Annotated in this window: 207 protein-coding genes, 6 tRNA genes, 3 rRNA genes, 1 other RNA gene and 1 other annotated feature (1 of these 218 only partly in view); of the genes, 121 read left to right on the forward strand and 96 right to left on the reverse strand. The window is 54.1% G+C overall.

What is annotated here, in order from left to right; translation table 11 throughout:
- The 3 genes in view from rimM to rplS are tightly spaced (at most 43 nt apart) and all read left to right on the forward strand, a layout consistent with a single transcriptional unit that may run on beyond the window.
- Window positions 1–395: the 3' portion of a ribosome maturation factor RimM gene (gene rimM, locus LK04_RS03655; RefSeq protein ID WP_039330810.1), read on the forward strand. The gene continues 154 nt to the left of window position 1, outside the view; the window shows 395 of its 549 coding nt (coding positions 155–549); the start codon falls outside the window, past its left edge; its stop codon occupies window positions 393–395.
- Window positions 396–430: 35 nt separating this feature from the next.
- Complete coding sequence (trmD, locus tag LK04_RS03660; RefSeq protein ID WP_052206034.1) at window positions 431–1,195, forward strand: tRNA (guanosine(37)-N1)-methyltransferase TrmD; 765 nt, start codon at window positions 431–433, stop codon at window positions 1,193–1,195.
- Between the two features lie 43 nt (window positions 1,196–1,238).
- Complete coding sequence (gene rplS / locus LK04_RS03665; protein WP_034822234.1) at window positions 1,239–1,589, forward strand: 50S ribosomal protein L19; 351 nt, start codon at window positions 1,239–1,241, stop codon at window positions 1,587–1,589.
- A gap of 58 nt (window positions 1,590–1,647) precedes the next feature.
- Here the strand turns inward: rplS and LK04_RS03670 are convergent, their stop codons facing one another.
- Window positions 1,648–2,169: a GNAT family N-acetyltransferase gene (locus tag LK04_RS03670; protein WP_039330812.1), complete on the reverse strand. Its 522-nt coding sequence runs from the start codon at window positions 2,167–2,169 to the stop codon at window positions 1,648–1,650.
- A gap of 301 nt (window positions 2,170–2,470) precedes the next feature.
- Between LK04_RS03670 and LK04_RS03675 the strand changes: the two genes are divergently transcribed.
- Together LK04_RS03675 and tyrA are read left to right on the forward strand one after the other, a co-directional pair.
- Window positions 2,471–3,550: a 3-deoxy-7-phosphoheptulonate synthase gene (locus tag LK04_RS03675; protein ID WP_039330814.1), complete on the forward strand. Its 1,080-nt coding sequence runs from the start codon at window positions 2,471–2,473 to the stop codon at window positions 3,548–3,550.
- 6 nt (window positions 3,551–3,556) lie between these two features.
- The gene (tyrA, locus tag LK04_RS03680) at window positions 3,557–4,678 is read left to right on the forward strand and encodes a bifunctional chorismate mutase/prephenate dehydrogenase (RefSeq protein ID WP_039330816.1); all 1,122 of its coding nucleotides are present in this window, start codon (window positions 3,557–3,559) and stop codon (window positions 4,676–4,678) included.
- Window positions 4,679–4,712: 34 nt separating this feature from the next.
- Here tyrA and pheA read toward each other — a convergent pair whose 3' ends face one another.
- The 4 genes from pheA to bamD all read right to left on the reverse strand — a co-directional run bounded on the left by pheA (window position 4,713) and on the right by bamD (window position 7,454).
- On the reverse strand, window positions 4,713–5,876 hold the full coding sequence (gene pheA, locus LK04_RS03685) for a bifunctional chorismate mutase/prephenate dehydratase (protein ID WP_039330818.1): 1,164 nt from the start codon (window positions 5,874–5,876) through the stop codon (window positions 4,713–4,715).
- A 22-nt stretch (window positions 5,877–5,898) separates the two neighbouring features.
- Window positions 5,899–6,023, reverse strand: a sequence feature (Phe leader region).
- Window positions 5,975–6,022: a pheA operon leader peptide PheL gene (gene pheL / locus LK04_RS20465; protein WP_100703679.1), complete on the reverse strand. Its 48-nt coding sequence runs from the start codon at window positions 6,020–6,022 to the stop codon at window positions 5,975–5,977. It overlaps the preceding feature by 48 nt.
- Before the next feature lie 96 nt (window positions 6,024–6,119).
- Complete coding sequence (gene raiA, locus LK04_RS03690) at window positions 6,120–6,446, reverse strand: ribosome-associated translation inhibitor RaiA (RefSeq protein WP_039330820.1); 327 nt, start codon at window positions 6,444–6,446, stop codon at window positions 6,120–6,122.
- A 267-nt stretch (window positions 6,447–6,713) separates the two neighbouring features.
- Entirely contained in the window at window positions 6,714–7,454 is a 741-nt protein-coding gene (gene bamD / locus LK04_RS03695) for an outer membrane protein assembly factor BamD (RefSeq protein WP_039330822.1), read from the reverse strand.
- Between the two features lie 130 nt (window positions 7,455–7,584).
- Here bamD and rluD point away from each other — a divergent pair, with 130 nt between their 5' ends.
- The 9 genes from rluD (at window position 7,585) to LK04_RS03740 (ending at window position 19,411) form a co-directional block, all read left to right on the forward strand.
- Window positions 7,585–8,565 carry a 23S rRNA pseudouridine(1911/1915/1917) synthase RluD gene (rluD, locus tag LK04_RS03700; RefSeq protein ID WP_039330824.1) on the forward strand — a complete coding sequence of 327 codons (981 nt, stop codon included), beginning with the start codon at window positions 7,585–7,587 and terminating at the stop codon, window positions 8,563–8,565.
- Window positions 8,562–9,287: a purine nucleoside phosphorylase YfiH gene (yfiH, locus tag LK04_RS03705; protein ID WP_039330826.1), complete on the forward strand. Its 726-nt coding sequence runs from the start codon at window positions 8,562–8,564 to the stop codon at window positions 9,285–9,287. The genes rluD and yfiH overlap by 4 nt, the downstream gene beginning before the upstream one ends.
- Window positions 9,288–9,410: 123 nt before the next feature.
- Entirely contained in the window at window positions 9,411–11,984 is a 2,574-nt protein-coding gene (clpB, locus tag LK04_RS03710; protein ID WP_039330828.1) for an ATP-dependent chaperone ClpB, read from the forward strand.
- A gap of 474 nt (window positions 11,985–12,458) precedes the next feature.
- A 16S ribosomal RNA gene (locus tag LK04_RS03715) occupies window positions 12,459–13,998 on the forward strand.
- Between the two features lie 74 nt (window positions 13,999–14,072).
- A tRNA-Ile gene (locus LK04_RS03720) sits at window positions 14,073–14,149 on the forward strand.
- A 149-nt stretch (window positions 14,150–14,298) separates the two neighbouring features.
- Window positions 14,299–14,374: transfer RNA gene (locus tag LK04_RS03725), tRNA-Ala, on the forward strand.
- 202 nt (window positions 14,375–14,576) lie between these two features.
- A 23S ribosomal RNA gene (locus LK04_RS03730) occupies window positions 14,577–17,482 on the forward strand.
- Window positions 17,483–17,711: 229 nt separating this feature from the next.
- Window positions 17,712–17,827, forward strand: a 5S ribosomal RNA gene (rrf, locus tag LK04_RS03735).
- Together the 16S, 23S and 5S rRNA genes with 2 tRNA genes alongside form the textbook arrangement of a ribosomal RNA operon.
- 279 nt (window positions 17,828–18,106) lie before the next feature.
- A complete protein-coding gene (locus LK04_RS03740) occupies window positions 18,107–19,411 on the forward strand; it encodes an MFS family transporter (protein ID WP_039333573.1) in 1,305 nt (434 codons plus the stop codon).
- Between the two features lie 3 nt (window positions 19,412–19,414).
- Here LK04_RS03740 and LK04_RS03745 read toward each other — a convergent pair whose 3' ends face one another.
- From LK04_RS03745 to trxC, 5 genes are all read right to left on the reverse strand, one after another.
- On the reverse strand, window positions 19,415–19,735 hold the full coding sequence (locus LK04_RS03745; RefSeq protein ID WP_039333571.1) for a YfiM family lipoprotein: 321 nt from the start codon (window positions 19,733–19,735) through the stop codon (window positions 19,415–19,417).
- A 3-nt stretch (window positions 19,736–19,738) separates the two neighbouring features.
- Window positions 19,739–21,094 (reverse strand): CDP-diacylglycerol--serine O-phosphatidyltransferase, encoded by a 1,356-nt coding sequence (gene pssA, locus LK04_RS03750; RefSeq protein WP_039333569.1) that lies wholly within the window; start codon window positions 21,092–21,094, stop codon window positions 19,739–19,741.
- A gap of 116 nt (window positions 21,095–21,210) precedes the next feature.
- A complete protein-coding gene (locus tag LK04_RS03755) occupies window positions 21,211–23,868 on the reverse strand; it encodes a bifunctional acetate--CoA ligase family protein/GNAT family N-acetyltransferase (protein WP_039333567.1) in 2,658 nt (885 codons plus the stop codon).
- A 76-nt stretch (window positions 23,869–23,944) separates the two neighbouring features.
- Window positions 23,945–24,649, reverse strand: a complete 705-nt coding sequence (locus LK04_RS03760; protein ID WP_039333565.1) for a tRNA-uridine aminocarboxypropyltransferase — start codon at window positions 24,647–24,649, stop codon at window positions 23,945–23,947.
- 76 nt (window positions 24,650–24,725) lie between these two features.
- Complete coding sequence (gene trxC / locus LK04_RS03765) at window positions 24,726–25,145, reverse strand: thioredoxin TrxC (RefSeq protein ID WP_039333564.1); 420 nt, start codon at window positions 25,143–25,145, stop codon at window positions 24,726–24,728.
- A gap of 156 nt (window positions 25,146–25,301) precedes the next feature.
- Between trxC and LK04_RS03770 the strand changes: the two genes are divergently transcribed.
- Window positions 25,302–26,420, forward strand: coding sequence for a tRNA/rRNA methyltransferase (locus LK04_RS03770; RefSeq protein WP_039333562.1), 1,119 nt, complete (start codon window positions 25,302–25,304; stop codon window positions 26,418–26,420).
- A gap of 39 nt (window positions 26,421–26,459) precedes the next feature.
- Here LK04_RS03770 and emrB read toward each other — a convergent pair whose 3' ends face one another.
- The 11 genes from emrB to LK04_RS03830 form a co-directional block, all read right to left on the reverse strand.
- Complete coding sequence (gene emrB / locus LK04_RS03775; RefSeq protein WP_102136000.1) at window positions 26,460–27,998, reverse strand: multidrug efflux MFS transporter permease subunit EmrB; 1,539 nt, start codon at window positions 27,996–27,998, stop codon at window positions 26,460–26,462.
- Between the two features lie 14 nt (window positions 27,999–28,012).
- Entirely contained in the window at window positions 28,013–29,185 is a 1,173-nt protein-coding gene (gene emrA / locus LK04_RS03780) for a multidrug efflux MFS transporter periplasmic adaptor subunit EmrA (protein WP_039333579.1), read from the reverse strand.
- A gap of 149 nt (window positions 29,186–29,334) precedes the next feature.
- A complete protein-coding gene (gene mprA, locus LK04_RS03785; RefSeq protein ID WP_039333557.1) occupies window positions 29,335–29,865 on the reverse strand; it encodes a transcriptional repressor MprA in 531 nt (176 codons plus the stop codon).
- A 737-nt stretch (window positions 29,866–30,602) separates the two neighbouring features.
- Window positions 30,603–31,598, reverse strand: coding sequence for a glycine betaine/L-proline ABC transporter substrate-binding protein ProX (proX, locus tag LK04_RS03795; RefSeq protein WP_039333554.1), 996 nt, complete (start codon window positions 31,596–31,598; stop codon window positions 30,603–30,605).
- A 63-nt stretch (window positions 31,599–31,661) separates the two neighbouring features.
- Window positions 31,662–32,864, reverse strand: coding sequence for a glycine betaine/L-proline ABC transporter permease ProW (proW, locus tag LK04_RS03800; RefSeq protein WP_039333552.1), 1,203 nt, complete (start codon window positions 32,862–32,864; stop codon window positions 31,662–31,664).
- A complete protein-coding gene (gene proV / locus LK04_RS03805) occupies window positions 32,861–34,057 on the reverse strand; it encodes a glycine betaine/L-proline ABC transporter ATP-binding protein ProV (RefSeq protein WP_039333550.1) in 1,197 nt (398 codons plus the stop codon). Before proV ends, proW begins: the two co-directional genes overlap by 4 nt.
- Before the next feature lie 446 nt (window positions 34,058–34,503).
- The gene (gene nrdF, locus LK04_RS03810) at window positions 34,504–35,463 is read right to left on the reverse strand and encodes a class 1b ribonucleoside-diphosphate reductase subunit beta (RefSeq protein ID WP_039333577.1); all 960 of its coding nucleotides are present in this window, start codon (window positions 35,461–35,463) and stop codon (window positions 34,504–34,506) included.
- An 8-nt stretch (window positions 35,464–35,471) separates the two neighbouring features.
- The gene (gene nrdE, locus LK04_RS03815; protein WP_039333546.1) at window positions 35,472–37,553 is read right to left on the reverse strand and encodes a class 1b ribonucleoside-diphosphate reductase subunit alpha; all 2,082 of its coding nucleotides are present in this window, start codon (window positions 37,551–37,553) and stop codon (window positions 35,472–35,474) included.
- 35 nt (window positions 37,554–37,588) lie between these two features.
- On the reverse strand, window positions 37,589–37,993 hold the full coding sequence (gene nrdI, locus LK04_RS03820; RefSeq protein WP_039333544.1) for a class Ib ribonucleoside-diphosphate reductase assembly flavoprotein NrdI: 405 nt from the start codon (window positions 37,991–37,993) through the stop codon (window positions 37,589–37,591).
- A 4-nt stretch (window positions 37,994–37,997) separates the two neighbouring features.
- Complete coding sequence (locus tag LK04_RS03825) at window positions 37,998–38,240, reverse strand: redoxin NrdH (protein ID WP_038645282.1); 243 nt, start codon at window positions 38,238–38,240, stop codon at window positions 37,998–38,000.
- 334 nt (window positions 38,241–38,574) lie between these two features.
- Window positions 38,575–38,892 (reverse strand): DUF883 family protein, encoded by a 318-nt coding sequence (locus LK04_RS03830; RefSeq protein WP_039333539.1) that lies wholly within the window; start codon window positions 38,890–38,892, stop codon window positions 38,575–38,577.
- Window positions 38,893–39,043: 151 nt separating this feature from the next.
- On the opposite strand from LK04_RS03830, the gene LK04_RS03835 reads away from it, so the two are divergent.
- The 7 genes from LK04_RS03835 (at window position 39,044) to LK04_RS03865 (ending at window position 45,282) form a co-directional block, all read left to right on the forward strand.
- Window positions 39,044–39,382 (forward strand): DUF2002 family protein, encoded by a 339-nt coding sequence (locus tag LK04_RS03835; RefSeq protein ID WP_034825485.1) that lies wholly within the window; start codon window positions 39,044–39,046, stop codon window positions 39,380–39,382.
- A gap of 135 nt (window positions 39,383–39,517) precedes the next feature.
- Entirely contained in the window at window positions 39,518–40,927 is a 1,410-nt protein-coding gene (gene mmuP, locus LK04_RS03840) for an S-methylmethionine permease (RefSeq protein WP_039333536.1), read from the forward strand.
- Window positions 40,917–41,852 (forward strand): homocysteine S-methyltransferase, encoded by a 936-nt coding sequence (mmuM, locus tag LK04_RS03845; protein ID WP_039333535.1) that lies wholly within the window; start codon window positions 40,917–40,919, stop codon window positions 41,850–41,852. Before mmuP ends, mmuM begins: the two co-directional genes overlap by 11 nt.
- Before the next feature lie 96 nt (window positions 41,853–41,948).
- Complete coding sequence (locus tag LK04_RS03850; RefSeq protein WP_038645291.1) at window positions 41,949–42,371, forward strand: hypothetical protein; 423 nt, start codon at window positions 41,949–41,951, stop codon at window positions 42,369–42,371.
- Window positions 42,372–42,671: 300 nt separating this feature from the next.
- Window positions 42,672–43,631 carry an ABC transporter substrate-binding protein gene (locus tag LK04_RS03855; protein WP_052206118.1) on the forward strand — a complete coding sequence of 320 codons (960 nt, stop codon included), beginning with the start codon at window positions 42,672–42,674 and terminating at the stop codon, window positions 43,629–43,631.
- A 20-nt stretch (window positions 43,632–43,651) separates the two neighbouring features.
- Window positions 43,652–44,497, forward strand: coding sequence for an ABC transporter permease (locus LK04_RS03860; protein ID WP_052206120.1), 846 nt, complete (start codon window positions 43,652–43,654; stop codon window positions 44,495–44,497).
- Window positions 44,497–45,282, forward strand: a complete 786-nt coding sequence (locus tag LK04_RS03865) for an ABC transporter ATP-binding protein (RefSeq protein ID WP_039333530.1) — start codon at window positions 44,497–44,499, stop codon at window positions 45,280–45,282. The genes LK04_RS03860 and LK04_RS03865 overlap by 1 nt, the downstream gene beginning before the upstream one ends.
- 95 nt (window positions 45,283–45,377) lie before the next feature.
- On the opposite strand, the gene LK04_RS03870 is transcribed toward LK04_RS03865, so the two are convergent.
- Genes LK04_RS03870 through LK04_RS03890 form a run of 5 tightly spaced genes read right to left on the reverse strand, consistent with a single transcriptional unit; the run spans window position 45,378 to window position 50,333 of the window.
- Window positions 45,378–46,043 (reverse strand): ABC transporter ATP-binding protein, encoded by a 666-nt coding sequence (locus tag LK04_RS03870; protein WP_039333525.1) that lies wholly within the window; start codon window positions 46,041–46,043, stop codon window positions 45,378–45,380.
- A complete protein-coding gene (locus LK04_RS03875; protein ID WP_039333523.1) occupies window positions 46,036–46,869 on the reverse strand; it encodes an ABC transporter ATP-binding protein in 834 nt (277 codons plus the stop codon). Before LK04_RS03875 ends, LK04_RS03870 begins: the two co-directional genes overlap by 8 nt.
- Complete coding sequence (locus LK04_RS03880) at window positions 46,859–47,716, reverse strand: ABC transporter permease (RefSeq protein ID WP_039333521.1); 858 nt, start codon at window positions 47,714–47,716, stop codon at window positions 46,859–46,861. Before LK04_RS03880 ends, LK04_RS03875 begins: the two co-directional genes overlap by 11 nt.
- Window positions 47,713–48,765, reverse strand: a complete 1,053-nt coding sequence (locus tag LK04_RS03885) for an ABC transporter permease (RefSeq protein WP_039333518.1) — start codon at window positions 48,763–48,765, stop codon at window positions 47,713–47,715. Before LK04_RS03885 ends, LK04_RS03880 begins: the two co-directional genes overlap by 4 nt.
- Window positions 48,765–50,333, reverse strand: a complete 1,569-nt coding sequence (locus tag LK04_RS03890; RefSeq protein ID WP_039333516.1) for an ABC transporter substrate-binding protein — start codon at window positions 50,331–50,333, stop codon at window positions 48,765–48,767. Before LK04_RS03890 ends, LK04_RS03885 begins: the two co-directional genes overlap by 1 nt.
- A gap of 1,087 nt (window positions 50,334–51,420) precedes the next feature.
- Here LK04_RS03890 and mgtA point away from each other — a divergent pair.
- Together mgtA and LK04_RS03900 are read left to right on the forward strand one after the other, a co-directional pair.
- Window positions 51,421–54,147 carry a magnesium-translocating P-type ATPase gene (mgtA, locus tag LK04_RS03895; protein WP_039329958.1) on the forward strand — a complete coding sequence of 909 codons (2,727 nt, stop codon included), beginning with the start codon at window positions 51,421–51,423 and terminating at the stop codon, window positions 54,145–54,147.
- A gap of 159 nt (window positions 54,148–54,306) precedes the next feature.
- Window positions 54,307–54,984, forward strand: coding sequence for an SDR family oxidoreductase (locus LK04_RS03900; RefSeq protein WP_039329954.1), 678 nt, complete (start codon window positions 54,307–54,309; stop codon window positions 54,982–54,984).
- Between the two features lie 35 nt (window positions 54,985–55,019).
- On the opposite strand, the gene LK04_RS03905 is transcribed toward LK04_RS03900, so the two are convergent.
- From LK04_RS03905 to smpB, 8 genes are all read right to left on the reverse strand, one after another.
- Window positions 55,020–55,679, reverse strand: a complete 660-nt coding sequence (locus LK04_RS03905; protein ID WP_039329953.1) for an epoxyqueuosine reductase QueH — start codon at window positions 55,677–55,679, stop codon at window positions 55,020–55,022.
- A gap of 67 nt (window positions 55,680–55,746) precedes the next feature.
- Entirely contained in the window at window positions 55,747–56,196 is a 450-nt protein-coding gene (locus tag LK04_RS03910) for a hypothetical protein (RefSeq protein ID WP_039329951.1), read from the reverse strand.
- A gap of 85 nt (window positions 56,197–56,281) precedes the next feature.
- Window positions 56,282–56,638 carry a hypothetical protein gene (locus tag LK04_RS03915; RefSeq protein ID WP_039329947.1) on the reverse strand — a complete coding sequence of 119 codons (357 nt, stop codon included), beginning with the start codon at window positions 56,636–56,638 and terminating at the stop codon, window positions 56,282–56,284.
- A 194-nt stretch (window positions 56,639–56,832) separates the two neighbouring features.
- Complete coding sequence (locus LK04_RS03920) at window positions 56,833–57,687, reverse strand: PA4780 family RIO1-like protein kinase (protein ID WP_039329945.1); 855 nt, start codon at window positions 57,685–57,687, stop codon at window positions 56,833–56,835.
- A gap of 403 nt (window positions 57,688–58,090) precedes the next feature.
- Complete coding sequence (locus LK04_RS03925) at window positions 58,091–58,366, reverse strand: hypothetical protein (protein WP_039329943.1); 276 nt, start codon at window positions 58,364–58,366, stop codon at window positions 58,091–58,093.
- Window positions 58,367–58,477: 111 nt separating this feature from the next.
- Window positions 58,478–58,774: a contact-dependent growth inhibition system immunity protein gene (locus LK04_RS03930; protein WP_039329941.1), complete on the reverse strand. Its 297-nt coding sequence runs from the start codon at window positions 58,772–58,774 to the stop codon at window positions 58,478–58,480.
- Window positions 58,775–58,916: 142 nt separating this feature from the next.
- Window positions 58,917–59,279, reverse strand: a transfer-messenger RNA (tmRNA) gene (gene ssrA, locus LK04_RS03935).
- A 43-nt stretch (window positions 59,280–59,322) separates the two neighbouring features.
- Window positions 59,323–59,805: an SsrA-binding protein SmpB gene (gene smpB / locus LK04_RS03940; RefSeq protein WP_039329939.1), complete on the reverse strand. Its 483-nt coding sequence runs from the start codon at window positions 59,803–59,805 to the stop codon at window positions 59,323–59,325.
- 158 nt (window positions 59,806–59,963) lie between these two features.
- On the opposite strand from smpB, the gene LK04_RS03945 reads away from it, so the two are divergent.
- Both LK04_RS03945 and LK04_RS03950 read left to right on the forward strand, forming a co-directional pair.
- Window positions 59,964–60,398 carry a type II toxin-antitoxin system RatA family toxin gene (locus LK04_RS03945; protein ID WP_039329937.1) on the forward strand — a complete coding sequence of 145 codons (435 nt, stop codon included), beginning with the start codon at window positions 59,964–59,966 and terminating at the stop codon, window positions 60,396–60,398.
- Window positions 60,391–60,681, forward strand: coding sequence for an RnfH family protein (locus LK04_RS03950; protein ID WP_039329935.1), 291 nt, complete (start codon window positions 60,391–60,393; stop codon window positions 60,679–60,681). Before LK04_RS03945 ends, LK04_RS03950 begins: the two co-directional genes overlap by 8 nt.
- A gap of 55 nt (window positions 60,682–60,736) precedes the next feature.
- Here LK04_RS03950 and bamE read toward each other — a convergent pair whose 3' ends face one another.
- The 3 genes from bamE to nadK form a co-directional block, all read right to left on the reverse strand.
- Window positions 60,737–61,084 (reverse strand): outer membrane protein assembly factor BamE, encoded by a 348-nt coding sequence (gene bamE, locus LK04_RS03955; RefSeq protein WP_038645338.1) that lies wholly within the window; start codon window positions 61,082–61,084, stop codon window positions 60,737–60,739.
- A gap of 309 nt (window positions 61,085–61,393) precedes the next feature.
- Complete coding sequence (gene recN / locus LK04_RS03960; RefSeq protein ID WP_039329932.1) at window positions 61,394–63,055, reverse strand: DNA repair protein RecN; 1,662 nt, start codon at window positions 63,053–63,055, stop codon at window positions 61,394–61,396.
- Between the two features lie 85 nt (window positions 63,056–63,140).
- Window positions 63,141–64,019 carry an NAD(+) kinase gene (gene nadK, locus LK04_RS03965; RefSeq protein WP_039329930.1) on the reverse strand — a complete coding sequence of 293 codons (879 nt, stop codon included), beginning with the start codon at window positions 64,017–64,019 and terminating at the stop codon, window positions 63,141–63,143.
- 122 nt (window positions 64,020–64,141) lie between these two features.
- On the opposite strand from nadK, the gene grpE reads away from it, so the two are divergent.
- Window positions 64,142–64,720, forward strand: a complete 579-nt coding sequence (gene grpE / locus LK04_RS03970; protein WP_039329975.1) for a nucleotide exchange factor GrpE — start codon at window positions 64,142–64,144, stop codon at window positions 64,718–64,720.
- A 50-nt stretch (window positions 64,721–64,770) separates the two neighbouring features.
- Here grpE and ung read toward each other — a convergent pair whose 3' ends face one another.
- Window positions 64,771–65,448 carry a uracil-DNA glycosylase gene (gene ung / locus LK04_RS03975; protein WP_039329929.1) on the reverse strand — a complete coding sequence of 226 codons (678 nt, stop codon included), beginning with the start codon at window positions 65,446–65,448 and terminating at the stop codon, window positions 64,771–64,773.
- A gap of 265 nt (window positions 65,449–65,713) precedes the next feature.
- On the opposite strand from ung, the gene grcA reads away from it, so the two are divergent.
- Complete coding sequence (grcA, locus tag LK04_RS03980; protein ID WP_039329927.1) at window positions 65,714–66,097, forward strand: autonomous glycyl radical cofactor GrcA; 384 nt, start codon at window positions 65,714–65,716, stop codon at window positions 66,095–66,097.
- 197 nt (window positions 66,098–66,294) lie between these two features.
- Here the strand turns inward: grcA and srmB are convergent, their stop codons facing one another.
- A complete protein-coding gene (gene srmB, locus LK04_RS03985) occupies window positions 66,295–67,623 on the reverse strand; it encodes an ATP-dependent RNA helicase SrmB (RefSeq protein WP_039329925.1) in 1,329 nt (442 codons plus the stop codon).
- Between the two features lie 137 nt (window positions 67,624–67,760).
- Here srmB and trmN point away from each other — a divergent pair, with 137 nt between their 5' ends.
- Window positions 67,761–68,510, forward strand: coding sequence for a tRNA(1)(Val) (adenine(37)-N(6))-methyltransferase TrmN (trmN, locus tag LK04_RS03990; protein ID WP_039329923.1), 750 nt, complete (start codon window positions 67,761–67,763; stop codon window positions 68,508–68,510).
- Here the strand turns inward: trmN and nadB are convergent.
- A complete protein-coding gene (gene nadB / locus LK04_RS03995) occupies window positions 68,495–70,114 on the reverse strand; it encodes an L-aspartate oxidase (protein WP_039329974.1) in 1,620 nt (539 codons plus the stop codon). The two genes, trmN and nadB, sit on opposite strands and share 16 nt — an antisense overlap.
- 442 nt (window positions 70,115–70,556) lie before the next feature.
- Here nadB and rpoE point away from each other — a divergent pair, with 442 nt between their 5' ends.
- The 11 genes from rpoE (at window position 70,557) to acpS (ending at window position 79,906) form a co-directional block, all read left to right on the forward strand.
- Window positions 70,557–71,135, forward strand: a complete 579-nt coding sequence (gene rpoE, locus LK04_RS04000; RefSeq protein WP_039329921.1) for an RNA polymerase sigma factor RpoE — start codon at window positions 70,557–70,559, stop codon at window positions 71,133–71,135.
- Between the two features lie 27 nt (window positions 71,136–71,162).
- Window positions 71,163–71,822, forward strand: coding sequence for an anti-sigma-E factor RseA (rseA, locus tag LK04_RS04005; protein WP_039329919.1), 660 nt, complete (start codon window positions 71,163–71,165; stop codon window positions 71,820–71,822).
- Complete coding sequence (gene rseB / locus LK04_RS04010; protein WP_039329917.1) at window positions 71,822–72,778, forward strand: sigma-E factor regulatory protein RseB; 957 nt, start codon at window positions 71,822–71,824, stop codon at window positions 72,776–72,778. Before rseA ends, rseB begins: the two co-directional genes overlap by 1 nt.
- Window positions 72,775–73,239, forward strand: a complete 465-nt coding sequence (gene rseC, locus LK04_RS04015; RefSeq protein WP_039329915.1) for a SoxR-reducing system protein RseC — start codon at window positions 72,775–72,777, stop codon at window positions 73,237–73,239. The genes rseB and rseC overlap by 4 nt, the downstream gene beginning before the upstream one ends.
- 217 nt (window positions 73,240–73,456) lie before the next feature.
- On the forward strand, window positions 73,457–75,256 hold the full coding sequence (lepA, locus tag LK04_RS04020) for a translation elongation factor 4 (RefSeq protein WP_039329914.1): 1,800 nt from the start codon (window positions 73,457–73,459) through the stop codon (window positions 75,254–75,256).
- A 9-nt stretch (window positions 75,257–75,265) separates the two neighbouring features.
- The gene (gene lepB, locus LK04_RS04025; RefSeq protein WP_039329913.1) at window positions 75,266–76,237 is read left to right on the forward strand and encodes a signal peptidase I; all 972 of its coding nucleotides are present in this window, start codon (window positions 75,266–75,268) and stop codon (window positions 76,235–76,237) included.
- Between the two features lie 114 nt (window positions 76,238–76,351).
- On the forward strand, window positions 76,352–77,032 hold the full coding sequence (gene rnc, locus LK04_RS04030; RefSeq protein WP_039329911.1) for a ribonuclease III: 681 nt from the start codon (window positions 76,352–76,354) through the stop codon (window positions 77,030–77,032).
- Window positions 77,033–77,085: 53 nt separating this feature from the next.
- A complete protein-coding gene (gene era, locus LK04_RS04035) occupies window positions 77,086–77,991 on the forward strand; it encodes a GTPase Era (protein WP_039329909.1) in 906 nt (301 codons plus the stop codon).
- A 3-nt stretch (window positions 77,992–77,994) separates the two neighbouring features.
- On the forward strand, window positions 77,995–78,723 hold the full coding sequence (gene recO / locus LK04_RS04040; RefSeq protein WP_039329908.1) for a DNA repair protein RecO: 729 nt from the start codon (window positions 77,995–77,997) through the stop codon (window positions 78,721–78,723).
- A gap of 71 nt (window positions 78,724–78,794) precedes the next feature.
- Entirely contained in the window at window positions 78,795–79,526 is a 732-nt protein-coding gene (pdxJ, locus tag LK04_RS04045) for a pyridoxine 5'-phosphate synthase (protein ID WP_039329907.1), read from the forward strand.
- Window positions 79,526–79,906: a holo-ACP synthase gene (acpS, locus tag LK04_RS04050; RefSeq protein WP_034825626.1), complete on the forward strand. Its 381-nt coding sequence runs from the start codon at window positions 79,526–79,528 to the stop codon at window positions 79,904–79,906. The genes pdxJ and acpS overlap by 1 nt, the downstream gene beginning before the upstream one ends.
- On the opposite strand, the gene LK04_RS04055 is transcribed toward acpS, so the two are convergent.
- A complete protein-coding gene (locus LK04_RS04055; RefSeq protein ID WP_039329905.1) occupies window positions 79,903–80,151 on the reverse strand; it encodes a YfhL family 4Fe-4S dicluster ferredoxin in 249 nt (82 codons plus the stop codon). The genes acpS and LK04_RS04055 overlap by 4 nt on opposite strands.
- Window positions 80,152–80,693: 542 nt before the next feature.
- Window positions 80,694–81,533 (reverse strand): MurR/RpiR family transcriptional regulator, encoded by an 840-nt coding sequence (locus tag LK04_RS04060; RefSeq protein WP_039329903.1) that lies wholly within the window; start codon window positions 81,531–81,533, stop codon window positions 80,694–80,696.
- Window positions 81,534–81,740: 207 nt separating this feature from the next.
- Here LK04_RS04060 and yfhb point away from each other — a divergent pair, with 207 nt between their 5' ends.
- Window positions 81,741–82,379 (forward strand): phosphatidylglycerophosphatase C, encoded by a 639-nt coding sequence (gene yfhb, locus LK04_RS04065; RefSeq protein WP_039329901.1) that lies wholly within the window; start codon window positions 81,741–81,743, stop codon window positions 82,377–82,379.
- Window positions 82,380–82,402: 23 nt separating this feature from the next.
- Window positions 82,403–82,930 (forward strand): tRNA adenosine(34) deaminase TadA, encoded by a 528-nt coding sequence (gene tadA, locus LK04_RS04070; protein WP_052205998.1) that lies wholly within the window; start codon window positions 82,403–82,405, stop codon window positions 82,928–82,930.
- Here tadA and mltF read toward each other — a convergent pair.
- Window positions 82,927–84,384, reverse strand: a complete 1,458-nt coding sequence (gene mltF, locus LK04_RS04075) for a membrane-bound lytic murein transglycosylase MltF (RefSeq protein ID WP_039329899.1) — start codon at window positions 84,382–84,384, stop codon at window positions 82,927–82,929. The two genes, tadA and mltF, sit on opposite strands and share 4 nt — an antisense overlap.
- 270 nt (window positions 84,385–84,654) lie before the next feature.
- Here mltF and purL point away from each other — a divergent pair, with 270 nt between their 5' ends.
- The 5 genes from purL to glnB all read left to right on the forward strand — a co-directional run bounded on the left by purL (window position 84,655) and on the right by glnB (window position 92,990).
- On the forward strand, window positions 84,655–88,545 hold the full coding sequence (purL, locus tag LK04_RS04080) for a phosphoribosylformylglycinamidine synthase (protein WP_039329897.1): 3,891 nt from the start codon (window positions 84,655–84,657) through the stop codon (window positions 88,543–88,545).
- 593 nt (window positions 88,546–89,138) lie between these two features.
- Window positions 89,139–90,566, forward strand: coding sequence for a sensor histidine kinase (locus tag LK04_RS04085; RefSeq protein WP_039329895.1), 1,428 nt, complete (start codon window positions 89,139–89,141; stop codon window positions 90,564–90,566).
- 3 nt (window positions 90,567–90,569) lie between these two features.
- Window positions 90,570–91,241, forward strand: coding sequence for a two-component system QseEF-associated lipoprotein QseG (qseG, locus tag LK04_RS04090; protein ID WP_039329893.1), 672 nt, complete (start codon window positions 90,570–90,572; stop codon window positions 91,239–91,241).
- A 2-nt stretch (window positions 91,242–91,243) separates the two neighbouring features.
- Window positions 91,244–92,575: a two-component system response regulator GlrR gene (glrR, locus tag LK04_RS04095; RefSeq protein ID WP_039329892.1), complete on the forward strand. Its 1,332-nt coding sequence runs from the start codon at window positions 91,244–91,246 to the stop codon at window positions 92,573–92,575.
- A gap of 76 nt (window positions 92,576–92,651) precedes the next feature.
- Window positions 92,652–92,990, forward strand: coding sequence for a nitrogen regulatory protein P-II (gene glnB / locus LK04_RS04100; RefSeq protein WP_039329891.1), 339 nt, complete (start codon window positions 92,652–92,654; stop codon window positions 92,988–92,990).
- A gap of 48 nt (window positions 92,991–93,038) precedes the next feature.
- Here glnB and hmpA read toward each other — a convergent pair whose 3' ends face one another.
- Entirely contained in the window at window positions 93,039–94,223 is a 1,185-nt protein-coding gene (gene hmpA, locus LK04_RS04105; RefSeq protein ID WP_039329890.1) for an NO-inducible flavohemoprotein, read from the reverse strand.
- A gap of 337 nt (window positions 94,224–94,560) precedes the next feature.
- Here hmpA and glyA point away from each other — a divergent pair, with 337 nt between their 5' ends.
- Both glyA and LK04_RS04115 read left to right on the forward strand, forming a co-directional pair.
- Window positions 94,561–95,814, forward strand: a complete 1,254-nt coding sequence (gene glyA, locus LK04_RS04110; RefSeq protein WP_039329889.1) for a serine hydroxymethyltransferase — start codon at window positions 94,561–94,563, stop codon at window positions 95,812–95,814.
- A gap of 186 nt (window positions 95,815–96,000) precedes the next feature.
- Window positions 96,001–97,137 carry a 3-phenylpropionate MFS transporter gene (locus LK04_RS04115; protein WP_039329887.1) on the forward strand — a complete coding sequence of 379 codons (1,137 nt, stop codon included), beginning with the start codon at window positions 96,001–96,003 and terminating at the stop codon, window positions 97,135–97,137.
- Here the strand turns inward: LK04_RS04115 and csiE are convergent.
- The gene (gene csiE / locus LK04_RS04120) at window positions 97,134–98,402 is read right to left on the reverse strand and encodes a stationary phase inducible protein CsiE (RefSeq protein WP_039329885.1); all 1,269 of its coding nucleotides are present in this window, start codon (window positions 98,400–98,402) and stop codon (window positions 97,134–97,136) included. The two genes, LK04_RS04115 and csiE, sit on opposite strands and share 4 nt — an antisense overlap.
- A gap of 157 nt (window positions 98,403–98,559) precedes the next feature.
- On the opposite strand from csiE, the gene LK04_RS04125 reads away from it, so the two are divergent.
- Window positions 98,560–99,186, forward strand: a complete 627-nt coding sequence (locus tag LK04_RS04125; protein ID WP_039329883.1) for a DUF1007 family protein — start codon at window positions 98,560–98,562, stop codon at window positions 99,184–99,186.
- On the forward strand, window positions 99,177–100,160 hold the full coding sequence (locus LK04_RS04130) for a nickel/cobalt transporter (RefSeq protein WP_039329881.1): 984 nt from the start codon (window positions 99,177–99,179) through the stop codon (window positions 100,158–100,160). Before LK04_RS04125 ends, LK04_RS04130 begins: the two co-directional genes overlap by 10 nt.
- Before the next feature lie 42 nt (window positions 100,161–100,202).
- Here the strand turns inward: LK04_RS04130 and suhB are convergent, their stop codons facing one another.
- Complete coding sequence (suhB, locus tag LK04_RS04135) at window positions 100,203–101,006, reverse strand: inositol-1-monophosphatase (protein WP_039329879.1); 804 nt, start codon at window positions 101,004–101,006, stop codon at window positions 100,203–100,205.
- Window positions 101,007–101,127: 121 nt separating this feature from the next.
- Between suhB and trmJ the strand changes: the two genes are divergently transcribed.
- The 5 genes from trmJ to sseB all read left to right on the forward strand — a co-directional run bounded on the left by trmJ (window position 101,128) and on the right by sseB (window position 106,379).
- Complete coding sequence (trmJ, locus tag LK04_RS04140; RefSeq protein ID WP_039329970.1) at window positions 101,128–101,871, forward strand: tRNA (cytosine(32)/uridine(32)-2'-O)-methyltransferase TrmJ; 744 nt, start codon at window positions 101,128–101,130, stop codon at window positions 101,869–101,871.
- A gap of 135 nt (window positions 101,872–102,006) precedes the next feature.
- On the forward strand, window positions 102,007–102,504 hold the full coding sequence (gene iscR / locus LK04_RS04145; protein WP_038645393.1) for a Fe-S cluster assembly transcriptional regulator IscR: 498 nt from the start codon (window positions 102,007–102,009) through the stop codon (window positions 102,502–102,504).
- Between the two features lie 483 nt (window positions 102,505–102,987).
- Window positions 102,988–104,157, forward strand: a complete 1,170-nt coding sequence (locus tag LK04_RS04150) for an IscS subfamily cysteine desulfurase (RefSeq protein ID WP_039329865.1) — start codon at window positions 102,988–102,990, stop codon at window positions 104,155–104,157.
- Window positions 104,158–104,218: 61 nt separating this feature from the next.
- Window positions 104,219–105,505, forward strand: a complete 1,287-nt coding sequence (gene pepB, locus LK04_RS04155; RefSeq protein WP_039329862.1) for an aminopeptidase PepB — start codon at window positions 104,219–104,221, stop codon at window positions 105,503–105,505.
- 106 nt (window positions 105,506–105,611) lie between these two features.
- Window positions 105,612–106,379, forward strand: a complete 768-nt coding sequence (gene sseB / locus LK04_RS04160; RefSeq protein ID WP_039329860.1) for an enhanced serine sensitivity protein SseB — start codon at window positions 105,612–105,614, stop codon at window positions 106,377–106,379.
- A gap of 100 nt (window positions 106,380–106,479) precedes the next feature.
- Here the strand turns inward: sseB and sseA are convergent, their stop codons facing one another.
- Window positions 106,480–107,322: a 3-mercaptopyruvate sulfurtransferase gene (gene sseA, locus LK04_RS04165; protein WP_039329859.1), complete on the reverse strand. Its 843-nt coding sequence runs from the start codon at window positions 107,320–107,322 to the stop codon at window positions 106,480–106,482.
- 155 nt (window positions 107,323–107,477) lie between these two features.
- Between sseA and LK04_RS04170 the strand changes: the two genes are divergently transcribed.
- The 13 genes from LK04_RS04170 to LK04_RS04225 all read left to right on the forward strand — a co-directional run bounded on the left by LK04_RS04170 (window position 107,478) and on the right by LK04_RS04225 (window position 127,629).
- Complete coding sequence (locus LK04_RS04170) at window positions 107,478–112,364, forward strand: alpha-2-macroglobulin family protein (RefSeq protein WP_039329857.1); 4,887 nt, start codon at window positions 107,478–107,480, stop codon at window positions 112,362–112,364.
- A 6-nt stretch (window positions 112,365–112,370) separates the two neighbouring features.
- Window positions 112,371–114,689 (forward strand): peptidoglycan glycosyltransferase PbpC, encoded by a 2,319-nt coding sequence (gene pbpC, locus LK04_RS04175; protein ID WP_039329855.1) that lies wholly within the window; start codon window positions 112,371–112,373, stop codon window positions 114,687–114,689.
- A gap of 168 nt (window positions 114,690–114,857) precedes the next feature.
- The gene (ndk, locus tag LK04_RS04180) at window positions 114,858–115,289 is read left to right on the forward strand and encodes a nucleoside-diphosphate kinase (protein WP_007884899.1); all 432 of its coding nucleotides are present in this window, start codon (window positions 114,858–114,860) and stop codon (window positions 115,287–115,289) included.
- Between the two features lie 187 nt (window positions 115,290–115,476).
- Entirely contained in the window at window positions 115,477–116,646 is a 1,170-nt protein-coding gene (locus LK04_RS04185; protein ID WP_039329851.1) for a bifunctional tRNA (adenosine(37)-C2)-methyltransferase TrmG/ribosomal RNA large subunit methyltransferase RlmN, read from the forward strand.
- A 77-nt stretch (window positions 116,647–116,723) separates the two neighbouring features.
- Complete coding sequence (gene pilW, locus LK04_RS04190) at window positions 116,724–117,458, forward strand: type IV pilus biogenesis/stability protein PilW (RefSeq protein WP_039329849.1); 735 nt, start codon at window positions 116,724–116,726, stop codon at window positions 117,456–117,458.
- Window positions 117,448–118,461 (forward strand): cytoskeleton protein RodZ, encoded by a 1,014-nt coding sequence (gene rodZ / locus LK04_RS04195; protein WP_039329847.1) that lies wholly within the window; start codon window positions 117,448–117,450, stop codon window positions 118,459–118,461. The genes pilW and rodZ overlap by 11 nt, the downstream gene beginning before the upstream one ends.
- A 38-nt stretch (window positions 118,462–118,499) precedes the next feature.
- Window positions 118,500–119,621, forward strand: coding sequence for a flavodoxin-dependent (E)-4-hydroxy-3-methylbut-2-enyl-diphosphate synthase (gene ispG / locus LK04_RS04200; RefSeq protein WP_039329846.1), 1,122 nt, complete (start codon window positions 118,500–118,502; stop codon window positions 119,619–119,621).
- A gap of 106 nt (window positions 119,622–119,727) precedes the next feature.
- Window positions 119,728–121,008, forward strand: coding sequence for a histidine--tRNA ligase (gene hisS, locus LK04_RS04205; protein WP_039329844.1), 1,281 nt, complete (start codon window positions 119,728–119,730; stop codon window positions 121,006–121,008).
- A 33-nt stretch (window positions 121,009–121,041) separates the two neighbouring features.
- On the forward strand, window positions 121,042–121,659 hold the full coding sequence (locus tag LK04_RS04210) for a YfgM family protein (protein WP_039329843.1): 618 nt from the start codon (window positions 121,042–121,044) through the stop codon (window positions 121,657–121,659).
- 19 nt (window positions 121,660–121,678) lie between these two features.
- Window positions 121,679–122,860, forward strand: coding sequence for an outer membrane protein assembly factor BamB (bamB, locus tag LK04_RS04215; protein WP_039329841.1), 1,182 nt, complete (start codon window positions 121,679–121,681; stop codon window positions 122,858–122,860).
- A 177-nt stretch (window positions 122,861–123,037) separates the two neighbouring features.
- Window positions 123,038–124,531 (forward strand): ribosome biogenesis GTPase Der, encoded by a 1,494-nt coding sequence (gene der / locus LK04_RS04220; RefSeq protein ID WP_039329839.1) that lies wholly within the window; start codon window positions 123,038–123,040, stop codon window positions 124,529–124,531.
- A gap of 103 nt (window positions 124,532–124,634) precedes the next feature.
- Window positions 124,635–124,862: a zinc ribbon domain-containing protein gene (locus LK04_RS19995; protein ID WP_071885728.1), complete on the forward strand. Its 228-nt coding sequence runs from the start codon at window positions 124,635–124,637 to the stop codon at window positions 124,860–124,862.
- A 328-nt stretch (window positions 124,863–125,190) separates the two neighbouring features.
- Window positions 125,191–127,629, forward strand: coding sequence for a glucose/quinate/shikimate family membrane-bound PQQ-dependent dehydrogenase (locus LK04_RS04225; protein ID WP_039329837.1), 2,439 nt, complete (start codon window positions 125,191–125,193; stop codon window positions 127,627–127,629).
- Between the two features lie 90 nt (window positions 127,630–127,719).
- Here LK04_RS04225 and LK04_RS04230 read toward each other — a convergent pair whose 3' ends face one another.
- The 4 genes from LK04_RS04230 to xseA all read right to left on the reverse strand — a co-directional run bounded on the left by LK04_RS04230 (window position 127,720) and on the right by xseA (window position 130,761).
- Window positions 127,720–127,902, reverse strand: coding sequence for a general stress protein (locus LK04_RS04230; protein ID WP_045814915.1), 183 nt, complete (start codon window positions 127,900–127,902; stop codon window positions 127,720–127,722).
- Window positions 127,903–128,003: 101 nt separating this feature from the next.
- Complete coding sequence (locus tag LK04_RS04235) at window positions 128,004–128,351, reverse strand: protealysin inhibitor emfourin (RefSeq protein ID WP_197063314.1); 348 nt, start codon at window positions 128,349–128,351, stop codon at window positions 128,004–128,006.
- Window positions 128,327–129,340: a M4 family metallopeptidase gene (locus LK04_RS04240; protein ID WP_039329834.1), complete on the reverse strand. Its 1,014-nt coding sequence runs from the start codon at window positions 129,338–129,340 to the stop codon at window positions 128,327–128,329. The genes LK04_RS04235 and LK04_RS04240 overlap by 25 nt, the downstream gene beginning before the upstream one ends.
- 47 nt (window positions 129,341–129,387) lie before the next feature.
- On the reverse strand, window positions 129,388–130,761 hold the full coding sequence (gene xseA, locus LK04_RS04245; RefSeq protein ID WP_039329832.1) for an exodeoxyribonuclease VII large subunit: 1,374 nt from the start codon (window positions 130,759–130,761) through the stop codon (window positions 129,388–129,390).
- 169 nt (window positions 130,762–130,930) lie between these two features.
- Here xseA and guaB point away from each other — a divergent pair, with 169 nt between their 5' ends.
- Complete coding sequence (gene guaB, locus LK04_RS04250) at window positions 130,931–132,397, forward strand: IMP dehydrogenase (protein WP_039329830.1); 1,467 nt, start codon at window positions 130,931–130,933, stop codon at window positions 132,395–132,397.
- Between the two features lie 72 nt (window positions 132,398–132,469).
- Window positions 132,470–134,050, forward strand: coding sequence for a glutamine-hydrolyzing GMP synthase (gene guaA / locus LK04_RS04255; protein WP_039329828.1), 1,581 nt, complete (start codon window positions 132,470–132,472; stop codon window positions 134,048–134,050).
- Window positions 134,051–134,101: 51 nt separating this feature from the next.
- On the opposite strand, the gene LK04_RS04260 is transcribed toward guaA, so the two are convergent.
- Together LK04_RS04260 and LK04_RS04265 are read right to left on the reverse strand one after the other, a co-directional pair.
- The gene (locus tag LK04_RS04260) at window positions 134,102–134,431 is read right to left on the reverse strand and encodes an addiction module antidote protein (protein WP_039329825.1); all 330 of its coding nucleotides are present in this window, start codon (window positions 134,429–134,431) and stop codon (window positions 134,102–134,104) included.
- Between the two features lie 4 nt (window positions 134,432–134,435).
- On the reverse strand, window positions 134,436–134,762 hold the full coding sequence (locus tag LK04_RS04265) for a type II toxin-antitoxin system RelE/ParE family toxin (protein WP_039329823.1): 327 nt from the start codon (window positions 134,760–134,762) through the stop codon (window positions 134,436–134,438).
- Between the two features lie 227 nt (window positions 134,763–134,989).
- On the opposite strand from LK04_RS04265, the gene LK04_RS04270 reads away from it, so the two are divergent.
- Window positions 134,990–135,766: a DUF3750 domain-containing protein gene (locus LK04_RS04270; protein WP_039329821.1), complete on the forward strand. Its 777-nt coding sequence runs from the start codon at window positions 134,990–134,992 to the stop codon at window positions 135,764–135,766.
- Between the two features lie 171 nt (window positions 135,767–135,937).
- Here the strand turns inward: LK04_RS04270 and LK04_RS04275 are convergent, their stop codons facing one another.
- Window positions 135,938–136,117, reverse strand: a complete 180-nt coding sequence (locus LK04_RS04275) for a DUF2158 domain-containing protein (protein WP_039329820.1) — start codon at window positions 136,115–136,117, stop codon at window positions 135,938–135,940.
- 221 nt (window positions 136,118–136,338) lie between these two features.
- Here LK04_RS04275 and LK04_RS04280 point away from each other — a divergent pair, with 221 nt between their 5' ends.
- A complete protein-coding gene (locus LK04_RS04280) occupies window positions 136,339–136,833 on the forward strand; it encodes a hypothetical protein (protein ID WP_039329818.1) in 495 nt (164 codons plus the stop codon).
- A 1-nt stretch (window position 136,834) separates the two neighbouring features.
- Here the strand turns inward: LK04_RS04280 and mgtE are convergent, their stop codons facing one another.
- From mgtE to ppk1, 5 genes are all read right to left on the reverse strand, one after another.
- Window positions 136,835–138,268 carry a magnesium transporter gene (gene mgtE, locus LK04_RS04285; RefSeq protein ID WP_039329816.1) on the reverse strand — a complete coding sequence of 478 codons (1,434 nt, stop codon included), beginning with the start codon at window positions 138,266–138,268 and terminating at the stop codon, window positions 136,835–136,837.
- Between the two features lie 122 nt (window positions 138,269–138,390).
- On the reverse strand, window positions 138,391–138,579 hold the full coding sequence (locus tag LK04_RS04290; RefSeq protein ID WP_039329814.1) for a YfgG family protein: 189 nt from the start codon (window positions 138,577–138,579) through the stop codon (window positions 138,391–138,393).
- A 150-nt stretch (window positions 138,580–138,729) separates the two neighbouring features.
- Window positions 138,730–139,329 (reverse strand): tellurite resistance methyltransferase TehB, encoded by a 600-nt coding sequence (gene tehB / locus LK04_RS04295; RefSeq protein ID WP_039329812.1) that lies wholly within the window; start codon window positions 139,327–139,329, stop codon window positions 138,730–138,732.
- Between the two features lie 27 nt (window positions 139,330–139,356).
- Entirely contained in the window at window positions 139,357–140,880 is a 1,524-nt protein-coding gene (gene ppx / locus LK04_RS04300; protein WP_039329811.1) for an exopolyphosphatase, read from the reverse strand.
- A gap of 5 nt (window positions 140,881–140,885) precedes the next feature.
- The gene (gene ppk1, locus LK04_RS04305) at window positions 140,886–142,946 is read right to left on the reverse strand and encodes a polyphosphate kinase 1 (RefSeq protein ID WP_039329808.1); all 2,061 of its coding nucleotides are present in this window, start codon (window positions 142,944–142,946) and stop codon (window positions 140,886–140,888) included.
- 182 nt (window positions 142,947–143,128) lie between these two features.
- Here ppk1 and LK04_RS04310 point away from each other — a divergent pair, with 182 nt between their 5' ends.
- The 3 genes from LK04_RS04310 to pstB are packed head-to-tail and all read left to right on the forward strand — an operon-like array spanning window position 143,129 to window position 147,597.
- Window positions 143,129–145,222 (forward strand): ABC transporter permease subunit, encoded by a 2,094-nt coding sequence (locus LK04_RS04310; protein ID WP_039329806.1) that lies wholly within the window; start codon window positions 143,129–143,131, stop codon window positions 145,220–145,222.
- Entirely contained in the window at window positions 145,219–146,817 is a 1,599-nt protein-coding gene (pstA, locus tag LK04_RS04315; RefSeq protein ID WP_039329804.1) for a phosphate ABC transporter permease PstA, read from the forward strand. Before LK04_RS04310 ends, pstA begins: the two co-directional genes overlap by 4 nt.
- 12 nt (window positions 146,818–146,829) lie before the next feature.
- The gene (gene pstB / locus LK04_RS04320) at window positions 146,830–147,597 is read left to right on the forward strand and encodes a phosphate ABC transporter ATP-binding protein PstB (RefSeq protein ID WP_039329802.1); all 768 of its coding nucleotides are present in this window, start codon (window positions 146,830–146,832) and stop codon (window positions 147,595–147,597) included.
- A 131-nt stretch (window positions 147,598–147,728) separates the two neighbouring features.
- Here the strand turns inward: pstB and purN are convergent, their stop codons facing one another.
- Complete coding sequence (gene purN / locus LK04_RS04325) at window positions 147,729–148,367, reverse strand: phosphoribosylglycinamide formyltransferase (protein WP_039329800.1); 639 nt, start codon at window positions 148,365–148,367, stop codon at window positions 147,729–147,731.
- Window positions 148,364–149,404: a phosphoribosylformylglycinamidine cyclo-ligase gene (purM, locus tag LK04_RS04330; RefSeq protein WP_039329968.1), complete on the reverse strand. Its 1,041-nt coding sequence runs from the start codon at window positions 149,402–149,404 to the stop codon at window positions 148,364–148,366. The genes purN and purM overlap by 4 nt, the downstream gene beginning before the upstream one ends.
- Before the next feature lie 240 nt (window positions 149,405–149,644).
- Between purM and upp the strand changes: the two genes are divergently transcribed.
- The 3 genes from upp to hda all read left to right on the forward strand — a co-directional run bounded on the left by upp (window position 149,645) and on the right by hda (window position 152,713).
- The gene (gene upp, locus LK04_RS04335; protein ID WP_034825735.1) at window positions 149,645–150,271 is read left to right on the forward strand and encodes a uracil phosphoribosyltransferase; all 627 of its coding nucleotides are present in this window, start codon (window positions 149,645–149,647) and stop codon (window positions 150,269–150,271) included.
- 363 nt (window positions 150,272–150,634) lie between these two features.
- Entirely contained in the window at window positions 150,635–151,918 is a 1,284-nt protein-coding gene (uraA, locus tag LK04_RS04340) for a uracil permease (protein WP_039329798.1), read from the forward strand.
- Between the two features lie 93 nt (window positions 151,919–152,011).
- Complete coding sequence (gene hda / locus LK04_RS04345) at window positions 152,012–152,713, forward strand: DnaA inactivator Hda (protein ID WP_039329796.1); 702 nt, start codon at window positions 152,012–152,014, stop codon at window positions 152,711–152,713.
- Here the strand turns inward: hda and arsC are convergent.
- Together arsC and LK04_RS04355 are read right to left on the reverse strand one after the other, a co-directional pair.
- The gene (gene arsC, locus LK04_RS04350) at window positions 152,710–153,057 is read right to left on the reverse strand and encodes an arsenate reductase (glutaredoxin) (RefSeq protein ID WP_039329794.1); all 348 of its coding nucleotides are present in this window, start codon (window positions 153,055–153,057) and stop codon (window positions 152,710–152,712) included. The two genes, hda and arsC, sit on opposite strands and share 4 nt — an antisense overlap.
- A 91-nt stretch (window positions 153,058–153,148) precedes the next feature.
- Window positions 153,149–154,612: a tetratricopeptide repeat protein gene (locus LK04_RS04355; RefSeq protein WP_039329792.1), complete on the reverse strand. Its 1,464-nt coding sequence runs from the start codon at window positions 154,610–154,612 to the stop codon at window positions 153,149–153,151.
- Between the two features lie 617 nt (window positions 154,613–155,229).
- On the opposite strand from LK04_RS04355, the gene LK04_RS04360 reads away from it, so the two are divergent.
- The 10 genes from LK04_RS04360 (at window position 155,230) to LK04_RS04405 (ending at window position 165,168) form a co-directional block, all read left to right on the forward strand.
- Window positions 155,230–155,835 carry a DsrE family protein gene (locus LK04_RS04360; RefSeq protein ID WP_039329789.1) on the forward strand — a complete coding sequence of 202 codons (606 nt, stop codon included), beginning with the start codon at window positions 155,230–155,232 and terminating at the stop codon, window positions 155,833–155,835.
- Between the two features lie 34 nt (window positions 155,836–155,869).
- Complete coding sequence (locus LK04_RS04365) at window positions 155,870–156,478, forward strand: DsrE family protein (protein ID WP_039329787.1); 609 nt, start codon at window positions 155,870–155,872, stop codon at window positions 156,476–156,478.
- Between the two features lie 126 nt (window positions 156,479–156,604).
- Window positions 156,605–157,627 carry a substrate-binding domain-containing protein gene (locus LK04_RS04370; RefSeq protein WP_039329785.1) on the forward strand — a complete coding sequence of 341 codons (1,023 nt, stop codon included), beginning with the start codon at window positions 156,605–156,607 and terminating at the stop codon, window positions 157,625–157,627.
- Window positions 157,617–158,639 (forward strand): ABC transporter substrate-binding protein, encoded by a 1,023-nt coding sequence (locus LK04_RS04375; RefSeq protein WP_039329783.1) that lies wholly within the window; start codon window positions 157,617–157,619, stop codon window positions 158,637–158,639. Before LK04_RS04370 ends, LK04_RS04375 begins: the two co-directional genes overlap by 11 nt.
- A 2-nt stretch (window positions 158,640–158,641) precedes the next feature.
- Window positions 158,642–159,499: an ABC transporter permease gene (locus LK04_RS04380; protein ID WP_039329780.1), complete on the forward strand. Its 858-nt coding sequence runs from the start codon at window positions 158,642–158,644 to the stop codon at window positions 159,497–159,499.
- Window positions 159,496–160,308: an ABC transporter permease gene (locus LK04_RS04385; protein WP_039329778.1), complete on the forward strand. Its 813-nt coding sequence runs from the start codon at window positions 159,496–159,498 to the stop codon at window positions 160,306–160,308. Before LK04_RS04380 ends, LK04_RS04385 begins: the two co-directional genes overlap by 4 nt.
- Window positions 160,305–161,294: an ABC transporter ATP-binding protein gene (locus LK04_RS04390; protein WP_039329776.1), complete on the forward strand. Its 990-nt coding sequence runs from the start codon at window positions 160,305–160,307 to the stop codon at window positions 161,292–161,294. Before LK04_RS04385 ends, LK04_RS04390 begins: the two co-directional genes overlap by 4 nt.
- A gap of 11 nt (window positions 161,295–161,305) precedes the next feature.
- Window positions 161,306–162,136: a phosphodiesterase gene (locus LK04_RS04395; protein WP_039329775.1), complete on the forward strand. Its 831-nt coding sequence runs from the start codon at window positions 161,306–161,308 to the stop codon at window positions 162,134–162,136.
- 165 nt (window positions 162,137–162,301) lie between these two features.
- On the forward strand, window positions 162,302–163,894 hold the full coding sequence (locus tag LK04_RS04400) for a sensor domain-containing diguanylate cyclase (protein ID WP_039329773.1): 1,593 nt from the start codon (window positions 162,302–162,304) through the stop codon (window positions 163,892–163,894).
- A 206-nt stretch (window positions 163,895–164,100) separates the two neighbouring features.
- Window positions 164,101–165,168 carry an AI-2E family transporter gene (locus LK04_RS04405; protein WP_039329771.1) on the forward strand — a complete coding sequence of 356 codons (1,068 nt, stop codon included), beginning with the start codon at window positions 164,101–164,103 and terminating at the stop codon, window positions 165,166–165,168.
- Window positions 165,169–165,202: 34 nt separating this feature from the next.
- On the opposite strand, the gene bcp is transcribed toward LK04_RS04405, so the two are convergent.
- Both bcp and LK04_RS04415 read right to left on the reverse strand, forming a co-directional pair.
- Window positions 165,203–165,670 (reverse strand): thioredoxin-dependent thiol peroxidase, encoded by a 468-nt coding sequence (bcp, locus tag LK04_RS04410; RefSeq protein ID WP_039329769.1) that lies wholly within the window; start codon window positions 165,668–165,670, stop codon window positions 165,203–165,205.
- A 107-nt stretch (window positions 165,671–165,777) separates the two neighbouring features.
- Entirely contained in the window at window positions 165,778–166,377 is a 600-nt protein-coding gene (locus tag LK04_RS04415) for a glycine cleavage system transcriptional repressor (RefSeq protein ID WP_418903642.1), read from the reverse strand.
- A gap of 110 nt (window positions 166,378–166,487) precedes the next feature.
- Between LK04_RS04415 and dapA the strand changes: the two genes are divergently transcribed.
- From dapA to ypfH, 6 genes are all read left to right on the forward strand, one after another.
- Window positions 166,488–167,366 (forward strand): 4-hydroxy-tetrahydrodipicolinate synthase, encoded by an 879-nt coding sequence (gene dapA / locus LK04_RS04420; RefSeq protein WP_039329765.1) that lies wholly within the window; start codon window positions 166,488–166,490, stop codon window positions 167,364–167,366.
- A gap of 14 nt (window positions 167,367–167,380) precedes the next feature.
- Window positions 167,381–168,412 carry an outer membrane protein assembly factor BamC gene (bamC, locus tag LK04_RS04425; RefSeq protein WP_039329763.1) on the forward strand — a complete coding sequence of 344 codons (1,032 nt, stop codon included), beginning with the start codon at window positions 167,381–167,383 and terminating at the stop codon, window positions 168,410–168,412.
- 265 nt (window positions 168,413–168,677) lie between these two features.
- Entirely contained in the window at window positions 168,678–169,391 is a 714-nt protein-coding gene (purC, locus tag LK04_RS04430) for a phosphoribosylaminoimidazolesuccinocarboxamide synthase (protein WP_034825771.1), read from the forward strand.
- 189 nt (window positions 169,392–169,580) lie between these two features.
- Window positions 169,581–170,450: a neutral zinc metallopeptidase gene (locus tag LK04_RS04435; RefSeq protein ID WP_039329762.1), complete on the forward strand. Its 870-nt coding sequence runs from the start codon at window positions 169,581–169,583 to the stop codon at window positions 170,448–170,450.
- Window positions 170,450–172,417 carry a tRNA(Met) cytidine acetyltransferase TmcA gene (locus LK04_RS04440; RefSeq protein WP_039329760.1) on the forward strand — a complete coding sequence of 656 codons (1,968 nt, stop codon included), beginning with the start codon at window positions 170,450–170,452 and terminating at the stop codon, window positions 172,415–172,417. The genes LK04_RS04435 and LK04_RS04440 overlap by 1 nt, the downstream gene beginning before the upstream one ends.
- Window positions 172,418–172,490: 73 nt before the next feature.
- Window positions 172,491–173,186: an esterase gene (gene ypfH, locus LK04_RS04445; protein WP_039329758.1), complete on the forward strand. Its 696-nt coding sequence runs from the start codon at window positions 172,491–172,493 to the stop codon at window positions 173,184–173,186.
- A 67-nt stretch (window positions 173,187–173,253) separates the two neighbouring features.
- Here the strand turns inward: ypfH and LK04_RS04450 are convergent, their stop codons facing one another.
- The 3 genes from LK04_RS04450 to LK04_RS04460 are packed head-to-tail and all read right to left on the reverse strand — an operon-like array spanning window position 173,254 to window position 174,955.
- Window positions 173,254–173,442 (reverse strand): YpfN family protein, encoded by a 189-nt coding sequence (locus LK04_RS04450; protein ID WP_039329756.1) that lies wholly within the window; start codon window positions 173,440–173,442, stop codon window positions 173,254–173,256.
- A 21-nt stretch (window positions 173,443–173,463) separates the two neighbouring features.
- Window positions 173,464–174,591 carry a succinyl-diaminopimelate desuccinylase gene (gene dapE, locus LK04_RS04455; protein ID WP_039329754.1) on the reverse strand — a complete coding sequence of 376 codons (1,128 nt, stop codon included), beginning with the start codon at window positions 174,589–174,591 and terminating at the stop codon, window positions 173,464–173,466.
- 1 nt (window position 174,592) lies between these two features.
- Complete coding sequence (locus tag LK04_RS04460; RefSeq protein ID WP_039329752.1) at window positions 174,593–174,955, reverse strand: ArsC family reductase; 363 nt, start codon at window positions 174,953–174,955, stop codon at window positions 174,593–174,595.
- 627 nt (window positions 174,956–175,582) lie between these two features.
- Here LK04_RS04460 and LK04_RS20935 point away from each other — a divergent pair.
- The gene (locus tag LK04_RS20935; RefSeq protein WP_227008733.1) at window positions 175,583–175,630 is read left to right on the forward strand and encodes a hypothetical protein; all 48 of its coding nucleotides are present in this window, start codon (window positions 175,583–175,585) and stop codon (window positions 175,628–175,630) included.
- A gap of 96 nt (window positions 175,631–175,726) precedes the next feature.
- On the opposite strand, the gene acrD is transcribed toward LK04_RS20935, so the two are convergent.
- The 3 genes from acrD to narQ form a co-directional block, all read right to left on the reverse strand.
- Entirely contained in the window at window positions 175,727–178,843 is a 3,117-nt protein-coding gene (gene acrD, locus LK04_RS04470; RefSeq protein ID WP_039329747.1) for a multidrug efflux RND transporter permease AcrD, read from the reverse strand.
- Between the two features lie 195 nt (window positions 178,844–179,038).
- Window positions 179,039–179,671 (reverse strand): response regulator, encoded by a 633-nt coding sequence (locus LK04_RS04475; RefSeq protein WP_039329746.1) that lies wholly within the window; start codon window positions 179,669–179,671, stop codon window positions 179,039–179,041.
- A 42-nt stretch (window positions 179,672–179,713) separates the two neighbouring features.
- Window positions 179,714–181,402: a nitrate/nitrite two-component system sensor histidine kinase NarQ gene (gene narQ, locus LK04_RS04480; protein ID WP_039329744.1), complete on the reverse strand. Its 1,689-nt coding sequence runs from the start codon at window positions 181,400–181,402 to the stop codon at window positions 179,714–179,716.
- Window positions 181,403–181,645: 243 nt separating this feature from the next.
- On the opposite strand from narQ, the gene LK04_RS04485 reads away from it, so the two are divergent.
- From LK04_RS04485 to nudK, 7 genes are all read left to right on the forward strand, one after another.
- On the forward strand, window positions 181,646–181,918 hold the full coding sequence (locus tag LK04_RS04485) for a YdgH/BhsA/McbA-like domain containing protein (RefSeq protein WP_039329741.1): 273 nt from the start codon (window positions 181,646–181,648) through the stop codon (window positions 181,916–181,918).
- Between the two features lie 278 nt (window positions 181,919–182,196).
- Window positions 182,197–183,699 carry an L-asparagine permease gene (ansP, locus tag LK04_RS04490; RefSeq protein WP_039329739.1) on the forward strand — a complete coding sequence of 501 codons (1,503 nt, stop codon included), beginning with the start codon at window positions 182,197–182,199 and terminating at the stop codon, window positions 183,697–183,699.
- Between the two features lie 162 nt (window positions 183,700–183,861).
- Window positions 183,862–184,167 carry a chaperone NapD gene (locus LK04_RS04495; RefSeq protein WP_197063312.1) on the forward strand — a complete coding sequence of 102 codons (306 nt, stop codon included), beginning with the start codon at window positions 183,862–183,864 and terminating at the stop codon, window positions 184,165–184,167.
- Window positions 184,164–186,650: a nitrate reductase catalytic subunit NapA gene (gene napA, locus LK04_RS04500; protein ID WP_039329738.1), complete on the forward strand. Its 2,487-nt coding sequence runs from the start codon at window positions 184,164–184,166 to the stop codon at window positions 186,648–186,650. The genes LK04_RS04495 and napA overlap by 4 nt, the downstream gene beginning before the upstream one ends.
- A gap of 11 nt (window positions 186,651–186,661) precedes the next feature.
- On the forward strand, window positions 186,662–187,093 hold the full coding sequence (gene napB, locus LK04_RS04505) for a nitrate reductase cytochrome c-type subunit (RefSeq protein WP_039329736.1): 432 nt from the start codon (window positions 186,662–186,664) through the stop codon (window positions 187,091–187,093).
- An 8-nt stretch (window positions 187,094–187,101) separates the two neighbouring features.
- Window positions 187,102–187,686 carry a cytochrome c-type protein NapC gene (napC, locus tag LK04_RS04510; RefSeq protein WP_039329734.1) on the forward strand — a complete coding sequence of 195 codons (585 nt, stop codon included), beginning with the start codon at window positions 187,102–187,104 and terminating at the stop codon, window positions 187,684–187,686.
- Between the two features lie 154 nt (window positions 187,687–187,840).
- Complete coding sequence (gene nudK / locus LK04_RS04515) at window positions 187,841–188,419, forward strand: GDP-mannose pyrophosphatase NudK (protein ID WP_039329732.1); 579 nt, start codon at window positions 187,841–187,843, stop codon at window positions 188,417–188,419.
- Between the two features lie 119 nt (window positions 188,420–188,538).
- On the opposite strand, the gene LK04_RS04520 is transcribed toward nudK, so the two are convergent.
- Genes LK04_RS04520 through LK04_RS04555 form a run of 8 tightly spaced genes read right to left on the reverse strand, consistent with a single transcriptional unit; the run spans window position 188,539 to window position 196,465 of the window.
- Window positions 188,539–189,501 (reverse strand): ribokinase, encoded by a 963-nt coding sequence (locus LK04_RS04520; RefSeq protein ID WP_039329729.1) that lies wholly within the window; start codon window positions 189,499–189,501, stop codon window positions 188,539–188,541.
- A complete protein-coding gene (gene alsK / locus LK04_RS04525) occupies window positions 189,501–190,394 on the reverse strand; it encodes an allose kinase (protein ID WP_039329727.1) in 894 nt (297 codons plus the stop codon). The genes LK04_RS04520 and alsK overlap by 1 nt, the downstream gene beginning before the upstream one ends.
- Window positions 190,391–191,083 (reverse strand): D-allulose 6-phosphate 3-epimerase, encoded by a 693-nt coding sequence (gene alsE / locus LK04_RS04530; protein ID WP_039329725.1) that lies wholly within the window; start codon window positions 191,081–191,083, stop codon window positions 190,391–190,393. Before alsE ends, alsK begins: the two co-directional genes overlap by 4 nt.
- Window positions 191,083–192,132, reverse strand: coding sequence for an ABC transporter permease (locus LK04_RS04535; protein ID WP_039329723.1), 1,050 nt, complete (start codon window positions 192,130–192,132; stop codon window positions 191,083–191,085). The genes alsE and LK04_RS04535 overlap by 1 nt, the downstream gene beginning before the upstream one ends.
- A 16-nt stretch (window positions 192,133–192,148) precedes the next feature.
- On the reverse strand, window positions 192,149–193,138 hold the full coding sequence (locus tag LK04_RS04540) for an ABC transporter permease (protein WP_039329721.1): 990 nt from the start codon (window positions 193,136–193,138) through the stop codon (window positions 192,149–192,151).
- A complete protein-coding gene (locus LK04_RS04545) occupies window positions 193,131–194,636 on the reverse strand; it encodes a sugar ABC transporter ATP-binding protein (RefSeq protein WP_039329964.1) in 1,506 nt (501 codons plus the stop codon). The genes LK04_RS04540 and LK04_RS04545 overlap by 8 nt, the downstream gene beginning before the upstream one ends.
- Window positions 194,637–194,638: 2 nt before the next feature.
- Window positions 194,639–195,622 (reverse strand): substrate-binding domain-containing protein, encoded by a 984-nt coding sequence (locus LK04_RS04550; protein WP_039329719.1) that lies wholly within the window; start codon window positions 195,620–195,622, stop codon window positions 194,639–194,641.
- Window positions 195,623–195,634: 12 nt separating this feature from the next.
- A complete protein-coding gene (locus LK04_RS04555; protein ID WP_039329717.1) occupies window positions 195,635–196,465 on the reverse strand; it encodes a DeoR/GlpR family DNA-binding transcription regulator in 831 nt (276 codons plus the stop codon).
- 624 nt (window positions 196,466–197,089) lie between these two features.
- Here LK04_RS04555 and LK04_RS04560 point away from each other — a divergent pair.
- The gene (locus tag LK04_RS04560) at window positions 197,090–198,163 is read left to right on the forward strand and encodes a DUF1176 domain-containing protein (protein ID WP_039329715.1); all 1,074 of its coding nucleotides are present in this window, start codon (window positions 197,090–197,092) and stop codon (window positions 198,161–198,163) included.
- Window positions 198,164–198,291: 128 nt separating this feature from the next.
- Here the strand turns inward: LK04_RS04560 and ampH are convergent, their stop codons facing one another.
- From ampH to tal, 3 genes are all read right to left on the reverse strand, one after another.
- On the reverse strand, window positions 198,292–199,461 hold the full coding sequence (gene ampH / locus LK04_RS04565) for a D-alanyl-D-alanine-carboxypeptidase/endopeptidase AmpH (RefSeq protein ID WP_039329713.1): 1,170 nt from the start codon (window positions 199,459–199,461) through the stop codon (window positions 198,292–198,294).
- A gap of 145 nt (window positions 199,462–199,606) precedes the next feature.
- Window positions 199,607–201,616, reverse strand: a complete 2,010-nt coding sequence (gene tkt / locus LK04_RS04570; RefSeq protein WP_039329711.1) for a transketolase — start codon at window positions 201,614–201,616, stop codon at window positions 199,607–199,609.
- Window positions 201,617–201,685: 69 nt separating this feature from the next.
- A complete protein-coding gene (gene tal / locus LK04_RS04575) occupies window positions 201,686–202,636 on the reverse strand; it encodes a transaldolase (protein ID WP_039329710.1) in 951 nt (316 codons plus the stop codon).
- A gap of 329 nt (window positions 202,637–202,965) precedes the next feature.
- Between tal and maeB the strand changes: the two genes are divergently transcribed.
- Window positions 202,966–205,245 (forward strand): NADP-dependent oxaloacetate-decarboxylating malate dehydrogenase, encoded by a 2,280-nt coding sequence (maeB, locus tag LK04_RS04580; RefSeq protein WP_039329708.1) that lies wholly within the window; start codon window positions 202,966–202,968, stop codon window positions 205,243–205,245.
- Window positions 205,246–205,392: 147 nt separating this feature from the next.
- Here the strand turns inward: maeB and hemF are convergent, their stop codons facing one another.
- Window positions 205,393–206,313 carry an oxygen-dependent coproporphyrinogen oxidase gene (hemF, locus tag LK04_RS04585; protein ID WP_039329706.1) on the reverse strand — a complete coding sequence of 307 codons (921 nt, stop codon included), beginning with the start codon at window positions 206,311–206,313 and terminating at the stop codon, window positions 205,393–205,395.
- A 47-nt stretch (window positions 206,314–206,360) separates the two neighbouring features.
- The gene (amiA, locus tag LK04_RS04590) at window positions 206,361–207,218 is read right to left on the reverse strand and encodes an N-acetylmuramoyl-L-alanine amidase AmiA (protein ID WP_039329704.1); all 858 of its coding nucleotides are present in this window, start codon (window positions 207,216–207,218) and stop codon (window positions 206,361–206,363) included.
- A gap of 210 nt (window positions 207,219–207,428) precedes the next feature.
- Between amiA and LK04_RS04595 the strand changes: the two genes are divergently transcribed.
- The 11 genes from LK04_RS04595 (at window position 207,429) to LK04_RS04645 (ending at window position 217,287) form a co-directional block, all read left to right on the forward strand.
- Window positions 207,429–207,854 carry a GNAT family acetyltransferase gene (locus tag LK04_RS04595; protein ID WP_034825851.1) on the forward strand — a complete coding sequence of 142 codons (426 nt, stop codon included), beginning with the start codon at window positions 207,429–207,431 and terminating at the stop codon, window positions 207,852–207,854.
- A 7-nt stretch (window positions 207,855–207,861) separates the two neighbouring features.
- Window positions 207,862–208,323, forward strand: a complete 462-nt coding sequence (locus tag LK04_RS04600) for a DUF2919 domain-containing protein (protein ID WP_102136002.1) — start codon at window positions 207,862–207,864, stop codon at window positions 208,321–208,323.
- Window positions 208,324–208,386: 63 nt separating this feature from the next.
- A complete protein-coding gene (locus LK04_RS04605; protein WP_039329701.1) occupies window positions 208,387–209,007 on the forward strand; it encodes an RpoE-regulated lipoprotein in 621 nt (206 codons plus the stop codon).
- A gap of 97 nt (window positions 209,008–209,104) precedes the next feature.
- On the forward strand, window positions 209,105–210,001 hold the full coding sequence (locus tag LK04_RS04610) for a Dyp-type peroxidase (RefSeq protein ID WP_039329699.1): 897 nt from the start codon (window positions 209,105–209,107) through the stop codon (window positions 209,999–210,001).
- 315 nt (window positions 210,002–210,316) lie between these two features.
- A complete protein-coding gene (locus LK04_RS04615; protein WP_039329697.1) occupies window positions 210,317–211,333 on the forward strand; it encodes a sulfate ABC transporter substrate-binding protein in 1,017 nt (338 codons plus the stop codon).
- Complete coding sequence (gene cysT / locus LK04_RS04620; RefSeq protein WP_039329695.1) at window positions 211,333–212,166, forward strand: sulfate/thiosulfate ABC transporter permease CysT; 834 nt, start codon at window positions 211,333–211,335, stop codon at window positions 212,164–212,166. Before LK04_RS04615 ends, cysT begins: the two co-directional genes overlap by 1 nt.
- A complete protein-coding gene (gene cysW / locus LK04_RS04625; protein ID WP_039329693.1) occupies window positions 212,166–213,038 on the forward strand; it encodes a sulfate/thiosulfate ABC transporter permease CysW in 873 nt (290 codons plus the stop codon). Before cysT ends, cysW begins: the two co-directional genes overlap by 1 nt.
- Window positions 213,028–214,116, forward strand: a complete 1,089-nt coding sequence (cysA, locus tag LK04_RS04630) for a sulfate/thiosulfate ABC transporter ATP-binding protein CysA (RefSeq protein WP_039329691.1) — start codon at window positions 213,028–213,030, stop codon at window positions 214,114–214,116. The genes cysW and cysA overlap by 11 nt, the downstream gene beginning before the upstream one ends.
- Before the next feature lie 72 nt (window positions 214,117–214,188).
- Window positions 214,189–215,070, forward strand: coding sequence for a cysteine synthase CysM (cysM, locus tag LK04_RS04635; protein WP_039329689.1), 882 nt, complete (start codon window positions 214,189–214,191; stop codon window positions 215,068–215,070).
- 178 nt (window positions 215,071–215,248) lie between these two features.
- Entirely contained in the window at window positions 215,249–215,929 is a 681-nt protein-coding gene (locus LK04_RS04640) for a response regulator transcription factor (RefSeq protein ID WP_039329688.1), read from the forward strand.
- A complete protein-coding gene (locus LK04_RS04645; RefSeq protein WP_039329686.1) occupies window positions 215,926–217,287 on the forward strand; it encodes an ATP-binding protein in 1,362 nt (453 codons plus the stop codon). Before LK04_RS04640 ends, LK04_RS04645 begins: the two co-directional genes overlap by 4 nt.
- Window positions 217,288–217,546: 259 nt before the next feature.
- Here the strand turns inward: LK04_RS04645 and crr are convergent, their stop codons facing one another.
- The 6 genes from crr to cysZ all read right to left on the reverse strand — a co-directional run bounded on the left by crr (window position 217,547) and on the right by cysZ (window position 222,494).
- Window positions 217,547–218,050 (reverse strand): PTS glucose transporter subunit IIA, encoded by a 504-nt coding sequence (gene crr, locus LK04_RS04650; protein ID WP_034825872.1) that lies wholly within the window; start codon window positions 218,048–218,050, stop codon window positions 217,547–217,549.
- Window positions 218,051–218,092: 42 nt separating this feature from the next.
- Window positions 218,093–219,820 (reverse strand): phosphoenolpyruvate-protein phosphotransferase PtsI, encoded by a 1,728-nt coding sequence (ptsI, locus tag LK04_RS04655; RefSeq protein ID WP_039329683.1) that lies wholly within the window; start codon window positions 219,818–219,820, stop codon window positions 218,093–218,095.
- A gap of 159 nt (window positions 219,821–219,979) precedes the next feature.
- Complete coding sequence (gene ptsH / locus LK04_RS04660) at window positions 219,980–220,237, reverse strand: phosphocarrier protein Hpr (RefSeq protein ID WP_007889063.1); 258 nt, start codon at window positions 220,235–220,237, stop codon at window positions 219,980–219,982.
- A gap of 64 nt (window positions 220,238–220,301) precedes the next feature.
- Complete coding sequence (locus LK04_RS20850) at window positions 220,302–220,604, reverse strand: hypothetical protein (protein WP_231568844.1); 303 nt, start codon at window positions 220,602–220,604, stop codon at window positions 220,302–220,304.
- A gap of 19 nt (window positions 220,605–220,623) precedes the next feature.
- Window positions 220,624–221,595: a cysteine synthase A gene (gene cysK, locus LK04_RS04670; protein ID WP_039329675.1), complete on the reverse strand. Its 972-nt coding sequence runs from the start codon at window positions 221,593–221,595 to the stop codon at window positions 220,624–220,626.
- A gap of 140 nt (window positions 221,596–221,735) precedes the next feature.
- On the reverse strand, window positions 221,736–222,494 hold the full coding sequence (gene cysZ / locus LK04_RS04675) for a sulfate transporter CysZ (protein WP_039329673.1): 759 nt from the start codon (window positions 222,492–222,494) through the stop codon (window positions 221,736–221,738).
- Window positions 222,495–222,712: 218 nt separating this feature from the next.
- On the opposite strand from cysZ, the gene zipA reads away from it, so the two are divergent.
- The 3 genes from zipA (at window position 222,713) to LK04_RS04690 (ending at window position 226,004) form a co-directional block, all read left to right on the forward strand.
- A complete protein-coding gene (gene zipA / locus LK04_RS04680) occupies window positions 222,713–223,699 on the forward strand; it encodes a cell division protein ZipA (protein WP_039329671.1) in 987 nt (328 codons plus the stop codon).
- 69 nt (window positions 223,700–223,768) lie between these two features.
- Window positions 223,769–225,784 (forward strand): NAD-dependent DNA ligase LigA, encoded by a 2,016-nt coding sequence (ligA, locus tag LK04_RS04685; protein ID WP_039329669.1) that lies wholly within the window; start codon window positions 223,769–223,771, stop codon window positions 225,782–225,784.
- A gap of 1 nt (window position 225,785) precedes the next feature.
- Window positions 225,786–226,004, forward strand: coding sequence for a DUF3820 family protein (locus tag LK04_RS04690; RefSeq protein WP_039329667.1), 219 nt, complete (start codon window positions 225,786–225,788; stop codon window positions 226,002–226,004).
- Window positions 226,005–226,034: 30 nt separating this feature from the next.
- On the opposite strand, the gene LK04_RS04695 is transcribed toward LK04_RS04690, so the two are convergent.
- Window positions 226,035–227,036, reverse strand: coding sequence for a bile acid:sodium symporter family protein (locus LK04_RS04695; protein WP_039329665.1), 1,002 nt, complete (start codon window positions 227,034–227,036; stop codon window positions 226,035–226,037).
- Window positions 227,037–227,136: 100 nt separating this feature from the next.
- On the opposite strand from LK04_RS04695, the gene LK04_RS04700 reads away from it, so the two are divergent.
- Window positions 227,137–228,057, forward strand: coding sequence for a LysR family transcriptional regulator (locus LK04_RS04700; protein ID WP_039329663.1), 921 nt, complete (start codon window positions 227,137–227,139; stop codon window positions 228,055–228,057).
- On the opposite strand, the gene LK04_RS04705 is transcribed toward LK04_RS04700, so the two are convergent.
- From LK04_RS04705 to LK04_RS04725, 5 genes are all read right to left on the reverse strand, one after another.
- Window positions 228,054–228,404 carry a FlxA-like family protein gene (locus LK04_RS04705; protein WP_039329661.1) on the reverse strand — a complete coding sequence of 117 codons (351 nt, stop codon included), beginning with the start codon at window positions 228,402–228,404 and terminating at the stop codon, window positions 228,054–228,056. The two genes, LK04_RS04700 and LK04_RS04705, sit on opposite strands and share 4 nt — an antisense overlap.
- A gap of 148 nt (window positions 228,405–228,552) precedes the next feature.
- Window positions 228,553–228,628: transfer RNA gene (locus LK04_RS04710), tRNA-Lys, on the reverse strand.
- 4 nt (window positions 228,629–228,632) lie between these two features.
- A tRNA-Val gene (locus tag LK04_RS04715) sits at window positions 228,633–228,708 on the reverse strand.
- A gap of 41 nt (window positions 228,709–228,749) precedes the next feature.
- Window positions 228,750–228,825, reverse strand: a tRNA-Val gene (locus LK04_RS04720).
- A 48-nt stretch (window positions 228,826–228,873) separates the two neighbouring features.
- Window positions 228,874–228,949, reverse strand: a tRNA-Val gene (locus LK04_RS04725).
- Window positions 228,950–229,222: 273 nt separating this feature from the next.
- On the opposite strand from LK04_RS04725, the gene gltX reads away from it, so the two are divergent.
- On the forward strand, window positions 229,223–230,644 hold the full coding sequence (gene gltX, locus LK04_RS04730; RefSeq protein WP_039329659.1) for a glutamate--tRNA ligase: 1,422 nt from the start codon (window positions 229,223–229,225) through the stop codon (window positions 230,642–230,644).
- The last annotated feature ends 42 nt before the right edge of the window (window positions 230,645–230,686 follow it).

Consider the following 230,686-nt stretch of genomic DNA (forward strand, 5'->3'; position numbering starts at 1 on the left):
CCGGTAAATGGCAGCATGTTGAACTGGAAGGTTGGAAGCACCACAATCAGGACCTGATCATCAAAGTCAAAGGCATTGACGATCGGGACGCTGCGGCCCAGTTAACCAATTGCGAAATTCAGGTTGACTCCACGCAGCTGCCAGCGCTGGAAGCAGGTGATTACTACTGGAAAGACCTTATGGGTTGCAAAGTAGTGAACCTCGACGGCTACGAGATGGGAAAAGTCATTGATATGATGGAAACCGGCTCGAACGACGTGCTCGTCGTTAAGGCAAACCTGAAAGATGCATTCGGTGCACAAGAGCGGTTAATTCCGTTTCTTGATGAACAGGTTATCAAGAAAGTCGATCTCTCTACTGGCACTATTGAAGTAGATTGGGATCCTGGTTTTTGATCTCCGGACAATCCGGTAACGTAACGGCGAACGCGATGTGGATTGGTGTTATTAGCCTGTTTCCAGAGATGTTTCGCGCTATTACCGAGTACGGGGTAACTGGCCGGGCAGTAAAAAATGGCCTGCTCAACATTGAAAGCTGGAGTCCTCGTGACTTCACGCATGACCGGCACCGTACCGTGGACGATCGTCCTTACGGCGGCGGACCGGGGATGTTGATGATGGTGCAACCCTTACGGGATGCTATCCACGCAGCGAAAGCAGCGGCGGGAGATGGCGCTAAGGTGATTTATCTTTCACCTCAGGGTCGCAAACTTGACCAACAAGGCGTTTGCGAACTGGCGACCAATCAGAAGTTGATTCTGGTATGCGGTCGTTATGAAGGGATTGATGAGCGCGTGATTCACACTGAGATTGATGAAGAATGGTCAATCGGTGATTACGTTCTCAGCGGTGGTGAGCTACCCGCAATGACATTGATTGACTCAGTTGCCCGGTTTATACCCGGCGTATTGGGGAAACAAGCGTCAGCCGATGAGGATTCGTTCTCGGATGGTTTGCTGGATTGCCCACACTATACCCGACCTGAAGTGTTAGAAGGCATGGAGGTTCCGTCAGTTTTACTGTCGGGCAATCACGCTGATATTCGCCGTTGGCGCCTGAAACAGTCGCTAGGCCGTACCTGGCTAAGAAGACCTGAACTTCTGGAAAACCTGGCTCTGACTGAAGAGCAAGCACGGTTGCTAAATGAGTTCCAACGGGAACATCAGCAGCAACAAAACGATCAGGTGGAAGAGTAATCTTCCCTGACTATCAGTTTACCCAGGATATAGAGATTTAATTATGAGCAACATTATCAAGCAACTTGAACAAGAGCAGATGAAGCAGGACGTACCTTCATTCCGTCCGGGTGATTCCGTGGAAGTGAAAGTATGGGTCGTTGAAGGTTCCAAGAAGCGTCTGCAGGCATTCGAGGGCGTGGTTATCGCTATTCGTAACCGCGGTCTGCATTCTGCATTCACTGTTCGTAAGATTTCAAACGGCGAAGGCGTTGAGCGTGTCTTCCAGACTCACTCTCCGGTAATTGACAGCATCTCTGTCAAACGTCGTGGTGCTGTGCGTAAAGCCAAACTGTACTACCTGCGTGAGCGCACCGGTAAGTCAGCTCGTATCAAAGAGCGTCTTGGCGCGTAAGCGACATCTCAAAGTTAATAGCAAACAAGGGGTTGGCCTACGGGTCAGCCCCTTTTTTTTATGGGCGTTTCAGGTGATAAATCGCCGAGTTCACCGGCCCACTGTCGAGCACGATTAAACCATAGCGGTAATCGATAAACTCGAATCCACTGCGCAAGGCAACCGCTCGGCTGGCGTGGTTCTCTTCTGCTGCGACAATTTCCAGCAACGGAATATCCAGATGCTGGAAGCCAAAGTTGACTAACAGTGCAACTGCTCGCGTCGCGACACCTAGCCGTTGTGCATCACTCCGCACCCAATAGCCAATGGCGTTGAAATCCCCGGGTTGCTGTGCGAAACGAATACCCGCACCGCCAAGCAGACGGCCCTCCCCATCAACGATGGCAAACTCCTCCGCTTCGCCTTTATCACGCTGCATGTGGGTGAAATTGATCCAACTTGTGGCTTCTTCTGCACGATAATCTTCATGTGCCCACGCCATCCACGGCTTCAGGCTGTTCAGCGATTGATTAACGGCCTCGGTAAAGGCTGCGGCATCCTGCAAGACAAAGGGGCGTAACGCAACGTTGGAAGTGGCCACTGAATGATCCCTAAAAAGTTAACCAAATACAGAATGTTAGTGGATCTGTCCGCATAAGGCATTTCTTTTCAAATTACCAAGTGTAAACAAATTGGTACGTTTAAGTAGTCATGCTCTTTTGGTGATTTATATTTAAATTATTGTTTTATAGAGTTTTTGTTTTTAAATTTCGCATGTCGTAATTTGCATGGTAATAAAACTGTACACTCGTGGATTGCAACCTATACATTTTGTGGTAAAGTAAGCGCCATCCTCAGTGAGGATCCAAAAACCGCATAAACGAGTAAAAAGGATCGCTATCATGCAGAAAGACGCGCTGAACAATGTGCATATCGCCGACGAACAAATTTTAATTACCCCGCAAGAGCTGAAAGCGAAGTTCCCGCTCACTGCGGCGCAGGAAGCGCAAATTGCCGCTTCTCGCCAGACCATTGCCGATATTATTGCCGGGCGCGATCCGCGCTTGCTGGTGGTCTGTGGCCCTTGTTCGATTCACGATACCGAAGCAGCGCTCGAGTATGCTCGTCAGTTACAAACTCTTTCTGCACAGTTGAAGGATCAGCTGTACATCGTTATGCGTGTTTATTTTGAAAAACCTCGTACCACCGTCGGCTGGAAAGGGTTAATCAACGATCCTTACATGAACAACTCGTTTGATATGGAAGCCGGGCTACACATTGCGCGTCAGCTGCTGGTCAACCTGGTGGAAATGGGCTTGCCGCTGGCAACGGAAGCGCTGGATCCTAACAGCCCACAATATCTCGGCGATCTATTCAGCTGGTCTGCTATTGGTGCGCGTACCACTGAATCTCAGACACACCGTGAAATGGCTTCTGGTCTGTCAATGCCTGTTGGTTTCAAAAACGGCACAGATGGCAGCTTGGGTACTGCGATTAATGCGATGCGAGCTGCTGCGATGCCACACCGCTTCGTGGGCATCAACCAGGCGGGTCAGGTTTGCCTGCTGCAAACCCAGGGTAACCCGGATGGTCACGTGATTCTGCGCGGTGGTAAAGCGCCAAACTACGGCCCAGAAGATGTTGCGCAGTGTGAAAAAGAGATGCTGAAAGCGGGACTGCGCCCAGCCTTAATGATAGATTGCAGCCATGGTAATTCTAACAAAGACTATCGTCGTCAGCCTGGCGTAGCCGAATCGGCTATCGCGCAGATTAAAGATGGAAACCGCTCCATCATTGGCCTGATGCTGGAAAGCAACATTCATGAAGGCAACCAGTCTTCTGAACAGCCGCGTAGCGAAATGAAATACGGTGTTTCTGTCACTGATGCCTGCATCAACTGGGAAACCACGGAAACCTTGCTGCGTGAAATCCATCAGGATCTGCAGGGAGTGCTGTCGGCGCGTCTGTCACACGAGGTGTAATGAGTCATGGTGGCTGAACTGACCGCGCTACGCGATCAAATTGATGAAGTAGATAAAGCTTTGCTGGGGCTCTTAGCTAAACGCCTTGAGCTGGTAGCCGAGGTGGGGGAAGTCAAAAGCCGTTACGGCTTGCCGATTTACGTGCCAGAACGTGAAGCCAGCATGTTGGCTTCACGCCGACAGGAAGCGGAAGCGTTGGGCGTGTCTCCCGATCTAATCGAAGATGTCTTGCGTCGTTTGATGCGTGAATCCTACGCGCACGAAAACGATAAAGGCTTTAAAACGCTGTGCCCGACGTTGCGTCCAGTGGTTATTGTGGGTGGCCGTGGTCAGATGGGGCGTCTGTTTGAAAAGATGCTCACGCTGTCTGGCTATCAAGTGCGCATCCTCGATAAAGGTGACTGGGATCGTTCCGAGGAGTTGCTCAAAGATGCGGGTATGGTGATGATCAGTGTGCCGATCCACCTGACTGAACAGATTATCTCTGAGCTACCAAAGTTACCGGAAGACTGCATTTTGGTCGATCTGGCATCGGTGAAGAACCGTCCGCTACAAGCGATGCTGGCTGCACATGCTGGGCCTGTACTGGGTCTGCACCCGATGTTTGGGCCAGATAGCGGCAGCCTCGCGAAGCAGGTAGTGGTCTGGTGTGATGGTCGTCAGCCGGAAGCTTACCAATGGTTCCTTGAGCAGATTCAGGTGTGGGGCGCGCGTTTGCATCGTATCAGTGCGGTTGAACACGATCAGAATATGGCCTTTATTCAGGCATTGCGCCACTTTGCCACTTTCGCCTATGGCCTGCATCTGGCGGAAGAGAATGTGAATCTGGATCAGCTATTGGCATTGTCGTCGCCTATCTATCGTCTTGAACTGGCGATGGTGGGGCGTCTGTTTGCGCAGGATCCACAGTTGTACGCAGACATTATTATGTCATCGGAGAGCAATCTGGCGTTGATTAAGCGCTACTACCAACGCTTTGGTGATGCGATTACCTTGCTGGAGCAGGGCGACAAGCAGGCATTTATCCAAAGCTTTGAGCGAGTTGCGCATTGGTTTGGTGATTACGCCCAACGTTTCCTGGTCGAGAGCCGCAGTATGCTGCGCTCGGCAAATGACAGCCGGCAATAAAAGAAAAGGCATCCGCAAGGATGCCTTTTTACTTTTACAGGCGTGGTTCCACAGGCACAACATTTTCACCTGGATAGCATCCCAACACTTTCAGTGAAAGGGTCATTTCACGCAATTCCTTCAGGGCGAGCTGCATACTTTCTGATTGCAGATTGCCCTGCACATCAATGTAAAACATCTCTTCCCACGGATTGCCGTTAATCGGACGGTTCTCCAGCTTACTCATGATCAGATTATGGTTCCGCAGTACCAGCAACGCGTCGACCAACGCACCGGCTTGCTGGCCCGTTGCCATGATCAATGTGGTTTTGGCTGGTACCTGGCTGGAGACTTCAACTGGCTTACGAGCCAGAACGATAAAGCGCGTGTGATTTTGCTGTTGATTTGCCAAATCACGTTCCAGCACCTGCAAGCCATACAATTCCCCGCCCGCTTCACTCCCCAACGCTGCAACTTTCGGTGAGTTCATGGCTGCCACTTTTTCCATGGCGGCAGCGGTGCTTTCGGTGTACTCAATTTTCCACTGCGGGAAGCGATTAATGAACTGGCTGCACTGCTGGAAAGGTTGTGGATGGCTATAAACCGTCTCAATTTGCTGCAGATCGGTATTACCGTTGATTAACACACAGTGTTCGATGGGGATGGTCAGTTCACCCACGATGGAGAGTGAGGTTTGTTGCAGCAGGTCATAAACATCATTGATTGAACCTGAGCTGGTGTTCTCAATCGGCATCACTGCGTAATCGGCCTGGCCAATCTCCACCTGATGAATGATGTCATGGAATTTCAGACAACCGATTTCAACCATTGAATCAAAATGGCGCGCCGAGTACTTACGTGCAGCAAGGTGAGAGTAAGAACCTTTCGGGCCGAGGAAGGCGATACGTGGTGCGTGTGCATGTGGATGATTGAGATTCTTTTGCAGTAGCGCTTGTTGGGTGAGAACCGAATCTTCAATGACGAGTTGGAACAAACGTGTAATGTAGTGTGCATCCAGCTGATGTTTCTTGCCCAATGTAATCAGCGTTTCCAGCAGTGCGCGCTCGCGTTCAACGTCACGAATGGGGCGATGTGTGGCCAGTTTGGCTTGGGCCACTTCAACCGCCAGCGAACGACGTTCAGCCAACAGCGTTAACAGCTTTTCATCAACGGCGCTGATTTTATCGCGTAATGCCAGCAGCGGATTTTCGGGGTTCATAGGGCTCACCTGTAAAATGTCCAATAAAAAAGCCTCCCGGTTGGGAGGCTTTGTTGTTCGTCTTCGCATTCATTTTCACATGACGAATCGCCTCCCAATCAGGGGAAGGTAAAAAAGAATGCGAAGAAGAACGGTAAATGTTTCATGTGTGTTTCCTGTAAGAAGTGAAGTGAGATTAACCGCAGTGCTCAAAAGCTGTCAATAAAAAACGCGCCCGTAGGCGCGTTGCTGGAAAATGGGGGGTTATCCTGCAGGGGTGAAATCTTTCATACTGCTGGTAGCACGACGTGCTTCGGGTTTGTGTTGCGCTTTATTGAGTTGTCGTTCCAGCTTGGCAATCAGGTCATTGATGGCCGTATACATGTCTTCGTGTTTCGCGCTGGCGACCAGCGTGCCGTTTGGCGTATTGATTGTGGCATCAGCCACAAATTCTTTTGGCTCTTTCGATAACACGATATGCGGGTTAATCAGGTCAGTTTGCCATTTTTCCAGCTTGGCGAGACGGTCTTCGACATGGTTGCGGATTGCCGCAGTGATATCCATTTGTTTGCTGGTAATGTTCAGAATCATAGTTAAACCTCTCTGTCATTTCCGTCTGGGTAGGTCCAGCATACCGCGGATATTAAGAAAATATGTGATCTAGATCACATTAGGATGTCACTTTTTGTCAAGGCCAGTGAATTGTGAGAAAGGCTGAGAAAGTCACGGAAAATGCTTGAAGCACAAAGGTGAACGGGGCAAGATTGATGAGTTAACCGCAGCGGAAAATCAGTAAGTTGGCTGATTTTTCAGCAAAAAAAAGCAGCCATTACGGCTGCTTTTTTTATGGGCAGTAAATCAAAACTGGCTATTCGCCGCGATGATTTTTGCCACCTTATCGGCTTCTGCTGTCAACTGCAGCTGGCGATAGGCATTTTCCATCAATGGCAGTGCTTTATGTGTGGCTTCGGTGTCCGGGAAATCTTTCATCATCCCTTCAACGCGGTTAACAACGGCGACATAGGCACCACGCTTGGTATAGAATTGCGCCACCGAGAGTTCATACTTCGCCAGACGCTCTTTCAGGTAGGCTAAACGTTTCTGCGCATCATCAGCATATTGGCTGTTAGGATAACTGCGCAGTAACTGAGAGAAGTCACGGAAAGCATCACGAGCGTGCGTCGGATCACGATCAGAACGATCGATACCGAAGAAGCCCTGCAGTGCAGAATCATCCAACGCCATATCCGTCAGACCTTTCATATAGATGACGTAGTCGATGTTTGGATGAGTCGGATTGAGACGCATAAAGCGTGCGATAGCGGCTTGCGCCAGTGGCAGATCGGCATTTTTGTAATACGCGTAGATCAAATCCAGCTGTACTTGCTGCGAATAAGGACCAAATGGATAGCGGTTATCCAGTGCTTCCAGTTGCTTAATCGCCGCTTTAAAGTTACCGTCCTGCAGCTTTTGCTGGGCTGTGGCGTAAATTTCAGATGGCGGGCTGTCCGGGACCGGATCCGATGAGCCGGAACAACCCACCAGAGCCAGGCTCAGGCTCAATGTGGCAGCAGCCACCAGATGTTTCATACGCGTCATGACGAAATGATTATCCTCAAAGTGTTGTAGCGGAAGCTGTCCGTTAAGCTCCCGGTTATGGCCTGGTACGATAGCACATTATATTAAACGGCATCGCCGTGAAAACCCAACGTTAACGAAGAAGCTGTATATGGCACAACAAGTTCAACTCACCGCAACGGTGTCCGAAGCACAGCTTGGACAACGCTTAGATCAGACTTTGGCGGAATTGTTCCCTGATTATTCACGTTCTCGCATAAAAGAGTGGATCCTCGAGCGTCGCGTCAGCGTCAACGGCACCATCATCGACAAACCGAAAGAGAAAGTTTTCGGCGGTGAGCTGGTGTCAATCGATGCTGAAATCGAAGAAGCACAACGCTGGGAAGCGCAAGATATTCCCTTGAACATCGTCTACGAAGATGACGATATCCTGGTCATCAACAAGCCGCGTGGCCTGGTGGTGCATCCGGGGGCCGGTAACCCAGATGGTACCGTGCTGAATGCGCTGCTTTATCATTACCCGCCCATCGCCGACGTTCCGCGTGCAGGCATTGTGCACCGTCTCGATAAAGACACCACGGGATTGATGGTGGTGGCGAAGACAGTTCCGGCACAAACACACTTAGTGGAAACACTGCAACTGCGTGAAATCACCCGTGAGTATGAAGCGGTGGCGATTGGCACCATGACGGCAGGTGGCACAGTCAACGAGCCGATGGCACGTCACTCGACTAAGCGCACTCATATGGCTGTTCATCCAATGGGGAAACCCGCTACGACGCACTACCGCATCATGGAACATTTCCGTGCGCACACGCGTTTGCGTCTGCGTCTGGAAACCGGGCGTACCCACCAGATTCGTGTGCATATGGCGCATATCAACCATCCTCTGGTTGGTGATCCGCTGTACGGCGGTCGTCCGCGTCCACCGAAAGGGGCATCGGATGAATTCATCGCCGCACTGCGCGGATTCGATCGTCAGGCTCTGCATGCCACGATGCTGCGTCTCTATCATCCCATCACTGGGATTGAAATGGAGTGGCATGCGCCATTACCGCAGGACATGGTCGATCTGATCGACGCACTTAAAGCGGATACTCACGAGTTCCGCGATCAGATGGACTGGCTGTGAGTGAGTGGATCATCCCGGACTGGCCTGCTCCGCAGCGTGTCCAGGCATGTTCTACCACGCGCCACGGCGGAGTCAGCGTGGCACCCTGGGATTCTTTGAATCTTGGGGTACACGTTGGCGATAATGAAATGCATGTGCTGCAAAATCGCCAACGCTTAACCGAGGGTGTGTTGCCTTCCATGCCGCAGTGGCTTAACCAGGTTCACGGACACGCGGTGGCTCGCCTACCTGCAGATGAAGCGTTGCCGAATGCTGATGCCGCCATTACGCGGGAATCGGGCGTCGTCTGTGCGGTGATGACGGCAGATTGCCTGCCTGTACTGTTTTGTAGCCATGATGGCAGTGAAGTAGCGGCCGCGCATGCGGGCTGGCGTGGGCTGTGTAATGGTGTGCTTGAGCAGACTCTGGCGCAATTTCATTGTCCCGCCAGCGCGATTCACGCCTGGCTTGGTCCGGCAATCGGGCCTGATGCGTTTGAAGTGGGTCCAGAGGTCCGCACCGCTTTTATGGCTCATAATGCGCAAGCCGATGCGGCTTTTCGTCCGGTGGGTGATAAATATTTTGCTGATATTTGGCAATTGGCTCGCCAGCGCTTACAGGCCGCAGGCGTGCGTTCTGTCAGTGGTTCGCAGCGTTGCACGTTCACTGAGTCTGCTGATTTTTTCTCCTTCCGACGCAACGGAATCACCGGGCGTATGGCAACTTTGATTTGGCTGAGATAACCTTACGCCGCAAGACGATCCAGTAGCGTATTTTTTACTCACAATGCAGGTCATTAACCTTGAAAATTTGAGGGATGACCTCATTTAATCTCCAGTAGCATTTTGACCTGTATTGGAGGAATCATGCGTCTGGATCGTCTTACTAACAAATTCCAGTTGGCCCTTGCCGATGCTCAGTCCCTTGCTCTGGGACACGACAATCAATTTATTGAACCCCTTCATTTGATGAGCGCTTTGCTCAATCAGGAAGGTGGATCGGTGCGTCCATTGCTCAGTGCAGCAGGGACCGACGTCGCTGGACTTCGCTCCAGCATCGAACAAGCCATTAACCGTCTGCCTCAGGTAGAAGGCACCGATGGCGACGTGCAACCATCAGCCGATTTAATTCGCGTGCTGAACTTGTGCGACAAGCTGGCGCAAAAGCGCGGCGACAACTTTATATCATCTGAATTATTTGTTCTGGCGGCCCTCGACTCTCGCGGTTCGCTGGCGGACATCCTTAAGTCTGCTGGCGCAACCTCTGAAAAACTCGCTAAGGCCATCGAGCAATTGCGGGGAGGAGAGAACGTGAACGATCAAGGAGCTGAAGATCAGCGCCAGGCTTTGAAAAAATACACCATTGATTTAACCGAGCGCGCCGAACTCGGCAAGTTAGATCCGGTTATTGGTCGTGATGAAGAGATTCGTCGCACCATTCAGGTGTTGCAACGTCGTACCAAGAATAACCCAGTATTAATTGGTGAACCGGGTGTAGGTAAAACCGCCATTGCCGAAGGTTTAGCACAACGCATTATCAATGGTGAAGTGCCGGAAGGGCTGAAAGGCCGTCGGGTGCTGGCACTGGATATGGGCGCGCTGGTGGCGGGTGCAAAATATCGCGGCGAATTTGAAGAGCGTCTGAAAGGTGTGCTGAGCGATTTAGCGAAACAGGAAGGTAACGTCATTCTGTTTATCGACGAATTGCATACCATGGTCGGCGACGGTAAGGCGGATGGTGCCATGGATGCCGGTAATATGCTGAAACCCGCTCTGGCTCGCGGTGAGTTGCATTGCGTGGGTGCCACGACGTTAAACGAATATCGTCAGTTCATCGAAAAAGATGCTGCGCTGGAACGTCGCTTCCAGAAAGTTTTTGTGGCAGAGCCGAGTGTGGAAGACACCATCGCTATTCTGCGTGGTTTGAAAGAGCGCTATGAGCTTCACCACCATGTGCAGATCACCGATCCAGCGATTGTGGCAGCGGCAACCCTGTCGCATCGTTATATCGCTGATCGTCAGTTGCCGGATAAGGCCATTGATCTAATTGATGAGGCTGCATCCAGCATTCGTCTGCAGATGGATTCCAAGCCCGAGTCGCTTGACCGTCTCGATCGTCGCATCATCCAGTTAAAGCTCGAACAGCAGGCGCTGAAGAAAGAGTCGGATGATGCCAGCATCAAGCGTCTGGAGATGCTGGAAACCGAACTCGATCAGAAAGAGCGTGAATACGCCGAGCTGGAAGAAGAGTGGAAAGCAGAAAAAGCCTCTTTAACCGGCACGCAAAACATTAAGGCGGAGTTGGAGCAAGCACGTTTGTCGCTTGAGCAAGCGCGACGTGTGGGCGACCTTGGCCAAATGTCGGAACTGCAATACGGCAAAATTCCTGAACTGGAAAAACAGCTAGCCGCTGCGACCCAGTCAGAAGGCAAAACCATGAAGCTGTTACGCAACCGCGTGACGGATGTGGAGATTGCCGATGTGCTGGCGCGTTGGACGGGTATTCCAGTGGCGCGCATGATGGAAGGTGAGCGTGAAAAATTACTGCGTATGGAGCAGGAACTTCATGCCCGTGTGATTGGGCAAAATGAGGCGGTGGAAGCCGTATCCAATGCTATTCGCCGTAGCCGTGCAGGTTTATCCGATCCTAATCGTCCGATTGGTTCGTTCCTGTTCCTGGGGCCAACCGGTGTCGGTAAAACCGAACTGTGTAAAGCATTGGCCAATTTCCTGTTCGACAGCGACGACGCCATGGTGCGTATTGATATGTCGGAGTTCATGGAGAAACACTCTGTCTCACGTTTAGTGGGGGCACCTCCGGGCTATGTGGGTTATGAAGAGGGGGGATATCTGACGGAAGCGGTACGTCGTCGCCCTTATTCCGTCATTTTACTGGACGAAGTTGAGAAAGCGCACCCTGACGTGTTCAACATTTTGTTGCAGGTATTGGATGATGGACGCTTAACCGATGGTCAAGGCCGGACTGTTGATTTCCGTAATACGGTGGTAATCATGACATCTAACCTTGGATCGGACTTGATTCAGGAGCGCTTCGGGTCACTGGATTATCCTGAAATGAAAGATATGGTGATGTCTGTGGTTGGGGCGCATTTCCGTCCAGAGTTCATTAACCGTATTGATGAGGTGGTGGTGTTCCATCCACTGGGAGAAAAACACATTGCCTCAATCGCGCAGATTCAGCTCCAGCGTTTGTATAAACGTCTGGAAGAACGTGGCTACCAGTTACATATCACCGATGCCGCGCTGAAGCTGCTGGGCGAGAATGGTTACGATCCAGTGTACGGTGCGCGTCCATTGAAACGTGCGATTCAACAGCAAATTGAAAACCCGTTGGCGCAGAAGATTCTTTCTGGTGCTTTCGTTCCGGGCAAAACCATTGAAATGGATGTTAAAGACGATGCCATCGTCGCACATCAGTAATTTGAACTGACCAAAACGGGCCTTCGGGCCCGTTTTTTTATGGCGCATCACAAGAAACAGGTCGGTTTTACATCGTTTGGGTTAAAAGTTGAGCTGTCGTGCAAAAACTTTAAATTAGCGCTTGTCAGCCCAAAAGAAATCCCTATACTGCGCCACCACTGAGACGGCAAAGCGGCAACGCAGACGGCTCAGCAGGGAGTGAAGTGATTCACCCCGCCAGAGAAAAGCGCTGAAAAAAGTGTTTGACTCTGAAGGAGGAAGGCGTAATATACGCCACCTCGCAACAGCAGCTTAAGGCGCTGATTGCACCGCTCTTTAACAATTTATCAGACAATCTGTGTGGGCACTCGCAGGATTGATATCAACGTCTCCGGACGTAAAAAATATCAAGTCTCACGAGTGAACACATAATGAAATTCATTATGACGTTTTACAGATGAGCATCGCTGCACTGGTTGCAGCAAATCAAACTTTAAATTGAAGAGTTTGATCATGGCTCAGATTGAACGCTGGCGGCAGGCCTAACACATGCAAGTCGAACGGTAGCACAGAGAGCTTGCTCTCGGGTGACGAGTGGCGGACGGGTGAGTAATGCCTGGGAAACTGCCTGATGGAGGGGGATAACTACTGGAAACGGTAGCTAATACCGCATAACGTCTTCGGACCAAAGTGGGGGACCTTCGGGCCTCACACCATCGGATGTGCCCAGGTGGGATTAGCTAGTAGGTGGGGTAATGGCTCACCTAGGCGACGATCCCTAGCTGGTCTGAGAGGATGACCAGCCACACTGGAACTGAGACACGGTCCAGACTCCTACGGGAGGCAGCAGTGGGGAATATTGCACAATGGGCGCAAGCCTGATGCAGCCATGCCGCGTGTATGAAGAAGGCCTTCGGGTTGTAAAGTACTTTCAGCGGGGAGGAAGGCGGTGGAGTTAATAGCTTCATCGATTGACGTTACCCGCAGAAGAAGCACCGGCTAACTCCGTGCCAGCAGCCGCGGTAATACGGAGGGTGCAAGCGTTAATCGGAATTACTGGGCGTAAAGCGCACGCAGGCGGTCTGTCAAGTCGGATGTGAAATCCCCGGGCTTAACCTGGGAACTGCATTCGAAACTGGCAGGCTAGAGTCTTGTAGAGGGGGGTAGAATTCCAGGTGTAGCGGTGAAATGCGTAGAGATCTGGAGGAATACCGGTGGCGAAGGCGGCCCCCTGGACAAAGACTGACGCTCAGGTGCGAAAGCGTGGGGAGCAAACAGGATTAGATACCCTGGTAGTCCACGCCGTAAACGATGTCGACTTGGAGGTTGTTCCCTTGAGGAGTGGCTTCCGGAGCTAACGCGTTAAGTCGACCGCCTGGGGAGTACGGCCGCAAGGTTAAAACTCAAATGAATTGACGGGGGCCCGCACAAGCGGTGGAGCATGTGGTTTAATTCGATGCAACGCGAAGAACCTTACCTACTCTTGACATCCAGAGAACTTAGCAGAGATGCTTTGGTGCCTTCGGGAACTCTGAGACAGGTGCTGCATGGCTGTCGTCAGCTCGTGTTGTGAAATGTTGGGTTAAGTCCCGCAACGAGCGCAACCCTTATCCTTTGTTGCCAGCGGTTCGGCCGGGAACTCAAAGGAGACTGCCAGTGATAAACTGGAGGAAGGTGGGGATGACGTCAAGTCATCATGGCCCTTACGAGTAGGGCTACACACGTGCTACAATGGCGCATACAAAGAGAAGCGACCTCGCGAGAGCAAGCGGACCTCATAAAGTGCGTCGTAGTCCGGATTGGAGTCTGCAACTCGACTCCATGAAGTCGGAATCGCTAGTAATCGTAGATCAGAATGCTACGGTGAATACGTTCCCGGGCCTTGTACACACCGCCCGTCACACCATGGGAGTGGGTTGCAAAAGAAGTAGGTAGCTTAACCTTCGGGAGGGCGCTTACCACTTTGTGATTCATGACTGGGGTGAAGTCGTAACAAGGTAACCGTAGGGGAACCTGCGGTTGGATCACCTCCTTACCTGAAGATACCTTCCCGCGCAGTGCTCACACAGATTGTCTGATAGAAAAGTAACGAGCAGAAAAAACCTCTACAGGCTTGTAGCTCAGGTGGTTAGAGCGCACCCCTGATAAGGGTGAGGTCGGTGGTTCAAGTCCACTCAGGCCTACCAAATTTCTCCTCATGCTGCGTTAAAGCGCCGCTCGTATAGTGAACTATACGTCGCGACCCTTTGCCTTGCCTGAGAAGAAATTAGCATTCTTCGTGAGAAGGATGTGACTCCTGGTGAGTGGTAGTAGATGGTCTCTGCAGTAACTGTATGGGGCTATAGCTCAGCTGGGAGAGCGCCTGCCTTGCACGCAGGAGGTCAGCGGTTCGATCCCGCTTAGCTCCACCATTACAGTGACTCAAACCAATACTTCAGAGTGTACCGGCAACGGTGTGCTGCGAAGTATTATGCTCTTTAACAATCCGGAACAAGCTGAAAATTGAAACGACGTGTCGGTTCATTTCTCCGTAATAAGAAATGAATGATGACATGTTCGAGTCTCTCAAATGCTTGCAGCTTGCATGCGTTGTAAAACGCCTGTGGGTTGTGAGGTTAAGCGACTAAGCGTACACGGTGGATGCCCTGGCAGTCAGAGGCGATGAAGGACGTGCTAATCTGCGTAAAGCGTCGGTAAGGTGATATGAACCGCTACAGCCGACGATGTCCGAATGGGGAAACCCGGTGCACTCTGTGCATCATCGTAACATGAATACATAGTGTTACGAGGCGAACCTGGGGAACTGAAACATCTAAGTACCCAGAGGAAAAGAAATCAACCGAGATTCCCCCAGTAGCGGCGAGCGAACGGGGAGCAGCCCAGAACCTGAATCAGCTGGTGTGTTAGTGGAAGCGTCTGGAAAGTCGCAGGGTACAGGGTGATACTCCCGTACACAAAAGCACACCTTCTGTGAGTTCGAAGAGTAGGGCGGGACACGTGGTATCCTGTCTGAATATGGGGGGACCATCCTCCAAGGCTAAATACTCCTGACTGACCGATAGTGAACCAGTACCGTGAGGGAAAGGCGAAAAGAACCCCGGCGAGGGGAGTGAAACAGAACCTGAAACCGTGTACGTACAAGCAGTGGGAGCCTACTTGTTAGGTGACTGCGTACCTTTTGTATAATGGGTCAGCGACTTATATTCTGTAGCAAGGTTAACCGTATAGGGGAGCCGCAGGGAAACCGAGTCTTAACTGGGCGTTAAGTTGCAGGGTATAGACCCGAAACCCGGTGATCTAGCCATGGGCAGGTTGAAGGTTGGGTAACACTAACTGGAGGACCGAACCGACTAATGTTGAAAAATTAGCGGATGACTTGTGGCTGGGGGTGAAAGGCCAATCAAACCGGGAGATAGCTGGTTCTCCCCGAAAGCTATTTAGGTAGCGCCTCGTGAACTCATCTTCGGGGGTAGAGCACTGTTTCGGCTAGGGGGCCATCCCGGCTTACCAACCCGATGCAAACTGCGAATACCGAAGAATGTTATCACGGGAGACACACGGCGGGTGCTAACGTCCGTCGTGAAGAGGGAAACAACCCAGACCGCCAGCTAAGGTCCCAAAGTCATGGTTAAGTGGGAAACGATGTGGGAAGGCACAGACAGCCAGGATGTTGGCTTAGAAGCAGCCATCATTTAAAGAAAGCGTAATAGCTCACTGGTCGAGTCGGCCTGCGCGGAAGATGTAACGGGGCTAAACCATGCACCGAAGCTGCGGCAGCGACGCTTAGGCGTTGTTGGGTAGGGGAGCGTTCTGTAAGCCGTTGAAGGTGGCCTGTGAGGGCTGCTGGAGGTATCAGAAGTGCGAATGCTGACATAAGTAACGATAAAGCGGGTGAAAAGCCCGCTCGCCGGAAGACCAAGGGTTCCTGTTCAACGTTAATCGGAGCAGGGTGAGTCGACCCCTAAGGCGAGGCTGAAAAGCGTAGTCGATGGGAAGCTGGTTAATATTCCAGCACTTGGTGTTACTGCGAAGGGGGGACGGAGAAGGCTAGGTTATCCGGGCGACGGTTGTCCCGGTTTAAGCATGTAGGCGGGAGTTTTAGGTAAATCCGGAACTCTTTTAACGCTGAGGTGTGATGACGAGCCACTACGGTGGTGAAGTAACTGATGCCCTGCTTCCAGGAAAAGCCTCTAAGCTCCAGGTAACACGAAATCGTACCCCAAACCGACACAGGTGGTCAGGTAGAGAATACCAAGGCGCTTGAGAGAACTCGGGTGAAGGAACTAGGCAAAATGGTGCCGTAACTTCGGGAGAAGGCACGCTGTCGGTAGGTGAAGTCCCTCGCGGACGGAGCTGAAGGCAGTCGAAGATACCAGCTGGCTGCAACTGTTTATTAAAAACACAGCACTGTGCAAACACGAAAGTGGACGTATACGGTGTGACGCCTGCCCGGTGCCGGAAGGTTAATTGATGGGGTTATCCGCAAGGAGAAGCTCTTGATCGAAGCCCCGGTAAACGGCGGCCGTAACTATAACGGTCCTAAGGTAGCGAAATTCCTTGTCGGGTAAGTTCCGACCTGCACGAATGGCGTAATGATGGCCAGGCTGTCTCCACCCGAGACTCAGTGAAATTGAAATCGCTGTGAAGATGCAGTGTACCCGCGGCAAGACGGAAAGACCCCGTGAACCTTTACTATAGCTTGACACTGAACATTGAGCCTTGATGTGTAGGATAGGTGGGAGGCTTTGAAGCGTGGACGCCAGTCTGCGTGGAGCCATCCTTGAAATACCACCCTTTAATGTTTGATGTTCTAACGTAGACCCGTAATCCGGGTTGCGGACAGTGTCTGGTGGGTAGTTTGACTGGGGCGGTCTCCTCCCAAAGAGTAACGGAGGAGCACGAAGGTTGGCTAATCCTGGTCGGACATCAGGAGGTTAGTGCAATGGCATAAGCCAGCTTGACTGCGAGAGTGACGGCTCGAGCAGGTGCGAAAGCAGGTCATAGTGATCCGGTGGTTCTGAATGGAAGGGCCATCGCTCAACGGATAAAAGGTACTCCGGGGATAACAGGCTGATACCGCCCAAGAGTTCATATCGACGGCGGTGTTTGGCACCTCGATGTCGGCTCATCACATCCTGGGGCTGAAGTAGGTCCCAAGGGTACGGCTGTTCGCCGTTTAAAGTGGTACGCGAGCTGGGTTTAGAACGTCGTGAGACAGTTCGGTCCCTATCTGCCGTGGGCGCTGGAGAATTGAGGGGGGTTGCTCCTAGTACGAGAGGACCGGAGTGAACGCACCACTGGTGTTCGGGTTGTCATGCCAATGGCATTGCCCGGTAGCTAAGTGCGGAAAAGATAAGTGCTGAAAGCATCTAAGCACGAAACTTGCCCCAAGATGAGTTCTCCCTGAGCACTTGATGCTCCTGAAGGGACGTTGAAGACGACGACGTTGATAGGCCGGATGTGTAAGTGCAGCGATGCATTGAGCTAACCGGTACTAATGACCCGTGAGGCTTAACCTTACAACGCCAGAGGCGTTTTTGAGAAGACGCAAAAGTAGATTTTCAGCTTAGTTCACCGGATTTTAGATTTAGTTTTGTTCTGCGGACATGAGTCCGAAGGATTTTGCGCTGAGGCAAGGCGCCGACCGAGACGGAACGAAGGAGCATACACAAGTATGTGACTGAGTAACGCGAGAGAAGGCAACGCCGCATCAGCACAAAAGACACAGGACAGAACACAAAGAATTTGCCTGGCGGCTGTAGCGCGGTGGTCCCACCTGACCCCATGCCGAACTCAGAAGTGAAACGCCGTAGCGCCGATGGTAGTGTGGGGTCTCCCCATGCGAGAGTAGGGAACTGCCAGGCATCAAACAAGTGAAGAAGCCCTGAACGAAAGTTCAGGGCTTTTTTACGTCTGCAGATCACTGAATTTACGTCTGTAGAACACTGAATTTGCGTCTTTAGATCACTGAATGTATGTCTGCAGGACAATGAATTTGCATGAAAATCAGTGAAAAACTCACCCTAAAACCCCTTTCAGCATCACAATTTGTCACATCCACCCCGCTATATTTCCCGAAACCGACTCACAAATGCTTTAATCAATCCTTTGGCATTAATTTATCGCAAGGAAAGAGGTAAGACATGACTGACTCACTACAACAAAAAATGGCGCCGACAGCATCGGTGGTAAGTAACAAACAACGCATCTGGGCGATTGTTGGCGCATCTTCAGGCAACCTGGTCGAATGGTTCGACTTCTACGTTTACTCATTTTTTTCTCTCTATTTTGCTCATGTATTTTTTCCAACAGGCGACACCACCACGCAATTACTGCAAACAGCCGGCGTATTTGCTGCGGGTTTCTTGATGCGCCCGATTGGTGGCTGGCTATTTGGTTACATTGCAGACCGACATGGGCGTAAAAACTCCATGTTGATCTCCGTCTGCATGATGTGTCTGGGATCGTTAGTCATCGCCTGTCTACCGGGCTATGGTGAAATTGGTGTGGCGGCACCGGTGATCTTATTGCTGGCGCGTATGTTTCAAGGGTTATCGGTGGGAGGCGAGTACGGCACCAGCGCTACCTACATGAGTGAAGTGGCGCTGGAAGGCCGTAAAGGCTTTTACGCATCCTTTCAATACGTCACGCTGATTGGTGGCCAACTGTTGGCAGTACTGACTGTCGTGGTTCTACAGCAGATATTGAGTGATGAAGAGCTACGCAGCTGGGGTTGGCGCATTCCGTTCTTCCTCGGGGCGGTATTGGCTGTTGTCGCGCTCTGGTTGCGTCGCTCACTGAATGAAACTTCCGAGAAGAAAAACCGCGAACACCGTGATGCGGGTAGTATCTTTGGCCTGCTGCGCAACCACTCTCGTGCCTTCCTGATGGTGCTCGGGTTTACTGCCGGAGGTTCGCTCAGCTTCTATACCTTCACCACTTACATGCAAAAGTATCTCGTTAATACCGCAGGTATGGATGCCCGTAGTGCGAGTGGACTGATGACAGGCGCGTTATTGGTCTTCATGTTGATTCAGCCGATCGTGGGCGCGCTTTCTGACAAGATTGGTCGTCGATCTTCAATGATGATCTTTGGCGCGGGTGCAGCAATTTGTACTGTCCCGATCCTGATGATGCTGCAGAATGTTCAAAGCAGTTTCGCCGCGTTTGCATTAATCATGCTGGCGCTGATCATCACCAGCTTTTACACCGCCATCAGCGGTATCCTTAAAGCGGAAATGTTCCCACCAGAAGTCCGTGCGCTCGGTGTGGGTCTGTCTTATGCAGTGGCGAATGCGATCTTTGGTGGCTCGGCAGAATACGTGGCGTTACTGCTAAAGAAAGAGGGAATTGAAACCAGCTTCTTCTGGTATGTCTCGGCGATGGGCGCGTTGGCGTTTCTGGTTTCGCTTATGCTGCATCGTAAAGGCAAGGGCATTTCGCTGTGATGATTACTGGCTCAGATTCCACAGTGCAATGCCTGTCGCTGCACCTGCCACATCATAGCTGAGATCCTTCCAACTCCAGCCGCTCCCTGCTGAGCGGCTGTCATACCACTCTTTTCCCACACCAAAACTGAGTGAGAACAGAAAGCCAAACCGCAGATTCTGTCCCCGTCCTTGATGCTGATGTTGGGAAATTTCGCTCCCCGCAGCGGCCAAAGCAGCAGAAGAGAAGAAGTGCTCCGCTTTATCTCTGCCAGTCCAGTTATCCTGCGCCACATGCGCACATCCACTACAGCTTAAAACCACGCAGAGGATGAGCGCACGCATCGGTTACAACAAGCGGCTGATTAAGCGGTCAATACGGATACGGCGCAAACGGCGTATCAGCTTGCGGACTTTCGCAGGGTAATCAGAAATGCTCTCCAGCTCGCGGAAATGCTTAACCACGCTGGTGTGCTGACGAATCAGTGCCAGCTCTTTCTCGCGTTGCTCAGCCAACTCATTTTTGGGATCGTGAATCAGCACCGCGTTTTCCAAATCCAGTCGCCATGCGCGAGGATTGAGGTTATTGCCGGTGATCATCATCCACTCATCATCGACCCAGATCCCCTTGAGGTGATAGCTGTTCTCGCCATCTTTCCACAAGCGCACCGTAAGCTGCCCGTTATTCACATAATACTGCAAGCGGCTCAGGAAACGTCGCAGGTTGATCTCATACAAATAGGGCAGGGCGCCGATGATTTTAAACGGCTGCTCAGGTGGGATGTAAAAGTCATTGGCGGTTTTATCACCGATGATGATCTCAACTTCTTTACCCTGACGCAGTAAATGGATCAGGTTACGCACCAGAATGGCTGGCAGGTTGAAGTAGGGAGTACAGAGCGTCAGTTTACGTTCTGCGCAGGGCATCAGGTGGAAGATGGTTTTGTTGAGTAAGCTGCGTTTACCCAACCCAACCAATGGTGTAACAGCCAATGACTCGTTATCGGCATCCCCGGCAAACTGATAGTTAAAACTGCGCAGATCCTGACGGAACTGACGGGTTTCATTTTTGATTTCAGGGCTAGATGGGCGTTCAGTTTGATCGAGGCGGTTAACCGCATCAGACTGCTTAAGATTCTCGCAAATCCAGGCGTAAAGCGTATCGGCCAGCTTTGGATTGCGGATCAGCTGGTAGCGGTCATAGCGATATCGATCATGTTGATGCAGATAAACATCATTGAGACTGGCACCGCTATACAGCAGCGTATCATCAATGATAAAGCCTTTCAGATGCAGTACGCCGAGTGCCTCGCGGGTATTCACCGGGATGCCATACACCGGAATCGCGATATCTGGATGTTGGGCGGCCATTTCGCAATACCAGTCGGCATTCGTCAGCCCACGCGCGGCACCAATTCGGCCTCGCTGCGCACGATGCCAGTCCACCAGAATGCTGATGTCCAGCTCTGGGCGTGCCTGGCGCGCAGCGTAAAGCGCCTGCATCACCCCCCGACCACCGTCATCGTTTTCCAGATACAGTGCAGTAATGCAAATGCGCTTCTCTGCCGTGGCAATTTTCGTCAGCAGGGTCTCACGGAACTCGGCAGGCGAGTAAAGCGTGGTTATATCTGACACGGATTGTGACAGTTTAGGCAGCTGTGCGAGGTGTTGTTGGTGTTTATTACGTTTGAATTTAGACAACATCACAGTGCACTTCTTCTCTGTTCATTGCATGGCCTTTTGCCATCAAATCATGATCCTAACGTTAAATAATAACATCAACCGGCATGATAAGGAGGATTTTTACCTTTCTGTACAGGTCAGCCCTGGGATTCGCCGAGCGGCAAATTCAGACTGACGATCCCATCATCCAATTGAATATTCACACGAAAATTGAGTTTTCGTGCCAGCGTAATCATGCCGGTGTTGTGTGGCATGGTGATACCGTTCAATTGTTGCAGGCCATGATCGCGCGTGTAGCGGATCATCTTTTCCAGCAAACGTCTGCCCATCCCGAGCCCCTTCAGGTCGGAACGCACCAATACAGAGAACTCGGCATCAATGTTATCGGCATCAGAGATGGCACGCGTCACCCCAATAATCTCTTCACTGCCGTTATGTTGCCGTACGGCAACAATCGCCATTTCACGGTCGTAATCGATCTGCGTCATATTCGCGAGGTCTTCATGGGTGAACTCGTTGATCTCACTGAAATAACGATAATAGAGGTCCTCCTTGGTCACCTGGGCGATAAAGGCGCGCAGCTGCGGCTCATCTTCTGGCAGAATCGGCCGGAACAGACAGTGCTGGCCATCTTTCAGTTCGACCTGCTCCTCGAGATGATGCGGATAAGGGCGGATAGCCAGTCTGGTCTCGTTATCGCCGTTAAAGGGGGCTAACTGGAGAGTGACATCAAGTAATGTGAACTCATCGGCGGAAGCGAGCAGAGGATGGATATCCAGCCGCTGGATTTCCGGGCAATCCACCACCAGGTTGGAAACCTGAACCAGCAACTGACTCAAACCGGCGATATCCAGTGGGCGCAACGCGCTGCGGCTGCGCACTTTGCCACTTTTCATCGCCTGAATCACCAGATAACGCGCCAGCGTCATGTTCAGTGGCGGCAGGGCAACGGCAGCCTGCTTATCTGGCTGCCACTCCACACCACCTTCACCCAGCATAATAATGGGGCCAAACAGCGGATCCTGTTCCACCACCACGCGAAGTTCCTGCGCGCCCGCGCGGTTCGCCATACTCTGCACCAGCAGCCCATCAATGCGTGCATGGGGATGGGTATGACGCACACGATCAAAAATGGCCTCTGCCGCCTGTTCGACTTCAGCCGTACTTCGCAGATACAGCATGACCCCCTGAACGTCGGATTTATGCGGGATATCGGGTGAGCGCAGTTTAAGCGCCACCGGATAGCCAATCTGGTCGGCGATGCTGGCGGCTTCCTGGCTATCGCTCGCAATCCACGTTGGCAGCGTCGACAAACCGTAGGCTTGCAGCACGGGCTGGACTTCGTGGGTATCCAGTGTGGTGATTCCGTGGTCCAGCGCTTGTTGAATCAGCTGATGCGCCTGTGCGCTGTTTTGCGTCAAGCCGACAGGTAAAGCCGGGGTTTCGCGCAGCTGTTTCTGGTTACGTCGATACTCAACCTGATGCATAAACGCAGTAACCGTGCCTTCAGGCGTACGCCAGGTTGGAATGCCTGCTTCAGTAAAGGCACGACGAGCCGCCTGAGATGAATATTCGCCGCACCAGTTGGTGAGAAGCGTCACCTGCTTACCACGGGGATGTTTCGCCACCGCGGCAATAATCTGATTGGCCGTTTCACTCGACGGGGAGACGGCGCTCGGGGCATGAATAATCATCAGTGCATCCAGTTCGTGGCTATCCAGCAGTTGCTCGATGCAGGCGACATAGCGTGCCGGTGTGGCATCGTCCTTCAAATCCAGCGGATTGCCCCGTCCAACCCCTTCCGGCAGTAATCCCGCGAGCCCCTGCAAAGTGTCTTCGCTTAGCGTGGCCAGCTTGCCATTACGCGCATACAGCTCATCCAGTGCCAGTGCTGCAGGCGCTGCGCCATTACTGACGATCATCAAACGGTCGCCCTTCAGCGGGCGCATATGGCTGAGCGATTCCACCGCTGTAAACAGTTCATGCGTATCCTGCACCCGCAGCAGACCTGCACGCTGAATCGCTGCATCCCAGGCGGCATCCAGTCCGCTGCGCGTACCGATCATGGCCTGCGCCTGATGGCTGCGTCCGCTTTTAATCACCAAAATCGGTTTATTACGCGATGCGCTACGTGATGCTGAAACAAAGCGGCGGGCATCGCTGAGATGTTCGAGATAAAGCAAAATGGCGCTGGTTTTGCCATCACGCGCGAGGAAGTCCAGCAGGTCATCCACGTCGATATCCAGACTGTCGCCCAAGGCGATGAACCAGGAAAAGCCCAGATTACGCTGTTGCGCCCAGTCAAGAATGGTGTTGGAGACCGCCGCCGACTGGGAGATAAACGCAATACGCCCTTTAGCGATGGGTACGGGAGAAAAGCTGGCGTTCAGTCCCTGCCATGGTGCCAGTAATCCCAGGCTATTGGGGCCGAGCAGTCGGATTTGCCACTGACTGGCGCAGGCTTTTAATTCTTCTAGCTGGTTGGCAGGAGCGGAGAGAATGATGCAGGCCTTGCAGCCTTTTTCACCCAGTTGCTGCAGTAGCTCGAGATTTCGTTTGGCATGGGTACAGATGATGGCGAGGTCGGGCGCAAACGGCAGACTGGCAATATCCGGCCAGGCCAGTACGCCGCTGACTGCTTTGTACTTCGGTGTTACCGGCAGCACTGGGCCGCTAAAACCACCCGCCAGCAGGTTACGCATCATAAAGTAGCCGGCGCGTCCCGGTTGTACCGACGCGCCAATCACCGCAATGGATTTAGGTCGTAACAGTGCTTCCAGACCACGTTGGCTCATCATCCGCTCCTGACATCAAGACTGGCATGATTGTAAACGCTTTTTAGTCTACTTGCCGACTCGCGGATCGCAGGCTTTAGATTTCGCTATTCAATAGTGATTGCTGATAGTGCACAGGATGGTGCGGTTTACCCGCCAGATACGCATGGCGGAAATGCTCGAAATGTTGTTGTAGCGCTTGTGCAGCCTGAATATCCCCAGCCTGTTCCAGCAGTGCGGCAGCCACTTCAGCGGTGCAGTGCTGCCCTTCGCCGTGGGCTTCACGCAGTGTATAGCGTGAGGGAGTGGAGACATTCAAGGACATCACCGGAAAGGCATCCAGCCACGGGCTTTTGCGGAACATCTTGCGCGCTTCGGTCCAGGTACCATCCAGCATAATAAAGAGCGGCGGCTTGCCCGTGAGCGGTGGCGTGGTGAGCACTTCACGACCGGCATCGGCATAAGAGCCTGGAAACACCACCAACGGTTGATAATCGGTGGTTTTCATCAACGCCAGCAGGGCTTCATCTGGCTCAGTGCGTGACCAACCGAATGCCAGCGTATCAGGCAACACATCGGCAATCAGACGCCCTGTATTACTCGGCTTCATCGGTTCGGTGTCGAACATCACCAGACAAAAACGACTGCGCGCTTGCTGCGGCTGCAGCGTGGCACACAGGCAGTTTTTTTTCGGTAAAAGACAGCGCTGGCAGCGCAATACGCGGTTGCCTCGGGCAAGAAAGGGGCGTGTAGCACGCGCTAAACGTTGCGCACGTAAGCGCAGGACGGCATTTTCAGACATAGGATCGCAGGCAGGAAAAACGACAGTGTAATGGATGCCACAAAGCAAGACCAGCACAGGGCTGGTCTCAAAAGGGTTACAGTGACTCGTCGAGCCACTCGTTGAACGGCGCTTTAGGCATGGCACCGTTCAGCATGTCGACCATTTCGCCATTTTTAAACAACATGATGGTAGGAATGCTGCGAATACGGAAACGCGCACTGAGAGTGGGTTCAGCCTCGGTGTTCACCTTCACAAAACGTACTTTGCCCCGACGCTCGTCGGCGACATCTTTAAACACCGGTGCGAAGTTGACGCACGGGCCGCACCAGGGCGCCCAGAAGTCGATGACCACCGGCAGGTCGTCCTGCAAATATTTATCCAGCGTGGCGGCGGTGGCATTCGCGACTTCACCATTAAACAATTGCTCACCGCAGCGACCACATTTCGCGCCATCGGTAATACGCTCCTCGGGAACGCGATTCGTTGCCTGACAGGAGGCACATACAGTATTCATCGTCACCTCTAACCGGACCTGTAAATATCATGATTGTCGGACATTATGAAAAGGTTGAGTGCTATGCTCAATCTGGATTGCCCAATAGGTTCAATAGTTGATAGCTAAGCACCGACACATCAGGTAATCTTCGCGCTCTCAATGCTGGAGGAACAGATGAACGACGAATTTAAAGGCAAAAGCGGCAAGGTAAAAGTGATGTATGTACGTGATGAGGATGCAGGGCAAAAGCCCAATCCCCGTACCGGCAAAGGCGGCCGTCCTGCTGCGCGCCAGGAAGATAATCGTCGTTCTGGCCCTCGCAGCGCACGTAATAATGAAGAGGGTGGCCGTAGCGGCGCGCCAGCGGGGCGTGGTTCCGCTCAGCGTGATGCGCGCAACAGCGAACGTGGCCGCAGCTTCGGTCGCCGCGACGATCGTGATGACAACCGCAGCTTCGGTGATTCGCCGTGGCGCACCGTTTCACGCCCGCCAGTGGCCGATGACAGCCAGATTGATGACGCGGCAAGCAACAAGCCAGTGATTGATCCCGAGCAGATCCGCCGTCAACGTCAGGAAGAGACGCGCGTATATGGTGAGAATGCTTGTCAGGCGCTGTTTGCCAGCCGTCCGGAAAGCATTGTGCGTGCCTGGTTTATCCAGAGCGTGACGCCACGTTTCCGTGAAACCCTGCGTTGGTTAGCGGCCAACCGTAAAGCTTACCATGTGGTGGATGATGCCGAGCTGACCAAGGCATCAGGCACTGAACACCACGGTGGCGTGTGCTTCATTATTAAGAAGCGCATGGGCATGGAAGTCTCCGAGTGGCTGAAAAAGGCCGATACCAAAGATTGCGTGCTGGCGTTGGAAGATGTCAGCAACCCGCACAACCTGGGCGGCATCATGCGTAGCTGCGCCCACTTCGGTGTTAAAGGTTTGCTGGTGAACGATGCCTCTCTGTTGGAATCGGGCGCGGCAGTCCGCACCGCAGAAGGGGGTGCTGAGCATGTTCAGGCGATCAGTGGTGAAAGTTTTGCCAGTGGCCTCGAAGCCTTCCGTAAAGCCGGTTACACCATCGTCACTACTTCCAGCCATGAAGGCACGCCACTGGCGAAAGCTGAGCTGCCAGCGAAGATGGTTCTGGTATTAGGTCAGGAGCGTGAGGGGCTGTCCGACAGCGCCTTCCAGCAGGGCGATATCAGCCTGTCGATTGGTGGTACAGGCAACGTTGAAAGCCTCAACGTATCGGTCGCAACCGGTATTCTGCTTGCCGAGTGGTGGCGTCAGAACGCATAAAAGAAAACGGGCCGCTCAGGCCCGTTTTTATTTGCAAACTTAGTGAGCGCCACCGCCGCCACCGCCTGCACCGAATGGCGGACGCGCAAACCATACCAGCACCAGCAAGATCAAAAACACCCCTGCCGAAGCCCAGAAGATCTCATTCGCTGAGATAATCAGACCCTGATTGGTAATTTGCTGCGCGATATAGGCTGAAGCCTGCTGCTGCGTCATGCCGATACTTTGCAGTTGGTCATACATCTGCTGCGAATTCGGGTTGAACGGATTCACCGATTCCGACAAATAGCTGTGGTGCATCGATTCACGGTCAGTCCACATGGTGGTGGTGATCGAGGTCCCGATAGAACCGGCCAGCGTACGCACAAAGTTCGACAAGCTTGATGCCGCCGCCATGCGCTCTGGCGGCAATCCCGACAGCGTAATGGTGGTCAATGGCATAAAGAAGCAGGCCACGGCAAAGCCCTGAATAAACTGCGGCCACGCCGACGCTCCAAAATCCATCCCCGGCTCAAAAGTGTAAGCGCGCCAGTAGAAACAGACGGCGTACATGATAAAGCTGAAGGTCACCAAACGCCGCATATCCAGCTTGTGGGCGAAACGGCCGATAATCGGCGACAGGATCACCGGGATAATACCGACCGGAGCCGATGCCAAACCTGCCCAGGTGGCAGTGTAGCCGTATACCTCCTGCAACAGCTGCGGCAGAAGCACTATCGAGCCGAAGTAGAGCATATAAGCCAGACTGATCGACAAACACCCAATGGTAAAGTTGCGCTTTTTAAACAGCGACAAATCAACTATTGGATGGTCATCGGTAAGCTCCCACACCAGCAGTACTAACAGCGCCACCACGGCGACCACCGCCAAAACAATAATCTCTGTCGAGCTAAACCAATCCAGTTCTTTACCGCGGTCCAGCATCACCTGCAGTGAGCCAATCCCCACCACCAGCAGCACCAGACCGACCATATCGATTGGGCGAATTTCCGTCTTAGTTTCACGGCCGCGCAGGGTTTGCAGTGTCAGTAACACCACCACCACACCAATCGGCACGTTGATAAAGAAGATCCAGCCCCAGTGGTAGTTATCACTGATCCAGCCGCCCAGAATCGGACCGCAGATCGGTGCCACGATCACCGTCATCGCCCACAACGAAAGCGCCACACTGCGCTTCGCGGGGGGATAGTTATTCAGCAGCAAACTTTGCGACAGTGGAATCAACGGACCGGCCACCACACCCTGAATGACGCGGAAGAAGATCAGCATCTCCAGGCTCTCTGACATGCCGCACGCCCACGATGCCAGCACAAACAGAATGGTTGACCAGGTAAACAGCTTTACCTCACCGATACGTTTGGCTAACCAACCGGTGATGGGTATCGAGATGGCGTTTGCCACCCCGAATGAGGTAATCACCCACGTGCCTTGCGAGTTCGAGGCACCGAGGTTACCGGCGATCGTTGGGATCGCCACGTTAGCGATGGTGGAGTCCAGCACCTGCATGAACGTTGCCAGTGATAAGGCAATGGTCATCAGGACCAGCGGTGCTCCCTCAAGCGGTTTTTGTGCCATCACAGCCTCCCGCAAAATTAGTCAGCGTTGGCACGAACGATGTCAGTAATCAGCTGATTAACTGGCGCAAGATCGATTGCCAGTGCATTACTTTCATAAGCGGCTTGCGAACGCACGCTGCTGGCTAATGTGGCACCGTCTTTATTCTGGGTATCCACTTTCACCAGGGTAGAGAGGCCAATACGCAGCGGATGCTCGGCCACTTGCTGTGGGTCCAGCTCAATACGCACCGGCAAGCGCTGAACCACTTTGATCCAGTTACCCGTGGCGTTCTGTGCGGGCAGCAGTGAGAAGGCGCTACCGGTACCCATATCCAGACCCACGACTTTACCGTGATACTCCACATCATCGCCGTAGATATCGCTGACCACCGTAGCCGGTTGGCCAATACGCACACCAGACAGTTGCGTTTCTTTGAAGTTGGCATCAATCCACAAATTGGTGGCAGGCACCACCGCCAGCAGAGGCGTGCTGGTGGAGATCTGAGAACCTACCTGTACGCTACGACGTGAAATGAAGCCATCAATCGGGCTGCGAATGTCGGTACGTTGTAGCGCCAGCCAGGTATCACGCAGCTCGGCCGCGGCTTGCTTCACCGCCGGCTGGTTAGCCAAATCGGTATTCAGGATCATCGCCTGGTTCGCATTGTATTGCTGAACGGCGACATCCAGTTGCGCTTTTGCGGTCGCAACGGCATCACGTGCGTGTTGCAACTCTTCCCGGCCAATCAGATTCGAGGCACCCAGCGGTATGCGGCGTTGCAGGTCGGCTTCAGCCTGATCCAACGCCGTTTGCTGCAGTTTAATGGTGGCCTGATACTGCTTACCATTAATCATCAACTGATGAGTCTGACGTACACTGGTGGCCAGCGCGGTCTGCGCTTTTTCAAAAGCTTGTTCCGCATCGGTTTTATCCAGCGAGACCAGCACATCGCCTTTTTTCACGCGATCGGTGTTATCAAACCAGACTTTATTCACGCTACCGGAAACCTGTGCCATCACCTGCACCTGGTTTCCCGCAACGTAGGCATCATCGGTTTCCTGGAAATGGCGCAACACCAGATACCAGTAAGCCAGATACGCCAAGCCAATCAGTACAAACACGATAGCCAGCAGGATCAGCACACCTTTGCGCTTCTTCTTTTTATTCGCTGGCTGTTGCGGGCTTTGAGCTTCCGCTGTCGCACTCATGTTGTTCTCCACGTTTTCCATTTGGTCGGGATGTGTCGATCCATCAACACGGATCTCCGAGTCGAAAAAGCCAGCGTTTTAGACGCTGGCCGGATAAAAGGGGATTAAAATAGCGATTTCGGAAGGTGATTGTGTCGCACTTCTTGCTATTAGCGCGACAGGGAAGCGATAACCTGATCTTCGTCCATCTTATCAAGGCGGTTAAGCAGCTTACGCGTAATCGACTCCAGCTGATCCTGCTCAGAGGTAGAGAGCGAGGACCACAGATACTGCAAACTTTGATGCTGTGGCGGCAGCAGCTGACGTAAGAAATCATTACCTTTCTCGGTCAGATGTAAATGCAGGCAGCGGCGGTCATTTTCACTCTCACGACGCTCAATCCAGCCACGCTTTTCCAGCTCATCGGCAATGCGGGTGGCATTGGTACGTGAAGAACCCAGCGCGGAGCTCAGTTCTGACGGCTGAATGCTCTGATTTTCCTGCGCATCCAGGGTGATCAGCGCCATGAATAAGGTCTCGTTAATTCCCTGCGCCTTCAACATCTTGTTGCGGTTATCCAACAGTTTGCCCTGCATATGCATGCACAGGCGAGTCAGGATGATTTCCTGCAACGGAAAATCTTTATGGCGGTTAGCACGGATGTTTAGCATCTGTTCAATGGGGGAAAACGAACTTTCCATTTTAAAAAAAACCTCTTAGTTGCAACTGGTATAGTAAGGATGGTGACAGATTAAGCGTAGTCATATTTTCCGCCAGTGATTGTTCGCACGATCACATTGTCAACATCTGGCGTCCAGGTCATTCCGTAACCCTGGGCACTTCGCCCCGACAACTCGCCACTTTGCATGGTCACATTGTCATCAATTCGCCTCGCGAAACCTTTTTATGAATAAATAATTTCGCGAGAAAAAATAACTGTGGTGAATAACTGTGCTGCTAACCATAACAAACTCAATCATCAATGAATAGTATCACTCACTATTTTGGACGCGTCTTTACGCTTTCTAAACACTTTTATGAAAAATGTTATGATTATAAATCAAATGGTTAATATGTGATTGCTTGACGTCCGGCCCGAAAAAATGGTGCCAGTGAAAATGACGATTTTTGTGAGTGATCTGACGTAATTTCACCATGCGAGGAGGTTGCACAGTGTTACCGATGAGACCGGCAAGAGGGTTAGCAAGCAGAAAAGCGCGAACAGCAGACATCAATGCAGCTAACGCGTGATGGCGTTGCAGTTTGTCGGCGTTCATTGCGGCAGAAAGGTGTCAATAATCATATATGGGTAATAGTAACCCAAAAAATTATTACAATGGTGTGTTAATTAACAGGACGTACCAGTGCGCTATAGCGCACATCTGGCTGGGGCAAGGCGGTTAAAGCTTCAGGGGCGGCCTTCAGGCCGCCCACGGCATTACTTCGCAGCAGCCTGCGCGTCTTGAATCCACTTATCAAACTGGGCCTGATGGCCTTTGATCCAACCATCAACATGGCTGTTGATATCGGCTTCAGAAGCATGACCTGCATGCATCGCGGCATTCTCGGCATTGATATCAGCCAGTGGCAGCTTCATCTCAGCAAACAACTTGGCAGCAGCCGGATTCTTCTCCGCCCAGGCCTTGTTCGCCACGATATGCATGGTGTTCACCGGGAAACCATAGTTCATGCCGTTAGGCAATTTGGTATCCACTTTGCTCTGCGCGCCTGGCATTGAGGAGAACGGCACCTGCAGCCATACCACATCTTTGCCCGGTTTCAGCACGTCGCTCACCCAGTACGGGGTCCAGGTGTAATACAGAATCGGTTTACCCTGTTTGAAGCGCGTGATGGTGTCGGCGATCATCGCCGAGTAGTTACCCTGATTGTGCTCAACGGTGTTACTCAGCTTATAGGCATCAATCTGGTGGTTAATGACCGCCTCGCAGCCCCAGCCCGGCGTACAGCCGGTGAGATCGGCTTTACCGTCACCGTTGGTATCAAACAGCTTGGCGATTTTAGGATCTTTCAGCTGTTCGATGTTGGTGATGTGATATTGGTCAGCCGTTTTTTTATCGATCAGATAGCCTTGGGCCGCACCGGTAACATAGGTGCCCTCGCGGTAAAACTTCTGATCGCCACCCGCTGCGGCGTACATATCATCGTGCAGCGGTTTCCAGTTAGTCGCCATAAAAGTGGCATCACCCGCGGCGATGGTGGTGTACGCCACGTTGTAATCCACTTCACTCGGCTTATCGACGGTATAACCCAGTTTTTCCAGGGCGCGGCTCACCAGCAGCGTCTGGAAGGTCTCTTCGGAAATGGTGCTCTGGGCGGGTTTAACGGTAATGCCTTTACCCGGAAGGTCGGCGGCGGACACGTGCGTCGCGGCAAACGTCGTCAGGACGGCGGCGAATAGAGCTGTCTTGCGCATAGTCATTCCTTATTTTACGTGTGGCGTCGGAGACGGACGGCCTCAACGGGCCGTCCAAAAAAATCAGGCTTTTTTACTGAAGGGGCGCAGCAGCAAGCCAATCGGGCCAGTGTTGTACCAGTGACGGCTGCCACGGCTGCGGCTGTCTTGACCGACCGACTGCGTCAGGCGGTCGAGTATGATGGCGAGGATCACGATACCCACACCGCCCACGCTGGCGAGGCCCATGTCGAGGCGGCCAATGCCGCGCAGTACCATCTGACCAAGACCGCCCACCGCGATCATTGAGGCAATTACCACCATCGACAGCGCCAGCATCAGCGTCTGGTTTACACCGGCCATGATGGTCGGCATCGCCAGCGGCAACTGCACTTTGAACAGCATCTGACGTGGGCTGGCACCAAAGGATTCACTCGCCTCAATCAGATCGGCAGGGACCTGCTTAATGCCCAGAATGGTCAGGCGCACAATGGGCGGCAGGGCAAAGATAATGGTCACCACCACACCCGGCACGTTACCGATACCGAACAGCATCACAATCGGTACCAGATAAACGAAGGCTGGCGTAGTCTGCATGGCATCCAGCAACGGGCGCACAATACGCGCGGCGCGCTCACTGCGTGCCAGCCAAATCCCCAGCGGCAGCCCGATGATGATGCAGAACAGCAGGGCGGTGAGGACCAATGCCAGCGTGACCATCGCCTGCGACCAGGCACCAATCATGCCGATCAGCACCAGTGAAATCAGCGTAGCTATACCCATTGCTGGCGTAGCGATTTGCCAGGCGATCAGGGCAAACAGCACAATGGCAACCGGTGCGGGCAGACCCATCAATAAGTTCTGGAATGCGCTGAGGATGTAATCCACCGGCACACGAATGCCCTGGAATACCGGGCGGAAATGGTTTACCACCCAATCGATGCCTTCCGTCACCCAACGGTCCAGCGGAATCATGGTGTTATGGAAGGGATCCATAATATTGAAATGCTCTGGTTTTGGCGCAGGTGCACTGCTGAGCCAGTCACTGTTACCAGCAGCAGAGGTGGCAGCGTCGTGACCGCCACTGCTGGCTGCATCTGAGCCGGTACTGGAGGCATTGCCCCAGGCGTCAGCGGAACCTGCGCTTGAACCGGAGTCTGCTGGAGCGGCACTGCCGCTGCTCGACCAGGGATCGCTGCTGCTGGCGGCTGCGCTGGAATCTGTTGTGGTGGCTTGCGGTGTGGTCTGGCTGGCGCTATCCCACGGATTGGCTGTTTGTTCACTCATGACTGGGCTCCTTCACGATCTAAAGCGCGCAATAGCATGCTTTTGGAAATGATACCGACATACTGATTGTCTTCACCGACCACGGGTACGGCGCAGGGCGCTTGTGCCACATGGGACAGCAGATCGTTCAGTGAGGTATCCGCAGGAACCGCTAACGGTGTTTCGAGTAACGCATTATCCAGACCTTCGCCCGCTGCCAGTGCCGCTTTCAACGAATCAGTGGACACCACGCCAACAAATTTCTGTTTTTCCAGCACATAGCCAAATTCACGATCTTCATCCTGCAGCAGTTTGATCGCCGAACGAGGGCCAAAACCGGCAGCTTTACGGATTAGCGCGCCAGCACTGCGGCGAGCAATATCTTTGGCGCTAAACACGTGGCTGATATCCACACCACGGAAGAAGGTACGCACGTAATCGTTAGCAGGATTATTGAGGATTTCATCGGGTGTGCCGACCTGCACCACTTCACCGCCTTGCATAATGGCAATACGGTCGCCAATACGCATGGCTTCATCGAGGTCATGGGAAATAAAGACGATGGTACGTTGGTGTTTCGCCTGTAATTTTACCAACTCATCCTGCATTTCAGTACGAATGAGTGGATCGAGTGCTGAGAAGGCTTCATCCATCAATAAAATATCCGGATTAATGGCCAGCGCGCGGGCTAATCCAACACGCTGACGCATACCACCGGAGAGTTCATCGGGATAGGAGTGCGCATAATTTTCTAATCCTACCTGACGCAAGGCTTCCAGCGCTTTTTCCTGACGTTCCTGTACCGGCACGCCCGCTAATTCCATGCCGAAGGCTGCATTATTCAGTACCGTCATATGCGGCATTAATGCGAAGGACTGGAATACCATGCTGATCTTATTTCTGCGTACTTCACGCAGTTCAGCGTCCGATATTTTGGCAATATCGACACCGTCAATGATAACCTGGCCACGAGTTGGCTCTATCAGACGATTGAGAAGGCGAACCATGGTGGATTTCCCCGAGCCGGAGAGCCCCATGATGACGAAGATCTCGCCTTCTTCAATGGCCAGACTGGCATTTTTGACGCCGAGTGAAAGACCGGTTTTTGCCAGAATAGTCTCTTTGCTTTCACCTTTATCAATCAGCTTAAATGCCTTTTCGGGGTTATCCCCAAATACCTTATATAAATTCTTTACTTCAAGTTTAATTGCCATGCCGTCATTAATTTCCCGGTTAAATGTTTCACTATTTCTTGTTGTGGTCTCGATTAAATTTAAGCGCCCTATAACCTAGCATAGTGAGAATATCTGACAACCCTAAATGGGAATATTGACGCGTTGAGAGCATCGTGAAGTGGCGATAATTCCAGTGCTCACAAGGGATGAGCGTGAATCAAATTTTTCTGAATTTTTTGTGAAGTTTACCCGGTTTGATGTCAATTGCTGGCTGAAATGCGAATAAATTGGGGTTAAGTGGGCGATATAATGGACAAATAGATGGCGCTAAAGTGACAAAATAATGAAGGCAAAAAAAAGGAAATAGCGTGCGAATATTGGATTTTTTTGGCGGATATATCGTGGGCTCTGTGGAGGGGCGGCCTGAAGGCCGCCCCTGAGTTAAATAACGCGACGGGAAAAGCGCCCGAAAGCAGAAATGTGACTTAAAAATTCCAGTCCTCATCTTCGGTTTCGACCGCTTTCCCCATCACATAGGAAGAGCCTGACCCGGAGAAGAAATCGTGGTTCTCATCAGCATTCGGTGACAAGGCTGAGAGAATGGCCGGATTTACCGTGGTGAGTTCCGCCGGGAACAGCGCCTCATAACCCAAATTCATCAATGCCTTGTTGGCATTGTAGTGCAGGAAGGTTTTCACCTCCTCCGTCCAGCCGACATCATCGTACAGCGCTTCGGTATACACCACTTCGTTCTCATACAGCGCCAGCAGCAAATCGATGGCGAACTGCTGTAACTCTTCACGGCGCGCATCATCCACTTTTTCCAGCGCTTTCTGATACTTGTAGCCAATGTAGTAACCGTGTACCGCTTCGTCACGGATGATCAGGCGAATCAGGTCTGCGGTGTTGGTTAATTTACCGCGGCTCGACCAGTACATCGGCAGCCAGAAACCCGAGTAAAACAGGAAGGATTCCAGAAATACGCTGGCGATTTTCTTCTTCAGCGGATCTTCGGCGCGATAGTGCTCCAGCACAATCTTTGCCTTGTTCTGTAACGCTTCGTTCTCTTCACTCCAGCGATAGGCGGCATCGACATCAGCCGTATTACACAGCGTAGAGAAAATCGAACTATACGAACGCGCATGTACCGCTTCCATAAAGCTGATATTCGACAGCACCGCCTCTTCATGAGGCGTGATGGCGTCTTCCATCAGACCCGGCGCACCGATCACGTTCTGGATGGTGTCGAGCAGCGTCAAACCGGTAAACACGCGGATGGTGAGCTGCTGCTGCTGCGCATCCAGTGACTGCCACGCGGGCAGATCGTTGGAGAGCGGCACTTTTTCCGGCAGCCAGAAGTTGCTGGTCAATCGGTTCCATACTTCGAGATCTTTATCGTCCTGGATACGGTTCCAGTTAATTGCTTGAATTTGTTTAAGTTGCATAGTTTTCATCACAGTGAGCAGGAGACGCAGCCTTGAACTTCAGTCCCCTGCAGCGCCATTTGACGCAGACGAATGTAATAGAGGGTTTTGATGCCTTTTTTCCACGCATAAATCTGCGCTTTGTTGATATCACGCGTGGTGACGTCATCGCGGAAGAACAGCGTCAGCGACAAGCCTTGATCGACGTGCTGCGTGGCTTCGGCGTAGGTATCAATAATCGCTTCTGGGCCAATCTGGTAAGCATCCTGATACAGCTCCAGATTGTCGTTAGTCATAAACGGCGCCGGATAGTAAACGCGACCGGTTTTGCCCTCTTTACGGATCTCAATACGCGACACAATCGGGTGAATGCTGGATGTCGCATGGTTGATGTAGGAGATCGAACCGGTCGGCGGGATCGCCTGCAGGTTTTGGTTATACAGACCATGCTGCATCACCGACTCACGCAGCGCCTGCCAGTCCGCCTGAGTGGGTAACGCAATCCCGGCATCAGCAAAGATTTTGGCTACGCGCGCGGTGCGCGGCTGCCATACACGTTCAACGTACTTATCAAAGTAGTGGCCATTGGCATACTGCGACTGGGCAAAGCCGTCAAAGCTCTGTTTACGTTCCTGCGCCAGCAGATTAGAGGTCCGCACAGCGTGATAGGTCACGCAATAGAAGTAGAGGTTGGTAAAGTCCAGCGCCTCTTCACCGCCATACGCCATGCCTTCACGTGCCAGATAGCCGTGCAGGTTCATCTGACCCAAGCCCACCGCGTGTGAACGGCGGTTGCCCTCTGCGACCGATGGCACCGAGTTGATTTCACTCATCTCCGATACCGCCGTCAGTGCGCGTACCGCGGTTTCCACCGTTTGTGCCAGATTGCGTGAGTCCATCGCGTGGGCAATGTTCAGCGAGCCGAGATTGCAGGAGATATCCTTGCCGATGCGGCGATAGCTGAGATCGTCATGGAACTCGCTGGCGCTGTTGACCTGCAAAATCTCCGAGCACAGGTTGCTCATGTTGATGCGACCGGCAATCGGGTTGCTGCGGTTCACGCTATCTTCATACATGATGTACGGATAGCCAGACTCAAACTGAATCTCTGCCAGTGTCTGGAAGAAGTCGCGCGGCTTGATAAAGGTCTTGGTGATGCGATCGTCCGCCAGCATTTCGTCATAAAGCTCGCTGATGCTGATGTCGCCGAATGCTTTACCGTAGATGCGTTCAACATCGTACGGAGAGAACAGCGCCATATCGCGGTTCTCTTTCGCCAGTTGGAAGGTGATATCCGGGATCACCACGCCGAGCGACAGCGTTTTAATACGGATCTTCTCGTCGGCGTTTTCACGTTTGGTATCGAGGAAGCGCAGAATATCGGGATGATGCGCATTCAACCACACGGCCCCCGCACCCTGACGGGCACCGAGCTGGTTGGCATAAGAGAAGGCATCTTCCAGCATCTTCATCACCGGGATCACGCCGGAAGATTGGTTCTCAATACGCTTAATCGGTGCACCGGATTCACGCAGGTTAGACAGCAGGAACGCTACGCCACCGCCGCGTTTAGACAGCTGTAGCGCCGAGTTCACCGCGCGACCGATCGACTCCATGTTGTCTTCAATACGCAGCAGGAAGCACGAGACTAACTCGCCACGCTGCTGTTTGCCGCAGTTGAGGAAGGTTGGGGTGGCTGGCTGGAAGCGGCCGCTCAGCATTTCTGCCAACAATTCACGCGCCAGGCTCTCATTGCCTCGCGCCAGCGTCAGCGCCACCATGCAGGCGCGCTGCTCGAAGGTTTCCAGATAGCGTTTGCCGTCGAAGGTTTTCAGTGTGTAACTGGTGTAAAACTTCCAGGCACCGAGGAAGGTGTGAAAGTTAAAACCCCAGGCATCGGCTTCATCATGTAGTTGGCACAGAAAGGAAAATTCGTACTGATTCAGCACCTCGGCTTCGTAGTAGCCTTCGGCGACCAGATAGCGCAGACGCTCGCCCGCAGAAGCGAAGGAGACGGTATTCGGCTCGACGTGCTGTAAAAAGAACTGACGCGTGGCCTCGTGATCTTTCTCGAACTGAATGCGGCCATCGGCGTCATACAGGTTCAGCATGGCGTTGAGCGCATGGTAGTCCAACTGCGTGCTGTTTAGGGTGTCTGTCGTTGCCAAAATTGGGTTACTCCCGCTTTTACATTAGCGATATCGTCGGGGGTTCCCATCAGCTCAAAGCGGTAGAGATAAGGAACCTGACATTTCTGCGCAATGATGTCGCCCGCCAGGCAGTAGCCTTCACCGAAATTGCGGTTTCCGGCAGCGATCACCCCGCGGATACCGCGTCGGTTAGCGTCATCATTAAGGAATTGGATCACTTGTCTGGGCACCGCCCCCCGCGCACTGCCGCCGCCGTAGCTCGGCACCACTAAGATATAGGGTTGGTCGATATGCAGGCGCTGCTTGCCATCAATCGGAATGCGGCAAGCAGGAAAGCCCAGACGAGTGATGAATCGGTGCGTGTTTTCCGACTGGCTAGAGAAGTAGACCAGTGGGAACATCGCTTTATCCCCCGACAGCAGCGAGCTGGCGCAGGCTGGCGATTTTGTCAGGGCGGAAGCCGCTCCAGTGGTCGTCGTGTGTCATCACCACTGGCACCTGGCGGTAGCCAAGGGATTTGAGGTTGTCGATGGCTTCCGGTTGGGTATCGAGGTTGATCAGTTGATAGTCGATACCTTTACGGTCCATGGCATTTTTTGTCGCGTTGCACTGGACACAGTTGTTCTTAGTGTAAATAATAATGCGCATGATTCGTATTTCCCTTTGATTGCGGTCAGTTTGCGAGATACGAAGCAAAATCCTGTTTGCTGCGAACTTCGTCCTTGACGACATCTGGTTGCGAGTTGATGGGTTGAATACTAGATGTAGTGTTCGTGGCGGTCAAGCCCACCAGATATAGGGATTTTGTATTTTAATCTTCAGATAATCGCTAACGTCAGAGATCATGCGCCTTCCAGGCCCGAAAATTTTTTTGTAAAGGCGAAGAGGGGACGTTTTAGGTCAAATTTTATGCGGTTAAAGTGCCGTGCGGGCACAAAAAAGCCCCGCATCTGCGAGGCTCTCTTTAAACACTAAGCCGTATTTAGCGACGTGACATCAGCAGCGCACCGAGCACCAAACCAACCGCTGCACCGACGCCCACGCCATGCCATGGTTTATCATGCACATAGGCATCAACCTGATAGCTGGCGTCTTTCGCTGCTTGCGTCACACGCCCCTGGCTACCGTTGAGTTTTGCGCGGGTCTGTTTCAGCAGCGACTGTGCCTTACTGCGCGCACTGTCCACTTCATCTTTGGCTTCGCTGCCGTAAGATTTAAGTAATGCCTCGAGCGAATCGGCCAGCTCGTTTACATCCTGATTGATATCAATGTCATCGTTTTTGCTTACGCGATTGAACATTTTTTTCGCTCCCTTTGATTTAACAAGTAATACTCAGTGTAGACGAAACGTGATTAAACGCAGGCGTTTGCCAGGCTTTAGGGAAATTCCGAATGTCCTGAGTGGTCGCGCTGTTGTAAGGTTGCGGGGCTGTGAGAAGAGAGGAGCAAGCATGTATTTACGTCCGGATGAGGTAGCGCGCGTACTGGAAAAAGCAGGGTTCGAAATGGATACCCTGACGCCAAAGATCTACGGTTATCGTCGTGGTGAAAATTATGTCTACGTCAATCGCGAAGCGCGCATGGGACGAACGGCACTGATCATTCACCCCACGCTGAAAGAAAAAAGTCAGCACTTCGCTGAGCCCGCCTCAGAAATGAAGACCTGCGATCACTACACGCAGTTTCCGCTGTATCTGATGGGTGAATCGCAAGAGCATTACGGTATCCCACACGGTTTTAGCTCGCGCATTGCGCTTGAGCGCTATCTGCAAGGCGTATTTGGCGCCTGATACTGCGCCCCGCTCGCACGGGGCCGCACCGCTATTTTGATAAATCCCCACCTTTTGCCACGTTGCAAATTGCCACGCTGGCGCGTATAACCCTGTGTCCATATAGATGTTCAGACGTCCATACGGATAAAAATAATGCAAACGCAGGAAACGCCTTCACAGGACAACTTCAAGCGCACCATGAAAGTGCGGCATCTGGTGATGCTGTCGCTGGGCGGTGTCATCGGTACCGGACTGTTCTTCAACACCGGCTATATCATTTCGACCACCGGGGCGGCCGGTACGCTGTTGGCCTACCTGATTGGTGCGCTGGTGGTGTGGTTGGTGATGGTGTGCCTTGGAGAACTGGCGGTGGCGATGCCGGAAACCGGTGCTTTCCACGTCTATGCGGCACGCTATCTCAGCCCGGCGACCGGTTACACGGTGGCGTGGCTCTACTGGCTGACGTGGACCGTGGCGCTCGGTTCCAGCCTGACAGCGGCGGGATTCTGTATGCAGTACTGGTTCCCGACCACGCCTGTATGGCTGTGGTGTCTGGTGTTTTGTATTGCCATCTATCTGCTCAATATCGTCTCGACACGCTTCTTTGCGGAAGGGGAGTTCTGGTTCTCGATCATTAAAGTGATCACCATCATCGCCTTTATCATTCTCGGCGCGGGTGCCATGTTCGGCTTTATTCCGATGAAGGATGGCAGCGCGGCACCGGGTCTGCATAACCTGACGGCATCCGGTTGGCTGCCGCACGGCACCTTGCCGATTCTGATGACCATGGTGGCAGTGAACTTCGCTTTTTCTGGCACCGAGTTGATTGGCATCGCCGCCGGAGAGACGGAACAGCCGCAGAAAGCGTTGCCGCTGGCGATTCGCACCACGGTCGCTCGTCTCATCATTTTCTTCATTGGTACGGTATTCGTGCTTGCGGCACTGATTCCGATGGATCAGGCCGGCATCGTCAAAAGCCCGTTTGTGCTGGTGTTTGAAAAAATCGGTATTCCCTATGCAGCGGATATCTTCAACTTCGTGATCCTCACCGCTATCCTCTCAGCGGCGAACTCCGGCCTTTACGCCTCGGGCCGCATGCTATGGTCACTGGCGAATGAGAACACGCTGCCGCGCTGTTTTGCGCAGGTTAATCGTCGCGGTATTCCGGTGCTGGCGATCACCGTCAGTATGATTGGTGGCTTGCTGGCGCTGTTCTCCAGCGTGATCGCCCCCGATACCGTGTTCGTGGCACTCTCTGCGATCTCCGGCTTTGCCGTGGTGGCGGTGTGGCTCAGCATCTGTGCCTCGCATTATGTATTCCGCCGTCGCCATCTGGCCGAAGGCGGTTCACTGCAGCAACTGGCCTATCGCGCGCCGTTGTATCCGCTGACACCGATTCTCGGCTTCCTGCTTTGTCTGCTGGCATGTGTAGGGTTGGCCTTCGATCCGTCACAGCGAATTGCGCTGTGGTGCGGCATTCCGTTTGTACTGTTCTGTTATGCCGCATACCATGTGACGCATCGACGTAACCTGAAGGCCGAGGGGGCCAATAATGTCGCGTAATCCTGTGGCAGAAGCGTTAACTCAACATGACACGCTGATTTTAGACGGCGCACTGGCAACCGAACTGGAAGCGCGTGGCTGCAATCTGGCTGATGCGTTATGGTCTGCCAAAGTGCTGGTGGAAAACCCTGAGCTGATTTATCAGGTGCATCATGACTACTTTGCTGCAGGTGCCAACGTGGCGATCACTGCCAGCTATCAGGCCACCCCGCAAGGATTTGCGGCGCGTGGCCTGGATGAAGCCCAGTCTCTGGATCTCATTACTCAAAGCGTCAAGCTGGCACAGCGTGCGCGTGATGATTACCGGGCTACATCAGGCAGTGAAGCCGCGTTGCTGGTGGCCGGTTCGGTAGGACCTTACGGTGCCTACCTCGCAAATGGTGCCGAGTACCGTGGCGATTACGCGCTGCCAGAAGCGGAGATGAAAGCCTTCCACCGTCCACGGGTCAAAGCCTTACTGGATGCGGGTGTGGATCTGCTGGCCTGTGAAACCTTACCGTCGTTTGCAGAAGCGCAAGCGCTGGTGAGTTTGCTGGCAGAGTTCCCCGACAGCAGCGCCTGGTTCTCGTTTACGCTGCGCGATGCGCAACATATCAGTGATGGCACGCCGCTGAGCCAGGTGGCCGAGCTGGTCAATGCTGCGCCACAAGTGGTGGCGATTGGCATCAACTGCGTGGCACTGGAGAGCGTGACGCCGGCACTGCAAACTTTGCAGGCGCTGTGTGGCAAGCCGTTGCTGGTCTATCCCAACTCTGGCGAGCAGTACGATGCCAGCAGCAAAACCTGGCATTCGGCACCGTCGGGTTGCACGCTAGAGGATAAATTCCCCGAGTGGCAACAGGCGGGCGCACGCTTGATTGGCGGCTGCTGCCGTACCACACCGCAGGATATCGCGGCGATTGCCGCCTGTTGTCAACCGCAATAAAGACCAGAAAAGCAGCATTGATAGCGCGATTGAGGCGAGTGAAAAGCGGAATAGGGCAGTTTAGACTGTCCTATCTGATGCTAAAGCGGACCTGCTATGAACCTGCGACACCTTCTTCCTGCCACTGCGCTGCTGCTGAGCGGCTGTGCCACTATTGTGGGCACGGAAACGCAGCCGGTAAAAATTGACTCTGTGCCGCAGGGCGCGCGCTTCACCGTGCAGGATGAGACGGGACGCGCCGTGGCACAGGGCTATACGCCACAAACCGTCGAGCTGGCAAAATCCACCGGCAACTACTTCGGTAAGAAACACTATCAGGTGATGCTGGAGAGCCCAGGCTATGTGCCGGTGACGCTGCCGATCGAGGCCAGTGCCAACCTGTGGTATCTGCTGGGTAATATTCCTCTGCTGGGCTTCCCCGGCTGGTTGCTGGTCGATCCGTTCTATGGCGGCATGTACGACCTGAAACCTGAACATCCGCAGCCACGTTTGAACGTGGTGGGTGCGCGCGGCGGTTAAATCCTCATCGGACCGTAGCGGCGTGATTTATCACGCTTGTTTGGGCTTCATACATTGCTGACCGATGCGCAATAAATTGCGCCGCAACGATGAAACGCTGACCGGTGCGCGCCGCTATGACTAAACGGTGGCGCACCAGCATGACCAAACTTCCCGCTATTGATGCACCGCTCCGGTGCATCAACCCACGACACCACCGCACCACCTCTGGCTTTACTGTTCTGGCACAGGCATTGCTTGGCTTGTATAGATAAGACTATACAACCGTTGTTTTTCATCACCTTTTATCAGGAGTGGAAGATGGGCAAGCCAGTGCAACATGTTGTTCGTGTGTTAACCGCAGCGGTACTTTGCGCCAGTGCTTTGGGTGCGCAAGCCGCTGACACCAAAATCGCTATCGGTATCTCCGGCTGGACCGGTTTTGCCCCGCTAACGCTGGCGGATAAGGCCGGGATCTTCAAAAAGCATGGTCTTGATGTCGATGTGAAAATGATCCCGCAAAGCAGCCGACATCTGGCAGTGGCCTCCGGCACCATCCAGTGTGCTGCAACCACTGTGGAAACTTACATCTCCTGGAACGCGGCAGGCGTGCCGATCAAGCAGATCGTCCAGCTGGACAAATCCTACGGCGCGGATGGCCTCGCCACGCGCAGTGACATCACCAGCATCAAAGATCTGAAAGGCAAAACCATCGCGGTGGATGCACCGGGTACCTCGCCTTACTTCTTGCTGGCGTGGATGCTGGATAAAAACGGCATGACGATGAAAGACGTGCGTCTGGCCACCATGGCGCCACAGGCGGCTGCGCAATCCTTCGCGGCGGGTCAGAACGACGCGGCGGTCACCTATGAACCCTATTTATCGGTGATCCGCAATCAACCCAAGGCGGGGAAAATCCTCGCCACCACGCTGGATTATCCGATGGTGATGGACACGCTGGGTTGTACGCCGACCTTCCTGAAAGCGCACCCGGACGCCGCCAAAGCGCTGGTGGCCAGCTATTTCGATGCGCTGGAAATGATCAAACAGCAGCCTGACAAGTCCAACGAAATCATGGGGGCTGCGGTGAAATCCACCGGCAAAGAGTTTGCCGAATCAGCCAGTTTCTTGCGCTGGCAGGGGCCAGAGGAGAACAAAAAGTTCTTTAACGGTGAGATTGAAACCTTTAGCGATGAAGCGGGCAAACTGCTGCTGCGCGCGGGTGTGATCAAGAAAATGCCAGACGTGAAAAGCTTGTACGACGCCAGCTTCGTGCAGTAAGCAGGAGAAAGGAGATGGAGATGAGCAAAAGCCAACCGGTAAGCCCGCCTGCGTCACTGCCCGATGCGCCCACGCGCTGGCATAACCCGTTAATGGTGCCGCTGAAAGCCATTTCGCTGCGCTTGCGTATCGCGCTCGGCGTGGCGTTCTTTGTGCTGTTCATCGCGGTGTGGACGCTGGTGACGCTGGGCGGCATGGTATCGCCCACGTTTCTGGCGGATCCACTTACCATGCTGCAGCAGGGCGTGGTGCTGTTCACCGAGTACAACTTCTCGTTGGATATCGGCATGACGGTGATGCGCGTGCTGGCCGGCTTCTTACTGGCCGCGATAATTGGTGTGCCGCTGGGCATCATGATGGGTGCCTATAAAACCTGGGAAGCGTTTCTCGAACCCTTCGTCTCCTTTTGCCGTTACTTACCGGCTTCGGCATTTGTGCCGTTGCTGATCTTGTGGGCCGGTATTGGTGAAACGCAGAAGATTTTGGTGATCTTTATCGGCTCATTCTTCCAGATCGTTTTAATGGTAGCGGTGACCGTCAGCGGTGCGCGGCGCGATCTGGTTGAAGCCGCCTACACGCTGGGATGCAGCAACCGTTCGATCGTGCGCCGCGTGCTGATACCGGGCGCGGCACCGGGCATTGCCGAACTGCTGCGCTTAGTGCTGGGTTGGGCGTGGACCTATGTGATCGTCGCTGAGTTGATCGGATCGGAGAGTGGTATTGGCCATATGATCGTCGATAGCCAGGCGCTGCTTAACACCGGGCAGATCATTTTCGGCATCATTGTGATTGGCTGCATTGGCCTGATCTCCGACTATCTGTTCAAAGTGCTCAACCGGCGCTTATTTGCATGGAGTACCTTGTGATGAAGCACAGCAAACTTAACGTTCGCGGTGTCGAACGCATTTTTACCGGGCCGAAAGGTGAGCAAACGCAGGCGCTGCAACCGATCCACTATCAGGTGGAGGAGAATGATTTCATCACCATTCTCGGGCCATCGGGCTGCGGCAAATCTACGCTGCTACGCATCATCGCTGGTTTGGATACGCCAACGCGCGGGGAAATCTGGCTGGACGGCAAGAGCGTGGAGGGGCCGGGGGCCGATCGCGGCATGGTGTTCCAGAGCTACACCTTGTTCCCGTGGCTGACGGTGGAAGAGAACATCCGCTTTGGTTTGCAGGAGCGCGGTCTCAGTGCGGCACAGCAGAAAGAGCGCAGCGATTATTACATCCAGCAAGTGGGATTACGTGGTTTTGCCCAGCACTATCCGCGTCAGCTCTCTGGCGGGATGCAACAACGTACCGCGATAGCCCGTGCGCTGGCCAACGATCCCAAAGTGCTGTTGATGGATGAACCCTTTGGCGCGCTGGATAACCAAACGCGCGTGATGATGCAGGAACTGTTGCTGTCCGTGTGGGAGCAGTCGCGCAAAACCGTATTGTTTGTGACGCATGACATTGATGAAGCGATTTTCATGGCGAACAAAGTGGCGATATTCAGCGCGCGCCCTGGCCGCATCAAACAGGAAGTGGCGGTGAATTTTAACGCGCAGCGGGATTACACCATTAAAACGTCACCAGAATTTATGACGCTCAAAGCCGAAGTCACCGAATCGATTCGCAGCGAAACGCTGCAGGCGATGGCGCATTAAACGGGGATAAAATGTGTAGCGGCGCAATGTATTGCGCATTGGTAAGCCATGTCGACATGCGCGATAAATCGCGCCGCTACGATTGGAGGATGGGGTTAAGCCACTATTCGGCCCTGCGCCATATGCGCCGCACGGTCGCACATATGATCGATCACATCGGGATCGTGGCTCACCAGCACCATGGTCAATCCATCATTCTGCTTCAGATCGTTCAACAGGTTGAGGATCTCCGCCTGCACCGACATATCCAGCGCTGAGGTTGGCTCATCGAGCAGTAGGATCTTCGGCTCCAGCAGCAGCGCGCGTACTATCGCCACACGTTGCCGCTGTCCACCAGAGAGCTGATGCGGATAGCGATCCGCCAACGCCGGATCCAAACCCACATGGCGGAAGCCGTCATTAATGCGATCGTCGATATTGTCGCGCTTCAGCATTTTCAGCGGTTCTGCCAGGGTACGGCGCAGGCGATGACGCGGATGCAGCGAGGCATAAGGGTCCTGAAACACCATCTGCACATCACGGCGCAGTGGACCGGTAAAGGCTTTACCCGGTTGCACTGCGGTGCCTGCCAGCTGCATCGTGCCGCTCCAGAAGGGATTCAACCCGGCCATCACCCACAGCAGCGATGACTTGCCACAACCCGAAGGCCCAACCAGACCAAAACATTCACCCGGCGCAACCTGCAGCGAAACATCATGCACCACGGTACGCAGCTCGTAGCCCTGTTTGTGGGACACGCTGAGGTGGCTTAACTCAATCATCACTCTTCTCCAGCGATGCACGATCCAACACCGGCAGACGTTCGCCGTGTGTCGCTTTGCTGGGACGACACGCCCACAGTGTGCGGGTGTAGGGATGGGTGGCATGAGCAAGCTGCGCTGCAGGCAAGGTATCCAGCAGGCGGCCCTTATACATCACCATCACCCGATCGCAGTGTTCGGAAACCTGCTGCAGATCGTGGCTGATCAGCAGCAACCCCATATTGCGCTGCTCGACCAACCGACGGATCAGCGCCAGCACCTGATCGCGCATCGCGTGATCGAGCGCTGAAGTCGGTTCATCGGCAATCAGCAGATCGGGATCGGTGATCAGCGCAATCGCCAGCATCACGCGTTGCCCCATACCGCCAGAGAGTTGATGAGGATAGCGTTTCATCAACTGGCGCGGCTCGGGAAGACCGACCGCCTCCAGCATCTCGCACACTTTGGCTTTGCGTTCGGCTCGGCTCATTTTGCGGTGCAGCACCAGCGGCTCTTCCACCTGCCAGCCGATGGTGCGCGTCGGATTCAGCGCGTATTTCGGGTCCTGCATCACCATCGCCACTTTGCCACCGCGCAGGGTGATCCAGTCACGTTCACTCAGTGACAGCGCATCAGCTCCCGCCACCTGCAAACAATCGGCTTGCAGATGCAGAGCGGGTGACAGCAAACCCATCAGTGAGCGGGCGGTGAGTGATTTGCCGGAACCGGATTCACCGACCAGCGCCACGCGCTCACGGCCAATCTGGAAAGCGATATTATCCACCAGCAGTGCATCCTTGCTGCGGATGGTCAGCCCTTGGACATCAATTAACAGATCATTTGGCATGACGAGTATCCAGTCGGTCGCGCAGGCCATCGCCTGTCAGGTTAAACGCCAGGCTGGCAAACAGAATCGCACCGCCAGGTGCGGCGGCTACCCACCACTGATCGAAAATCACTTTACTGCCTTCCGCGACCATTGAACCCCATTCGGCCGTCGGCGGTTGCACGCCCATGCCGAGGAAGCCCAGACCGGCTGCGGAAAGAATGATGCCACCCAGACTCAGTGCGGCGCGCACCACGGCTGTCGGTAAACACAGCGGTAAAATGTGGCCGAACATCAGGCGCAGACCGGTAATGCCCTGCATGCGTGCGGCAGCCAGATAATCACTGCGGCGTAACGCCAGGGTTTCAGCACGTGCCTGGCGGGCAAATGGCGGCCAGCTGGTTAGCGCCAGCGCCAGCGCGCCGTTCATCAATCCCGGACCGAGCATGGCAACCAGCGCCAGGGCGATAACCAGATTCGGCAGTGACAGGAAGATATCGGTGATGCGCATCAGCACGCGCTCGGTCCAGCCGCCGACATAGCCCGCCGTGATGCCAACCAGCAGGCCAACCGGAATGGTCAGCAGCAGAATCAGCGACACCAGCAGCAGCGTCGGCCGCGCGCCGTAGATCACGCGGGACAATAAATCACGGCCAAAGCCATCGGTACCGAACCAGTGCACGGCAGAAGGGGACTGCAAGCGCTGGGCAATCACCTGCGCGTTAGGATCGAACGGGGCCAGCAGCGGGGCAAACAGCGCCATCGCCACCACAATCAACACCAGCGTCAAGCCAATGGTAAGTGAGGTGACGCGTGCGCGGCGGCGGGGTGGCCGCACGGTTTCCAGTTCAGAGAGTTGTTGAGTCATCGGGTTCTCGGATCGGTTAACCAGGTTAAGGCATCGGCCACGGCGTTAAGCAGAATAAAGCAGCTGCCAATCAGCAGGGTCGAGCCGAGAATCGCGGGTGTATCCGAGGAAAACAGCGCGTTCGTCATGTAGCGTCCAACACCTGGCCAGGCAAATACCGTTTCGGTTAACACTGAGCCTTCCAGCAGTGTGGCGTACGAGAGGGCGATGACGGTGATCAGCGTGCCAAGGACGTTGGGAAAGATATGGCGTAACAGGATGCGAGTGCGGCCTGCGCCTTTTGCGCGCGCCAGAATCACATACTCCTTGCTGCTCTCTTCCAGCAGCGCCGCGCGCAGTAGGCGCGTAATGCCGGCCATCGCCAGCAGACCGAGGATCACCACCGGCAGCCACAGGTGCGCAATCGCATTGCGGAACATTTCAGGATCGCCAGACAGCCAGCTATCGATCAGCACAAAGCCGGTTTTCGGCTCCAGCGTGTAGATCCAGATATCATCCAGCTGTCCCGGTCCAGCAGACCAGTGCAGCACCGCGTAAAACAGCAGCAGACCGAGCAGGCCCAACCAGAACACCGGTACTGAATAGCCGAGCAGTGAAATAAAACGCGCCACGTTATCAATGACGCTACCCGGCTTCCACGCCGCCAGCAGCGCCAGCGTAATGCCAAACACGGCGGCAAAGATCATCGCGCAAGTGGCCAGTTCGATAGTGGCTGGAAAGGTGCGCATCAAATCCGCGCTCACCGGCTGATTGGTGAGATGCGAAAGCCCTAAGTTGCCCTGGGCCAGATGGCTGATATAGCGCCAGAACTGTACCAGTACCGGCTGATCGAGACCGAGATCGTGACGCACCTGCGCATAAGTTGCTTCGCTGGCGTGATCGCCCGCGATTTGCTGTACCGGATCGACCGGCGACAGGTGCGACAACATGAAAGTGAACGCTAACAAACCTACCAGCGTCACCAGCAGTGATAACACACTGGTGAGCAGGCGGCTAAAGCGTTGCCAGAGCGGCCGGGCGAACCCGGCCTGTGAAGCAGACACTGCCATTACTTAGAAACCTGTGAGTAGTACACCATGTCTGGGTTAATCCCCTGCACATAGCCTTTCAGGTTATCGCGCAGTGCAATCAGGTTACGTGCCTGCAAACCGATCACATACGGTGAGTTTTTCAGCACTTCACGCTGCATTGCCTGGTACATTTCCACACGCTTGTTGCTGTCGGCTTCGGCGGTGGCCGCCAGCGTCTGCTTGCTCAATTCTGGAATATGCCAGTCAGAGCGGTAGGCAATGGTTTTACTGCCATCTTCTGGGTTGTAAGCGAAGGAGGCGGCATTGGTGTTCGGATCGAAATAGTCCGCACCCCAGGCATTCAGCGTGGCTTCATACTGGTGCGCTTTCACGCGGGTTGACACTTCAGAACTCAGACCCGGCTGCACTTCCACCTTCACGCCACCTTTGGCAAAGCTGCCCTGCAACGCCTGAGCGATATCCAGGTACGGCGGTTGGTTGCTGGTGGAGAGCTTAAAGCTGACGTTGGTCAGGCCCGCTTTCTTCAGAATGGCTTTGGCTTTTTCCGGATCGTAGCTGTACGGCGTGTCATTCAGCGCGCCGAGGAAACCTTTAGGCAAGAAAGTCTGATGGACTTCGAACTGGCCTTTCAGCAGATCGTTGGCGATGCCTTTATAGTCGAACAGGTAACGGGCCGCTTCCCACAGCGCAGGATTCTTCAGCACCGGGTTCTCACCGACGTTGAACTGGATGTAATAGAGCGATGCCATCGGAATCGCTTCGGTCTTCACACCCGCTTTGTCTTTCAGCGCGGCGATTTGGTCAGCGCCGAGGTTACGTGCGATATCCACATCGCCCTGCTCCAGTAGCAAGCGACGCGCAGCGGGCTCAGGCACGTTCTTGATTAAGATGTTTTTCAGCTTCGGTGCACCAGCCGGTGAAGTCGGGTTGGCGGTGAGCAGTACCACTTCATGCAGCACCACTTTACGGATCTGATACGGGCCGCTGCCAGCAGAATTGGTGCCCAGCCACGCGTGGCCGAAGTCGCCGTTTTTCGCGTTGGCTTGTGCGGTTTTCTCATCAACAATCGATGAAACCGGGGCAGACAGCAGGCTCAGCACATAGGCCGGGCTGACGTTGGCGCTCCAGCTGATCTGCACATGGTTGTCATCGACCTTCTTCAGGAAGGTATCGACATTGTCTTTATTCCAGCCCAGCTGAGTCAGGATAAAGGAAGGGTCGAGGTTCAGTTTCACCACACGGCCCAGCGAGAAGATGACATCTTCCGGACGCAGCGGATTACCGCTGGCGAATTGCGCGCCTTTGCGCAGTTCAAAAGTCAGGCTGCGATTATCACTGCCTGAGGTCCATGAAGTGGCCAACGTGGGTTTCAAATCAGTAGGATTGGTCGGGTCAGACTGGACCAATCGTTGATAGATGTTAGTGAACGCTTGCACTGTGGTCAGTTCAAAGCCCTGTGCGGGGTCGAAGCTATCAGCATCATCAGTCGACTGCGCAATCACCAGCGTATCCTTCGGTGTTGCGGCCTGAGCAGAGAAGGCGGCTACCAGCGATAACGCCAGCAGTGAGGGAATAATTTTTTTCATGTTGTTTCCTTGCCTTAAAAAAGTAACGCGAGTTTACGAGAGCGGCGTAATGAAGAATAGTCAATTTATGGCTATGCATATGCTTTAAGGTTCTAAGTGCGATAGTTCAGTTATATACCCTTCATACTTCAAGTTTCAGGAGCGTTGGCTACGTGCATTCACCTCAGTCACTTACTTCAGTAAGCTCCCGAGGATTCATGCACTTGCCGCCTTCCAGAACCAAGAGTAGGCCCCATGAGGGGACTCGAATTATTTTGGGTATACCCTTCATACATACTTCAAGCTGCAGGAGCGTTGGCTACGTGCATTCACCACAGTCACTTACTTCAGTAAGCTCTCGAGGATTCATGCACTTGCCGCCTTCCTGCACCAAGAGTAGGCCCCATGAGGGGACTCGAATTATTTTGGGTACAAGCTTGTTAAACAGGGGGGGATTGATGCCGCAGGATGAGGTAGGCGCGCGCGTGTTTTTCCCGCTTCTATCAACCAAATCGCAACGAAAATTAAATGAATAACGCAACGGGAATAATTAACTTTACTTCGCTTCCTTCGGGAATATAATAGCGCCAACTTCAAACAGGAGAATTCAGTTGGACAGTCACCCTTTAAGATGGCAATACAAGGCAAGCTGACGCGCGAATTCTTTTGTCGCTGCTTGCCAACACGGCGGGCAGCAATCCTCACCTCTCTCTGATGATTGTTCCCTTTAAAACTGGTTGTAACGGGCTGAAACCCGTGGGGATTTCATCATGCACATGATTTTAAACGCACTTTTCCCTCCGCCTCGATGCGCGCGCTGATCTTCAGCGTGCAGATTTAGCCGTTACTGGCGCATGCCCTGTTACGTCCATAGAAAATTTTGGGCGGTCTGAGGGCTGCATTCAGTAGCGGAATCGACATCGTAATATTCATTTCTCGTTTATTTAAACGAGCGATTTTCTTCGCCCTTATTTCCGGGAGGTAATATGGAAATTCCCGACAGGTTATTTTTAATCATCTAACGCTAAGCCGTTAATTTAATTTATCCCACATTATGCGCTCAACGCGCAGGGACTTTTATTGCCGTAAAAAAAAGAGGAATGTCATTATGACTGACATGAAACTCAACCAGGACAAAAAAACCTGGAACAACAGCGTGCGCCAGCCACGCCAAAAAACACCGCGCTATCTGATTGAAGACGAAGCGGGTTTCACCGCTGATGAAACACTGGTGCGCCTGCGTAGTGATGCATTGGGGTTGAGTGAACGTGAAGCCGAAGCGCGTCTGGAAGTCTACGGCCGTAATCAGGTGGAACATGATAAAGCGCCACCGGCGCTGATTCAGCTGTTTCAGGCGTTTAACAACCCATTTATCTACGTATTAATGGCGCTGGCCGCAGTCAGCTTTTTCACCGATTACTGGATGCCGATGCGCAAAGGCGAGGAGACCGATCTGACCGGTGTCATCATCATTGTGACGATGGTAACGCTCAGCGGTTTGCTGCGCTTCTGGCAAGAATTCCGTACTAACAAAGCCGCACAGGCGTTGAAATCCATGGTGCGCACCACTGCCACCGTGCTGCGCCGTGAATCCGCGCAGCATCCGCCGGTCAAACAGGAAGTGGATATCGCCACGCTGGTGCCGGGTGACATTATCTATCTCTCTGCGGGCGATCTGGTGCCTGCTGATGTTCGTCTGCTGGATTCGCGTGACCTGTTTATCAGCCAGGCGATTTTGACCGGTGAATCCCTGCCGGTTGAGAAATATGACGTCACTGGTCATGTCACCAGCAAAGGAGCCGGGGCGAGTGAGCAGGGCGCTTCACTGCTGGAGCTGGGCAGCGTCTGTCTGATGGGCACCAATGTCTCCAGCGGCAGTGCCAAAGCAGTGGTGGTGGCTACCGGTAGCGAAACTTACTTTGGCAGCCTGGCGAAATCAATCGTCGGTAACCGCACGCAAACGGCATTTGATCGTGGGGTCAATAGCGTGAGCTGGCTGCTGATCCGCTTCATGCTGGTGATGGTGCCGGTGGTGCTGCTGATTAACGGTTTAACCAAAGGCGACTGGCTGGATGCGTCGCTGTTTGCTCTGGCCGTTGCGGTTGGCCTGACACCGGAAATGCTGCCGATGATCGTCAGCTCCAACCTGGCCAAGGGCGCGATCGCTATGTCACGCCGTAAAGTGATTGTGAAACGGCTGAACGCGATTCAAAACCTCGGGGCGATGGACATCCTGTGTACCGATAAAACCGGGACGCTGACGCAGGACAACATCATCCTTGAACATCATCTGGATTGCGCTGGAGTGGAAAACTCCCGCGTGCTGATGCTGAGCTGGCTCAATAGCCACTATCAGAGCGGCACGCCAAACCTGATGGATCGCGCCATTCTGCGTTATGGCAAAGATCGTATCAGTGCCGATATGGGTGACTATTACGCCAAAGTGGATGAGCTGCCGTTTGATTTTGTGCGTCGTCGCGTTTCAGTGGTGGTGCGCGATCGTCGCCTCAACCAACAGATGCTGATTTGCAAAGGTGCAGTGGAAGAGATGCTGAGCATCGCCACCGCCGAGCGTGAAGGGAAGCTGGTGCAGCCGCTCGACGAAAAACGTCGTGCAGAGCTGCTGGCGTTGGCACATCAATACAACGAACAGGGCTTCCGCGTATTGCTGGTCGCCAGCCGTGTGTTGGAGGAGTCAGGCTTGCAGCAGGCGCTGAACGTGGCGGATGAGCAAGGGTTAACCGTGGAAGGGCTGCTGACCTTCCTCGATCCACCGAAAGAGAGCGCCGCCAAAGCGATTACCGCACTGCGCGAAAACGGCGTCAGCGTCAAAGTGTTGACCGGCGATAATCCGGTGGTCACCGCGCGCATCTGCCAGCAGGTGGGGATAGATATCGGAGATATCGTCACTGGCGACCAGATTGCCATGATGAGCGATGAGCAGCTGGCTAACGCCGCCGCGCAGAGTGCAGTGTTTGCCAAACTGACACCGTTGCAGAAATCACGCATTTTACGCGCGCTGCAACAACAAGGGCATACCGTTGGCTTCCTCGGCGACGGCATTAATGATGCACCCGCGCTGCGTGATGCCGATGTGGGCATTTCAGTCGACAGCGCCGCAGACATCGCCAAAGAATCTTCTGACATCATCCTGTTGGAAAAGGATCTGATGGTGCTGGAAGAGGGGGTGATGAAAGGACGCGAGACCTTCGGCAATATCATCAAATATTTGAACATGACCGCCAGCTCTAACTTCGGCAACGTGTTCTCCGTGCTGGTGGCGAGCGCCTTTATTCCGTTCCTGCCGATGCTGGCGATTCATCTGTTGATCCAGAACCTGATGTACGATCTGTCTCAGCTGGCATTGCCTTGGGACAAAATGGATCGCGAGTTCCTGCGCAAACCGCGTAAATGGGACGCGCGTAATATCAAACGCTTTATGCTGTGGATTGGGCCAACATCGTCAATCTTTGATATCACCACTTTTGCCGTAATGTGGTACGTGTTTGCCGCTAACACACCTGAAATGCAGTCTCTGTTCCAGTCAGGTTGGTTTGTGGAAGGGTTGCTGTCACAGACGCTGGTGGTGCATATGCTGCGCACGCAGAAAATACCGTTCATTCAGAGCCGGGCTGCATTGCCGGTGCTGCTCGCCACCGCGTGCGTGATGATTGCCGGTATTCTGCTGCCATTCTCTCCGCTGGGCAGCATGGTGGGACTGGTGCCGCTGCCATGGTCATATTTCCCATGGCTGGTGGCGACATTACTCGGTTACTGCGTAGTCGCACAGGGTATGAAAACGCTGTACATCAAACGCTTCGGCCAGTGGTTCTAAACCCATGGAGGCACTATGCGGAAACGGAATCTCGATAAGGTGGTGTGCCACCTGCTGATAATGATGGTGGTGATCATTGTGCTAACGTTGGTGTTACGTTAGTGAAACCAAGGGCAGGTTATCCTGCCCTTTTTGCCTTTTAACTGCGGGAAGGGAAAAATGAGCCAAGCAAAACGCGCGTTGATTATTGGTGCTTCAAAGGGGATTGGGTTGGCGGTGGTACAACAACTGCTCGCCGATGGCTGGGAGGTAACCGCCACTTATCGCAGCACCGCCGTGTCTTATCAGCATGAGAAGCTACGCTGGATGCCACTGGATATCACCATCGCCACTCAGCGTGAGCACTTACTTCAGCAACTTAAAGGCCAGCACTTTGATCGTGCTCTGATCAATGCTGGCATTCTCGGTCCGGACTCGATGGAGCTGATCGCCACCAGTGATGACGAGTTAATGCAGCTGTTTATGACCAACTCGGTGGCCCCCATCCGCATGGCTGAAGGTCTGTTGCCACTACTGCAGGAAAAGCAGGGCGTGCTCGGCATCACCACATCACGCCTCGGTAGCCTGACCGAAAATCCCGAGGCGCTTCGCCCTTATTACTCGGCCAGTAAGGTTGCGCTCAACATGCTGAGCCGCGCCTTGGTTCAGCAGATGGCCTCGCGTGGCACCACCTTGCTGTCACTGCATCCGGGCTGGGTGAAAACCGATATGGGTGGCGACGATGCGGATATCACCGCCGTTGAAAGTGCGAAGGGGTTAGTGGCACAGATGGATGGTTTTGCCGGGCAGGGCGGACATCACTATGTCGATTACAGCGGCAGAGTATTGGCCTGGTGATAATGACGGCCTGCTGGTGGTTGCCAGCAGGTTATTTACTCTTCGTCTGGCGAGTAATATTGCACGCCAATTTCAATGCGCTCTCGACCGCTGGCCACGCGATGACGGTTGCTGTCGCGCAGTGAATAGATGCAGCCGCAATACTCCTGCTGATAGAAACGCTCGCGCTTGCTGATCTCGATCATGCGCGAGGATCCACCGCCTTTACGCCAGTTAAATTCCCAATACAGCATATCGGGATAGTGCGCGGCTGCACGGACGCCGCAGTCATTGATCTGCTTCATATCCTTCCAGCGTGAAATGCCCAGCGAACTGGTGATCACTGGAAAGCCATTTTCATGCGCGTACAGTGCGGTTCGTTCAAAACGCATATCAAAACACATGGTGCAACGCACACCGCGCTCCGGCTCCCATTCCATACCACGTGCACGTTCAAACCAGTTGTCTTTATCGTAATCGGCATCAACGAAAGGCACGCCAAACTGCTCAGCAAAGCGGATATTCTCCTCTTTACGCAGCTCGTACTCTTTCAATGGGTGAATGTTTGGGTTGTAGAAGAAGATGGTGTAATCGATACCGGAAGCCAGCATCGCTTCCATCACTTCCCCCGAGCAAGGCGCGCAGCAGGAGTGCAACAGCACTTTGTTGTGACCGTTGGGTAAGGGCAGGGGCTGGCGTTTGAAGGTGTCAGACATAAGAGAATCTGGTTAATGGAGTGTTGGGCTGAGTGTAAAGCCATTTAAACATAGACGCAAAAACCGCTCAGTCTTCGTGTTTTAAGATTACCCATTTTTTGAAACCGAATTGACGTTGTACACCTGCGGGGTCGCCGATGAAGGGCAGCGTGACTTGTGCTGCATCTCTGACTTGCAACGACCAGAGCTTCTCATCCATGAAGTGGAATCGAATGTGGTCATCACACAGGGACAAGTTACTGAACTGTCCAGAATGGTAGGCCAATTCAATGTGGATCACTTCCAATACACCCAGCTCAAGCTGACATAGCACAATGGTGAGCGATTCTTCGAACAGAATGCCATCGGTGATGAACAGCAGGTAACGCTCAGCACTGATCTCAACGGCCGCTTCCAGTATCGATCCTGGCACGATGATACCGGTGTGGCGGTTGTCCAACAGGACTTCAGACTGTGCTTGCGCCGTTTGTGTAGAGAGTTGCTGTTCAATGAGTGTAAGCGTGTGACACTGCTTCATAGGCGGTTCTTGTCATGAGTAGTTTGCGTTTTGCAAAAACAAAAAAGGCCGCAATCGCGGCCTTTCGCTATTCAGTCAGAAGAAATTACTCGGTCACTTTCTTCTTCAAATCGCTGGCACCTTCTTTGGTAGCATTCCAGCCTTTGGTTGCACCTTCTTTGGTCGCATCAACGCCTTTCTCGGTGCCTTCTTTGGTTTTGTTCCAACCTTTTTGAGCGCCTTCGCTGATTTTGCTGGTGGTGCTGTTGCTCTTACCTTCAGCAGCATGCTGCGCTTTCAGCTTCTGCTCTTCGCCTTGATGCTGCGCTTTGTGCAGTTTTTCTTTGGCGGTGTTTGCGCCCGCTTGTGCGTTCGCTACGGTTTCGTCAGTGGCATGTGTAGTCGCGGCAAAAGCCGAAGAAGCCAGCAGCAGGGCCGATACAGCAATAATTGTCTTTTTCATGAATATTCCCTCATCAATCGCTCTGTGAGTTATGAGCGTAGCTAACAATGGCACGCTCAGCCAGAATTGGCTCCAGGAATAACCTTAATTGAATCATTAGGTTTGGATGGTGCGAAAAATGTGCAGTGGCAGCAAGCCGATTGCAGATTCATCAAAGGGTAGTGTTGAGCGCGATGTGAGTTATGCAGTCATCATTACTCTTCATCACGCTCTTTAGCCGCACGCTGGCGCTCATAATACTCATCTTCAGCAGATATGATTTCGTCCAGCAGAGAATCCATATCCACATCGTGAACCTCTTCCACAAAGCGCCCGGTTAATGGCGTTTCTGGCGTTAACTTTCCGTCTTCATATAACTGCCAGATTTCCTTAGCAAAACGCGTTGCCAGGATTTGTGGGGCAAACTGGCCGTAATAGGCGGTGATGTTATTGACATCGCGCGCGAACATCGATTCAGCGTGGTTATTCGCCGCTGCATCCACCGCTTGCGGCAGGTCAATGATCACCGGACCTTGAGCATCCTGCAGTACATTAAATTCCGACAGATCGCCATGCACGATCCCGGCACATAACATGCGCACGATATTGCGAATCATGGTGTCAAAGTCAGCCAGCGCTTCCTGTTCCGACAGCATGATATCGCTCAGACGAGGCGCAACGGCACCATCCGCATCGGTAACCAGTTCCATCAACAACACGCCGTCCAGACACATATAAGGCTCTGGCACGCGCACGCCGGCTTTAGCGAGGCGAAACAGTGCATCCACCTCAGCAGTATGCCAGACGTCCTCTTGCTGCTTGCGTCCAAATTTGGAGCCTTTCTGCATAGCACGGGCGCTACGGGAGTTGCGCACTTTACGCCCTTCCTGATATTGCACGGCTTGCTTGAAGCTACGTTGTGAGGCCTCTTTGTACACTTTGGCACACTGAACTTTGTCACCGCACAGCACGGTGTAAACGTCAGCTTCTTTGCCGCTTTTCAGCCGCTGAAGCACGTTATCAATCAGGCCATCATCGACCAGAGGTTGGATTCGGTTTGGAATTTTCATGCGGCTTTATACCTTATTTAAGAGGCTTTCCGCATCAAGAACATGGTGAGTTGCATGGAAAAACCTAACGAGCATCGATAGTTGTAGATGCTTGTAACATCATCCCACAAAACCATTGGCACAAAAAAGCCCGTGGGGCTTTCAACTTAAGTGCTTATAGGACTTTATTGGATGATTCTGGAGTTAAGATGGAGCCTTAAAGGCTTGCACAACATGGTCTGTGCGGGCTTTGCTGTGACTGCCTTGTCCCATTGAGAGTGAATAGATTTCACATCTCACGGCACCCCGTTTTTGACTCACAGTTTAAGGACCCAAAGTTTCAAGATTTGGAACAGGATAAAAGCCATCCTCCAAAAAAACTTCAGAAGAAGTCATGTTAAAGGAGAATGATGGGGTAGATATTTTATTTTTTATTGATTAGTTGAAATTCATTTCTTCTATTTCCTGTGGCAATACAGCTGCCATCGGTCATTCTGATATAGTAATAAACTGGATTTGGGAAGTGATCTAACATCCAAGGAAGCTCGTCGTTATATTTTATATCTGAGGTGGAAATGATCCAGACAGGCTCTCCATGCAAAACGGTTTCCTCTGCTTCATGATAATTCTCATCCCAGGCATTTTCGCTTTTAACAGCATATTCTTTCGCTATCTGTAATGCCTTTTCTTTAGAGATCATCGTTGTACTCCGTACCACGCTCTGTACATTATTTGTTTAATGCAGTTTTCTTCCGTGTGTCTATCGTGTACCTATTATTTTTTCTCATTAGGAAATGTACTCCTGAAAGCGTCACTTCTGTGAGCAAATCTGACGTACAGTCATCAGGAATTCATGAACAGTGGTTTCCCATAGTTCAGGCGCAAAATCAAACTCGTATCGTTTCTTGAACTCTTCCTCTACACCATCAGCATAGGTGGAGATGAAATCATCAACTTCTTCAACCAGATCTTTCAGCATCCAATCTGGCGCTGATTTTTTGAATATTTGAACGGTCCCTTCGATTGTGTCTTCTCCATCATTGATGATGTCGGCGTCCTGGTTGAAATAACCGAAAATCAGTTGGTCTAGAAAGTGGAAGTTTTGCATTTGTACCTTAAGCCTGCCAAATCTCATTAGATTCGAGCTTAGCATCCCGGAAGATTACAGGCACAAAAAAGCCCGCAGGGCTTTCACCGTGCGGGCTCTTAGGACTTCATCGGATGACTCTGGTGTCACCGATGGAGAATTTTGGTGGAGCTGGCGGGAGTTGAACCCGCGTCCGAAATTACTACACCGTCGGCACTACATGCTTAGTCAATCTTTACATTCGCCGGCCAGCTGCGGACAGACACGCCACTGACAAACTAGCCTGATTAGATTTAATGCTTCAACCCCAGGCAGGGCATCCACACGATCTCTTTTGGGTTTGACCTCTCTTGATCCCCGTCTTAAGAGCGGAAGCTAGGGAGAGAGGGCTTCAAAGCAGGGTATTAAGCTGCTAAAGCGTAGTTTTCGTCGTTTGCGACTATTTTTTTGCGGCTTTTTACGAGGCAAACCGCCCCTCGGCATGCTCCTAAGGCTTCACAATCCCGTCGAGTCCAGAATCAGCCCCAGAACTTCTCATACTACAGAAAGATGACGTCTGAATCCAGTGCTTAACGCTTTGAATTCTTCATAATACGTGCTTTATCCATCTTCCATTCACGTTCTTTCACGTCGTCACGCTTGTCGTGTTCTTTCTTACCGCGTGCCACACCAATTTTCAGTTTGGCCCAGGCGTTTTTCCAGTACATCGACAACGCAACCACGGTAAAACCTTCGCGATTCACTCGGCCATAGAGCGAGTCTAGTTCGCGCTGTTTTAACAGCAGTTTACGGTTACGGGTCGGGTCGCACACCACGTGTGTGGAGGCTACGGCCAGCGGTTGGAAAGTGGAACCAAACAGATAGGCTTCGCCATCGCGCAGCAAAATATAGCTGTCGCTGATGTTGGCTTTACCGGCGCGGAGTGATTTGACTTCCCATCCTTGCAACGACAGACCTGCTTCGAACTCTTCTTCAATGAAGTATTCGTGGCGAGCGCGTTTGTTGAGGGCAATAGTGGCTGAACCGGGTTTGTGAGCTTTTTTCTTTGTCATAGTGCGGCGTAGTCTACATCACTCAGTCTGTGGGCGCATCCCCCTGTCCTGGGGGCGGTAAAAAACAGTTCATTTTAGCACAGCTAGCAAACCCGTGAATTTTGTTTGGTAACCGAAAATGGTATTATTCAACGGTTTTGTGATGAACAGGAACCATTATGGCCCAGATTAGCCGTTCGGCGTTGGTCCCCTATAGCGCTGAGCAGATGTACCGTCTTGTTAATGACGTGGATGCTTATCCCGAATTTCTGCCAGGCTGCACGGGTAGCCGAGTGTTAGATAACAGCGGAAATCAGATGACGGCGGCGGTGGATGTCTCGAAAGCAGGCATCAGTAAAACCTTTACCACGCGCAATACATTGATCAGTAATCAAAGCATTTTGATGCAACTGGTTGACGGTCCTTTTCGTAAGCTGACCGGTGGATGGCACTTCACCTCTTTAGGTGATGATGCCTGTAAAGTCGAGTTAAGCCTCGATTTCGAATTCACCAACATGCTGGTAGAAATGGCGTTTGGTCGCATCTTTAAAGAGTTGGCCAACAGTATGGTGCAGGCGTTCTCACAGCGCGCCAAAGAGGTTTACCGTGGCTGATATCAGCGTTGAAGTGGTGTATGCGCTGCCCGAAAAGCAGTACTCGCGCACTGTCACGCTCGATGAAGGCGCGACGGTAGAGCAGGCGATTAAAGCATCGGGACTCTTAACGCTGCGCAAAGACATTGACCTGAAAAGTAACAAAGTCGGCATCTTCAGCCGCCCGGTCAAATTGGGTGATGCCGTTCAGGATGGCGATCGTGTAGAGATTTATCGCCCGCTGATTGCCGATCCGAAAGAGATGCGCCGTCAACGCGCGGAACGTTCAGCTACCAATAAGTAACCCAATCTCAGACACAAAAAAAGGCGCTCAGGCGCCTTTTTTTGTTGTCATTCACTTAGCCTTCCGACCCAGTGAGCTTCGGTTTGTTGTCGATATTGGTCAACGTACCGTTGCTGTCGAAGGTCAGCGTCAGCGTTTGCTGTTTTACACCTTCATGACCTGGTTCCTGGCGGAACACGTAATACCAAACGTTGCTGCCAAACGGGTCGTGCATCATCGGCGTGCCGAGCGTGTAGGCAACCTGTTGCTGCGTCATGCCGGTGTGAATCTTCGACACATCGTTGGCGACCAGGTAGTTACCTTGGTTGATGTCCGGGCGATACACTACGCGCTCAAGGGTGGAACATCCGGCGGTCATCATCAACATTACCACTGCCGCGGCAGTCAGCGTTTTACAGCGCATCTATACATTCCTTTTCTGGGGCCAAACGCCTTTCATCAGGCAGTTTTGTTGCCATCGAAATCTGAACTCTGCATACGGCAGGCTTTATTATGGCGATATATACCCTTCATACTTCAAGTTGCAGGTGCGTTGACTAAGTGCATTCACCTCAGTCACTTACTTCAGTAAGCTCCTGAGGATTCTTGCACTTGTCGCCTTCCTGAAACTCGAATTATTTTGTGTATTACTGCCGATGATAATAAACCTTTGTCCTATTGGAAACCTCTACAGAGCAAGCATATGACCATTGGGCCAGAAAAAAGTGCGGTATCAGGCTGCTAAAAGTTCTTTGGCGTTGGCCAGGGTGTTACGCGTGACTTCGCTGCCGCCCAGCAAACGTGCCAGTTCTTGCAGGCGAGCACGTTTATCCAGCGGCTGCATATGGGTTTCTGTCATGGCGCCATCCGTCTCTTTACTGACGAAGAAGTGTTGATGTCCGCAACCGGCTACCTGTGGCAAGTGGGTGACGCACATCACCTGGGTTGACTCACCTAACTGACGCAACATTTGTCCCACCACCGCAGCCGTTGGTCCACTGATACCGACATCGACTTCATCAAAGATCATCGCCGGGGTTTCCATTTTCTGCGCGGTGATCACCTGTATCGCCAAGGCGATACGTGACAGTTCACCGCCGGATGCCACTTTGCCCAGTGGTTGCAGCGGCTGGCCAGGGTTGGTGGTCACGCGGAATTCAATACGGGTTGCGCCGTCCGCCGTCAGTTGATCGGCATTGAATTCCAGCTCAATGGCAAACTGACCGTGCGGCATGGAGAGGGTGCGCATGCTTTGGGTGATCAGTTGGCTCAACTCCTGTGCTGATTGTTCACGCAGCTGATGCAGTTTTTCAGCACAGGCCAGTGCCGCCTGATGGTGGGCAACGACTTCAGTTTGCAACGTTTCCTGATCGCTCTCTTGCTGCGACAGCTGTTCGGCTTCATCCAACAACTGCTGATACAGCACCGGCAAGGTTTCCGGGGAAACGTGATGCTTACGGGACAAGGCGATCTGGCGTGACAAGCGCTGCTCCAGCTCATGCAAGCGGTTAGGATCGAGATCCAGTCGCTCGCAGTAATGGCGCAATTCATCGCTGGCTTCACTCAACTGAATCGCGGCTTCTTCCAGCAGATTGAACACGCCACTCACTTTGTCATCCAGCGTCACTAATTCACCCAGCATATTACGGGCGCTATACAACAAACTTTGCAGGTTCGTATCGTCACTGTCGGCAAGAATCTGCAGGGCCTGTTGGCTGGTTGAGAGCAGTTGGCCGCTATTAGCCAGGCGCTTGTACTCTTCATCGATCTGTTCAAACTCACCAGGCTGCGGGGCAAATTCATTGAGTTCTTTTAGCTGATATTGCAGCAGTTCACGACGCGCCTCACGCTCTTGCGAGAGTTGCTGATGCTGCGCCAGCGCGCGGCAGCTTTGATGCCAGCGCTGGTAGTGCTGGCGCATGTCGGTGAGCAGGCCATCATGGGCTGCATAGGCGTCCAGCAGGTGTTTTTGGTGATCGGATTTAAGCAGGAGCTGATGCGCATGCTGACCGTGAATCTGGATTAGCAGTTGGCCCAGTTCGCGTAGCTGTGAGAGCGGTACGGAAGTGCCGTTGATAAAGCCACGGGAACGGCCATCGGCGCTGATCACGCGGCGCAACAGGCACTCGTTGCCTTCATCAAGTTGATTCTCGATCAACCAGCGCTGGGCTGACGGCGATGCTTTCAGTTGGAAGCGCGCACAGATATCTGCTCGACTGGCACCCTGACGCACCATATCTGCTTCAGAACGGCCGCCCAGGCACAGGCCCAACGCATCAATTGCGATGGATTTACCTGCGCCGGTTTCCCCTGTGATTGCTGTCATACCACGATGAAAGTCAATCTCCAGTTCACGAACGATAGCAAAGTTACTGATGGTCAGTTGTGCCAGCATAGAATCACCTGTATGTAAAAACAGATATGGTTTTTCATACAGTATAAACTGGTTTTTTATACAGTAAAGTAGCTGGCGGTGATTTTCAGAACAATTTTTTAGACCAGCCTAATTTTGAGCTTAAGGTATTAAAATAATTGTAATTTTTTGGATGGATAAGATTGAGGTGATGAGCGCTGCGACGGATCAACACATCCTCTCCTTCCTGAATTGGCAGCGCGATTTGGCTGTCGCAACTGATCTCCAGGTCGCTTCGCAGTGAGGAAAAACGCAGGCGAATGGTGCTGCTGCTGTTAATCACCAACGGGCGAGCGGAAAGCGTGTGTGGGAACATCGGCACCAGCGCAATCGCATCCAGTGACGGCGTCAGGATCGGGCCGCCAGCGGAAAGCGAGTAGGCGGTTGAGCCCGTCGGTGTGGAAATAATCAATCCATCGGAGCGCTGTGAAAACGCAAAGACTTCATCGATATAGACCTCGAATTCAATCATATGCGCCACTTTGCCCGGATGCAGCACCACTTCGTTGATAGCGCTGCCAATACGCGGTGAGCAGTCTTGCTTACACACTTGTGCTTCCAGCAGGAAACGGCTCTCCACGAAGTATTCGCCCTGCAGCACATCATCTAACTGTTGCTGAGCGTTGTCGGGGTCGAGATCGGTGAGAAAACCGAGATTGCCGCGGTTAATCCCAATCACTTTAATGTCATAACGTGCCAGCACGCGCGCGGCACCCAGCATGTTGCCGTCACCCCCGACCACGACCGCTAAATCGGCGCGTTGACCGATATCCGCCAGGCTGCCGGTTTCCACATCTTTCAAATTCAATTCGCGGGCAATCTGCTGCTCGACGATCACCTCATAGCCTTTTGCTGTCAGCCAGCGCCAGAGCATTTCATGGGTGGTTAACGCAGTGGGATGACGCGGATGACCCACAATCCCAATGCAGTTAAAGTGTTTGTTCATTTAGCAGGTGTTCCTCATAAGCCAAAACGGCCAGGCAATGTGATGGGTTCACTTGAAACCGTCAAACTGATCCCCATAATAAGCCAACCAGCGAGATGAATGTGCAAAACGCGGAGAAATTCATGAGTAGTAAAGAACAGAATACCCCTAACGAGCAAGTCTCAGACGAAATTCAACAGGATCAACAGCACGTGGACGCAGAGACGGCAACTGAGGTGGATCCGCGTGATGAGCGTATTGCGCAACTGGAAGCTGAATTAGCCCAGTCGCAGACCGGCGTGCGCGATGCGCAGCTGCGTGCTCAGGCGGAGATTGAAAATATCCGTCGCCGTGCCGAAATGGACGTGGAAAAGGCGCACAAGTTTGCGCTGGAAAAATTTGCCAATGAGCTGCTGCCGGTGATCGATAGCCTGGAGCGCGCGTTGGAAGTGACCGACAAAGAGAACACCGAGCTTGCCTCTATGATTGAAGGCATCGAGCTGACGCTGAAATCCCTGCTGGGTGCCGTACGTAAGTACGGTGTGGAAGTGGTCGGTGAAACCAATGTGCCATTCAACCCAGACGTGCATCAGGCGATGTCGATGATTGAATCTGAAGATATGGCGCCTAATCACGTGCTGATGGTGATGCAGCGTGGTTATACCCTCAATGGTCGCCTGCTGCGCCCGGCGATGGTGGCCGTGACCAAAGCAAAAGGTTAATTAGCCCGCTTTAAAGATCAACGGCCGCTGAATGCGGCCGTTTTTATTTGTCAGGGTAATACCGGCATCCAGTCGATAGGTGTTTGCCCAGACTGGCGCAGCAGCGCATTGGCCTGCGAGAAGTGCTGGCTGCCGAAAAATCCACGGTGGGCCGAGAGCGGTGAAGGGTGGGGCGCTTTCAAAACGTGATGGCGCTGAGTATCAATGATGCTGCCTTTCTTCTGCGCATGTGAACCCCACAGCAAGAAAATCACCCCTTCACGATGTTGATTAATGGCGCTGATCACGTTGTCGGTAAAGGTTTCCCAACCGAAACGCGCATGGGAATGCGCCTTGCTGGCTTCGACGGTGAGCACGGTGTTTAACAGCATCACGCCTTGTGTGGCCCAGCTTTCCAGAAAGCCATGCTTTGGGCGGATAAAACCGGGAATATCCTTCTCAAGCTCTTTGTACATATTCAATAGAGAAGGCGGGATGTTCACGCCCGGTAATACCGAGAAGGCCAAACCGTGGGCCTGATTGGGACCGTGATAGGGATCCTGGCCCAGAATCACCACTTTGATGTCACCCAACTCCGTCAAACGGAAGGCATTGAACACATCTTTCTGCGGCGGATAAACGGTGATACCGGCTGCGCGCTCATTCGCCACGGCTTTTAACGTGTCGATAAAGTAAGGTTTCTCTTTCTCTTCAGCCAGCACGCTGTGCCAGGTTAGCTTTTCAGCCATTTTCAACTCCCTGCAAAATTTTGCACCTAGCTTAACGTGTCGTAAGCGGTAGCAGAAGGGTAAAAATAATTTGAGAAAACGCAAAAAAAGTTATTGCGCATAATGGTTATAAATCAATTTGTTAGTTTTTTCGCTGACATTCGGGCTGGGCATAATTGATGCAGGTCAAAACGGCCTGTTTAGCGGGATGATATACCAGAGCATCTAATCACATGATGAACCGCGCTGTGCCTGTCAGCAGCGCATCAAAGCCCTGGAGGTCACTATGATTACTGGTATTCAAATTACTCAGGCCAACAACCCAAAACTTCTGAACTCATTCTGGTTGCTGGATGACGAGAAAGCCGAAGCGCGTTGCCTGTGTGCTAAAGGCGATTTCACTGAAGATCAGGTCGTTGCGATCAGCGATTTGGGCGAGATTGCTTACCGTGAGATCCCACTGGAGCAGAAGCCAGAAGTGCGTATTGAAGGGGGCCAGCATCTGAATGTGAATGTGCTGCGCCGTGAAACGCTTGAAGACGCCGTCAAGCACCCGGAGAAATATCCGCAGCTGACCATTCGTGTTTCAGGTTATGCAGTGCGCTTTAATGCGCTGACGCCGGAACAGCAGCGCGATGTGATTACCCGTACTTTCACTGAAAGTCTGTAATTGATCGGCTGACCAAAAGTCACACAATCATTCAGGCCGTGCCGATGTCAGTCGGTGCGGCCTTTTTGCATTTAATGATGTGCGCCAAGAGTGTCAGAAAGGTCATTGAGATGAAAAGCGTAGCGTGAAGGCTATTTCTTATCTTCAGACATAAAAAAACGCCTCAAAAGAGGCGCTTTAATTGTGCGAGTGCTGTTTTATTCCGCACTGCTCTCTGGCGTGCTGCTGCCGCTTGGCTTGCGGCGCTTCCCGACATTTTTAGTGTCGCGATGACGCTGTTTAACACGCGGTTTTTCCGCTTCTTTCTCTTTTTGTTCTTTTCGCTTCGCCAGCACCTTTTTCGACGGTTTACCCGTGACTTTGGCACTTGGTGCGCGTGATTCTGGGCGCAACTCTTCAATCACGCGAGCCTTAACGGGCTCATTGATATAACGCGTGATTTTGCCCAGCAGCAGATGGTCATGCGCTTCAACCAGCGAAATCGCCGTGCCTTTACGGCCAGCGCGTGCGGTGCGGCCAATGCGGTGCAGATAGACATCAGCGGTGCGCGGCAGGTCAAAGTTAATCACATGCGTCACATCATCAATGTCGATACCGCGCGCGGCAACGTCAGTGGCAATCATCACGTTTACGCGATTTTCATTGATGCGCTTGATCGCTTCGTTGCGGTTGACCTGCACCATCTCACCTTCCAGATAACTGGTGCGGATGCCGGCTTCGTGCAACCAGGTCACCACCTCATGCAGACGCTCACGCTTGCGTACAAAGACGATCACGCGCTTGGCTTCTGGCATTTTCAGCAGATGGATCAGCAACTTGGTTTTGTGCTCAAGATTGTCGGCGCGGTAATACCATTGCTGAATCTTTTTACGTTCGCTTTTGCTCGGATCGGCTTCAATCGACACCGGATCATTCAGCAGACGCTCGGCGAAATCTTTGATGTTGTCGCCTTCCAGCGTGGCAGAGAACAGCAACGTCTGCTTACGCCAGCGCGTTTCGGCCGCGATGGTTTCGATATCTTGCGCGAAGCCCATGTCGAGCATGCGATCGGCTTCGTCGAGAATCAGGGTTTCAACGGCACGGCAATCAAAGTTCTCTTCTTTGATGTACTGCAGCAAACGGCCGGTGGTGGCCACCACGATGTCCTGGTTTTCACTGAACACTTCTGCGTGGTTCATGTACGCCACGCCGCCGGTAATGGTGGCGATATCAAGATGGGTGTGTTTTGCCAGCTCACGTGCCTGGTCAGCCACTTGCATCGCCAGTTCACGGGTAGGCGTAACAATCAGGATACGCGGTGGGCCCGATTTTTTACGTGGGAAATCGAGCAGGTGCTGTAATGCAGGCAGCAGAAAGGCTGCCGTTTTCCCCGTCCCGGTTGGAGCCGAACCCAGAACGTCACGGCCTTCCAGCGCGGCAGGAATGGTCTCAGCCTGAATAACAGTGGGGCGCGTGTAGCCTTTTTCCTGCAAAGCTTGCAGCAGGCTTTCGTCAAGTTCGAGTTCGGAGAATGTGGTTACGGTCATGGTCTACCTCAGTTTGGGGCGCTGATTATAGACAGATCAAACATAATCTTCATCTGTTTGTGCATTTCAGGTGCAGGTGAATTCCCCGCGTGACCACGTTACACTCCCCGCAGTAAACAATTCAATGGTAGTGAAGAATGTCTCAGGACCAGCCGCAGACGCGGGCGATGTTAAGAAAAGATGGTTTCACCTTTAAGCAATTTTTCGTGGCACATGACCGCTGTGCGATGAAAGTCGGTACGGATGGCGTGTTACTTGGCGCCTGGGCTCCCGTGGCGGGGACGCGTCGCATCCTCGATATTGGCTGTGGCAGCGGGTTGATTGCCTTGATGCTGGCACAGCGTACCCCCGATCAGGTCACCCTTGATGCGGTTGAGCTGGAGGAGAGTGCCGCAAGTCAGGCTCACGAGAATGTGCAGGCTTCACCCTGGGCCGATCGTATCACCATCCATCATCAGGATATTGTGAGCTGGAGTGAGCAAAGCGAGAAACGCTACTCTCTGATTGTCAGTAACCCTCCGTTTTTTGCACCGGGCAGCACCACCGGCAGTGTCGAGCGGGATAACGCGCGCAGCACCGCCACGCTCGACCATCCCACGTTGTTACGCTGCGCCGCACAATTAATAGAAGAAGAGGGGATTTTTTGTGTGGTGCTGCCTGAAGAGGCGGGAGAACAGCTGATTTCCCTCGCACTGGCAGAAGGCTGGCATCTGCGTTACCGCTATGATGTCGCGGCTTATGCCCAACGCCCACCAAATCGTCTGGTATTGGGCTTTTCCCCGACCGCGGGCGAAACGTTGCTGGAACGTCTCGCCATTCGCGATGAAGATAAGAGTTATTCGGCTGACTGGCTCAGCCTGGTTTCTGATTTTTATCTGTTCAGATAATTATCTGGCTGGAGTTGCGTGGGTAGGGCTTCAGAAAGCTGATCGAGATAGTCTGGCGTGTAATGCAGACCTCGGCTCTCTTTGCGCTGCAGCGCACAGCGCACCATCAACTCCGCCACCTGAACTAAATTGCGCAGTTCCAACAGATTGTTAGAGAGACGGAAGTGCGCATAGTATTCATCAATTTCCTGCTGTAACAACGTAATGCGACGCAGGGCGCGCTCCAGTCTTTTGGTGGTACGCACAATGCCCATGTAGTCCCACATAAACAGGCGTAGCTCATGCCAGTTATGCTGAATCACCACGCGCTCGTCGGCGTCATCCACGCGGCTTTCATCCCATGCGGGTAACTGCTCAACAGCGGTAACCGCTGGCAGGCGACGAATCATATCTTCCGCCGCCGACCAGCCATAAACCAGACACTCCAGCAGTGAGTTGGATGCCATGCGATTGGCGCCATGCAGTCCGGTATAGCTCACTTCTCCGATGGCATACAGCCCATCAACGTCGGTACGGCCGTGCTGATCCACCATCACGCCACCGCAGGTGTAATGTGCAGCGGGGACGATCGGAATGGGCTCTTTAGTGAGATCCAAACCGAAGGTCAGCAATTTTTCATAGATCATCGGGAAGTGGGCGCGCACAAAACTTTCCGGCTGATGGCTGATATCGAGATACATGCAATCCACGCCCAGGCGCTTCATTTCGTGATCGATGGCGCGCGCCACGATATCGCGCGGTGCTAACTCAGCACGCTCATCAAAGTCAGGCATAAAGCGCGAACCGTCCGGACGCAGTAGCCACGCACCTTCACCGCGCAGGGCTTCGGTCAGCAAAAAGTTCTGCGCCTGAGGGTGGAATAAACAGGTAGGATGGAACTGGTTGAACTCCAGATTGGCCACGCGACAGCCCGCACGCCACGCCATGGCAATACCATCACCGGAGGCGACATCCGGGTTAGTGGTGTATTGATACACTTTTGCCGCGCCGCCAGTCGCCAGCACTACGGCTCGTGCACGGCAGGTTTCAACCTGTTCGCGATTGCGATTCCAGAACCATGCCCCCACCACTCGACGTTTGCCCGGCAGTCCGACTTTATCTGAAAGAATTAAATCCACTGCGTTGGTACGTTCAATGATGCGTATATTGGGATGGCTTAACGCCTGGCTGACCAGTGTCGTTTCCACTGCGCGACCTGTGGCATCGGCACTGTGCAGAATACGGCGATGGCTGTGGCCGCCTTCACGCGTCAGATGATAACGCGCCTCACCGTCGGGTTGCGGCTCCATATCGAACGCCACGCCATTATCAATTAACCACTGCACGCAATGGCGCGCGTTGCTGGCGATAAAGCTGACGGTTTCACGGTCGCATAACCCGGCGCCAGCGATCAGAGTATCTTCAACGTGGGATTCAATGCTGTCGGTTTCATCAAACACCGCCGCGATCCCGCCCTGTGCATACAGTGTTGAGCCTTCGTTAACCTGCGCTTTGCTCAGCACGGTTACCTGGTAATAGGGGGCAAGACGCAGCGCCAGCGACAAACCGGCGGCACCGCTGCCCACAATCAACACATCACATTGGTAATCAGGTATCGAAGTCATGGTGTTTAATTTACTAAACAAAAGGTGACCCGAGCATATGCCTGGATGGCGGTCGTGTGAAGTATTTTGAACAAATTACGCGGAAAAAATCTTCAGGCAGTGGAGATAACAACGCGATTTCAGTGAGTTATGTCTTAAAATGAGCACCTCGTGTTTTTTATATCAAACACTATGAAAATTCAGGTAATAAAGATGAAAATTAGGGCGTCATAGGGTACTCTGCCAGCGATTATCGGTGCCGCAAAAGACACCACCAGCGTAGTCAGTCGCTACACTGAAAGACAATCAACAACAAATGATGTCGTGGTTCCGATACGGAAATTATCTGGTCGTAGTGAACTTCAGGCCAACATATGACTCAAAGCGCATGCTTGCTCAGAACAATGAGATGTGCTGGCAGTTCACTTACGAATAAAAAAGATTTGGGGAGACATTACCTCGGATGAGCGAGCAGTTAACGGATCAGGTTCTCGTTGAGCGGGTTCAGAAGGGAGATCAAAAGTCATTTAACATACTGGTTATTCGATACCAGCATAAAGTGGCGAGCCTGGTTTCACGCTATGTTCCTTCAGGCGATGTGCCTGATGTGGTTCAGGAATCCTTTATCAAAGCGTATCGCGCACTGGAATCATTCCGTGGCGATAGCGCCTTTTATACATGGCTGTACCGCATCGCGGTGAATACCGCAAAAAATTACCTGGTGGCTCAGGGGCGTCGTCCACCCTCTAGTGATGTGGATGCGATTGATGCAGAAAATTTCGAAAGTGCGGGTGCACTAAAAGAAATTTCGAACCCTGAGAACTTAATGTTGTCAGAGGAACTGAAACAAATTGTTTTTCGGACCATTGAGGCGCTTCCCGAAGATCTGCGTATGGCCATTACCCTGCGGGAATTGGATGGCTTAAGTTACGAAGAGATTGCCGCCATCATGGATTGCCCGGTTGGTACCGTACGTTCGCGTATCTTCCGCGCCCGAGAGGCCATTGATAATAAAGTTCAACCGCTTATCCAACGTCAGTGATAACGGCTACTGGAAGGGTACCAAAGCATGCAGAAAGAAAAACTTTCCGCTTTAATGGATGGTGAAACTTTAGATAACGAGCTGTTGGCGTCGTTATCGAAGGATGCAGATCTTCAAAAAAGTTGGGAGAGCTACCATCTAATCCGCGACACCATGCGAGGTGACGTTGGTGAAGTGCTGCATTTTGATATCTCCGCACGTGTTGCAGCGGCCATTGCTCTTGAACCAGCGCGCAAAGTCACTACGCTGATTCCTGAAGCGCAGCCGGAGCCTTCACGCTGGGAGAAAATGCCATTCTGGCGTCGTGGCGGCACCTGGACTGCGCAACTGGCGCAAATCGGTGTGGCTGCCTGTGTGTCGCTGGCGGTGATTGTGGGTGTTCAACATTACAACAATCAACCTGGCAGTGGCGCGACAGAAGCATCTGATTCCCCTGCATTCAATACGCTGCCTATGATGGGTAAAGCTTCACCTGTCAGCCTCGGCGTGCCGTCTGATGCGTTTGACACCAACAGCTCTAACCAGCAGGTGCAAGAACAGCGTCGTCGTGTGAATGCAATGCTGCAGGATTACGAATTGCAACGCCGTCTGCATGCCGATCAGGTTCAGTTTGATGAGAAGAACGATCCGCAGCAGGCCCAGGCTAACGTTCCCGGAAATCAGTCGTTAGGAACTCAACAGCAGTAATGAAGCAGCTTTGGTGTGCCGTTAGCCTGCTGGCAGGCAGCCTGCTTTGGTCATCCACCGCCCCGGCGCAGACCTCTGCGTCCGGGGCGTTGTTACATCAAATGGAGCAGGCAAGTCAGAACCTCAACTACGAATTTGCCTACATCAATGTCTCGCGTCTTGGCATTGAGTCTCTGCGTTATCGTCACGCGGTTATCGACAATCGTATCTTTGCCCAACTGTTGCAGATGGATGGACCACGCCGTGAAGTGATTCAACGGGGTAATGACATCAGCTATTTCGAGCCAGGGCTTGATCCCTTCTCGTTGCCGGGTAACCACATCATCGATGCGCTGCCTGCGTTGATGTTTGCGGATTTCTCGCGTTTAGGTGAAGCCTACGATTTCATTCCGGTAGGGCGTTCACGCATGGCTGACCAGATGTGTGAAGTGGTGCGCATCGTGTCGCGTGATGGCACCCGTTACAGCTATGTGGTGTGGTTGGATGTGGACACCAAATTGCCATTGCGTATCGATCTCCTCGATCGTGATGGTGAAACGCTGGAGCAGTTCCGCGTGATCAGTTTTGCTGTCGATGAAGGCGTGCGAAACCTGATGCAAGGGCTGGAAAAAGCCAATCTGCCACCTACCTTGTCATTACCGGCGGGCGATAAAGTCCAACTCAGCTGGCAGCCAGGTTGGCTTCCGGCAGGGATGACGCTGATTTCGCAAAGCCGCCGCGATATGCCGGCCATGAACAAAACGGTCGAATCTCGTCTGTACAGCGATGGCCTGTTTAGCTTCGCCATCAATATTACCCCTGCCGATAAAAGCAGTGTGCCGCAGTCATTGCGCACTGGGCGTCGTACGGTGCAGACAGAAGTGCGCGATAATCGTGAAATCACGGTGGTGGGTGAGTTACCCCCTGCCACGGCTAAACGTATTGCGGACAGCATAGATTCAGGTGCACAAAAATGATGAGAGAATGGGCCACAGTGGTGGCGTGGGAGAAGGGCGTTGCCACGCTGCATTCGGAAGCTAAAACCTCCTGTAACAGCTGCTCGGCCCGTAAAGGCTGTGGCAGCCACGCGCTTAACCAACTGGGGCCGAAAAATGCCCATGTGATGACCATTGCCAGCCCAGAGCCTTTACAGCCGGGCCAGCGCATTGAGCTGGGCATCCGTGAAAGCAGCTTGTTGGGATCGGCGTTGTTGGTTTACATGACGCCACTGTTTGGCCTGTTTCTGGTTGCAGGCATCTTCCAGATGCTGTTCCACAGCGATTTAGCCGCAGCATGCGGTGCGCTTTTAGGCGGCATTGGCGGTTTTATTGTTGCGAAAGGTGTTTCCAGTCTGTTTGGCGATCGCGAAGCCTTCCAACCGGTGATTCTGAGCGTGGCGTTACCGCCTGATGCCTTACGCGTGGAAAACGAAGTTTGATCCCCGTCTGGGCCGCATCTGTGCGGCCTTTTCGTTTTGGCTTAACCGCTGAAATCTGTTGCGATTCCCCGCAGTTCCATTCTTTAACGCGCGGCATTAACAGTGTAATATGCGTCGTCATTAATGAGGCTGACAGGGTTCCGGGTGAAGCTCACTTTCCTGAATGTGTCTGTGCTCAAGTTTTCCACTGATTTTTTACGTGAAGATATTCATATAAATGAAGCACATACGAAATTTCTCTATCATCGCTCACATTGACCACGGCAAATCAACGCTGTCAGACCGTTTGATTCAAATTTGTGGTGGCCTTAGCGATCGTGAGATGGCAGCGCAAGTTCTGGACTCCATGGATCTGGAGCGCGAGCGCGGCATCACCATCAAAGCGCAGAGCGTGACGCTCGATTACAAAGCGTTGAACGGTGAAACTTACCAGCTCAATTTTATCGATACTCCCGGTCACGTTGACTTCTCTTACGAAGTTTCCCGCTCTCTGGCGGCGTGTGAAGGGGCATTGCTGGTGGTCGATGCAGGCCAGGGCGTTGAAGCACAGACGCTGGCAAACTGCTACACCGCAATGGAAATGGATCTGGAAGTGGTACCGGTTCTGAACAAAATCGACTTGCCTGCAGCCGATCCAGAGCGCGTGGCGGAAGAGATTGAAGACATCGTGGGTATTGATGCTGCTGATGCGGTGCGCTGCTCAGCGAAAACCGGCGTGGGTGTGCCTGATGTGCTTGAGCGTCTGGTGCGTGATATTCCACCACCGGAAGGCGACCCTGAAGGGCCACTGCAGGCGCTGATCATCGACTCATGGTTTGATAACTACCTGGGCGTAGTGTCCTTGATTCGTATCAAGAACGGTACATTGCGCAAAGGCGACAAAGTGAAAGTGATGAGTACTGGACAGACGTATAACGCTGACCGTCTCGGTATTTTCACGCCTAAGCAGGTTGACCGTAACGAACTGAACTGCGGCGAAGTAGGCTGGTTAGTGTGCGCGATTAAAGACATCCTCGGCGCGCCAGTCGGCGATACGCTGACGCTGCAGCGCAATCCTGCGGACAAAGTGTTGCCGGGCTTCAAAAAGGTGAAACCACAGGTTTACGCCGGTCTGTTCCCGATCAGCTCTGATGACTATGAAGCGTTCCGCGATGCACTGGGCAAACTGAGCCTGAACGATGCTTCCCTGTTCTATGAGCCAGAAAGCTCGACAGCATTGGGCTTTGGTTTCCGCATTGGCTTCCTGGGTCTGCTGCACATGGAGATCATTCAGGAGCGTCTGGAGCGTGAATACGATCTCGACCTGATCACCACGGCACCAACAGTAGTATACGAAGTGGAAACCACCGATGGTCAGGTGATCTACGTCGACAGCCCTTCCAAGTTGCCGCCGCTGAATAACATCGCTGAACTGCGTGAACCGATCGCGGAGTGCCACATGTTGCTGCCACAGGAGTTCCTCGGCAACGTTATCACCCTGTGTATCGAAAAACGTGGCGTTCAGACCAACATGGTTTACCACGGTAAACAAGTTGCGCTGACTTATGAAATTCCAATGGCGGAAGTGGTGCTCGACTTCTTCGACCGTCTGAAATCGACGTCTCGCGGCTATGCATCGCTTGACTACAACTTTAAACGTTTCCAAGCCTCTGACATGGTGCGTGTCGACGTGATGATTAACTCAGAACGTGTTGATGCGCTGGCGCTGATTACCCACCGTGATAACTCACAGTATCGTGGCCGCGACCTTGTGGAAAAGATGAAAGATCTGATCCCGCGTCAGCAGTTCGATATTGCGATTCAGGCGGCCATCGGCAACCACATTATCGCTCGCTCAACGGTCAAACAGCTGCGTAAAAACGTCCTGGCAAAATGCTATGGCGGTGACGTTAGCCGTAAGAAGAAACTGTTGCAGAAGCAGAAAGACGGTAAGAAGCGAATGAAGCAGGTCGGCAACGTTGAGCTGCCGCAGGAAGCATTCCTTGCCATTCTGCATGTCGGTAAAGACAGCAAATAAGGAATTTTAATGGCTAACATGTTTGCCCTGGTCCTGGTGATCGCCACACTGATAACTGGCGTTATCTGGTGTATCGATCGCTTTAAATGGGCACCCGCGCGTCGTGCTAAGCAGGCTGCTGCACAAGCGCAGGCTGGTAATACTTTAGACAGTAAAACGCTGGCCAAAGTTGCTGCACAGCCGGGCTGGGTCGAAACCACGGCATCGGTGTTCCCGGTGCTGGCGGTGGTGCTGATCGTTCGCTCGTTCATTTTTGAGCCGTTCCAGATCCCGTCTGGTTCAATGATGCCCACGCTGCTGATTGGCGACTTTATCCTGGTGGAGAAGTTTGCTTACGGTATCAAAGATCCGATTACGCAAACCACGCTGATCCCAACGGGTCATCCGCAGCGCGGTGATGTGGCGGTATTTAAATACCCGAAAGATCCCAGCGTGGATTACATCAAGCGTGTGATTGGTTTGCCGGGCGATAAAGTGGTGTTTGATCCTTACAGTAAAACGCTGACTATCAATCCAGGCTGTGGCACAGGCAAGTGTGAAACCGCACTGCCCGTGACCTACACCAATGTTGAACCGAGCGCCTTCATTCAGACCTTTAGTGGTTTTGATGGCAATGAAACCGGTAATGGTTTCTTCCAGGCGCCACAAGGCGAAACCATGAAAGGCGGTTTGCGCCTGGGGACACGCAAAGAGACATTGGGCACCGTCACGCACGATATCCTGTTAGTCAACGAAGCGCAGAGCCAGGCAAGCATGTATTATCAGCAGCCGGGCCAGCCGCAATCGACGTGGATCGTGCCGGAAGGGCAATACTTCATGATGGGCGATAACCGCGATAACAGCGCCGACAGCCGCTACTGGGGCTTTGTGCCTGAGAAGAACCTGGTCGGTAAAGCGGTGGCGATCTGGATGAGCTTTGATAAACAAGAAGGACAGTGGCCAACGGGCGTGCGCTTAAGTCGCATTGGCGGAATCCACTGATATTAAAAACGGTTGGCCTCTCTCGGGGGGCCACTGCACACCAAACAGAACGTGTTGGAACCTCAGCCCTGTTTCGTATGCAGAGTTACAGACGCACAGAATAACTGGAATCGCATGAACCCCATCCTTATTAACAAGCTGCAGCGCAAACTGGGCTACACTTTTACTCATCCGGAACTACTGCAGCAAGCGCTGACTCACCGTAGTGCCAGCAGTAAACATAATGAACGTCTTGAGTTTCTTGGCGATTCCATTCTCAGCTATGTGATCGCCAATGCGCTGTATCACCGCTTCCCGCGCGTTGACGAAGGCGATATGAGCCGCATGCGCGCCACGCTGGTGCGCGGCAATACGCTGGCAGAAATGGCGCGTGAATTTGAGCTGGGAGAATGCTTACGTCTGGGACCGGGCGAACTGAAGAGCGGCGGTTTCCGTCGTGAATCCATTCTTGCCGATACGGTGGAAGCGCTGATTGGCGGGATCTTCCTCGACAGCAATATCCAGACCGTCGAGAAGCTGATTCTCGACTGGTATCAAAATCGCCTTGATCAAATCAGCCCAGGCGATAAGCAAAAAGATCCAAAAACGCGTTTGCAGGAGTATCTGCAAGGGCGCCATCTGCCACTGCCATCCTATTTGGTAGTGCAGGTGCGTGGCGAAGCCCACGATCAGGAATTCACCATTCACTGTCAGGTGAGTGGCATGGCAGAACCGGTGGTGGGCGTAGGGTCCAGCCGCCGTAAAGCAGAGCAGGCTGCCGCCGAACAGGCGTTGATTAAGCTTGGTCTCGAATAAATAAATAGTCATATCGCAGCGTCAACAGTGGCGCTGCCCAAGTCAGGACTCGAATGAGCGAACTCGAAACATATAGCGGCTTTGTCGCGATTGTAGGCCGACCTAACGTCGGTAAATCCACTTTGCTGAACCAGTTGCTGGGGCAGAAAGTGTCGATTACGTCACGCAAGCCGCAAACCACGCGTCACCGCATCATGGGGATTCACACCGAAGGCGCTTATCAGGCGATTTACGTGGATACCCCAGGGCTGCACATGGAAGAAAAGCGGGCGATTAACCGTCTGATGAACCGTGCTGCCAGTAGTTCGATTGGTGATGTGGAGCTGGTGATTTTCGTCGTTGAAGGCACGCGCTGGACGCCAGACGATGAGATGGTGCTCAACAAGCTGCGCGACGGCAAAGTGCCCGTAGTGTTAGCCATCAATAAGGTCGATAACATTCAGGATAAAAGTATTCTGCTGCCGCATTTGCAGTTCCTCAGCCAGCAGATGAACTTCCTTGAAATCGTACCGATCTCGGCGGAAAGCGGGAAAAACGTTGATGCCATTGCCGCAATCGCGCGCAAATGCTTGCCAAAATCTGAGCATCACTTCCCAGAAGATTACGTCACCGACCGCTCTCAGCGCTTTATGGCCTCTGAGATCATCCGTGAAAAACTGATGCGCTTCCTGGGGGCTGAACTGCCTTATTCCGTCACCGTGGAGATCGAGCAGTTTGTCTCAAATGATCGCGGCGGCTACGACATCAATGGCCTGATCCTCGTTGAGCGTGAAGGGCAGAAGAAGATGGTGATCGGCAACAAAGGTGCCAAGATCAAAACCATCGGCATTGAAGCGCGTAAAGACATGGAAGAGATGTTTGAAGCGAAAGTGCATCTTGAATTGTGGGTCAAAGTGAAATCGGGCTGGGCAGACGACGAACGTGCGCTGCGCAGCTTGGGTTACTCCGACGAAGGTTAATTGATGGAAGGCTGGCAACGCGCCTTTGTGCTGCATAGTCGCCCTTACAGCGAAACCAGCCTACTCCTCGATCTGTTCAGCGAAAGCGAAGGGCGCGTTCGCGTCCTGGCCAAAGGCGCCCGCTCGCGCCGCTCTCAACTCAAAGGTGCTTTACAGCCTTTCACACCGTTGCTGGTGCGTTGGGGCGGTCGTGGTGAAGTGAAAACACTGCGCAGCGCCGAAGCGGTATCGCTGGCATTACCGCTCAGTGGCATCACACTCTACTGCGGACTGTACGTCAATGAACTGCTGTCCCGCGTGCTTGAGCAAGAAATTCCCTTCTCCGATCTCTTCTTCGATTACCTCAATTGCATCCAGATGCTGGCAGTTGGCAATGGCACGCCGGAACCTGCGCTGCGTCGCTTTGAGCTGGCGCTGCTGGGTCACCTGGGTTATGGCGTCGATTTCTTGCATTGCGCGGGCAGTGGCGAAGAGATCGATGACGGCATGACGTACAGCTACCGGGAAGAGAAAGGATTTATTGCCAGTCTGGTGGTGAATCAGCGCAGTTTTACCGGCCGCCAGCTGCGCGCCTTGTGGGAACGTGATTTCCCCGATGCCGACAGCCTGCGTGCGGCAAAACGCTTTACGCGAATGGCGTTGAAGCCCTACCTCGGCGGTAAACCCCTGAAGAGCCAGGAACTGTTTCGTCAGTTTGTCCCAAAAAAGAAACCCGATGTGTCAAACGACTAGCGCTGGTCGTACCGCTTGATATTCTTAAGCCCGGTAAACTGCAAACACACTGAACACATTTAAGGATTGTCATGGCTGAGTTGCTGTTAGGGGTCAACATTGACCATATCGCCACCGTACGTAACGCACGTGGCACGAATTATCCCGATCCCGTTCAAGCGGCGTTTGTTTCAGAGCAAGCGGGTGCAGATGGCATTACTGTTCACCTGCGCGAAGATCGTCGCCATATTACCGATCGTGATGTGCGGATCCTGCGTGACACCATCCAGACACGCATGAATCTGGAGATGGCGGTCACCGATGAGATGATCGATATCGCCTGTGAGATCAAACCGCATTTCGTCTGCCTGGTGCCTGAAAAGCGTCAGGAAGTGACCACGGAAGGCGGTCTGGATGTGGCGGGCCAGCAGGACAAAATCAACGCTGCGGTGCGCTTGTTAAGCGAGGCAGGCATTCTGGTCTCTCTGTTTATCGATGCCGATCACCGTCAAATAGAGGCGGCAGTGGCCAGCGGTGCGCCTTATATCGAAATTCATACTGGCGCTTATGCGGAAGCCCCGGAAGGCTTGGAGCGTGATGCTGAGTTGTCGCGCATTCGTAAAGCCGCGACCTTTGCCGCCAGTTTAGGTCTGAAGGTCAATGCCGGTCATGGCCTGACGTATCACAACGTGCAACCTATCGCGGAATTGCCAGAAATGCATGAGCTGAATATTGGTCACGCGATTATTGGTCGCGCACTGTTTAGCGGACTGGCTGATGCAGTAGCTGAAATGAAACAGCTGATGCGGGAAGCGCGTCGCTAATGGCGATCCTCGGGCTTGGCAGTGACATTGTCGAAATCGAACGTATTGCAGGTGTGATTGAACGATCCGGCGATCGTCTGGCGCGTCGCGTACTGAGTGAAGCCGAGTGGCAGCAATATCAAGCGCACCAGCAGCCCGTTCGCTTCTTGGCAAAACGTTTTGCCGTCAAGGAAGCGGCAGCCAAAGCGTTCGGCACCGGCATCCGAGGAGGATTGGCGTTTAATCAGTTCGAAGTCTACAACGATGCCTTGGGCAAACCGGGTTTACGTTTCTTCGAGCAGGCGAAAGTGATTGCCAGCCAACTCGGTGTGAAACACGTGCATGTCACGTTAGCCGATGAACGTCATTATGCCTGCGCCACGGTGATCATCGAAGATTAGACATTTAAGACCACAAATTTCTCCCACAGCGCCTCGCGACTTTCAGGGTGCTGTGGGTCCGAAATGATGGTGTTATCAATCGGGCAGACGCTTTGGCAGGTCGGCACATCATAATGGCCCACGCATTCTGTGCAGCGGTCGACATCAATCTCATAGATCGCCTCCCCTAAGCTGATCGCCTGGTTTGGGCATTCAGGTTCGCACATATCACAGTTGATGCATTTCGTGGTGATCAATAACGCCATGGTGTCTGTCAGTGTGTTTAGCAGGCGCGCACCTTAGCATAAATCACCTCAATTGACCCGACAGGGTATTGGCCTGCATCAAACAATCTGCGAATAAAACTCACTGTAGAACTATTCATCAATTATTGATGACGGGTTGCTAGTGAGTGGGAATAATCCGAGTTATCATTTCGTGCGATAATGACCGGCACAATTGCTTGTCATACAGGCATGAAAAATAACGAAGTGAAAAATATTCTGATTAAACAACACTGTTTGTGCTGCGGTCGACCCATTGGGTTCTGGGCGCGACTCATCTCTGCTGAGCAGTCGCTGTGCGATGAATGCTTACACCATCTGCAACGTGATAGTCGCGAAGCCTGTCGTCAGGCGGAAAGGGAGAGTGTTAAAAAGGCCGACTAATGGTCTATTCAGCTCACTAAACTAAACATTAAATCTTGATGCCAGTGCGCATTAATGTGCACCCTACGAAAATCGTGCTCGATCGTCGCAGGGTTGCCATGTATGGCGAGCAAAAAGCGCTTAAGTGACCAGCATCTGATTCAAACCAGCTTCTTCACCAACTCTTCACTGTGGCGAATATGGCTCGACGCGCGTTCTGGGTCGTTCTGAACCAGCGCCATAAACAGCAGGTCGGTCAACGCCAACTGTGCGCTGGTTGAAGAGATGGCCGCACTGCGTGTGCTCTGCTCTTCAGCCACGGTGTAGAGGCAGACAGACGCACACTGCTGCAATGAGTTAGGGGTGAAGCCGGTAAACGCCAGCACATCTACACCCAACTGCGCGGCTTCCTGCGCGGCAAGATTGATTTCCCGACGTTCACCGGTGTAGGAGATCGTCAGCAAGACATCGCCCGGAGCCATCGCCTGCACGCTCGCCAGTAAAGCATGCATATCCTGCTCGGCCACCGCGTTGATGCCAATCTTCATTAGCTTCCACGAGAAATCTTTCGCCACCAGCCCCGATGCGCCAATCCCGACCAACAAAATGCGGTTGGCGTTTTTCAGCAGTTGCAGCGTCTGTAACAGCTTCTCTTCGCTGTTGATATCCAGCGTGGCGCGGATTGCGGAGATCTTTTCTGTCAGCAACTTCTCACCCACTACTTTGAGCGGGTCATCGCTGAGGATATGGTTATGAACCGTAATGGCGTCACGATCGGCCAGCGATTCACTCAGCGCCAGCTTTAACGCCGGAAAACCTTTGTAGCCCAGTTTCTGGGCGAATTTCACCACGCTAGACTGGCTGACACCCGATTCCTCAGCCAGTTTTTGCGAACTCAGATGCCGTGCCCGATCCGGCTGCGACAGCAAAAAATCCGCCAGCCGACGCTCATTCAGCGCCAGTCGAGGGTAAAGCTGGCGAATTCGCAGCAATGAACTCATGTTCGATCCTTAATCCAACTATTCCCGATTGAGCGTAGTCTCTTTTCGCGCCGTCACTGTTTAATGACAGCGCACCGCTACAAAGAATAAACTATTCAGCTGGCATTGTAGTCATTGGAATTAAAAATGACTGTTTTCGCCCCCGAGAATGAAGCTGGCTACACTGTAGGGCAAGCCGTAGAGTTAAAAAGCGATAAGGAGTGAAGTTTGACTAAGGGTACGCAACGCCGAGTGGTATTTTTCGATCTGGATGGCACGCTGCACCAGCAGGACATGTTTGGCACCTTTATGCGCTATCTGTTGCGTCGTCAGCCGCTCAATTTGTTGCTGGTGGTGCCGCTGCTGCCGGTGATTGGCTTAGGCATGCTGATTAAAGGCCGGGCTGCGCGTTGGCCGATGAGCTTACTACTTTGGGCGATTACCTTTGGTCACAACGAACAGCGGCTACGTCAGCGTGAGGCGGAGTTCGCTGCCTGGTTCCGTCAACGTGTTACCGCATTTCCGGTGGTGCAGCAGCGACTCACCGACTATCTCAGCAGTGATGATGCCGACGTGTGGCTGATAACCGGTTCTCCGCAATCGCTGGTTGAGCAAGTTTATTTCGATTCGGCGTTCCTGCCACGTGTACAACTGATCGCCAGCCAGATGCAGCCAGGGCTGGGTGGGCGCGTGCTGGCGATGCGCTGCCTGGGTCATGAGAAGGTGGCACAGCTCGAAGAGAAGATTGGTACGCCATTACAGCTTTACAGCGGCTACAGTGACAGCAAGCAGGACAACCCGCTGTTATTCTTTTGCCAGCATCGCTGGCGCGTCACGCCGCGCGGTGAGCTGCAACAGCTGGAGTGAATCACGCGGCGATTCCGTCTATAATGCGCCGCCTTTTCTATCCGCAGGAGTTGCCGGTGAGCCCACAAACTGATGAATACTGGATGCGTCATGCGCTTGAACTGGCGCGGCGTGCGTGGGAGCAGGGCGAAGTGCCCGTGGGCGCGGTGTTAGTCCAGGGCGATAAAGTGATCGGCGAAGGCTGGAACCGCCCGATTGGTCAGTGCGACCCCACCGCCCATGCCGAAATCATGGCGCTGCGTCAGGGCGGGAAAATCCTCGAAAATTACCGTCTACTCGACACCACCTTATATGTCACGCTGGAACCCTGTGTGATGTGTGCGGGCGCGATGGTGCACAGCCGCATCACGCGGCTGGTGTATGGTGCGAAAGATGAAAAGACCGGTGCGGCAGGTTCACTGCTTGACGTGATTGGTCATCCGGGTATGAATCACCAGATTCAAATCGATTGCGGTGTATTAGCAGAAGAGTGTGCCGGGATGCTGAGTGACTTCTTCCGCATGCGCCGGGAACAAAAGAAAGCGCTGCGTCAGGCGCAGCGCGAAGGTTAATTCATCGCAATCTTGGGTTCGACCGCCGGATAGCCGGCACCCAGTTCGGCTTCCAGTGCAGACTGCTGCGCTAACCGCTTATCCTGCTCTTGCAGGTAACCCACCAGACTGATCTGATACTTACGGATATTCTCGACGTAATTATAGGCTTCATGGCCACGCGCGTAGCCATAGGTGGTCTGCGCGTAGTAACGCTTCTGGCTGAGCATCGGCAGACGTAATTTCACATCGGCCCAGCTGTCGGGGTTACCGCCCTGTTTCGCCGTCAGCTTACGCACATCCAACATATGCGCATACCCCATGTTGTAAGCCGCCAGTGCAAACCAGATACGCTCGTCATCAGGAATGGTGTCGGGCACTTTTTCCATCATGCGTTGCAGGTATTCACTGCCACCGCGGATGCTCTGCTCAGGGTCGAGGCGGTCATTCACATTCAGGCTGTCTGCCGTGTTACGCGTCAGCATCATCATGCCGCGCACCCCGGTGGGGGAGGTGGCCTGAGGATTCCAGTGCGACTCTTGATAGGAGATGGCCGCCAGCAGACGCCAGTCCATGCTCGCCGCATACTTTTCAAACAGCGGCTTGATATCCGGCAGCGTGCTATCAATGGCGCGCAGGAAGGTACGCGTATCAACATAATCGAAGGTACCAACGTGACCGAGATATTTCTCTTCCAGCCGCGCCATGGTGCCTTCTTCACCCATCTGGCTGTAGAAGTCGAGCATCGCGGCATTCAGACTGTCGTCATCGTTACGCGGTAAATACCACGTCACCGGCTCTTCATCGGTCACGTCAAACGCCACGGCCAGCTGTGGATGGATACGCTGTAACAGGCCGATGGTCACGGAGTCGCCCACGGTGTAGTCAAGTTTGCCATCTGCCACCGCTTCCAGCAGGGCCTTTTGTCCCTGATCGGTGGATATCGCCCAATCGAGATCGGGATAGCTGTCAGCTTTAGCGGAACGTAAAGTTGACAGATATGCCGAACCGGACTGCACAATCAGGCGGCCTTTCAGATCGCCAAGGTTCTTCGGCCGTGGCTTATCAATGCGGTACACCAACTGCTGAGAAACGGAGTAGTAGCTGGGGCCACTTTGATAGTGGGCCAGGCGTTCACCGTTATAAATCAGCCCGGCTGCCAGCAAATCCGCTTTACCATCATCGAGATCGTCAAACAGATCGCCGAGGTTCGGACGCACCGTCACCTCAAGTTTGACGCCTAAATAATCGGCGAAGCGTTTCGCCAGCTCGTAATCCATACCGGCTGGTGCATTGTTGATGGTGTAGTAAGTCAGCGGGGAGTTCACAGTACTGATGCGCAGTACTCCCCGTGATTTAATCTGCGATAGCGCGTCTTTTCCACCGCCGTACCACGGGATGGAGGGCCACAGTGCCAGCGCAAGCAGCACGGTGATCAGACCGATAAACAGATAGTTTATTTTCAGGCGTTTCAAATAGTTGTCTCTTAATGGCTCACAGGCCTCTGTCTTTTAAAGGCAGTATTTATGTTGTTTTCACTCCCAGAGCGAGGGGCATTTTGCGCAACAAAGCGCAACAGGGCAACTTATATAGCAAGAATTGCGCAAAATTCAGCCAAATGCTGAGTGCCAGATTTTATGCGCAAACGGTTTCGTAACCCGCGAGGTTTCTCTATAATACCGCCCGTTTTCCCCTGTTGCGCCCAATGAAGCGTCGCCCGGCGCTTCAAAGACGAGAGATCTTTGATGATGGAAATTCTGCGTGGTTCGCCCGCTCTGTCGGCATTTCGTGTAAACAAACTGCTGACCCGCTTTCAGGACGCTCACCTGCCAGTGAGTGATATTTACGCCGAGTACGTCCATTTTGCCGATGTCAGCGCACCACTCAGTGCGGATGAACACGCCCGCCTGCAACGTTTGCTGAAATACGGTCCTTCTCTCGCCGAACACGCGCCACAAGGGCGTCTGTTGCTGGTGACCCCGCGCCCTGGCACGATCTCCCCGTGGTCCTCAAAAGCCACCGACATCGCGCACAACTGCGACTTGCCACAGGTTATTCGCCTGGAACGCGGTATGGCGTTTTATGTGCAGGCACCGCAACTGACCGAAGCACAATGGCAGCAGCTGGCTAGCCTGCTGCATGACCGCATGATGGAAACCGTGTTTGGTGACCTTAATGATGCGCAGCAACTGTTTGCACATCATGAGCCGCAGCCGCTGAAAAGCGTGGACGTGCTGGGCGCAGGCCGAGTTGCTCTGGAGCAAACCAACACCACGCTGGGTCTGGCGCTGGCCGATGACGAAATCGACTACCTGCTGGATGCCTTTACCAAGCTGGGTCGCAATCCTAACGACATCGAGCTCTACATGTTTGCCCAGGCAAACTCTGAGCACTGCCGTCACAAAATCTTCAACGCCGATTGGATCATCGACGGTGAAAAACAGCCGAAATCGCTGTTTAAAATGATCAAAAACACCTTTGAACATAATCCAGAGCACGTGCTGTCTGCTTATAAAGACAACGCTGCGGTGATGGAAGGTTCACAGGTTGGCCGCTTCTACGCCGATGCGCAGAAGGGCGAATACAACTTCCATCAGGAAGATGCCCATATCCTGATGAAGGTGGAAACCCACAACCACCCAACGGCGATTTCACCGTGGCCAGGTGCGGCAACCGGTTCAGGCGGTGAAATCCGTGATGAAGGCGCAACCGGACGTGGCGCGAAGCCAAAAGCAGGTCTGGTCGGCTTCTCGGTTTCCAACCTGCGTATTCCGGGCTTTGAACAGCCATGGGAAGAAGATTTCGGTAAGCCAGATCGCATCGTCACTGCGCTGGACATCATGACCGAAGGCCCGTTGGGCGGCGCGGCGTTCAACAACGAATTTGGTCGTCCGGCCTTGAATGGTTACTTCCGTACCTACGAAGAGCGCGTCAACAGCCATAATGGCTCAGAACTGCGTGGATACCATAAGCCAATCATGCTGGCGGGCGGAATTGGTAACATTCGTGCCGACCATGTGCAAAAAGGCGAAATCGTTGTCGGCGCGAAACTGATCGTGCTTGGCGGCCCGGCAATGAACATCGGTTTAGGCGGCGGCGCGGCCTCTTCCATGGCATCTGGTCAATCTGATGCTGACCTGGATTTCGCTTCTGTACAGCGTGATAACCCAGAAATGGAACGTCGTTGCCAGGAAGTGATCGACCGCTGCTGGCAACTGGGCGAAGCCAACCCGATTCTGTTCATCCACGATGTGGGTGCAGGCGGCCTGTCCAACGCAATGCCTGAACTGGTCAGCGATGGCGGCCGTGGCGGTAACTTCAACCTGCGCGATATCCTCAACGATGAGCCAGGCATGAGCCCGCTGGAAGTGTGGTGTAACGAATCGCAGGAGCGTTATGTGCTGGCCGTTGCGCCTGCGCAGTTAGCGCTGTTCGATGAGCTGTGTCAGCGTGAGCGCGCGCCGTATGCGGTGATTGGTGAAGCGACGGAAGAGCTGCATCTGAACCTCGGCGACAGCCACTTCGACAACAAACCTATCGATATGCCACTGGACGTGCTGCTGGGCAAAACGCCGAAGATGACGCGTGATGTTGCCAGCCAGCAAGCCAAAGGCGATGCGCTGGTACGAGACAACATTACCGTGGCCGATGCAGTTAACCGCGTATTGCATCTGCCAACCGTGGCAGAGAAAACCTTCCTGATCACCATCGGTGACCGCAGTGTAACCGGTATGGTGGCACGCGATCAGATGGTGGGACCATGGCAGATTCCGGTAGCAAACTGTGCCGTCACCACCGCTAGCCTCGACAGCTATCACGGTGAAGCCTTCTCACTGGGCGAGCGTGCACCGGTCGCCTTGCTGGACTTCGCCGCATCAGGCCGTCTGGCCGTGGGTGAAGCGCTGACTAACCTGGCCGCCACCTCGATTGGTTCCCTGCAGCGGGTGAAACTCTCGGCAAACTGGATGGCCGCAGCCGGTCACCCAGGTGAAGATGCCGGTCTGTATGCGGCAGTGAAAGCGGTTGGCGAAGAGTTGTGTCCAGCCCTGGGTATCACTATCCCGGTGGGCAAAGACTCCATGTCGATGAAGACCCGCTGGCAGCAGGGCACCGAGCAGCGTGAGATGACCTCACCGCTGTCACTGGTGATCACCGCATTTGCGCGTGTAGAAGATGTGCGCCGTACGGTCACGCCACAGCTGCAAGCGGATAAAGATAACCTGCTGTTGCTGGTTGATCTGGGTAACGGTGCCAACACCTTAGGTGCCACCGCGCTGTCTCAGGTTTACCGTCAGCTGGGCGATAAACCTGCTGATGTGCGCGATGCGTCTCAGCTGGCAGGCTTCTTTAACGCCATTCAGGCGCTGGTGGCCGAGCAGAAATTGCTGGCTTATCACGACCGTTCAGATGGCGGCTTGCTGGTCACACTGGCCGAAATGGCCTTCACCGGTCACTGCGGTATTGAAGCGGATATCGCCGCACTGGGCAGCGATGCGTTGGCGGCACTGTTCACCGAAGAGTTGGGTGCAGTAATCCAGATTAACGCCGCAGATCGTGCAGCCGTTGAGAAAGTGTTTGCCGACCATGGTCTGAGCAGCAACGTGCATGTGATTGGCCAGGCATTACCGGGTGATCGCTTTGTCATTCGTTCTGGCGAAAGCGCCGTGTACAGCGAAAGCCGTACCACATTGCGTACCTGGTGGGCAGAAACCACCTGGCAGATGCAGCGTCTGCGTGATAACCCAGCCTGTGCGGATCAGGAACATGAAGCGAAGAAGGACGACAACGACCCTGGCTTAAACGTGCATCTGACCTTCAAGCCAGAAGAAGATGTGGCTGCACCGATGATCGCCACTGGCGCGCGTCCACGTGTTGCCGTGCTGCGTGAGCAGGGTGTGAACTCCCACGTTGAAATGGCGGCTGCCTTCCATCGTGCCGGCTTCACCGCCGTTGACGTCCACATGAGCGATCTGCTGGCGGGACGTCGTGGTCTGGAAGAGTTCCAGGCGCTGGTAGCCTGCGGTGGTTTCTCTTACGGTGACGTGCTGGGTGCCGGTGAGGGTTGGGCGAAGTCGATTCTGTTCAACGGCCGTGTGCGTGACGAGTTTGAAAACTTCTTCCACCGTCCACAGACCCTGGCGCTGGGCGTGTGCAACGGTTGCCAGATGATGTCAAACCTGCGTGAGCTGATTCCGGGTAGTGAGCTGTGGCCACGCTTCGTACGTAACCAGTCCGAGCGTTTTGAAGCGCGTTTCAGCCTGGTTGAAGTCGCGGCAAGTCCATCACTGCTGCTGGACGGCATGGCCGGTTCTCACATGCCTATCGCGGTTTCTCACGGGGAAGGCTTTGTGGAAGTGCGTGATGCTAACCATCTGGCGCAATTGGAAAGCAAAGGCCTGGTGGCACTGCGCTTCGTTGATAACTTCGGTAAAGTGACCGAGAGTTACCCAGCAAACCCGAACGGTTCGCCGAACGGTATCACTGCGGTAACCAACGAAAGCGGACGTGTGACCATCATGATGCCACACCCGGAGCGCGTGTTCCGTACCGTGAGCAACTCCTGGCATCCGGCAGAGTGGGGCGAAGACAGCCCATGGATGCGTATTTTCCGCAATGCGCGTAAACAGCTGGGATAAGTCTTCCCATTCGCTTAAGAAGTCGCCTTCGGGCGACTTTTTTTTGCGCCCGGTAAAGCGGTTTTTGCCGGATTTTAGCGAGTGTCTAAAATCGGCGACAACTCTTGCTTATCACTGTCTCTAAATGGTGACATTTAACTCATTGATTTTAAATGCCTCGATTTAACGATCTTTATAATGTTGCCGATTAGCGACACTTTTACCGGACCAGCCGGTCCGCTTTGAGCATCAAAATGTGATTAACCCCCGCATAACTCTGATAATACTGGTTATTTCATTTTTGGCACGATAGTTGCTATACTTACAACGTTGCTCATTCTCCTGTCTATGAATGCCCCGCATTGCGGTTGAGCTCATAAAAACTGAATGACGCACCAAACGGAGCCTGCCGTCCACCCCACCGATAATCGTTTGCTTTGCAACGTTATCAAGCATCGGACGTAACGTTGAGTAAGGCTCCACCTATTTTGCAAGCGATGCTGCGGCGTCGCTCTCACGGCAGGCCAAAAGGCCTGCCGTTTTCATATCTCCACTTTCTAACCTTCTGATACTTCGCTAGCATGCCTGCAGTTCACCTTTAAGGAAGCGCGGTTGTGAATAAATGGCGTCTGTTTCCCCGTTCTCTCAGGCAATTAGTGTTGCTGGCTTTCCTGCTGGTGCTGCTGCCGCTGTTAGTGCTGGCGTGGCAAGCGTGGGAAAGCCTCTCAGCGTTGAGCGATCAGGCGGCTGATACCAACCGCAATACCTTCACCGATGTCCGCCGAAGCGAAGCAATGGCGCGCACGGCACTGGAGTTGGAACGCAGCTACCGACAGTATTGCGTGCTGGGTGATGCCACGCTGCAAAAGCTGTATCAGACACAATGGACCCGTTACGGTCAGATGCTGGCAAGCCATGCCGCCAGCCTGCCGGATCTTCCCCCCTTTAAAGTGCTGCAGACGGCCTTACCGCAATTAGCCAACGTGCAATGTGACAATGGCAATCCACAGGCCGTTGCCGCAACGGCACTGGAACGTTTTTCAGACGCGAATGCGCAAATGGTGCAGGCAACGCGCGAAGTGGTGTTCTCTCGTGGGTTACAACTGCAACGTGAAATTGCCGATCGCGGCCAGTTCTTTGGCTGGCAAGCGCTGATACTCTTTCTTATCAGCCTGGCGCTTGTGCTGTTGTTTACCGGTATGATCATCGGTCCGGTCAAACGCGTCGAACGCATGATTAATCGTCTGGGGCAGGGCAAAGCACTGGGTGACAGCGTGAGTTTTCGAGGCCCAAGGGAGATCCGTTCACTCGGGCAACGTATTGTCTGGCTCAGCGAACGTCTGAGCTGGCTGGAAGCACAGCGACATGAGTTTCTGCGTCATCTTTCACATGAACTGAAAACACCGCTGGCCAGCCTGCGCGAAGGCACAGAGCTGTTGGCCGATCAGGTCGCTGGGCCACTAAATGCGGAGCAGCAGGAAGTGGTGGCGATTCTGGATACCAGCAGCCGTCATTTACAGCGTCTTATTGAACAGCTGCTGGATTACAATCGTAAGCTGGCGGATGGCCCTCTGGCGCTGGAGCCGGTGGCGATTAATGACATCGTTGATGCGGTGGTAAAAGTTCATTCACTGCCTGCCAGCGCGCGGCAGTTGACCACGCATGTTGATTTACAGGTCACGCATTGTCTGGCCGAGGCCACGTTGTTGCAACGCGTCATCGATAACCTCTATTCGAACGCCGTGAACTACGGCAGCGAATCCGGTAATATCTGGCTGCAGAGCCAGCAGAAAGGCAACCAGGTATGGATTGAGGTGGCGAATACCGGCACACCGATTCCCGCAGAAGAACAGGCTATGATCTTTGAGCCCTTTTATCAGGGCAGCCAGCAGCGCAAAGGGCCGGTTAAAGGCAGCGGGCTGGGCTTAAGCATCGCCAAAGATTGCTTGCGCAGGATGCAAGGCGATTTGCAATTGGTGACGCGCAAGGATGCAGATGTATGTTTTCGAATTATTTTGACTACCAGCGCCGGGAATGCCTGATTAATGAAACTCTCCCTGATGAAACTTTTCAGCTGCGCGTTAATGGCGTTTGGCCTGAGTGCCTGCCAGACGCCGCCAACGGGCAGCACCTTGCATGATAGTGCCAGTCTGGCTGAACCAGACCTGCGGCTGCCCGATTATTTGGCCACCGATTGCCAAAATGTCTGGAAGATTGAAACTCCTGCGGCGATGAGCAATCCCCTTTACTGGCAGCGCGCCATCGACTGTGCTGAAAGGTTATCTCCTGCTGAAGCACGCGCTGAGGCGCGTCGTTGGCCGGTACAGGGCTGGGCGAGAGCCTATAAACAAAGCATCCTTCTGGCCAATGGCAATGTGACGCCAATCGAGCGCCGCCAGTATTTGGACACATTAGATGGCTACAGCGCGGCTTATCCCACGGCGGTTCGTCCACTGTTACAACTGTGGCGCAGTAATCAGGCGGCACAGTTAGCGCTCAGTGGTGAGCGTAGCCGCTATGCTGCGTTGCAGCAGAGCAATGACGCCGAACTCGATAGCCTGCGCCAGCAGCAGACTAAACTGCGTCAGTCGCTGGAAGAGACCCAGCGCAAGCTTGAGCGCTTAACGGACATTGAACGCCAGCTGTCATCACGTAAAGCACCTGACAGTAGCGATACGTCGCACGGTGCCAGTGATGCGCAAAGTGAGGATCAGTAACCATGAAACAGTCCGCACGTTTACTGCTGGTGGATGACGACCCTGGTTTGCTCAAGCTGCTGGGGATGCGGCTCAGCAGTGAAGGTTTTCAGGTATCGACAGCCGAAAGTGGCCCGGAAGCGCTGCGTCATCTGCAAAAAGAGAAAGCAGATTTAGTGATTAGCGATCTGCGTATGGATGAGATGGACGGATTGGCGTTGTTTGGCGAAATCCAAAAACGCCACGCCGGTTTACCGGTGATCATCCTTACCGCGCATGGCTCTATTCCTGAAGCCGTATCGGCGACGCAGCAGGGCGTATTCAGTTTCCTGACCAAACCCGTGGATCGCGATGCGCTGTACAAAGCCATTGATGAAGCACTGGCACAGCGAGCACCCGCCAGTGATGATGCCTGGCGTGAAGCGGTTGTGACGCGCAACCCTTTAATGCTGCGTTTGCTGGAACAGGCGCATATGGTGGCGCAATCCGACGTCAGCGTATTGATCAACGGCCAAAGCGGCACCGGTAAAGAGGTGCTGGCGCAGGCGATTCATGCCGCCAGTCCGCGCGCCAAGAAAGCGTTTATCGCCATCAACTGCGGTGCATTACCGGAACAGTTGTTGGAATCTGAACTCTTTGGTCATGCGAAGGGTGCCTTTACGGGGGCGGTTAGTGCGCGTGAAGGGTTGTTCCAGGCCGCAGAGGGCGGCACGCTGTTTCTGGATGAAATCGGGGATATGCCACAAGCGCTGCAGGTGAAACTGCTACGTGTGTTGCAGGAGCGCAAAGTGCGGCCGCTGGGCAGTAACCGCGATGTCGATATCAACGTGCGCATTATCTCTGCTACCCATCGCGATCTCCCTAAAGCTATGGAGAAGAAGAGCTTCCGTGAGGATCTCTACTATCGGCTCAATGTGGTAAATCTGAAGATCCCCGCGCTGCATGAGCGCGCTGAGGATATTCCGCTGCTGGCCAACCATCTGTTACGCCAGTCAGCTGAGCGGCATAAACCTTTTGTCCGCAGTTTTTCCGTGGATGCGATGAAACGGCTGGTGGGTGCCAGTTGGCCTGGCAACGTCCGCCAGCTGGTGAACGTGATTGAGCAGTGCGTTGCACTCAGCACCTCGCCGGTGATCAGCGATGCGCTGGTGGAGCAAGCGCTGGCAGGAGAAAATACGGCGCTGCCCACCTTTGTCGAAGCGCGAAATCAGTTCGAGCTGAACTATCTGCGTAAATTGCTGCAAATGACCAAAGGAAATGTCACCAATGCCGCGCGACTGGCTGGACGTAACCGTACTGAATTCTATAAGCTGCTGTCACGCCATGAGCTGGACGCCAGTGAATTTAAAGAGTAGCTTGCTGCGGCAGCGTCAGGAACACATATACTAAGGTTATCCGTCCATCATGGAGGGAGTGAAAAAAGGATCTGTCATGAAAAAGATCGATGCAATTATTAAACCATTCAAACTCGATGATGTGCGCGAAGCGTTAGCAGAAGTGGGCATCACCGGGATGACGGTCAGTGAAGTGAAGGGCTTTGGACGTCAAAAAGGCCATACTGAGCTGTATCGTGGTGCGGAGTACATGGTCGATTTTCTACCAAAAGTGAAAATCGAGATGGTGGTGGGTGATGACATCGTCGACACCTGTGTAGAAGCCATTATGAAAACCGCGCAAACCGGTAAAATCGGCGACGGTAAGATCTTCGTCTTCGACGTGGCGCGCGTTGTGCGTATCCGTACCGGTGAAGAGGACGAAGAGGCAATCTAAACCTCTCCGTTACCCGCTAAAAAGCCTGCATTGAGCAGGCTTTTTTGTTTACAGCACTTTATGTGGACCGAAGACTTCATAGTGGATGCGATCGGCACTGACTCCGGCATCAACCAGCTGGCGGGCGACAAACTGCATAAACGGCAGCGGGCCACACAGCCAGTATTGGCGATCTTGCTGATTTAATTCGCCTGAGACGCTGGCGAGATCCATCAATCCCTGCGCATCATAACTTCCCGCATCCTGGCTTTCAGGCTGTCGATACCAGATATGGCTGCTGAATGTTGCCAGGCGTGCGCCTGTGGCTTTAACTTCATCAGCAAACGCATGCTGTGATTTGCATTCGGCGGCATGCAGCCAGTTGACGGCACCTGCATGCTGTTGGTCGGCAAGGCTGGCCAGCATCGCCAGCATCGGGGTCTGTCCGACACCGGCTGAGATTAGCGTGACAGGGGACGAGGATGCGGTTTGCAGGAAGAAATCACCGGCGGGCGCCGCACACTGCACAATGTCGCCGACTTTGGCGTTGGCATGAAGCCAGCCTGAAACGCTGCCGTGTTCTTCGCGCTTAACGGCAATGCGATAGGCTTTTCCGTTAGGCAGATGCGTCAGTGAATACTGGCGATGCTGAATATTGTCGCTGCCAGCGGGGCGCAGACTCACCGCCAGATACTGTCCGGGTAAGAAATCAGCCACTGGCTGCCCATCATTAGGCACCAGCTCAAAGCTTTTGATGACCGAACTTTCCTGATTGATGGCGCGGATACGGAAGTCTCGCGCACCACGCCAGCCACCGGCTTTCTCTTCGGATGTACGATAAATCTCTTCTTCACGCTGAATAAACACATTAGCCAGCACGCCGTAAGCTTTACCCCAGGCTTCCAGCACCTCATCGCCCGGATTGAGCAGCTCTTCAATGGTTGCCAGCAAGGTTTCACCCACCACGGCGTACTGCGCAGGCTGAATGTTCAGGCTGGTATGTTTCTGTGCGATCTTCTCCACCGCGGGCAATAACACCGCCAGATTTTCCAGATTGCTACCGTACGCCACAATCGCATTGAACAACGCTTCACGCTGGTTGCCGCTGCGCTGATTATTCATGTTGAACACGTCTTTTAACTCTGGGTGTTGTGTTAACAAACGCTGATAGAAGTGGCCGGTGAGTTGAGGGCCAACCTGGGCGATGGCGGGTAAAGAAGATTTAACGGTAGCGATAGTCTGCGCATCTAGCATGGTGAATACCTCAGGGTAAATTTAAACATGTATTTTAAATGCATCTTATGATCGTTCATCTTGCCTGTAAATCCCCCGCTTTGATTACGGGTTATGCGGTAAAGCTGGAAGCTGGCACACAAACCTGAAAAATATTCCCGTGCAATGTGAAGGAATATCGTGATTTTCAGGCGTAAAAAAATGCGTAAAAATCCCGTTCCAGCGCCATGCCAATCGTTTGCGTAAAAAGAGCGGGTTGCGGCTACCTTCACCTGACAAAACCGTTTACACTATTGGCCTTCGCCCCCTTGCCGGGGCCTAAACTGCCGTTAAAAGTTAGCTAGTCAGGAGATGCCGGATGTTAAAGCGTGATATGAACATTGCCGATTATGATGCCGAGTTGTGGCAGGCTATGGAGCAAGAGAAGGTGCGTCAGGAAGAGCACATTGAACTGATTGCTTCTGAAAACTACACCAGCCCACGCGTTATGCAGGCGCAAGGTTCACAGCTCACCAACAAATACGCGGAAGGGTATCCGGGCAAGCGTTACTACGGCGGATGCGAATACGTTGATATCGTTGAACAGCTGGCGATTGATCGCGCAAAAGAACTGTTCGGCGCAGACTTTGCCAACGTACAGCCTCACTCAGGTTCTCAGGCGAACTTCGCGGTGTACACTGCGCTGCTGCAGCCGGGCGATACCATCCTGGGGATGAACCTGGCGCACGGTGGTCACCTGACTCACGGTTCTCCGGTTAACCTGTCGGGCAAACTGTATAACGTTATCCCTTACGGCATCGACGAAACCGGTAAAATCAATTACGACGAACTGGCTGAGCTGGCTAAAACCCACAAGCCTAAAATGATCGTCGGCGGTTTCTCTGCTTATTCTGGTGTTTGTGACTGGGCTAAAATGCGTGAAATCGCGGATAGCGTGGGTGCTTACCTGTTCGTTGACATGGCGCATGTTGCCGGTCTGATCGCAGCGGATGTGTATCCGAACCCGGTTCCACATGCGCACATCGTCACTTCAACCACACACAAAACCCTGGCGGGTCCACGTGGCGGTCTGATTCTGGCGAAAAACGGCGACGAAGATCTGTATAAAAAACTGAACTCCGCAGTGTTCCCGGGTGGTCAGGGCGGTCCATTGATGCACGTCATCGCCGGTAAAGCGGTCGCGTTCAAAGAAGCCATGGAGCCAGAGTTCAAGTCTTACCAGCAGCAAGTCGCGAAAAACGCGAAAGCAATGGTAGAAGTGCTGCTGGAGCGTGGCTACAACATCGTTTCAGGTGGGACTTATAACCACCTGTTCCTGATCGATCTGGTAAGCAAAAACCTGACCGGTAAAGAAGCCGATGCCGCGCTGGGCCGTGCAAACATCACTGTGAACAAAAACAGTGTACCAAACGATCCGAAGAGCCCATTCGTGACCTCAGGTGTGCGTATTGGTACCCCAGCGGTGACCCGTCGTGGCTTCAAAGAAGCAGAAGTTCGCGAACTGGCTGGCTGGATTGCGGATGTGCTGGACAACATCAACGACGAAGCGACCATTGAGCGCACTAAGCAGAAAGTTCTCGACATCTGTGCACGTCTGCCAGTTTATGCCTGATTTGGCATAACGTTGAAGTGATAAAAAGGATGGCGAAAGTCATCCTTTTTTTATTGTGCAACAAAAGCTTATCCAGCTGCATACCTTCACATTCCTCCTGTCTCACTATTTCCTTTTGAGTTCTGCTCTGACAAAGTAGCCGCCAAATTGGCTGCGGGCGCAGCCGACATGCCTGCGGGAGGCAAAATGACCATCGGATCGGCCAGATGGCTGGGACTCAGCTACTTCACTTATTTCTTTTGTTACGGCATCTATCTCCCTTTCTGGAGCGTTTGGCTAAAAGGCATCGGCTTAGATGCTGAGAAAATCGGCCTGCTGCTGGGATGCGGCATGGTGGCGCGATTCGTTGGCAGTTTGTTTATTGCCTCACAGGTGAAAAATCCCTCCCAACTTATTCTGGCGCTGCGGCTGCTGGCGTTAATGACCTGCTTATTCGCTTTGGGATTTTGGTTAGGCGGTCAGTGGCTCTGGCTGCTGCTGGTGATGGTGGGCTTTAATCTGTTCTTCTCACCCCTGGTGCCATTAAGCGACGCGCTGGCCGCGACCTGGACGCAGCAAATCGGTCTGGCCTATGGTCCGGTGCGCTTATGGGGATCGCTGGCGTTTGTGATCAGTTCCGCGCTCACCGGGATGATGGTCAATGCCTGGTCATCGCAGGCGATTCTGGTTTTACTGAGTTTGGGCGTACTGGTGATGTTATCCGGCATGATGCTGGTTCCGAAAACACGACCACAAGGGGATGTGCGGCAGGGAGCCAGCGGTGGATGGTCGGCGTGGCGCGACCTGCTGCGTGAAAATGCGGTTTGGCGCTTTATGCTGTGTGTGACATTAATGCAGGGCGCTCACGCGGCGTATTACAGCTTCAGTGCCATTTGGTGGCAGGACGCGGGCTACTCGACCTCGGTGATTGGCTATTTGTGGTCATTGGGCGTGGTGGCGGAAATTGTGATATTTGCCCTCAGTAATCGGCTGTTCCGCCGCTGGAGTGCACGTGACTTGCTACTGCTCTCCTGCGTTTGTGCACTGGTACGTTGGGTGATGCTCGGTTCAAGCACGGCGCTGCCGTTGCTGATTGTGGCGCAAATTCTGCATTGCGGCAGTTTTACCGTGTGCCATCTGGCGGCGATGCGTTTTATTGCCTCACGCAAGGGGGCAGAGGTGATCCGTTTGCAGTCGCTATACTCGGCGTTAGCGATGGGGGGCGGTATTGCTGTGATGACGATGATTTCTGGCGTACTGTTCACCCACTTGCAGGGGCATCTGTTCTGGGTGATGGCGCTGGTCGCGCTTCCTGCACTCTTCCTGCGACCGCGCGCCGCTTAAGCCTCCAGTAATTGCCGGATACGCTGCTGCTGATGATAACTCAGCGGCAGCTCGGCATGGATCAGTGGCGGGGAAAATAGCGGTAAAGAGGTGGCATAGGGGGTGATCACCAGCGCAACGTCACGCGGGGCGCCTTCACGTTGAAAATGCAGCATATCCTGATAGGTGATGTTGATGGGCAGCAGTGTCATTTCGCGGATCTGCTGCTCCAGTAATTGCTCCAGCGCAGCATCTGCGCCCGTTAACAGCAGTACCTGCTTTTCCTGCAATGCGCTCTCCTGCATCAGCCAGGCGCCAAAGAGTACCGCCACTAAACTCACCTCCTCAGCATTGAATTGCGTGCCGAAATCGCTGCTGAAATGATACAGCGCGCGCTCGGTGGTGCGCAGCAATCGTGGATAGAGTCGCGCAACATCCAACGCCACACTGTTATCAATGCCAATAGCAAAGTGGCTGCGATCCAGTGCCTGAGCCAGATGGGTAAAGAGTTGCAGTTTTAGCTCATGCTGATTTTTGATGCGAGTCTGTGCCAGTTGCTCAAAGCGGGCAATCAGCGCTTCTACCGCCGCCATCAGCTTTTCAGCCTGCGCATCACGCAGTTGATTGCCATCCGGCGCATGGATCAAGCTGAATAACAGTGTCCAGAAATCGGTTTCACTGACGTCCGGGGCTAAATGGCAACGCTTCTGCCAGTGATGGATGACATCGTCAGCTGCGGCACGCTCTGTTTTAGCGGCCAGCCATGCGCGCTGTTTTTCGCTGAACAGGGCGTTTTGTCGCTGGCACAGCGCATACTTCATGAAGATTTGCAGGAACAGGCGATCGCGCGGACTAAAGTCACGGGACAGCCTTAAACCGCAGTGCTGGATCAGCGCCTGTAAGTTGGTTTCATCCCACAGTGCTTTTTCGATGTTGAGCACTTTCAGGCGCTGGCGTAGCACCGGGGCAAAATGTTGGCAGACGAAATCCTGCGACAAACGCAGTGCGCGTCGCAGCCAATGGAGCAGGCATAGCCGCCTGTCCAGTTCCGTCCCATGTATGCGAAAACTGCCATCGACCATCTGGTGTAACTCCAGTTGATGGTAGCGCTGTATCTCATCACCGACTTCCGCGATATCCTGTCGGGCGACGACAGGATCAACGCCATTTAACTGGCAGAGTTTTTCAAGCGTTAGCGCGGGAGCGGGCAGAAACAGTAGCAATAGCAGATGGCAACGACGCTGGGCGCGGCTGAAGAGTGGTGCAGATGAAGGTGCAGAACTCATCAAGTGTATTATCCGCAGGTCATTTTTTTAGCTAAGAATAGCTAACTCCACGCGGTAACCCTGCACTTTGTCGTGACTTTTGCTCAGAGCTTTAAAGCGGGTCACAGTTTTTCTGGACCACTATAATCTTCACTTGAGAATTGTTACTTTATAACACATGAAAATTTTACTCATTCCCATTACGCTGCTGTTTAGCGCTGCGGCCTGGTCACATCCGCACAGCTTTATCGATATGAAAACCGAGTTTGTCAGTGACAACAATCACCTGACCGGCATGAAGATGGTGTGGACCATGGACGAGATTACCTCAGCCGATTTGCTCTATGACGCGGGCAAGGCGAAACCCGGGGATGTGGTGTGGAAAAAGCTGGCGGCACAGGTGATGGCGAATGTGTTGGGGCAGCACTACTTTTCTGAAGTGTGGCAGGACAAAACGCGCGTGAAATTCCTGAATTTACCCAAGGAGTACAACTTGTCGCGTAATAGCAACAAAGCGGTGCTGGAGTTTATTGTGCCGTTTGGTGAGCCCCAGTTACTCACTGACAGGCAGTACCGCATCCAGACGTTTGATCCGAGTTACTTTGTCGATATGTATTACGACAACCCACAGGCATTAACCATGGACGACAGCGTGAAAGCGCATTGCCAGATTGATTTGCATACCCCGAAACCTGACGACTCGCTGAAACAATATGCGCTGTCACTGGACAAAGCCGATGCGCCGCCTGAAGACATGGACCTGGGCCAGCAATTTGCACAAACGGTAACCCTGACATGTCATTGATTTCTCTGCCTGCCCGTACACGTCGCCTTTGGCCGCTGTGGTTGTTAGCGTTAATCATGTTGGCGGCGGGTTTTACCTTATGGCAGCACTGGTCGCAAATTCTGCTGCAAAGCGTGATGTGGCAAAAAATTCTCAATCGCGAAATGACGCAGTTACTGCAGCAAGTTTCACAGCAGCCGCAGCAGGCGGGTGTAACGCTGATGCTGTTCAGCCTGGCGTACGGTGTCTTGCATGCGCTTGGGCCTGGCCACGGCAAAGTGGTGATCAGCACCTTTCTGGCCACCCATCCTGCAAAGCTAAAAACCAGTATGAAACTGACGCTGTTGGCCGCGCTATTACAAGGTGGCGTGGCGATTGGGTTGGTGACGGTGATGCTGGTGGTACTGCAAACCTCATCACGGCAGATGCACCTCGGCAGCTATTGGCTGGAGAAGGGGAGCTATCTGTTAGTGATGGCGCTAGGCGTGTGGGTGGGATGGCGAGCGCTGCGTTCTCTTTATCAGGTGTTACGTCCCGTGCGGCAAAAAATGCAGATTCACGCTCTCCGTCCGCATCATCAGCATGACGAAAACTGTGGATGTGGCCATGCGCACTTGCCCAGTGCTGAACAGATGGATCAGGCAGTGAGTAAGAAAACGCAGGCGCTGGTGGTGTTTTCCATGGGGATGCGACCCTGTTCCGGAGCCATCATGATGCTACTGTTTGCAAAGGTCATTGGTGTCTACGCCTGGGGCGTGGCCTCTGCGGTAGCGATGGCGGTCGGAACCGCGGTGACAGTTTCCGCTATGGGCCTGCTGGTTCAGCGATCGCGCCGACTGGCGGAACGATTGGGGGCGGCGAACAGCGGTACACGCATGGCAAAAATCGTGATGCCGGCGTTGGCATTGGCTGGAGGGGCATTATTGGTTCTGGCGGGAGCTTTTCTGTGGCAAAGCGCGCAACCGATGATGAGTAGCGGCTTGCGCCCGTTCTAAGGGCGTAAAAAAAGGCGGATAGGATATCCGCCTTTATTCTGCTTAGCGCTTCAGCGCTTCGCTCAGTTCTTCACGCATGGTCGCCAGCATGGCTTTAACAACGCGAGGGTTACCGGCAACGATGTTACCGGACATCATATAGCCGTGGTTGCCGGTGAAGTCAGTCACCAGGCCACCTGCTTCACGCACCAGCAGTTCGCCCGCAGCGAAATCCCAAGGCTTCAGGCCGATCTCAAAGAAACCGTCCACACGACCAGCCGCCACGTAGGCCAGATCCAGCGCAGCAGAACCCGTACGACGGAAGTCAGCACACTGAGTAAACAGTTTGCCCACGATATTGATGTATGGCGTGGCGTGTTGCTTCAGTTTGAACGGGAAGCCGGTGGCGAGGATGGTGCCATCCAGATCGCGTGCTGTGCTGCCACGAAGACGGTAGCCATTCAGCTGTGCGCCCTGGCCGCGTACGGCGGTGAACAGTTCGTTGCGCATTGGATCGTAAACCACGGCAACTTCGGTGCGGCCTTTAATGCGCACAGCGATAGAAACAGAGAAGTGTGGTAAACGTTTGATGAAGTTGGTGGTGCCATCCAGCGGATCGATTACCCATTGAATATCTTGATCATCGCCCGCCAGTTCACCGCTTTCTTCGGTGACGATGGAGTGTTGCGGGTACGATTTACGAATGACTTCGATAATCAGACGTTCTGCGTCACGGTCAACATTGGTAACGAAGTCGTTGCTGCCTTTCTGGCTAGCTTCAACCGCGTCCGGGGTTTCATAATTCTTGGCAATTAAATTTCCGGCCTTGCGCGCTGCGCGCACGGCGATGTTGAGCATCGGATGCATCGGTATCTCTCGCTGGATGTTAAAGAACGGGTGAAAACGGCGCGGAGTATATCAGGGTGTTCAGCAAATGTCCTGCTTTTATGCTAGGCTACGCGCCATCATTTTCTCATCACTGACTATTATGCTGCAAAATATCCGAATCGTACTGGTTGAAACCTCGCACACCGGCAACATGGGCTCTGTTGCCCGCGCTATGAAAACCATGGGCTTATCCAATCTGTATCTGGTCAACCCGCTGGTTAAACCGGATTCACAGGCCATCTCGCTTGCTGCTGGCGCCAGTGATGTGATCGGCGACGCGAAGATCGTTGATACGCTGGACGAGGCGATTGCCGGTTGTAGCTTAGTGGTGGGCACCAGTGCGCGTTCACGTTCACTGCCGTGGCCGATGCTGGATTCACGTGAATGCGGCATTAAAAGTGTTGAAGAGGGCCAGCAGGCACCCGTTGCATTGGTGTTTGGTCGCGAGCGCGTTGGCCTGACCAACGACGAATTGCAGAAGTGCCATTATCACGTTGCCATTCAGGCCAACCCAGAATACAGCTCGCTCAACCTGGCGATGGCCGTGCAGATTATTGCCTACGAAGTGCGTATGGCCTGGCTGGAAGCACAGGAAAAAGCCAACCCGCAGCCGCAAGAAGAGGAGTCTCCTTATCCTTTAGTGGACGATCTGGAGCGTTTCTATCAGCACATTGAAAAGATGATGCTGGACAGTGGCTTTATTCGCGAAGGTACGCCGAGCCAGGTGATGAGCAAACTGCGTCGTCTGTATACCCGCGCGCGCCCGGAGCGTGATGAATTGAATATCCTGCGCGGCATGCTGGCATCCTTCCAAAAGCCTAAAGGTGATAAGGGTAATAGTTGAGTAAAACAGTTGGTTAAATAGTTGAGTAAATTACTTGGTTAAATAGTTGACCGTTTTACTCAGGAATGGCAGACTGGCGTCAATTCATCAGATAGCCCGCCGATACCCGGACGGACGCTTACGAGGTTGTATGCTATGAGACTGACATCCAAAGGACGTTATGCCGTAACCGCTATGCTGGACGTTGCACTGCACTCCAATGAGGGCCCGGTGCCACTGGCAGATATTTCTGAGCGTCAGGGCATTTCGCTCTCCTATCTGGAGCAGTTATTCTCGCGTCTACGTAAGCACGGCCTGGTAGCCAGCGTTCGTGGCCCAGGCGGCGGTTATCTGTTAGGTAAAGATGCGGGCGCTATCGCCGTGGGTGCAGTGATTACCGCGGTTGACGAATCCGTTGATGCGACCAAATGCCAGGGCAAAGAAGGTTGCCAGGGCGGCGAACGTTGCCTGACCCACGTTCTGTGGCGTGATCTGAGCGAGCGCATCAGCGAATTCCTCAACAACATCACCTTGGCAGAACTGGTCAACAACCAAGAGATCCTGGACGTAGCAGACCGTCAGAATATGACTGATAACCGTCGCTTCCAGCAGCACCGCATGCAAGAAACCATCAACGTTAATCTGCGCGCTTAATTCTCTCCCAGTTCTAACCCGTCATGCTTGGTCTTCAGCCAAAGCATGACGGGTTCATTCCCTCAAACGTTTTCGTCGTCCACTCTTAAACTCTCAATTTCTACGCTATAGTTCTCGATCCCGACCCTAAATGATTTACGTTGCAAGAAGGCGGCAAGTGAACGAATCCCCAGGAGCTTACATCAGTAAGTGACTGGGGTGAGAGCGCGCAGCCAACGCACTTGTGGCGTAAAGCATGACGCATTCATTCCCTCAAATGTTTTCGTCGCCCACTCTTAAACTCTCAATTTCAACGCTATAGTTCTCGATCCCGACCCTAAATGATTTACGTTGCAAGAAGGCGGTAAGTGAACGAATCCCCAGGAGCTTACATCAGTAAGTGACTGGGGTGAGAGCGCGCAGCCAACGCACTTGTGGCGTAAAGCATGACGGGTCGATTCATGCTATAAAGGCGTATGATTTAATATACGGAGTTCTAGCGCAATGAAATTACCGATCTACCTGGATTACGCAGCGACCACGCCTGCGGATCCGCGTGTCGCCACCAAAATGATGCAGTTCCTCACTTTGGATGGCACCTTCGGTAACCCCGCTTCCCGTTCTCACCGTTTTGGCTGGCAGGCTGAAGAAGCCGTTGATGTGGCACGCAATCAGATTGCTGAGCTGGTTAACGCCGATCCGCGTGAAATCGTTTTTACCTCTGGCGCTACTGAAGCTGACAACCTTGCGATTAAAGGTGCAGCGCAGTTCCATCAGGCACGCGGCAAGCACATCATTACCAGCCAAACAGAGCACAAAGCCGTGCTGGATAGCTGCCAACAGCTGGAGCGTGAAGGTTTTGACGTCACCTGGCTTCAGCCGGGTAGCGACGGCATTGTCACGCCTGCGATGCTGGAAGCCGCGCTGCGTGACGATACCGTACTGGTTTCACTGATGCATGTGAACAATGAAACCGGGGTGATTCAGGACATCGCGGCCTTTGGCGCATTGTGCCGGTCGCGTGACATTCTGTTCCACGTTGACGCCACCCAAAGTGTGGGCAAGCTGCCGATTGACGTCAGTACACTGCCGGTCGATCTGATGTCGTTCTCTGCACATAAAATTTATGGTCCAAAAGGCATTGGTGCGCTGTGGGTGCGTCGCAAGCCTAAATTGCAGATTGATGCGCAGATGCACGGCGGTGGACACGAGCGAGGGATGCGTTCAGGGACGTTACCGGTGCATCAAATCGTGGGGATGGGCGAGGCGTACCGCATTGCGCGTGAGGAGATGGACAGTGAAATGGCGCGTCTTGCGACATTGCGTCAGCGTCTCTGGCACGGTGTGAGTCAGTTAGATAATGTTAAGGTTAACGGCTCGCTGGAGCAGGGCGCGCCGAATATTCTGAACCTCAGTTTTGCCCACGTTGATGGCGAATCGCTGATTATGGCGTTGAAAGACTTGGCGCTCTCATCCGGTTCCGCCTGTACCTCTGCCAGCCTCGAACCCTCTTATGTGCTACGCGCCATGGGCGTTGAACAGGAGCTGGCTCACAGTTCACTGCGCTTCTCTCTGGGCCGTTTCACCACAGAGGAAGAGATTGATTATGCTATTGAACTGGTTAAAAAAGCGGTCAGTCGTTTGCAGACGTTAACCCCTGCAACGTCCCGCTAATTCATGCACCCCTTGCGCCGGTTCTGGCGCAAGGTGACACCTAACGCAACGGAGCCACGCGATGACAACACAACCGATGACAATTACGCTCAGCTCCCAGGCCGCCGATGCGCGCTGGGGTGAAAAAGCGTTGCTGAGCAGCACTGAAAGTGGCATGACCGTACACCTGACTGGCGCGGATGCGCTGATGAGCATTCAGCGCGCGGGGCGTAAGCTGGACGGCCAGGGTATCCGCCATGTTGCACTGAGCGGTGAAGGCTGGGATTTAGAGAAGTGCTGGGCATTCTGGCAAGGCTATCGCAGCCCAAAAGGCCAGCGCCAGGTTGAGTGGCCAGAACTGAATGAACACGATCAGGAAGAATTCGATCGTCGTCTGAAGATCATTGATTGGGTTCGCAACACCATCAACCTGCCAGCGGAAGATCTGAGCCCAGAGCAACTGGCACACGGTGCTATTGATCTGATCACAGAAGTGGGCGCAGATGCTGTCAGCTATCGCATCACCAAAGGCGAAGATCTGCGCGAGCAAGGTTATGCCGGTATTCACACCGTAGGCCGCGGTTCAACGCGCCCACCGGTATTGTTGGCGCTGGACTTTAACCCGACTGGTGATGAGAATGCGCCAGTTTATGCCTGCCTGGTCGGTAAAGGCATCACCTTCGATACCGGTGGCTACAGCCTGAAGCAGAGCGCCTTTATGGATTCGATGAAATCCGATATGGGCGGGGCTGCAACCCTGACGGGCGCGCTGGCGTTGGCGATTTCACGCGGCCTGACGAAACGCGTGAAGTTGTATCTGTGCTGTGCAGACAACATGGTGAGCGGTAACGCGTTCCGTCTTGGCGACATCATCCGTTATCGCAACGGTAAAACCGTTGAAGTGATGAATACCGATGCCGAAGGCCGCCTGGTATTGGCTGATGGCTTGATCGATGCCAGCGAGCAGAATCCTGAGTTGCTGATTGATGCCGCCACCCTGACCGGTGCAGCGAAAACCGCGCTGGGTAACGATTATCACGCGCTGTTTACCTTTGATGACGTGTTGGCTGAATCACTGATGGGGAGCGCAACCGGTGAAAACGAAGCTTTCTGGCGTTTACCGTTGGCCGAGTTCCATCGTAGCCATCTGCCATCGAACTTCGCCGATCTGAATAACATCGCCAGCCCGGCACATGCCGCCGGTGCCAGCAGTGCGGCCGCTTTCCTCTCGTATTTCGTTAGCAAATATCAGCAGGGCTGGCTGCACATTGACTGTTCTGCGACCTATCGCAAAAGTGCTGTCGATCAGTGGTCCGCTGGCGCAACCGGCCTTGGCGTGCGTACCGTCGCCAACCTGTTATTGAAATAAAGCCGCTGCGCATCATGCGCTGCTGCAGGGCCGCCATTTATGGCGGCCAAAAAGCGCTTAAGTCACAGACTTCTGCCTGAGCTTGCCGTTTTTTGGAACTGGATAAATGAGTAATCGTCTTGAAGAGGTGCTGAAGCTGGCCGCTACTGAGCCCGCGCACCGTCCGGAATTTTTTCAACTGCTACTGGAATCTGACGTCTGGGTACCGGGTGAAAGTCCTGCTGAACAATTTGATGCCACCTCACCGGTGGAATTGCTGCACTGGGAAAAAGAGGGCGGTGGTAGCGTGATCCCGTTCTTCACTTCTGAAGAGGCGATGGGTGAGGCGATCAAAGAGGAGCAGCCATACCTGCGTTTACCGGCGCGAACCCTGTTCGAGATGACGTTGGGGGAGAGTTTGTTCCTCAATCCGAAGTTGCCAGCGGGCAAAGAGTTTTCTCCGGGCGAGATTGCGCATCTTATCGGTGAAGAGGGCAGTGCACTTAGCCAGCAAACCGTTCTGGAAGGTGGCCATGCGCTGTTATTGTCGGAAGTCGCTGAGCCACCGGCGCAGATGATTGATTCGCTCACGCAGCTGTTTGCCAAGTACAAGCAGGTGCGTCGTGCTTATATTGCCAGCATCCGCGAAAGCGCCACGGAAGAACCGAACCTGCTGATTGGCATTGAAGCGGACAGCAATATTGATGAGATTATCCAGGCCGCAGGCAGTGTCGCTACCGATACGCTGGCAGACGATGCCCCCATCGATATCTGCGAAGTGGTGAGCGATGAGAAGGGCGTGAGCCATTTCTTTACTGCTCACATCACACCGTTCTACGAGCGCCGCTGGGGCAGCTTCCTGCGTGATTTCAAAGGCAGCCAGCGCATTATTTAAAATACCCGTTGTAGCGGCGCAATTTATTGCGCATCGGTCAGCCATCGTGCGGCTTCAGATACGCGCGTTAAATCGCGCCGCTACCCTGCATTGCAATCTCTTATTTCTCGATCGGCAAATCGTCGCGGCTGCCCCATTCTCCCCAAGAGCCGTCATACAGCGTCACATCTCGCACACCCAAAGCGGTCAATGCCAGAATCACCACTACCGCCGTCACGCCAGAACCACAGCTGGCGATAATCGGCTGATCCAGCTTGATTCCCGCTTTCTCGAACAGATCGCGCAGCTCAGCAGCGGGCTTAAGCGCACCGTTCACCACCAGATTATTCCACGGCATGTTCAGGCTGTTGGGAATGTGTCCGCGCAGTAAGCCGGGACGGGGCTCATCCACTTCAGCGTTAAAGCGGTTAGCGGCACGGGCATCAACGATCTGTGCGCCACCTTCATGGCTGATCAGCAGCACATCCGTCAGGCGCTTCACCTGCGCGCTGTCATAGTTGGCTTCAAACTCGCCTTCCGGCAAGCTGACTGGCCCTGTCGCAACGTCAAACCCGGCCGCTTTCCAACCCTGTAATCCTCCCGCCAGTATGGAGACGTTCACGCAACCAAAGGCGCGCAGCATCCACCAGGCGCGTGGCGCAGAAAACAGGTTGCCCTCATCGTAGATCACCAGATGTTTATCCTGGTTGACGCCCAGTTCGCGCATCGCGACTGCAAAAGCTTCGGGGCGCGGCATCATATGTGGATAAGCGCTGGTGTGATCGGATAAAGCTTCGATATTGAAGTAAGGCGCATCCGGCAAATGTCCAGCCAGATATTCTGCCTCGATATCGCGCACCGCTTCCTGACCAGGCGGCAACATGCGCGCATCCAAAACCTGCAACGTTTCCTCGGTGTAATGCTCTTTTAACCAATCGGCAGATACAAACAGGGGAGCTGTCATCGCAACAACCTCTTCTTAATCATCGGAAAGCAGAAAGGCCCAGTGTCCGGGAATGTGAACGCTATCTCAAGGGTATCATTGCTAAAGTGAGTAGGTTGATGTGAAATTGCGCAGCAAACACTTTTTAACCTTTTGGGGCTGGTGAGGGACTTACCATGGCAAGACGTGTTAATCGACTGCTGCTCAGTGTGCTGATCGGCGGATCACTTTTGGGCAGCACATTGCTGCCTGCACAAGCGGCGGATACGCCTGCGGTGCAAAAGGCGGCAAAAACACTCGCGGTTATCGACCTTTCAGAACTGCAACTGGATGGCGCGGCGGCACTGGTGTTGACCTTCAACACCGCGCTCGACAGCAAGCAGGATATCAATGCGCTTATCCACCTCAGCGATGAGAAAAGCGGTAAAGTTGATGGCGGCTGGGAGCTGGCGCAAAATGGCAAAACCTTGCGCTTCCGCCATCCTGAGCCGTCGCGCAAATTGACGGTCACCGTTGATGCTGGCCTCAAAGCCGCCGATGGCAGCAGCTTATCCAGCCCTTTTAACCAGACACTCACCACGCGTGACATCCAGCCGATGGTCGGTTTCTCCAGCCGGGGTTCATTACTGCCGCTGCGCCTGACGCAGGGTTTACCGGTGCTGGCGCTGAATGTGAATAACATTGATGTCGACTTCTTCCGGGTAAAAAGTGCCGCGCTGGCCGATTTTCTCGCCCAGTGGAATTACGGCAACAATCTTTCGTACTGGGAATCCCGCGACCTGCTGAAAAATGCTGATTTAATCTACAGCGGTCGTTTTGACCTCAATCCAGCACGTAACACCCGTGAAAAAATGCAGCTGCCGCTGGGTGACGTTGATGCACTCAAACAACCCGGTGTGTATCTGGCGGTGATGAAGCAGGCGGGCACTTATAACTACACGCAACCCGCGACCCTGTTCACCCTCAGCGACATTGGCTTTTCGCTGCACAGCTTCCCGGATCAACTGGAACTCTTTACGCAAAGTCTGGCGAGTGGCGCGCCGCTGGATGACGTCAATGTGCAACTGCTGGATGAAAAAGGCCAGCAGCTGGCAAGTGGCAGCAGTGACAGTCAGGGCCATCTTCGTTTACCCGCCAATGCCAAAGGTAAGCTGCTGCTGGCGACGCTAAAAGGACAAACCTCGCTAATCGATCTTAATCGCCCCGCCTTGGATCTGGCAGAATTCCCGATCGACGGCCCACAAGGTTACGACAAACAGTTTTTTATTTTTGGTCCGCGCGATCTCTATCGCCCCGGCGAAACTGTCATTGTGAACGCCTTACTGCGTGATGCGGATGGCAAGCCGCTGCCACCGCAACCGGTGAAAGCTGAGGTGGTGCAGCCGAATGGTGAAGTCACACAAACCTTTGTGTGGCAGCCGGAAAACGGTATCTATCAGCAGCGTTTTGCGTTACCTGCTTCGGCCATGACCGGAGAGTGGACGCTGCGTATTAACAGCGGGGATAACCAGCCGCGGAACTGGTCATTCCATGTGGAAGATTTTCTGCCAGAGCGGATGGCGTTGGCGCTGAGCAACAGTGAACAGCCGCTGGCACCGGATGCGACAGTGACTTTTGCGGTTGAAGGGCGTTATCTCTATGGCGCGCCTGCGGCAGGCAATGAACTGCAGGGGCAACTGTTCCTGCGCCCGGCGCGTGAAGCGGTGACGGCACTACCTGGCTACCAGTTTGGTGACATTACCGAAGAGCTAAAGCGCAGCCTGGACGATGTCGACGAGAAGCTGGATGAAAGCGGCAAGCTGCAGCTCAACGTGGAGAGCAACTGGGCGGAGAGTCACTCACCATTAAATTTGATTTTGCAAGCCAGCCTGCTGGAAACCGGTGGCCGTCCGGTGACGCGCCGCGCAACTCAAGCCATCTGGCCTGCGCCTGCACTGCCGGGTATTCGCCCGCTGTTTAACAGCGAATCAGTCTACGACTATCGCACCGATCGTTATCGTGATGAACCGACGGTGCCAGAAAACAGTCTGGCGGAATTCGATGTGGTTTATGCCAACCCTCAGGGGGAGAAACTGGCCGCACAGGATCTGGATGTGCGCCTGATTCATGAGCGTCGTGACTATTTCTGGAGCTTCTCCGACAGCGAGGGCTGGCAGTCGCGTTACGATCAAAAAGATCTGCAGGAAGATGAGCAGCACATCACTATCGCGGCGGGTGGCAGCCAGAAAGTGAGCTTCCCGGTGGAGTGGGGCACCTATCGGCTGGAAGTGCATGCGGGTGACAAGATTATCAGCAGTGTGCGCTTCAATGCCGGTTACTGGTGGCAGGACAATACCGACGGCACGGGTGCGCTGCGTCCCGATCAGGTCAAACTGAAAATCGATAAAAGCGCCTATCAGCCGGGTGACACTGCGCACGTGCAGGTCGAATCACCTGCGGCCGGTAAAGGTTATCTGATGGTGGAGTCAAGCAGCGGCACACTGTGGTGGCAACCGCTGGATGTGCCTGCAGGTGGCGCGACCATTGATGTCCCTGTCAGTGAAAGCTGGCAGCGTCACGATCTTTATCTCAGCGTTATCGTCGTGCGACACGGCGATAAAGCCAGTGGCACCACACCCAAACGGGCGGTGGGTCTGCTGCATTTGCCGATGGCTACGGAAGCGCGTCGCCTTAACCTGGTATTGGATGCGCCGGATAAAATCCGCCCTGAGCAGACCATAAAAGTGAAGGTCAAAGCCAGCCGAGAAGGTGGCGAGTTACCCAAGCAGGTTCAGGTTTTGCTGTCTGCGGTGGACAGTGGCGTGTTGAACATCACGGATTACAAAACGCCGAACCCGTGGCAGGCGTTCTTTGGTCGCAAGCGCTACAACGCCGATCAATACGATGTTTATGGTCAACTAATTGAAGGCGGCGGCAAGCTGGCCGCGCTGCGTTTTGGCGGTGATTGTGACGATGCTGATGCGCTGTCTCGTGGCGGCAAGAAACCTGTGACGGACGTGCAAATTATCGCGCAGCAGCTGCAACCCGTCACGCTGGACGCTAATGGTGAAGGCACACTTGAACTGCCTGTTCCCGCCTTTAATGGTGAGTTACGCCTGATGGCGCAGGTGTGGAGTGACGACAGCTTTGGCTCGGCGGATCGTAAATTGGTGGTGGCTGCACCCCTGATCAGCGAGCTGGCAACGCCGCGCTTTATGGCCAGCGGTGACCAATCGACGCTGGCGCTGGATCTCACCAACCTCACCGATCAGCCTCAAACATTGAAGGTTGATGTGACGGCGAAGGGGTTGATTGCGTTGACCGGTAATGTGCCCTCTTCGGTGCAGCTGGCGAAAGGGGCGCGCACCACCTTGCAGATTCCCGTGAAAGCGCAGGGGGCCTTTGGCGAAGGCGCGGTGCAGGTCAAGGTTTCGGGCATGAGCCTGCCAGGGGAAACTTTGGCGCCGAGTGAGCGTCAATGGTCCATCGGCGTGCGCCCGGCCTATCCAGCACAAACCCTGAATTTCGAGAATGTGATGCAAACCGGCCTGAGTTGGCAGGTTGTCGCCAGCGCGTTTAATGGCCTGCAAAAAGACACCTTGACCGGGCAATTATCCCTGAGCAATCGACCACCGCTGAACATCGCCAGCTTCATCAGCCAACTTTATGCTTATCCTTACGGTTGCCTGGAGCAGACGGCCAGCGGGATTTGGCCGTCGGTATTCACCAACAAGGCGCAACTGGATGCCTTAGGTATCAAAACCAGCACAGACGAGGCGCGCCGCGCGTCGATTGCTACCGGTATTGCGCGCCTTGCTGGCATGCAACGTGGCAACGGCAGCTTTGGCCTGTGGAGCAAAGAGAGCGCTGAAGAGTTCTGGCTGACCGCTTACGTCACCGACTTCCTGCTGCGCGCCAGTGAGGCGGGGTACAGCGTGCCAGAAGGCGTCATCAGCCGTGCAGATGAGCGTCTGCTGCGCTACTTGCAGGACCCGTCACAGATTGAAACCAGCTGGAGCAGCGATGCCGATGGCCTGCGTTTCAGTGTGCAATCCTATGCCGGCTTGGTATTGGCACGCCAGCAACAGGCACCACTCGGGGCACTGCGTGCCTTGTATGACAAGCGTGAACAGGCAAAATCGGGTCTGGCACTGGTGCAACTCGGCGGGGCGTTGAAACTGATGGGCGATCAACAGCGCGCGCAGCTGGCATTGGCGCAAGGAATCGGATTGGAGCGTAAACCGAATAGCTGGCTGGGAGACTATGGTAGCCCGGTGCGCGATCGTGCACTGATACTCTCGCTGTTAACGGAAAATAAGCTGTTGCCAGATATGCAGGGGCCATTACTGATTGACCTGGCAAAAGCGGTGCACGGCCAGCGCTGGTTCTCCACCCAGGAAAATAACGCCCTGTTCCTTGCTGCGCGCACCTTACAGCAGCACAAAGGTGAGCAGTGGCAAGCCTCGCTACAAGGAAGAAGCGAACCGTTGAGCAGCAATCAGGCAATCAACATGGGGATCGACGAAGCGCAGCTGCGACAAGGGCTTTCGGTGAAAAGCGACAATGCGTCACCGCTCTACGGCACGCTGAATGTGGTGGGTTATCCGCGTACGGCACCGTCGCCAATGAGCAACGTCCTCAGCATTACCCGTGAATACTTCACACTGGAAGGGAAACCGGCCGATCTCACTAATCTGAAGAGTGGTGAACTGCTGGTGGTCCGACTGAAGGTGGCGGCCAGCGAACGTGTCAGTGATGCTTTGGTGGTGGATCTGTTGCCCGCGGGGCTTGAGCTGGAAAACCAGAATCTCAGCGACAGCAGCGCCAGTCTTGGCGACAGTGCTGATGCGCTGAAAGAGAGCATGATGGATATGCAGCAGGCCAACATCAAACACATTGAGTTCCGCGACGATCGTTTTGTCGCGGCGCTGGCGCTGGATGGCTACACGCCAGGCACGTTGCTGTATCTGGCGCGGGCCGTGACGCCGGGTAGCTATCTTCTGCCGCCGCCGCAGGTGGAATCCATGTATGTGCCAGAGTGGCGCGCGATTGGCAGCACGCCAGAAAAACTCAATGTGCGCTAAGCGTTGATGAACAAGGTAAAGCGACTAAAGCGGTGGCGCTGGCTGCCGCTTTTTTTACTACTGATGTTAGCAGGAATGTGGTTGCTGGATCGGCTCGATCCCTTGCCGCTGCAGGAGGTGCAGCCTGCGCGCGTCGTGGTGGCCGAAGATGGCACACCGCTGTGGCGTTTTGCGGACCAGCACGGGGTCTGGCGTTATCCCGTCACGCTGGAGGAGGTCTCGCCTGATTATATTCAGGCACTCCTGACCTACGAAGATCGCTGGTTCTGGCACCATCCGGGTATCAACCCGATGGCGATTGTGCGTGCCATCGGGCAAAACGTACTGCATCACAGCATTGTCTCGGGCGGCAGTACACTCACAATGCAAGTCGCGCGGCTGATCGATCCGCAACCGCGTACGCTGCGTGGCAAAGTGGTTCAGGCGTGGCGCGCACTGCAACTGGAGTGGCACCTGTCGAAGCGCGACATTCTGACGCTGTATCTCAATCGCGCCCCTTTTGGCGGTACCGTTGAAGGTGTCGGAGCGGCAAGCTGGATGTGGTTGGGTAAACCACCGTCACAACTCACTAAAGGCGAGGCGGCTTTACTCGCGGTGCTGCCGCAGGCGCCGAGCCGTCTGCGTCCAGACCGCTGGCCGCAACGTGCGGAAGCCGCACGTAACAAAATCCTGGATCGTCTCGCTGAGTATCGGGTGTGGTCGGCGCAAGATGTCGCTGATATCAAACAGGAGTCCGTCTGGTTGCCGCCGCGTCAGACGCCGCAAATGGCCCCGTTACTGGCGCGTCGTCTGCTGTCGCTTTCACCCGACAATAAAATTACCTCCACGATTGATGTGTCGTTACAGCGTGAGTTGGAGAGTCTGGCCACTTCGCTTAAAACTCAGTTGCCACCGCGCACCTCGCTGGCACTGCTGGTGGTCGATCACAGCAATATGAAGGTGCGTGGCTATGTGGGTTCGGTGTCTTTCAATGACGACAGCCGCTTTGGCCATGTCGATATGATCGCCAGCGTGCGCTCGCCCGGTTCGGTGCTAAAGCCTTTTGTCTATGGTATGGCGCTGGATGAAGGGCTGATCCACGGTGAATCGCTGTTACAGGATGTGCCGCGCCGCTTTGGCGATTATCGTCCGGGTAATTTTGATGCCGGTTTTCATGGCCCGGTCAGTGCCAGTGAAGCGCTGGAACGTTCGCTGAATCTGCCTGCGGTACAGTTACTGGATGCGCTCGGCCCGAAAACGGTGGCGGCGCGCTTACGCAATGTGGGCTTGAACCTGCGATTCCCGGCTGGCGCAGAGCCCAACCTGTCATTGATCCTGGGCGGCACGGGCGCAAGACTGGATGATATTGTCGCGGCGTACAGCGCTTTTGCCCGTCAAGGTAATGCGGCGCAACTGCGCTGGTTACCTGACCAGCCTCTGCTGGAACGGCCCTTGCTGTCACCCGGAGCAGCCTGGATTATTCGGCGCATACTGGCAGGTGAAGCGCTGCCTTCGGGCGCGGTGCCGGATATTGCACCACTGGCATGGAAAACCGGTACCAGCTATGGCTATCGGGATGCCTGGACCATTGGCATCACGCCACGTTATCTGATTGGTGTATGGGTCGGCAGACCTGACGCCACACCCGTCGCCGGGCAGTTTGGCTTTGCCTCGGCTGTGCCGGTAATGAATCAGGTCAACAATCTGCTGGCGGGGTATATGTCGGTGCGCGGCGCACCGCGTGACCCGCGCCCGGACTCGGTCAGCGCCATGAGCATTTGCTGGCCCGGAGGTCAGCCTTTACCGATGGGTGACGATAACTGCCGCCAGCGTCGCCAAAGTTGGGTGCTGAATCAAACGGTGCCGCCCACGCTATTGGCACCCGGTCAGGAGAGCGTTAACGGTCTACGCCAGCAATACTGGCTGAATAGCCAAGGCTTACGTGTGGCGGCAGATTGTCCGGATGCGCAAAGCCATGAGCGGCTGATGTGGCCATTACCGCTTGAGCCCTGGCTACCCTTAGCAGAGCGCCGCGAACAGCGCTTGCCGCCGATTGACCCGCGCTGCCCGCCGTTACATCAAGGCAATGCGCCACCAATGGTGATCACCGGCGTCATCAACGGTCAGCGCGTGCAGCCGCTGCCGGGCAAAATGGTATTGATATTGCCGGTGGCGGTGCAGGGTGGAAAAGGGGAGCAGCGCTGGTGGTTTTTGAATGGACAACCCGTTGAGCAGGAAGCGGAGAAAAACAGTGCCGCACTGGTGTTGAGTGAGCCTGGCCCGTATCAACTGGTGGTGATGGATGAAGCGGGGCAACTGGCATCCGTCTCATTTATTCGCGGCTGAATCCACGCTATGCCAGATTTTGCGCGTGTCCGCCCCGACAAAAATCAATTATTTTCGATAATTCCACCAATCGGCAATAGGCAACGCCTGATGATGTCCCTATAATCGGCGCGTTTTCTTACCGGGAGCGAGTTCCCGGTTTCTTCAGGATGCTAACTAGAGGTCATCATGGCAATCGAACGTACTTTCTCAATCGTTAAACCAAATGCCGTCGCTAAGAACGTGATTGGTGCTATCTACAACCGTTTTGAAAGCGCAGGCTTCAAAATCGTTGGCGCGAAAATGCTGCACCTGACCAAAGAGCAGGCAGAAGGCTTTTACGCTGAGCACAAAGGCCGTCCATTCTTCGATGGTCTGGTTGAGTTCATGACTTCTGGTCCCGTTGTTGTTTCTGTTCTGGAAGGCGAAAATGCCGTTCAGCGTCACCGTGACCTGATGGGTGCAACCAACCCAGACAACGCACTGGCCGGTACTCTGCGTGCTGACTACGCTGACAGCTTCACCGAGAACGCGACCCACGGTTCTGACTCAGCTGAGTCTGCTGCACGTGAAATCGCTTACTTCTTCGCTGAGAACGAAGTCTGCCCACGCACTCGCTAAGTGCGTTGCAGCTGATGCGGATAAACGTCTTTACACCTTTTACGCTTAAGTAAAGTCGTTCCCCCTGGCATCATGCAGCAGATGTAGTACAATTATGCGCCCTTGTTGAGCCAGCCTCAGCGAGGGCGCCTTTTTTTCCTATTCTTAACGAGAGCCGTAACGTGTAACAACGAGGCCAGAGAACATTATGTCCGAACAGATTGTGACGCCGTCGTCCGCTTCCCCCGTGGTTGTTTCCCCAAAAAACGAAAAAATTAACCTGCTGGATCTTAACCGTCAGCAGATGCGTGAATTCTTCCTTGAAATGGGCGAAAAGCCGTTCCGCGCTGATCAAGTCATGAAGTGGATGTACCACTACTGCTGCGACGATTTCGAGCAGATGACGGATATCAACAAAGTGCTGCGTGGCAAACTGATGCAGCGCGCTGAAATTCGTGCGCCGGAAGTGGCGGAAGAGATGCGTTCCAGCGATGGCACCATCAAATGGGCGATCCGCGTGGGCGATCAGCTGGTAGAAACCGTGTATATCCCGGAAGCCGACCGTGCAACGTTGTGCGTCTCCTCGCAGGTAGGTTGTGCGCTGGAGTGCAAATTCTGTTCGACCGCGCAGCAGGGCTTTAACCGCAATCTGCGCGTCTCCGAAATCATTGGTCAGGTATGGCGTGCGGCGAAAATCATCGGCGCAGCTAAGATCACCGGCCAGCGCCCGATCACCAACGTGGTGATGATGGGCATGGGTGAGCCGTTGCTCAACCTGAACAACGTGGTGCCTGCGATGGACATCATGCTGGACGATTTCGGTTTTGGTCTGTCAAAACGCCGCGTGACGCTTTCGACTTCAGGTGTGGTTCCCGCGCTGGATAAGTTGGGCGATATGATCGACGTTGCGCTGGCGATTTCACTGCACGCGCCGAACGATACCATCCGTGATGAAATTGTGCCGATCAACAAAAAGTACAACATCGAAACCTTCCTGGCCGCAGTGAAGCGCTATATTGGCAAATCAAACGCCAATCAGGGCCGAGTGACCATTGAGTACGTGATGTTGGATCACATCAATGACAGCACCGACAATGCCCATGAACTGGCGGCCTTGCTGAAAGAGACACCGTGCAAAATCAACCTGATTCCATGGAACCCCTTCCCTGGCGCACCTTACGGCCGCAGCTCAAATAGCCGTATTGACCGCTTCTCTAAAGTGCTGATGGATTACGGTTTTACCACTATCGTGCGTAAGACGCGCGGCGATGATATCGATGCCGCCTGTGGTCAGCTGGCAGGGGATGTGATTGACCGTACCAAGCGCACACTGCGTAAGAAAATGGCCGGTGAAACCATCTCTGTGAAGGCGCTCTGAAACCCATCGTCTGGTGATATTCACCGGGCGTGAGGCGTGCCAGTCTCTCTGCTCGATTTTGAGCAGGAGAGACAGAAATGCGTAAAGGATTACTCGCGGTGGTTGTGGCTGGCTTTGTTGTAAGTGGTTGTGTCAATCCACCCCCCAACACCCGTGCCGCTGACATCAGACTACAGTTAGGATTACACTATCTGGCTGTGAAAGATTATGGCGCGGCGCACCGCAATCTATTACGTGCAGAGCGTGCCGCACCAAAGGACTACCGCGTGCCGTTGGCGCTTGCGCGATTGGCACAGGCGCAGCAGAATAGCGCGCAGACACATTGGCACTACCAACGCGCTCAGCAGTTAGCGCCAACGAATGGCTATGTCGCTAACAATTACGGTGCGTTTCTCTGCGGTTTAAGGCAGTATGACGAAGCGCATCAACAGTTTAAGCTGGCGATCGCAGCGCAGGAAATTGATGCCCGGCAGGATGCATTTCTGTTTTCGGGCTATTGTTACCTGCAGGCTGGAGAGAGTGCCGCAGCGCGCGAACCACTAGGCCACGCGCTGGATGCCGCACCGGAGCAGGGAAGTCATCTGCTTGCGGAAGTGGAAAGGCGTCTTGAGCAGCAGGATCGCACGGCGGTTCCGCTGTTATTAGAAGTGTACCACCAGCGGTTGCCCGCAACGGCAGACAGCCTGTGGTTACAAATACGTTTCGCCGCGCAACAGGGAAACGCTGCTGACGTTACACGTTATGGCGATCTGTTGGCGCGAAGTTTTCCACAATCGATACAGTACCAGCGTTATTTTGCTAATGAATACTGAAGCCACTCAAGAGAATTCTGCAGTACATTCCACAGGTGAACGCCTGCGTCTGGCCCGTGAGCAGATGGGACTGACCCAGCAAAACGTCGCTGAACGCCTGTGCCTGAAACTTTCTACCGTGCGGGATATTGAAGAGGACAAATCACCAGCTGATTTAGCCTCAACTTTCCTGCGAGGTTATATCCGTTCTTATGCTCGTCTGGTGCATGTGCCGGAAGATGACCTGTTGCCGATGATGGCAAAACAGGCACCGGTGCGCGCGGCTAAAATTGAGCCGATGCAGAGCTTCTCATTGGGCAAACGCCGTAAAAAGCGCGATGGCTGGTTGATGATTTTCACGTGGCTGGTGGTCTTTGTGGTCATCGGCCTGACAGGTGCCTGGTGGTGGCAGAACCATAAAGCCTCGCAGGCGGATCTGGTCTCTATGGCGGACCAGAATGGCAGCAGCAACGATAGCAGCCAGTCAATTCCGTTGGGTGATAGCAGCACTGACAGTGCTGCAGATACAGACACCAATGCAGCAGGTACACCGGTCGACAATGGTGCCGGTGCCGTTGCGACGCCGAACACCAGCAGCAATGCTCCAGTGGCAAACACCTCTTCCCCGGCAGCAACTAGCGATAACGCGGTGGTCTCGCCAAGCCAGGCGCCTGTTGACAACGCACCGCCAGCAGCCACTTCACCGGCTCCGGCCAACAGCATTCCGGCGGGTCAAATGCCGACGGGTAATGCCGCAGTCAGCGAGCCAGCGGGCGATCCGAACGCTGTCGTCATGAATTTCAAAGCGGATTGCTGGTTGGAAGTCACAGACGCGACCGGTAAGAAGCTGTTCAGTGGTCTGCAACGTAGCGGCGGTAAGCTCAGCCTGTCTGGAACGCCTCCGTATCGTCTGAAAATTGGTGCTCCAGGTGCGGTTGATGTGCAATATCAGAATCAGCCCGTTGATTTAAGTCGTTTTATCCGTAATAACCAGGTTGCCCGTCTGACGCTGGGTGCGCAATAACGCGCAGCGCGCTTTCCGGGTAATTGTGGAGAGAGAATATGCATAACGAAGCACCCATTATCCGTCGCAAATCAACACGGATTTACGTCGGCAAGGTGCCGGTTGGTGATGGTGCGCCCATTGCCGTTCAGTCAATGACCAACACCCGCACCACGGATGTGGAAGCCACGGTTAACCAGATTCGCCAGCTTGAGCGAGTCGGTGTCGATATCGTCCGTGTTTCTGTGCCTACCATGGATGCGGCTGAAGCGTTCAAACTGATTAAGCAACAGGTCAATGTGCCGCTGGTGGCGGACATTCATTTTGACTATCGCATCGCCTTGAAAGTCGCCGAATACGGCGTAGATTGCCTGCGTATCAATCCGGGCAACATCGGCAACAACGAGCGTATTCGCCAGGTGGTGGATTGCGCGCGTCACTACAATATTCCTATCCGTATTGGCGTTAACGCCGGTTCACTGGAAAAGGATCTGCAGGAAAAATACGGTGAGCCAACGCCTCAGGCGCTGCTTGAATCCGCTATGCGTCACGTTGATCACCTCGATCGCCTCAACTTTGATCAATTCAAAGTGAGTGTTAAAGCCTCTGACGTCTTCCTCGCCGTTGAATCTTATCGTCTGCTGGCGAAAGCCATTGATCAGCCACTGCATCTCGGTATCACCGAAGCAGGCGGCGCGCGTGCCGGTTCGGTGAAATCGGCTATCGGCCTCGGTTTGCTGCTGGCAGAAGGTATTGGCGATACGCTGCGTATCTCGCTGGCGGCCGATCCGGTTGAAGAAGTCAAAGTCGGTTATGACATTCTGAAATCACTACGTATTCGTTCTCGCGGCATTAACTTCATTGCCTGCCCAACCTGCTCACGTCAGGAGTTTGATGTGATCGGTACCGTGAATGCGCTGGAAGAACGTCTTGAAGACATCATCACGCCAATGGATATCTCCATCATCGGGTGCGTGGTGAACGGTCCGGGCGAAGCGACGGTTTCAACCATGGGCGTGACGGGCGGTAGCCGCAAAAGTGGTTTCTACGAAGACGGCGTGCGTCAACGTGACCGTCTTGATAACGACAACATGATTGACCAGTTGGAAGCGCGCATTCGTGCCAAGGCCAGTATGCTGGATGAAAGCCGCCGCATTAACGTGCAGCAGCTGGAAAAATAAGGGACGGTGCGCGCTCGCCGCGCGCCAGTTTGTGAATGAACCTGTGCGGTTTCATCCTCATAAGGTATGATGCCGGACAGGTTTTTTTGTATTAAGAGATTCTAACGTGGCGAAGAATATTCAAGCGATCCGTGGGATGAACGATTACCTGCCAGCGGATACCGCGATTTGGCAGCGTATTGAGGGCACCCTGAAGCAGGTGCTGGCCAGTTACGGTTTTAGCGAAATTCGCTTACCGATTGTGGAACAAACGCCGCTGTTTAAACGCGCAATCGGTGAAGTCACCGATGTGGTTGAAAAAGAGATGTATACCTTTGACGACCGCAACGGTGAAAGTCTGACGCTGCGCCCAGAAGGTACCGCAGGCTGCGTGCGTGCCGGTATCGAGCATGGCTTGCTCTACAACCAGGAACAGCGTTTGTGGTACATCGGCCCGATGTTCCGCTACGAACGTCCGCAAAAAGGTCGTTATCGCCAGTTCCATCAGATTGGCGCTGAAGTGTTTGGTCTGCAAGGACCGGATGTCGATGCCGAACTGATTATGATGACCGCACGTTGGTGGAAAGCGTTGGGTATTGCTGACCACGTGCGTCTGGAACTGAACTCCATCGGCTCCCTTGAAGCGCGTGCTAACTATCGTGATGCACTGGTGGCATTCCTCGAACAGCATAAAGATAAGCTGGACGAAGATTGCAAACGCCGCATGTACAGCAACCCGCTGCGCGTGCTGGACAGCAAGAATCCGGACGTGCAGGTTCTGCTGAATGACGCGCCAACCTTGAACGAGTACCTTGACGAAGATTCTCGTGCGCACTTCGACGGCCTGTGTGCCCTGTTGGACGATGCGGGCATTGCTTATACCGTGAATCAGCGTCTGGTGCGTGGTCTCGACTATTACAACCGTACCGTCTTCGAATGGGTGACCAGCAGCCTCGGCGCACAAGGTACCGTGTGTGCCGGTGGCCGCTATGATGGCCTGGTTGAACAGTTAGGTGGACGCGCCACGCCAGCCGTTGGTTTCGCGATGGGTCTGGAGCGATTGGTGTTGCTGGTTCAGGCGGTTAATCCAGATTTTGAACCGACGCGCATTGTTGATGTCTATGTTATCGCTTCGGGGCAGGGCGTTCAGTCTGCCGCGATGCAACTGGCGGAAAAACTGCGTGATGCTGATCCGGCACTGAAGCTCATGACGAACTTCGGTGGTGGTAACTTCAAGAAGCAGTTTGGCCGTGCAGACAAGTGGGGCGCACGCATTGCGCTGGTGCTGGGTGAAGATGAAGTGAAAACCGGTCAGGTTGTCGTCAAAAATCTGGCAACCGGCGATCAACAAACTATCGCCCAGAGCGAAGCCGCAGCAACGTTGCGCACGCTGCTGCAGTCAGCGTAGCACTGCGACAGCCATTTACAGGAGAGGGATTGCGTGGAAGTTTACAGCAACGAAAACGAACAAGTTGACGCACTGCGTCAGTTCTTTGCCAACAACGGTAAAGCACTGGCTGTGGGTGTGATCATCGGCATCGCTGCGCTGGGTGGCTGGCGTTTCTGGACCAGCCATCAGGATGGTGCAGATAAAGCCGCATCGGCACAGTATCAACAGTTGACCACGGCAATGCAGGCTGACAAGCCTCAGACGCTGGAAGCCGTCGCGACGTTTGCCAGTGAAAACAACAACACCTACGGTGCACTGGCGTCGCTGGATTTGGCGAAGCAGTACGTCGAAGCCAATCAGCTAGACAAAGCCATTACGCTGTTGCAAAGCGGGCTGAAAGACACCAAAGATGCCAACCTGCAGGCGGTGATTAACCTGCGTCTGGCGCGCATTCAACTGCAACAAAACCAGGCTGATGCCGCACTGACTACCCTCAACAATGTTAAGGGGGATGGCTGGACAGCCATTATTGCGGACATTCGTGGTGAAGCACTGCTGAGTAAAGGCGATAAGCAGGGCGCACGTGATGCCTGGAGCAAAGGCGCTGAATCGCAGGCCTCTCCTGCGTTGAAGCAGATGCTGCAGATGAAGATGAATAACTTAAGCTAAGCCAGTCAAGAGAGCGCACATGGAATTACGTAAATACCTGCTGCCAGGGCTGATTTCAGTCACCTTGCTCAGCGGTTGCTCGCTGTTCAGCGGCGAAGAAGATGTAGTGAAAATGGCCCCGCTGCCGAAAGTGGAAAACCAGTTTACGCCACAGACTGCCTGGAGCACCTCTGTGGGTGACGGCGTTGGCGATTTCTATTCCAATCTGCATCCGGCCTGGCAAGATGGCACCGTCTATGCAGCTGACCGCTTTGGTGTGGTGAAAGCGTTGGACGCCAGCAACGGTAAAGAGAAATGGAAAGTTAATCTCTCTGAGAAAACCGGCTTCTTCTCGAAAAACATTTCGGCACTGCTCTCTGGCGGTATTACCGCTACCAGCGATCGCATCTATATCGGCAGCGAACGTGGCCAGGTCTATGCGCTGAACAACAGTGATGGCAGCATCGCATGGCAGACCAAAGTCGCCGGTGAAGCCTTGTCGCGCCCGGTGGTTAGCGACGGTCTGGTGCTGATTCATACCAGCAACGGCATGTTGCAAGGATTGGATCAGAGCAGCGGCGCCATCAAATGGAGCGTAAACCTGGACATGCCTGCGCTGTCACTGCGTGGTGAATCTGCCCCAACCGTGGCCTTTGGTGGTGCGATTGTCGGCGGTGATAACGGTCGTGTCAGTGCCGTGATCCTGAACCAGGGGCAGCTGATTTGGCAGCAGCGTATTTCGCAACCGAGCGGCGCCACTGAAATTGATCGTCTGAGTGATGTGGATACCACGCCAGTTGTGGTCAATGGTGTCGTTTACGCGCTGGCGTACAACGGTAACCTGACGGCACTGGAATTGCGCTCAGGCCAGATTTTGTGGAAACGTGAAATCGGCGGCGTGAAAGATATGGTGATTGATGCGGGCCGTATTTATCTGGTCGATCAGGACGACCGTGTGATTGCACTCAATGCTGACGGTGGCGTGGCCATCTGGCGTCAGAGTGATCTGCTGCACCGTAATCTGACTTCACCAGTACTGTTCAACGGTTATCTGGTAGTGGGTGATAGCGAAGGCTACCTGCACTGGATCAACACGCTGGATGGTCGCTTTGTCGCGCAGCAGAAACTGGACAGCGATGGCTTCCAGACTGAGCCGGTCGTGGCGGGTGATAAGCTACTGATTCAGGCGAAGGGCGGCGAAGTTTACGCCATCACGCGTTAAGATCTGGCTCTGCGGGGATCGATTTCCCGCTCGCTTTTACGGCTCCTGATTCGTCAGGGGCCGTTTCGTTTTTTGTCAGGCATGGTATTCTTTGCGCCTTCAGCCTGACGCCTTCCGGCAAATGTCGTTATAATCACGCCATTCGGGCGATTTATTTTTAAAACTGAGGCAAGTGTTATGGTACCTGTGGTCGCGCTGGTTGGGCGTCCCAATGTGGGAAAATCTACGCTATTTAACCGCTTAACGCGCACTCGTGATGCGCTGGTAGCGGATTTTCCTGGACTGACTCGCGATCGCAAATATGGTCGCGCCGAAGTGGAAGGGCGCGAATTTATTGTTATCGATACCGGTGGTATTGATGGCACCGAGGAAGGCGTCGAAAACCGCATGGCAGAACAGTCGCTGCTGGCGATCGAAGAAGCCGATGTGGTGCTGTTTATGGTCGATGCGCGTGCAGGCGTCATGCCGGCCGATCAGCAGATCGCCAATCATTTGCGAGCACGTGAAAAAGCCACCTTTGTGGTCGCCAACAAAACGGACGGCATCGATCCGGATGCTGCGGTGTTGGATTTCTACGCGCTGGGCTTGGGTGAAATTCATCCCATCGCTGCCTCGCATGGTCGCGGTGTAAACAACTTGCTCGAAGCAGCACTGCTGCCGTGGATGGACGAAATCGTTCCAGAAGTCGAGCTAACGGAAGAAGAAGAGAACGCAGCCTACTGGGCCGCGTTAGAAGCAGAAGAGAGCGATCAGGCACTCGAGGAAGAGGAAGAAGAAGATTTCGACCCCACCACCTTGCCGATCAAGCTGGCTATCGTTGGTCGCCCTAACGTAGGTAAATCCACGTTAACTAACCGTATTCTTGGCGAAGACCGTGTTGTGGTCTACGACATGCCAGGCACAACACGTGACAGCATCTATATCCCGATGGAGCGTGATGAGCGCGAATACGTGCTGATCGACACTGCGGGTGTACGTAAGCGCGGTAAGATCACGGAAACTGTCGAGAAGTTCTCCGTCATCAAAACCTTGCAGGCCATCGAAGATGCCAACGTGGTGATGCTGGTGATTGATGCGCGTGAAGGCATTTCCGATCAGGATCTGTCGCTGCTTGGCTTTATCCTCAACAGCGGACGCTCACTGGTGATCGTGGTCAACAAGTGGGATGGCATGACGCAAGAAGCCAGAGAAGAAGTCAAAGAGATGCTGGACTTCCGTCTGGGCTTTATCGATTTCGCGCGCATCCACTTTATCTCGGCACTGCACGGTAGCGGCGTGGGTAATCTGTTCGAGTCCGTGACCGAAGCCTACGATTGCTCAACCAAACGCGTCGGCACTGCAATGTTGACACGTATTATGACCATGGCGTCAGATGACCATCAGCCGCCATTGGTGCGTGGCCGTCGCGTGAAGCTGAAATATGCTCATGCCGGTGGTTATAACCCGCCTATCGTGGTGATCCACGGTAACCAGGTGAAGGATCTGCCAGATTCTTATAAACGTTATCTGATGAACTACTTCCGTCGTTCACTTAACGTCATGGGTACGCCAATTCGTATTCAGTTTAAAGAGGGCGATAACCCGTATGCGGGCAAACGCAATCTGTTGACGCCAACGCAGCAGCGTAAACGTCAGCGTCTGATGTCGCACCTGAAGAAAAACAAACGTTAATATGATGAGGGCCCATACGGGCCCTTTTTTTTGGCTTTAAAATGGGATCACGCCGCTACGACTTGCGCCATATCAGGCGCGAAAAATGTAACAAGGAGAATCTATGCCCCATTTGTGCCCCCACTGCCAGCACGCTCTCAACCCTACCGATACCGGCTTCACTTGCGATAATTGCCATCACCATTATGCCCAACGCGCGGTCTGCCCGGATTGCCAGCAGCCGCTACAGGTGCTGAAAGCCTGCGGTGCAGTGGACTATTTTTGCCAGCACGGACACGGGTTGATCTCGAAAAAGCGTGTCGAATTCGTGCCTGAATTCACAACGCTCTAAAAATCTCACCTTAGGGGCGTCATATTTATTAATACCTTACGACTGGTTTTGTAGCAAAAATGCTATTAGCCAGTAACTCCTTCGTTATGGATGTTCACTTTCTAATGTACCAGGTGGTACAATCCTGCCGCCTTGAAGCGAGAATGACTCTCACCTGCGATGTGTCCTCGCTCACAAGCGCCGAATCACGGGCATTGTACCCGTACCAATAGATATAAAATAAAGCGTAACGGATTAGCTCTTGCCGCCAGTTTCGGCGGGAGCATTGTCACCGGCTGCCAATGGCGTATCGGCACCAGCGCGTTATTTTTTCAGGAGAGTTTTTGTTATGGCAGAAAATTCCGCTCGTCCCTGTAAAGGGCTGAGTATCTGGTCTGTATTGTTCGGGCTGGTCCTTCTGGCTGTCGGTCTGTTCTTCGCGATCGGTGGCGGCAAGTTGGTCGCTTTGGGCGGCAGTTGGTACTTCCTCATTTCCGGTATTGTGATGTTGCTGTCGGCGATTCAGTTCTTCCGTCGCAAATCCTCTGCCGTCACCCTGTTTATTCTGGTCTTCGTTGGTACCCTGATTTGGGCGCTGTTCGACGCAGGCTTCCATTTCTGGCAGTTGGTTTCTCGTCTGATGGTCCCAGCGGGCCTGATGCTGCTGGCGTTCCTGACATGGCCTGCACTGCGTAAGCGTGAAGGCAAAAGCTCGCTGGCGAAAGTGTCTTACGTGCTGTCTGCGGTCATCGCTGTGGGTATGGTGGCGACTTTCGTTCAGATGTTCCAGCCGCATCCAACCGTTGCGTTTGAAGGCAAACAACTGCCGCTGATTCCGGTAGACAAGTCTAAGCCACAGCAGGACTGGAGCAGCTATGGCCGTACGTCAGAAGGCGACCGTTTTGCGGCAATCGACCAGATTACCCGTGATAACGTTAAAGACCTACAGGTTGCATGGACCTTCCACACGGGCGATACGCCAATCAGCCCAACCGGTAACGGCGCAGAAGATCAGGAAACGCCACTGCAAGTGGGTAACACACTGTATCTTTGCACCCCACACAACAACGTGATTGCGGTTGCAGCTGATACCGGTAAGCAGATCTGGAAGCGTGAAATCAACGCGCAAGCCGAAGTGTGGAACCGTTGCCGTGGTCTGGCGTATTTCGATGCGACCAAACCTGTGCAGCAGCCCTCTCAGCCGGGTTCAACACCGGTTCCTGCGCCGGCACTGGCGGCAGGTGATACCTGTCAGCGTCGTATTCTGATGAACACCATTGATGCGCGTCTGATTGCTATCAACGCTGACAACGGTGAATTCTGTGAAGACTTCGGTGACCACGGTGTGGTTGACCTGAAAAAAGGTCTGGGCGCTGCGCCAGATCCACAATATCAGCTGACCTCTGCGCCACAATTAGCCGGTACCACCGTTGTGGTGGGTGGCCGTGTAGCGGATAACGTACAGACGGATATGCCTGGCGGCGTACTGCGCGGCTTTGATGTGATCACCGGTCAGATGCGTTGGGCATTTGACCCAGGTAATGTTGATCCAAATGCCGTTCTGATGCCGGGCAAAGACTACACCCGTAGTACCCCGAACTCATGGGCTCCGATGTCTTACGACCCAGCCATGAACACCGTGTTCCTGCCGATGGGTAGCTCATCTGTTGACCTGTATGGTGCAGATCGTACCAAGCTGGATCACACCTATGGCGCGTCTATCCTTGCGCTGGATGCCACCACCGGTAAGCAGAAGTGGGTTTATCAGACCGTGCATAACGATCTGTGGGACTTTGACCTGCCAATGCAGCCGAGCCTGGTCGACTTCCCGATGAAGGATGGTACGACCAAGCCTGCTGTAGTTATCGGTGCGAAAACCGGCATGATTTGGGTGCTGGATCGCCTGACCGGCAAGCCTTTAACGAAAGTTGAAGAGCAGCCAATGCCACAGGGTCATATTCCGAACGAGCAGTACACCAAAACTCAGCCGCACTCAGTGGAAATGCCAAACATTGGCAACCAGAAGCTGACCGAGTCTGATATGTGGGGTGCAACACCGTTTGACCAGTTAGTCTGCCGTATTGCCTTCAAAGGCATGCGTTACGATGGCCTGTTCACCGTACCCGATACAGATAAGTCACTCAGCTTCCCAGGTTCACTGGGTGGGATGAACTGGGGCAGCATCTCGTTTGACCCGAATAACCAGTACATGTTCGTCAACGACATGCGTCTGGGCTTGTGGGTGCAGATGATTCCTCAAGACACCACTAAATCGGCTGCCAGCAACGGTGGTGAAGCCATCAACACCGGTATGGGTGCGGTTCCGCTGAAAGGCACACCGTATGCGGTGAACAAAAACCGCTTCATGTCACCGCTGGGCATTCCGTGCCAGGCGCCACCGTTCGGAACCTTGTCTGCTATCGACATGAAAACCCGCCAGATTGTTTGGCAGGTGCCAGTGGGTACCGTGCAGGATACCGGTCCATTTGGTATCAAGATGCATGCACAGATGCCAATCGGTATGCCTACGCTGGGCGGTACTTTAGCGACTCAGGGCGGCCTGGTGTTCATCGCCGGTACGCAGGATTACTATCTGCGCGCCTTTGATAGCTCAACCGGTAAAGAAGTGTGGAAAGCACGTCTGCCAGTGGGCAGCCAGGGCGGTCCGATCAGCTATGTTTCACCGAAAAATGGTAAACAGTACATCCTGATCTCTGCAGGTGGTGCTCGCCAGTCACCAGACCGTGGTGATTACGTGATTGCTTACGCGTTGCCAGACAGCAAGTAAGTTGCCTTAAATATGAAAAAGGCCGACATCATGATGTCGGCCTTTTTTTATAACCATCCGTGGCGCACACATTCCCTTAAGGTACCTTATTTACTGCTGCTTGGAGGGGCGACGGCTTTTTTGACCTCCTTTTCTTCCAGCTTCCCTGGCTCTCTCAGGATCGTTTCTGAAATTGCCCCCACTGACTTTGCCGCCAGCACTGCCGGCTTCCCTGGCACGCTCTGGGTCCTCTGCAAAGTTCCCAGCACCGCCTCGTTGCTTCTTTTGTGTCATAGCAGAGACCTCATCTAAGGGTGTTTTCTTCGACGTGGACTAGCTAGCCACTTAATGATTATAGTCAGTAAGTTACAGCCTGCTTTGGGAGATCTCTGAGATTACTGGCCGTCACGCCACAGCGCCTCCAGCTCAGGAGAAGCTAGCGTTTCCGGAATCAAAATCACGACTGATCCCGCTTCCTGATGTGTGGCATAGGTGATTTGAATACGGAAATAGCGTTGATCGCCACGTCCAAGATTAGCTGCCTGATCTTCAGGCTCACCCAGCGGCAGTGCCTGCTCCAGCACGTTGCAGACGCGCTGTTTTTGCGGTTCGGGCAGCTGCCCCAAAGCAATGCGTCGTTCTCCGCGTAAACGAGGGATAAAGGCGATACCGCCCTCGCGTGCCAGCTCAATGACGGCGTCATCACTCAGATGAATGTTCACGTTACGCCTACCTGTTGCCATGCGGATTGAATCGCTTCCGCTACCGAACGGTTAAAGCGTTTGCCGCCATGCTCAATGGTAAAGCGAGCGAAGGTGCTGAAGTCAGCATCCTGCGGCAGTGCTTTATCGCACAAGGTGTCATACCAGGCTTGGCCCGCAAGCTCCCATGCAAAGCCCCCCAGCGCACTGGCGGCGAGATAAAACGCCCGGTTGGGAATGCCTGAATTGAGATGCACACCGCCATTGTCATCGCGTGTTTCAATGTAGTGCGTCATATCGGCAGGTTGGGGATCTTTGCCGAGTTGTGGATCGTCATAGGCGGTGCCAGGCGCGGACATCGAACGTAGACCGCGGCCATGAATGCCTTTTGCCAGCAATCCTTCACCAATGATCCAGTCAGCCTGATCGGCGCTCTGTTTAAGATGAAACTGTTTAACCAGTGAACCGAACACATCGGACATTGATTCATTCAGCGCACCAGACTGCTGGAAATAGACCAACCCCGCCTCAGTTTCCGTCACCCCGTGCGTCAGTTCGTGCGCCACCACATCTAAGGCGATGGTGAAGCGGTTAAATATCTCACCGTCGCCATCGCCAAACACCATCTGTTGGCCGTTCCAGAAGGCGTTCTGATATGCCTTGCCATAGTGTACGGTACCGTCCAGTTTCAGCCCTTTGTTATCCAGAGAATTGCGCTTGAAGGTTTGCCAGTAGAAGTCGTAGGTGATGCCAAGATAGTTCCAGGCTTCTTCAGCCGCCACATCGCCATTGGTGGGTTGCCCTTCATCACGAATCAGTGTGCCGGGCAAGTTTTGTGTATTTTCGGCATCATAAATGGCACGTAGCACTGTGCCCGGTGGCGAAGTCGCAACGCCGAAATTAGGACGATTGTGCTCAGCCATCAGTTGTTGAACATGGGTGAGGGTGCGGCGAGCGGAATCTTGGGGTGCACCTGAACAGTGGTCAATGATATTGCGTAGCATGTACGGAGGAATAACGCTGTAAGGCATAGTAACTCCTGGCCGTGAGTGAACATGCCAGAAGTATAGTTTTTCAGCTAGGTACGTGCTTTACGACTGCGTGATTTGAGGGGTTCGAGAGTGGTCACCTGGCTTTCCACCCAGCCATCATCCAGACGTGTGCGCAGCAAATCGCCTTTGTGCAGTTGTCTGGTCTTCTTCACCAGTTGGCCTTGGGTATCGGTGGTGACACTGAAGCCTCGAGCCAACGTCGCCAAGGGACTGACGCCTTCCAGCTGTGCCGCCAGCGTACCAAAGCGCTGACGATTGTGGTTGAGCTGCTTTTCCATACCCTGCTGTAAGCGATATTGCCACTGCTGCATCTGCTGTTGTGCGCGATGGATACGGCCCTGTGGCTGTTGCGTGTTGAGACGGTGGAGCAGGCGATCCTGTTGGCGCTTAGCTAAACGCAGCCGTTGATCCATCGCTTCACCGAGACGGCGTTGCAGCTGGAAAAGCGTGGTTTGCTGACGTGCCAGGCGTAACTGAGGATGTTGCTGCTGTAAGCGGTGATGAATGCGTGTGAAGCGGCGCTGCTGTTCAGCCAGATAGAAATCCATCGCCATTTCCATCCGCTGCTGCTGGGACTGCAAACGACGCAGCAGTTCTTGCTGATTACGGCTCACCAGCTCTGCCGCAGCGGAAGGGGTAGGCGCCCGCAGGTCAGCCACAAAGTCGGCGATGGTGATGTCGGTTTCGTGTCCGACCGCGCTGACAATCGGTAAACGGCTGGCAAAGATCGCCCGCGCGACGCGTTCGTCGTTAAAACTCCACAGATCCTCTAATGATCCACCGCCACGGCCGACAATCAACACATCACACTCATCGCGCAGGTTGGCTAGCTCGATGGCGCGCACAATCGCTGCGGGCGCATCCACACCTTGTACCGGAGTGGGGTAGATTACTACGGGCAATGAGGGATCGCGCCGATGCAGAACACGCAGCACATCATGCAGCGCCGCACCGGTGGCGGAGGTAATCACGCCAACCTGACGTGCGGGCTCGGGCAACGGTTGCTTGAACTGTTGATCAAATAAACCTTCCGCTGCTAGGCGCGCTTTCATCTGCTCGAACTGTTGTTGCAGCAGGCCTTCACCCGCAGGGTGCATGCTTTCGATAATCAGTTGATAATCGCCACGCGGCTCGTACAACGTGATGCTGGCGCGCACCAAAACCTGCTGACCGTGTTGCGGACGGAAAGTGACCCGACGATTGCTGTTGCGGAACATCGCACAACGCACTTGTGCACCATCATCTTTCAGTGTGAAGTACCAGTGACCGGATGAGGGCTGGCTAAAATTTGAAATTTCCGCACTGAGCCACACCAGGCCCATCTCATTTTCCAGCAGTTGACGCACTGTGGTATTGAGGCGACTGACAGTAAAAATATTGGCGGTTGGCGGTAGCGACATGTGATGTAGATCAAATTTTAAATCAGAGGGTTAATTAACCGATACTACATGCCTGACCAGGAGGATCAAGACTTTTTCTGAAAAAACACTGGAGGCAACCGATTTCGGCCTGTATAATGCCGCGGCAATATTTTATCTGTTTTAATCGCCCCCAGGTGGAGATATTGCTATGTTAAGAATCACTAAAGAAGCCCTCACTTTTGACGACGTTCTGCTCGTTCCAGCTCACTCCACTGTCTTACCGAACACCGCTGATCTCAGCACCCAACTGACGAAAAACATCCGTCTGAACATCCCTATGCTGTCTGCTGCAATGGACACCGTGACCGAAGCCGGTCTGGCAATTGCACTGGCACAAGAAGGTGGTCTGGGCTTTATCCACAAAAATATGTCGATTGAGCGCCAGGCGGATGAAGTTCGCAAAGTTAAAAAACACGAAAGTGGCGTAGTGACCGATCCGCAAACTGTACTGCCAACCACCACGCTGGCGGCAGTACAAGAGTTGACTGAGCGTAACGGTTTCGCCGGTTACCCGGTGGTCAACACCGACAACGAACTGGTTGGTATCATTACCGGTCGTGACGTGCGTTTCGTCACCGATTTGAACCAACCTGTTTCTGCGGTGATGACCCCGAAAGAGCGTCTGGTCACGGTGAAAGAGGGTGAAGCACGCGACATCGTACTGCAGAAAATGCACGAAAAACGTGTTGAGAAAGCGCTGGTTGTTGATGACAGCTTCCACCTGCTGGGCATGATCACCGTTAAAGATTTCCAGAAAGCAGAACGTAAACCTAATGCGTGTAAAGATGCAGAAGGTCGTCTGCGCGTAGGCGCTGCGGTGGGTGCCGGTGCGGGCAACGAAGAGCGTGTTGATGCGCTGGTCGCTGCCGGTGTTGACGTGCTGCTGATTGACTCTTCACACGGCCACTCTGAAGGCGTATTGCAGCGTATCCGTGAAACCCGTGCGAAATATCCAAATCTGGAAATTATCGGCGGTAACGTGGCGACCGGTGCAGGTGCACTGGCGTTGGCGAAAGCCGGTGTTAGCGCGGTGAAAGTGGGTATCGGCCCAGGTTCAATTTGTACCACGCGTATAGTTACTGGTGTCGGTGTACCACAGATCACTGCGGTTTCAGATGCGGTTGAAGCACTGGAAGGCACTGGCATCCCGGTTATCGCTGATGGCGGTATTCGTTTCTCCGGTGATATCGCGAAAGCGATTGCTGCGGGCGCGGCGGCTGTGATGGTGGGTTCTATGCTGGCGGGTACTGAAGAGTCTCCTGGCGAAATCGAACTCTATCAAGGTCGTTCATTCAAATCCTACCGCGGTATGGGTTCACTGGGCGCGATGTCTAAAGGTTCATCTGACCGCTACTTCCAGACCGACAACGCTGCTGACAAACTGGTACCTGAAGGTATCGAAGGTCGCGTAGCCTATAAAGGCCGTCTGAAAGAGATCGTGCACCAGCAAATGGGTGGCCTGCGTTCATGCATGGGCCTGACCGGTTGCCCAACCATTGACGACCTGCGTACCAAGGCTGAGTTCGTGCGCATCAGTGGCGCAGGCATCAATGAAAGCCACGTGCATGATGTGACCATCACCAAAGAGTCACCGAACTACCGCATGGGTTCATAATCCCGTAAGATTCAACGCCCGGCACCTGCCGGGCGCTTTTATTATTAAGTCCATCCCAATGGAAACGCCTCAATGACGACTGAAAATATTCATAAACATCGCATTTTGATCCTCGATTTTGGTTCTCAGTATACGCAGCTGGTTGCGCGCCGCGTGCGTGAGCTGGGCGTCTACTGTGAACTCTGGGCGTGGGATGTCACCGAAGAGCAAATTCGTAGCTTCAATCCTAACGGCATCATCCTGTCAGGTGGCCCGGAAAGCACTACTGAGTTGAACAGCCCACGTGCGCCAGAATACGTGTTCAACGCTGGCGTGCCGGTTCTGGGTGTGTGCTACGGTATGCAGACCATGGCGATGCAGCTGGGCGGCAAAGTTGAAGGTTCTAACGAGCGTGAGTTTGGCTATGCGCAGGTCGAAGTGCTGACCCAGAGCGCGCTGGTGCGTGACATCGAAGATGCCATCAGTGCCGCCGGTAAACCGCTGCTGGATGTGTGGATGAGCCACGGTGACAAAGTCACTGCCATCCCAGCCGGCTTTGAAACCGTCGCCAGCACCGAGACTTGTCCGTTTGCCATCATGGCGAACGAAGAGAAAAAATTCTACGGCGTGCAGTTCCACCCAGAAGTGACGCATACCCGCCAGGGTCTGCGCATGCTGGAGCGTTTCGTCCGCGATATCTGCGGCTGTGAAGCACTGTGGACCCCAGCCAAGATCATCGAAGATGCGGTAGAGCGTATTCGTGAGCAGGTCGGCGAAGATAAAGTGATCCTCGGCCTGTCTGGTGGTGTGGATTCTTCTGTGACGGCAATGCTGCTGCACCGTGCCATCGGTGAGCGCCTGACCTGTGTGTTCGTGGACAACGGCCTGCTGCGTTTGAATGAAGCCGAGCAGGTGATGGACATGTTTGGTGACCACTTCGGTCTGAACATCGTGCACGTTGCCGCAGAAAACCGCTTCCTCGACGCACTGGCGGGTGAGAACGATCCAGAAGCCAAGCGTAAGATCATTGGGCGTGTGTTCGTTGAAGTGTTCGACGAAGAAGCACTGAAACTGACTGATGTGAAATGGCTGGCGCAGGGCACCATCTATCCGGACGTGATCGAGTCTGCGGCTTCTGCCACCGGTAAAGCGCACGTGATCAAATCGCACCACAACGTGGGCGGTCTGCCAAAAGAGATGAAGATGGGTCTGGTTGAGCCGCTGAAAGAGCTGTTCAAAGATGAAGTGCGTAAGATCGGTCTGGAACTCGGCCTGCCATACGCGATGCTGTATCGCCACCCGTTCCCAGGTCCAGGCCTTGGCGTGCGTGTGCTGGGCGAAGTGAAGAAAGAGTACTGCGACCTGTTGCGCCGTGCAGATGCGATCTTCATCGAAGAGCTGCATAAAGCTGACCTGTACAATAAAGTGAGCCAGGCCTTCACCGTGTTCCTGCCAGTCCGCTCTGTAGGTGTGATGGGCGATGGTCGTAAATATGATTGGGTGGTATCACTGCGCGCAGTTGAAACCATCGACTTCATGACCGCGCACTGGGCGCACCTGCCGTACGATTTCCTCGGCCGCGTCTCCAACCGCATCATCAACGAAGTGAACGGCATTTCCCGCGTGGTTTACGATATCTCTGGTAAGCCACCGGCGACGATTGAGTGGGAATGATTCCCCTTAATTGAACCGTCCATCAAGCCCGCTTAACAGCGGGCTTTTTCTTTAGAGGTGAGGGATCAACCTAACGCCTGCCGCACGAGTAATCTCAGTGAGTGTAGAGATCGTAGGATTGCCCTTTTCGGAGAGTGTCTTATACAACTGCTGGCGTGATAGACCTGATTTACGGGAGATTTCGCCTATACCCCCTCGGGCTTCAACAACTCGGCGCAGGGCGATCAGAAAGGCTGCAATGCCGCCATCTTCGTAGATATCTTCCAAAGCGGTTTGCAGGTAGATTTCAGCGTAATCAGGGTTTTCTCGCAGCTCCGCTACCATCGCATCGTCGTGACTGACTGTTTTTTTCTTAGGTGCAGATTGATTGATGATAGTCATGCTGTTACCTCGTTTGATATTCACGCCAGAATTTGACTGCTTTCGCTAAATCGCGAGACTGTGACGATTTATCCCCACCAATGAGTAACAAAATTATGTTATCGCCATCGAGCGCGTAATAGACACGATAGCCCGGGCCATAATCGATTTTGAATTCCCAAACGCCATCTCTTTCAAATCTGTAGTCGCCAAAATTTCCGCTTTCAGCCCGATCCACTCGAGTATCAATCTTTGCTGCGGCGCGAGGATCCTTTTTCCTCAATTTGGTTATCCATTCGGTGTAGGGAACATTGCCATCAGCATCCTGATAACGTTGAGTGGTGTATAGCATAGCGTCCTCGCAAGCATTCAATCCAGTAAAAACTGTCTTTTATAAGCGACGAGAAGGCAAGGCAAGCGTGGAGGACGTGCGCACAAATGCGAGCCACACACCAATCCACCGGGGCAAGATGCTCCAGTTTTTCATAACAAATTGCTCTATCGCATAGTTGGTGAATACAAACTCACTTCTCTCAATGCATGATGGCCGATGAATTGTTACTCATCAGGATGCCGTCGATGCTGCCACTGAAAGCCTTTTTACTCTCCTTTCTGTGCATTGTGCTGCTCTCTTTGGCAGCCAGTCTTGCGCAGGCCACGCGTACCGGCGAATTGACTACCGAACGTGGTGGTTGGGCGACGGCGCGACGAGATTCGGCCGGATTAGCGCCGGACCCGCATCAATACGTCAATGAAGCGATTGTGCAAGTGTATGCTGCGCCCACCTATGGTTGGAAAGGCGCAGTGGCGGTGCATCCGTGGATCATTTTCAAGCGCGCGGGCGAGACCCAATACAACCGCTATGAGGTGATCAGTTGGGGCAGTGATAATAAGGTACGGCGCAATTCAAACTTGCCCGACGGTTACTGGTATGGCGCGAAACCACGGTTGCTGGTGGAGCATCGCGGCAAAGCGGCAGAGGCGATGATTCCGCAGATCGAAGCGGCGATAAAATCGTATCCGTGGCCGCACACCTATCACGCATGGCCGGGGCCGAACAGCAACACCTTTATGGCGCACATTGGTCGTGAAGTACCGTCGTTGCAACTAGATCTGCCCGCTAACGCGATTGGTAAAGATTACCGCTCGTTGCTGCATCCGATTGGTTTACCGCCGTCCGGGCGCGGTGTGCAGGTTTCCCTGTTGGGTGTGCTTGGCGTTACCGTGGGGGCAGAAGAGGGGCTGGAGGTGAATGTATTGGGGCTGAATCTGGGGCTCGACTTCACGCCGTTTAAGCTGCGTTTGCCCTTTATCGGCGGGATAGGGCAGGACAATTTGCAGAAAGAGAATCCGTGATGATTCAGGTCGCGCAATAAATTGTGTAATGCTGGTCGGCTAGCGAAAATTGAATATCCATGTCAGTGCGCATGAATGCGCACCCTATGAAACCCGAGCACGAGCATCGTAGGGGTGCCATTCATGGCGACCGAAAAGCGCGAAACTGACAAGCATTACGCAATACAAAAATCAGCACACGCCGAAATCACCGTCTTCGTGATACAACGTCACGGTATCCGCTCTGAGTTCAATTTCACGTTTGATGTGATCATCAATGCGGGCGCACCAAAGTAATTCACCTTCAACGCGCGTGACCTGCATCTTTGGGCCACCGGTTTTCGACTGCACAATATCACCTACATTAAACATGCTGTATCTCCGTCAGGTCAGTGTTAGCGCTAAGTGTATATGCGCATGTGATAAGGAGCGCCTGATTTTGTGCGCTGCTTTTTTTAACCCCCCAAGTAATAAATGAATGGTATCACTTAACTGCTGGTCATTTATTGTCACTCAATGTGATTACTTGGTTGTCATTTGACAACCTTGGCTGGTATATTCGTTTTATATTTTGGATCGGCGGAGTATTAAAAATGGGATTTGAATTTACCCTTCGTTTTCAGTTGAGTGATGCCATTTCTTGCGATGAAGCGCTGGAACGTCTCGGCGCTGCGGGATGCACTGATGCGCTGGTAGGGGCTGGCGTTGCTGGGAAGTTGAGTATGGTATTTACGCGGGAAGCGACCGATGCGCAGCAAGCCATTCGTAGCGCGCTGGATGATGTTATTGCGGCACTGCCCGATGCTGAGCTGATTGAAGCGGCGCCAGACTTAGTGGGGCTGACAGATATTGCCGAGTTGATTGGTGTATCGCGCCAGAATATGCGTAAGCTAATGCTGGCGCATAGCCCGCAGTTTCCACGCCCGATTCATGATGGGAAAACCGCGCTCTGGCATTTTGTTGACGTTGTGGAATGGTTAAATCAACGAGGTTCGGCAAGGGTGGCCCCGGGAGTGAGCGAACTGGCTCGCGCAACGTTACAGCTCAACATGCAGCAGGCACTGCAACGTTACGCGCACTGTCTTTAGCTTAATGATGCAGCAAAAACACCGTCGCCAGACCGAGGAAAATAAAGAACCCACCGGTATCGGTGATCGCGGTGATCAACACGCTGGAGCCCACGGCCGGATCGCGTTTCATCTTGGTCATGATCAACGGAATCAGTACGCCCATTAACGCCGCGAGCAACAAATTCAGCACCATTGCCAGCATCATCACGCCGCCAAGCGGCAGGTTGTCGTACATCAACCAGGTGATGCTGCCCATAATCCCGCCCCAGAACAGACCGTTAATCAACGCGACACCGAGTTCACGCACCACCAGGAATGAGAAGTTACCTGGCTCAACCTGATGCAATGCCAATGCGCGCACAATCATGGTGATGGTCTGGTTGCCGGTGTTACCGCCAATCCCGGCCACAATCGGCATCAACGCTGCCAGCGCCACCAGTTGTGAGATGGTTTCTTCAAACAGGCCGATCACCCGTGAAGCGATAAACGCCGTACACAAGTTGATAGCGAGCCAGGCCCAGCGTTTACCCACGGCTTTGCGCACTGGAGCAAACACGTCTTCACCCTGGCTGATACCCCCCATTTTACGGATATTGCTTTCGTTCTCTTCGTTGACCAGGTCGATGACATCTTCCACGGTAATACGACCAATCAACTTGCCTTTCGCATCCGTCACGGCAGCCGATATCAGGTTATAACGTTCAAAGGCACTGGCCGCCTCTTCCGCATTGTCGTTGAGTTGAAAAGTGGTAGGGCGGGCGTTCATCACGTCTGCGACCAGGGTTTTCGGCTTATTGAGCAAAATGTCGGTCAGCGATAATTCACCCAGCAGCTGGTTCTCTTCATTGGTGATGAAAATTTTATCCGTGCCATCCGGCATGCTTTTACGCTTTCGCAGAAAACGCTGCACCGTGGCGAGCGTCACATCTGAACGGACGGTCAGGATGTTGAAATCCATCACCTGGCCCACGCGGTCACGATCTAACTCGATGACCTCCAGCAGGCGTGCTCGCAGGCTGGGTTCCAGCGTGGTCAGCAGGCGTCCAGTCAGGTCTCGCGGCAGATAGCGCGCCAGATATACCTGATCGTCGATGTCCAGCGGCTCTATAGCGTGCAGAATCTCGCGATCAGTCATACCTTCGGTCAAACTGGCCCAGACGGTTTCCGATGCTTCAACCAACACGCGGCCTCGTTGCTCGGAGGGCACCAGACGCCACAATGCCAGACGTTCTTGCTCGGGTAACGCCTCAAGAATATCCGCCAAGTCAGCGGCATGCAGATGTTGAAGCTCATCTTCCAACTGCTGACGCCAGTCGGTGATCTCGCGCAGTTCCGCTGCGTTGAGATCGACAGATTTATCCAGTAACACGTCGACTAAGTCGTGCTCACTGAGTAACAGGTGAAGAATGCGTTGGCGGGTTTCGGTTAATTGTTGTGCATACGGTGCAGACATAGCGCGTCCCTTGTGTCTGTAAAGTCAGGTCAAAGTGTAGCGCGTTGCGGGTTATCAGGGCGAGTTAAGCAGCATTGTCATATCCGGACAATGTGGACGAGCAACGATGACCCGCAAATTCTCTAGCGCGAATCGCTGATGCTCAGTGTAGGGACCGGCTCAGGTAAGGCTTTTTTTTGCTGATGATGCTCAATGGCACCAGGGATGATGAAAATCAGACGGCCAACCAAAATAAAGAAACTGATCAGCAAAATAATGCGAGTCATGGTGCCGGTTTTAGGACGTCTTCGTGCAGGGAAAGCGCTGTTCACGCGGGGTGGTTCCTGTAGATACCCAGTTGGGCGATGGCAACATTTAGTCACAGTTAGATCTTCAGGTCAATTACTGTGTGAAAAATGAGCAGGAATGGTTAAGGGTAAATTGATCAAAATCAGATTAGGCCGCGGGTGGCGGCCATATTTTTAATAGCTGGCTTTCTGTGCCAGCAGCGTGGCAAAGCGGTACTTAATGCGATTACCGTTTTCGTCGCGGCGATGCAACTCGCCCACATCCTCGTTGTACTTCACGATATGCCAGTTACGGTAATAATGGCTCAGCTCACCGGATTTAAAGGTGAACGGAAAATTCTGCGAGTTCGGGTAATCTTCCGTGCTCATCGCTGCCACAATCAGGTTGTAGCCGTATTTCACCGTGCTGGCCTGCATATCGGCAATCAGCTGCGGAATGGTCTCCGGCTGCAGGAACATCATTACCACGGTCGACAGCACAAACTGATAGCCGCCGTTGAAACGAACCTGGTTGAGATCGCACAGTTCAGTGCGAATGTTCTGCAGATTCTCTTCCTGGATAATGCCATTCAGCCGCTCAAGGCTTTGGGGATTGCTGTCCCAGGCCGTCACGTCAAAGCCATGTTGATTGAGGAACAGGCTATTACGGCCCTGGCCGCAGCCCAAATCCAGCGCCTTACCCACTTCCAGTTTTGGCAGGGCGGCCAGCACTTCGGAGTGGGTGGGCGTCAGGCCATATTTTTCCGCATAAAAGTTTTCGGGACGGTTTGTCATAGTGATACAGCGGGCCAGCAGCCCGCGTTACTCCTCTTCCAGCGTCAGTTTCCAGCCAGCCACATCATTCCAGTAAGCCTGTTCGCGCTCCAGATCCAGCTGCACCAAGGTATTCTGGCTCAGATAACCATTGGGGAATTTCAGCGTCCAGTTACCGTCATCCGTGGTCAGCTTCAGCGAATCAGGTTTGGTGGTGGCCTGGCGCTGATTATTCAGCAAGGTGCCCAGGCGCAGCAGGAACACCATCGGTAGAAACTGTTTCTTTTTAAACAAGGTGAAACGTGGCATCTCATCCTGCTTCACCGCTTTACGATGGTAGCGTACCAGCGTGGCCAGCAGCATCTGTTGATCCTGATTAAAACCAGGCATGTTAGAGTTTTGCAGGATGTAAGCTGAATGGCGCTGCATGCCACTGTGATTGATGGTCAACCCCACTTCATGCAGCAGCGCAGCCCATTTCAACAGGGCGGAAAGCTGTGGATTGGCTTGTTTCGGGTTCTGATCCAGCCACTGCAGGTAGAGCTGCTCGGTGGTTTCCAGTACCCGACGCGCCTGATCGCTATCAATGGCGTAATGATTGGCCAGACTCTGCGCGGTGCGGCTTCGAATATCCTGATGGCGGAAACGGCCCTCCATCTCATACAGCACGCCTTCACGCAGTGCGCCATCCGACAGGCGCAACTCGCGGATCGCCAGCGCATCAAACACACCGCAAAGAATTGCCAGGCCCGGCACAAACACGGCTTTACGCTCTTCCGACAAGCCCGGCAGGCTCAGCGCATTGAAAGACTTATGCTTCAACACCTCGGTGACCAGCATCTCCAGCGTTTCTGGGGTGATCAGTTTTTCTTTCTCGCCCATCGCCAGCAGTACTTCACAGGCCGCTTTGATCGAACCCGATGCGCCCAGGGCGTATTGCCAACCATGCAAACGATACTGCCAGGCCATGGTTTCCAGCTTCTGCGCTGCCGACAAACGTGCACGGCGGAAGTTTTCTGGCGAGATTTCCCCTTTCGGGAAATAGAGATTGGCAAAGCTTACGCAGCCCATGCGGCGGCTTTCCACCAGTTGCGGCTCGAAATCTTCACCGATCACCAACTCCGTCGAGCCACCACCGATGTCGATCACCAGTTTGCGGCCTTTTTCCGGCTGAGTATGTTCCACGCCCATGAAGATTAAACGCGCTTCTTCATTGCCGGATATCACCTCAATCGGGTAGGGGATCACTTTGGCAGCACGCTGCAGGAACTCTTCCGCATTGGTAGCAATACGCAGCGTGTGCGTGCCGACAATGGTCACGTTCGCCGCACTGAACCCTTGTAGCCGCTCAGCAAACAGTGCAAGGCAGCTCAGGCCGCGCTCCATCGCCTCATCACTCAGGCGATTTTGCGCATCCAACCCATCGGCCAGATGCACGCGCTGTTTCAGACGCCCCAACACCTGCATCGCGCCATCCACCACACGGGCGATCACCATGTGGAAACTGTTTGACCCGAGGTCGATGGCCGCAAATTCCTGCGGTTTTGGCGTACTTTTATGGGAAATTGGCATAGGCGTTATTCGGGTTGTTCCAGTTTCTTGATGTAATCATAAATGGCCAGCTGCGACCGCACCTTCTTGCGATTGCCGCGCGGAACATAACGGTTACTCAGTTCTTTGTCCACGATGCGGGCTTTCACCGTATCACTCAACAGAATGGCAATAATATCCAGAATGCGCTGCTTCACCCGTGGATCGAGAATCGCCACGGCCACCTCAATACGGTGATCGATATTACGTGTCATCCAGTCTGCGGAAGAGAGGTAGACTTTTTTCTCGCCGCCACTCTCAAAAATATAGACGCGGTCGTGCTCCAGATAACGGTCAACGATGCTGGTGATGCGAATATTTTCGCTGATGCCTGGTAAATCAGGGATCAGAGAGCACATGCCGCGCACCAGCAGATTAATTTTCACGCCTGCTGCGGAAGCCGCATACAGCCGATCAACCAGGCCGTTATCCACCAGGTTATTGATTTTAAGCGTAATTCCCGCCGGTTTCTTCTGCTGGGCGTTGGCAATCTCAGCATCAATCAACTTATACAGCATGTCGCGCGAGTTTTGCGGCGATACCAGCAGATGCTCGAACGTCACCGGGCGATACGGGTTTTCAATAAAGTTAAACACGCGGCGCACTTCGTTGGTGATACGCGCATCGGCGGTCAGCAATGAATAGTCAGTATAAATGCGCGCGGTTTTTTCGTTGAAGTTACCGGTGCCGATATGCGCATAACGCACGATTTCATCGCCTTCGCGACGCGAAATCAGGAACAGCTTGGCGTGGATTTTCAGACCTGGCGCGGAGAAAATCACGTGCACGCCCGCTTCCGTCAGGCGTTTTGCCCAGCGGATGTTGGCTTCTTCATCGAAGCGCGCCTGCAACTCCACCACCACGGTGACTTTTTTACCGTTATAGGCGGCGTGAATCATCGCATCCATGATGCGCGAGTTTTTGGCCACGCGATAAATATTGATCTTAATCGCCAGCACACTTGGGTCGAACGACGCCTGGCGCAGCAGTTCCAGCACGTGCTCAAAGGTGTGATACGGATAATAGAGCAGCACATCGCGATTGCGGATGGCGTCAAAACCGTTGCGGAAGCCGTCAAAGCCGATGTGGCGAATCTGCGGCAGCGCGCGGTTTTCAAGGTTGGCTTTGCCGACGTTCGGGAAACCGATAAAGTCTTTAAAGTTGTGATAGCGGCCGCCCGGCACGATGGAGTCGTAATTGGAGATCGACAATTTGTGGCGCAGCATTTCTACCATCGCATCTGGCATATCACGCTGATAAACAAAACGTACCGGCTCAGCATTCAGACGCTGCTTAAGGCTGGATGACATCAATTCCAGCAGGCTCGATTCCATTTCGGTGACCAGATCGTATTCGGCGTCACGCGTCATTTTCATCGAATAGGCATTCAGCGCATCGTAATCGAAGAAGCCTTTGAAAATTTCGTCCAGGCAATAGCGCAAAATGTTATCGAGAAGAATCATCGGCTTACGACGACGCGGTGATTCAGCAGGCAGATTAATAAAACGCGGCACCTTATCGGACGGAATCTCCAGCAGCGCATAACGAATATCGTCACCGCGAATAATTTCGACCGCCAGATAGGTGTAGTCGTCCTTAAGGAATTCAATCAGGTCGGTGTCGTGATTGATCAGAATCGGCGTAACGTGCTGGCGTAATTGATGTTTGAAGTAATAGCGCAGCCACTCTTGCTGATTCGGCGACAGTTGACGCTCGTTAATCAGGAAGATCTGATTACGCGCCATCTCCAGCAGCAGGTCGTTGTACAGTGCATCGAATTCCTGATCCGATTTCTGCACCCGCAGCTGAATTTTTTTCAATATATGGCGTAACGTCGTCGGCGTACCTTGCTCTTCACCAATCAGAATGCGACGTTTCAGATCGGCGAAGCGCACTTTGTAGAACTCTTCGAGATTGTTGGAATAGATACCCAGGAAGCGCATACGCTCAATCAGCGGGTTGGTTTTGTCCGCCGCTTCCTGCAAAACACGTTCGTTGAAGCTTAACCAGCTCAGTTCTTTTTCTATATACAGCTTTTCCTGACCCATTCTGACTCCGTGATGCTGTTGCTGGACGGATTGTCCGGCGGGATAATCGTAAAAATGCGCTCCCGCTCAGTGTCCGTCACCATTATGGCGAGAGTATGGCAAGCTTGTCCAACGCCAAAGGTTGTCTTATCAATCAGCTACGGGCAACATAGCGACGTGTCTTCACCTGTAACCTGGCCTGCATGAGCATAAACCGAATTCCTGTCCACTTTAGCGACCGCCGTCGACGCGCCACCGATCACGTTGTTCGTCGTGTGGTGACCGCGTGTGGCGTGGGCATTTTGCTGCTGATGCTACTGCTTTTCTTCTGGTTGATCTGGGTGGTGCTACCGCTTTTTAGCGCGCCTGGCATGCAAGCGACCACCAATTTGCAACTTTGGGATAAAGCCCCCGTGCTGGCCATGGGCAGCGACGGCCATCTTGGCTGGCGCATTAGCCGCAATGAAGCGCGTTTTATTCCGCTTGATGGACAACCTGCCACCGACGCCTTGCCGTTACCCGGCAAACCCGATGCCGCGGTGTACAGCAGCAACAGCAGTAGCGTATTACTCAATATGCAGGGCGCGCTGCTGTTGATGCAACCGCTGATCCACGACAACCACGGTGAATGGTATTTTCCATTCGGCGATCGCCCGCTGCAATTGAAGCAAGGGCCGGTGAGCAACATGGCGTTGGCTTCGCTGGGCGATCATCAGTGGCGTATCGCCGCGCAAACGCCCGCAGGCATCAGCCTGATGACGTTAGAAAATCAGCAAACCCTCAATCAAATTCTACTGCCGCAGCAACAAGCCGATCATTTGCTGTTGTCGCCTGACGGCAAGCTGCTCTACGCCAGTGAAGGGCGTTTACTGCGTGTGTGGGAGATCACCGCAGAGGGCGCACAACTGCGCGAAACCCAAACGCTCAATCAGCGTCCGCAGAGCCTGCATATTCTTACCGGCGGACAGACTCTGTTAATTCAGGATACCCAAGGCGTAAATCAGTGGTTTGCGATTGCGAGTGATAAAGGCCCGCGCCTGCAGGAGATTCACACCTTCAACAACAGTAAAGATGCAGTGAGTATTGTGCCTGAGCCACAGCGTCGCGTGTTTGCCACCTTTAATCATGCCGGTGAGGTCAAACTGTTTGCCAGTAAACAACAGGGGCCGATTCTGACTCGCCAACTGGCACCAGGCATTCAGGCGCTGGCGTTTGCACCACGCGGGGATGCACTGATTGTTGAGCGCGATGGGCAGTGGCAACAATTTGCTCTGGATAATCCGTGGCCCGATTTCACCTGGCGAAACCTGTGGCAGAAAATCTGGTACGAAAACTATCCGCAACCGGATTGGGTGTGGCAATCCACGGCGGCGGGAGACAGCTATCAAGCCAAATTCAGCCTGATACCGATGGTGGTTGGCACGCTGAAAGCCGCGGCGCTGGCTCTGCTGTTCGCCACGCCTCTGGCGCTGGCCGCAGCAATGTATACCGCCTGGTTTATGTCGCCGGGATTACGGCGCTGGGTGAAGCCCGGCATTGAAATGATGGGTGCGTTACCGAGCGTGGTGATCGGACTGATTGCCGGCGTGTGGCTGGCACCGCATATCAGTACTGCGCTGGTAGGCGTGCTGTTGTTGCCACTGGTGCTGGCCGCAACATTGTTGCTCTGTGGCGTGCTCAGTCCGCATCTGCCACTCCGCTGGCGTCGCCCTGGTTTTGAAGTGATTTTGTTGCTGCCGGTGTTGCTGGTGGTGACGTTGTTGACACTGTGGCTGCCAACGCAGCTGTGGCCGAACATTGGGGAGCTGCTCGCACATTACGAGCAACGCAACTTACTGATCGCCGGGCTGGCGATGGGATTCGCCTTAGTGCCGTTGATATTCACCCTGTCAGAAGATGCCTTATTCAGTGTGCCAGGGGCGTTAGGGCAGGGATCGCTGGCATTAGGCGCAACGCCATGGCAAACCCTGACGCGTGTGGTGTTGCCTGGCGCATCGGCGGGGATCTTTGCGGCCTTGATGATCGGCTTTGGCCGCGCGGTGGGTGAAACCATGATTGTGCTGATGGCCACCGGAAACACGCCGGTCAGTGAAGGCGGGTTGTTTGCGGGCTTGCGTGCGCTCTCTGCCAATATCGCGATCGAAATGCCGGAGGCGGCAGCGGGCAGCGCTCATTATCGTATCCTGTTCCTCAGTGCGCTTTTACTGCTGATGTTTACGCTGGTGATCAACACCGTGGCGGAGTTGATTCGTCAGCGCCTGCGTCAACGTTACAGCCAGCATGAGGGACAGGGATGAAAGCGATGCGTCAAAACGATCGCTGGCGCTGGCTCACGGCCGGTGCGGTGGCGGTGTGCCTGCTGGCGTTTACCTTGTTAATTGGCTTGCTGGGCTGGCAGGGCGTGCGCGCCTTCTGGCCGCAACCGGTCGATCAATATCTGTTCCAGCCACCGGAAGGGCCAGCGGTAATGGTGCTGGGTGAGACCTTGCACAAACAGCCGCAGGGCGAGCAGTGGCGCTATGTGGTGAAAACCGGCAACCGTGATTTTGCCGCACCGGATTTTCGCGTGCTGTACAGTCAGGGCGCGGCGAAAACCCGTCGCCCGGCGGATGTCATTGTGCTGCAACGCCGCAGCGGCGGTAATGCCTACGGCTGGCTTATTGAGCTGCGTGAAGATAACGAAGTGTTGACCGCGCGTGACCGTGATGCGCTGCTGCATCAGCGTTTGACGCAGGTGCATGAGCAGCTGCGCCAGGCCAGTCACATTCGTCGCGTGCAGATGGCGCGTCTCAATGCCCAGTTGGAAAGCCTGCAGCAGCAAGCCGATGAGCAGCAGCGTCACGGGACCTTTACCTTGCAGGAGCAGTCGGAGTTTGATGCTAACAGCTCTGCGCTGCATCGCCGCTTTAGCGAGTTGGCCCAGCAGCTGACTCGTCTGCAGCAGCAAAGCCAGCGCGATAGCCTGGTGCTGCGTGATGTGCAGGGCCAGGATCACATTATTCCTTTGGCACAGGTGGTGGACGCCTGGTATCCCAATGCGATGTCTTTCGGCCAGCAACTCCAGCACTTCTTCAGCCAGATTTGGCAGTTTGTCAGTGACTCGCCGACATCGGGCGGTGGTGAGAGCGGGGCTTTCCCGGCGATCTTTGGCACCGTGCTGATGGTGCTGCTGATGTCGATCATCGTTATGCCGTTGGGCGTGGTGGCCGCGGTGTGGCTGCATGAGTACGCCGGACGCAACGCGCTGACCCGCCTGGTGCGCATCGCCGTTGTGAATCTGGCGGGGGTGCCGTCGATTGTTTATGGTGTGTTTGGTCTCGGTTTCTTTGTCTGGTTGATTGGCGGCACCATCGACCAACTGCTGTTCTCACGCTCACTGCCCAATCCCACTTTTGGTACGCCAGGCTTGCTTTGGGCAGCGTTGACGCTGGCACTGTTAACCTTGCCAGTGGTGATTGTTGCTACCGAAGAGGGCTTGTCACGTATTCCAGATAATCTGCGTCAGGGATCACTGGCGCTGGGAGCAACGCAGGCGGAAACGCTGTGGCGCGTGGTACTGCCGTTGGCCGTTCCGGCGATGCTGACGGGCCTGATTTTGGCCGTTGCGCGCGCGGCGGGTGAAACCGCGCCCTTGATGCTGGTGGGCGTAGTGAAAATGGCCCCTGAATTGCCGGTCGATGCGGTTTTCCCTTACCTGCATCTGGATCGCAAATTTATGCACCTCGGATTTCAGATTTACGATTTGGCCTTCCAGAGTCCAAACATCGATGCTGATCGACCCTTGGTTTACGCCACCGCGCTGTTGCTGGTGGTGATCATCCTGTCGCTCAATTTGCTGGCCATGGCGTTGCGCCATCGTCTGCGTGAGCGTTACCGGCTAATGACGCACTAAAAAGGTTTTGAGATGACGCCCAATTACGACATCGCGTTAACCATCAACCAGCTGTCGCTGTGGTACGGCGAGCGCCAGGCGCTAAACAGTATTGATTTACAGATCCCGAAAAACCGCATCACGGCGCTGATCGGTCCCTCTGGCTGTGGTAAATCGACGCTGTTGCGCTGCTTTAATCGCATGAATGATGTGATTGACCGCTGTCGCATTGAGGGCGAAATTCTGCTCGACCAACATGCGGTGATGCAGGCGAATCAGGATCTGCCAGCATTGCGCCGCCGTATTGGTATGGTGTTCCAGCGGCCGAATCCGTTCCCGAAATCGATCTACGAAAACGTGGTGTATGGCTTGCGTCTGCAAGGTGTGCGCGATCGTCGTGTACTGAATGAAGCCTGCGAACGTGCGCTGCGCGCTGCGGCCCTGTGGAGTGAAGTAAAGGATCAACTGGGGCAGAATGCGCTGACCCTTTCCAGCGGTCAGCAGCAGCGCTTGGTGATTGCGCGCGCAATCGCGATTGAGCCGGAAGTTTTACTGCTGGATGAGCCGACGTCGGCGCTCGATCCCATCTCCACGTTAGTGATCGAGGAGTTGATGACCACGCTGAAGCAGCATTTCACGCTGGTACTGGTGACGCACAACATGCAGCAGGCGGCACGCGTATCCGATTACACGGCGTTTATGCATAACGGCCAGTTAGTGGAGTTCGATGAAACCGATCGGATTTTTACGTCACCGAGAGCACGAAAAACGGAAGATTATATTACGGGGCGGTTTGGTTGATTCATTCTGCGATCAGTAGCGGCGCAATTTATTACGCTGAGTTGTACGCACATAAAAAAACAGCGCGATAAATCGCGCCGCTACGGTATGTGCTTGCCTGTATTCGGTGCGCATTTATGCATACCAAAACTTCAGTCGTGTGCGTATCCAGCAGGCGGCAACGGTTGCCCATCTAGCCAGGCTTTCCCTTCACGCATCTGCAAACGTCCATCGACAAACCAGCTAATCACCAGCGGATAGATCGCATGCTCCTGATGCTGCACGCGTGCGGTGATCTCTTCTTCGTCATCTTCAGCAAACACCGGTACGCGGGCCTGTAGAATCACCGGTCCGCCATCCAGCTCATCGGTGACAAAGTGCACTGAGGTACCGTGCTCCTCGTCACCATTTTCTAGCGCCTGGCGATGGGTGTGAAGTCCGGGATATTTCGGCAACAGCGACGGATGGATATTCACCAGCCGGTCGTGATAATGCGCGACAAATGCCTGGCTGAGAATGCGCATGTAACCGGCCAACACCACCAGATCCGGCGCATAAGCGTCGATTTCCTGCATCAGCTGGCGATCAAAGGCATCACGGTCGGCGAAATCACTGGCGGCGAGGGCATGGCCAGGCACGTTCGCGTCCTGCGCACGGGTTAAACCATAAGCCGAGGCTTTATTACTGAAAACGGCAGCGACGCTGCCGTTAACACGCCCACTTGCGCAGGCGTCAAGGATGGACTGAAGATTGCTTCCGTTGCCGGAGATCAGTACAACCAGTTTTTTCATGGATTAATAACCACACGCTCTTCAGAGTCAGAGGCTTTAATCACACCGATTTTCCACGCTTTCTCGCCTGCGTCGCTCATCAGCTGTACCGCTTTATCGGCATCAGCCGGGCTCAGCGCGATGATCATGCCCACGCCGCAGTTAAAGGTACGGTACATTTCGTGACGGCTCACGTTGCCCGCTTGCTGCAACCAGCTGAATACGGACGGCCATTGCCAGCTTTTCTCGTCCAGCACCGCCTGGGTGTTGTCTGGCAGCACGCGAGGAATGTTTTCCCAGAAGCCGCCACCGGTCAGGTGAGAAATCGCATGAACATCAACCTGTTCGATCAGGCTCAGGATGTTTTTCACGTAGATGCGGGTCGGTGCCAGCAGGTGATCGGCCAGTGGTTTGCCATCCAGCTGTTTGGTTTCTGGATTGGTCTGGCTGACTTCCAGAATTTTGCGCACCAGGGAATAACCGTTCGAGTGCGGGCCGCTGGAACCCAGCGCGATCAGCACGTCGCCGTCCTGCACTTTCGAACCGTCAATGATTTCTGATTTCTCTACTACGCCAACGCAGAACCCGGCCACGTCGTAATCTTCACCGTGGTACATGCCTGGCATCTCAGCAGTTTCACCGCCGACCAGCGCACAGCCTGACTGCAAGCAACCTTCGGCGATGCCGGTGATCACTGCTGATGCGGTGTCCACATCCAGTTTGCCGGTCGCGTAGTAGTCAAGGAAGAACAGTGGCTCAGCGCCCTGAACAATCAAATCGTTCACACACATCGCAACCAGATCGATACCGATGCTGTCATGACGCTTGAGGTCCATCGCCAGACGCAGCTTGGTGCCGACGCCATCGGTTCCAGAGACCAGCACAGGCTCGCGGTATTTCTGCGGCAGCGCACAGAGCGCGCCAAAGCCACCCAATCCACCCATGACTTCCGGGCGGCGAGTTTTCTTTACTACGCCTTTGATACGGTCAACCAGATCGTTACCAGCATCGATATCAACACCGGCGTCTTTGTAGCTGAGAGAGGTTTTGTCGGTCACTGCGGAGTCCCCACGCGAATTGCGGTTGGTGGCAAAAATTAAGCGCGCTAATTCTACCAGTGCAGGCAAACGTTTGCGAGTCCCATCTCTCGCCGCTTTGCGCGGCGCTGATTTTTCGTTAATTCTTATGATTGAGCAAATTGCGCTAAGCCATTGACCAATGACAAGTGGCGCAGCGACAAAAAGGCGGTATAATCCGGCGATTTTTTTTTAGCTCAACTCAATTCCGGGAGAACAATCATGAAGATCGTGGAAGTCAAACACCCGCTGGTCAAACATAAACTGGGCCTGATGCGTGAGCATGATATCAGCACCAAACGATTCCGCGAGCTGGCCTCGGAAGTCGGCAGCCTGCTGACTTATGAAGCCACTGCTGATTTGGCAACCGAGCGCGTGACCATCGAAGGCTGGAATGGCCCGGTCGACGTCGATCAAATCAAAGGCAAAAAGATCACCGTTGTCCCGATTCTGCGCGCTGGACTGGGCATGATGGAAGGTGTATTGGAGCACGTGCCAAGCGCGCGTATCAGCGTGGTGGGTGTGTACCGTGATGAAGAGACGCTGGAGCCGGTCCCGTACTTCCAGAAACTGGTCTCCAACATCGAAGAGCGCCTGGCGCTGGTGGTTGACCCGATGCTGGCGACCGGTGGTTCAATGATTGCCACCATCGACCTGCTGAAAAAAGCCGGCTGCAACAGCATTAAAGTGCTGGTATTAGTCGCTGCACCTGAAGGGATTGCCGCGCTGGAAAAAGCGCATCCGGACGTTGAGCTGTATACCGCGTCAATCGATCAGGGGTTAAACGAAAAAGGTTATATCATCCCCGGCCTCGGCGACGCTGGCGACAAGATTTTCGGAACCAAGTAATGATCGCTCCGGGCTATTTTGCTTGCCACTTTGCTCCCGGGCAGTGCTCGAAATCCTCACGTACTCCAGTACGCTCCGGTTTCTCCGCGCTGGCCGTGAACAAATTGCCTGCGCCAATAACGCCCGGCCTGCATCTGCAGGCAGAATATGCATTCGCATTATTTGAAAAATAGCATTTGAGTAGCCGGCCAAAGAGTCGGCTTTTTTTTGGCAAAAACACAACAATCCTCCCCAAGTTATTCGAGCCATGGCAAGGCGGCAAGCGAGTTCATCCCGATGAGCTTACATCAGTAAGTGATTCGGGTGAACGAGAGCAGCCAACGCAGCCATGGTTTGAAGGACGCAGGGGAGAGGGGATAAATGATGACAAGACGTGCCATTGGTGTCGACGAACGTCCACCGCTGCTACAAACCATACCTCTCAGCCTGCAACATCTGTTCGCCATGTTTGGTGCCACGGTGCTGGTGCCGATTCTGTTCCACATCAACCCGGCCACCGTGTTGCTGTTTAACGGTGTGGGTACGCTGCTATATCTGTTTATCTGTAAAGGCAAAATCCCGGCGTATCTGGGCTCAAGCTTTGCCTTTATTTCACCGGTTCTGCTGCTGTTGCCTCTGGGCTACGAAGTGGCGCTGGGGGGCTTTATCCTGTGTGGATTCCTGTTCTGCGTGGTGGCGCTGATTGTTAAAAAAGCTGGCACCGGCTGGCTCGACGTGATGTTCCCGCCTGCGGCGATGGGGGCGATTGTGGCGGTGATCGGCCTGGAGTTGGCGGGTGTTGCGGCCAACATGGCGGGTCTGTTGCCTGCGGATGGCACATCACCTGACAGCAAAACCATTATCATCTCGATGGTGACGCTGGCGGTCACCGTGTTCGGTTCCGTGCTGTTCCGTGGCTTCCTTGCCATCATTCCGATTCTGATCGGCGTGCTCGCAGGTTATGCGCTCTCCTCCTTTATGGGCATTGTGAACTGGAGTTCAGTCGCGGATGCACCTTGGTTTGCCTTACCCACCTTCTATACACCACGCTTTGAATGGGCTGCCATGCTCACCATTCTGCCTGCTGCGCTGGTGGTGATTGCGGAGCACGTGGGTCACCTGGTGGTGACGGCGAACATCGTGAAAAAAGATCTGATCCGCGATCCGGGCCTGCACCGCTCCATGTTCGCCAACGGCTTATCCACCATGATCTCCGGTTTCTTCGGCTCCACGCCGAATACCACTTACGGCGAAAACATCGGCGTGATGGCAATTACCCGCGTTTACAGTACCTGGGTGATCGGCGGGGCGGCGATCTTCGCTATCCTGCTCTCTTGCGTCGGTAAACTGGCGGCCGCCATTCAGGCGATCCCGGTGCCCGTGATGGGCGGTGTTTCTCTGCTGCTGTACGGGGTGATTGGTGCTTCCGGTATTCGTGTACTGATTGAATCCAAAGTGGATTACAACAAAGCGCAGAATCTGATCCTGACTTCGGTGATCCTGATCATCGGTGTGAGTGGTGCGAAAGTGCATATTGGTGCGGCAGAATTGAAAGGCATGGCGCTGGCGACCATTGTTGGTGTTGCGCTGGCTTTGATCTTCCGCGTTATCAACTTGATACGTCCAGAAGAAGTGGTGCTGGATGCCGAAGAAAAGCGTCAGGCCTGATGCGCTTCGTCGGGCAGGGACGCCCGGTTCATCTCTTGCAAAGATCGTGATAAACTTGCGCCGTTTTCTGCCTGCTCATCCGTTGAGGTACTTCTGAACACGCCGGCACAGCTTTCACTGCCACTCTATTTACCCGATGATGAAACCTTTGCCAGTTTCTGGCCGGGGGAAAATCCGTCTTTGCTGGCGGCGCTGCAAGGCGCACTCTCTCAGCAACACGGCAGCTATCTCTATTTTTGGTCCCGCGAAGGCGGTGGTCGTAGCCATCTATTGCATGCAGCCTGTGCGGAAATGTCCGCGCGCGGTGAAGCGGTGGGCTATGTCCCGCTGGATAAGCGTACCTGGTTTGTGCCGGAAGTCTTAGATGGTATGGAGAACCTGGCGCTGGTGTGCATCGATAACATCGAATGTATTGCGGGCGATGCCGAGTGGGAAATGGCGATCTTCGATCTCTACAACCGCATTCTGGAAATCGGCAAAACGCGCCTGCTAATAACCGGCGATCGTCCTCCGCGCCAGTTGAATCTGGGGCTGCCGGATCTGGCTTCACGACTCGACTGGGGGCAAATTTATCGTTTGCAGCCGCTGTCAGATGAGGACAAATTGCAGGCGATGCAGCTGCGTGCAGGACTGCGTGGTTTTGAACTGCCAGAAGATGTCGGGCGTTTCCTGCTGAAACGCCTCGACCGCGAAATGCGTACCCTGTTTGACACCTTGGATCGGCTCGATCGCGCATCCATCAGCGCACAGCGCAAACTCACCATTCCCTTTGTCAAAGAAGCGCTGGAGCTTTAAATAATCTCCAGCACCGCTTCCGGCGGACGGCCAATACGCGCTTTGTCACCATTCAGAACGATCGGACGTTCGATCAGTTTGGGGTGATCCACCATCGCCTGCAGCAGCTGATCTTCACTCAGATTGCTGTCCGCAAGCTGCAACTCTTTATACAACTCTTCTTTACGGCGCATCAGTTCACGCGCGCTGCTCATACCCAGTCTTTTCAATAAAGTCTTGAGTGTTGCCACATCCGGTGGGGTTTCCAGATACATCACGACATCCGGCTGAATGCCCTTCTCTTGCAACAGCGCCAGGGTTTCACGGCTCTTGCTGCAACGCGGGTTGTGATAAATGCTAACCATTGATAAATATCCCTTTCTGGTGCGCATTAATGCGCACGCTACATAATTACTGCGGACAAAGGTAGGGTCGCCATTGATGGTGACCGCCAGATCATCCCTTCTGATACTGACGGAACCGTTTTTGCAGCTCGCGGAACTGATCAATACGCGCATCGTAACGTGCCTGTTTCAGGCTGCCGAGTGGCACCTGCGCACTGGCGCTGCTTAAGGTGGTAATCGCCTGGTCGAGTTGACCATTCAGCGCCAGACCTTCAGCGCGAGCGGAGAGTTCTTCATCACGCAGCCCCTGAGCAGCCGAAGCTTGTGCCAGCAAGTCCCAGGCGTTGACGTCATCCGGGTGCGCGAAGGTATAGCGGTTCAAAATACGGCTGGCGTTGGCCGGTTGTTTCGCCTCGACATACGCGTTGGCGAGGTTGAGTTGCAGTACCGGATTGGTGCTGCTGCCTTTGGCGCTGGTCAGCATACTGATCGCTTGCTGCGGTTGATTCAAGCCAATATCGATATCCGTCATGATATCCAAAAACCAAATGTTATCCGGCTGTTTAGCCAGCATCGGAGCGATGATCTTCTTCGCGCTGTCGAAGCTTTTCGCCTGTAAAAACTGGACGGCTTTGCCGTATTGCGAGGCCATCTGTTCACGTGAGTTGCCTTTGGCGTACTCATTGAGCAGATCGTCGGTGAGCTGGTTACGTCCCGTGGCGTACATGCCGAGTGAACGCACTTTCGCCATATAGAAGCCTTCGGACGACTGCACCACCACCGGACGCATCTGGTTGGCACGGTTGCGCGCATCCGCCAGACGACTGTCGGGTAACGGGTGCGTCAGTAAAATTTCCGGCGGCTTGGAAGAGAAGCGGCTTTGATCGGCCAGTTTCTGCAAGAAGGCGGGCATGGCTTGCGGATCAAAGCCAGCACGTTGTAAGACCTGAATGCCGATGCGATCCGCTTCCTGCTCGTTGGATTGGGTAAAGCTGATCATCCCCTGTTGGGTACCGGCCAGTGTACCGGTCAGCGCCGCCATCCCGGCTTGTGGACTGGCGATCGCCAGCAGGATGGAACCCAGTGCACCTACCCACGTCAACGGCGCATTGCGCTTCTGTTCTTCCATCGCGCGGGCCAGATGGCGTTGGGTGACGTGGGAAATTTCGTGCGCCATTACCGATGCCAGCTGGCTTTCATTATCGGTATAGCGGAACAGCGAGGAATGTAGCACCACATTGCCGCCAAAAAAGGCAAAGGCGTTCAGTTCATCGTTTTGAATGAGGAAGAAGTGGAATGGCGTGCGAACGGAGTTAGCATGCGCCACTAAACGCTGTCCGAGTTCATTAATGTATTGATTCAACAGCGGATCGTTTATCAGTGGCGCACTGGCACGCAGTTGGCGCACGTAGAAATCGCCAATTTGCAGTTCCTGATTTATCGACAGCGTTGAACCTGCGGTGGTGCCCATATCGGGCAGGTTATCACTCACATCAGCGCGAACCGAGAGCGCGGGTGTCAGCAGCAGCGTAGGAATAAGGGCCGCCAGCACTGATTTCTTCAACCGGTTAAACATGCCTTGATCCTGTAAAAGTCACCCGTAGTTGGACAGGTAAGTCGTTCAAATGTTCTGCGCATGCTTTCCTTTGGCGCAGCGATTCTATCTTAGCCAGTGCGGGATGGCACGCAAGGTGAAATCAATAAACCGATCAGCCAGAAATTACAGCAAAAAATTGAATAGTTTTCAGCGACCGTATAAACGAATATTCAAGATAAAAGTTAAAGTTACGTAAAGTTGCTCAAAATAATTGAATTTGGCATGAACTTTTCCAGGTTTACTCTGAAAAACAGGCGGTCATCTTCGAGACTGGCCTGATTTATCCATCAGTGATTTTAATTGTGCTGATTTAGCATTCAGCGAAAATTTTAGTTAAGTGTGGTCTGGTTTTTGATATTCGATAACTGACTCAACGCTCGCAAATTAAATAATAAAGCAGCCATTTATTTTTTAAGCGCCAATTCAACCTCAATCAAAAGCCTTATTCAATTAGCCTGACTCATTATTTTTCCTGCAACGAAAACCCCGGACGCCCGAAAGTACAGGCGTTTTGCCATGCTCACGCTGTGGTATAGATAACGTACTTTGTTCAAACGGACTGTGAAGTTAAGCGCAGTGCATGCCGGAGAGTTTCTATGCGTTCTGTTGTCTCCTACGCCTTGATAGCGATTGTGGGTGGGGTTGTCGGTGCCACCGTGACAAAAAGTGATGATATTTATCAGCGTGTGGCTAGCCATTTTTCTGCCGAGCCGACCGATCCCGACGGTTTTTGGAGCACCCCAGCCGTTGAGGGATACGGCAAGATCCATTACGAACCCGATGCCGCGTTTAAACCGGTGGTGGGGTTAAGCAATAAAGTGGTGTTTCAAATCACCAAAAGCGAAGGGGATATGAAGCGTCCTAATCTGGGGTTAGAGCGCGTTGCGCGCGTGGTGAATCTCTATATCGCTTCAGGCGTTCCCGCCGATCAGTTGCACTTTGTGGTGTCCGTAACGGGGGATGCAACGCCCGCCATGCTGGACAATGCCCACTTCCAGCAGTTTTACAAAGTCGATAACCCGAATCTGGCGTTGATCAGTGAGATGAATAAGCTGGGGGTGAAAGTGTCAGTGTGCGATCAGTCGGTGGCATTCCACCACTTCCCGAAAGAGTGGATCGATCAATCGGTCATTCATGCATTGTCCAGCCCGACCACCGTGTCGACGCTGGAAAATCAGGGCTATGCCTTCCTGCAAATGTAATTGGGCTTCCAGTCTTTTATCGAGGAGAAGTGAAATGCGTCCAGCGTCCTATATTGTTATCGCTGCACTGGCAGGCTTCGTGGGCGGTAATGTGTTACAGCTTCCAGAGCTGGTGGATAAGGTCAGCAGCAAATTCGCTGACAATAAGTCCGAACCGGCTGATTTCTGGAGCACACCGGCTATTGCAGGCTATGGCAAAATTCATTTTGTGAACACGCCAGATTACAACCCGGCTAACACACCGGGCCTGAGCAACAAGATCGTATTCCAAATCAATCGCACCGAAGGCGATGTGCGCCAGCCCAATCTTGGACTGGAGCGCGTGGCGCGGGTGACCAACCTCTACTACGCAGCCGGTGTGCCGCTCAATCAACTGAACTTTGTGGTGTCGATCAACAGTGATGCCGTTCCTGCGGCACTGAATAACGAGCAGTTCCGCAAAGCCTACGGCACGGACAACCCGAATCTGAAGTTGATCGATGAGTTGAAGCAGGCGGGGGTGAAAGTCACCATTTGCGATCAGTCGGTGGCGTTCCACCAGTTGCAACGCGAGTGGATTGACACCCGTGTCACGCACACGCTCTCCAGCGGCACCACCGTGGCCTCTCTGCAAAACGAAGGGTATGCCTTCCTGATGTTGTAATTCTCTCCTGACAGCAGTTTGCGCTGCTGTCATCTTTCCGTCATCTCCCCGCGATGTTGTTGTCACAGTTCGCCGCTACTTTAAGCGCCAATGAGATCGATCTCATTGGCAATTCACGAGGCGAACATGTCCGATTTAATCAGTGTGGCAAAGCTGGCTGGCGTATCCCGCGCTACTGCCGCGCGCGCATTCTCTGATCCTCATCTGCTGCGACCAGACACGCTGGAAAAAGTGCTGGCGGCATCAGAGCAACTCGGTTTTCGCCCCAATCACATTGCCCGTCAATTACGCACGCAAAGCTCCACCACGCTGGGTGTGCTGCTGCCGTCACTGCTGAATCCGATTTTCTCCCGCCAGTTGCAGGCGATGGAGCGCCAGGCACGCGCCGCCGGTTACGGTTTGCTGGTCGCCACCAGTGATTATCAGCCCGAACGCGAGGCGGCGATTGTTGAACATATGCTACGTCAGCGTGTGGCCGGTTTAGTGCTAACCGTGGCGGACGCCGATAACAGCGCCGTGTTGAATACGCTGCACGAAGCCAGCATGCCGTTTGTGCTGGCGCATAACGTGCCGCAGCAAAGTCACTGGCCAGCCATTTGCGTCGACAACCGCCAGGCGATGGAGGAGGCCACACAGCATCTGCTGGCGCTCGGCCATCGTCATATCGGCATGGTCGCGGGGCCGATGCTGCAATCAGACCGTGCGCGCCTGCGCTATCAAGGCTACTGCGATGCGATGCACCGTGCCGGGCTGCATGCGCTGCCCGTGATTGAAATGACCAGCCACACCCACTCAGATTTTACGCTGCTGCAACCGCAGTTGCAGGGCGCTGCGCCGCTGACGGCGGTGATTTGTACTAACGATTTGCTCGCCATCAGCCTGATTGGGGCGGCGGCACGTGCAGGTTTGCGCGTCCCGCAACAGCTTTCGGTGATGGGCTTCGATGGCATCGATATTGGCGAGCAGATTGCGCCGTCACTGGCCAGCGTCACTCAGCCAGCCGACATGCTCGGTGCCTGTGCGATAGACATGCTGTTACAACAGGCCAGCCGCGGCACCCGCGTACTGGCACATCGGTTGCGGGTTGGCGAAAGCATTGCTGCACCTGCCACCACTTTAACCACACCAGGGAACCACCATGACCTTTAATAAAAAAGTGAAAATTTTGACAGGCGCGATCGTGCTGACCGCCGGTTCGCTGTTCAGCATGATGACGCAGGCCGCTGAAACGGCGATCTGTTACAACTGCCCGCCCGAGTGGGCTGACTGGGGCACACAGCTTAAAGCCATTGCCAGAGACACCGGCATCACCGTGCCACAAGACAACAAAAACTCCGGCCAGGCGCTGGCGCAAATGGTGGCGGAGAAAGGCAATCCAGTGGCAGATGTGGTGTATTACGGCGTCAGTTTCGGCATCCAGGCGGACAGCGCCGGCGTCATCACCGGCTATAAACCCCAACACTGGGATGAGATCCCAGCCGGAATGAAAGATCCCAATGGTAAATGGGTCGCGCTGCACTCAGGCACCATGGGCTTTATGGTGAACGTGGATGCATTGAATGGCGCGCCTGTGCCGCAGTCTTGGGATGACCTGCTGAAGCCCGAATACAAAGGAATGATCGGCTACCTCGATCCGGCCAGTGCCTTTGTCGGTTACGTGGCAGCGGTGGCCGTTAACCAGGCGAAAGGCGGTAACATGCAAGACTTTACCCCCGCGCTGAACTGGTTCAAGAAACTGCAAGCTAACCAGCCGATCGTACCGAAACAGACTGCCTATGCGCGTCTGATCTCCGGCGAAATCCCGATTCTGCTCGACTACGATTTCAACGCCTATCGCGCCAAGTATAAGGACCATGCCAACGTGGCCTTTGTTATCCCGAAAGAGGGCACCGTCACCGTGCCTTACGTGATCAGCCTGGTGAAGAACGCGCCGCATGAAGCCAACGGTAAAAAAGTCATCGACTATGTGCTGTCTGACAAAGGCCAGGCCATTTGGGCCAACGCCTTCCTGCGCCCGGTGCGTACTTCAGCCATGTCACCCGAAGCGAAGAAGTTCTTCCTGCCAGATAGCGATTATGCGCGTGCTCAAACCGTTGATTATCAGCAGATGGCCGATGCGCAGAAAGCCTTCTCTGCTAAGTACCTGAGCGAGATTCACTGATTATGTCGATCTCCGACAACCTGGCGGTTTCACGCCGCCAGGTTCGTGCTTTGCCGGGCAGCCGCTGGTTATGGCTGACGCTGCCCGCGTTACTGTTCTTCTGCGCCTTCTGGTTGCTGCCGTTTGCGCGCCTGTTGCAAATGGGCATGCAGAACGATCGCAGCAGCGGTAACAGTGGTTACTGGACGGTGGTGAGCCAGCCAAATTACTTGTTCAGCCTGCTGAATACTGTGGTGCTGTCAGTGCTGGTCACGCTGGTGACGCTGGCGATTGCCGCCATCGTCGGCTGTTTTCTTGCGCGTCAGCGTTTTACCGGACGCGGCACCTTATTAGCGCTGCTGACCTTCCCACTGGCTTTTCCCGGTGTGGTAGTGGGTTTTCTGGTGGTGATGTTGGCGGGGCGCCAGGGCTTGCTGGCGCAAATCAGCATGAGCCTGGTGCAAGAGCGCTGGACGTTGGCCTACTCGCTCACCGGTTTGTTTATCGGTTATCTCTATTTCTCACTGCCGCGCGCCATCGTCACCCTGGTCGCTGCCAGTGAAAAGCTGGATCGTTCGCTGGAAGAGGCGGCACGTTCGCTCGGTGCCAGCCAGTGGCGTATCACCTGGGATGTGATTGTGCCCGGCCTGCAACCGGCGTTGCTCTCAACCGGGGCGCTTTGCTTCGCCACCAGTATGGGGGCCTTTGGCACCGCGTTTACCCTCGGCACCAATTTGGCGGTGTTGCCGCTAACGATCTACGGCGAATTTACTAACTACGCCAACTTTGCCACGGCGGCGGCGCTGTCGGTGGTGATGGGAGCAGTAGCGTGGCTGGCGCTGATGTTCGCACGCCGGTTGGCACACAAGGGGGCGGTATGAATCGTCGCGGATTATTTAGCCTGCAACTGCTGGTCACCACGCTGACAGCGCTGTTCATGATTGTGCCCGTGGTGTTGTCGATGCTGGCGGGCGTGACGAACAACTACTTTATTGGCCTGCGCAGCGGCTTGACCCTGAAATGGGTGGAACAGGTATGGGAAATGTATGCCGACACCTTTTGGCTGTCGCTGCTGATTGCGCTGTTCTGCCTGTTAGTGACGTTGGTGATTGGCGTACCTGCCGCGTGGGGCTTGCTGAAAGCGCCCGGACGCTGGGTGGCACGTATCGAAGAGTGCCTGATGTTGCCGGTCGCACTGCCGGGATTGGCCACCGCGCTCGGCATCATTCTGCTTTACGGTCAGTTCTCTGCGCTGCGTGATAGCTGGGTCTTCATTTTGATAGGACACGTGCTGTTCACACTGCCCTTTATGATGCGCCCGGTGCTGGCGGTGATGCAGGCGGTGGATATGCCGCGTCTTGAAGAAGCCTCTGCCAGCCTTGGGGCCAGTCTCTGGCAGCGCTTCTTCACCGTAGTCGTACCCAACTGCCGCAACGGCATTTTGGCGGGGGCTTTTATGGTGATTACCTTGTCAGTGGGTGAATTCAACATCACCTGGATGCTGCACACGCCACTGACCAAAACCTTGCCGGTCGGGCTTGCTGACAGCTATGCCTCGATGCGACTGGAAGTGGGCTCTGCTTACACCCTGATTTTTATTCTGATGATTCTGCCGCTGTTGCTGATGCTCAATGCGGTCAATCACTGGCTTAACCGCGCGGTTTCGCGCCAAAACAAGGAGGCGGCATGAATCCTGCGGCCGTAACCGTGAAGCTGCGCAACTGCTCACGTCAATTCAATCATCAACTGGCCTTGCATCCGCTTGATTTAACGGTCAATCCCGGTGAAACCTTAGTGCTGCTCGGGCCTTCTGGCTGTGGCAAAACCACCACACTGCGCATCATTAGCGGACTTGAGCGCAGTGATGAAGGCGGGGAAGTGTGGTTCGATGATCGCAACGTCACCGCACTGCCGATTGAGAAACGCAATGTCGGCATGGTGTTCCAGAACTACGCGCTGTTTCCCAATCTCAACGTGGCGGAGAACGTGGCGTACGGCCTGAAAGTGCAGGGCGTGCCACGTGCCGAGCGTGAAGCGCGCGTGCAGGAGATGCTGGAATTGGTGGATCTCAGTGCCTTGTCGCAACGCAGTATCGACAAGCTTTCCGGTGGGCAAAAACAGCGTGTCGCTTTAGCTCGTGCGCTGGCGGCACGCCCGAAAGTTTTACTGTTTGATGAGCCACTGGCGGCGCTGGATGCGCGCCTGCGCGACCGTCTGCGCCTTGAAATCGGCTCTCTGCTCAAAAAGCTGGCGATCACCGCAGTTTACGTCACCCACGATCAGCAAGAGGCGATGGCACTCGGCGACCGCATCGCGGTAATGGAGCATGGCCGACTGGTGCAAATCGACACGCCGCAGAACATTTATCAGCATCCCGCGTCGAAATTTGTCGCCGATTTTGTGGGCGCAATTAACTGCGTGGATGTCGATACCCGTGGCAACCCGCAGCGCTTCTGTCGCCCGGAGGATGTGTTGTTGGCCGATGACAACCGCTATGCGCGCCAGGGCTTTATTTTGGCCAGCACCTTTTTAGGTGCATCACAGCGGCTAATGATCGATATCGGGCTGGCAACCCCCATTCAGGTTGATCGTCATGCACGTGAAGCCTGGCATGCCGGACAACCGGTGAGCTGGACGCTGGCGCAGGACGCCGCACTCCAATTTTCTGCATCCTGAGGAAGAGATTCGTGTTTGAAGCATTGACGCTGATTGCGCAAATTAGTGACTTACACATCAAAGCGAACGGTCGCCTATCGTATAAAAAAGTCGATACCCAGGCGGCATTGCTGCGGGTGATTGAGACATTAAATCATCTGACACCGCGCCCGGATAAAGTGGTGATTACCGGCGACTTAGTGGATTTTGGCACCGCCGAAGAGTACCAGACGCTGCGCGCGGCGCTGCGTCGGCTGCAGCTGCCCTTTATGCTCATGCCTGGCAACCACGACGATCGGCAGCAGTTACGTGCCGCGTTCCCGGATCACCACTACTTGCAGCACGGTGAAACGCTGAACTGGCAGGCGCGGGTGAAAGGCGTGCAGCTGCTGGCGCTGGATTCCAGCGTACCACAGCAGCCCTGGGGCTATGTGGATGAGGCGCAGTTAGATTGGCTGGACGATCAGTTATCGCGCGAACCTCAGCTACCGACACTGGTGATGCTGCATCATCCCCCTTTTGTTTCTGGCATTGGCCATATGGACAAGCAGCCGCTGCGTAATCCGGAGGCACTGGCAAACATCATTAGCCGCCATCCACAGGTTGAGCGCGTGCTGAGCGGCCATCTGCATCGCTCGGTGCAGGCGCGGTTCGCCGGAACATTAGCCTGTGTTGCACCTGGCGTATCGCATCAGGTGGCCTTTGATTTATCTGAAAATGGACCGGCCAACTTTGTGCTGGAACCCCCCGGATTCCTGCTGCATCGCTGGCACCCGCAACAGGGCATGACCACCCACCAGTGTGCGATTGGCGATTATCCTGGCCCCTGGCCATTTTATGACGCCAATGGGTTGATCGATTAGCACCGAGGTTTGCTGAATAATTACGCGTGTCTGACAGGATGGTTCGTGCTCAATTTGGTTTACAGGTGTACAATTGGCGGTTCCCTCACCAGGGGTAGCTAGTCCAACTATAACTATATTGTCAGGCACACGAATGATTAACCTATTCACCAGGGCGGCTGCGTCATGCTAACGCGCATCCGGCCGAAAACCGACCTGCGAACGCTGATCGCGTTGCTGGCGATCACCAGTATCGTCATCACTCTCGCCAATACGCTGTACGCCACCTGGCGTGTGCAGCGCATGGTCCTGATCGAAAGCACCCTCGAAGCTAACCGCGCGTACGCCACTAAGCTGGCCGCCACCACTGAGGTCTTCTTTCAGTTGGCGCAGTCTCAACTGCACTACAGCGCGACTCAGCTGGGCAAAGACTTTGATAATACGGCGCTGGCACAGCAGGAAGTGAATCGGTTACGTGAGCAGACCAACAGTTTTAACTCGGTCGCGGTGGTGGGAACGGACGGTATCGTGAAAGCGATTTCCCCTGAGTCTCTTATGCTAAAAGGCATGCAGCTCACCAGCCAGGCCTCGCGTGAGGCGCTGGCGCAGCGTCAGCCTATGGTCAGCAAACCCACGGTTTCGGCAGCCAACAACCTGATTGTGTTTGTTTCCTGGCCTATCTGGAGCAATGAAGGGCGTTACCTCGGCTATGTGGGCGGCACTATCTATCTGAAGAAGAAAAGCATCCTTAATGCGTTGCTTGGCGAGCAGTTCTATCGCGATGGCACGCATGTGTATGTCATGGACCGCAACAATCAGGTGCTGTATCACCAGAACAGTCAACTGATTGGTAAAACCGTGCCGGAGATCGTCAGCGAACGCGAACGTAAAGAGAGCACCAATGGCGAAGTGCAATTAACCGAAGATGACACGCCTAAGCTGGCGGGTTATGCCATTGTGCCGACCACTGGCTGGATGGTGGTGGCACTCAAGCCAACCGATGTCACGCTGCAACCGCTTTCTGGGCTGCTGCTGAAAGTGCTGAAAAACTCAGTGCCGTTTGCACTGCTGACCTTGCTGATGGCCGTGATTTTTGCCCGCCTGATTGCCCTGCCGCTGTGGCAACTGGCACGAAAAGCGAGCCAGATGGATACCCAAGGCGTTTCCAGTGAAATCGGCGGTATTCGTGCATGGTATTTCGAGGCTGCACAGGTCAAACGTGCGCTGCTGACCGGCATCGGCTTAGTGCAGGATAAAATTGGCCGTCTGAAGTCGGAAGTACAAACCGACCCGATGACCAGCCTGCTGAACCGCCGTGGACTCAGCGCGGTGCTCGACTATTTCGATACCATGCGTCAACCCTATGCCGTGTTGGCGTTGGATATCGACCACTTCAAACGCGTAAACGATAACTTTGGTCACGACGTGGGTGATGAAGTGATCAAGCAGGTGGCGCGTACACTGCGCCACAGCGCACGGCAAACTGACGTGGTGTGTCGAAACGGTGGCGAAGAGTTTTTGATGCTGCTGCCTGCTACATCCACCGAAGAAGCCCGCATGATCGCTGAGCGAGTGCGCACCAGTATTGCTGAGAGCTGGATTGACTATGTTGGCCACATCACGCTGTCTGTTGGGATCGCCCACTGGGATGTTGAAAATGGTACCCATGAGCAGAGCCTTAAACAGGCCGATGCAGCCCTGTATCAGGCGAAACATGCCGGACGTAACTGCGTGATGATTGCCGGCCAGGATGCGCTGGTCAGCAGCATTACGCACTGATTCACCCAGTCGCCATCAATGGCAAACTTATAATGGCCTGTGCGGCTTGTGTGGGTATTCGGTTTCACCTGGTCGTCATAAATGGTAACCCTACGTTGATATGCGTGGATTGCCTCTCGGTCAACTTTGGGTTGTAGGGTGCGCATTTATGCGCACCAGCTATTTCTGTACAATCGTCGACTTGTTTTTGGCACCAAGGAAGTGAAATGCTGGCTCTGCTTTATCAATGGTATAAACGTCGTTTTAGCGACCCGCAGGCGATAGGTCTGCTGGTCATTCTGCTAATGGCGTTCTGTATCCTGTTCTTCTTCAGTGGCTTGCTGGCCCCGTTGCTGGTGGCACTGGTCCTGGCTTACTTACTTGAATGGCCAACGGTACGCTTACAACGTCTGGGGTGCAGCCGCACCTGCGCAACCAGCGCGGTATTAATCGTGTTCGCCGGGATTTTGCTGGTGATGGTCCTCATCGTCGCCCCGGTCGCCTGGCAGCAGGGCATTAACTTGCTGCGCGACCTGCCTAATATGTTGAATAAGCTCTACGTCTATGCCGCAGGTCTGCCAAAGCGTTTCCCGGCCCTGGTGGATGCAGGCATCATCGACATCATCGTCGAGAACCTCCGCAGCCGCCTGACGGGGCTGGGTGAATCATTAGTGAAGTACTCACTGGCCTCGCTGGTGGGGTTGATGACGCTGATGATCTATCTGGTGCTGGTGCCGCTGATGGTGTTTTTCCTGCTCAAAGATAAAGAACAGATGCTCAATGCTGTGCGCCGTGTCTTGCCGCGCAATCGAGGCTTAGCTGGCGTGGTGTGGCAGGAGATGAATCAGCAGATCACCAACTATATTCGCGGCAAAGTGCTGGAGATGGTGGCGGTCGGATTTGTCACCTGGATTGCTTTCCTGGTGCTCGGTCTCAACTACGCGCTGTTGCTGGCGGTGCTGGTAGGCATTTCAGTGCTGATTCCCTACATCGGCGCCATGGTGGTGACTATCCCGGTGATCGGCGTGGGCCTGTTCCAGTGGGGCTTAGGCAGCGATTTCTGGACAATGTTTATCGTCTATCTGGTGGTACAAGCGCTGGACGGCAATGTGTTGGTGCCGATTCTGTTCTCGGAGGCCGTCAATCTTCATCCACTGATAATTATACTCTCGGTGGTGATTTTCGGCGGGATGTGGGGCTTTTGGGGTGTGTTCTTTGCCATTCCGCTGGCCACCCTGATTAAAGCAGTGGTGCGCGCCTGGCCGGAAACCTCGCTGGAGCAGCATCAGGCTTAAAAGAAACGGGTGCACATTGTGCACCCGTTTGCTATCAGGCGGACTTCAAATAATCCAACACGATGTCGTGGTGGTTTGACGTTTTGAAATCGTCGAAGACTTTCTCTACCTTGCCGTTGCCGTCAATCAGGAAGCTGATGCGGTGAATGCCGTCATAGGTTTTACCCATAAAGGTTTTTTCACCCCAAACGCCAAACTGCTCACACACTTGATGATCTTCATCGGATAGCAGTGTGAAATTCAGCACTTCTTTCTCAGCAAAGCGTGACAGTTTTTCAGGTTTGTCAGTGCTGATACCCAGCACTTCCACACCCACGGTTTTCAACTGATCCATGTTGTCGCGCAGACCACAGGCCTGTACGGTGCAACCCGGCGTCATGGCTTTCGGATAGAAGTAGACCAGAACGCGCTGTCCCTGGAAGTCGGCCAAATTTACTTGTTCGCCGTCCTGATCGGGCAAGCTAAATTTCGGTGCGGTATCACCGGCTTTCAGTGGATTCATCACAACTCTCCATTTTTTTCATGCTGTGGGTTTTACACCCTCTGGGTTATTTCACTACACGGTATGCCACGACGGCAGAGTGTGTGGAGAAATAACCCGGATTAAGATTATGCGGTGCTACTGGCATCGTCGGTGACACTATAAAGACGAATTGAGCCTTGTGCATGCAGTTCTTCACACAGTTTGTTGAAGGCTTGTTCAAACGGTGCGCTGGCATGGTTATCCGGACTGTGTGCGGTCATCTGCACGTAGAGCGTCGGCGGGATACCTTCCTGGGCGGGCTGGATACGAGAAACCAGTTCAGCGATGTTCATTTGATGTTTGTCGAACAGATCAGTGAAGCGCTCGATGATGTGGGGCGAATCCGGCACTTCTACCTGCACCCACACGGTAGCGGGCATGGGCGGAGTGACACGCGCGTTGGTTCGCTTCATCACGATCAGCAGTTCCAGCTCGGCACCTTTCATTGGCAGCGTTGATTCAATCAGGGTAATCGCGTTCCAGCTGCCAGAAAGCAGCATGATAAAGGTGAACTCATCACCGAGCATGGCCAGACGGCTGTCTTCGATATTACAACCGCAGCTGCTGACGTGGCGGGTGATGGTATTGACGATTCCCGGACGATCGACGCCCAAGGCGGTAATCACCAAATGGTGAGGCTGTGACTGCGACAAAATGGCATTTCCTGTACGTTCGCTAATAACCATAAGGTAAACATAAAAAAAACTGCTGACAAGCGCGGGAATGGCTTGGCTCACTTGCTTTTCTTTCGAGGTAAAACGTAACATGAGGCACTTGTTTGTCGAGGGGATAGCCCATGTTCACCGGAAGTATTGTTGCGCTCATTACGCCAATGAATGAAAAAGGCAATGTCTGCCGCGAGAGTTTGAAAAAACTGATTGATTATCATGTTGCCAGCGGTACCGCGGCAATTGTTTCTGTTGGTACCACCGGCGAGTCTGCCACCCTGAGCCATGACGAACATGGCGATGTGGTCATGCAAACTCTGGAATTGGCAGATGGTCGCATTCCGGTCATCGCGGGTACTGGTGCAAACGCCACTGCGGAAGGTATCTCCCTCACTAAGCGCTTCACAGGCACCGGTGTCGTGGGTTGTCTGACCGTAACGCCTTACTACAATCGTCCTACTCAGGAAGGTCTGTTCCAGCACTTCAAAGCGATTGCGGAAAGCACCGACCTGCCACAGATGCTGTATAACGTCCCTTCGCGTACTGGCTGCGATATGCTGCCTGAAACCGTTGCTCGTCTGGCCGAAATTAAAAATATTATCGGAATCAAAGAGGCCACCGGGAACTTATCGCGCATTTCTCAGATCCAAGAGCTGGTTAATGATGAGTTCGTTATTGTGAGCGGCGATGACGCCACGGCACTGGACTCAATGCAACTGGGCGGCAAAGGCGTCATTTCGGTCACGGCTAATATTGCAGCACGTGAAATGGTTGAACTCTGTGCCTTAGCGCAACAGGGGAAATTCGCCGAAGCGCGTCGCCTGAATCAGCGCCTGATGCATCTGCACCAGACGCTTTTCTGTGAACCGAATCCAATCCCAGTCAAATGGGCAGCGAAACAGCTAGGATTAATCGCAGATGACACGCTGCGCTTGCCGATGACGCCACTGACCGAAGCGGGTCAGGCGAAAACGGCTCAGGCGCTGATTAAAGCGGGTCTGCGATAAATTAGGGAGAATCAATGAGTTATTCAGTTAAGCGCTCGACGCTGGCAACCGTGGTGGGCTTGTCCACCCTGATGCTGCTAACAGCTTGTTCCAGCGATCAGCGTTATAAGCGCCAGGTCAGCGGTGATGAATCTTACCTGCAGGCGCCTGAACTGCATGATTTAAAAGCCCCAGCGGGCATGATTCTGCCGCTGCAGAATGGTGATTATGATGTGCCGCACACCGTCGCGAAGGGTGCTGTAGGTAAAGAGTTGGATATTCGTCCTCCTGCTCAACCACTGGCATTGCTGAACGGCACGCGTGCTCAGTTCACTGGCAATACTGGCGTGCTGGCGGTAGAGAGCAGCCGTGGTTCCATCTGGTCGCAGGTGGTTAACGTGGTGCAGTCTTACAAGTTCCCGATTGCGCAGCGTGATGATGCGGCGCAGCAGCTGACGACTGATTGGGTACAGTGGAATCGCGCGGATGAAGACAACCAGTATCGCGGACGCTATCAGATCAGCGTACAGAACCAGAGCTATCAGCAGGTGCTGACCGTTCGTCTGCTGGAACTGCAGCAGAATGGCCAGGCGGTGACATCACCAGCGCAGGTTCAGCGCTACACTGCTCAGATGCTGAACGACATCAGTACCGGTCTGGATAAAATCGATACCGCCAGCGCAGATGCCGCTGCGGGCCGCGCGACCGGACAGATTGATGTTCAGAGCGGCGCGGATGATACCGGTCTGCCAATGTTGGTGCTGCGTTCACCGTTTAACGTGACCTGGCAGCGTCTGCCAGCGGCACTGAAACGTATGGGCATGGAAGTGACTGATGACAACCGTTCACAGGGTAGTCTGAAAGTGACGTACAAGCAGCCGGGCAGCAGCGCGTTTGATGCGATTGGTGCGAAAGATCCAGAACTGCCAAACGGCGATTACAAATTGCAGGTGGGTGATTTGGATAACCGCAGCAGTCTGCAGTTCATCGATCCTAAGGGCCATGTGCTCACTCAGTCGCAGAATGATGCGCTAGTGGCTGTGTTCCAAGGGGCACTGAACAAATAAATTGCCAAAGGGCCGGAGATTTCCGGCCTTTTTGTTTTGGATTTGGCATAGATACAAATACTTCAAGCTACAGATGCGTTGGCTGCTCTCGTTCACCCGAATCACTGACTTGAGTAAGCTCATCGGGACTCTCTCTTTTGCCGCCTTCCTGTATATCGAATTATTTTGTGTATAATAGCGCCCGGCGAAGTAAACGATTGCGTCAGGCAGTCATCGCGCGGTGAAACACCGCTGAACGGGTTCTTTCATGTTTGGAGTTAACAAGATGCAAAAGCGAGCTGAGTTGTATCGCGGTAAAGCGAAAACCGTATACAGCACCGATAATCCGGATCTGCTGGTACTCGAATTCCGCAACGATACGTCAGCAGGAGACGGTGCACGAATCGAGCAGTTTGATCGTAAAGGAATGGTGAACAACAAGTTCAACCATTTCATCATGACCAAATTGCAGGAAGCGGGCATCCCGACCCAGATGGAAGCGCTGCTGTCGGATAACGAAGCGCTGGTGAAAAAGCTGGAGATGGTGCCGGTAGAGTGCGTGGTTCGTAACCGCGCGGCAGGATCGCTGGTGAAACGTCTGGGCGTGGAAGAGGGCATGCTGCTCAATCCACCGCTGTTTGATCTCTTCCTGAAAGATGACGCCAAACACGACCCGATGGTTAACGAATCTTATTGCGAGACATTTGGCTGGGTAAGCAAAGCCAATCTGGCCCGTATGCAGGAACTGACCTTTAAAGCCAATGACGTGCTGAGCAAACTGTTTGATGACGCGGGCTTAATCCTCGTCGATTTCAAACTGGAGTTCGGTTTATTCAACGGCGAAGTGACGCTGGGTGATGAGTTCTCACCAGACGGTGCACGTTTGTGGGACAAAGAGACCATGGACAAAATGGACAAAGACCGTTTCCGTCAGAGCCTCGGTGGCCTGATTGAAGCCTATGAAGAAGTGGCACATCGTCTGGGTGTGAAGCTGGATTAATGCTCATTGGTGCGCATAAAAGTGCACCCTACGAGATCGTGCCAGCCTGATATAGGGTCGTCATTTATGGCGACCTTTTCTTTTTTATCGCCTCCTTTCTCTCAATCTCGTCACGCTTGCGCCGCAACGCTGGTGATTAGCCATGCCGCAAACTAAAATCATGCAAAACCTCTTAAACAGGAGTAGGCCATGCGCTGGCAAGGTCGTCGTGAGAGCGACAATGTAGAAGATCGCCGCAATGATTCACCCGGATTGGGCGGCGGCGGTGGGCGGCAAATCCGCATCCCGCGTGGCAAGGGCGGTATCATCCTGTTAATTGTGGTGGCCGTGGCCGGTTATTATGGTTATGACCTCACGGCGCTGCTGGAGGGGGGCGCACCCGTCTCGCAACAGCAACAGCAGCGTCCGGTGAATTCAGCACAGGATAATGAAGATGCCAAATTCACCAAGGTGATGCTGGCCACCACGGAAGATACCTGGAGCACGCTGTTCCAGAAAATGGGCAAACAGTACGTGCCGCCAAAGCTGGTGATGTACCGTAACTACACCTCCACAAATTGCGGTACCGGCCAGTCCGCGATGGGGCCGTTTTACTGCCCGGCAGACCAAACCGTCTATATCGATCTCTCATTCTACGATGACATGAAAACTAAACTCGGGGCCGGCGGTGATTTCGCCCAAGGCTATGTGATCGCGCATGAGGTGGGCCATCACATCCAGAAATTACTCGGCATTGAAGCCAAAGTGCGTCAGCTGCAGCAGGGCGCCAGCCAGGTACAGGCTAACCAACTTTCGGTGAAAATGGAGCTACAGGCCGACTGTTTTGCTGGCGTGTGGGGCCACTACGTACAGCAGCAAAATATGTTGGAAGTGGGGGATTTGCAGAAAGCGCTCAATGCGGCTGAAGCGATAGGGGATGACCGCCTCCAACAGAAAAGCCAGGGCCGCGTGGTGCCAGACAGCTTCACACACGGCACGTCGCAGCAACGCTATACGTGGTTCAAACGCGGATTTGATAGCGGCAATCCGGGTGATTGCAACACCTTCGCGACCAACTGATGCGGTTGCCTACGATCACCGACGCCATGCAGCGTGCGGGGATAAGACGTCTGTGTGTGATTGCCGGTGAAGCGGAATGGGCCATGCAGCAGACGGCTGACTGGCGCGCCGCATTATCCGGTGACTGGTTAACGCTCAGTGACAGCCAGGATGTCCCGCAGCGCGTGGCGCCCGCCGCGTTGCGCACCTTGCTGGGACGTGAATTCCTGCACGCTATTTTTGATGCGCGTGAAGGTTTCCATGCCGAAGCCTTTGCCGCGCTGGCTGGGACATTGCGGGCAGGCAGTTGGCTCTTACTGCTCACCCCCCCGTGGCAATCCTGGGCAGCCGAACCTGACGCAGACAGCCTGCGCTGGGCGGATGTGGCAGAGCCTATTGCCACGCCAAATTTTACACGCCACCTTCAGCATCTGATCCTGCAGGACCCGCAGGTGATGGTGCTGCGTCAGCATCAACCCATCCGCGAACCTGCCTGCCTGACCTTGCCCGACTGGCAATGCCAGGCCCCACAGCAGCAGGCGCAAATTCTGCAACAGTTGTTAGCCATGCCGCCGGGTGTCGCGGTGATCACTGCTGCGCGCGGACGTGGTAAATCAGCTCTGGCCGGTATGCTGGCACAGCAGCATCAACACTGTTTAGTGACTGCGCCCGCCAAAGTCTCGACCCAGGTACTGGCAGAGTTTGCCGGGGAGCATTTTCACTTTATGGCACCGGATGCGATCCTGGCAGCAGAAGATCTGCCGCAGGCGGCGTGGCTAATTGTGGATGAAGCTGCTGCGATTCCTGCGCCCGTGCTGCATCAGTTGGTACAGCGTTTTCCACGCGTGCTGCTGACCACCACCGTGCAAGGCTATGAAGGCACCGGCCGCGGATTTATGTTGCGCTTTTGCGCCACATTGCCGCAGGTACGCTATTTTCAGCTCGATGAGCCGTTACGTTGGTCTGCGAGTGATCCGCTTGAGCAATGGCTGAGTCAGGCGCTGTTGTTTGAGGATGCGGCAGAACGCACAGTCGTGGGTGAAACGACTATTTTTTCCGCGACGCCGCAAAATGCATTCCGTTCTCTTGAAGAGGGGTATCGTCTGCTGGCGAGCGCCCACTATCGCACCTCTCCCTTGGATCTGCGGCGCATGCTTGATGCACCCGGCATGCGATTCTGGCTGGCAGGACAATCCGATAGTGTCGTGGCTGCCTTATGGCTGGTGGAGGAGGGAGGATTAGACCCGCAACTTGCCGAGGCAGTATGGGCGGGATTGCGACGCCCACGCGGCAACCTGGTGGCGCAGTCGATGGCCGCGCATGCCGGTTTTACCGAGGCGGCAACCTTGCGTTCGCAGCGTATCAGCCGGATTGCGGTACAGGCAGCGCAGCGGCAGCGGGGTATCGGTCAAGCACTGGTCGAAGCGGCGCAGCAGCAGGCGCAGGGATGTGATTTTCTCTCGGTTAGCTTTGGTTATACCGAGTCACTGTGGCAGTTCTGGCGCAGCTGTGGTTTTCGCCTGGTACGAATAGGTTCACAGCGGGAAGCCAGCAGCGGCTGCTATGCCGCGATGGCGATACGCGCTTTGACGCCAGCGGGAGCAGAATTGCAGCATCAGGCTGAACAACGTCTACTGCGTGACTGGGTATGGCTCCGTGAGATGATTGATCTTCCCCTCATCTTGAGCGGTGGCGATCAAGCGTTGAATGACGATGACTGGCCGCTACTGGCGGGATTCGCCTGGGCGCAGCGCCCATTTGAGGCCAGTTATGCGGCGTTACAGCGTTTAGTGCGTGCTTTTCCGCGACCGCTTTTGCAGGCGATCCTGGTACAAAAACAAGCGCTGACTGCCGTGGCGCAGCAGGCGGGATTGAGTGGGCGTAAAGCCTTGGTGCAGCGGCTGCGTCAGGAGTCGGCAGAGGTGCTGATACTGCTGGATGCGCAGCGGGCTGAGCAGTGGCAACAGCGGCTCGCCTCATTGCAATAAATCCATTATCTCGTTCAAATTTTCCCAATATCACTTCAGCAGCAGCGGCGTATAGTGATTTGAGGAGGATCTTATGGCACTACGATATGTAATTGTTCAGCAACCCACTCAGGCCGCGCAGCTGTTCCTGCTGTATCACGGCGTGAATGACAATCCTGATTCCATGGCGCAAATCGGTAACTGGTTCGCGCAGGCATTCCCGGAAGCGTTGGTGGTGGCCGTCGGCGCACCTTATCCTGCCAGCGCGCCACAGGGGCGCCAGTGGTATCTGGAGATTCCGGCGCATGACCGTTCTGAACAGCAGGGCGTTGACGCGGTGATGCCTACGTTTATCGAGTCGGTTCGTCACTGGCAGCAGGAAAGTGGCGTTCAGCCAGCAGCGACGGCGCTGGTTGGTTTTTCACAAGGCGGCACCATGGTGCTGGAAGGCATTAAAGCACAGCCTGACCTGGCGGGCAGAGCCATCGTGTTCAGCGGCCGCTATGCCACGCTGCCGGAACGCGCCAGCTCGCGCAATACTCTGCATCTGATCCACGGTGATTACGATGAGCAAATCCCGTTGGCACATGCCGAAGCGGCAATGCAACGGCTGACGGCACTGGGTGGCGATGTGACGTTGGATGTGGTGGACGATTTGCCGCATGCGATTGACGAACGCGGTATGCAATTAGCGTTGAATCATCTGCGTTATACCGTCCCACGTCGTTATTTCGACGAGGCGCTCAGCGGAGCCAAGCCCGGCGATGATGATGTGGTGATGATGCTATAAATGATGTGTACCAAACGGTAGCGGCGCGAAAATCGCGCCGCTACGTTACTTGAAACTTGAACCGTCTTTATTTCTTTTTCGGCCAGTCGTCGTCATCGTCCCATTTATCGTTAAAGTCGCGATGTGGTGGCAGATCCGGTTTATTTTCCATGAATTTTTTATGGTCGATACGTTTTAGGTCTTTATAAACGTTCATTAAGATACCGACCATCAGCAGGATCACTAAGATCCACCAGTACTCTTTTAAGAATTCCATCCCCTTGCTCCTTTAGCGTGCTTAAGCGATCAGCTGTTCCATGATGCGCTGATACATACGGCTGAGCATCTGCAAATCTGACGCTTTCACGCACTCATTGATCTTATGAATGGTGGCATTCACCGGGCCCAGTTCCACCACCTGCGCACCCATACGCGCGATAAAGCGACCGTCTGAGGTGCCGCCGGTGGTCAGCAACTGTGGCTTGATTTCATTATAGTGTGCGACAGCGTTTACCACGGCATCGACCAGTTTTCCGCGTGAGGTCAGGAACGGCTGACCGGAAACATTCCACTCCAGCGTGTAACGCAGTTGATGGCGATCGAGCAATTCAGCAACGCGATCTTTGATCATCTGATCGGTGAGCTGGGTGCTGAAACGGAAATTGAACTGCACGAAAAATTCGCCTGGAATGACGTTGTTGCTGCCGGTGCCGGCCTGCACGTTGGCGATCTGCATGCTGGTCGGTGGGAAGAATTCGTTACCCTGATCCCACTCGGTGGCGACCAGTTCATTCAACGCTGGCATGGCACGATGCACTGGGTTATCCGCCAGATGCGGATAAGCCACGTGGCCCTGAACGCCGTGAATCGTCAGGTTAGCGGTCATCGAACCACGACGGCCATTTTTCACCACGTCACCCACAATTTCAGTACTGGAAGGTTCGCCCACCAGGCAGTAATCCATGCGTTCGTTGCGTGCCATCAGGCGTTCTACTACCTTCACCGTACCATTGACGGCGCTGGCCTCTTCGTCAGAGGTGATCAGAAATGCCAGGCGTCCTTTATGCTGTGGATTGGCAGCAACAAAACGCTCGGCCGCCACCACCATGGCTGCCAGCGAACCTTTCATATCTGCCGCGCCTCGGCCAAACAGCATGCCGTCACGAATGGACGGTTCGAAAGGCGGGCTCATCCAGCGATTGGCATCGCCCGGTGGCACGACATCGGTATGGCCGGCAAACGCCAGCGTTTCACCCTGACCGCGCGTTGCCCAGAAGTTCAGCGTATCGCCGATATGCATCTGTTCGACCGTAAAGCCAATCGCTTCGAGACGTGCAATCAGCAGCGCCTGACAACCGGCATCATCCGGGCTAAGGGATGGACGACGAATCAGCTGCTGAGCCAGCTCTATTACCGGACAGAACATGTTATGACTTCTCCTGGATAAAGGTCTGATAATTCTCTTCATTGAAGCCGAGCAGCATAGAGCCGTCTGGTGCACAGAGCAATGGACGTTTAATGATTGACGGCTGTGCCAGCATCAGCGCGGCGGCACTGGCGGCATTATTGACCGCTTCACGCTCGGCCTCCGGCAGCTTGCGCCAGGTGGTGCCACGCGTGTTCAGCAAGGCTTCATAGCCCAGTTTATCGATAAATGCCTGCAGTTGACTGGCCTCTAAGCCATCCGCGCGATAGTCATGAAAGCGGAACGCTACGCCCTGTTGCTCCAAAAAGCGTCGGGCTTTTTTAATGGTGTCGCAATTTTTAATGCCATACATGGTAAACGTCATTTGTCGGTACTCTCCGGTACGTCAGTGATTCTTGTAGTGCCGCTAAAACTTGGGGCAAGCCTGAGCAGGATTGTAACAATACCGCGTAGCTCCGAGATAGCAGGAAATCGGCATTTGAGGCTATTTCCCGCGTAACCTTTCCGTTTGTACGACTTACGATCGCGTCATCAATTTTTTGACTATTTGACCTGGAAATCACCACTTTCTGGGGCCAACCTTCGTATTTCAGTGAAATCTAAATCCAATATCTTGTGTCTTAAGTGCCTAAAACTGACTTAAGCGTTGTTTAAAGGGAGTTACGCCTCAGGCTGAGCGCTATTCGTCAGCTATGGAGGAATTAGCGCACATCTGTACGCCGAAAGCGGTTACAGTTTCCTGGGTGATAATCGAAGCGCGAATCGTAAGCCAGATCAGAATAACCTCAGGTCATGGCAATTCCGTCCAAGCGGGCTTTCTTGTTAAAGATGAGGGGGTTGCTGAAATGTGCGTCAGCCAGCAATTTGTGCAAAATGACGGCAGTTATCGGTGAAATCTACAGCAGTAAAAGGTGTAAACGTATTCACCTGCTGCATAAAGCGGCGTAGAATTGCCCTCACAATAAGAGAGGGTAGTATGATTGACACCGAAATGGGGAACTGGAAAGAATTCATCGAAGCGATGTTACGCAACAAGTAATACGCGAAGAGAAAAGCAGAGCACTCCCAACTTGCTGTAATTCTGGCCAAACTAAACGGGGCAGCGATGATTCGCTGCCCCGTTTTCATTTATGCCTTAATCGTGCGGCTTCTCTTTCAGCGGGAAGCGACGTCGCACCAGTACAAAGAACAGTGGCACAAAGAAGATTGCCAGCACCGTGGCGGAGATCATCCCGCCCATCACGCCGGTACCGACCGCGTGCTGGCTGCCGGAGCCTGCGCCACTGCTGATGGCCATCGGCAGTACGCCGAAGATAAACGCCAGGGACGTCATCAAAATCGGGCGCAGACGCTGGCGAGAAGCTTCTAACGTCGATTCAAGCAGCTCACGCCCTTTGCTGTTAATTTCATTGGCAAACTCCACAATCAAAATGGCGTTTTTTGCCGACAAGCCAATCACTGTTAACAAGCCGACCTGGAAGTAAACATCATTTTCCAGACCACGCATCCAGGTGGCAACCAACGCACCGACCACACCCAGTGGCACCACCAGCATCACCGAGAACGGAATAGACCAGCTCTCATACAGTGCGGCCAGACACAGGAACACCACCAGCAGCGAAATCGCATACAGCGCCGGGGCCTGAGAACCAGAGAGACGTTCCTGATAAGAGGCACCGGTCCATTGGAAGCCCACGCCAAGCGGCAATTGACCCACCAACTTCTCCATCACATCCATCGCCGTTCCGCTACTCACACCGTTCGCCGCTTCACCGACGATTTCCAGTGAAGAGTAACCATTGTAACGCTCCAGGCGCGGTGAACCGGTCTCCCAACGGCTGGTGGCAAAGGCAGAGAAGGGCACCATGGTGCCGCTGCTGTTACGCACGTACCATTTATTGACGTCCTCTGGCAGCATGCGGAATTCCGCTGCGGCCTGTACATAGACCTTCTTCACGCGGCCACGATCGAGGAAGTCATTGACGTAGGTCGATCCCCAGGCGGTGGTCAGCGTATCGTTGATAGTGTCGAGTGATACGCCAAGCGCCTGCGCTTTGCGCTGATCGACATCGATCTGCAACTGTGGGCTGTCATCCAGGCCGTTATGGCGCACGCGTGACAGCGAAGGGTTGCTGTCTGCCAGTTCCAGTAATTTGTCGCGCATCGCCATCAATTGGGTATGACCAATGCCGGCGTGATCCTGCAGCTCCATATCGAAACCTGACGAACTGCCCATGCCGGTAATCGCCGGTGGACTGCTGGCGATTACCCGTCCTTCTTTGATCTTGTGGAAGGCTTTGGTGGCGCGATCGATAATGGCGAACGAAGTACGATCGCTGCCTGGGCGCTCTTCCCAATCTTTCAGGCGAACAAACAGGCGCGCCACGTTCTGACCGTTACCGCCAGGACCGGCACCAATGGTCGAGAACACCGACAGCACGTTATCTTTCTCGGCGGTCATGTAGTAGTTTTCGACTTTCGCCACCACGTTGGAGGTCTGCTGTAAGGTGGCCCCCGCAGGTAACTGCACTTGCGTCAGGAACACACCACGGTCTTCCAGCGGCAGGAACGATGTCGGCAGGCGAATAAACAGAAAAGCCATCACGCCGATGATGCCGAGATAGAGCACCAGCCAGCGCCCCCCCTTCATCAGAATGCGTGCGACACCCCGCTCATAGCGCTCAGCACTGGCGTTGAAGTTGCGGTTGAACCAGCCAAAGAAGCCACGGCGACCGTGATGTTCGCCCTGTGGTAGCGGTTTGAGCAGCGTTGAGCAGAGCGCTGGCGTCAGGATCATCGCTACCAACACCGACAGCACCATCGCCGAAACGATGGTGATGGAGAACTGGCGGTAGATCGCGCCCACCGTGCCGCCGAAGAAGGCCATCGGCACAAATACTGCCGACAGCACCAGCGCAATCCCCACCAGCGCGCCCTGGATTTGCCCCATCGATTTCCGCGTCGCGGCGCGCGGGGATAGGCCTTCCTCGCTCATGATGCGCTCGACGTTCTCCACCACCACGATGGCGTCATCCACCAATAGCCCGATGGCGAGCACCATCGCGAACATGGTGAGGGTGTTAATACTGAAACCGCAGGCGTAGAGCATGGCAAAGGTGCCGAGCAGCACCACCGGCACAGCAATGGTGGGGATCAGCGTGGCGCGGAAGTTTTGCAGGAACAGATACATCACGAGGAACACCAGCAGAATCGCTTCCAGCAGGGTCTTCACCACGTCTTTGATCGAGGCTTTAACAAACGGCGTGGTTTCGAACGCCACTTTCGCTTCCAGCCCATGCGGGAAGTAGTGCGACAGCTCTTCCACACGCGCACGCACCAGCTTATCGGTGTTCATCTCGTTGGCACCAGACGCCAGCTTGATGCCCAGACCGGATGCCGGTTGACCATTGTAGCGACTGAGGAAGTCGTATTTTTCGGCACCCATGGCGATATCCGCCACATCGCCGAGCGTCACCACCGATCCGTCCGGGTTGGTTTTCAGCGTGATGGCGCGGAACTGCTCAGGTGTCTGCAACATCGACTGCGCATTTACCGTGGCGTTCAGTGCCTGCTTATCCACTGACGGTAAACCACCGACCTGGCCAACGGCCACTTGGGTGTTTTGTGACTCAATAGCAGTGACCACATCATCGGTGGTGAGTGCATAGGCAATCAGTTTGTTGGGATCGAGCCAGATACGCATCGCATATTGCGAACCGTAGGCGTCAACCTGGCCGACACCATCAATGCGGCTGAGCGGATCCTGAATGTTACTGGCGACATAATCTGCAATATCCTGTTTGTCCATACTTCCGTCGGTAGAGACAAACGCAATCATCAGGATATTGCTGTCACCGGTTTTATTCACCGTGACACCTTGCGATTGTACGGCGGCAGGCAGTTTACGCAGGGCGGTCTGTAATTGGTTCTGAACTTGCTGACGGGCTTCATCCGGATTGGTGCCAGCGGTAAAGGTGAGAGTGATTTGCGCCTGACCGGTATTACTGCTGTTTGAGGACATATACATCATGTTATCGATGCCGGTCATGTTCTGCTCGATAACCTGGGTGACGGTGTTCTCCAGCGTTTCTGCTGACGCACCGGGGTAGTTCGCCGTGATACGCACGTTAGGAGGGGCAAGGTCGGGATACTGCTCAATGGGCAGTGATATGATCGCTAATGTGCCGCACAGGCATAACAAAATAGCCAGAACCCAGGCAAAAATGGGGCGGTCGATAAAAAAATTCGACATGGAACCGACACTCCTCAGCTGCGTATTTTTACTTTTATTATGTAAAGCGTGAAGCTCGAATGGCTTCACGCCGGCGGAGTGCAAGGTGCTATCCCCAAAAACTCCTGCTGCTGCTTACTGTACGCGGCGCAAATTAGAGAATCGTGGATAAATTATGGAGAAAGTGTAAATGTCGTGCTGGATTTCTGTGCGCTGCTACACATTGCGACGCTCCAGCCACAGCACGGTGGCAGCCACGCGCGATCGCACATCCAGTTTGCGCAGCAGATTGCGGATGTGCACTTTTACTGTTTCTTCCGAAATATGCAAGGTGGCGGCAATCTCCTTATTGGATAAGCCGCGTGCCACTTCTTGCAGCACATCCATTTCTCGTTCGGTGAGCTGTTTAAACGGATCGGCGCTGTGCTGACGTGTGGCCAGATATTCTGCCACTACGTCACTAAACACATTCTCACCCTGGGCGCCACGCATGATTTGCGCCAGCAGCAGTTCCGGTTCGCTGTCCTTGAGCAAATAGCCGTCTGCCCCGGCATCGACCATGGCATAAATATCATTCCGTGCATCAGAGACGGTCAGCACCAAAATACGCGCCGCAATCCCCTCATGGCGCAGCGCTTTGAGTGTATCCAGGCCAGACATGCCTTTCATATTCAGATCGAGCAGAATGACATCCGGTAACTGGCGGCGCGCTTCAGCCAGCGCTTCGGTGCCATTATTCGCTTCGGCCACCACTTCCAGGCGCGGTTCCAGTGCCAGTAGCTGGCGAATGCCGCGACGCATCAGCGGATGATCGTCCACGATCATGATTGTCAGGGAAGGGGGTGCCATAAGTTCTCCAGTCAAAGTCCGTATTGTATTCAAAGTATCGCGCTAAGCCAGCCGATGGGTGGGGTGCGGCGGAAAACGCAGGGTGACGCGCGTGCCTTGCGCTTGCGGCGTAATCCTCAGCGTGCCGGAAAGTCGTGCTGCGCGCTCGGTCATAATCGTCAGACCATAGTGGCCTGGGGGTTCTTCCAGGCTGCGAATGCCGCAGCCATCATCATCGATGGTCAGTAGATGATCGGCTGCTGCATCACGCTGATAGTGAATCTGGATATGCTGCGCCTGTGCATGGCGAATGGCATTCAGCAGCGCCTCGCGCGCAATCTGCAACACGTGCACTTGCTGCTGGGCATCCAGGGTTTGCAGGCCCGGTTGATAATCAAATTCGATAACAGCGGAGGACTGTTCCTGAAGCGGGGCGATCATCGCTTGCATGGCCTGCACCAGGTCCGCCTGCTCAATGGTCAGTCGGAAGGTGGTCAGTAGCTCGCGCAGTTGCTGATAGGCTTCGGACAGCGCACGGTCAAAGTCAGCAATGATCGACTGGGCTTGCGGCTGTGTATCATCCACATGGCGGCGCAAGAGTGTCAGTTGGATGCGCAGGAACGAGAGCGACTGCGCCAGAGAATCATGCAGTTCGCGCGCGATGGTCGATCGCTCTTCTATTAATAGCATCTGCTGGACCTGTTTTTGCGTTTGCCAGATCCATAAAGAGCGCGCCAGCATGTTTGCCAGACTCTGCATTAATTCATCCACAGGAGGCGCGCGGCGCGTTTGCCAGCTTAGCTCGCCGATCAACTGGTCTTCCTGCTGCAACGGCAGGCGCTGCCATTCCAGATCGTCTTCCGCCACGCCCGCCTGAAAATCTATCCCATCGTGGTGGATTTTCAATACGGTGAGGGCTTCCCGCCGCTGCACCAGACGCAGCAAGCCCTGGAACAATTCGGGGTTGAGCGGGCTGCTGGTGAGCACCTGTGAACTCTCATACAGCAGCCGCAACGTTCGGTTGGCTTGGGTCAGATCTTCCGTTTTATTCCTTACCGCCAGTTCCAGCAGGCGATAGTGAGAATGCAGCCGTTCAGCCATGGTAGTAAATGCCTGGGCCAGCACACCGAGTTCGCTGGGTTGGGAAATCGGTAGCGGGGGAAAGCTGAAATTGGCCTGTTCAACATACTGGCTGGCGGTGACCAGAGAATCGAGCGGGCGCACCACGTTGCGGCGAATAAAGCGGATGGTCCAGAGCGCCAGCGCCACAATGGCAAGAAAACCAAACAGACTGCAGCCCGCCACCAGATGCATTTTCAGCTCAGCATAATGTTGCACGGCCAACACAAAACGGTCGATCTCACTCACGTAGCTGGCGACCTGCTGCTGATAAACCTGAGCACGCTCGGGGCGCAGCGTCTGTTGCAACATCGGCCAACTGTCACGCAGGTAGCGATAGCGATTCTTCACCTCCACTGGCACCCACGATCGTTCCAGATGCTGCAAGGCAGGGGAATGCAGGCTCTGCTGATAGATCATCATATGCTGGGCTAACTGCTGCGGATCACGTGAGCTATCCCATGCGAGGCGATAAATTTGCATGCGCAATGAACCGGCGACATTCACCGCTTCGGCATCACGCAGGCTGCTGGAGAGTGTGACCAGCGCCAGCCCGGTGGTCAGGAATGACAGCAGCACAATAGCGCTGAGTGCCCGCGCCATGGTGCGGGTAACAGGACGTTTTACAATCACGACAATAACCCTTTTAAGAGAGTGGGATTATAAGGCAGCCGTTGCCCTGCTGCGAGTCTGATATCGTCACATCAGGTTACTTTTAACAGAGAAATCCACTTCTCTTTACCTTTCCCTGGATTGTACGCACTTAACTGGCGAATTATTGAACGCCTTTACGACCCGCTAATCCTGATTTTCATTTCATCGCTGATAATTTGCTGCGTAATCACTTTTATTAACGGACGACAACAGGAGCAAATCATGAAGACACCCCTTGCCATTCTGACTGCTGCACTGCTTGCCACCGCAAGTTTTACCGCGTTTGCTGCGCAACCTCTCAGTGCTGAACAGGCGCAAAACCTGCAAAGCGCGGGCACCGTTTCGATTAGCGGCGTCAAAGGTTCGTTCGATGATGCAACGCGCCAGCTATCGCAAAAAGCCGAAGAGTCGGGTGCCAGCCATTACCGCGTGATTGGCGTACAAACACCGGGCGATTCCAGCCTGTGGAGCGGCACCGCAGAGATTTACCGTTAGTCCCCCTCGCAATACCTCCCTGTAGCCACCCCTTTACCGGCCATCCCCCTGGCCGGTTTTTTTGTGCACCACGACCAATTCTTACAAATCAACTCGTGCAGGCAAACGGTATTTTTTGCTTCGTTCATGCAGAACGGGTAGGATTCATCGCCGTAATTTCCCGCCTTGCCGCGCGACACCGTTCCGCCGCACCGGTAGGGGGTTTTACCCCATTTCGCACCGCCATACGCAAACGTTTGGTTGCGCGGTGATTGATGGTCAGGACAAACAGGAAAGCTATGAAATCAACTAAAAAAACCGCAGCCGAACAACGCGCTGCGAAAAGACGCTGGCTCAATTCCCACGACACCGGTTACCACAAAGCAATGGGTAACCGTCAGGTACAAATGATCGCCATCGGCGGTGCTATCGGTACCGGCTTGTTCCTTGGTGCAGGCGCTCGCTTGCAGATGGCCGGTCCTGCTTTGGCACTGGTTTATCTGGTGTGCGGTATCTTCTCCTTCTTCATTCTGCGTGCGTTGGGCGAACTGGTATTACACCGTCCTTCAAGCGGCAGCTTTGTCTCATATGCACGTGAATTCCTTGGGGAAAAAGCGTCATACGTGGCAGGCTGGATGTACTTCGTTAACTGGGCGATGACCGGTATCGTGGATATCACGGCCGTCGCGCTCTATATGCATTATTGGGGCGCGTTTGGTGATGTACCGCAATGGGTGTTTGCCCTCGGTGCGTTAGCGATTGTCGGTACCATGAACATGATCGGCGTGAAGTGGTTCGCCGAAATGGAGTTCTGGTTTGCCCTGGTGAAAGTGTTGGCGATCGTGGTGTTCCTGATCGTCGGTGTGGTGTTCCTTGGCAGCGGTAAACCGCTGGATGGCAACACCACCGGCTTCCACCTGATAACCGATAACGGCGGCTTCTTCCCACATGGCTTGCTGCCAGCGCTGGTCTTGGTGCAAGGGGTGGTGTTTGCCTTCGCGTCTATCGAGTTAGTCGGTACAGCGGCGGGAGAGTGTAAAGACCCGAAAACCATGCTGCCAAAAGCCATCAACAGCGTGATCTGGCGTATCGGCCTGTTCTACGTGGGTTCAGTGGTGCTGCTGGTGCTGTTGCTACCGTGGAATGCTTATCAGGCGGGCCAGAGTCCGTTTGTCACCTTCTTCTCGAAGCTGGGCGTGCCTTACATCGGTAGCGTGATGAATATCGTGGTGCTGAGTGCTGCACTGTCGAGCCTCAACTCGGGTCTCTACTCCACCGGCCGTATTCTGCGTTCTATGTCGATGGGCGGTTCTGCACCGCAGTTCATGTCGAAGATGAGCAAACAGCAGGTGCCGTTTGCCGGCATTCTGGTCACTATCGCGGTCTATGTGATCGGTGTGGTGCTCAACTACTATGTGCCTTCGCAGGTGTTTGAAATCGTACTGAACGTGGCATCGCTGGGTATCATCTCCTCTTGGGGCTTCATCGTGGTGTGCCAGATGCGTCTGCGCAAAGCGATTAAAGAGGGCAAAGCGGAAGATGTCAGCTTTAAGCTGCCGTGGGCACCGGTGACCTCATGGTTAACGCTGTTGTTCCTGGTGAGCGTGCTGGTGTTAATGGCGTTTGACTACCCGAACGGTACTTACACCATCGCTTCAATCCCATTGATTGCGGTGATTCTGGTGCTGGGTTGGTTTGGCGTACGCAAACGCGTGCATGCTGAAGCCATGAAAGAGCATGACCATCACCATGACGATCAGGATGATGCGGCACCGACGTTGGCGGAAGACCGCTCGCGTTAATCGCAGTCATTCTCATCTCCGGGGGCCATTTGGCCCCCGTTTTTATTCCATCACGCCTTCCCTTGATCCCACTCCGGTATTTACACCTTTCGGGTGATATAGCCCTAACATGCGTCAGGTTATTTTACGCGCCATCTCTCATGGACTCATTGAGGTGAGCGCATGGCGCTATCGTCCCCTGAGCACGCTATTTCTCATGAAAACAGCTGGCATGTCTGTGGTTTGGTCATCCAGGCGCAACCCCACGCTATTGCAGCCGTCAAACAGGCTTTGCTGGCTCTCCCGGACAGCGAAATTGCTGCCGAAGACAACGCCCGTGGCACCTTAGCGGTCACGCTGGGTGCCGCCGATAGCCGCACCTTGCTTAGCCATATTGAATCCACCCGAAATATTCCCCAGGTACTGGCCGTGTCACTGGTTTATCACCAGCAGGACGAAGCGGAACATCGTCACAAGGAAGAAGCATGAAACTCAGTCGTCGTGAATTTATGAAAGCTAATGCCGCCGCCGCAGCGGCCATGGCGGCCGGACTCACTATTCCCAGCGTGACGAAAGCCGTTACCGCCTTAGCCGCGCCGATTCGTTGGGAAAAAGCCCCTTGCCGTTTCTGTGGCACCGGCTGTGGTGTGCTGGTGGGGACGCAGGATGGCCGTGTCGTTGCCTCGCAGGGTGATCCCCAGGCGGAAGTGAACCGAGGTTTGAACTGCATTAAAGGCTACTTCCTGCCGAAGATCATGTACGGAAAAGATCGTCTGACACAGCCGCTGCTGCGTATGACCGACGGTAAATATGACAAGGAAGGCGAGTTCACGCCGGTAAGCTGGGACCAGGCGTTCGACGTGATGGAGCAGAAGTTTAAAGCCGCGCTGAAAGCCAATGGACCGGAGTCTGTCGGCATGTTCGGTTCCGGCCAGTGGACGGTGTGGGAGGGCTATGCGGCGTCAAAGCTGATGAAAGCCGGGTTCCGCACCAACAACCTCGATCCTAATGCGCGTCACTGCATGGCTTCGGCGGTGGTGGGCTTTATGCGCACCTTCGGCATGGATGAACCCATGGGCTGCTACGATGATATCGAAGTGGCGGATGCGTTTGTGCTGTGGGGCTCTAACATGGCCGAGATGCACCCGATTCTCTGGTCACGCCTGACCGCCCGCCGTCTCAGCAACGATAACGTTAAAGTGGCGGTGCTCTCGACTTATCGTCATCGCAGCTTTGAGCTGGCGGATAACGGCATGGTGTTCACGCCACAAAGCGACCTGGCAATCCTCAACTTCATCGCCAACTACATCATTCAGAACAACAAGGTCGATAAAACCTTCCTGCAAAACCACGTGACGCTGCGCAAGGGCGTGACGGATATCGGCTATGGTCTGCGTCCCAGCGATCCGCGTCAGGCAGCGGCAAAAAATCCCGACAGTGGTGAGTCGACGCCGATTAGCTTTGATGAGTACGCGAAGTTCGTTTCCGAGTACACAGTAGAAAAAGCCAGCGAAATGAGCGGCGTGGAACACGATCAGCTGATTGCGCTGGCTGAGCTCTATGCCGATCCCAATATCAACGTGGTCTCTTACTGGACCATGGGCTTCAACCAGCACACCCGCGGTGTGTGGGCAAACAACCTCTGCTACAACATCCACTTGCTGACCGGCAAAATTTCGCGCCCCGGCACCGGACCATTTTCGCTTACCGGGCAACCCTCTGCCTGCGGCACGGCGCGGGAAGTTGGTACGTTTTCGCACCGCCTGCCAGCCGATATGGTGGTGAATAATGATAAACATCGAGCAACGGCTGAAAAACTGTGGAAGCTGCCGCAAGGCACGATTCCCGCCAAAATTGGTTTGCACGCTGTGGCGCAAGATCGTGCCCTCAAGGATGGCAAGCTGAATGCATACTGGGTGATGTGTAACAACAACATGCAGGCCGGTCCCAACCTGACCCAGGAGCGTATGCCGGGCTGGCGTGATGCGCGCAATTTTGTCGTGGTCTCCGATCCTTATCCCACCGTGAGTGCGTTATGCGCAGACTTGATTCTGCCAACGGCGATGTGGGTGGAAAAAGAGGGGGCTTACGGCAATGCCGAGCGCCGTACTCAGTTCTGGCATCAGCAGGTGAAAGCGCCGGGTGAGGCGAAATCAGACCTGTGGCAGATGGTGAACTTTGCTAAGCGCTTCCGCGTCACTGAGGTGTGGCCCGAAGCGCTGATCGCCCAGAACCCTGAACTACGCGACAAAACGCTGTTCGATGTGCTCTATGCCAACGGTCAGGTGAACCAGTTCCCGCTCAGTGAAGTGGCTGACGACCAACTGAACGATGAAGCGCGAGAATTTGGCTTTTACATCCAGAAAGGGCTGTTTGAAGAGTACGCCAGTTTTGGACGTGGTCACGGTCACGATCTGGCGCCGTTCGATATGTACCACGAGGCGCGCGGATTGCGTTGGCCGGTGGTCGACGGCAAAGAGACGCGCTGGCGCTACCGCGAAGGTTTCGACAGCTACGTCAAAGCCGGTGAAGGGGTGCGTTTCTACGGCAAGCCCGATGGCAAAGCCACGATCTTCGCACTGCCTTATGAACCACCTGCCGAAGCGCCGGATGCGGAGTACGACATGTGGTTCTGCACTGGTCGTGTGCTGGAACACTGGCACACCGGCACCATGACGCGCCGCGTCCCCGAGTTGCATCGTGCCGTGCCGCAGGCGCTGCTCTATATCCATCCTCTTGATGCCAAAGGACGTGGTTTCCGCCGCGGTGAAAAGGTGCGCGTGGTGTCACGACGAGGCGAAACCGTGGCCACTGTTGAAACGCGCGGACGCAATCAGCCGCCACAAGGGCTGGTATTTATGCCGTTCTTCGATGCGGGCGTGCTGGCCAATAACGTCACGTTAGATGCCACCGATCCGCTGTCGAAGCAGACCGATTATAAGAAGTGCGCCGTCAAGCTGGTTAAAATTTAAGGCAGGATGCAATGAAACTCTTTCACACACTCATCACTTTAGCCGCCTTGCTGGTGGGCGGCGCAGTCTGGGCCGAAAAAGGTGTCAATCTCAATCAGTCACCGGAAGTGACCGCCACGCAGCAGGGCACTATTCATCAGCCCAAAGAGCAGAGTCGCAAGCCGCTTAACTACGTGAATCAGCCGCCGGTGATCCCGCATAGCGTAGACGGCTATCAGGTGACGAAAAACGTCAACCGCTGCCTGCAGTGCCACGGCACGCAAAGCTATCTCACCACTGGCGCGCCGCGCGTCAGTCCTACGCACTTTACCGATCGCGACGGCCTGGTGAGTAGCACCGTATCGCCACGGCGTTACTTCTGTTTGCAGTGCCACGTGCCGCAAACCGATGCCAAACCGGTGGTGGAAAATACCTTTAAACCGGCCAGTGGTTTTGGGCAATGAGGTTGAACATGAAAGAGAGATTACTGCGCATCTGGCGCTGGTGGCGACGCCCCAGCCGTCTGGCGCTGGGCACACTGCTGATTTTGGGCTTTGCCGGCGGCATCATTTTCTGGGGTGGATTTAACACCGCGATGGAGATGACTAACCGCGAGCAGTTCTGTATTGGCTGCCATGAAATGCGCAATAACGTGTATCAGGAATATATGCAGACGGTGCATTACAACAACCGCAGCGGCGTGCGTGCCACCTGCCCGGATTGCCATGTGCCACACGAGTGGGGCCCGAAAATGCTGCGCAAATTGCAGGCCAGCAAAGAGGTCTACGCGAAGATTTTTGGCCTGATCGATACGCCACAAAAGTTTGAAGAGACGCGCATCGAACTTGCGCAGAACGAATGGCGCAGGATGAAGAACAACAATTCGCAGGAGTGTCGCAACTGTCACAATTTCGATTACATGGATTTCACCGCACAGAAAACCGTGGCGGCCAAAATGCACAGCAAAGCGGTGCAGGATGGGCAAACCTGTATCGATTGTCACAAGGGTATCGCGCACCATTTGCCGGATATGAAAGAGCAGCCGAACGGATTTTAATTTTCACATCGCGCTGAAAGTCGCGCCGCTACCGGTCTCTGCACCATGTTGTAGCGGCGCAATCTATTGCACATCATCCGCACAAATTCAGATAGTTTTCCCCACCGCTTGCGCCTATTATCTCTGGCTCCCTCAGATAAGCAGTGGAGCGGCCATGTCGTTAAAGATCAACATCATCAAAGACAAGTTGCTGTCAGATAATTACTTTATCCTGCGCAACTTCACCTACGAACTGACGCGCAGCAACGGCGAAGTGGTGCGTCATAAGCGCGAAGTCTATGACCGTGGCAACGGCGCCACCATCCTGCTCTACAACCGCGATAAAAACACCGTGCTACTAATTCGTCAGTTCCGCATTGCCACCTACGTCAATGGCAATCCCACGGGCGAACTGATTGAAAGCTGCGCCGGGCTGCTTGACGATGACACGCCAGAAGATTGCATCCGTAAGGAGGCGATTGAAGAGACGGGTTATGAAATTGGTAAAGTGGAAAAGCTGTTCGAAGCCTATATGTCGCCAGGTGGCGTGACGGAGATTGTCCACTTCTTTGCGGCCGAGTACAGCGATGCGATGCGCACCCATGAAGGCGGTGGCGTCGAGGATGAGGAGATTACCGTACTGGAATTACCGTTCCCGCAGGCGCTGGCGATGGTGAAAGAGGGCCGTATCCAGGACGGAAAAGCAATCATGCTGTTGCAGCATGCGCAAATTGCGGGTTGGTTGAAAGCGTAAAGGGTGCGGTGATTGACCTGATCAGTATAAATGCCGTCAATACCCGGGTGCGGTGATTAACCAGGTCGGCATAAATGCCGACCCTACGGACGCTGTAGTGTGCGCATTTATGCGCACCGTTACACGCAAACGGCTAACGGTTCTGGCACACACTCCGGATGTGCCTGCATACGCGCCAACGCTTCGGCGTAAGAAGGCATTGAATTCGCCGCTCCTGAACGCTCCACACACAGTGAAGCATAGGCAGAAGCAAACAGCGCCGCCTGCGGTAGCTCATCACCGGACGCCAGCCGTGCCGCCAGTGCGCCGTTGAACGCATCGCCCGCGCCGGTGGTATCCAGCGGCTGTGCCGGGAACAGCGGAATGCGCAGCGGCGCTTGCTCTGCGTTGGAAAGCAGTGCGCCGGCCATACCCAATGTAATAATCACCTGACGTGCGCCTTTACGATGCAGCACCTCAGCGGCTTGCTGCGCGCTGGCGAAATCGGTGACTTTCACTCCGGTGATTTGCATCGCTTCGGTGCTGTTTGGCGTCAGCAAATCCACTTTCGCCAGCAATGAGTCACTCACTTTTTGCCATGGCGCAGGGTTTAAAATCACAAAGGTGCCACCTGCCCGCGCATTATCGATCATGCGCTGGATGGCGCTGAGGTTGTTCTCCAACTGCACCAGCAGAATATCAGCGGCGGCAACGGTGGGCTGGCAGCGTGATACTTCAGCGGCACTCACCGTGGTGTTAGCGCCGGGATAAACCGAAATCATGTTCTCGGCATCATCACCCGCCACGTAAATCAGGGCGTTACCGGTCGGTTTCTCTTTGCAGGTAAACAGCGTAATGGCATCAAAGCCGGTTTTTTCTAAGTGACGACGCGCAAAGGTGCCGAAATCATCGTTCCCCACTTTGCCGATGTAGTGCACGCGCGCCCCGGCGCGCAGGGCAGCAGTGGCTTGGTTTGCGCCTTTACCGCCGGGTCCCATCATACTCTGGTGAGCCGTCAAGGATTCACCCGGCATCGGGAAACGGTTCATCACCGCGACAACGTCGAGGTTGAATGAGCCAAACACACACACTTTTCCTTTCATCATGCACTCCTGAACAGGCGTTCTGCGGCCAGACAGGCGCCGCGACAGCCGGTGTGATCGGTGGATTGACTGAACACAATCTTCAAATTATCACGCGTGGCAGGCGGACGCAGATGCTGCTGAACCTGGCTGCGCAGCTGCGCCAACGGGAAGTCCGCCATCGCCAACACGCCGCCGCCCAAAATCAAGTATTCCGGATCGAGAATGTTCATCTCGGTGGCAATCAGCTGCGCCAGTCGGTAAACGAACGCTTGCAGCTCTGGATGATCGCCGTGCTGGGTAAACAGCGCGGACATATCGGTTTGTGGCACGTTGGCCTTCGCCCATTGGCTCAGCCAGTGGCCTGACGTCAACGTCTCTGCACAACCCCGGTTGCCGCACGGGCAGGGGAGATCGTTACCGGCGATAGGTACGTGTCCCAGCTCACCCGCGCCGCCGTGCTGACCATGGTAAAACTGGCCGTTGATCCACAGGCTGTTGCCCATGCCGGTGCCAGGATAGAGGCCGACGGCGATATCCGGTAACTGCTCCAGCTGCATCAAATCCCACATCATCAGATGATTGACGTCTTTATCCATCGCCACCGGCACGCCAAGGCGTTCAGTGAGGATGGCGGCAACTGGCTGGTGATCCAGCGCCTGAATAAAGGGCAACGAGATCACCTGCTGACGGTCGCGGCTGAGAATGCCCGGCAAGCCCAGCATCACGCCGCTCACTGGTTGTTGCTCTAATGTCTCGCCGATTAACTGCCCGAGTGCCGACAGGGCATCGGGTTGCTGCGCCCAGCTGGCCGTCGGCACTTTGCGGAAGCTGGACCATTCGCGTCCCTCTTCCATCAGTTGCAGACGTGTGCCGGTGCCGCCAATGTCGATACCGAGCCAGCGTTTTTTCATGCGGACACCTTGTTCAGGCCCTGCGCTTCATCAATGCTGTCGCGCATCATGTCCCAGGCGGTGGCCAGATCGTTGTGAATATTGAACAGACCAGAGGTGCCGACAATCAGCACTTCCGCGCCCGCACCCACCAGGGTGTTATAAGTGCGGGTGTTACAGGAGCCGTCGATCTCGATCAGATATTGGTGGCCGTGCTGCTGCTTCAGAGCTTTCAGCTCCTGCACTTTCGCCACCATCTCCGGGATGAACGGCTGGCCTGCATAGCCAGGATCAACGGTCATCACGGTGATCTTATCCAGCAGGTGAATGTAGTGGTGGATAAACGACACCGGGGTCGCCGGGTTCAGCACCACACCCACTTTCTTGCCGAAACTGCGAATCAGGTTAATCACGCGGAACGCATCACGGTTGATGGTTTCGGCGTGCGGGCAGATGTAGTCTGCGCCGGCTTTGGCAATCACTTCGATGAAATCAGTCGGGTGTTCCACCATCAGATGGACATCCAGCGCCACTTTGGTGTGTGGACGAATCTGTTCAATAAAGAACGGCGACAGCGTGATGTTCTTAACGTAATGACCGTCCATGATGTCGATGTGAAGGAAGTCCGCGCGGGAGTCCAGCACTTCTAACTGGTGCTTGATCTCCATCAGATTCATACACATCAACGACGGGGAGACTTGAATACGCATCATACTTCCTTCTTTTCGGTCAAAGGGTTAAGGGCCGCGGCTAACTTGCTGAGCTTTACGGCGCGATGTTCATTAAAACGAGCTTTAAATTGTTTGAAGGCCAGCACCACAATCAGCACTGCACCCCACATCGCCAGGCTGACATGCTGGCTGATGTTCATCAGGTTGAATCCAGTGGAGAGCACTTGCAGCGCAATCAGCGCCAGCACCACACCGGTGACGCGGCCAAAACCGCCGTTCGGGTCGGTGCCGCCGAGAATAATCGCCAGTACCGTCAGCAGCAGGTAAGCATCGCCGTAACCCATACGGGCCGAGTTAAAGCGCGCCATCATGATCAATCCGGCCAGTACACACAGCAGGCTGGAGATCACGTACACCAGAATCACCATGCGGTGGGTGTTGATGCCGCTGAACCAGGTGGCGTTGATATTGCTGCCGCCCATATAGATGCATTTACCGGCACGAGTTTTGCCTAAGAACAGCGCCAGCAGCGCAGCGGCAATCAGGAACACCCACAGCGGCAGCGGCATACCCAGCAAGGTGTTGGAGCCGAGCGCCTGCACAATCGAAGGCATGCCGCTAACGGCTGCGCCTTTGGTCAGCCAGATACCGATGCCGTTAAGTGTCATCATGGTCGCCAGCGTCACCAGAATCGGGTGGGCACCAATCCGCGTCACCATCACGCCGGTGATCACGCCGATGAAGGCAGCAATCACCATCGCGCCGATGATGGCGATAAACAGCCACAGCAGTTGCTGACCGGTGCCTGCATCAGCGGGCAGGGCGCTCATCAGCGTCCAGGCAATAAACAGCGCCGTCAGGTTAGCGGTGGCGATGATCGCCAGGTTCAAACCGCCGCTGAGGATGGCAATAAACATCGCCAGCGTGAGCAAACCGAGTTCTGGCAACTGGAACGCCATACTCATAAAGGTGGAGTCCGTCATAAAACGACCCGGCAACATGATGGTGAAGATCGCCAGCGCCAGCGCAATCAGTAACATCAGGCCGATATTGGTGCCGTCCGGACGCAGAGAGGAGAGTGATTTCATATGCATGCCCTTTCGGTCAGACGAAACTGACGTCAGTTTCTTTACGTTTTTTGTAGTGCGTCACGGCAATCGCCACCATGATCACGCCGCCGACGACGATGTTCATGAAGTAGTTCGAGACGCCAATCAGGTTGAGGCCGTTCTTCAGGATGGCGATCAGGAACACACCCATCAGCGTGCCGCTCACTGTGCCTTTGCCGCCCATCAGGCTGGCACCGCCAAGCACCGTGGCTGCCAGAACATCTAACTCGCCGCCAACTAACGCATTCGGCACCACTTCACCCATGCGATACACCTGCACCAGCCCGCCAATTGCGGCCATCGCACCAAGCCAGCCGTAGGCGAAGACGTGAATCAGACCGACGCGGATGCCGATGCGACGGGCAGATTCAGCATCGCCACCCACCGCATACAGCTGACGGCCGAGGTTGGTTTTGTTCAACAGCAGCGCGGTCAGTCCGGCAATCACCAGCATGGTGACCAGCGGCAATCCAATCTGGAAACTGTTGCCCTGCCAGGTAAAAGGCAGCACGCTGCGCAGCGTGATCCACCAGTCCGGCAGTGAGTAGAGGCTTTTTCCGCCGGTAACCCACATCAACAAACCAAACAGCAGCGACTGCATACTGATGGTGATGATGATCGACACCACGCGCAGTGAGGTAATCAGCAGGGCGTTGATCACCCCGAACAGTGTGCCGCACACAATCGCCAGCAGAATGCTCAGCAGGGCGTTATCAAACTGAAACTGCACAAACAGCGTGGCGATGAGGTATTGCACTACCGACGCCACCGCCGCGAACGAGATATCGATGCCGCCGGTGACCAGCACCAAAAACAGCCCGAGGGCAAAGATGCCGGTGACGGCGTAGCTTTCGGCCAGATCCAGCAGGTTCTGCACCGTCAGGAATTGATCGCTGGCTACCGAGAAGAACAGGATAAAAGCCAGCAGTACCCACGCCAGCCAGCCTTGACTGGAGTGCGGGCGTAAACGAGATAAATCAGGCATTAATCACCTCCGCCAGCTGTTGTTGCTCAACGGTATCGGGTTGGTATTCGGCATGAATGGTGCCATCACGGAAGTGCAGAATGCGGTCGCAGTTGTACCAAACCTCAGGCACTTCATCGGAAATCAGAATGATCGACAGACCTTCTTTCGCCAGCTCATGGATAAGTTGATAAATGCTGGCTTTGGCACCGACGTCGACGCCCACGGTCGGGGAATCAAGGATCAGGATGCGCGGCTGCGTGAGCACCCATTTCGCCAGCACGATCTTTTGCTGGTTACCGCCAGACAGGGTAGAGATCGCCAGATTGGGATCGGCCACGCGCACGCCGAGCTGTTGAATCCATTGCAGGATCAGCTTGTTTTTGCGGTATTCGTCGATGATGTGGAAACGGTTTTGCAGCTTATCGAGGATCGGCAGCACCATGTTGTCGGCTACCGACTGCTGCTGGACCAAGCCCAGCGTTAAGCGGTCTTCGGAGACATACCCGATGCCCGCTTTGATGGCATCTTCATGACCACGGAAGCGCACCGGCTTGCTATCGAGCCAGATTTTGCCGCTGTCCGGTTTGGTCATGCCAAACAGTGAGAGAGCCAGTTCCGTGCGGCCAGAGCCAAGCAGGCCACACAGGCCCAGAACTTCGCCTTGATAGAGTTTGAAATTGACGTCGTGATACTGTCCGGCACGGGTCAGATTATCCACTTCAAGAATGGCACGGTCGGCATTGCGGGTTGGCGCTTTCAGCTGATAGTCGAGTTTCAGACCGGTCATCAGTTCGGTGAGATGGTGTGGCGTCATCTCTTTGGCTGGCCAGCAGCCCATTTTGCGCCCGTCACGGATCACCGTCACGCGGTCGGAAATTTCTAACACTTCATCCAGACGGTGACTAACAAACACCACACAGATGTTTTTGTCTTTCAGATAACGCACGGTGCGCAGCAACTGATTCACCTCGGTACGGGTGAGAGAAGCCGTTGGCTCATCCATGATCACCAGACGCGCATCGGCGACCAGTGCCCGGCATATCGCCACCTGCTGGCGGGCCGCAATCGACAGCGCCGAGACTTTCTCATCCAGATCGAGGTCAAACTTGAGTTCTTCAATAATGCGCGCAGCGGTCTCGCGCAGCTTCGCTTTGCGATGCCAGCCGAGCAGGCCATTGAGGTTGTGCTCAAAGGCGATGTTCTCGGCCACGCTGAGATTGGGGAACAGTGACAGGTCCTGGTAAATCACCTGGATGCCGAAGTCACGCGCCTGACGGGTGGTCAGACGCGGGAAGCTGGGACCCTCACCCAGTGTGATGCGGCTGCCACTGTCCGGGGCGTGTACCCCGGAAATGACTTTGATTAAGGTGCTCTTGCCACAGCCGTTGGTGCCAGCGAGACAGTGCACTTCGCCAGCCAACAGGCTTAGCGAGATATCGCTCAGTGCGCGGTTGCCACCAAATGTTTTCGACAGGTTGTCGAGCGCAATCAGCGTCTGTGGGATCACCTCTTTCATCATTACAGCCCCATTTTCACCAGTTTTGGCAGGTTTTCTTTGTCCAGGCTTTCGGTGTTGTTACCGAGGATGGTGTGTGTCGCCTCGTCAACTTTCACTTTGCCCAGCCCCTCGATGGTCATGCCATCGGTGATTGGCTCTTTCTTCTGCATCATGTCGGCGATACGGATAAACACTTCACCGGCGGTTTCTGGGTTCCAGATGTAGCCACCTTTAATCGCACCACGCTGCACCAGCGAAGCACCCTGACCTGGGCTAAAGGCACCAATCACGCACACCTGATCGATTTTGTTGCGGTTCATCACCGCGCGACCGGCACCAATCGGGCCTTGAGAACCAAACGCCATGATGCCTTTCAGATCCGGGTACTTGGACATCAGCTCATTGGTGGTACGAATCGAGTCATCCAGCGATTCACCCACGCCGAATTTGTCGGTCACCATTTGCATTTTTGGGTAGTGTTCTTTCTGGTAATTCAGTGCGGCATCAGTCCACTGTTGATGCAATGGCACGGTCAGGCTGCCAACGTACATGGCGTATTTGCCTTCCTCATGCATACATTTCGCCAGGGCCTTCATATGGTTGATGCCGTGGGTCGGCGCATCCACCAGTTCGAAGTCCCAGTTAGCCCCTTTCTGATCGGGTGATTCGTGGGTAATCACCTGAATTCCGGCTTCACGTGCGCGTTTCAGCACCGGCTCCAGCACTTTCGGGTCATTCGGCACCACGCCGATGATGTCGACTTTCTGCGCGATCAAATCCTCAATAGCTCGCACCTGTAACGCCGGGTCCGCAGCCGTTGGGCCCACCATCCATGCATCAATGCCGCGTTTCGCCGCTTCACTTTTGATGCCCGCTTCCATGGCATTAAACCAGGGAATACCGCCAATTTTCACCACGATGCCCATGCGCAATTTATCGGCCGCGTGCGCGCCAGTGGCGGCAAACAGGGCAAGTAGAGAACAGGCGATAAGATGTTTTTTCATAAAGACTCCGAATTAATTTTTTATTAGCTGCATTGAATTGGTGCGCTGTGAGCAATCAATAATATTGACGCCGTTCCAGGCTAATTCTTGTTCCAGCTCTTTGTCTTTTATTTGGTCAGTGATGAGGAAGTCCACATCGCGATAATGACAAATACGCGCGAATGAGGGCCGCAGAAATTTACTGGCGTCCAGCAACAGATGTTTTCTTTCTGCTGCTAATAGCATTTGCTGTTTTAAATGTGCGTTGTTTTCGTTACCTTCACGTAAATAACCGTCATTGCCTAAACTGCTACAGGAAAAAAAGATCTTATTGATCTGGAATTCCCGTAAAGGCTGCTCAGCGACTACGCCGTGGAAATCTTCATAACGGTCAGAGTACTCTCCCCCTAAGCAGATGGTGCGGATACTGCCGCGTGCGGCAAGGGTCTGCACGATTCTGATAGAGTTGGTTAACACCGTTAATTCAATATCCGGTAGCTGTCGCGCTAAATACCAGCAAGTGGTGCTACTGTCGAGTAATATACAATCGCCGGGGCTGATGAAATCGAGTGCACGTTTGGCTATCGCCATTTTTGCATCTACATGTTCATTCATTCTCTGGCGGAAAGATAATTCATACTCGTTAACACCTCTCGTATTCCCCTGAATGTTAGCGGCTTGTCGTTTTGCTGGTACTGCACCGCCGTGGCTACGTTGCAACAGCCCACGTTTCTCCAGCTGAGTTAAATCACGACGAATGGTTTCCTGAGAAACCTGACATAACGTGACTAATTCAGCGACAATAACCCGACCATTTAAATTAAGTTCGTCAATAATTCGCTGCTGTCTTTCAATCGGCAACATAACTGCCCTCCGATGGTGATAAATTACTGGATACCGCAGCCGGAAAATGTGGACTGCGCACGGGTCCGCAGAGCCCAAATTGCCTGGCGGTGTTTGAGTGATATGAGTCAGGTTTTTATGTAAATCAGATCTGTTTATTTCATATTTAATGAGATCTGATTCACATAAATACGCGTATTAGCGCTAAATGAAGGGATCGGTAGCCAACAACTATAATCGCGGTAAAACACCTTAACATGACCGGATGTGACCGTTTGTGTGTATTTGACCGATTTGTGATCCCAACATAATTATGTTGTTTACCGAAGCGGTGCGATTCATCACGCGGTTTTTAACGTTGTGCTGATGACAAATGCGCAATGCATTGCGCCGCTACCTCTCTTTAGCTCCTCAATTGGCGGACATCACCCGCACTGTCCGCAATAGTCCGACGAATCCGATTGAGCAGAATTCGGTCGAAAAGGATGATGAAGGTGTTACGTCATCCAGCCTTAGATCGCCTCAGGCGACGGCTTTTTCAGCAGTTAACCTTACTTTTCAGGCCAGCTCACAGTTTGGGCCTGCTGACAGCGTTGCCGTTGCGCTATGATTTTCTTTCCAGGAATTTGGGGACCGGTTTTTTTAATGTCGTATTGGATGAAGTCGCTGCTTTTGTTGCCTTTTATGTTTGTCGCGTGCGTTCAGGCTGAGCCACTGCAAAAGTCATTTTCTGACTGGCAGCTCACCTGCAACAACGCGGCTTTTTGCGTGGCGCGCAGCTTTCCCGGTGACAACGGATTAGTGATGACCGTCTCACGTCATGCTGGCGTTAACGATCGCCCGCTCCTGCGTATTGATTACGGCAGCGGATACAGTGGCGAACTGCCCGGCGGTACGCTGAAAGATAACCTGCTGCTGGATCAGCGTCGCTTGACGCCAGACCTTAAACACTGGTCAGTTGAACCGCACCATCTGGCCACCAGTAATGCCGTTGCCATTGACGAGTTTCTGGCACAAACGCTGGATGCCAACAATCTGCAGCTGACCTATCAAGCCAAAGCCACTATTCCTTTAAGCGGCATGAAAGCGGCACTGCTGTTGATGGATGAAGTGCAGGGCAGGGTGAACGGTGGCAGTGCCTGGGTGAAGCGGGGAGATCGGGCGCAGTGGGATGTACCGCCGCCGCCACAGCTGCCGCAGCTACCCACGCCTTTACCGCAACCCGCACCACTGACCCAAGAGGAAACCGCCGGGTTAATTGACTATGGCACCTGGCGCGTCAATACCGATAACTGCTCGCTTGATCCGCTGCGGCGAGAAGTGACGGTGGCACCGCTCACCGACACCAAAGCGTTGATCTTAGTCAGCTGCGAAACCGGCGCTTACAACGTGATTGATCTGGCGTTTGAAGTGACGCGCAGACAGCCCTATGTGGCGCGCGGATTGATGCTGAACTTGCCCTTTACGCCGCCATCACGCAGCGATAATCAGTTGGAGTTGGTTAACGCAGAGTTCGATGCCAGCAGTGGTCTGCTGTACACCTTCAGTAAAGGGCGTGGTTTGGGAGATTGCGGCGTAGCGACCCGTTGGCAGTTCGATGGCAACGAATTTGTGCTGGCCGAGTATGCCGAAGAGAAAATCTGCGATGCCTGGCATAGCAGTGAGGACTGGCCAACGTTATGGGTTAGCCAGTCGCAGAATGCGGTTCAGTCGCGTTAATCAGGCGGCTGGAAAACATGACCGTAGCGGCGCGATTCATCGCGCTTCCCCCAAGCGTTGATGCTGCTCAAAGACGCGCAATAAATTGCGCCGCTACGGTTGAGTGCCTCATATAGGGTCGTGAATGATTAACGAATCGCTTGCACCGTCATCGGTGAGCCGTTCTGGTTACCAACCAACTCGGCTAGCAGGTTATTCACGCCATCACTCATCGGAGTAAAGCGTGACAGCGGTGAACGTGTCACCACGACAAACACCCCAACATTGTTCTGCGGCACCATCGCCATATAGGTAATGAAGCCTCCGCCGCCGCCGGTTTTCTCGATGATGCCAGGACGGCCCTCTTTTGGCCCCATATAAACCCAGCCCATGCCTAAGGCATCGGCGCGTCCTGGCACATCCATCCCTTCGACTTTGGTCAGTTGGTCGCGACGATAGATCAGCGTTTGCAAACGATCAATCTGTGGCGTGCGATGATTGACTGCCGAGTTCAGGAACTGCTGCATCCAACGGCCCATGTCATCAGGTGTCGAGTAAACGCCACCGCTGCCCACGGCCGCCAGCGTATTGTTGCACGGGCTGGCCCCTTTTTCTGGGATCATCAGACGTTGGCATTGATCCGGTGACGGAGTAAAGGTGGTGTCTTTCATGCCCAGTGGGCGCGTCACCAACTGCTGCAACAGCGCTGGGTAGGGCATCCCGCCGGCTTTCGACAAGGCATCGCCCAGCAGATCAAAACCCAGGTTAGAGTAAGACGCTTGGGTGCCTGGCGTCGCCTTCAACTCGGCACCACGCAGCCATTGCCAACGGTCGGCTTTGGTTGGCCAGACAAATACCGGACGATGCGGTTTGCCACCTGGCTGTTCGCGCGGCAGGCTGCCGGTGTGGGTGGCAAGGTTGATCAGGCGAATCGGCTGGCCGTTATAACTTGGGACACGTGCGCCAGGAGGCGCATATTTACTCAGCGGATCGTCAAGACGGATCTGACCGCGCTCGGCCATCTTCACCATCACTTCGCTGGTCATCAACTTACTCAATGAAGCAATGCGAATCACTGAATCAAGCTGGGGGCGGACATTATTGCCGGGGCTGGTATCACCAAAGCTGGCGAACACGCGCTGATTGCCATCAATCGCCACCAACGCCATACCAGTTGCACCGCTGCCATAGAAAATGTGCTCGGCATAACGATCAACGATCTGAGAGGCCAGCAGCGGATCGGCGGCGGTCTGCGCCATGCTTTTTAATGGAAGCACTGAAACCATTAAGGCCAGTAAAAAGGGAGTACGTTTTTTCAACGGGAAAGCGTCCGCAACAGGAATCGGAGGAAAGCCTATAGTAATCAGTTTGCGCGGTGCGGGAAGGGGGAAAGTGGGATTTTTTTCTGTATCAGGCTGTGATCAAAAAACGGCCCATACGTTGGTAAACGCAGGGCCGAATCGATTAGTGCGGCTTGAGTAATGCTTCGGTGTGGCTCACGATATTTTCCACGGTAAAGCCAAACTCCGCGAACAGCTTACCGGCGGGTGCGGACTCCCCGAAGGTGGTCATCCCGACAATCGCGCCATCCAGACCGACATATTTGAACCAGTAATCGGCGATGCCCGCTTCAACGGCCACGCGCGCTTTCACGCTCGAAGGTAGCACGGATTCACGGTAGGCCACGTCCTGCTTATCAAACATATCCGTGCTTGGCAGCGAAACCACGCGGATTTTATGGCCGTTAGCGCCCAGTTTATCCGCTGCACCCAAGGCGATTTCAATTTCGGAACCGGTGGCAATAATGATGGCTTCCGGCGTGCCGTCACAATCCTGCAGCACATAACCCCCTTTGGCGATATCAGCCACCTGGGTCTTGCTCCGCTCAGGTTGCAGCAGATTCTGCCGTGACAGAATCAGCGCTGTCGGGCCATGGTGACGCTCGACGGCCGCTTTCCATGCCACGGCGGTTTCTACCTGATCACAAGGACGCCAGACACTCATATTCGGCGTGACACGCAGGCTGGCGAGTTGCTCAACTGGCTGGTGTGTTGGGCCATCTTCACCCAAACCGATCGAGTCATGGGTATAGACAAGCACCTGGCGCGCCTTCATCAATGCGGCCATGCGCACTGCGTTACGCGCGTACTCAACAAACATCAGGAAGGTGGCGGTATAAGGAATAAAGCCGCCGTGTACGGCAATCCCGTTGCCAATGGCGGTCATACCAAATTCACGCACGCCGTAGTGAATGTAGTTACCGGCAATGTCCTCTTTGATCGATTTCGAGCCTGACCAGATAGTGAGGTTACTCGGCGCGAGGTCAGCGGAGCCGCCCATCAGTTCAGGCAGCAGTTTGCCATAAACTTCCAGGGTGTTTTGCGAGGCTTTGCGGCTGGCAATTTTTTGCGGATTCGCCTGTAGCTGCTCAACAAAAGCCTGAGTTTCATCTGCCCACTTCGCGGGCATACCGCCGTCGAGGCGGCGGCTGAACTCTTTAGCGAGATCGGGGTGTGCAGCCTGATAGGCAGCGAATTTTTCATCCCAGGCTTTTTCTCGCTGATTGCCAGCTTCTTTCGCATCCCATTGCTGGTAGATCTCTTTCGGAATTTCAAACGGGGGATAATGCCAACCCAGTTTCTGGCGCGTTAACGCCACTTCCTGCTCGCCCAGCGCCGCGCCGTGCGACTCTTCTTTACCGGCTTTGTTCGGCGAGCCAAATCCGATGATGGTGCGGCAGATAATCAGAGACGGTTTGTCCGTGACACTCTGCGCCTCTTTAATGGCTGCGGCGATGGCCTCTGGGTCGTGTCCGTCAATCCCTTCGGCACTGCCGACTACGTGCCAGTTGTAGGCTTCAAAGCGCTTGTGGGTGTCATCGGTGAACCAGCCTTCGGTTTCACCATCAATCGAGATGCCGTTGTGATCATAGAAGCCAATCAGTTTGCCGAGGCCAAGGGTGCCCGCCAGTGAACTGACTTCGTGCGAGATGCCCTCCATCAGGCATCCATCGCCCATAAACACATAGGTGTAGTGATCGACAATGTCGTGACCAGGGCGGTTAAATTGTGCCGCCAGCGTGCGTTCGGCAATCGCCATGCCCACCGCATTGGCGAGGCCCTGACCGAGCGGTCCGGTGGTGGTTTCAATGCCTGGCGTATAGCCCAGCTCTGGGTGACCCGGTGTTTTCGAATGCAACTGGCGGAAGTTTTTCAGCTCTTCCATTGGCAGGTCATAACCGGTGAGGTGCAGCAAACTGTATTGCAACATCGAACCGTGGCCGTTGGAGAGAATGAAGCGGTCGCGGTCAGCCCACGCCGGGTTATTAGGGTTGTGTTTCAGGACATCGCGCCATAACACTTCAGCGATATCCGCCATCCCCATCGGCATGCCAGGGTGACCTGAATTTGCTTTTTGTACCGCATCCATACTCAAAGCACGAATCGCGTTAGCCAACTCTCTGCGTGAAGACATAGGGTACTCCGTTTTGATTGGGCAATTGAGGACGAGCAGACGCTCGTCCGGCATGAGAAGTTTTGTTGCTTACAGACGTGAAGCCAGCACATCCTCCAGCTTCTGCTGGTCAATGGCGAACTGGCGGATACCGTCAGACAGTTTTTCTACCGCCATCGGATCCTGATTATGCTCCCAGCGGAACTCTGCTTCGGAGAGCGGTGCCGGTTGGTGGAAGCCTTCGGTTGAGGGTTCCAGCTTGCGCTCCAGCGGTGCATCGCTGTTCGCCAGCTCTTCTAAAAGATTCGGCGAGATAGTCAGGCGGTCACAGCCAGCCAGTGCCTGGATCTGTTCGACTTTACGGAAGCTGGCGCCCATGATCACTGTGCTGTAACGATGCTTTTTGTAGTAATCGTAGATACGGCGTACCGATTTCACGCCGGGATCTTCATCCACCACATAAGGGTCGAGAGGTTTACGGCTGTTGTACCAGTCGTAGATACGGCCAACGAACGGAGAAATCAGGAACACGCCTGCTTCGGCACAGGCCCGCGCCTGAGCGAAAGAGAACAGCAGCGTCAGGTTGCACTGAATGCCATTTTTCTCCAGCTCTTCAGCGGCTTTGATCCCTTCCCAGGTGGATGCCAGTTTAATCAGGATGCGAGAGCGGTCGATGCCATTCTCTTCATACATCCGTACCAGTTTTTCAGCTTTGGTGACACACATGCCACGATCGAAGGAGAGGCGCGCATCCACTTCGGTAGAGACACGGCCCGGTACGCTTTTCAGAATTTCCATACCGAGGTTAATCGCCACTTTGTCGCTGGCGTTGATGATTTGTGTCTCTTTGCTGCCACCCTGTTTTTTTGCATAGTCGATGGCGTCATCAATCAGATGTTTATAAGCGTCGAGGCCGGCAGCTTTCAGAATCAATGAAGGGTTGGTGGTGGCGTCTTCCGGATGGTATTGGCGAATGGATTCGATATCGCCACTGTCTGCCACCACGGTGGTGAACTGTTTCAATGCATCTAGCTGGTTCATTGCTTAACTCCTTGATTAGCAAATGTATGGGCAAAAGAGCCGTGCCCTTTCCTGTTGAGTCGTGGCCCAACACAGTGCTACAGACGTTGCACGAAGAAAATGCGTTTTCTCTGATTGTGGCGACGAAGTGCATCTGTGACAGATGGGGTGGCCTGATCGGTTCAGCAACGCGTTTTGCCATCCTTAAGGATAGCAGGCTGAGCCAAACCCGCAGGCGAAGCCGTAGCAATCTGTGCCCTTGAGACTGTGCGTTCTTTGAGCGCCTTCACCCTCTTTTGTGCCGTTGATTCCTATACTGGTGGCTTCTCAGCTGCGCAAAAGGATGCCTAATGGACGATCAACTCAAGCAAAGCGCTCTCGATTTTCATCAATTCCCCACGCCCGGAAAAATTCAGGTTTCCCCGACTAAACCCCTCGCGACACAACGTGATCTGGCATTGGCCTATTCGCCTGGCGTGGCGGCACCTTGCCTGGAGATTGCCGCCGATCCGCTGGCGGCACATAAATACACCGCACGCGGCAACCTGGTGGCGGTGATCTCCAACGGCACGGCGGTGTTGGGCCTCGGTAATATCGGCGCGCTGGCGGGCAAGCCGGTGATGGAAGGCAAGGGGGTGCTGTTTAAGAAGTTTGCCGGCATTGATGTGTTCGATATCGAAATCGATGAGCTGGACCCGGATAAGCTGATTGAGGTGGTCGCCGCCCTGGAGCCAACATTTGGCGGGATCAATCTGGAGGATATCAAAGCGCCTGAGTGCTTTTACATTGAGCAGAAGCTGCGTGAGCGTATGAAAATTCCCGTTTTCCACGACGATCAACACGGTACGGCGATCATCTGTACTGCGGCGGTGCTCAACGGACTGACTATCGTGAAAAAGGCCATCTCGGATGTGCGGCTGGTGGTGTCAGGCGCAGGCGCCTCGGCGATTGCCTGCCTGAACTTGCTGGTGGCGTTGGGCATGCAGAAACACAACATTGTGGTCTGCGATTCCAAAGGAGTGATCTACCGCGACCGTGAACCGAATATGACGCCCACCAAAGCCGAGTATGCCATAGCGGATAATGGGGCGCGCACGCTGGATGAGGTGATTGGCGGCGCGGATATTTTCCTCGGCTGTTCAGGCCCTAAAGCGCTGACGCCAGAAATGGTGCAAAAAATGGCGCAAGATCCGCTGATTCTGGCTCTTGCTAATCCTGAACCGGAGATCATGCCGCCGTTAGCGAAACAGGTGCGACCGGATGCGATTATCTGCACCGGACGTTCCGATTTCCCTAATCAGGTCAACAATGTGCTCTGTTTTCCGTTTATCTTCCGTGGCGCACTGGATGTCGGTGCTACTGCGATCAATGAAGAGATGAAACTGGCGGCGGTGCACGCCATTGCCGCGCTGGCGCAGGCAGAACAGAGCGATGTGGTGGCATCGGCTTACGACGATCAGGACCTGAGTTTCGGCGCGGAATACCTCATTCCCAAGCCTTTCGATCCGCGCTTAATTGTGCAAATCGCACCCGCTGTTGCCAAAGCAGCGATGGAATCGGGCGTGGCAACCCGACCGATTACTGACTTTGATGCCTATCGTGAGCAGCTCACCGAGTTCGTCTACAAAACTAACCTGTTTATGAAGCCGATCTTCTCGCAGGCACGAAAAGATCCGAAACGGGTGGTGATGGCGGAAGGGGAGGAGGTGCGCGTGCTGCACGCCACGCAGGAGCTGGTGTCGTTAGGGCTGGCAAAACCGATTTTGATTGGCCGCCCGAATGTGATTGCCATGCGTATTCAGAAACAAGGGTTAAAAATCGAGGCAGGTAAAGATTTCGAGATCGTGAATAACGAGTCGGACCCACGGTTTAAGGAGTACTGGAACGAGTATTACCAGATCATGAAACGGCGTGGTGTGACACCGGAAACCGCGCAGCGTGCGGTGATCGGCAATCCGACGTTGATCGGTGCCATCATGGTGCATCGGGGAGAAGCCGACGCGATGATTTGCGGCACTATTGGCGATTATCGTGAGCATTATGATGTGGTGGAGAAAGTGTTTGGCTTCCGCGACGACGTGAAAGTGGCGGGGGCGATGAACGCACTGCTGCTGCCAAGCGGCAACACTTTCCTGGCGGATACCTATGTGAATGAGGACCCCAGCGCGGAGCAACTGGCGGATATCACCTTGCTGGCGGCTGAAACCGTGCGCCGCTTTGGTATTGAGCCGCGAGTGGCGCTGCTGTCGCACTCCAGCTTCGGTACGTCGAATGCACCGGGCGCGCGTAAGATGCGTGAAGCGCTGGCGCTGATTCAAAGCCGGGCACCGGAGTTAGAGATCGATGGTGAGATGCACGGTGATGCTGCGTTGGTGGAGAGTATTCGGCGAGAGTTGATGCCCGATAGCCCGCTCAAAGGTACCGCCAATCTGTTGATCATGCCAAACGTTGAAGCGGCGCGAATCAGCTACAACCTGCTGCGCGTGTCGTGCTCGGAAGGGGTGACCGTTGGGCCGGTATTAATGGGCATCAGTAAGCCGGTGCATGTGCTGACGCGTATCGCCTCGGTGCGGCGCATCGTGAATATGGTGGCGTTAGCGGTGGTGGAGGCGCAGACCGAGCCGTTGTGATGAACCGGTCGTCATAAATGGCGACCCTACGGGCTTGTAGGGTGCGCATTTATGCGCACCAGGCCGCAGCGCACACGAAATTCAATGACGCATTTATGCGCTCAAGGCCAAGGCCGCGGTGTGTTCAACCCCGATGACGACGAGGTGTTATTTGTCTAATCCCAGCCAATTCTTCACCGGCAGGAAATCGCTATACAGTGCTGCTTCCGGTGACCCTGTTTCTGGCTGGTAATCATACTCCCAGCGCACCAGCGGCGGCATCGACATCAAAATGGATTCTGTGCGCCCGCCGGTTTGCAGGCCAAACAGCGTGCCGCGATCCCACACCAGATTGAATTCAACATAGCGCCCGCGACGATAAAGCTGGAACTGGCGCTCGCGTTCGCCCCACGGCAGGGTCTTGCGCTTAGCAACAATCGGCAGGTAAGCGTTCAGATAACCTTCGCCGACCGCCTGCATAAAATCGAAGCAGTGATCGAAATCTGGCGTATTGAGATCGTCGTAAAACAGCCCACCGATGCCGCGCTGCTCATTACGATGCTTTAGATGGAAATAGTCATCACACCACTTTTTGTAGCGAGCGTAGACGTCTTCGCCAAACGGCTGGCACAGATCAAACGCTGTTTGATGCCAGTGCAGCGCATCTTCCTCGAAACCGTAATAGGGCGTGAGATCGAAACCACCGCCGAACCACCATACAGGGTCGGCACCGGGTTTCTCGGCAATAAAGAAGCGCACGTTGGCGTGGCTGGTGGGGATGTACGGATTTTCCGGGTGGACAACGAGGGACACGCCCATGGCTTCAAAACTGCGGCCTGCCAGCTCGGGACGATGTGCCGTTGCAGAGGCGGGCATCTGATCGCCATGCACGTGCGAGAAGTTGACGCCCGCCTGCTCAAATACCGCGCCGTTGCGTAGCACGCGGCTGCGTCCGCCGCCACCACCGGGTCGCTGCCAGTCATCTTCGGCGAAGGTCGCCTGGCCATCGGCTGCCGCCAGTTGGGCGCAAATTTCATCCTGAAGCGTCAATAAGAACGCTTTGACGCGGGAAATATCGGGATTGCTCATGGGTCACTCGTTCCGGAAATTTGCCGCGATTCTATCACAGGAAAAAGCTACGCCTGGCGACGATCGTACTCGTTGAAGTAATTGACGATACCATCGGCAATCGCGCTGGCAATTTTCTGACGGAATGCAGTGGTACCCAGCAATTGCTCTTCACGCGGATTAGTAATGAACGACGTTTCCACCAGCACCGAGGGGATGGATGGCGACTTTAACACCGCAAATGCCGCCTGTTCGGTGTGCTGGCTGTGCAGATGGTGTACCGGGCGAATCTGATCCAGCACGTGTTTACCCAGCGTCAGGCTGTTACGGATGGTGTCGGTCTGCACCAGATCAAACAAAATCTGGTTCAGATAATTATCCTTTTCCTGTACTTCTGCGCCGCCGACTTTATCGGCATCGTTTTCACGCTGCGACATATAGCGCGCCATGGCGCTGCTGGCACCACGGTTAGAGAGCGCAAACACCGAAGCGCCATTGGCTTCCGGGCTGGTGTAGCCGTCAGCATGGATTGACATAAACATGCTCGCACCGTGTTGATGAGCGATCTCTACACGCTGATACAGCGGGATAAAGTGATCGCTTTCGCGCGTCAACCGCACCTCAACTTTTGGGTGGTTTTGCAGTAGCGTGCGTACCGTGTTGGCAATCGCCAGCACTACGTGTTTCTCTTCAGAGCCTTCCTCACCCACTGCGCCGGAATCGATGCCGCCATGGCCGGGGTCGATCATCACGATGCGTTTACCGCTGGTCGCCGGTTTCGGGGGCGTGTGACTTTTACTGATGCGTAAATCGGCGCTCTCTTCTTTCGCCATCACGGCGCGCGGCGACAGCACCGCCAATGCTAAACCAGACAGAATCAACTGACGGCGATTGGTCAGGCGCTTCAACAGTGAAATCTTACTCATTATGGTGTCCCTGACAGAAAATCCTGCCCAGTGTTATATCGTAACAATTGCCTCGCGGCGACCTCACAACCATTTCAGCGCATTACTTTGTATTGCACCGTACTAACAGCAATTTAGCCGTTTTTTTCCCCCGTTGCGCGGTGTGAGGGTTGCGCCAGGCAAATAATGCGTGATAATCAGCGAATTGTGCCTAACCGCAGGGTAACGTCGATGGAAATCCGCTCTTTCCGCCAGGAAGATTTTGAAGAAGTAATCACGCTCTGGGAGCGTTGCGATCTGTTACGTCCGTGGAACGATCCGGAACTGGATATCGAACGTAAAATGAACCACGATCCGGAACTGTTTCTGGTGGCGGAAGTCGGTGGTGAAGTGGTCGGCACGGTGATGGGCGGGTACGACGGCCACCGGGGTTCGGTCTACTATCTGGCGGTGCATCCCGATTATCAAGGACGGGGTTTTGCCAATGCGTTGATGAATCGGTTGGAGAAAAAACTGATTGCGCGCGGTTGCCCGAAAATTAATCTGATGGTGCGTGAAGAGAACGATCAGGTGCTCGCCTTCTATGAAAAACTCGATTATGAGCCAGTTGATTCGGTGCTGTTGGGTAAACGCCTGATTGAAGATCGCGAGTACTGAGCCACCGATGATGGGGCTGAAATATTTACCCGAAGAGTACGATGCAAAAGGGCAGCTGCGGCTGCCGTTTCTTTTCTGGTTAATTCTCTTATTACAGGCGCGTACCTGGCTGTTACTGGTGATGGCCGGTGCGTCACGTCAACAAGGCAACGATTTACTGGCGCTGTATTATCCCGACCGCCAGAGCTTCTGGCTCGGCTTAGTGTTGGGCATCCCCGCCGCGCTGGGTTTACTGCTGACTGGTTATCGCCAACGCTGGCCACGCCTGTGGCAGAGCTGGCGGCAGGTGTTAAGTGCTTCACTGCTCATTAGCCTGTTGTGGCAAGGCTATGGGCTGTTGCAAGGGGCGTTTCCTGATTCGCCACTGCCGCTGCTGTTAACGCTGTTTGACTTGCTGGCATTGGTTTGGCTACAAGCCCATCGACGTTTACGTGACTGTTTTCTGCCGGAACATCAACATCTCGAATAAACTTTTTGCCGCTTTGCGACTCCAACAGGCACGCCAGTCGGCACAGAAGATCAAGGAGTATTCATGAAAGTTGTTCGTCCCGCACTGCTGGTCAGCGCGCTGATACTGGCGGGTTGCGCCAGTTCGGGTTCCTCTTCACCTTCCAGCGCCAGCGAAAGCCATTGGTACAATCCGCTGAGCTATCACTGGTCGGCACTGAATCCGATGAACTGGTTTGGCGGCTCATTAACCGTGACAGAGCAGGGTGTGGCAGGGTTGAGCAGCACCACGCCGATGACGGAAGCAGCGATCGGTAAAGCGCTGAACAATGATTTCCAACTGCGTCAGGGCATGCGTACGCAGAATGGCCAGGTTGTCGATTTCTGGCAGGCGCTGGATGACGGTAAAGTGAAGCTGGTGATTAACGGGCAGAGCAGCGTCGAGCGCATCGAAGTGATGGATGCCGATGCGAAAAGCGCCGATGGCAGCAAAATCGGCGATCTGTTTAGCGCCAAATTCAGCAAAGCGTTCGATAACTGCAAACTGGCCGCAGGGCTGGATGCGCGTGACGTTGAGTGCCGTGCACCTGGCAGTCAGCACATCGCTTATGTTTACAGCGGTGAATGGCACGGACCGGAAGGCCTGATGCCCTCAGACGACACCTTAAAAAGCTGGAAGATCAGCAAAATGGTCTGGCAGCGTTAAGCGAAAAAAAGTTGCGTTAACGCACAATCACTGTGTGGCTTTCCGGTATGATACAGGCGAAAAAAACGTCCTAACTTTCATGCCGGAGAGCAGTGCAATGTCTCAATGTCAGAGCGGGATCCTACTGGAGCACCGCCGTTTCGCCATTTGGCTTGAAGCCCGTGTCACGGGCGACCTCGATGCGCTGCGTCAGGGCAGCCATTCCTTCTTGCAGCGGTTGGCTGCACTGCAACAGACCTTTACTGATGCGGGATTAGGCGCGGTGATCGCCTTTGGTGATGCGCTGTGGCGCGACCTGCAAGGCCAGACTTCTGCTCCTGAGTTAAAAGCCTTTGCGCCATTGGGTAAAGGCATTGCGCCTGCGACGCAACGCGATCTGTTAATCCACATTCAGTCGTTGCGTCATGACGTGAACTTCTCGCTGGCGCAGGCCGCGCTGGAGGCTTTTGCCGGTGCGGTGGCAATTGAAGAAGAGACGCACGGGTTCCGTTGGGTTGAAGAGCGCGATCTTTCCGGCTTTGTGGATGGCACCGAGAACCCGCAGGGTGAGGCGCGCCAGCAAGTGGCGATTATCGCGGAAGGTCCAGACGCGGGCGGCAGCTATGTGTTCACCCAGCGCTGGGAGCACAACCTCAAGCTGTGGAATCGCATGGCCGTTGAGAAGCAGGAAGCGATTATTGGCCGCACCAAGGTGGATAACCAAGAGTTGCCCGGCGACCAGCGCCCCGCGACATCGCATCTCAGCCGCGTTGATCTTAAAGAAGAGGGCAAAGGGTTGAAGATCCTGCGCCAAAGCCTGCCTTATGGCACCGCCAGCGGTACGCAGGGTTTGTACTTTATCTCTTACTGCAATCGTCTCCATAACATTGAGCAGCAGTTGCTGAGCATGTTCGGTGAGCGCGATGGCAAGATGGATGCGATGCTGCGCTTCACCAAACCGGTGACTGGCAGTTATTTCTTTGCGCCATCGATTGAAGCGCTGCAGGCGTTATAACCTCACTAAACAAAACGTAACGGCGCGATTCCTCCGTCAATAAGTCGTAGCGGCGCGATTTATCGCGCTTAACGAGGGCTGGAAGGCGCGCAATGAATTGCGCCGCTACGGTTCGTGCTTTAATGGAACCAGATACATGCCTACGCCAAATCTCTTCATTGCTGTTTGATGCATAAACTCTCCCGCCGTCTTATGCCTTTTTAGACTTTGAAATCCCCAAACGATATATAAAACCGTTACAGCTTTGCCCTGAGTTATAAATACACTGACAGCATCTAATGGCATTGGCGCTATCGCCGAATTTCAGGGTGCAGCATGACACTTCCGATTGCGAAAAAATGGATGAGCGGAATCGCCTTGTCACTGGCGTTAGCCGGTGCAGCGCAGGCAACAGAGCTGCTGAACAGCTCTTACGACGTCTCGCGCGAGCTGTTTGTTGCCCTGAATGCCCCGTTTGAACAGCAGTGGGATGCCGCGCACCCTAATGACAAGCTGACGATTAAACAATCGCATGCCGGGTCATCAAAACAGGCGCTGGCGATTTTGCAGGGCTTGCGTGCGGATGTGGTCACCTACAACCAGGTGACCGATGTGCAGGTGCTGCACGACAAAGGCAACCTGATCCCCGCTGACTGGCAAACGCGTCTGCCTAACAACAGTTCACCGTTTTACTCCACCATGGCGTTTTTGGTGCGCAAAGGGAATCCCAAGCAGATCCATGACTGGGCCGACCTGGCACGCGATAACGTCAAGCTGGTATTCCCGAATCCGAAAACCTCAGGCAACGGTCGCTATACCTACCTCGCGGCGTGGGGCGCAGCCGATCAGGCCGATGGCAAAGATAAAGCCAAAACCGAAGCTTACATGACGAAGTTCCTGAAGAACGTCGAAGTGTTTGATACCGGCGGGCGCGGCGCAACCACCACCTTTGCCGAGCGTGGATTGGGCGATGTGTTGATCAGCTTTGAGTCAGAAGTGAACAACATCCGCAATCAATACAGCAAAGATGAATACGAAGTGATTGTGCCAAAAACCAATATTCTGGCGGAATTCCCGGTGGCGTGGGTCGATAAAAACGTCGAGCACAACGGCACGGCCGAAGCGGCTAAAGCCTACCTGAATTTCCTCTACTCCCCAGAGGCGCAGAAAATCATTACCGGTTACTACTATCGTGTGAACAACCCACAGCTGATGGCGGAGCAGAAAGATCGCTTCCCGCAGACCGCGCTGTTTAACGTGCAGGATGCGTTTGGCGGCTGGGAAAACGTCATGCAAACGCATTTCTCCAGCGGTGGTGAGTTGGATAAATTACTGGCTGCGGGGCGCGGTTGATGTTCGCCTTATCGCAAAAACGCGTGTTACCTGGCTTTGGTTTGAGCCTGGGCACCAGCCTGCTGTTTACCTGCTTGATCTTGTTGCTGCCGATCAGCGCCCTGTTGATGCAACTCTCCAACATGACGCTGGCGCAGTATTGGGACGTGGTGACCAATCCACAGTTGATTGCAGCTTATAAAGTCACGCTGATTTCAGCCGGTGTGGCCTCCATCTTCAATGCATTCTTTGGCATGTTGATGGCCTGGATTCTGACTCGCTACCGCTTCCCTGGCCGTGCGCTGCTGGATGGCTTAATGGATTTGCCGTTTGCCTTACCGACCGCAGTAGCCGGTTTAACGCTGGCAGGCTTGTTCTCAGTGAACGGCTGGTATGGTCAATGGCTGGCGCACTTTGACATCAAAGTCTCTTACACCTGGCTTGGCATTGCCGTGGCGATGGCGTTTACCAGCATCCCGTTTGTGGTGCGTACTGTACAGCCGGTGCTGGAAGAGTTGGGTCCGGAATATGAAGAAGCCGCCGAAACCCTCGGTGCTTCACCGTGGCAGAGTTTCCACCGCGTGGTGCTGCCTGAAGTGGCTCCGGCGCTGTTAGCGGGTACGGCATTATCCTTTACCCGCAGCCTTGGTGAGTTTGGTGCGGTTATCTTCATTGCGGGCAATATCGCGTGGAAAACCGAAGTCACTTCGCTGATGATTTTTGTTCGCCTGCAAGAGTTTGATTACCCAGCGGCGAGTGCCATTGCCTCGGTGATTATGGCCGCTTCGCTGCTGTTGTTGTTTGCGATTAACACCTTGCAGAGCCGCTTTGGCCGCCGCTTAGGAGGCCACTAATGGCGGAGATTTCACAGATTAATCAGGCCGACCGCCAGCCGATCAACTGGGGTAAGTGGGTCCTGATTGGCATCGGTGCGCTGGTATCGATTTTGCTGTTGGTTGTGCCGATGGTGTCGATCTTCTGGGAAGCGCTCAGCCAGGGACTGGTCGCCTCGCTGAATAATCTCAAAGATGGCGACATGCTGCATGCCATCTGGCTGACCATTCTGGTGGCGTTAATCACCGTGCCGGTCAATCTGGTGTTTGGCACCTTGCTGGCGTGGCTGGTGACACGTTTTACTTTCCCCGGCCGCCAACTGTTGCTGACGCTGTTTGATATTCCGTTTGCCGTGTCGCCGGTGGTGGCGGGGCTGATGTATCTGCTGTTCTGGGGCATTAACGGACCGGCGGGCGGTTGGCTGGATGCGCACAATATCCAGATTATGTTTGCCTGGCCGGGCATGGTACTGGCAACCATCTTTGTCACCTGTCCGTTTGTGGTGCGTGAACTGGTGCCGGTGATGTTAAGCCAGGGCAGCAATGAAGATGAAGCCGCAGTGCTGTTAGGTGCATCTGGCTGGCAGATGTTCCGCCGTGTAACGCTGCCGAATATCCGTTGGGCGCTGCTGTATGGCGTGGTTCTGACCAATGCCCGTGCGATTGGTGAGTTTGGTGCGGTCTCGGTGGTCTCGGGATCGATTCGCGGTGAGACCTATACCTTGCCGCTTCAGGTTGAATTACTGCATCAGGATTACAACACCGTAGGCGCGTTTACCGCCGCCGCGCTGCTGACCCTGATGGCAATTGTAACGCTGTTTCTGAAAAGCGTGGTGCAGTGGCGGTTAGAGCATCAGCAGAAGCGCCAACAGGAGGAAAATCATGAGCATTGAGATCAAACAAATTAATAAATCGTTTGGCCGTACACCGGTGTTGAACGACATCTCTCTGGATATTCCTTCCGGCAAGATGGTGGCGCTGCTGGGCCCGTCGGGTTCCGGTAAAACTACACTGCTGCGCATTATCGCTGGGCTGGAACATCAAAACAGCGGGCAGATTCATTTCCACGGTAATGATGTGAGCCGCATCCATGCGCGCGATCGTCAGGTCGGTTTTGTGTTCCAGCACTATGCGCTGTTCCGTCACATGACGGTGTTTGACAACATCGCCTTTGGCCTGACCGTGCTGCCGCGCCGTGAGCGCCCCTCAGCTGCGGAAATTAAACAACGCGTCACGCGTTTGCTGGAGATGGTGCAACTGGCCCATCTCGCTAATCGCTTCCCGGCTCAGCTATCGGGTGGACAGAAACAGCGTGTGGCGTTGGCCCGTGCGTTGGCGGTGGAGCCGCAAATTCTGCTGCTCGATGAACCTTTTGGTGCGCTGGATGCCCAGGTTCGTAAAGAGTTGCGCCGCTGGTTGCGCCAACTGCACGAAGAGCTGAAATTCACCAGCGTGTTCGTGACGCACGATCAGGAAGAAGCAATGGAAGTTGCGGATAGCGTGGTGGTGATGAGTCAGGGCAACATCGAGCAAGTCGGCACGCCAAATGAAGTGTGGCAAGAGCCGGCAACCCGCTTTGTGCTGGAGTTCCTTGGCGAGGTTAATCGCTTCGACGGTGAAGTGCACGGTTCGCAGTTCCATGTGGCCGCACACCGCTGGCCGCTGGGTTACACGCCTGCGCATCAAGGTGATGTTGAACTGTTCCTGCGTCCATGGGAAGTGGATGTATCACGCCAGAGCAGCCTGGAAACGCCGCTGCCAGTGCAGGTATTAGAAATCAGTCCGCGCGGTCACTTCTGGCAGTTAGTGGTACAGCCAAGCGGCTGGCAGGGCGATGCGTTCTCCGTAGTGTATGACGGCGACCATACGGCCCCGATTCGCGGCGAACGCCTGTTTGTCGGCCTGCAGCAGGCTCGACTCTACCATGGCACTACGCCGCTGCGTCCGGTTGCCTTTGCCGAAAGCGCCTGATATTTTTGATACTCCTTCGGGCGGGACTTTCCCGCCCGATTTCTTTGCATCTCTTCTGCCTGGAATCAAACCGTGACCACACTGGAAAATACTATCGGCAATACGCCGTTGATCAGGTTGCAGCGCCTGACGCCCGATAACGGCAGTGAGATCTGGTTAAAGCTGGAGGGGAATAATCCGGCCGGTTCGGTCAAAGATCGTGCCGCCTGGTCGATGATTCATCAGGCAGAGTTGCGCGGTGATATCACCCCCGGCGACCAGTTGATTGAAGCCACCAGCGGCAACACCGGCATCGCGCTGGCGATGATTGCGGCGATGAAAGGCTACAAGCTGCGCCTGCTAATGCCCGATAACATGAGCCAGGAGCGGCAGGATGCGATGCGTGCTTACGGTGCGGAGTTGGTGTTGGTGACGCGCGAACAGGGCATGGAAGGGGCGCGCGATTTGGCGCAAGAGATGGCCGATCGCGGTGAGGGCAGGGTGTTGGATCAGTTCAATAACCCCGATAATCCACTCGGCCACTATCTCACCACCGGCCCGGAGATATGGCAGCAGACGCAGGGTCGGATGACCCATTTTGTGTCCAGCATGGGCACAACCGGCACCATCACGGGGGTCGGGCGCTATTTGAAGGAGTTCGCGCCTGCAGTAAAAGTGATTGGCTTGCAGCCGCAGGAAGGCAGCAGTATTCCTGGCATTCGCCGCTGGCCAGAGGCGTATCTTCCCGGCATTTTCCGCCCGGAGCTGGTGGATGACGTCATTGATATGGCGCAACAGGAAGCCGAAGAGACAATGCGGGCGTTAGCCCAGCGTGAAGGTATCTTCTGCGGCGTCAGTTCCGGTGGTGCAGTGGCTGGCGCATTGCGTGTAGCGGCAGCGCATCCCGGCAGCGTGGTCGTGGCGATTGTCTGCGATCGCGGTGACCGTTATCTCTCCACCGGCGTGTTCCACTGATTTCAGCTTCTCAAAATTTTATCTGGCCTGAGCGTACTGTTGTGGTGCGACCGGGCCGTTTTTGTCTATAGTCTCCCTAATTATCGTCTGGTGTTGGCACTGTAAGGATCGAGTAAAATTGGCTGCGCTCGTTGCCAACTCAGGCCAAAATAGCGGCAATTTTGTACGAGAGATAAAGATGAAAATTCTGCTTGTTGATGACGATGTAGAACTTGGCACCATGCTGAGCCAGTACCTGATTGCGGAAGGCTTTGAAACGCAATTGGTTTTAACCGGAACCGCCGGTATTGAAGGCGCGTTGTCGGGCAATTACACCGCGATGATCCTCGATATTATGCTGCCCGATATGAGCGGTATCGATGTACTGCGCCAGGTGCGTCAGAACAGCCGCCTACCGGTGATTATGTTGACGGCGAAAGGCGACAATATTGATCGCGTCATCGGCCTGGAAATGGGCGCGGATGACTATGTGCCTAAGCCATGCTATCCACGTGAGTTAGTGGCGCGTTTGCGTGCGGTGCTGCGTCGTTTTGAAGACCAGGCCCCAATACCGGATAAAAAAGAAGTGCTGCGCTGGGGCGAGCTGTGCCTGAATCCCGCTACGCGTATTACTGAATGGCAGGGTAAAGCGTTTGACCTCACTGCATCAGAATTCAACCTGTTAGATCTGCTGCTGCGTGCGCCAGATCGTGTGGTGTCGAAAGATGAGCTGTCTGAGAAGGGATTGGGTCGTCCGCGCGAAGCTTACGATCGTAGCGTTGATGTGCACATCAGCAACATTCGTCAGAAGCTGGCGGCGCTCACCGCTGACAGCGTCAATATTGAGACTGTACGCAGTATTGGTTATCGCATTCGATGAAACACAGCTACCGCGGCCGTATGTTCTGGAAGATCCTGCTGGGCTTCTGGATCGTGTTTGTCATTATTAGTCAGCTGTTATGGCTCGGATTTACCCTTTCCGGTAATCGCCATGAGCCGCCGGAGATCGTAGCGATTCGTCGTATCGTCAATTTGCAGATGGCGTCTGCGGTGTCGGTTTTAGAGCGCGGTGGCCCCAGTTCGCTGGATGACATGATGGCCGACTGGGAGCCGAATGATCGTCAGTTCTTTTCGGTTATTCAGCATGATAAACCCGCGACCACGCCGGGAAATGCGCCACCTGAGACCTTCAGTGCGCCTTTCCATGGTCCTTTCCCGGATGTGATTGTGCGCTGGGTGAAGGGCCAGGACGGAAAAGAGTATGAGCTGCGTTACGATGTTAAAGGGCTGCGGGAAGACAGCACCATGGGGGGCGGTGGCCCGCGTCGTATCCTGAATATCCCCGAACCAATGTTTACCTTTGCAGGGGCACTGGGCTTGTTATTCAGCCTGCTACTGGCCTGGAACCTGACACGTCCGATGCGTCAGCTGCGCGAAGGTTTTGCGCGTGTCTCAAGTGGCGATTTGTCTGTACGCCTCTATCCGGTGATGCGTAAGCGCCACGATGAGCTTTCCACGGTGGCACAAGAGTTCGATGCCATGGTGGAACGCCTCGACACGCTGGTCAAAGCGCGTGAAGAGCTACTGCATGATATCTCTCATGAATTACGCTCCCCGCTGGCGCGTTTGCAGCTGGCAACAGGGTTGGCACGTCAAACCCCAGAATCCGTTGAGGCATCTCTTAATCGTATCGATGAAGAGGCACGCCGCCTCGACAAGATGATTGGCGAGCTGTTGACCCTGTCACGCGCTGAACATGAAAGTATGCCTGGCGAGCAATACTTTGACCTCACCGGACTGCTGCATGCTGTGGTGACGGATGTGCGCTATGAGGCGCAGATTCCAGGCGTGAAAGTTGATTTTCAGGTGGACGAGAACGCGGACTACACCGTGCACGGCAACGCCGAGCTGATTCGTCGTGGTGTGGAAAACGTGCTGCGCAATGCGCTGCGCTTTTCACACAAAGGCCAACATATCAATGTGCGATTACAGGCGGAAAATCAGTGGCTGGCGATTCGCGTGCGCGACCAAGGGCCGGGCGTGGACGACGAGAAACTCTCCAGCATCTTTGATCCCTTTGTTCGGGTGAACTCCCCGATGATGGGTAAAGGATACGGCCTGGGGCTGTCTATCGTGCGTAAGGTGATTCTGGCGCACCATGGTGAAGTGCAGGCGGTGAATCGCCCTGAAGGTGGTTTAGAGCTGACATTGCGACTTCCGCGCTGGAAGCAGGAATGAGGTTTAAGCTCTCAAGCAGCACGCACGATGTAGAGTAGGGCAGGACAACCGGGCAGAAGAGCAAAGCGTCCCTCGCCAGGGATGGCGAGGGTAGAGGCCCAGGGATGGTTTATGCCGTCTTTGCGATCTGCCCGGTTGTCCTGACCGACAGCACCAATCCCGCTTTTTCACTTTGGAAAAACGTACTGGTCAAGGCTACCCAGACTGACAAACAAAAACGGCACCCAAAGGGTGCCGTTTTTTATGATGCAAGCGCTGCTTACTTCTTAATGCGGATAACCGGGGTTTCACCCACAGTCACCTGACCGGAGAGTTTGATCAGGTCTTTGATCTCGTCCATGTTCGAAATCACAACCGGCGTCAGCGTGGATTTTGCCTTCTCTTCCAGCAGTGGCAGATCAAACTCGATCACCACATCGCCTTTTTTCACTTTCTGGCCTTCTTCAGCGATGCGTTTGAAACCTTCACCTTTCAGTTCAACCGTATCGATACCGAAGTGGACAAACAGCTCAATGCCATTGTCAGATTCGATGGAAAAAGCGTGGTTGGTTTCGAAAATCTTACCGATGGTACCGTCAACCGGTGCAACCATTTTGTTGCCTGTCGGTTTAATGGCAATACCGTCACCCACGATTTTCTCAGCAAAAACCACATCAGGAACGTCTTCGATATTCACGATTTCGCCTGACAGAGGCGCAACGATATCAATAGTCCCTGACGCGCTCTCTGATTTTTCGCCAAAAAGTTTAGAAAACAAACCCATGATCTTCTCCTAAGCAGTAATTTGGGGCCAGCATCTCGTGGATCAGCAGAGCGTTTTTTCTTTAATGAACTTGTTCACCAGGTTCATCAAATCTTCCGCTGTGGGTTGAGCCAGAGCCTGCTCCGCCAATGCCTTCGCATCTTCGAAATTGGTATTACGAATAATCTTCTTGATGCTCGGGATTGAAATGGCACTCATGCTGAATTCGTCCAGCCCCATTCCCAGTAACAGTAGTGTAGCACGTTCATCACCCGCCAGCTCACCACACATGCCGGTCCATTTCCCTTCGGCATGTGACGCGTCGATCACTTGCTTAATGAGGCCGAGTACGGATGGCGTCATTGGGTTATAGAGGTGTGAAATCAAATCATTACCACGATCGACCGCCAGAGTATACTGCGTCAGGTCATTTGTCCCAATACTAAAGAAGTCGACTTCTTTCGCCAGATGGCGAGCAATCACCGCTGAAGCCGGTGTTTCCACCATAATGCCCACTTCAATGGTCTCATCAAAGGACTTGCCTTCTTCACGCAGCTGCGTTTTCAGCATTTCCAGCTCGGCCTTCAGCGCACGCACTTCTTCCACCGAAATAATCATCGGGAACATGATGCGCAGTTTGCCGAAGGAAGAGGCACGCAGAATAGCGCGCAGCTGAGCGTGCAGGATCTCTTTACGGTCCATCGCGATACGAATCGCGCGCCAGCCTAGGAACGGGTTGTCCTCTTTTGGCAGGTTCATGTACGGCAGATCTTTATCACCGCCGATGTCCATAGTACGCACGATTACGGCCTGAGAACCCATGGCTTCAGCAACGGCTTTGTAAGCCTGGAACTGCTCTTCTTCGGTTGGCAGTGAGTCACGGTCCATAAACAGGAACTCGGTACGATACAGGCCCACGCCTTCCGCGCCGTTGCGCTCTGCACCAGCGACATCACGTACGGTACCAATGTTGGCACACACTTCAACCTGATGACCATCCAGCGTGATAGCAGGCAGGTCTTTCAGCTTAGCCAGTTCATGTTTTTCTGACAGATACTGGGTTTGAATCGCTTTCAGCTCTTCTTGTTCAGCATCAGTAGGATTCACGTAAATTTTATTGTTTACGCCATCCAGAATCAGGAAATCACCGTTTTTAATTTGCGTGGTGACATTACCGGTGCCGACAATCGCTGGGATCTCCAGAGAACGCGCCATGATGGAGGTGTGAGAGGTACGTCCACCGATATCGGTAATAAAGCCCAGCACCTTCTTCAGGTTCAGCTGTGCGGTTTCTGACGGCGTTAAATCTTTCGCCACCAGAATAGATTCTTCTGCGATAGCACCCAGATCAACAATGTGCAGACCGAGGATGTTTTGCAGCAGACGCTTACCGATGTCACGTACGTCAGCCGCACGTTCCTTCAGGTATTCGTCGTCGAGTTCTTCCAGTGCTTTGGCCTGGCCATCAATGACAGAGTACGCTGCAGCGTCAGCCGTGGCGTGATCTTTCTTAATCAGGTCGATGATTTCTTGCTCAAGCTCTTCGTCTTCGAGCAGCATGATATGACCTTCAAAGATCGCCGCTTTCTCTTCGCCGAGGGTTTCACCGGCTTTGACACGGATAGCTTCAAGCTGAACTGCCGCTTTGCCGCGACCATCAAGGAAGCGTTGAACTTCTTGCTCAACCTGGTCGTCAGTAATTTTTTTACGGCTGATGACGATCTCATCTTCCTTCAGCAGAAGTGCTTTGCCGAAAGCGATACCCGGTGATGCTAAAATGCCTGAAATCATAACCCTACCTTTTAATCACGATGGCTCATTGACCCAATGCGTTGCCACTGTCACGGACCAGTACTCTAAGGAAGCAAGAACGCGGACAGGTTGTCCGCGATCAAGATTTTTGCACTCAATGGGGCAAAGGAGTCGGTTTAATTGCTTACCTGAGCGGAATTACTCCAGCTCAGCCATCAGTTTCACCAGGTGCTCAACCGCTTGCTGCTCGTCTTCACCTTCAGCAGACAGCGTAACAACCGTACCCTGAGTCAGACCCAGAGTCTGCAGTTTGAACAGGCTTTTCGCGCTGGCAGATTTGCCATTAGAGGTCACAGTGATTTCTGACTGGAAAGCCTTAGCTTCTTTAACGAACTGAGCTGCAGGACGGGTATGAAGGCCGTTAGGTGCGGTAATGGTAACTTCTTGCTGGAACATTCTATTTCCCCAACTTTATCAGGTTTGGTGTTATGGATCTAAAGTCTAGCCTGGAGCCGCTACTTTAGCCTGTGTAGGTGCGCTGGTGTGGCATTAAGCTGACCAAAAAATGCGCTTCATAATGTGCGTCTTTCGGAGACAGATCAAAAACTGCGCGAATTCGGCACTCCGTTAAGTATGCCGTGAATCGCCGTTTAGCCAAATCAGTAAATCGATTCAGCTTGATCCACTTCAAAGCCAGATTAATTTCAGGCACCGAAATAATTGGGAGCTTAAATACCAGAGCCGCGACATTGAAATCAATCTGCCTGGTGGTAAAAGTGAGATCTACACCACAAAAAAGCACCCGATTGGGTGCTTTTTCCATCAATTTAAGACTTTGGCGGTTACTGCTGCAGCTCTTTTTCAGTGAACAGATCGGCGAACAATGCAGTGCTAAGGTAACGCTCTCCAGAAGAGGGCAGGATGACCACAATGTTCTTGTTAGCGAAGGCTTCGTCTTCCTGCAATTGCAGAGCGGCAGCCACGGCAGCACCTGAAGAGATACCGGCCAGAATGCCTTCTTCTTCCATCAACTGACGCGCAGTGCTGATCGCTTCTTCGTTGGTAATCGCCACCACACGGTCAACCAGTTTCAGGTCGAGGTTGCCCGGAATGAAACCAGCACCGATACCCTGAATCTTGTGTGGGCCGGGTTTAATCTCTTCACCTGCCAGCGCTTGCGCGATAACCGGCGAGTCTGTTGGCTCAACCGCCACCGTAATCAGCTCTTTCTTGCCTTTGGTATTTTTAATGTAGCGGCTAACGCCGGTCAGCGTGCCGCCGGTGCCCACACCCGCGATAAACACATCGACTTCGCCGTCTGTGTCTTCCCAGATTTCCGGGCCGGTGGTTTTCTCGTGGATTTCCGGGTTAGCCGGGTTGCTGAACTGCTGCAACAGCACAAATTTGTCTGGGTCGCTAGCGACGATCTCTTCCGCTTTGGCGATGGCTCCTTTCATGCCTTTCGCGCCTTCGGTCAGCACCAGATTGGCACCCAGCGCCTTAAGCAGCTTACGGCGTTCAACCGACATGGTCTCTGGCATGGTCAGGGTTAATTTGTAACCGCGTGCCGCCGCAACGTAGGCCAGCGCAATACCGGTGTTACCGCTGGTGGGTTCAACCAGCTCAACCCCCGGTTTAAGAATGCCGCGTTTTTCCGCGTCCCAAATCATATTGGCACCGATACGGCATTTGACGCTGAAGCTCGGGTTACGCGACTCGACCTTCGCCAGAATGCGGCCGTTACCGATGCGGTTCAGTCGAACCAGCGGCGTATGACCAATTGTCAGAGAGTTGTCTTCATAGATCTTACTCATAGCTCGTCCTTAACTGTATGAAATATTGGGAACCCTCAGAGCATACCTTTTCTTCCCGTACGCGGAAGGAAAGAAATCGTATATCTATATAGCCCACAACCATAAGCCTTACGCAAAAATGCATAAGGCTTTTTGAAGCTTTAATGACGTGTGTGTTGCATACGATAACGGTCAACCCACATCGCTGTGGCGCCACATACCGCCACCGGCATGATGGCCAGATTCAGAATTGGAATCATGGTAAACAGGCTCACCATCGCACCGAACTGCATATTGGCGGTCTTATGCTGACGCAATGCACTGCGCATCTGGTGGAAACTCACTTTGTGGTTGTCAAACGGATAATCGCAATACTGTATCGACAACATCCAGGCGCTGAACAAAAACCATAAGACCGGGGTGACGGTTTGTCCAAATCCAGGGACAAAATAGAGCACCAGCAAGCCGAGTGCACGCGGCAGGTAGTAGCCCAGCTTTTGTAATTCGCGCTTCATAATGCGCGGGATATCTTTGAACATCGCCATCCAGCCACTGTCTGGCAGCGGTTTGCCGGTCAGGCGTCCTTCCAGCTGCTCTGCCAACAGCCCGCAGAAGGGAGCGGCAATCCAGTTGGCCAGGGTGGAGAAGAAGTAACTAAACACCAGCACAATCGAGATAACCGACAGCGGCCAAAGTAAATAACTCAGCCACTGCAACCAGTCTGGTACGTGGGACAACACGGCAGGGATCCATTGGCCCAGACGTTGAAACAGCCAGATAAAGGCGCCGCCCAGCAGCACGATGTTAACCAGCAGCGGGATAATAACGTAACGGCGAATGCCAGGCAGGCGAACCAACTTCCAGCCTTCGGCAAAGTAATGAATACCATTAAATGATGAGGGTAAGTTCTCTGCGGGCATAGCGAGCCATTCTCCTTGTGTGTGGCGGCGCGCACATCATAACCTGGCTTTTTGTCGGCGGCAGGGGCACATTGCGCGAAAAAACAGCAAAAAAGCGTGGGGCAGCTATCTTATTTGTCAGAAAATACTGCACAGACTTGCACTTGTGTAGCTGGGCAAATACAGTTAGAGGATAAAGTTTGCCGTGGTGGCAAGGTATTGGAACAACAGAGAATACAATGATGCAGGATTTGCGTCTGATATTAATCGTTGTTGGCGCGATCGCCATAATAGCGCTGCTACTTCACGGACTGTGGACCAGCCGTAAAGAGCGCTCTTCCGTGTTTCGTGATCGCCCGCACAAACGTCTGAAACAACGCGATGAAGCCGATGAAGATCTGCTGAGCGACGAAGATGATGGCGTCGGCGAAGTTCGTGTGAGCCGTCATCGTGACGCCCATGAAGAGCCTGAATTTGACGCGCCTGTGACTAAACCTGTCAGCGCGCCGCGTGCGCCTGAACCTGTGCGTCAGCCGTTCCCACGTCATGAAGCGCCATTGATGGGCGATCCACTGCTGGATGATGAGCCAGCCGTGCGTCAACCTGCACCGCAAGCGCCTGTACCACCCGTAGCGAGACCTGCGCCTGCGCCACAACCTCAGCCAGTGCAGGCCGATCCTTTGCTGGATAATGAGCCACTGTCTGCAACCCAGCCTGCGCCTGAATTCCAGGCTGCGGAAGAACCTGAATTTGAAGAAGAAGCACCGGTGGTGCAGGAACAGCCGGCGCAGCCTGCTGCCTCTTCACAAAGAAAAAATGAAGCGGTGCTGGTACTGCACGTGGCCGCGCACACCGGTGGTGAACTGAACGGCGAAGCGCTGTTGCAGGGTATTCTGCAAGCGGGCTTCCAGTTTGGAGAAATGAACATTTTCCATCGCCATCTCAGCCCAGCAGGCAGCGGACCTGTGCTGTTTAGCCTGGCGAATATGGTCAAGCCGGGCTCATTTAACCCGGACACCATGGGCGATTTCACTACGCCGGGCATCTCCATCTTTATGATGGTGCCGTCTTACGGTGATGCCAACCAGAACTTCAAGCTGATGCTGCAGTCAGCACAGCGTATCGCTGATGATGTGGGTGGTGTGGTGCTGGATGATGAGCGCCGCATGATGACGCCACAGAAGCTGGAAACCTACAAAGCACGCATTCGTGAAGTGATTGGCTAACCGTCTTTCATCGTGAAAAATATTAACTAAACCCCCGCATGTCGGGGGTTTTTTATCGGGTAAAAGATTATGAAATCGGTTCAGGAGCAGATCACCGCACTGCGTACCTCGTTACGTCACCATGAGTACCTCTATCACGTGATGGATGCACCGGAAATTCCGGATGCAGAATATGATCGATTAATGCAGCAGCTGCGCGAACTGGAAGCGGCGAACCCCGATCTCATCACGCCCGATTCCCCCTCTCAGCGCGTAGGCGCGGCACCGTTGGCTGCTTTCGAACAGGTTCGCCACGAAGTGCCCATGCTGTCACTCGACAACACCTTTGATGAAGCCGGATTCCTTGCCTTCAATAAACGCGTCCAGGATCGCCTGAAAAGCAGCGATGATTTGACCTACTGCTGCGAACTCAAGCTGGATGGCCTGGCGGTTAGCCTGCTGTATGAGGATGGCCTGCTGGTACGCGCAGCCACGCGCGGTGATGGCACCACCGGTGAGAACATCACCGTCAATGTGCGTACTATTCATGCTATCCCGCTGCGTTTGCACGGCGACAACATTCCTGCACGCGTTGAAGTGCGTGGGGAAGTGTTTATGACGGAAGTGGGCTTTGAAAAGCTCAATGAAGAAGCCCGTCGTACGGGAGCGAAAGTGTTCGCCAACCCGCGCAATGCCGCAGCGGGCTCATTGCGCCAGCTCGATCCACGCATCACGGCGAAACGCCCGTTGACCTTCTTCTGCTACGGTTTTGGCCTGCTGGAAGGCGGTGAAATGCCTGCCAGCCATTGGCAGCGCCTGCAACAGTTTAAAGCCTGGGGATTACCGGTCAGCGACCGTATTCGTCTGGCTCATACCGCCGAAGAGGTGCTGGCATTCTATCGCCAGGTGGAGCAAGACCGCCCGTCACTCGGTTTTGATATTGATGGCGTGGTGATCAAAGTGGATTCTCAGGCCCTGCAGGAACAGCTCGGCTTTGTCGCGCGTGCGCCTCGCTGGGCCGTGGCCTTTAAATTCCCCGCGCAGGAGCAGATGACCTTCGTGCGCGATGTTGAATTCCAGGTTGGCCGTACGGGTGCCATCACCCCCGTGGCACGTCTGGAGCCGGTGCAGGTGGCTGGCGTGGTGGTGAGTAATGCCACACTGCACAACGCTGATGAAATCGCGCGTTTGGGCTTGCGCATCGGCGACAAAGTCGTGATTCGCCGCGCGGGCGATGTGATTCCGCAGGTGGTGAATGTGGTGGAATCTGAACGTCCTGAAGACACGCGTGAAATCGTCTTCCCGAGCCATTGCCCGGTCTGTGGATCAGATGTCGAACGCGTCGAAGGTGAAGCCGTGACGCGTTGTACCGGTGGCCTGATTTGCGGTGCGCAGCGTAAAGAAGCGCTTAAGCACTTTGTCTCTCGCCGTGCGATGGACGTTGACGGTATGGGCGACAAAATCATCGATCAGCTCGTGGAAAAAGAGTATGTCCAGACGCCGGCCGATCTATTCCGTCTCACCGCTGGCAAGCTCACCGGGCTGGATCGCATGGGGCCAAAGTCGGCGCAAAATATCGTGGATGCGCTGGAAAAGGCGAAGCTCACAACGTTGCCTCGATTCCTCTATGCACTCGGCATCCGTGAGGTTGGGGAAGCCACCGCCGCTAATCTGGCCAATCATTTTGGTGAGCTGGATAAAGTGATGAATGCCGATCTCGAGGCTCTGATTGCCGTGCAGGATGTGGGCAAAGTGGTTGCTGCACATGTGCGTAATTTCATGGATGAAGAGAGCAATCGCGAGGTGATCCGCGAACTGACTGAGATTGGGGTGCACTGGCCTCAGCCAGAAGTGCTGAACGCGGCAGAGATCGACAGTCCGTTTGCCGGTAAAACCGTGGTACTGACCGGCTCGCTGTCGCAGATGAATCGTGACGATGCTAAGGCACGTCTGGCGGCGCTCGGTGCGAAAGTCAGCGGCAGCGTATCGAAGAAAACCGATTTACTGATTGCCGGCGAAGCCGCAGGTTCGAAACTGGCGAAAGCACAGGAACTGGGTATTCCGGTGATTGATGAAGCGGAGATGATTCGCCTGCTTGGAGCCTGACATGGAGAAACATCAGTTGGTGGAAATCGCCAACATGGCGATGCTCTTTGGTAAGTACAAAGGCCGTATGTTGATCGATTTACCTGAAGAGTATTTGCTGTGGTTTGCGCGCAAAAACGAGTTTCCCGCAGGCAAGTTAGGTGACCTGATGCAACTGACGCTGGCGATTAAAATTGAAGGATTAGAGGGGTTGGTTAAACCCCTCAAGCGCAGTGAATAGTAAAACGGCCCGTATTTGCGGGCCGTTTGCTTAGGATTTTTGCGTTTCCACTTGCTGCTGCGCCAGCCGCTTCTCATTGCCTGCCTTGTAGCGTTGGGCAATAAAGGAACACACCATCAACTGCACCTGATGGAAGATCATCAACGGCAGTACGATAATCCCCACCGAACTGGCCGGGAACAGAATGTTGGCCATCGGTACACCATTAGCCAGACTTTTCTTCGAACCACAGAACAGCACCACGATTTCATCAGCCCGGCTGAAACCAAACAGACGCGAAGCCCCAAGGTTAATTGCCAGCGCGACAAACAGAATCACCACGCTGCCCACCAGAATCCACAGCAGCGTATCCACGCCCACGCGATGCCAGATGCCGTTCACAACCGCTTCACTGAAGGCGGAATAGACCACCAGCAGGATTGAAGTCTGGTCAGTTTTGCCAATCAGGCTGCGATGCTTCTCTATCCAGCCGCCAATCCAGCGACGAGACAAGTGACCAATCACGAACGGCACTAACAGTTGCAGCATGATTTTGCCAATCTGTTCGAGACCATTACTCGGCGCATCGCTGTGCACATTCATCACCAGATTGACCAGCAGCGGCGAAACAAATACGCCGAGCAAACTGGAAGCCGATGCTGCACAGACCGCAGCGGCGACGTTACCGCCCGCCATGGAGGTGAAGGCAATGGCTGACTGAACAGTCGCGGGCAGAATACACAGATAGATGAAGCCGGTGTAAATCTCCGCACCAACGTTAACCGGATGCCACCACACCAGCAGCAAACCCAGAATCGGGAATACCACAAAGGTGCTGCACATAATCCACAGATGCAAACGCCAGTGGCTACTGCCTGCAATGATTTTTTCGCGAGATAACTTGGCACCGTGCATAAAGAACAGCAGGGCAATGGCGGCGGTGGTCAGATACTCAAAGAAATCAACAAAACCGCCTTTGGCCGGAATAAAGCTTGCCAGCAGCACGGTGATGATGAGTTTGACCATCATTGGGTCGAGTCGTAAAAATCCCATTGTTACAATCCGGTTAATAATAAAAATGATGGTGCTGATTGTGCGCTACTCGGGTTTAGAAATAAAATTGATTTATTGCATTAATCTATGAGCGATATCGATGAATTACACCTTACGTCAGCTACGCACCTTTGTTGCGGTGGCACAGCAGGGGAGCTTTAGCCAGGCAGGACAGGCCATTGGCCTCAGCCAGTCTGCGGTGAGCCACAGTATTAAAGAGCTTGAAGCCGAAATGGGGGTGCGATTACTCGATCGCACCACGCGAGAGGTGATGTTAACGGAAGCGGGGCACCAACTGGCATCACGCATTGAGCGGCTGTTGGAAGAGTTAAACACCACGGTGTTGGATGTGCGCAGCTATGGGGAACAGCGCAGCGGCACGGTGCGGGTGGCCGCGAGTCAGACCCCTTCGGCAAACCTGATGCCGCAATGTTTAGCGGGCAGTCAGCAACGTTATCCGGATATTCGTGTGATTTTGCACGACCGCGCGCAGCAGTCGGTGCTACAGAGCGTACGTAATGCGGAAGTCGATTTTGGTATTGTTATCGGACCGCTGGCGGAAGCCGATTTTGATGCCGAAGATATTTTGCAAGAGCCGTTTTTACTGTTGTGCCACCAGGACGATGTGCTGGCGCAGGTGGAGCAAGCCGAGTGGGCGATGTTAGCGGGGCGCAATCTGGTGTTACAGGATTATGCTTCCGGCAGTCGCTTACTGGTGGATGCGGCTTTGCAGCAGTTATCCATAAAGGTGCAGGTGGTGCAGGAGATTGGTCACCCCGCCACGTTGTTTCCGATGGTGGAGGCGGGAATAGGCATCAGTATTTTGCCAGCGTTAGCGCTGCCACTGCCTTCAGGGCGCAAACTTGCAGTACGTCGACTCTATCCAGAGATCAATCGTCATCTGATGTTGATTAAACGAAAGAATCGGTCTTTGACCCCGGCCGCCGAAGCCATCTGGCAGGAGGTGCGCCAACAGGCAAGCCTGCTGGCGCAACAACGCGCACTCAAACCGGCGTTTTAGACGTAAACGTTGATTTGGTTGGTATCGGTCGGACGATTAATGCCATCAGCTTTCGGTGCGCTGGTGGCACTGGCCGCAGTCGGCTGCTGCGCTTCTTGCTTCTGCTGCGCTTTTTCTGCCTGCTGCTGCTCAATTTGCGCTATCTGCGCTTCTACCATCGCAATCTGTGATTCCAGCATCTGCTGTTCTTCAGATTTCTGTTCATCCGTGAGGGTATCGTCATCTGCCAGATCTTTAACCTGTTGAGTCAGGCTTTGGATCTGTTTATTCAGGCTGGCGATTTGTGAGGTGGAACCTCCACCACTGCTTGCGCTACTGATGCTGCTTACACTTGAGATAGTCGACATGGTTTACTCCTTGCAATAGACCATTATCGTTATCGGCACAGGTGGGAACAGCCTTGAGCACGCAAAGCGTTAAGCCAGTGAAAAGGTTTTGTGAGGACGGGGTGTTTTACGCATAGCAAAAAGGCGCCTTTAGGGCGCCTTTCTACATTGGTGGGTCGTGCAGGATTCGAACCTGCGACCAATTGATTAAAAGTCAACTGCTCTACCAACTGAGCTAACGACCCGAAGTGGTGGGCGATGACGGGCTCGAACCGCCGACCCCCTCCGTGTAAAGGAGATGCTCTACCAACTGAGCTAATCGCCCACTTCGGAACTGCTTAACAAGAGTGTCATCTGACTAAGATATGGTGGGCGATGACGGGCTCGAACCGCCGACCCCCTCCGTGTAAAGGAGATGCTCTACCAACTGAGCTAATCGCCCATATCTTACTCTTTCCAAACTCTTGCACACTGCGGACCACTTTAAGAGTGGTGGGTGATGACGGGCTCGAACCGCCGACCCCCTCCGTGTAAAGGAGATGCTCTACCAACTGAGCTAATCACCCCCGCTGTGTGGAGTCGCATTATAGGGATCCTTCGAAGTGAGTCAACGCTTTTTAAAACATAAATGTTTGTTCGCTCTAAATTTAGGCGTAATGTCGCGCTTTTAGTCAATGTGCTGGTTTTATTAGCAGAAAAACGCAGTTGAATAAGCGATGCCACCGCGAGAGTCATTGAGGAAAGCGTCTCACCTGCTAGAATATGCCCACTGTTTTTTCGCGTTAACCCGTTTTTTTGTCATCCAGATAAAGAAACCTGCGCATCTAAGGCAATGCTGAATGAAAATCAAAACTCGCTTCGCACCCAGCCCCACTGGCTACCTGCATGTGGGCGGTGCCCGTACTGCTCTCTATTCCTGGCTGTATGCTCGCCATAACAAGGGCGAATTCGTTCTGCGTATCGAAGATACCGATTTAGAACGTTCTACGCCGGAAGCCATTGAAGCCATCATGGATGGTATGCACTGGCTTAACCTGCAATGGGATGAGGGCCCGTACTATCAGACGAAGCGCTTTGATCGTTACAACGCGGTCATTGATGAAATGGTAGAGGCTGGCTCTGCTTATAAATGCTATTGCTCAAAAGAGCGTTTAGAAGCTCTGCGTGAAGAACAGATGGCGAAAGGTGAGAAGCCACGCTATGACGGTCGTTGCCGTGACAGCCACGAGCATCACGCTGCGGATGAGCCATGTGTGGTGCGTTTCCGTAACCCGCAAGAAGGTTCGGTGATTTTCGATGACCAAATCCGTGGTCCGATCGAATTCAGTAACCAAGAGCTGGATGATTTGATCATTCGTCGTACTGATGGTTCGCCAACCTATAACTTCTGCGTCGTGGTGGATGACTGGGATATGGGCATCACCCATGTTATTCGTGGTGAGGACCATATTAATAACACGCCGCGCCAGATTAATATCCTGAAAGCGATTGGCGCTGAAGTGCCTACCTATGCGCACGTGTCTATGATTCTGGGTGATGACAGCAAGAAGCTGTCGAAGCGTCATGGCGCGGTAGGGGTGATGCAGTATCGTGATGACGGCTATCTGCCGGAAGCGCTGCTCAACTATCTGGTTCGCCTGGGTTGGTCGCATGGCGATCAGGAAATTTTCAGCGTGGCAGAAATGGCCGAGCTGTTTACCCTGGATGCAGTCAGCAAATCAGCCAGTGCTTTCAACACTGAAAAACTGCAGTGGCTGAACCATCACTATATAAATACGCTGCCGCCAGAATACGTGGCGACGCAGCTGCAGTGGCACATTGAACAGCAAAATATTGATACCCGCACCGGCCCGGAACTGGCGAAGCTGGTGACGCTGTTGGGTGAGCGCTGCAAAACGCTGGTCGAGATCGCGGCTTCTTGCCGTTACTTCTATGAAGAGTTCGACGCCTTTGATGCGGATGCGGCCAAGAAACACTTGCGTCCTGTTGCGCGTCAGCCGCTGGAAGTGGTACGTGATAAGCTGGCTGCGCTTAGTGACAGCGAGTGGAATGCGGAAAACGTGCATAACGCGATTCAGGGCGCAGCCGATGCACTGGAGCTGGGAATGGGCAAAGTGGGTATGCCACTGCGTGTGGCGGTGACGGGCGCAGGCCAGTCTCCGGCACTGGATGTCACCGTTGAAGCCATTGGTCGCAGCCGTAGCGTGGCGCGTATTGAAAAAGCGCTGGCATTTATTGCTGAGCGTGAAGCCCAGGCTTAATTGAGTGAGCGGCTGCCATCAAAGGCTGCCGCTACAATTATT

Origin of the sequence: Pantoea vagans (assembly GCF_001506165.1) — a bacterium.
GTDB classification, from domain to species: Bacteria; Pseudomonadota; Gammaproteobacteria; order Enterobacterales; family Enterobacteriaceae; genus Pantoea; species Pantoea vagans_C.

What these genes read in the sequence shown, in the direction of transcription:
- trmD (WP_052206034.1), top strand. Translation starts at nt 431, where the DNA reads ATGTGGATTGGTGTTATTAGCCTGTTTCCAGAGATGTTTCGCGCTATT.
- rplS (WP_034822234.1), top strand. Translation starts at nt 1,239, where the DNA reads ATGAGCAACATTATCAAGCAACTTGAACAAGAGCAGATGAAGCAGGAC.
- LK04_RS03675 (WP_039330814.1), top strand. Translation starts at nt 2,471, where the DNA reads ATGCAGAAAGACGCGCTGAACAATGTGCATATCGCCGACGAACAAATT.
- tyrA (WP_039330816.1), top strand. Translation starts at nt 3,557, where the DNA reads ATGGTGGCTGAACTGACCGCGCTACGCGATCAAATTGATGAAGTAGAT.
- pheA (WP_039330818.1), bottom strand. Translation starts at nt 5,876, where the DNA reads ATGAACCCCGAAAATCCGCTGCTGGCATTACGCGATAAAATCAGCGCC.
- raiA (WP_039330820.1), bottom strand. Translation starts at nt 6,446, where the DNA reads ATGATTCTGAACATTACCAGCAAACAAATGGATATCACTGCGGCAATC.
- bamD (WP_039330822.1), bottom strand. Translation starts at nt 7,454, where the DNA reads ATGACGCGTATGAAACATCTGGTGGCTGCTGCCACATTGAGCCTGAGC.
- rluD (WP_039330824.1), top strand. Translation starts at nt 7,585, where the DNA reads ATGGCACAACAAGTTCAACTCACCGCAACGGTGTCCGAAGCACAGCTT.
- clpB (WP_039330828.1), top strand. Translation starts at nt 9,411, where the DNA reads ATGCGTCTGGATCGTCTTACTAACAAATTCCAGTTGGCCCTTGCCGAT.
- LK04_RS03740 (WP_039333573.1), top strand. Translation starts at nt 18,107, where the DNA reads ATGACTGACTCACTACAACAAAAAATGGCGCCGACAGCATCGGTGGTA.
- LK04_RS03745 (WP_039333571.1), bottom strand. Translation starts at nt 19,735, where the DNA reads ATGCGTGCGCTCATCCTCTGCGTGGTTTTAAGCTGTAGTGGATGTGCG.
- pssA (WP_039333569.1), bottom strand. Translation starts at nt 21,094, where the DNA reads ATGTTGTCTAAATTCAAACGTAATAAACACCAACAACACCTCGCACAG.
- LK04_RS03755 (WP_039333567.1), bottom strand. Translation starts at nt 23,868, where the DNA reads ATGAGCCAACGTGGTCTGGAAGCACTGTTACGACCTAAATCCATTGCG.
- LK04_RS03760 (WP_039333565.1), bottom strand. Translation starts at nt 24,649, where the DNA reads ATGTCTGAAAATGCCGTCCTGCGCTTACGTGCGCAACGTTTAGCGCGT.
- trxC (WP_039333564.1), bottom strand. Translation starts at nt 25,145, where the DNA reads ATGAATACTGTATGTGCCTCCTGTCAGGCAACGAATCGCGTTCCCGAG.
- LK04_RS03770 (WP_039333562.1), top strand. Translation starts at nt 25,302, where the DNA reads ATGAACGACGAATTTAAAGGCAAAAGCGGCAAGGTAAAAGTGATGTAT.
- emrA (WP_039333579.1), bottom strand. Translation starts at nt 29,185, where the DNA reads ATGAGTGCGACAGCGGAAGCTCAAAGCCCGCAACAGCCAGCGAATAAA.
- mprA (WP_039333557.1), bottom strand. Translation starts at nt 29,865, where the DNA reads ATGGAAAGTTCGTTTTCCCCCATTGAACAGATGCTAAACATCCGTGCT.
- proX (WP_039333554.1), bottom strand. Translation starts at nt 31,598, where the DNA reads ATGCGCAAGACAGCTCTATTCGCCGCCGTCCTGACGACGTTTGCCGCG.
- proW (WP_039333552.1), bottom strand. Translation starts at nt 32,864, where the DNA reads ATGAGTGAACAAACAGCCAATCCGTGGGATAGCGCCAGCCAGACCACA.
- proV (WP_039333550.1), bottom strand. Translation starts at nt 34,057, where the DNA reads ATGGCAATTAAACTTGAAGTAAAGAATTTATATAAGGTATTTGGGGAT.
- nrdF (WP_039333577.1), bottom strand. Translation starts at nt 35,463, where the DNA reads ATGCAACTTAAACAAATTCAAGCAATTAACTGGAACCGTATCCAGGAC.
- nrdE (WP_039333546.1), bottom strand. Translation starts at nt 37,553, where the DNA reads ATGCTGAACCTGTATGACGCCGATGGCCGCATTCAGTTCGAGAAAGAT.
- nrdI (WP_039333544.1), bottom strand. Translation starts at nt 37,993, where the DNA reads ATGTTCCCACTGGTCTACTTCTCTAGCCAGTCGGAAAACACGCACCGA.
- LK04_RS03825 (WP_038645282.1), bottom strand. Translation starts at nt 38,240, where the DNA reads ATGCGCATTATTATTTACACTAAGAACAACTGTGTCCAGTGCAACGCG.
- LK04_RS03830 (WP_039333539.1), bottom strand. Translation starts at nt 38,892, where the DNA reads ATGTTCAATCGCGTAAGCAAAAACGATGACATTGATATCAATCAGGAT.
- LK04_RS03835 (WP_034825485.1), top strand. Translation starts at nt 39,044, where the DNA reads ATGTATTTACGTCCGGATGAGGTAGCGCGCGTACTGGAAAAAGCAGGG.
- mmuP (WP_039333536.1), top strand. Translation starts at nt 39,518, where the DNA reads ATGCAAACGCAGGAAACGCCTTCACAGGACAACTTCAAGCGCACCATG.
- mmuM (WP_039333535.1), top strand. Translation starts at nt 40,917, where the DNA reads ATGTCGCGTAATCCTGTGGCAGAAGCGTTAACTCAACATGACACGCTG.
- LK04_RS03850 (WP_038645291.1), top strand. Translation starts at nt 41,949, where the DNA reads ATGAACCTGCGACACCTTCTTCCTGCCACTGCGCTGCTGCTGAGCGGC.
- LK04_RS03855 (WP_052206118.1), top strand. Translation starts at nt 42,672, where the DNA reads ATGGGCAAGCCAGTGCAACATGTTGTTCGTGTGTTAACCGCAGCGGTA.
- LK04_RS03860 (WP_052206120.1), top strand. Translation starts at nt 43,652, where the DNA reads ATGAGCAAAAGCCAACCGGTAAGCCCGCCTGCGTCACTGCCCGATGCG.
- LK04_RS03865 (WP_039333530.1), top strand. Translation starts at nt 44,497, where the DNA reads ATGAAGCACAGCAAACTTAACGTTCGCGGTGTCGAACGCATTTTTACC.
- LK04_RS03870 (WP_039333525.1), bottom strand. Translation starts at nt 46,043, where the DNA reads ATGATTGAGTTAAGCCACCTCAGCGTGTCCCACAAACAGGGCTACGAG.
- LK04_RS03875 (WP_039333523.1), bottom strand. Translation starts at nt 46,869, where the DNA reads ATGCCAAATGATCTGTTAATTGATGTCCAAGGGCTGACCATCCGCAGC.
- LK04_RS03880 (WP_039333521.1), bottom strand. Translation starts at nt 47,716, where the DNA reads ATGACTCAACAACTCTCTGAACTGGAAACCGTGCGGCCACCCCGCCGC.
- LK04_RS03885 (WP_039333518.1), bottom strand. Translation starts at nt 48,765, where the DNA reads ATGGCAGTGTCTGCTTCACAGGCCGGGTTCGCCCGGCCGCTCTGGCAA.
- LK04_RS03890 (WP_039333516.1), bottom strand. Translation starts at nt 50,333, where the DNA reads ATGAAAAAAATTATTCCCTCACTGCTGGCGTTATCGCTGGTAGCCGCC.
- mgtA (WP_039329958.1), top strand. Translation starts at nt 51,421, where the DNA reads ATGACTGACATGAAACTCAACCAGGACAAAAAAACCTGGAACAACAGC.
- LK04_RS03900 (WP_039329954.1), top strand. Translation starts at nt 54,307, where the DNA reads ATGAGCCAAGCAAAACGCGCGTTGATTATTGGTGCTTCAAAGGGGATT.
- LK04_RS03905 (WP_039329953.1), bottom strand. Translation starts at nt 55,679, where the DNA reads ATGTCTGACACCTTCAAACGCCAGCCCCTGCCCTTACCCAACGGTCAC.
- LK04_RS03910 (WP_039329951.1), bottom strand. Translation starts at nt 56,196, where the DNA reads ATGAAGCAGTGTCACACGCTTACACTCATTGAACAGCAACTCTCTACA.
- LK04_RS03915 (WP_039329947.1), bottom strand. Translation starts at nt 56,638, where the DNA reads ATGAAAAAGACAATTATTGCTGTATCGGCCCTGCTGCTGGCTTCTTCG.
- LK04_RS03920 (WP_039329945.1), bottom strand. Translation starts at nt 57,687, where the DNA reads ATGAAAATTCCAAACCGAATCCAACCTCTGGTCGATGATGGCCTGATT.
- LK04_RS03925 (WP_039329943.1), bottom strand. Translation starts at nt 58,366, where the DNA reads ATGATCTCTAAAGAAAAGGCATTACAGATAGCGAAAGAATATGCTGTT.
- LK04_RS03930 (WP_039329941.1), bottom strand. Translation starts at nt 58,774, where the DNA reads ATGCAAAACTTCCACTTTCTAGACCAACTGATTTTCGGTTATTTCAAC.
- smpB (WP_039329939.1), bottom strand. Translation starts at nt 59,805, where the DNA reads ATGACAAAGAAAAAAGCTCACAAACCCGGTTCAGCCACTATTGCCCTC.
- LK04_RS03945 (WP_039329937.1), top strand. Translation starts at nt 59,964, where the DNA reads ATGGCCCAGATTAGCCGTTCGGCGTTGGTCCCCTATAGCGCTGAGCAG.
- bamE (WP_038645338.1), bottom strand. Translation starts at nt 61,084, where the DNA reads ATGCGCTGTAAAACGCTGACTGCCGCGGCAGTGGTAATGTTGATGATG.
- recN (WP_039329932.1), bottom strand. Translation starts at nt 63,055, where the DNA reads ATGCTGGCACAACTGACCATCAGTAACTTTGCTATCGTTCGTGAACTG.
- nadK (WP_039329930.1), bottom strand. Translation starts at nt 64,019, where the DNA reads ATGAACAAACACTTTAACTGCATTGGGATTGTGGGTCATCCGCGTCAT.
- grpE (WP_039329975.1), top strand. Translation starts at nt 64,142, where the DNA reads ATGAGTAGTAAAGAACAGAATACCCCTAACGAGCAAGTCTCAGACGAA.
- ung (WP_039329929.1), bottom strand. Translation starts at nt 65,448, where the DNA reads ATGGCTGAAAAGCTAACCTGGCACAGCGTGCTGGCTGAAGAGAAAGAG.
- grcA (WP_039329927.1), top strand. Translation starts at nt 65,714, where the DNA reads ATGATTACTGGTATTCAAATTACTCAGGCCAACAACCCAAAACTTCTG.
- srmB (WP_039329925.1), bottom strand. Translation starts at nt 67,623, where the DNA reads ATGACCGTAACCACATTCTCCGAACTCGAACTTGACGAAAGCCTGCTG.
- trmN (WP_039329923.1), top strand. Translation starts at nt 67,761, where the DNA reads ATGTCTCAGGACCAGCCGCAGACGCGGGCGATGTTAAGAAAAGATGGT.
- nadB (WP_039329974.1), bottom strand. Translation starts at nt 70,114, where the DNA reads ATGACTTCGATACCTGATTACCAATGTGATGTGTTGATTGTGGGCAGC.
- rpoE (WP_039329921.1), top strand. Translation starts at nt 70,557, where the DNA reads ATGAGCGAGCAGTTAACGGATCAGGTTCTCGTTGAGCGGGTTCAGAAG.
- rseA (WP_039329919.1), top strand. Translation starts at nt 71,163, where the DNA reads ATGCAGAAAGAAAAACTTTCCGCTTTAATGGATGGTGAAACTTTAGAT.
- rseB (WP_039329917.1), top strand. Translation starts at nt 71,822, where the DNA reads ATGAAGCAGCTTTGGTGTGCCGTTAGCCTGCTGGCAGGCAGCCTGCTT.
- rseC (WP_039329915.1), top strand. Translation starts at nt 72,775, where the DNA reads ATGATGAGAGAATGGGCCACAGTGGTGGCGTGGGAGAAGGGCGTTGCC.
- lepA (WP_039329914.1), top strand. Translation starts at nt 73,457, where the DNA reads ATGAAGCACATACGAAATTTCTCTATCATCGCTCACATTGACCACGGC.
- lepB (WP_039329913.1), top strand. Translation starts at nt 75,266, where the DNA reads ATGGCTAACATGTTTGCCCTGGTCCTGGTGATCGCCACACTGATAACT.
- rnc (WP_039329911.1), top strand. Translation starts at nt 76,352, where the DNA reads ATGAACCCCATCCTTATTAACAAGCTGCAGCGCAAACTGGGCTACACT.
- era (WP_039329909.1), top strand. Translation starts at nt 77,086, where the DNA reads ATGAGCGAACTCGAAACATATAGCGGCTTTGTCGCGATTGTAGGCCGA.
- recO (WP_039329908.1), top strand. Translation starts at nt 77,995, where the DNA reads ATGGAAGGCTGGCAACGCGCCTTTGTGCTGCATAGTCGCCCTTACAGC.
- pdxJ (WP_039329907.1), top strand. Translation starts at nt 78,795, where the DNA reads ATGGCTGAGTTGCTGTTAGGGGTCAACATTGACCATATCGCCACCGTA.
- acpS (WP_034825626.1), top strand. Translation starts at nt 79,526, where the DNA reads ATGGCGATCCTCGGGCTTGGCAGTGACATTGTCGAAATCGAACGTATT.
- LK04_RS04055 (WP_039329905.1), bottom strand. Translation starts at nt 80,151, where the DNA reads ATGGCGTTATTGATCACCACGAAATGCATCAACTGTGATATGTGCGAA.
- LK04_RS04060 (WP_039329903.1), bottom strand. Translation starts at nt 81,533, where the DNA reads ATGAGTTCATTGCTGCGAATTCGCCAGCTTTACCCTCGACTGGCGCTG.
- tadA (WP_052205998.1), top strand. Translation starts at nt 82,403, where the DNA reads ATGCGCCGCCTTTTCTATCCGCAGGAGTTGCCGGTGAGCCCACAAACT.
- purL (WP_039329897.1), top strand. Translation starts at nt 84,655, where the DNA reads ATGATGGAAATTCTGCGTGGTTCGCCCGCTCTGTCGGCATTTCGTGTA.
- qseG (WP_039329893.1), top strand. Translation starts at nt 90,570, where the DNA reads ATGAAACTCTCCCTGATGAAACTTTTCAGCTGCGCGTTAATGGCGTTT.
- glrR (WP_039329892.1), top strand. Translation starts at nt 91,244, where the DNA reads ATGAAACAGTCCGCACGTTTACTGCTGGTGGATGACGACCCTGGTTTG.
- glnB (WP_039329891.1), top strand. Translation starts at nt 92,652, where the DNA reads ATGAAAAAGATCGATGCAATTATTAAACCATTCAAACTCGATGATGTG.
- hmpA (WP_039329890.1), bottom strand. Translation starts at nt 94,223, where the DNA reads ATGCTAGATGCGCAGACTATCGCTACCGTTAAATCTTCTTTACCCGCC.
- glyA (WP_039329889.1), top strand. Translation starts at nt 94,561, where the DNA reads ATGTTAAAGCGTGATATGAACATTGCCGATTATGATGCCGAGTTGTGG.
- LK04_RS04115 (WP_039329887.1), top strand. Translation starts at nt 96,001, where the DNA reads ATGACCATCGGATCGGCCAGATGGCTGGGACTCAGCTACTTCACTTAT.
- csiE (WP_039329885.1), bottom strand. Translation starts at nt 98,402, where the DNA reads ATGAGTTCTGCACCTTCATCTGCACCACTCTTCAGCCGCGCCCAGCGT.
- LK04_RS04125 (WP_039329883.1), top strand. Translation starts at nt 98,560, where the DNA reads ATGAAAATTTTACTCATTCCCATTACGCTGCTGTTTAGCGCTGCGGCC.
- LK04_RS04130 (WP_039329881.1), top strand. Translation starts at nt 99,177, where the DNA reads ATGTCATTGATTTCTCTGCCTGCCCGTACACGTCGCCTTTGGCCGCTG.
- suhB (WP_039329879.1), bottom strand. Translation starts at nt 101,006, where the DNA reads ATGCATCCGATGCTCAACATCGCCGTGCGCGCAGCGCGCAAGGCCGGA.
- trmJ (WP_039329970.1), top strand. Translation starts at nt 101,128, where the DNA reads ATGCTGCAAAATATCCGAATCGTACTGGTTGAAACCTCGCACACCGGC.
- iscR (WP_038645393.1), top strand. Translation starts at nt 102,007, where the DNA reads ATGAGACTGACATCCAAAGGACGTTATGCCGTAACCGCTATGCTGGAC.
- LK04_RS04150 (WP_039329865.1), top strand. Translation starts at nt 102,988, where the DNA reads ATGAAATTACCGATCTACCTGGATTACGCAGCGACCACGCCTGCGGAT.
- pepB (WP_039329862.1), top strand. Translation starts at nt 104,219, where the DNA reads ATGACAACACAACCGATGACAATTACGCTCAGCTCCCAGGCCGCCGAT.
- sseB (WP_039329860.1), top strand. Translation starts at nt 105,612, where the DNA reads ATGAGTAATCGTCTTGAAGAGGTGCTGAAGCTGGCCGCTACTGAGCCC.
- sseA (WP_039329859.1), bottom strand. Translation starts at nt 107,322, where the DNA reads ATGACAGCTCCCCTGTTTGTATCTGCCGATTGGTTAAAAGAGCATTAC.
- LK04_RS04170 (WP_039329857.1), top strand. Translation starts at nt 107,478, where the DNA reads ATGGCAAGACGTGTTAATCGACTGCTGCTCAGTGTGCTGATCGGCGGA.
- pbpC (WP_039329855.1), top strand. Translation starts at nt 112,371, where the DNA reads ATGAACAAGGTAAAGCGACTAAAGCGGTGGCGCTGGCTGCCGCTTTTT.
- ndk (WP_007884899.1), top strand. Translation starts at nt 114,858, where the DNA reads ATGGCAATCGAACGTACTTTCTCAATCGTTAAACCAAATGCCGTCGCT.
- LK04_RS04185 (WP_039329851.1), top strand. Translation starts at nt 115,477, where the DNA reads ATGTCCGAACAGATTGTGACGCCGTCGTCCGCTTCCCCCGTGGTTGTT.
- pilW (WP_039329849.1), top strand. Translation starts at nt 116,724, where the DNA reads ATGCGTAAAGGATTACTCGCGGTGGTTGTGGCTGGCTTTGTTGTAAGT.
- rodZ (WP_039329847.1), top strand. Translation starts at nt 117,448, where the DNA reads ATGAATACTGAAGCCACTCAAGAGAATTCTGCAGTACATTCCACAGGT.
- ispG (WP_039329846.1), top strand. Translation starts at nt 118,500, where the DNA reads ATGCATAACGAAGCACCCATTATCCGTCGCAAATCAACACGGATTTAC.
- bamB (WP_039329841.1), top strand. Translation starts at nt 121,679, where the DNA reads ATGGAATTACGTAAATACCTGCTGCCAGGGCTGATTTCAGTCACCTTG.
- der (WP_039329839.1), top strand. Translation starts at nt 123,038, where the DNA reads ATGGTACCTGTGGTCGCGCTGGTTGGGCGTCCCAATGTGGGAAAATCT.
- LK04_RS19995 (WP_071885728.1), top strand. Translation starts at nt 124,635, where the DNA reads ATGCCCCATTTGTGCCCCCACTGCCAGCACGCTCTCAACCCTACCGAT.
- LK04_RS04225 (WP_039329837.1), top strand. Translation starts at nt 125,191, where the DNA reads ATGGCAGAAAATTCCGCTCGTCCCTGTAAAGGGCTGAGTATCTGGTCT.
- LK04_RS04230 (WP_045814915.1), bottom strand. Translation starts at nt 127,902, where the DNA reads ATGACACAAAAGAAGCAACGAGGCGGTGCTGGGAACTTTGCAGAGGAC.
- LK04_RS04235 (WP_197063314.1), bottom strand. Translation starts at nt 128,351, where the DNA reads ATGGCAACAGGTAGGCGTAACGTGAACATTCATCTGAGTGATGACGCC.
- LK04_RS04240 (WP_039329834.1), bottom strand. Translation starts at nt 129,340, where the DNA reads ATGCCTTACAGCGTTATTCCTCCGTACATGCTACGCAATATCATTGAC.
- xseA (WP_039329832.1), bottom strand. Translation starts at nt 130,761, where the DNA reads ATGTCGCTACCGCCAACCGCCAATATTTTTACTGTCAGTCGCCTCAAT.
- guaB (WP_039329830.1), top strand. Translation starts at nt 130,931, where the DNA reads ATGTTAAGAATCACTAAAGAAGCCCTCACTTTTGACGACGTTCTGCTC.
- guaA (WP_039329828.1), top strand. Translation starts at nt 132,470, where the DNA reads ATGACGACTGAAAATATTCATAAACATCGCATTTTGATCCTCGATTTT.
- LK04_RS04260 (WP_039329825.1), bottom strand. Translation starts at nt 134,431, where the DNA reads ATGACTATCATCAATCAATCTGCACCTAAGAAAAAAACAGTCAGTCAC.
- LK04_RS04265 (WP_039329823.1), bottom strand. Translation starts at nt 134,762, where the DNA reads ATGCTATACACCACTCAACGTTATCAGGATGCTGATGGCAATGTTCCC.
- LK04_RS04270 (WP_039329821.1), top strand. Translation starts at nt 134,990, where the DNA reads ATGCTGCCACTGAAAGCCTTTTTACTCTCCTTTCTGTGCATTGTGCTG.
- LK04_RS04275 (WP_039329820.1), bottom strand. Translation starts at nt 136,117, where the DNA reads ATGTTTAATGTAGGTGATATTGTGCAGTCGAAAACCGGTGGCCCAAAG.
- LK04_RS04280 (WP_039329818.1), top strand. Translation starts at nt 136,339, where the DNA reads ATGGGATTTGAATTTACCCTTCGTTTTCAGTTGAGTGATGCCATTTCT.
- mgtE (WP_039329816.1), bottom strand. Translation starts at nt 138,268, where the DNA reads ATGTCTGCACCGTATGCACAACAATTAACCGAAACCCGCCAACGCATT.
- tehB (WP_039329812.1), bottom strand. Translation starts at nt 139,329, where the DNA reads ATGACAAACCGTCCCGAAAACTTTTATGCGGAAAAATATGGCCTGACG.
- ppx (WP_039329811.1), bottom strand. Translation starts at nt 140,880, where the DNA reads ATGCCAATTTCCCATAAAAGTACGCCAAAACCGCAGGAATTTGCGGCC.
- ppk1 (WP_039329808.1), bottom strand. Translation starts at nt 142,946, where the DNA reads ATGGGTCAGGAAAAGCTGTATATAGAAAAAGAACTGAGCTGGTTAAGC.
- LK04_RS04310 (WP_039329806.1), top strand. Translation starts at nt 143,129, where the DNA reads ATGAGCATAAACCGAATTCCTGTCCACTTTAGCGACCGCCGTCGACGC.
- pstA (WP_039329804.1), top strand. Translation starts at nt 145,219, where the DNA reads ATGAAAGCGATGCGTCAAAACGATCGCTGGCGCTGGCTCACGGCCGGT.
- pstB (WP_039329802.1), top strand. Translation starts at nt 146,830, where the DNA reads ATGACGCCCAATTACGACATCGCGTTAACCATCAACCAGCTGTCGCTG.
- purN (WP_039329800.1), bottom strand. Translation starts at nt 148,367, where the DNA reads ATGAAAAAACTGGTTGTACTGATCTCCGGCAACGGAAGCAATCTTCAG.
- upp (WP_034825735.1), top strand. Translation starts at nt 149,645, where the DNA reads ATGAAGATCGTGGAAGTCAAACACCCGCTGGTCAAACATAAACTGGGC.
- uraA (WP_039329798.1), top strand. Translation starts at nt 150,635, where the DNA reads ATGACAAGACGTGCCATTGGTGTCGACGAACGTCCACCGCTGCTACAA.
- arsC (WP_039329794.1), bottom strand. Translation starts at nt 153,057, where the DNA reads ATGGTTAGCATTTATCACAACCCGCGTTGCAGCAAGAGCCGTGAAACC.
- LK04_RS04355 (WP_039329792.1), bottom strand. Translation starts at nt 154,612, where the DNA reads ATGTTTAACCGGTTGAAGAAATCAGTGCTGGCGGCCCTTATTCCTACG.
- LK04_RS04360 (WP_039329789.1), top strand. Translation starts at nt 155,230, where the DNA reads ATGCGTTCTGTTGTCTCCTACGCCTTGATAGCGATTGTGGGTGGGGTT.
- LK04_RS04365 (WP_039329787.1), top strand. Translation starts at nt 155,870, where the DNA reads ATGCGTCCAGCGTCCTATATTGTTATCGCTGCACTGGCAGGCTTCGTG.
- LK04_RS04370 (WP_039329785.1), top strand. Translation starts at nt 156,605, where the DNA reads ATGTCCGATTTAATCAGTGTGGCAAAGCTGGCTGGCGTATCCCGCGCT.
- LK04_RS04375 (WP_039329783.1), top strand. Translation starts at nt 157,617, where the DNA reads ATGACCTTTAATAAAAAAGTGAAAATTTTGACAGGCGCGATCGTGCTG.
- LK04_RS04380 (WP_039329780.1), top strand. Translation starts at nt 158,642, where the DNA reads ATGTCGATCTCCGACAACCTGGCGGTTTCACGCCGCCAGGTTCGTGCT.
- LK04_RS04385 (WP_039329778.1), top strand. Translation starts at nt 159,496, where the DNA reads ATGAATCGTCGCGGATTATTTAGCCTGCAACTGCTGGTCACCACGCTG.
- LK04_RS04390 (WP_039329776.1), top strand. Translation starts at nt 160,305, where the DNA reads ATGAATCCTGCGGCCGTAACCGTGAAGCTGCGCAACTGCTCACGTCAA.
- LK04_RS04400 (WP_039329773.1), top strand. Translation starts at nt 162,302, where the DNA reads ATGCTAACGCGCATCCGGCCGAAAACCGACCTGCGAACGCTGATCGCG.
- LK04_RS04405 (WP_039329771.1), top strand. Translation starts at nt 164,101, where the DNA reads ATGCTGGCTCTGCTTTATCAATGGTATAAACGTCGTTTTAGCGACCCG.
- bcp (WP_039329769.1), bottom strand. Translation starts at nt 165,670, where the DNA reads ATGAATCCACTGAAAGCCGGTGATACCGCACCGAAATTTAGCTTGCCC.
- LK04_RS04415 (WP_418903642.1), bottom strand. Translation starts at nt 166,377, where the DNA reads ATGGTTATTAGCGAACGTACAGGAAATGCCATTTTGTCGCAGTCACAG.
- dapA (WP_039329765.1), top strand. Translation starts at nt 166,488, where the DNA reads ATGTTCACCGGAAGTATTGTTGCGCTCATTACGCCAATGAATGAAAAA.
- bamC (WP_039329763.1), top strand. Translation starts at nt 167,381, where the DNA reads ATGAGTTATTCAGTTAAGCGCTCGACGCTGGCAACCGTGGTGGGCTTG.
- purC (WP_034825771.1), top strand. Translation starts at nt 168,678, where the DNA reads ATGCAAAAGCGAGCTGAGTTGTATCGCGGTAAAGCGAAAACCGTATAC.
- LK04_RS04435 (WP_039329762.1), top strand. Translation starts at nt 169,581, where the DNA reads ATGCGCTGGCAAGGTCGTCGTGAGAGCGACAATGTAGAAGATCGCCGC.
- LK04_RS04440 (WP_039329760.1), top strand. Translation starts at nt 170,450, where the DNA reads ATGCGGTTGCCTACGATCACCGACGCCATGCAGCGTGCGGGGATAAGA.
- ypfH (WP_039329758.1), top strand. Translation starts at nt 172,491, where the DNA reads ATGGCACTACGATATGTAATTGTTCAGCAACCCACTCAGGCCGCGCAG.
- LK04_RS04450 (WP_039329756.1), bottom strand. Translation starts at nt 173,442, where the DNA reads ATGGAATTCTTAAAAGAGTACTGGTGGATCTTAGTGATCCTGCTGATG.
- dapE (WP_039329754.1), bottom strand. Translation starts at nt 174,591, where the DNA reads ATGTTCTGTCCGGTAATAGAGCTGGCTCAGCAGCTGATTCGTCGTCCA.
- LK04_RS04460 (WP_039329752.1), bottom strand. Translation starts at nt 174,955, where the DNA reads ATGACGTTTACCATGTATGGCATTAAAAATTGCGACACCATTAAAAAA.
- acrD (WP_039329747.1), bottom strand. Translation starts at nt 178,843, where the DNA reads ATGTCGAATTTTTTTATCGACCGCCCCATTTTTGCCTGGGTTCTGGCT.
- LK04_RS04475 (WP_039329746.1), bottom strand. Translation starts at nt 179,671, where the DNA reads ATGGCACCCCCTTCCCTGACAATCATGATCGTGGACGATCATCCGCTG.
- LK04_RS04485 (WP_039329741.1), top strand. Translation starts at nt 181,646, where the DNA reads ATGAAGACACCCCTTGCCATTCTGACTGCTGCACTGCTTGCCACCGCA.
- ansP (WP_039329739.1), top strand. Translation starts at nt 182,197, where the DNA reads ATGAAATCAACTAAAAAAACCGCAGCCGAACAACGCGCTGCGAAAAGA.
- LK04_RS04495 (WP_197063312.1), top strand. Translation starts at nt 183,862, where the DNA reads ATGGCGCTATCGTCCCCTGAGCACGCTATTTCTCATGAAAACAGCTGG.
- napA (WP_039329738.1), top strand. Translation starts at nt 184,164, where the DNA reads ATGAAACTCAGTCGTCGTGAATTTATGAAAGCTAATGCCGCCGCCGCA.
- napB (WP_039329736.1), top strand. Translation starts at nt 186,662, where the DNA reads ATGAAACTCTTTCACACACTCATCACTTTAGCCGCCTTGCTGGTGGGC.
- napC (WP_039329734.1), top strand. Translation starts at nt 187,102, where the DNA reads ATGAAAGAGAGATTACTGCGCATCTGGCGCTGGTGGCGACGCCCCAGC.
- nudK (WP_039329732.1), top strand. Translation starts at nt 187,841, where the DNA reads ATGTCGTTAAAGATCAACATCATCAAAGACAAGTTGCTGTCAGATAAT.
- LK04_RS04520 (WP_039329729.1), bottom strand. Translation starts at nt 189,501, where the DNA reads ATGAAAGGAAAAGTGTGTGTGTTTGGCTCATTCAACCTCGACGTTGTC.
- alsK (WP_039329727.1), bottom strand. Translation starts at nt 190,394, where the DNA reads ATGAAAAAACGCTGGCTCGGTATCGACATTGGCGGCACCGGCACACGT.
- alsE (WP_039329725.1), bottom strand. Translation starts at nt 191,083, where the DNA reads ATGCGTATTCAAGTCTCCCCGTCGTTGATGTGTATGAATCTGATGGAG.
- LK04_RS04535 (WP_039329723.1), bottom strand. Translation starts at nt 192,132, where the DNA reads ATGAAATCACTCTCCTCTCTGCGTCCGGACGGCACCAATATCGGCCTG.
- LK04_RS04540 (WP_039329721.1), bottom strand. Translation starts at nt 193,138, where the DNA reads ATGCCTGATTTATCTCGTTTACGCCCGCACTCCAGTCAAGGCTGGCTG.
- LK04_RS04545 (WP_039329964.1), bottom strand. Translation starts at nt 194,636, where the DNA reads ATGAAAGAGGTGATCCCACAGACGCTGATTGCGCTCGACAACCTGTCG.
- LK04_RS04550 (WP_039329719.1), bottom strand. Translation starts at nt 195,622, where the DNA reads ATGAAAAAACATCTTATCGCCTGTTCTCTACTTGCCCTGTTTGCCGCC.
- LK04_RS04555 (WP_039329717.1), bottom strand. Translation starts at nt 196,465, where the DNA reads ATGTTGCCGATTGAAAGACAGCAGCGAATTATTGACGAACTTAATTTA.
- LK04_RS04560 (WP_039329715.1), top strand. Translation starts at nt 197,090, where the DNA reads ATGTCGTATTGGATGAAGTCGCTGCTTTTGTTGCCTTTTATGTTTGTC.
- tkt (WP_039329711.1), bottom strand. Translation starts at nt 201,616, where the DNA reads ATGTCTTCACGCAGAGAGTTGGCTAACGCGATTCGTGCTTTGAGTATG.
- tal (WP_039329710.1), bottom strand. Translation starts at nt 202,636, where the DNA reads ATGAACCAGCTAGATGCATTGAAACAGTTCACCACCGTGGTGGCAGAC.
- maeB (WP_039329708.1), top strand. Translation starts at nt 202,966, where the DNA reads ATGGACGATCAACTCAAGCAAAGCGCTCTCGATTTTCATCAATTCCCC.
- hemF (WP_039329706.1), bottom strand. Translation starts at nt 206,313, where the DNA reads ATGAGCAATCCCGATATTTCCCGCGTCAAAGCGTTCTTATTGACGCTT.
- amiA (WP_039329704.1), bottom strand. Translation starts at nt 207,218, where the DNA reads ATGAGTAAGATTTCACTGTTGAAGCGCCTGACCAATCGCCGTCAGTTG.
- LK04_RS04595 (WP_034825851.1), top strand. Translation starts at nt 207,429, where the DNA reads ATGGAAATCCGCTCTTTCCGCCAGGAAGATTTTGAAGAAGTAATCACG.
- LK04_RS04600 (WP_102136002.1), top strand. Translation starts at nt 207,862, where the DNA reads ATGATGGGGCTGAAATATTTACCCGAAGAGTACGATGCAAAAGGGCAG.
- LK04_RS04605 (WP_039329701.1), top strand. Translation starts at nt 208,387, where the DNA reads ATGAAAGTTGTTCGTCCCGCACTGCTGGTCAGCGCGCTGATACTGGCG.
- LK04_RS04610 (WP_039329699.1), top strand. Translation starts at nt 209,105, where the DNA reads ATGTCTCAATGTCAGAGCGGGATCCTACTGGAGCACCGCCGTTTCGCC.
- LK04_RS04615 (WP_039329697.1), top strand. Translation starts at nt 210,317, where the DNA reads ATGACACTTCCGATTGCGAAAAAATGGATGAGCGGAATCGCCTTGTCA.
- cysT (WP_039329695.1), top strand. Translation starts at nt 211,333, where the DNA reads ATGTTCGCCTTATCGCAAAAACGCGTGTTACCTGGCTTTGGTTTGAGC.
- cysW (WP_039329693.1), top strand. Translation starts at nt 212,166, where the DNA reads ATGGCGGAGATTTCACAGATTAATCAGGCCGACCGCCAGCCGATCAAC.
- cysA (WP_039329691.1), top strand. Translation starts at nt 213,028, where the DNA reads ATGAGCATTGAGATCAAACAAATTAATAAATCGTTTGGCCGTACACCG.
- LK04_RS04640 (WP_039329688.1), top strand. Translation starts at nt 215,249, where the DNA reads ATGAAAATTCTGCTTGTTGATGACGATGTAGAACTTGGCACCATGCTG.
- LK04_RS04645 (WP_039329686.1), top strand. Translation starts at nt 215,926, where the DNA reads ATGAAACACAGCTACCGCGGCCGTATGTTCTGGAAGATCCTGCTGGGC.
- crr (WP_034825872.1), bottom strand. Translation starts at nt 218,050, where the DNA reads ATGGGTTTGTTTTCTAAACTTTTTGGCGAAAAATCAGAGAGCGCGTCA.
- ptsI (WP_039329683.1), bottom strand. Translation starts at nt 219,820, where the DNA reads ATGATTTCAGGCATTTTAGCATCACCGGGTATCGCTTTCGGCAAAGCA.
- ptsH (WP_007889063.1), bottom strand. Translation starts at nt 220,237, where the DNA reads ATGTTCCAGCAAGAAGTTACCATTACCGCACCTAACGGCCTTCATACC.
- LK04_RS20850 (WP_231568844.1), bottom strand. Translation starts at nt 220,604, where the DNA reads ATGGAAAAAGCACCCAATCGGGTGCTTTTTTGTGGTGTAGATCTCACT.
- cysK (WP_039329675.1), bottom strand. Translation starts at nt 221,595, where the DNA reads ATGAGTAAGATCTATGAAGACAACTCTCTGACAATTGGTCATACGCCG.
- cysZ (WP_039329673.1), bottom strand. Translation starts at nt 222,494, where the DNA reads ATGCCCGCAGAGAACTTACCCTCATCATTTAATGGTATTCATTACTTT.
- zipA (WP_039329671.1), top strand. Translation starts at nt 222,713, where the DNA reads ATGATGCAGGATTTGCGTCTGATATTAATCGTTGTTGGCGCGATCGCC.
- ligA (WP_039329669.1), top strand. Translation starts at nt 223,769, where the DNA reads ATGAAATCGGTTCAGGAGCAGATCACCGCACTGCGTACCTCGTTACGT.
- LK04_RS04690 (WP_039329667.1), top strand. Translation starts at nt 225,786, where the DNA reads ATGGAGAAACATCAGTTGGTGGAAATCGCCAACATGGCGATGCTCTTT.
- LK04_RS04695 (WP_039329665.1), bottom strand. Translation starts at nt 227,036, where the DNA reads ATGGGATTTTTACGACTCGACCCAATGATGGTCAAACTCATCATCACC.
- LK04_RS04700 (WP_039329663.1), top strand. Translation starts at nt 227,137, where the DNA reads ATGAATTACACCTTACGTCAGCTACGCACCTTTGTTGCGGTGGCACAG.
- LK04_RS04705 (WP_039329661.1), bottom strand. Translation starts at nt 228,404, where the DNA reads ATGTCGACTATCTCAAGTGTAAGCAGCATCAGTAGCGCAAGCAGTGGT.
- gltX (WP_039329659.1), top strand. Translation starts at nt 229,223, where the DNA reads ATGAAAATCAAAACTCGCTTCGCACCCAGCCCCACTGGCTACCTGCAT.